General features: G+C 60.4%; 212 protein-coding genes, 1 tRNA gene, 1 pseudogene and 2 riboswitches (1 of these 216 cut by a window edge). Of the genes and pseudogenes, 103 read left to right on the forward strand and 111 right to left on the reverse strand.

Translation table 11 applies throughout. The features are described 5' to 3' along the window. The 3 genes and pseudogenes from ASG68_RS32060 to ASG68_RS18190 form a co-directional block, all read left to right on the forward strand. A pseudogene (locus ASG68_RS32060) lies at positions 1–195 on the forward strand (DUF427 domain-containing protein); the annotation flags it as partial. Between the two features lie 43 nt (positions 196–238). Further along, entirely contained in the window at positions 239–1,528 is a 1,290-nt protein-coding gene (locus ASG68_RS31505; RefSeq protein ID WP_062579660.1) for a DUF930 domain-containing protein, read from the forward strand. 93 nt (positions 1,529–1,621) lie between these two features. Further along, positions 1,622–2,278, forward strand: coding sequence for a glycosyltransferase family 29 protein (locus ASG68_RS18190; RefSeq protein ID WP_082478374.1), 657 nt, complete (start codon positions 1,622–1,624; stop codon positions 2,276–2,278). 20 nt (positions 2,279–2,298) lie between these two features. Here the strand turns inward: ASG68_RS18190 and ASG68_RS18195 are convergent, their stop codons facing one another. From ASG68_RS18195 to ASG68_RS18205, 3 genes are all read right to left on the reverse strand, one after another. Then, entirely contained in the window at positions 2,299–3,204 is a 906-nt protein-coding gene (locus ASG68_RS18195; protein WP_062579663.1) for a polysaccharide pyruvyl transferase family protein, read from the reverse strand. A gap of 55 nt (positions 3,205–3,259) precedes the next feature. Beyond that, a complete protein-coding gene (locus ASG68_RS18200) occupies positions 3,260–5,662 on the reverse strand; it encodes a hypothetical protein (protein ID WP_062579665.1) in 2,403 nt (800 codons plus the stop codon). A gap of 145 nt (positions 5,663–5,807) precedes the next feature. Continuing rightward, a complete protein-coding gene (locus ASG68_RS18205) occupies positions 5,808–6,266 on the reverse strand; it encodes an SRPBCC family protein (protein WP_062580862.1) in 459 nt (152 codons plus the stop codon). A gap of 58 nt (positions 6,267–6,324) precedes the next feature. On the opposite strand from ASG68_RS18205, the gene ASG68_RS18210 reads away from it, so the two are divergent. Continuing rightward, complete coding sequence (locus ASG68_RS18210) at positions 6,325–6,648, forward strand: ArsR/SmtB family transcription factor (RefSeq protein WP_062579667.1); 324 nt, start codon at positions 6,325–6,327, stop codon at positions 6,646–6,648. Here ASG68_RS18210 and ASG68_RS18215 read toward each other — a convergent pair whose 3' ends face one another. Then, entirely contained in the window at positions 6,649–7,104 is a 456-nt protein-coding gene (locus ASG68_RS18215; RefSeq protein WP_062579669.1) for a VOC family protein, read from the reverse strand. 217 nt (positions 7,105–7,321) lie between these two features. On the opposite strand from ASG68_RS18215, the gene ASG68_RS18220 reads away from it, so the two are divergent. The 3 genes from ASG68_RS18220 to ASG68_RS18230 all read left to right on the forward strand — a co-directional run bounded on the left by ASG68_RS18220 (position 7,322) and on the right by ASG68_RS18230 (position 10,226). Continuing rightward, positions 7,322–7,978: a PadR family transcriptional regulator gene (locus ASG68_RS18220; RefSeq protein ID WP_062579671.1), complete on the forward strand. Its 657-nt coding sequence runs from the start codon at positions 7,322–7,324 to the stop codon at positions 7,976–7,978. Positions 7,979–8,000: 22 nt separating this feature from the next. Beyond that, the gene (locus ASG68_RS18225) at positions 8,001–8,813 is read left to right on the forward strand and encodes a siderophore-interacting protein (protein WP_062609957.1); all 813 of its coding nucleotides are present in this window, start codon (positions 8,001–8,003) and stop codon (positions 8,811–8,813) included. Between the two features lie 159 nt (positions 8,814–8,972). Beyond that, positions 8,973–10,226 (forward strand): sensor domain-containing diguanylate cyclase, encoded by a 1,254-nt coding sequence (locus ASG68_RS18230; RefSeq protein WP_062579675.1) that lies wholly within the window; start codon positions 8,973–8,975, stop codon positions 10,224–10,226. 9 nt (positions 10,227–10,235) lie between these two features. Here ASG68_RS18230 and ASG68_RS18235 read toward each other — a convergent pair whose 3' ends face one another. The 3 genes from ASG68_RS18235 to ASG68_RS18245 all read right to left on the reverse strand — a co-directional run bounded on the left by ASG68_RS18235 (position 10,236) and on the right by ASG68_RS18245 (position 12,984). Then, a complete protein-coding gene (locus ASG68_RS18235; RefSeq protein WP_062579677.1) occupies positions 10,236–11,462 on the reverse strand; it encodes an MFS transporter in 1,227 nt (408 codons plus the stop codon). A gap of 365 nt (positions 11,463–11,827) precedes the next feature. Beyond that, positions 11,828–12,433, reverse strand: coding sequence for a dihydrofolate reductase family protein (locus tag ASG68_RS18240; protein ID WP_062579680.1), 606 nt, complete (start codon positions 12,431–12,433; stop codon positions 11,828–11,830). A 71-nt stretch (positions 12,434–12,504) separates the two neighbouring features. Continuing rightward, the gene (locus ASG68_RS18245; protein WP_062609959.1) at positions 12,505–12,984 is read right to left on the reverse strand and encodes an SRPBCC family protein; all 480 of its coding nucleotides are present in this window, start codon (positions 12,982–12,984) and stop codon (positions 12,505–12,507) included. Positions 12,985–14,162: 1,178 nt separating this feature from the next. Between ASG68_RS18245 and ASG68_RS18250 the strand changes: the two genes are divergently transcribed. The 5 genes from ASG68_RS18250 (at position 14,163) to ASG68_RS18270 (ending at position 16,543) form a co-directional block, all read left to right on the forward strand. Further along, the gene (locus ASG68_RS18250) at positions 14,163–14,492 is read left to right on the forward strand and encodes a hypothetical protein (protein ID WP_156384884.1); all 330 of its coding nucleotides are present in this window, start codon (positions 14,163–14,165) and stop codon (positions 14,490–14,492) included. A 98-nt stretch (positions 14,493–14,590) separates the two neighbouring features. Continuing rightward, positions 14,591–14,944, forward strand: a complete 354-nt coding sequence (locus ASG68_RS18255) for a DUF1428 domain-containing protein (RefSeq protein WP_062579685.1) — start codon at positions 14,591–14,593, stop codon at positions 14,942–14,944. A 35-nt stretch (positions 14,945–14,979) separates the two neighbouring features. Continuing rightward, positions 14,980–15,402: a secondary thiamine-phosphate synthase enzyme YjbQ gene (locus tag ASG68_RS18260; protein WP_062579688.1), complete on the forward strand. Its 423-nt coding sequence runs from the start codon at positions 14,980–14,982 to the stop codon at positions 15,400–15,402. Positions 15,403–15,569: 167 nt separating this feature from the next. Then, on the forward strand, positions 15,570–15,974 hold the full coding sequence (locus tag ASG68_RS18265) for a ketosteroid isomerase-related protein (protein ID WP_062579690.1): 405 nt from the start codon (positions 15,570–15,572) through the stop codon (positions 15,972–15,974). Positions 15,975–16,141: 167 nt separating this feature from the next. Next, positions 16,142–16,543, forward strand: coding sequence for a hypothetical protein (locus ASG68_RS18270; RefSeq protein WP_062579692.1), 402 nt, complete (start codon positions 16,142–16,144; stop codon positions 16,541–16,543). Between the two features lie 214 nt (positions 16,544–16,757). On the opposite strand, the gene ASG68_RS18275 is transcribed toward ASG68_RS18270, so the two are convergent. Further along, positions 16,758–17,501, reverse strand: coding sequence for an SIMPL domain-containing protein (locus ASG68_RS18275; protein WP_062609962.1), 744 nt, complete (start codon positions 17,499–17,501; stop codon positions 16,758–16,760). A gap of 160 nt (positions 17,502–17,661) precedes the next feature. Between ASG68_RS18275 and ASG68_RS18280 the strand changes: the two genes are divergently transcribed. Beyond that, a tRNA-Ile gene (locus tag ASG68_RS18280) sits at positions 17,662–17,737 on the forward strand. A gap of 86 nt (positions 17,738–17,823) precedes the next feature. Here the strand turns inward: ASG68_RS18280 and ASG68_RS31510 are convergent. After that, positions 17,824–18,357: a hypothetical protein gene (locus ASG68_RS31510; RefSeq protein WP_156384885.1), complete on the reverse strand. Its 534-nt coding sequence runs from the start codon at positions 18,355–18,357 to the stop codon at positions 17,824–17,826. Between the two features lie 130 nt (positions 18,358–18,487). On the opposite strand from ASG68_RS31510, the gene ASG68_RS33065 reads away from it, so the two are divergent. The 4 genes from ASG68_RS33065 to ASG68_RS18305 all read left to right on the forward strand — a co-directional run bounded on the left by ASG68_RS33065 (position 18,488) and on the right by ASG68_RS18305 (position 20,193). Further along, positions 18,488–18,658: a plasmid mobilization protein gene (locus ASG68_RS33065; protein WP_156384886.1), complete on the forward strand. Its 171-nt coding sequence runs from the start codon at positions 18,488–18,490 to the stop codon at positions 18,656–18,658. After that, complete coding sequence (locus tag ASG68_RS18295) at positions 18,655–19,134, forward strand: hypothetical protein (protein ID WP_062609968.1); 480 nt, start codon at positions 18,655–18,657, stop codon at positions 19,132–19,134. Before ASG68_RS33065 ends, ASG68_RS18295 begins: the two co-directional genes overlap by 4 nt. Positions 19,135–19,466: 332 nt before the next feature. Next, positions 19,467–19,721: a DUF4258 domain-containing protein gene (locus ASG68_RS33070; protein WP_413814034.1), complete on the forward strand. Its 255-nt coding sequence runs from the start codon at positions 19,467–19,469 to the stop codon at positions 19,719–19,721. A 13-nt stretch (positions 19,722–19,734) separates the two neighbouring features. Continuing rightward, on the forward strand, positions 19,735–20,193 hold the full coding sequence (locus tag ASG68_RS18305) for a helix-turn-helix domain-containing protein (protein WP_062609972.1): 459 nt from the start codon (positions 19,735–19,737) through the stop codon (positions 20,191–20,193). 69 nt (positions 20,194–20,262) lie between these two features. Here the strand turns inward: ASG68_RS18305 and ASG68_RS18310 are convergent, their stop codons facing one another. From ASG68_RS18310 to ASG68_RS18400, 16 genes are all read right to left on the reverse strand, one after another. Beyond that, positions 20,263–20,748 carry a hypothetical protein gene (locus ASG68_RS18310; protein ID WP_156384887.1) on the reverse strand — a complete coding sequence of 162 codons (486 nt, stop codon included), beginning with the start codon at positions 20,746–20,748 and terminating at the stop codon, positions 20,263–20,265. A gap of 10 nt (positions 20,749–20,758) precedes the next feature. Beyond that, a complete protein-coding gene (locus ASG68_RS18315; protein WP_062610087.1) occupies positions 20,759–21,010 on the reverse strand; it encodes a hypothetical protein in 252 nt (83 codons plus the stop codon). Positions 21,011–21,068: 58 nt separating this feature from the next. Further along, on the reverse strand, positions 21,069–21,599 hold the full coding sequence (locus ASG68_RS18320; RefSeq protein ID WP_062609976.1) for a helix-turn-helix transcriptional regulator: 531 nt from the start codon (positions 21,597–21,599) through the stop codon (positions 21,069–21,071). Next, positions 21,592–22,386 carry a hypothetical protein gene (locus tag ASG68_RS18325; RefSeq protein ID WP_156384888.1) on the reverse strand — a complete coding sequence of 265 codons (795 nt, stop codon included), beginning with the start codon at positions 22,384–22,386 and terminating at the stop codon, positions 21,592–21,594. Before ASG68_RS18325 ends, ASG68_RS18320 begins: the two co-directional genes overlap by 8 nt. Before the next feature lie 632 nt (positions 22,387–23,018). Beyond that, complete coding sequence (locus tag ASG68_RS18335; RefSeq protein WP_062609982.1) at positions 23,019–23,402, reverse strand: hypothetical protein; 384 nt, start codon at positions 23,400–23,402, stop codon at positions 23,019–23,021. 10 nt (positions 23,403–23,412) lie between these two features. Beyond that, a complete protein-coding gene (locus ASG68_RS18340; RefSeq protein ID WP_156384889.1) occupies positions 23,413–25,554 on the reverse strand; it encodes a hypothetical protein in 2,142 nt (713 codons plus the stop codon). Positions 25,555–26,275: 721 nt separating this feature from the next. Continuing rightward, the gene (locus tag ASG68_RS18345; RefSeq protein ID WP_062609986.1) at positions 26,276–27,190 is read right to left on the reverse strand and encodes a hypothetical protein; all 915 of its coding nucleotides are present in this window, start codon (positions 27,188–27,190) and stop codon (positions 26,276–26,278) included. Between the two features lie 143 nt (positions 27,191–27,333). Then, on the reverse strand, positions 27,334–29,763 hold the full coding sequence (locus ASG68_RS18350) for a hypothetical protein (protein ID WP_062609988.1): 2,430 nt from the start codon (positions 29,761–29,763) through the stop codon (positions 27,334–27,336). Beyond that, entirely contained in the window at positions 29,760–29,897 is a 138-nt protein-coding gene (locus ASG68_RS32065; protein ID WP_210173831.1) for a hypothetical protein, read from the reverse strand. Before ASG68_RS32065 ends, ASG68_RS18350 begins: the two co-directional genes overlap by 4 nt. 58 nt (positions 29,898–29,955) lie before the next feature. Continuing rightward, on the reverse strand, positions 29,956–30,204 hold the full coding sequence (locus ASG68_RS18360; protein ID WP_156384890.1) for a hypothetical protein: 249 nt from the start codon (positions 30,202–30,204) through the stop codon (positions 29,956–29,958). Between the two features lie 216 nt (positions 30,205–30,420). Further along, positions 30,421–30,657, reverse strand: coding sequence for a hypothetical protein (locus tag ASG68_RS18365; protein ID WP_062609994.1), 237 nt, complete (start codon positions 30,655–30,657; stop codon positions 30,421–30,423). Between the two features lie 389 nt (positions 30,658–31,046). After that, on the reverse strand, positions 31,047–31,847 hold the full coding sequence (locus ASG68_RS18370; RefSeq protein ID WP_062609996.1) for a helix-turn-helix domain-containing protein: 801 nt from the start codon (positions 31,845–31,847) through the stop codon (positions 31,047–31,049). Between the two features lie 490 nt (positions 31,848–32,337). Beyond that, positions 32,338–32,532: a helix-turn-helix transcriptional regulator gene (locus ASG68_RS32790; RefSeq protein ID WP_082554032.1), complete on the reverse strand. Its 195-nt coding sequence runs from the start codon at positions 32,530–32,532 to the stop codon at positions 32,338–32,340. Between the two features lie 248 nt (positions 32,533–32,780). Further along, a complete protein-coding gene (locus ASG68_RS18385) occupies positions 32,781–34,097 on the reverse strand; it encodes a tyrosine-type recombinase/integrase (protein ID WP_062610003.1) in 1,317 nt (438 codons plus the stop codon). Positions 34,098–34,348: 251 nt separating this feature from the next. Next, positions 34,349–35,437, reverse strand: coding sequence for a tyrosine-type recombinase/integrase (locus ASG68_RS18395; protein ID WP_062610005.1), 1,089 nt, complete (start codon positions 35,435–35,437; stop codon positions 34,349–34,351). Beyond that, a complete protein-coding gene (locus ASG68_RS18400; protein WP_156384891.1) occupies positions 35,434–35,727 on the reverse strand; it encodes an Arc family DNA-binding protein in 294 nt (97 codons plus the stop codon). The genes ASG68_RS18395 and ASG68_RS18400 overlap by 4 nt, the downstream gene beginning before the upstream one ends. 104 nt (positions 35,728–35,831) lie before the next feature. Here ASG68_RS18400 and ASG68_RS30830 point away from each other — a divergent pair, with 104 nt between their 5' ends. The 17 genes from ASG68_RS30830 to ASG68_RS18490 all read left to right on the forward strand — a co-directional run bounded on the left by ASG68_RS30830 (position 35,832) and on the right by ASG68_RS18490 (position 49,992). Further along, positions 35,832–36,008 carry an Arc family DNA-binding protein gene (locus ASG68_RS30830; RefSeq protein ID WP_162247277.1) on the forward strand — a complete coding sequence of 59 codons (177 nt, stop codon included), beginning with the start codon at positions 35,832–35,834 and terminating at the stop codon, positions 36,006–36,008. Next, positions 35,992–36,237 carry a hypothetical protein gene (locus ASG68_RS18405; protein ID WP_062610009.1) on the forward strand — a complete coding sequence of 82 codons (246 nt, stop codon included), beginning with the start codon at positions 35,992–35,994 and terminating at the stop codon, positions 36,235–36,237. Before ASG68_RS30830 ends, ASG68_RS18405 begins: the two co-directional genes overlap by 17 nt. 77 nt (positions 36,238–36,314) lie before the next feature. Next, on the forward strand, positions 36,315–36,611 hold the full coding sequence (locus ASG68_RS18410) for a hypothetical protein (RefSeq protein WP_156384892.1): 297 nt from the start codon (positions 36,315–36,317) through the stop codon (positions 36,609–36,611). Positions 36,612–36,657: 46 nt separating this feature from the next. Then, positions 36,658–36,966: a hypothetical protein gene (locus ASG68_RS18415; RefSeq protein WP_062610012.1), complete on the forward strand. Its 309-nt coding sequence runs from the start codon at positions 36,658–36,660 to the stop codon at positions 36,964–36,966. A gap of 4 nt (positions 36,967–36,970) precedes the next feature. Continuing rightward, complete coding sequence (locus tag ASG68_RS18420) at positions 36,971–37,516, forward strand: DUF1376 domain-containing protein (RefSeq protein WP_062610014.1); 546 nt, start codon at positions 36,971–36,973, stop codon at positions 37,514–37,516. Between the two features lie 352 nt (positions 37,517–37,868). Next, on the forward strand, positions 37,869–38,594 hold the full coding sequence (locus ASG68_RS18425) for an HK97 family phage prohead protease (protein ID WP_062610016.1): 726 nt from the start codon (positions 37,869–37,871) through the stop codon (positions 38,592–38,594). A gap of 2 nt (positions 38,595–38,596) precedes the next feature. Then, the gene (locus ASG68_RS18430) at positions 38,597–39,808 is read left to right on the forward strand and encodes a phage major capsid protein (RefSeq protein WP_062610018.1); all 1,212 of its coding nucleotides are present in this window, start codon (positions 38,597–38,599) and stop codon (positions 39,806–39,808) included. 83 nt (positions 39,809–39,891) lie between these two features. Next, entirely contained in the window at positions 39,892–40,209 is a 318-nt protein-coding gene (locus ASG68_RS18435) for a hypothetical protein (protein ID WP_062610020.1), read from the forward strand. Positions 40,210–40,219: 10 nt separating this feature from the next. Beyond that, positions 40,220–40,582: a hypothetical protein gene (locus ASG68_RS18440; protein WP_062610022.1), complete on the forward strand. Its 363-nt coding sequence runs from the start codon at positions 40,220–40,222 to the stop codon at positions 40,580–40,582. Between the two features lie 14 nt (positions 40,583–40,596). Next, complete coding sequence (locus ASG68_RS18445) at positions 40,597–40,959, forward strand: hypothetical protein (protein ID WP_062610024.1); 363 nt, start codon at positions 40,597–40,599, stop codon at positions 40,957–40,959. A 168-nt stretch (positions 40,960–41,127) separates the two neighbouring features. Beyond that, positions 41,128–42,732 carry a phage tail length tape measure family protein gene (locus ASG68_RS18450; RefSeq protein ID WP_162247278.1) on the forward strand — a complete coding sequence of 535 codons (1,605 nt, stop codon included), beginning with the start codon at positions 41,128–41,130 and terminating at the stop codon, positions 42,730–42,732. Next, positions 42,729–43,472, forward strand: a complete 744-nt coding sequence (locus ASG68_RS18455) for a hypothetical protein (RefSeq protein WP_062610027.1) — start codon at positions 42,729–42,731, stop codon at positions 43,470–43,472. Before ASG68_RS18450 ends, ASG68_RS18455 begins: the two co-directional genes overlap by 4 nt. Beyond that, positions 43,472–43,753 (forward strand): hypothetical protein, encoded by a 282-nt coding sequence (locus ASG68_RS18460; RefSeq protein ID WP_062610029.1) that lies wholly within the window; start codon positions 43,472–43,474, stop codon positions 43,751–43,753. The genes ASG68_RS18455 and ASG68_RS18460 overlap by 1 nt, the downstream gene beginning before the upstream one ends. A 476-nt stretch (positions 43,754–44,229) precedes the next feature. Further along, positions 44,230–45,108 (forward strand): DUF2971 domain-containing protein, encoded by an 879-nt coding sequence (locus ASG68_RS18470; RefSeq protein WP_156384893.1) that lies wholly within the window; start codon positions 44,230–44,232, stop codon positions 45,106–45,108. A 227-nt stretch (positions 45,109–45,335) separates the two neighbouring features. Continuing rightward, positions 45,336–46,976, forward strand: a complete 1,641-nt coding sequence (locus ASG68_RS18475) for a site-specific integrase (protein WP_062610035.1) — start codon at positions 45,336–45,338, stop codon at positions 46,974–46,976. A gap of 333 nt (positions 46,977–47,309) precedes the next feature. Beyond that, positions 47,310–48,839 carry a reverse transcriptase domain-containing protein gene (locus ASG68_RS18480; RefSeq protein WP_156373824.1) on the forward strand — a complete coding sequence of 510 codons (1,530 nt, stop codon included), beginning with the start codon at positions 47,310–47,312 and terminating at the stop codon, positions 48,837–48,839. Positions 48,840–48,895: 56 nt separating this feature from the next. After that, positions 48,896–49,992 (forward strand): IS3 family transposase gene (locus tag ASG68_RS18490; RefSeq protein ID WP_413814028.1). Its coding sequence is split into 2 segments (ribosomal slippage): positions 48,896–49,094 and positions 49,094–49,992, totalling 1,098 coding nucleotides; the frame shifts between segments, so codons are not numbered across the junction. 1,084 nt (positions 49,993–51,076) lie between these two features. On the opposite strand, the gene ASG68_RS18505 is transcribed toward ASG68_RS18490, so the two are convergent. The 4 genes from ASG68_RS18505 to ASG68_RS18515 form a co-directional block, all read right to left on the reverse strand. Next, positions 51,077–51,358 carry an Arc family DNA-binding protein gene (locus ASG68_RS18505; protein WP_062579709.1) on the reverse strand — a complete coding sequence of 94 codons (282 nt, stop codon included), beginning with the start codon at positions 51,356–51,358 and terminating at the stop codon, positions 51,077–51,079. Between the two features lie 506 nt (positions 51,359–51,864). Further along, positions 51,865–51,996, reverse strand: a complete 132-nt coding sequence (locus ASG68_RS32795) for a hypothetical protein (RefSeq protein WP_274534228.1) — start codon at positions 51,994–51,996, stop codon at positions 51,865–51,867. Positions 51,997–52,283: 287 nt separating this feature from the next. Then, positions 52,284–53,552, reverse strand: a complete 1,269-nt coding sequence (locus ASG68_RS18510) for a TadE/TadG family type IV pilus assembly protein (protein ID WP_062579710.1) — start codon at positions 53,550–53,552, stop codon at positions 52,284–52,286. Beyond that, a complete protein-coding gene (locus ASG68_RS18515) occupies positions 53,549–54,721 on the reverse strand; it encodes an EAL domain-containing protein (protein WP_062579712.1) in 1,173 nt (390 codons plus the stop codon). The genes ASG68_RS18510 and ASG68_RS18515 overlap by 4 nt, the downstream gene beginning before the upstream one ends. A 157-nt stretch (positions 54,722–54,878) precedes the next feature. On the opposite strand from ASG68_RS18515, the gene ASG68_RS18520 reads away from it, so the two are divergent. Then, complete coding sequence (locus tag ASG68_RS18520; RefSeq protein WP_062603596.1) at positions 54,879–57,533, forward strand: ATP-binding protein; 2,655 nt, start codon at positions 54,879–54,881, stop codon at positions 57,531–57,533. 50 nt (positions 57,534–57,583) lie between these two features. On the opposite strand, the gene ASG68_RS18525 is transcribed toward ASG68_RS18520, so the two are convergent. Continuing rightward, on the reverse strand, positions 57,584–57,763 hold the full coding sequence (locus ASG68_RS18525) for a hypothetical protein (RefSeq protein WP_062579715.1): 180 nt from the start codon (positions 57,761–57,763) through the stop codon (positions 57,584–57,586). Positions 57,764–57,949: 186 nt separating this feature from the next. Further along, complete coding sequence (locus ASG68_RS18530) at positions 57,950–58,345, reverse strand: DUF1236 domain-containing protein (protein ID WP_062580864.1); 396 nt, start codon at positions 58,343–58,345, stop codon at positions 57,950–57,952. A 477-nt stretch (positions 58,346–58,822) separates the two neighbouring features. On the opposite strand from ASG68_RS18530, the gene ASG68_RS18535 reads away from it, so the two are divergent. The 10 genes from ASG68_RS18535 to ASG68_RS18580 all read left to right on the forward strand — a co-directional run bounded on the left by ASG68_RS18535 (position 58,823) and on the right by ASG68_RS18580 (position 76,076). Continuing rightward, on the forward strand, positions 58,823–59,851 hold the full coding sequence (locus ASG68_RS18535; protein ID WP_062579717.1) for a substrate-binding domain-containing protein: 1,029 nt from the start codon (positions 58,823–58,825) through the stop codon (positions 59,849–59,851). A 68-nt stretch (positions 59,852–59,919) separates the two neighbouring features. Further along, on the forward strand, positions 59,920–61,458 hold the full coding sequence (locus ASG68_RS18540) for a sugar ABC transporter ATP-binding protein (protein ID WP_062579719.1): 1,539 nt from the start codon (positions 59,920–59,922) through the stop codon (positions 61,456–61,458). 28 nt (positions 61,459–61,486) lie between these two features. Next, a complete protein-coding gene (locus ASG68_RS18545) occupies positions 61,487–62,479 on the forward strand; it encodes an ABC transporter permease (RefSeq protein WP_112409507.1) in 993 nt (330 codons plus the stop codon). 1 nt (position 62,480) lies between these two features. After that, positions 62,481–63,494 (forward strand): sugar-binding transcriptional regulator, encoded by a 1,014-nt coding sequence (locus ASG68_RS18550; protein ID WP_062579722.1) that lies wholly within the window; start codon positions 62,481–62,483, stop codon positions 63,492–63,494. Continuing rightward, positions 63,491–64,516, forward strand: coding sequence for an aldo/keto reductase (locus ASG68_RS18555; RefSeq protein ID WP_062579723.1), 1,026 nt, complete (start codon positions 63,491–63,493; stop codon positions 64,514–64,516). Before ASG68_RS18550 ends, ASG68_RS18555 begins: the two co-directional genes overlap by 4 nt. Before the next feature lie 12 nt (positions 64,517–64,528). Continuing rightward, positions 64,529–66,277, forward strand: a complete 1,749-nt coding sequence (locus ASG68_RS18560; protein ID WP_062579725.1) for a glycerol-3-phosphate dehydrogenase/oxidase — start codon at positions 64,529–64,531, stop codon at positions 66,275–66,277. After that, positions 66,250–67,092: a class I fructose-bisphosphate aldolase gene (locus tag ASG68_RS18565; RefSeq protein WP_062579727.1), complete on the forward strand. Its 843-nt coding sequence runs from the start codon at positions 66,250–66,252 to the stop codon at positions 67,090–67,092. Before ASG68_RS18560 ends, ASG68_RS18565 begins: the two co-directional genes overlap by 28 nt. A gap of 298 nt (positions 67,093–67,390) precedes the next feature. After that, entirely contained in the window at positions 67,391–68,920 is a 1,530-nt protein-coding gene (locus tag ASG68_RS18570) for an FGGY-family carbohydrate kinase (protein ID WP_062579728.1), read from the forward strand. Positions 68,921–68,922: 2 nt separating this feature from the next. Next, entirely contained in the window at positions 68,923–70,542 is a 1,620-nt protein-coding gene (locus tag ASG68_RS18575; protein ID WP_156373918.1) for a GMC family oxidoreductase N-terminal domain-containing protein, read from the forward strand. Between the two features lie 578 nt (positions 70,543–71,120). After that, positions 71,121–76,076 carry a beta strand repeat-containing protein gene (locus ASG68_RS18580; protein WP_062610042.1) on the forward strand — a complete coding sequence of 1,652 codons (4,956 nt, stop codon included), beginning with the start codon at positions 71,121–71,123 and terminating at the stop codon, positions 76,074–76,076. 221 nt (positions 76,077–76,297) lie between these two features. On the opposite strand, the gene ASG68_RS18585 is transcribed toward ASG68_RS18580, so the two are convergent. Continuing rightward, positions 76,298–76,945, reverse strand: a complete 648-nt coding sequence (locus ASG68_RS18585) for a ThuA domain-containing protein (protein WP_062579736.1) — start codon at positions 76,943–76,945, stop codon at positions 76,298–76,300. Between the two features lie 10 nt (positions 76,946–76,955). Beyond that, positions 76,956–78,053 carry a Gfo/Idh/MocA family protein gene (locus ASG68_RS18590; protein WP_062580866.1) on the reverse strand — a complete coding sequence of 366 codons (1,098 nt, stop codon included), beginning with the start codon at positions 78,051–78,053 and terminating at the stop codon, positions 76,956–76,958. Positions 78,054–78,622: 569 nt separating this feature from the next. Here ASG68_RS18590 and ASG68_RS18595 point away from each other — a divergent pair. Then, entirely contained in the window at positions 78,623–79,966 is a 1,344-nt protein-coding gene (locus tag ASG68_RS18595; protein WP_413814035.1) for a TadE/TadG family type IV pilus assembly protein, read from the forward strand. A 247-nt stretch (positions 79,967–80,213) separates the two neighbouring features. Next, complete coding sequence (locus ASG68_RS18600; RefSeq protein WP_062579741.1) at positions 80,214–82,124, forward strand: DEAD/DEAH box helicase; 1,911 nt, start codon at positions 80,214–80,216, stop codon at positions 82,122–82,124. Positions 82,125–82,268: 144 nt separating this feature from the next. Here ASG68_RS18600 and ASG68_RS18605 read toward each other — a convergent pair whose 3' ends face one another. Beyond that, the gene (locus ASG68_RS18605; RefSeq protein WP_156373727.1) at positions 82,269–82,769 is read right to left on the reverse strand and encodes an alpha/beta fold hydrolase; all 501 of its coding nucleotides are present in this window, start codon (positions 82,767–82,769) and stop codon (positions 82,269–82,271) included. A gap of 376 nt (positions 82,770–83,145) precedes the next feature. Here ASG68_RS18605 and ASG68_RS18610 point away from each other — a divergent pair, with 376 nt between their 5' ends. Then, positions 83,146–84,126 carry a sensor domain-containing diguanylate cyclase gene (locus ASG68_RS18610; protein WP_082478205.1) on the forward strand — a complete coding sequence of 327 codons (981 nt, stop codon included), beginning with the start codon at positions 83,146–83,148 and terminating at the stop codon, positions 84,124–84,126. A 15-nt stretch (positions 84,127–84,141) separates the two neighbouring features. Here ASG68_RS18610 and ASG68_RS18615 read toward each other — a convergent pair whose 3' ends face one another. After that, positions 84,142–84,672: a dihydrofolate reductase family protein gene (locus tag ASG68_RS18615; RefSeq protein ID WP_062579745.1), complete on the reverse strand. Its 531-nt coding sequence runs from the start codon at positions 84,670–84,672 to the stop codon at positions 84,142–84,144. Between the two features lie 240 nt (positions 84,673–84,912). Here ASG68_RS18615 and ASG68_RS18620 point away from each other — a divergent pair, with 240 nt between their 5' ends. Continuing rightward, the gene (locus ASG68_RS18620) at positions 84,913–86,907 is read left to right on the forward strand and encodes an adenylate/guanylate cyclase domain-containing protein (protein ID WP_062579747.1); all 1,995 of its coding nucleotides are present in this window, start codon (positions 84,913–84,915) and stop codon (positions 86,905–86,907) included. Between the two features lie 3 nt (positions 86,908–86,910). Here ASG68_RS18620 and ASG68_RS18625 read toward each other — a convergent pair whose 3' ends face one another. From ASG68_RS18625 to ASG68_RS18650, 6 genes are all read right to left on the reverse strand, one after another. Then, positions 86,911–87,567, reverse strand: coding sequence for a sulfite oxidase-like oxidoreductase (locus tag ASG68_RS18625; RefSeq protein ID WP_062579751.1), 657 nt, complete (start codon positions 87,565–87,567; stop codon positions 86,911–86,913). 84 nt (positions 87,568–87,651) lie between these two features. Beyond that, the gene (locus ASG68_RS18630; protein WP_062579752.1) at positions 87,652–88,581 is read right to left on the reverse strand and encodes a phosphatidate cytidylyltransferase; all 930 of its coding nucleotides are present in this window, start codon (positions 88,579–88,581) and stop codon (positions 87,652–87,654) included. Then, entirely contained in the window at positions 88,578–89,237 is a 660-nt protein-coding gene (locus ASG68_RS18635) for a lysophospholipid acyltransferase family protein (protein ID WP_062579754.1), read from the reverse strand. The genes ASG68_RS18630 and ASG68_RS18635 overlap by 4 nt, the downstream gene beginning before the upstream one ends. Beyond that, positions 89,238–89,675, reverse strand: a complete 438-nt coding sequence (locus ASG68_RS18640; protein ID WP_062579755.1) for a hypothetical protein — start codon at positions 89,673–89,675, stop codon at positions 89,238–89,240. Beyond that, on the reverse strand, positions 89,672–90,991 hold the full coding sequence (locus ASG68_RS18645; protein WP_062580870.1) for a phosphatase PAP2/dual specificity phosphatase family protein: 1,320 nt from the start codon (positions 90,989–90,991) through the stop codon (positions 89,672–89,674). Before ASG68_RS18645 ends, ASG68_RS18640 begins: the two co-directional genes overlap by 4 nt. 2 nt (positions 90,992–90,993) lie before the next feature. After that, positions 90,994–92,790 (reverse strand): bifunctional alpha/beta hydrolase/class I SAM-dependent methyltransferase, encoded by a 1,797-nt coding sequence (locus ASG68_RS18650; RefSeq protein ID WP_062579757.1) that lies wholly within the window; start codon positions 92,788–92,790, stop codon positions 90,994–90,996. A gap of 211 nt (positions 92,791–93,001) precedes the next feature. Between ASG68_RS18650 and ASG68_RS18655 the strand changes: the two genes are divergently transcribed. Further along, the gene (locus ASG68_RS18655) at positions 93,002–93,598 is read left to right on the forward strand and encodes a CDP-alcohol phosphatidyltransferase family protein (protein WP_062579760.1); all 597 of its coding nucleotides are present in this window, start codon (positions 93,002–93,004) and stop codon (positions 93,596–93,598) included. A 51-nt stretch (positions 93,599–93,649) separates the two neighbouring features. Here ASG68_RS18655 and ASG68_RS18660 read toward each other — a convergent pair whose 3' ends face one another. Beyond that, positions 93,650–95,440: an APC family permease gene (locus ASG68_RS18660; RefSeq protein ID WP_062579762.1), complete on the reverse strand. Its 1,791-nt coding sequence runs from the start codon at positions 95,438–95,440 to the stop codon at positions 93,650–93,652. A 284-nt stretch (positions 95,441–95,724) separates the two neighbouring features. On the opposite strand from ASG68_RS18660, the gene ASG68_RS18665 reads away from it, so the two are divergent. Further along, positions 95,725–98,094 (forward strand): aminomethyltransferase family protein, encoded by a 2,370-nt coding sequence (locus ASG68_RS18665; RefSeq protein WP_062579765.1) that lies wholly within the window; start codon positions 95,725–95,727, stop codon positions 98,092–98,094. Between the two features lie 13 nt (positions 98,095–98,107). Here the strand turns inward: ASG68_RS18665 and ASG68_RS18670 are convergent, their stop codons facing one another. From ASG68_RS18670 to ASG68_RS18705, 8 genes are all read right to left on the reverse strand, one after another. Beyond that, the gene (locus tag ASG68_RS18670; protein WP_062579767.1) at positions 98,108–98,398 is read right to left on the reverse strand and encodes a type II toxin-antitoxin system RelE/ParE family toxin; all 291 of its coding nucleotides are present in this window, start codon (positions 98,396–98,398) and stop codon (positions 98,108–98,110) included. After that, positions 98,391–98,657 carry a type II toxin-antitoxin system ParD family antitoxin gene (locus tag ASG68_RS18675; RefSeq protein WP_062579769.1) on the reverse strand — a complete coding sequence of 89 codons (267 nt, stop codon included), beginning with the start codon at positions 98,655–98,657 and terminating at the stop codon, positions 98,391–98,393. The genes ASG68_RS18670 and ASG68_RS18675 overlap by 8 nt, the downstream gene beginning before the upstream one ends. A gap of 78 nt (positions 98,658–98,735) precedes the next feature. Continuing rightward, positions 98,736–99,335 (reverse strand): PAS domain-containing protein, encoded by a 600-nt coding sequence (locus ASG68_RS32800; protein ID WP_062579771.1) that lies wholly within the window; start codon positions 99,333–99,335, stop codon positions 98,736–98,738. Positions 99,336–99,467: 132 nt separating this feature from the next. Continuing rightward, positions 99,468–100,805, reverse strand: coding sequence for an NAD(P)-binding domain-containing protein (locus ASG68_RS18685; RefSeq protein WP_062579773.1), 1,338 nt, complete (start codon positions 100,803–100,805; stop codon positions 99,468–99,470). Positions 100,806–101,031: 226 nt separating this feature from the next. Continuing rightward, positions 101,032–102,072 carry a heme-dependent oxidative N-demethylase family protein gene (locus tag ASG68_RS18690; protein WP_062579775.1) on the reverse strand — a complete coding sequence of 347 codons (1,041 nt, stop codon included), beginning with the start codon at positions 102,070–102,072 and terminating at the stop codon, positions 101,032–101,034. Positions 102,073–102,089: 17 nt separating this feature from the next. Continuing rightward, positions 102,090–103,037, reverse strand: coding sequence for a PDR/VanB family oxidoreductase (locus ASG68_RS18695; protein WP_413814036.1), 948 nt, complete (start codon positions 103,035–103,037; stop codon positions 102,090–102,092). Positions 103,038–103,051: 14 nt separating this feature from the next. Next, positions 103,052–103,657, reverse strand: a complete 606-nt coding sequence (locus ASG68_RS18700; RefSeq protein WP_062579779.1) for a dimethylamine monooxygenase subunit DmmA family protein — start codon at positions 103,655–103,657, stop codon at positions 103,052–103,054. 6 nt (positions 103,658–103,663) lie between these two features. Beyond that, positions 103,664–104,797 carry an aminomethyltransferase family protein gene (locus ASG68_RS18705; protein WP_062579780.1) on the reverse strand — a complete coding sequence of 378 codons (1,134 nt, stop codon included), beginning with the start codon at positions 104,795–104,797 and terminating at the stop codon, positions 103,664–103,666. A 254-nt stretch (positions 104,798–105,051) separates the two neighbouring features. Here ASG68_RS18705 and ASG68_RS18710 point away from each other — a divergent pair, with 254 nt between their 5' ends. Further along, on the forward strand, positions 105,052–105,450 hold the full coding sequence (locus ASG68_RS18710) for an ester cyclase (protein ID WP_062579782.1): 399 nt from the start codon (positions 105,052–105,054) through the stop codon (positions 105,448–105,450). 61 nt (positions 105,451–105,511) lie between these two features. Here ASG68_RS18710 and ASG68_RS18715 read toward each other — a convergent pair whose 3' ends face one another. Further along, complete coding sequence (locus ASG68_RS18715; protein WP_062579783.1) at positions 105,512–105,748, reverse strand: DUF982 domain-containing protein; 237 nt, start codon at positions 105,746–105,748, stop codon at positions 105,512–105,514. Between the two features lie 179 nt (positions 105,749–105,927). Here ASG68_RS18715 and ASG68_RS18720 point away from each other — a divergent pair, with 179 nt between their 5' ends. Further along, positions 105,928–106,161 carry a hypothetical protein gene (locus ASG68_RS18720; RefSeq protein ID WP_062579785.1) on the forward strand — a complete coding sequence of 78 codons (234 nt, stop codon included), beginning with the start codon at positions 105,928–105,930 and terminating at the stop codon, positions 106,159–106,161. A gap of 3 nt (positions 106,162–106,164) precedes the next feature. Here the strand turns inward: ASG68_RS18720 and ASG68_RS18725 are convergent, their stop codons facing one another. Beyond that, positions 106,165–106,869 carry a GntR family transcriptional regulator gene (locus ASG68_RS18725; protein ID WP_062579787.1) on the reverse strand — a complete coding sequence of 235 codons (705 nt, stop codon included), beginning with the start codon at positions 106,867–106,869 and terminating at the stop codon, positions 106,165–106,167. Between the two features lie 266 nt (positions 106,870–107,135). On the opposite strand from ASG68_RS18725, the gene ASG68_RS18730 reads away from it, so the two are divergent. From ASG68_RS18730 to ASG68_RS18750, 5 genes are all read left to right on the forward strand, one after another. Continuing rightward, positions 107,136–108,224: an ABC transporter ATP-binding protein gene (locus tag ASG68_RS18730; RefSeq protein WP_062579789.1), complete on the forward strand. Its 1,089-nt coding sequence runs from the start codon at positions 107,136–107,138 to the stop codon at positions 108,222–108,224. A gap of 34 nt (positions 108,225–108,258) precedes the next feature. Beyond that, on the forward strand, positions 108,259–109,557 hold the full coding sequence (locus ASG68_RS18735; protein ID WP_062579792.1) for an ABC transporter substrate-binding protein: 1,299 nt from the start codon (positions 108,259–108,261) through the stop codon (positions 109,555–109,557). Positions 109,558–109,835: 278 nt separating this feature from the next. Continuing rightward, positions 109,836–110,756, forward strand: a complete 921-nt coding sequence (locus ASG68_RS18740) for an ABC transporter permease (RefSeq protein ID WP_413814029.1) — start codon at positions 109,836–109,838, stop codon at positions 110,754–110,756. A gap of 1 nt (position 110,757) precedes the next feature. Beyond that, a complete protein-coding gene (locus tag ASG68_RS18745; RefSeq protein ID WP_062579796.1) occupies positions 110,758–111,579 on the forward strand; it encodes an ABC transporter permease in 822 nt (273 codons plus the stop codon). 6 nt (positions 111,580–111,585) lie between these two features. Then, complete coding sequence (locus ASG68_RS18750; RefSeq protein ID WP_062579799.1) at positions 111,586–112,320, forward strand: aspartate/glutamate racemase family protein; 735 nt, start codon at positions 111,586–111,588, stop codon at positions 112,318–112,320. A gap of 9 nt (positions 112,321–112,329) precedes the next feature. Here ASG68_RS18750 and ASG68_RS18755 read toward each other — a convergent pair whose 3' ends face one another. Continuing rightward, positions 112,330–113,115 (reverse strand): hypothetical protein, encoded by a 786-nt coding sequence (locus tag ASG68_RS18755; RefSeq protein ID WP_062579800.1) that lies wholly within the window; start codon positions 113,113–113,115, stop codon positions 112,330–112,332. 346 nt (positions 113,116–113,461) lie between these two features. On the opposite strand from ASG68_RS18755, the gene ASG68_RS18760 reads away from it, so the two are divergent. Beyond that, positions 113,462–114,637 carry an aminotransferase class V-fold PLP-dependent enzyme gene (locus ASG68_RS18760; RefSeq protein ID WP_062579802.1) on the forward strand — a complete coding sequence of 392 codons (1,176 nt, stop codon included), beginning with the start codon at positions 113,462–113,464 and terminating at the stop codon, positions 114,635–114,637. 57 nt (positions 114,638–114,694) lie between these two features. On the opposite strand, the gene ASG68_RS18765 is transcribed toward ASG68_RS18760, so the two are convergent. The 4 genes from ASG68_RS18765 to ASG68_RS18780 are packed head-to-tail and all read right to left on the reverse strand — an operon-like array spanning position 114,695 to position 119,351. Then, on the reverse strand, positions 114,695–114,934 hold the full coding sequence (locus ASG68_RS18765) for a hypothetical protein (RefSeq protein ID WP_062579804.1): 240 nt from the start codon (positions 114,932–114,934) through the stop codon (positions 114,695–114,697). A gap of 10 nt (positions 114,935–114,944) precedes the next feature. Further along, entirely contained in the window at positions 114,945–116,165 is a 1,221-nt protein-coding gene (locus ASG68_RS18770; RefSeq protein WP_062579806.1) for an aminomethyltransferase family protein, read from the reverse strand. Then, a complete protein-coding gene (locus ASG68_RS18775) occupies positions 116,162–117,745 on the reverse strand; it encodes a phytoene desaturase family protein (protein ID WP_062610043.1) in 1,584 nt (527 codons plus the stop codon). Before ASG68_RS18775 ends, ASG68_RS18770 begins: the two co-directional genes overlap by 4 nt. Next, on the reverse strand, positions 117,732–119,351 hold the full coding sequence (locus ASG68_RS18780; RefSeq protein ID WP_062610045.1) for a phytoene desaturase family protein: 1,620 nt from the start codon (positions 119,349–119,351) through the stop codon (positions 117,732–117,734). The genes ASG68_RS18775 and ASG68_RS18780 overlap by 14 nt, the downstream gene beginning before the upstream one ends. 148 nt (positions 119,352–119,499) lie before the next feature. Here ASG68_RS18780 and ASG68_RS18785 point away from each other — a divergent pair, with 148 nt between their 5' ends. Genes ASG68_RS18785 through ASG68_RS18800 form a run of 4 tightly spaced genes read left to right on the forward strand, consistent with a single transcriptional unit; the run spans position 119,500 to position 123,393 of the window. After that, positions 119,500–120,303 (forward strand): class I SAM-dependent methyltransferase, encoded by an 804-nt coding sequence (locus ASG68_RS18785; RefSeq protein ID WP_062579813.1) that lies wholly within the window; start codon positions 119,500–119,502, stop codon positions 120,301–120,303. 41 nt (positions 120,304–120,344) lie between these two features. Further along, the gene (locus tag ASG68_RS18790; protein ID WP_062580872.1) at positions 120,345–121,004 is read left to right on the forward strand and encodes a TetR family transcriptional regulator C-terminal domain-containing protein; all 660 of its coding nucleotides are present in this window, start codon (positions 120,345–120,347) and stop codon (positions 121,002–121,004) included. Positions 121,005–121,045: 41 nt separating this feature from the next. Next, positions 121,046–122,119 carry an extracellular solute-binding protein gene (locus ASG68_RS18795; protein ID WP_062579815.1) on the forward strand — a complete coding sequence of 358 codons (1,074 nt, stop codon included), beginning with the start codon at positions 121,046–121,048 and terminating at the stop codon, positions 122,117–122,119. Continuing rightward, positions 122,116–123,393, forward strand: coding sequence for a flavin monoamine oxidase family protein (locus ASG68_RS18800; RefSeq protein WP_062579817.1), 1,278 nt, complete (start codon positions 122,116–122,118; stop codon positions 123,391–123,393). The genes ASG68_RS18795 and ASG68_RS18800 overlap by 4 nt, the downstream gene beginning before the upstream one ends. On the opposite strand, the gene ASG68_RS18805 is transcribed toward ASG68_RS18800, so the two are convergent. Genes ASG68_RS18805 through ASG68_RS18815 form a run of 3 tightly spaced genes read right to left on the reverse strand, consistent with a single transcriptional unit; the run spans position 123,394 to position 126,177 of the window. Continuing rightward, entirely contained in the window at positions 123,394–124,467 is a 1,074-nt protein-coding gene (locus tag ASG68_RS18805; protein ID WP_062580874.1) for an ABC transporter ATP-binding protein, read from the reverse strand. It lies immediately after the preceding gene. A 7-nt stretch (positions 124,468–124,474) separates the two neighbouring features. Next, positions 124,475–125,299, reverse strand: a complete 825-nt coding sequence (locus ASG68_RS18810; protein ID WP_062579819.1) for an ABC transporter permease — start codon at positions 125,297–125,299, stop codon at positions 124,475–124,477. Next, positions 125,296–126,177, reverse strand: coding sequence for an ABC transporter permease (locus ASG68_RS18815; RefSeq protein WP_062580875.1), 882 nt, complete (start codon positions 126,175–126,177; stop codon positions 125,296–125,298). Before ASG68_RS18815 ends, ASG68_RS18810 begins: the two co-directional genes overlap by 4 nt. Positions 126,178–126,461: 284 nt before the next feature. On the opposite strand from ASG68_RS18815, the gene ASG68_RS18820 reads away from it, so the two are divergent. Beyond that, a complete protein-coding gene (locus ASG68_RS18820; RefSeq protein ID WP_062579821.1) occupies positions 126,462–127,874 on the forward strand; it encodes an aminotransferase in 1,413 nt (470 codons plus the stop codon). A gap of 98 nt (positions 127,875–127,972) precedes the next feature. On the opposite strand, the gene ASG68_RS18825 is transcribed toward ASG68_RS18820, so the two are convergent. Continuing rightward, positions 127,973–129,175 carry an aromatic ring-hydroxylating oxygenase subunit alpha gene (locus ASG68_RS18825; protein WP_062580877.1) on the reverse strand — a complete coding sequence of 401 codons (1,203 nt, stop codon included), beginning with the start codon at positions 129,173–129,175 and terminating at the stop codon, positions 127,973–127,975. 186 nt (positions 129,176–129,361) lie between these two features. Continuing rightward, positions 129,362–130,159, reverse strand: a complete 798-nt coding sequence (locus ASG68_RS18830; RefSeq protein WP_062579823.1) for a DUF1194 domain-containing protein — start codon at positions 130,157–130,159, stop codon at positions 129,362–129,364. A 157-nt stretch (positions 130,160–130,316) separates the two neighbouring features. Between ASG68_RS18830 and ASG68_RS18835 the strand changes: the two genes are divergently transcribed. Together ASG68_RS18835 and ASG68_RS18840 are read left to right on the forward strand one after the other, a co-directional pair. Then, positions 130,317–131,606 (forward strand): glucoamylase family protein, encoded by a 1,290-nt coding sequence (locus ASG68_RS18835; RefSeq protein ID WP_062602522.1) that lies wholly within the window; start codon positions 130,317–130,319, stop codon positions 131,604–131,606. Between the two features lie 38 nt (positions 131,607–131,644). After that, positions 131,645–132,484, forward strand: a complete 840-nt coding sequence (locus tag ASG68_RS18840; RefSeq protein WP_062579827.1) for a (2Fe-2S)-binding protein — start codon at positions 131,645–131,647, stop codon at positions 132,482–132,484. 45 nt (positions 132,485–132,529) lie between these two features. Here ASG68_RS18840 and ASG68_RS18845 read toward each other — a convergent pair whose 3' ends face one another. Both ASG68_RS18845 and ASG68_RS18850 read right to left on the reverse strand, forming a co-directional pair. Beyond that, positions 132,530–133,312 carry a CbtA family protein gene (locus ASG68_RS18845; RefSeq protein WP_062579829.1) on the reverse strand — a complete coding sequence of 261 codons (783 nt, stop codon included), beginning with the start codon at positions 133,310–133,312 and terminating at the stop codon, positions 132,530–132,532. 191 nt (positions 133,313–133,503) lie between these two features. Further along, positions 133,504–133,680, reverse strand: coding sequence for a CbtB domain-containing protein (locus ASG68_RS18850; protein WP_062579831.1), 177 nt, complete (start codon positions 133,678–133,680; stop codon positions 133,504–133,506). Between the two features lie 46 nt (positions 133,681–133,726). After that, positions 133,727–133,992, reverse strand: a riboswitch (cobalamin riboswitch). Positions 133,993–134,263: 271 nt separating this feature from the next. Here ASG68_RS18850 and ASG68_RS18855 point away from each other — a divergent pair. Next, a complete protein-coding gene (locus tag ASG68_RS18855; protein ID WP_062579833.1) occupies positions 134,264–136,033 on the forward strand; it encodes an EAL domain-containing protein in 1,770 nt (589 codons plus the stop codon). Between the two features lie 33 nt (positions 136,034–136,066). Here ASG68_RS18855 and ASG68_RS18860 read toward each other — a convergent pair whose 3' ends face one another. Further along, the gene (locus ASG68_RS18860; RefSeq protein ID WP_062579835.1) at positions 136,067–136,915 is read right to left on the reverse strand and encodes a LysR family transcriptional regulator; all 849 of its coding nucleotides are present in this window, start codon (positions 136,913–136,915) and stop codon (positions 136,067–136,069) included. Positions 136,916–137,185: 270 nt separating this feature from the next. Between ASG68_RS18860 and ASG68_RS18865 the strand changes: the two genes are divergently transcribed. From ASG68_RS18865 to ASG68_RS18880, 4 genes are all read left to right on the forward strand, one after another. Then, on the forward strand, positions 137,186–139,636 hold the full coding sequence (locus ASG68_RS18865) for a GcvT family protein (protein ID WP_062579837.1): 2,451 nt from the start codon (positions 137,186–137,188) through the stop codon (positions 139,634–139,636). Next, positions 139,633–142,083 (forward strand): GcvT family protein, encoded by a 2,451-nt coding sequence (locus tag ASG68_RS18870; RefSeq protein ID WP_062579840.1) that lies wholly within the window; start codon positions 139,633–139,635, stop codon positions 142,081–142,083. Before ASG68_RS18865 ends, ASG68_RS18870 begins: the two co-directional genes overlap by 4 nt. A gap of 106 nt (positions 142,084–142,189) precedes the next feature. Then, a complete protein-coding gene (locus tag ASG68_RS18875) occupies positions 142,190–143,422 on the forward strand; it encodes an aromatic ring-hydroxylating oxygenase subunit alpha (protein ID WP_062579842.1) in 1,233 nt (410 codons plus the stop codon). A 288-nt stretch (positions 143,423–143,710) separates the two neighbouring features. Beyond that, a complete protein-coding gene (locus ASG68_RS18880) occupies positions 143,711–143,920 on the forward strand; it encodes a hypothetical protein (protein WP_062579844.1) in 210 nt (69 codons plus the stop codon). A gap of 88 nt (positions 143,921–144,008) precedes the next feature. Here the strand turns inward: ASG68_RS18880 and ASG68_RS30835 are convergent, their stop codons facing one another. Genes ASG68_RS30835 through ASG68_RS18890 form a run of 3 tightly spaced genes read right to left on the reverse strand, consistent with a single transcriptional unit; the run spans position 144,009 to position 145,248 of the window. Further along, entirely contained in the window at positions 144,009–144,185 is a 177-nt protein-coding gene (locus tag ASG68_RS30835) for an Lrp/AsnC ligand binding domain-containing protein (RefSeq protein ID WP_244484278.1), read from the reverse strand. Beyond that, positions 144,182–144,682 carry a hypothetical protein gene (locus tag ASG68_RS18885; protein WP_062579846.1) on the reverse strand — a complete coding sequence of 167 codons (501 nt, stop codon included), beginning with the start codon at positions 144,680–144,682 and terminating at the stop codon, positions 144,182–144,184. Before ASG68_RS18885 ends, ASG68_RS30835 begins: the two co-directional genes overlap by 4 nt. Positions 144,683–144,723: 41 nt before the next feature. Then, positions 144,724–145,248 carry a hypothetical protein gene (locus ASG68_RS18890; protein WP_062579848.1) on the reverse strand — a complete coding sequence of 175 codons (525 nt, stop codon included), beginning with the start codon at positions 145,246–145,248 and terminating at the stop codon, positions 144,724–144,726. A 159-nt stretch (positions 145,249–145,407) separates the two neighbouring features. On the opposite strand from ASG68_RS18890, the gene ASG68_RS18895 reads away from it, so the two are divergent. Beyond that, positions 145,408–145,908 carry a ferritin-like domain-containing protein gene (locus ASG68_RS18895; protein WP_062579850.1) on the forward strand — a complete coding sequence of 167 codons (501 nt, stop codon included), beginning with the start codon at positions 145,408–145,410 and terminating at the stop codon, positions 145,906–145,908. A gap of 42 nt (positions 145,909–145,950) precedes the next feature. Here the strand turns inward: ASG68_RS18895 and ASG68_RS18900 are convergent, their stop codons facing one another. The 10 genes from ASG68_RS18900 to ASG68_RS18940 all read right to left on the reverse strand — a co-directional run bounded on the left by ASG68_RS18900 (position 145,951) and on the right by ASG68_RS18940 (position 157,058). After that, the gene (locus tag ASG68_RS18900) at positions 145,951–147,057 is read right to left on the reverse strand and encodes an ABC transporter substrate-binding protein (protein ID WP_274534229.1); all 1,107 of its coding nucleotides are present in this window, start codon (positions 147,055–147,057) and stop codon (positions 145,951–145,953) included. A 1-nt stretch (position 147,058) separates the two neighbouring features. Beyond that, complete coding sequence (gene fhuF, locus ASG68_RS18905) at positions 147,059–147,721, reverse strand: siderophore-iron reductase FhuF (RefSeq protein WP_156373755.1); 663 nt, start codon at positions 147,719–147,721, stop codon at positions 147,059–147,061. Positions 147,722–147,821: 100 nt separating this feature from the next. Beyond that, on the reverse strand, positions 147,822–149,999 hold the full coding sequence (locus ASG68_RS18910; RefSeq protein WP_062579854.1) for a TonB-dependent siderophore receptor: 2,178 nt from the start codon (positions 149,997–149,999) through the stop codon (positions 147,822–147,824). 160 nt (positions 150,000–150,159) lie between these two features. Then, entirely contained in the window at positions 150,160–150,333 is a 174-nt protein-coding gene (locus tag ASG68_RS30840; protein ID WP_082478159.1) for a DUF1328 domain-containing protein, read from the reverse strand. 133 nt (positions 150,334–150,466) lie between these two features. Further along, positions 150,467–151,894, reverse strand: coding sequence for a gamma-aminobutyraldehyde dehydrogenase (locus ASG68_RS18915; protein WP_062579856.1), 1,428 nt, complete (start codon positions 151,892–151,894; stop codon positions 150,467–150,469). Between the two features lie 24 nt (positions 151,895–151,918). Beyond that, positions 151,919–152,734, reverse strand: a complete 816-nt coding sequence (locus ASG68_RS18920) for an ABC transporter permease (protein ID WP_062579858.1) — start codon at positions 152,732–152,734, stop codon at positions 151,919–151,921. After that, positions 152,724–153,677: an ABC transporter permease gene (locus ASG68_RS18925; protein ID WP_062579860.1), complete on the reverse strand. Its 954-nt coding sequence runs from the start codon at positions 153,675–153,677 to the stop codon at positions 152,724–152,726. The genes ASG68_RS18920 and ASG68_RS18925 overlap by 11 nt, the downstream gene beginning before the upstream one ends. After that, positions 153,674–154,672 carry an ABC transporter ATP-binding protein gene (locus ASG68_RS18930; RefSeq protein WP_062579861.1) on the reverse strand — a complete coding sequence of 333 codons (999 nt, stop codon included), beginning with the start codon at positions 154,670–154,672 and terminating at the stop codon, positions 153,674–153,676. Before ASG68_RS18930 ends, ASG68_RS18925 begins: the two co-directional genes overlap by 4 nt. Before the next feature lie 185 nt (positions 154,673–154,857). Further along, positions 154,858–156,018: an ABC transporter substrate-binding protein gene (locus ASG68_RS18935; protein WP_062579864.1), complete on the reverse strand. Its 1,161-nt coding sequence runs from the start codon at positions 156,016–156,018 to the stop codon at positions 154,858–154,860. A 128-nt stretch (positions 156,019–156,146) separates the two neighbouring features. Beyond that, positions 156,147–157,058 (reverse strand): LysR family transcriptional regulator, encoded by a 912-nt coding sequence (locus ASG68_RS18940; RefSeq protein ID WP_062579866.1) that lies wholly within the window; start codon positions 157,056–157,058, stop codon positions 156,147–156,149. A gap of 148 nt (positions 157,059–157,206) precedes the next feature. Here ASG68_RS18940 and ASG68_RS18945 point away from each other — a divergent pair, with 148 nt between their 5' ends. Then, complete coding sequence (locus ASG68_RS18945) at positions 157,207–158,124, forward strand: alpha/beta hydrolase (RefSeq protein ID WP_062579868.1); 918 nt, start codon at positions 157,207–157,209, stop codon at positions 158,122–158,124. Here ASG68_RS18945 and msrA read toward each other — a convergent pair whose 3' ends face one another. Further along, a complete protein-coding gene (gene msrA, locus ASG68_RS18950) occupies positions 158,125–158,859 on the reverse strand; it encodes a peptide-methionine (S)-S-oxide reductase MsrA (protein WP_062579870.1) in 735 nt (244 codons plus the stop codon). 228 nt (positions 158,860–159,087) lie between these two features. Between msrA and ASG68_RS18955 the strand changes: the two genes are divergently transcribed. Further along, positions 159,088–159,489 carry an ACT domain-containing protein gene (locus tag ASG68_RS18955; protein WP_062579872.1) on the forward strand — a complete coding sequence of 134 codons (402 nt, stop codon included), beginning with the start codon at positions 159,088–159,090 and terminating at the stop codon, positions 159,487–159,489. A gap of 5 nt (positions 159,490–159,494) precedes the next feature. Here ASG68_RS18955 and ASG68_RS18960 read toward each other — a convergent pair whose 3' ends face one another. Continuing rightward, positions 159,495–161,495 carry a CocE/NonD family hydrolase gene (locus ASG68_RS18960; protein WP_062579874.1) on the reverse strand — a complete coding sequence of 667 codons (2,001 nt, stop codon included), beginning with the start codon at positions 161,493–161,495 and terminating at the stop codon, positions 159,495–159,497. Positions 161,496–161,560: 65 nt separating this feature from the next. On the opposite strand from ASG68_RS18960, the gene ASG68_RS18965 reads away from it, so the two are divergent. Then, positions 161,561–161,899 carry a PAAR domain-containing protein gene (locus tag ASG68_RS18965; RefSeq protein ID WP_062579876.1) on the forward strand — a complete coding sequence of 113 codons (339 nt, stop codon included), beginning with the start codon at positions 161,561–161,563 and terminating at the stop codon, positions 161,897–161,899. Between the two features lie 50 nt (positions 161,900–161,949). On the opposite strand, the gene ASG68_RS18970 is transcribed toward ASG68_RS18965, so the two are convergent. The 9 genes from ASG68_RS18970 to ASG68_RS19010 all read right to left on the reverse strand — a co-directional run bounded on the left by ASG68_RS18970 (position 161,950) and on the right by ASG68_RS19010 (position 174,464). Further along, positions 161,950–163,581, reverse strand: coding sequence for an ABC transporter ATP-binding protein (locus ASG68_RS18970; protein WP_062579878.1), 1,632 nt, complete (start codon positions 163,579–163,581; stop codon positions 161,950–161,952). Continuing rightward, positions 163,574–164,401 carry an ABC transporter permease gene (locus ASG68_RS18975; protein WP_062579880.1) on the reverse strand — a complete coding sequence of 276 codons (828 nt, stop codon included), beginning with the start codon at positions 164,399–164,401 and terminating at the stop codon, positions 163,574–163,576. Before ASG68_RS18975 ends, ASG68_RS18970 begins: the two co-directional genes overlap by 8 nt. Further along, a complete protein-coding gene (locus tag ASG68_RS18980; protein WP_062579882.1) occupies positions 164,398–165,507 on the reverse strand; it encodes an ABC transporter permease in 1,110 nt (369 codons plus the stop codon). The genes ASG68_RS18975 and ASG68_RS18980 overlap by 4 nt, the downstream gene beginning before the upstream one ends. Then, positions 165,507–167,096 carry an ABC transporter substrate-binding protein gene (locus tag ASG68_RS18985; RefSeq protein WP_062579885.1) on the reverse strand — a complete coding sequence of 530 codons (1,590 nt, stop codon included), beginning with the start codon at positions 167,094–167,096 and terminating at the stop codon, positions 165,507–165,509. The genes ASG68_RS18980 and ASG68_RS18985 overlap by 1 nt, the downstream gene beginning before the upstream one ends. A 315-nt stretch (positions 167,097–167,411) precedes the next feature. Further along, positions 167,412–168,194 carry a carnitinyl-CoA dehydratase gene (locus tag ASG68_RS18990; protein ID WP_062579886.1) on the reverse strand — a complete coding sequence of 261 codons (783 nt, stop codon included), beginning with the start codon at positions 168,192–168,194 and terminating at the stop codon, positions 167,412–167,414. 5 nt (positions 168,195–168,199) lie between these two features. Beyond that, entirely contained in the window at positions 168,200–170,254 is a 2,055-nt protein-coding gene (locus ASG68_RS18995; protein ID WP_062579887.1) for an acetate--CoA ligase family protein, read from the reverse strand. A gap of 202 nt (positions 170,255–170,456) precedes the next feature. Beyond that, positions 170,457–171,617 (reverse strand): acyl-CoA dehydrogenase family protein, encoded by a 1,161-nt coding sequence (locus tag ASG68_RS19000; protein WP_062579888.1) that lies wholly within the window; start codon positions 171,615–171,617, stop codon positions 170,457–170,459. A 176-nt stretch (positions 171,618–171,793) separates the two neighbouring features. Further along, the gene (locus ASG68_RS19005) at positions 171,794–173,281 is read right to left on the reverse strand and encodes a carnitine 3-dehydrogenase (RefSeq protein ID WP_062579889.1); all 1,488 of its coding nucleotides are present in this window, start codon (positions 173,279–173,281) and stop codon (positions 171,794–171,796) included. Positions 173,282–173,561: 280 nt separating this feature from the next. Beyond that, positions 173,562–174,464 (reverse strand): 3-keto-5-aminohexanoate cleavage protein, encoded by a 903-nt coding sequence (locus ASG68_RS19010; RefSeq protein WP_062579891.1) that lies wholly within the window; start codon positions 174,462–174,464, stop codon positions 173,562–173,564. 110 nt (positions 174,465–174,574) lie between these two features. Between ASG68_RS19010 and ASG68_RS19015 the strand changes: the two genes are divergently transcribed. After that, positions 174,575–175,546: a GlxA family transcriptional regulator gene (locus ASG68_RS19015; protein WP_062579893.1), complete on the forward strand. Its 972-nt coding sequence runs from the start codon at positions 174,575–174,577 to the stop codon at positions 175,544–175,546. A gap of 84 nt (positions 175,547–175,630) precedes the next feature. Here the strand turns inward: ASG68_RS19015 and ASG68_RS19020 are convergent, their stop codons facing one another. Beyond that, positions 175,631–176,830 carry a LysR family transcriptional regulator gene (locus ASG68_RS19020; RefSeq protein WP_062579895.1) on the reverse strand — a complete coding sequence of 400 codons (1,200 nt, stop codon included), beginning with the start codon at positions 176,828–176,830 and terminating at the stop codon, positions 175,631–175,633. A 115-nt stretch (positions 176,831–176,945) separates the two neighbouring features. Here ASG68_RS19020 and ASG68_RS19025 point away from each other — a divergent pair, with 115 nt between their 5' ends. The 9 genes from ASG68_RS19025 to ASG68_RS19065 all read left to right on the forward strand — a co-directional run bounded on the left by ASG68_RS19025 (position 176,946) and on the right by ASG68_RS19065 (position 187,296). Then, positions 176,946–178,484 carry an aromatic amino acid lyase gene (locus tag ASG68_RS19025; RefSeq protein ID WP_062580881.1) on the forward strand — a complete coding sequence of 513 codons (1,539 nt, stop codon included), beginning with the start codon at positions 176,946–176,948 and terminating at the stop codon, positions 178,482–178,484. Positions 178,485–178,513: 29 nt separating this feature from the next. Beyond that, positions 178,514–179,893, forward strand: a complete 1,380-nt coding sequence (locus ASG68_RS19030; RefSeq protein ID WP_062579896.1) for a dihydroorotase — start codon at positions 178,514–178,516, stop codon at positions 179,891–179,893. Beyond that, complete coding sequence (locus ASG68_RS19035; RefSeq protein WP_062579898.1) at positions 179,893–181,161, forward strand: Zn-dependent hydrolase; 1,269 nt, start codon at positions 179,893–179,895, stop codon at positions 181,159–181,161. Before ASG68_RS19030 ends, ASG68_RS19035 begins: the two co-directional genes overlap by 1 nt. After that, positions 181,161–182,252: a DUF917 domain-containing protein gene (locus ASG68_RS19040; RefSeq protein ID WP_062579900.1), complete on the forward strand. Its 1,092-nt coding sequence runs from the start codon at positions 181,161–181,163 to the stop codon at positions 182,250–182,252. The genes ASG68_RS19035 and ASG68_RS19040 overlap by 1 nt, the downstream gene beginning before the upstream one ends. Positions 182,253–182,264: 12 nt before the next feature. After that, on the forward strand, positions 182,265–182,594 hold the full coding sequence (locus ASG68_RS19045) for a TfoX/Sxy family protein (protein ID WP_062579903.1): 330 nt from the start codon (positions 182,265–182,267) through the stop codon (positions 182,592–182,594). Positions 182,595–182,818: 224 nt separating this feature from the next. Then, entirely contained in the window at positions 182,819–184,480 is a 1,662-nt protein-coding gene (locus tag ASG68_RS19050) for a urocanate hydratase (protein WP_062579905.1), read from the forward strand. A gap of 100 nt (positions 184,481–184,580) precedes the next feature. Further along, the gene (locus tag ASG68_RS19055) at positions 184,581–185,564 is read left to right on the forward strand and encodes a threo-3-hydroxy-L-aspartate ammonia-lyase (protein WP_244484279.1); all 984 of its coding nucleotides are present in this window, start codon (positions 184,581–184,583) and stop codon (positions 185,562–185,564) included. A gap of 106 nt (positions 185,565–185,670) precedes the next feature. Next, positions 185,671–186,330: a DUF2278 family protein gene (locus ASG68_RS19060; protein WP_062579909.1), complete on the forward strand. Its 660-nt coding sequence runs from the start codon at positions 185,671–185,673 to the stop codon at positions 186,328–186,330. A 99-nt stretch (positions 186,331–186,429) separates the two neighbouring features. Further along, complete coding sequence (locus tag ASG68_RS19065; RefSeq protein ID WP_062579911.1) at positions 186,430–187,296, forward strand: aldose 1-epimerase family protein; 867 nt, start codon at positions 186,430–186,432, stop codon at positions 187,294–187,296. 3 nt (positions 187,297–187,299) lie between these two features. Here the strand turns inward: ASG68_RS19065 and ASG68_RS19070 are convergent, their stop codons facing one another. The 5 genes from ASG68_RS19070 to ASG68_RS19090 all read right to left on the reverse strand — a co-directional run bounded on the left by ASG68_RS19070 (position 187,300) and on the right by ASG68_RS19090 (position 192,211). Beyond that, a complete protein-coding gene (locus ASG68_RS19070) occupies positions 187,300–188,061 on the reverse strand; it encodes an SDR family NAD(P)-dependent oxidoreductase (protein WP_062579913.1) in 762 nt (253 codons plus the stop codon). 3 nt (positions 188,062–188,064) lie between these two features. Next, positions 188,065–188,889: an ABC transporter permease gene (locus ASG68_RS19075; RefSeq protein ID WP_062579915.1), complete on the reverse strand. Its 825-nt coding sequence runs from the start codon at positions 188,887–188,889 to the stop codon at positions 188,065–188,067. Continuing rightward, on the reverse strand, positions 188,889–189,755 hold the full coding sequence (locus ASG68_RS19080; RefSeq protein WP_062579917.1) for an ABC transporter permease: 867 nt from the start codon (positions 189,753–189,755) through the stop codon (positions 188,889–188,891). The genes ASG68_RS19075 and ASG68_RS19080 overlap by 1 nt, the downstream gene beginning before the upstream one ends. A 170-nt stretch (positions 189,756–189,925) precedes the next feature. Then, the gene (locus tag ASG68_RS19085; RefSeq protein WP_062579919.1) at positions 189,926–191,086 is read right to left on the reverse strand and encodes a spermidine/putrescine ABC transporter substrate-binding protein; all 1,161 of its coding nucleotides are present in this window, start codon (positions 191,084–191,086) and stop codon (positions 189,926–189,928) included. Positions 191,087–191,128: 42 nt separating this feature from the next. Then, entirely contained in the window at positions 191,129–192,211 is a 1,083-nt protein-coding gene (locus ASG68_RS19090) for an ABC transporter ATP-binding protein (protein ID WP_062579921.1), read from the reverse strand. Between the two features lie 203 nt (positions 192,212–192,414). On the opposite strand from ASG68_RS19090, the gene ASG68_RS19095 reads away from it, so the two are divergent. After that, positions 192,415–193,218, forward strand: a complete 804-nt coding sequence (locus tag ASG68_RS19095; protein WP_062579923.1) for a helix-turn-helix transcriptional regulator — start codon at positions 192,415–192,417, stop codon at positions 193,216–193,218. Between the two features lie 44 nt (positions 193,219–193,262). On the opposite strand, the gene ASG68_RS19100 is transcribed toward ASG68_RS19095, so the two are convergent. From ASG68_RS19100 to ASG68_RS19125, 6 genes are all read right to left on the reverse strand, one after another. Then, the gene (locus tag ASG68_RS19100; RefSeq protein ID WP_062580882.1) at positions 193,263–193,736 is read right to left on the reverse strand and encodes a 6,7-dimethyl-8-ribityllumazine synthase; all 474 of its coding nucleotides are present in this window, start codon (positions 193,734–193,736) and stop codon (positions 193,263–193,265) included. Between the two features lie 92 nt (positions 193,737–193,828). Further along, positions 193,829–193,977, reverse strand: a riboswitch (FMN riboswitch). A 128-nt stretch (positions 193,978–194,105) separates the two neighbouring features. Next, entirely contained in the window at positions 194,106–195,167 is a 1,062-nt protein-coding gene (locus ASG68_RS19105; protein ID WP_062579925.1) for an ABC transporter ATP-binding protein, read from the reverse strand. A 13-nt stretch (positions 195,168–195,180) separates the two neighbouring features. Beyond that, positions 195,181–195,972, reverse strand: a complete 792-nt coding sequence (locus tag ASG68_RS19110) for an ABC transporter permease (protein ID WP_062579927.1) — start codon at positions 195,970–195,972, stop codon at positions 195,181–195,183. Then, the gene (locus ASG68_RS19115; RefSeq protein ID WP_062579929.1) at positions 195,969–196,844 is read right to left on the reverse strand and encodes an ABC transporter permease; all 876 of its coding nucleotides are present in this window, start codon (positions 196,842–196,844) and stop codon (positions 195,969–195,971) included. The genes ASG68_RS19110 and ASG68_RS19115 overlap by 4 nt, the downstream gene beginning before the upstream one ends. A gap of 125 nt (positions 196,845–196,969) precedes the next feature. Beyond that, entirely contained in the window at positions 196,970–198,076 is a 1,107-nt protein-coding gene (locus tag ASG68_RS19120; protein ID WP_062579931.1) for an ABC transporter substrate-binding protein, read from the reverse strand. A 231-nt stretch (positions 198,077–198,307) separates the two neighbouring features. Further along, positions 198,308–199,186, reverse strand: a complete 879-nt coding sequence (locus tag ASG68_RS19125) for a MurR/RpiR family transcriptional regulator (RefSeq protein WP_062579934.1) — start codon at positions 199,184–199,186, stop codon at positions 198,308–198,310. 259 nt (positions 199,187–199,445) lie between these two features. On the opposite strand from ASG68_RS19125, the gene ASG68_RS19130 reads away from it, so the two are divergent. From ASG68_RS19130 to ASG68_RS19170, 9 genes are all read left to right on the forward strand, one after another. Next, positions 199,446–200,213: an N-formylglutamate amidohydrolase gene (locus tag ASG68_RS19130; RefSeq protein ID WP_062579938.1), complete on the forward strand. Its 768-nt coding sequence runs from the start codon at positions 199,446–199,448 to the stop codon at positions 200,211–200,213. Positions 200,214–200,325: 112 nt separating this feature from the next. Further along, positions 200,326–201,873 carry an amino acid permease gene (locus ASG68_RS19135; protein ID WP_062579942.1) on the forward strand — a complete coding sequence of 516 codons (1,548 nt, stop codon included), beginning with the start codon at positions 200,326–200,328 and terminating at the stop codon, positions 201,871–201,873. Positions 201,874–201,976: 103 nt separating this feature from the next. Further along, positions 201,977–203,347, forward strand: a complete 1,371-nt coding sequence (locus tag ASG68_RS19140) for a glutamine synthetase family protein (RefSeq protein ID WP_062579945.1) — start codon at positions 201,977–201,979, stop codon at positions 203,345–203,347. Between the two features lie 80 nt (positions 203,348–203,427). Then, positions 203,428–203,874 carry a helix-turn-helix domain-containing protein gene (locus ASG68_RS19145; protein ID WP_062579947.1) on the forward strand — a complete coding sequence of 149 codons (447 nt, stop codon included), beginning with the start codon at positions 203,428–203,430 and terminating at the stop codon, positions 203,872–203,874. Between the two features lie 7 nt (positions 203,875–203,881). Then, entirely contained in the window at positions 203,882–204,280 is a 399-nt protein-coding gene (locus tag ASG68_RS19150) for a type II toxin-antitoxin system VapC family toxin (RefSeq protein ID WP_244484280.1), read from the forward strand. Positions 204,281–204,299: 19 nt separating this feature from the next. Continuing rightward, positions 204,300–205,679, forward strand: coding sequence for an aldehyde dehydrogenase family protein (locus tag ASG68_RS19155; RefSeq protein WP_062602525.1), 1,380 nt, complete (start codon positions 204,300–204,302; stop codon positions 205,677–205,679). A gap of 3 nt (positions 205,680–205,682) precedes the next feature. After that, positions 205,683–206,828 (forward strand): iron-containing alcohol dehydrogenase, encoded by a 1,146-nt coding sequence (locus ASG68_RS19160; protein WP_062579954.1) that lies wholly within the window; start codon positions 205,683–205,685, stop codon positions 206,826–206,828. Positions 206,829–207,016: 188 nt separating this feature from the next. Next, the gene (locus ASG68_RS19165; RefSeq protein ID WP_062602526.1) at positions 207,017–207,802 is read left to right on the forward strand and encodes a ParA family protein; all 786 of its coding nucleotides are present in this window, start codon (positions 207,017–207,019) and stop codon (positions 207,800–207,802) included. Between the two features lie 211 nt (positions 207,803–208,013). Beyond that, positions 208,014–208,706, forward strand: a complete 693-nt coding sequence (locus tag ASG68_RS19170) for a ParA family protein (protein WP_062579957.1) — start codon at positions 208,014–208,016, stop codon at positions 208,704–208,706. Positions 208,707–208,772: 66 nt separating this feature from the next. On the opposite strand, the gene ASG68_RS19175 is transcribed toward ASG68_RS19170, so the two are convergent. Beyond that, complete coding sequence (locus tag ASG68_RS19175) at positions 208,773–210,062, reverse strand: NAD(P)/FAD-dependent oxidoreductase (RefSeq protein ID WP_062579959.1); 1,290 nt, start codon at positions 210,060–210,062, stop codon at positions 208,773–208,775. Between the two features lie 366 nt (positions 210,063–210,428). Next, entirely contained in the window at positions 210,429–211,805 is a 1,377-nt protein-coding gene (locus ASG68_RS19180) for a L,D-transpeptidase family protein (protein ID WP_082499503.1), read from the reverse strand. A gap of 216 nt (positions 211,806–212,021) precedes the next feature. On the opposite strand from ASG68_RS19180, the gene ASG68_RS19185 reads away from it, so the two are divergent. Both ASG68_RS19185 and ASG68_RS19190 read left to right on the forward strand, forming a co-directional pair. Beyond that, positions 212,022–212,873, forward strand: a complete 852-nt coding sequence (locus ASG68_RS19185; protein WP_062579964.1) for a DUF4432 family protein — start codon at positions 212,022–212,024, stop codon at positions 212,871–212,873. A 74-nt stretch (positions 212,874–212,947) separates the two neighbouring features. Further along, positions 212,948–213,286, forward strand: a complete 339-nt coding sequence (locus tag ASG68_RS19190) for a TIGR01244 family sulfur transferase (protein ID WP_062579967.1) — start codon at positions 212,948–212,950, stop codon at positions 213,284–213,286. Positions 213,287–213,609: 323 nt separating this feature from the next. Here ASG68_RS19190 and ASG68_RS19195 read toward each other — a convergent pair whose 3' ends face one another. Genes ASG68_RS19195 through ASG68_RS19205 form a run of 3 tightly spaced genes read right to left on the reverse strand, consistent with a single transcriptional unit; the run spans position 213,610 to position 217,196 of the window. Beyond that, complete coding sequence (locus ASG68_RS19195) at positions 213,610–215,256, reverse strand: thiamine pyrophosphate-binding protein (RefSeq protein ID WP_062579969.1); 1,647 nt, start codon at positions 215,254–215,256, stop codon at positions 213,610–213,612. Positions 215,257–215,291: 35 nt separating this feature from the next. Continuing rightward, a complete protein-coding gene (locus tag ASG68_RS19200) occupies positions 215,292–216,245 on the reverse strand; it encodes a DMT family transporter (RefSeq protein ID WP_062579970.1) in 954 nt (317 codons plus the stop codon). Between the two features lie 12 nt (positions 216,246–216,257). Further along, positions 216,258–217,196, reverse strand: a complete 939-nt coding sequence (locus ASG68_RS19205; RefSeq protein WP_062579972.1) for an alpha/beta fold hydrolase — start codon at positions 217,194–217,196, stop codon at positions 216,258–216,260. 204 nt (positions 217,197–217,400) lie between these two features. Between ASG68_RS19205 and ASG68_RS19210 the strand changes: the two genes are divergently transcribed. The 4 genes from ASG68_RS19210 (at position 217,401) to metF (ending at position 222,033) form a co-directional block, all read left to right on the forward strand. Then, a complete protein-coding gene (locus ASG68_RS19210) occupies positions 217,401–218,156 on the forward strand; it encodes a ribonuclease T2 (protein WP_062580884.1) in 756 nt (251 codons plus the stop codon). Between the two features lie 92 nt (positions 218,157–218,248). Continuing rightward, positions 218,249–219,898: an energy-dependent translational throttle protein EttA gene (ettA, locus tag ASG68_RS19215; RefSeq protein WP_062579976.1), complete on the forward strand. Its 1,650-nt coding sequence runs from the start codon at positions 218,249–218,251 to the stop codon at positions 219,896–219,898. Between the two features lie 184 nt (positions 219,899–220,082). Next, entirely contained in the window at positions 220,083–221,111 is a 1,029-nt protein-coding gene (locus ASG68_RS19220; protein ID WP_062580886.1) for an ArsR/SmtB family transcription factor, read from the forward strand. Position 221,112: 1 nt separating this feature from the next. After that, positions 221,113–222,033: a methylenetetrahydrofolate reductase [NAD(P)H] gene (gene metF, locus ASG68_RS19225; protein WP_062579978.1), complete on the forward strand. Its 921-nt coding sequence runs from the start codon at positions 221,113–221,115 to the stop codon at positions 222,031–222,033. Positions 222,034–222,537: 504 nt separating this feature from the next. Here the strand turns inward: metF and ASG68_RS19230 are convergent. Then, positions 222,538–223,440: a DMT family transporter gene (locus ASG68_RS19230; protein ID WP_244484281.1), complete on the reverse strand. Its 903-nt coding sequence runs from the start codon at positions 223,438–223,440 to the stop codon at positions 222,538–222,540. A 125-nt stretch (positions 223,441–223,565) separates the two neighbouring features. Between ASG68_RS19230 and ASG68_RS19235 the strand changes: the two genes are divergently transcribed. Further along, on the forward strand, positions 223,566–224,963 hold the full coding sequence (locus tag ASG68_RS19235) for a cation:proton antiporter (protein WP_156373734.1): 1,398 nt from the start codon (positions 223,566–223,568) through the stop codon (positions 224,961–224,963). Here ASG68_RS19235 and ASG68_RS19240 read toward each other — a convergent pair. The 4 genes from ASG68_RS19240 to ASG68_RS19255 all read right to left on the reverse strand — a co-directional run bounded on the left by ASG68_RS19240 (position 224,960) and on the right by ASG68_RS19255 (position 229,248). Continuing rightward, positions 224,960–226,168, reverse strand: a complete 1,209-nt coding sequence (locus tag ASG68_RS19240; protein WP_062579982.1) for a lytic murein transglycosylase — start codon at positions 226,166–226,168, stop codon at positions 224,960–224,962. The two genes, ASG68_RS19235 and ASG68_RS19240, sit on opposite strands and share 4 nt — an antisense overlap. Before the next feature lie 153 nt (positions 226,169–226,321). Next, on the reverse strand, positions 226,322–227,116 hold the full coding sequence (locus ASG68_RS19245; protein WP_062579985.1) for a GH25 family lysozyme: 795 nt from the start codon (positions 227,114–227,116) through the stop codon (positions 226,322–226,324). Between the two features lie 222 nt (positions 227,117–227,338). Continuing rightward, entirely contained in the window at positions 227,339–228,001 is a 663-nt protein-coding gene (locus tag ASG68_RS19250) for a class I SAM-dependent methyltransferase (protein ID WP_062579987.1), read from the reverse strand. Beyond that, the gene (locus ASG68_RS19255) at positions 227,998–229,248 is read right to left on the reverse strand and encodes a DUF3419 family protein (RefSeq protein ID WP_062579989.1); all 1,251 of its coding nucleotides are present in this window, start codon (positions 229,246–229,248) and stop codon (positions 227,998–228,000) included. Before ASG68_RS19255 ends, ASG68_RS19250 begins: the two co-directional genes overlap by 4 nt. A gap of 149 nt (positions 229,249–229,397) precedes the next feature. On the opposite strand from ASG68_RS19255, the gene ASG68_RS19260 reads away from it, so the two are divergent. Then, on the forward strand, positions 229,398–230,686 hold the 5' portion of the coding sequence (locus tag ASG68_RS19260) for a putative bifunctional diguanylate cyclase/phosphodiesterase (protein WP_162247279.1). 286 nt of this gene lie beyond the right edge of the window; only the first 1,289 of its 1,575 coding nucleotides appear in the window; the start codon lies at positions 229,398–229,400; the stop codon falls past the right edge of the window.

Consider the following 230,686-nt stretch of genomic DNA (forward strand, 5'->3'; position numbering starts at 1 on the left):
TTCAACGTGTCGATACTCGTTAGACATAAGCCTGTCCTCAAGCCTGTGCTTGAGCCTTTCTGCTTATGCCGACTGTCCGGTCGAAATGGGGGGCAGTTCAGGTCCTATGAAGCGCCCCATGACGCGGTGGCCAAGATCAAGGACCGGCTGGCTTTCTATGCCGATCGTTTCGAGATCGTGGAGCATTCGGCCTGAGCCATGTCCGGCGCTAGGAACGCTACCGTACGCATGCTAGGAAATGGGCAGCCGCCCGGAAGGTGCGGGTCTTCTTTTTCGTCTTGCCGCCGGTCACGATCCGGTCAGTATCCGGCTTTATTCACCTGACATGCAGCAGAATTCCGAAAAGCAGCGGGGAACATTCGGAACGGGGGTTCTTGCCTCCGCGATCCTGCATGTCGGCTTTGCCGCTGCGCTCCTGTTCCAGTGGCCAGTCAGCCAGCCGGAGCCGGAAAAGGAAGAGACGGTGAAGGTCGAGATGGTTCAGGAGCCTGAGAAAAAGCCTGAGCCCGAGATGAAACCGGAACCGGAGAAAAAGCCTGAGCCGGAAAAGAAGGTGGAACCGGTGGTGAAACCTGCGCCGGAAACCAAGCCGGAGGAAAAGCCGGAACCGCAGCCGAAGGGCGAGGAAGCCAAGCCCGCCGAAAAGCCGGCGGAAAAGGCCGAGGAAAAAACTCCGGCGAAATCCGAAGAGCAGCCGGCGAAGCAGCAACCCGACCAGAAACAGGCGGAGGAGGCGAGGGCGCCAGCCGGGCGCTCCCTGCCGCAGGCCTTCGAGTCGGCCGCAAAGGATGGCGGCAAGGAGGCGGGTGGCGATCGCCCGTCGGAACCGGTCAAGAAGCCCGACACGGAGCCGCAAGCCGATCGCGCCCTTCCGCCCGCCGGGCAGCAGATGCCGCAGAAGATCGAGCCGGATCTCGCCAAGCCGCAGGACAAGCCAGTGGAAACACGGGATGTCGCCAAGCTGCCTGAACTCGAACTGCCCGAATCCGTCAATCCGTCCGACACCCTGAATGAAGGGGAGGCGCTGATCGAGAACGTCCCGACACCACAGGCGCGACCGAAGGATATTCCGGCAGTCAGCCAGGCGACGGTTCAGGAGCTTGCCGCCGCCAACGTTCCCGCCTCCGATGCGCGCTCAAGCCGCCCACCATCCGAGTTGAAGAAGGCGCGCGAACTCTATTCCGAGAACACGCTTTCGGACCCGCGCATCCGCCAGGCTCTGGGCCAACTGCCAAGGGAGCGGCGCATCGTGCAGATGTGCATGATCGAGACCTTGGAACAGGTTCGCCGCACCCGGCCGGACACCGTGCCGCAAGGCCTGTTCTTCGATCCCCGTGACGGTTCGCCGATCTCCGGCCAGGTCATGACGGCCATGGGCGCCGCCTACAAGATATCAGGCGGATGGATCGATGTTGATTTCAAATGCACCGTCAATGCCGATGCCGACGGCATCACCGCCTTCAGCTTCGCCGTCGGCGGTTCCGTGCCGAAAAGCCAGTGGCAGGCGCGGCGCTTTCCGAAGAACTAAGGTTTCGGCGGTAGGCACATCGCGGTCAATTCCCCTTAGATTCTGTCTCGTCGTCATCGATTCCTCTTTACCGTTTTCGCAAGGACGCTATTCATGACCTCGCGCTGGACGTATCCGGACGGAAAGCTTTGGTTCAGCCGCGCTTTTGTTGCCCGGCAAGCATGGGACGGCAGATTTTTGGAGCTAGCAGGAAAAACAGTTGCGATCGTCGGAAACGCCCAATCCTTGATGGAAAGCGGTCATGGCGCCGAGATCGACGCCTATGACGTCGTGATCCGGATGAATTGCGGTCTTCCGACCAACCCGGAGGATCAGGGCCGCCGCACGGATATTCTGGCGTTCTCGACGCTTGCGGTCGTCAAGGCCGTCTTTCGCCGCTTCCATGCGGGGGAGCATATCTGGATGTCACCCAAGCTGAGGGCGGATATCGGCCAGTTCGCCGAGGTGCCGGAAAATCTCTCTTTCTACAATATCGACCGGTGGGAGGCGCTTGAGGCCAGGCTCGGTGCGCGGCCGAGCGTGGGCGCGATGGTGCTGGATCTGGTATCGAGCTTCAATCCGGCGGCCGTCGGTGTCTTCGGCTATGATTTCAAGCGAACGCTGACCTGGTATGAGCCGAAACAGCACATCGGCCCTCACAGCTATGAGGCGGAAGAACGCTTCTGCGAAGAACTGGCAGGGGCGCATGGCTGGCTCTTGGTCCGGGACTATGCGCCGCCTTGCGAAACCGCCGGCGCAGAGCCGGATTGACGGGAGGTCAAGGCTCGCCGTCAGCGCGGTTGCCTGAGGGCGGCGTCCAGTGCGGTTTCGGTCCGTTCCAGCAGCGTCCGGCGGATAGCCGTCATATCGACGGCTTCCGGGCTCCAGTTGGCGGCCGAAAAATCCGGTGCGGTCAGGACCGGCAGCAGGCTGCGCAGATAGCTGAACCTGTTGTCGTCCTTGCGGCGCAGGATCGAGACGGGAATCCCCGAAGCCATGCACGGCGTCGCGGCGTGGTGCAGCGGCGTGATCACCATCGATGCGTTGTCCCGATAATAGTTCAGCAGGTAACTGGCGTAGTTTTCCGCATCGTGCATGTCTTGGGCGCTGACCGGAAAGCTGTGGATGATCTTTCTCTGGAACACCAGTTCGACCTTGCGTTTCATGGAAGGCCGCATGGACTGAAGGGCTTCCAGCGGAATATCGCCGACGCCGGAGCCGTAGACCAGCATTATCTTTTCGCGTTCCGGCGGCGATGGGCGCGGATCGAAGGTCATCGTCAGGCAGCCGGTTGTATAGGCTTTCACGCCATATTTGTGAAAGAGAGCCTCGACCGTCGTGTCGCGGCAGCCGATCGGCTCATGGCGTTTGAAAAAGTCGAGAAACTCGACGATGATCGGTTCCTTGGCCTGGAAGCCGATGAAGACCGGTGTGATGTTATCAGGCAGAGGAAAGCAGCGGCGGAAGAAACAGCCGTTCATGATCAGCACGAGCGGTTCTCCCGCATAGCTTGAAAGCGTGTCCCGATCGACGGTGACGACATCCTCGTCGGCTATTCCGGCCTTCTTGTAGAAATTGCGCACCGCGAGCGTCTGCATGTAGTCGCCGAGGTTGATGGAGATATGCCCGTTATTCTTCAACTGCTCGTCGAGAACCACCGACCCGCTATAGCTGAAAACCAGAACGCCGTATTTCATGTGAGCCTTTCCGCCGTTTGTCCTCGCGGGCAGACCGGCGAGGTTGGACGTTCATTCAGTCCTGCATCATCGCTTCCAGGGCGGCCCGTTCGCCGGCCCAATCGTGCATATCGTTGCCCTGACGCCCACTGTCATAGGCATAGCGCCCGGTTTCGTCCGGACCACCGGCAAAGCCGAAAAGATCGGAGCGCCGAAGGCTCGTTCTTATCGCCTTCAGCCGGTGAAGGATCATGAGACCCGTGGTCGGCCAGGCGCCCAATGCTCGTCCGAGGTCTCCGAGAACATTCATGAATGGAAAACAGATACGAAAGCCTGCGGCTTCGAGTTCCGCCACACGCTGCCAGTTGCGCTCGATGAAGCGCCGTTTGCATGGCATGAAGCAGATGATCGTTCCCGGCGGAAGATCGCCATAATAAACGAACGCATCCTTCGCGGCGAGAACGCTGAAGACCACGGTGACGCGCGAACCATAATCCGCGGCCCATTCGCCACCGATGCGGAAGCGATTGAAGCGCACGACTTCGTCTCGCCCGTCAATCCCGGCGCCGGAACCGCGCCCGAGTTCGGAAGGGGCATTGCCGACGATCGCGAGACTGCGTTGCGGATCGGACAGGCGTTCGATCAGTTCCTGCTCCACCTGCCGGGACCGCGCCATGAAGCCGGCGATGTCATCGATTGTTTCGTCTTTGGGCCCGAGCCCCGTCTCACGCAGGAATGCTGCAATCGCGGCGTTCTTCTGGGCAACGGCCGCCAGCAACGGGGGCTTGGCATTTCGCGCCAGATCGGCCGCAAGACCGGTTTCTGTGGCCTCGATGCAGCTTGACAGGGCGCATTCGAAGATCGCTGCGTCGCTTGGCGCCGCCCGAGCATGCGCGACGGCGTCTTCGGCGCGAGACCGGTCCGGCGCGCGTGTCCACCAGTCGTGTTCCAGCAGCGCAAACCGCAAGTCCGTTCGCTTGGACATCGCCGGTTTCGCAAGTTCAGCCGCGAGCCTGTCTCGCGCACCTCGCGTCCTCTCCGAAAAGGGAAGGGTCCGGGTGAGGACATGGAAATTATCCTCGACTGTCTCCCATTCCGGCCGTCCGGCCGGTGCATGTGCGTCCCAGAACTCTTCGGCCAGCAGGTTGCGGGTTTGATGGATGAGATAGAATGTCAGGGCGAGGCGCGCCGCGACGGCATCGACGGGCGAGCGCGCTTCGGCGATAGCCATCATGCGTGCAGCTTCCGCCCGGAACCGGTCGTCGTCCTTGAGCAATATCGCAGCCGCGGCGGACAGGGCCGCTTCACCCCAGCCGCCTTTCTCATGGAGGTGAGGGGTGGGGGCGGTCCAGAAGCGTGTGGTGAAAAGCAGCGCCTTCTCGGCCGAGCCACCCGAAATGGTCTGCGGGCATTTCGGAAAGAAATGCACCAGGTTCAACTTGCCGGGAAGGGCGGCGCGCGCCTCGACGAGCGCGCGCATTCCGTCTTCGATCCGTCCCGCCCGCAGATAGGACAATGCCGCCTGTCGCAGCGGGGTGGCGGGATTGTCGCCCGTCTGCGCCGCCTCAATCCAGTGCTTGCCAGCCTCCAGATAATTCCGCCGCGCGTCTGCCACCTTCGCGAGCGCTTCGGCTTCGTAGAACTTGGTGATGGGAACGCCTCCGGTAGGGCGCGGTGCGAGCAGGTCAGGTTCTGGGCACTTTTCGATCGCGTCGAACAGTTGATTGTAAACTGTGCGATTGTCCTGCGCCCATTTGATCATGGGCAGAATTTCGGCCTGCTTCAGTGCAACCGGGATCGGGGTGGGGATCGCCGACAGCAGGTCGAGAAACTTGTGGGAGTTGCCGCGCAGGAGAACAAAGGGCAGGCGCGCACGGGCCGCCGCATACATCGCATGATGGCGCCCAGTGACCAGAAGGTCGGCGGTTCTGAGCGATTTCACGAGGGACGACCAGGAGATTTCACGCAGGTCGACCCGGAGCCAGTCCCGGGCGAAATCGGCGGAAAGCCAGGCGAATTCAAAGTTTTCCACCCAGAAGTCGGTGGTGACGATCCGTCCGGTCCAGTCATAGGACAGCGCGCTTTCATCGATCGGTTCGAAATAGGAAAGGTCGAGCGTTGCGTTGGCCGCTTCATTGTGGCGGAGCATCAGATCGGCCCTGCTTGCCTCGCCCCGCGTCATCAGGCCGTCCAGCCGGGCGAGGACCGGATCATATTCCAGGGGATTTTCATGCCAGAGCGTGTTGATCAGATAGCTGCGGCGGCCCGTGATCTGGGCCTGATTGAGGCGCCGCATCTTGGCGTGAAATCCTGTCGAGCCATGATGCATGGTGCCTTCGCCGTTCATGACGACAGCATCATGTTCCTGCCAGGGTTCGACGAGCGTCGCGTCGCGGGACAGCAGGCGCCGGATCGTTTGCCAGACCGCATCGGAACCGCAATGGTAGGACGAATGATCGCCCAGCAGAAGAATTCTCAATCTCGATCACTCACTTGAAAAGGACACGCGCCGCTCCTTTTCGTCGGGAGCAATTTGCCGCCCGATTCCTATTTGGTCACGCGCCTTGATTCAAGCGCCTCCACCGGGAATTGCCCCGCCTCTCCGTCGAAAGGCGGGGCTCATGCTACTTATAAAACCCCTCGCGCAGGTTCAGCCCATGCTCCAGCCAGACCTTCATGGCGCAGAGCGCGCCCGTCCAACCCTCGCAATTGCCAAAGGAGCCTTTCAGCCCGCCCGTCGTCGTCGGCCAGCCTTCCTCGCTGATCGAGACGAGCGTGCGGTTGTCTTCGAGCGGCTCGAAGGTCATCGTCACGGTCGTGTCGTAGCCGACCGGCTCAGGGCTTCCCTCGTTGCCCGCCCATCGGAACACGATCTTTTTGTTCTTCACCACCTCGACCACATGGACGGGGAAGGCGCCCGGAAAATCGTGAAAATCCCAAGTCACGGTGGCGCCGGTCTCCAGTCTTCCTTTGGCGCCGCCTGTGGTGAAATAGCGCGACAGCTGGTCGGGGTTCACCACCGCCTCGAACACCTGTGAAACCGGCTTGGCGATCCGACCGGCAACTCTGAACTTCAGATCCATGATCATTCCTCCTGTTTTCCCGCTTGTCGATGACGCCATTATGTTATAAAAATATAACATGTCAATCGATGAGCAAAACGACAGGATCTTCAAGGCCTTGGCCGCCTCCAGCCGGCGCTCGCTTCTGGACAGGCTGAAGGACCGGCCGCAGACGACCGGGGAGCTGTGCCAGCACTTCCCGGCGCTCGATCGCTGCACGGTGATGCAGCACCTGAAGGTTCTGGAGGAGGCGGACCTGATCATCGTCCGGCGTGAAGGGCGCGAGCGCTGGAACCATCTCAATCCGCTGCCGATCAAGGATATTCACGACCGCTGGATCGGACCCTATGCGGCACAGGCGGTCGAGATGCTCGCCCGCCTGAAAGGTGATCTGGAGGGCTGATCAGCCCCCGGCCGCCGCTTTTTCCAATCCCGCGACATCGAGCTTCACCATCTGCATCATGGCGGCCTGAACGCGGCCGGCCTTGGCCCGGTCGGGATCGCTCATCAGGTCCATCAGCGCGTTCGGAATGATCTGCCAGCTGACGCCGAACCGGTCGGTGAGCCATCCGCATTGCTGAGGCTTGCCGCCCTCCAGCAGTCTGTCCCAATAATAATCGACCTCGGCCTGGTCCTTGCAGCCGACGAAGAAGGAGATGGCGGGCGTAAACCGGTAATGCGGGCCGCCGTTCAGCCCCATAAAGGCCTGTCCTTCCAGTTGGAAGGCGGCGGTGAAGGTTTTCCCGTCCGGGCCTTGCTGCCGGTAGGTCACCTTCGCCTGCTTGAAGATCGAGAGATAGAGGTCGAGCGCCTCGTCGAGATTGTCGTCGAACCAGAGAAACGGCGTGATTTTCTGCATGAAATTTCCTCCTGTGCGGGATGTTGCCTCTTACGACGAACAAGCCGTCGCCAATTCGACAGGATGCGGCATTTTTTTCTGCACCCCGATGCTCCGATCATGTGCCCCGTTCGCGCGACAATGGACGAACGCCTATAAAAATCCGGACTGGCCTCTTGTCTTTCAGAAAATATATCTTACGATATATCTCATGTTATGTCTTAAGAAAGGAAACTCCATGTTTGGGCGTCACTGGGGCCATCGCGGCCACAACAATCGCGACTGCAAGGAACGCGAACGGCATGCGCATGATCGCCATGGCCATGACCGGCATGGACGCCATGGCGGTCCCGGCCGGTTCGAGGGCGGTTTCGGTTCGGGCGGTTTCCGCTCGGGGCGCAAGCTCTCGTCCGGTGATCTGCAGCTGCTGATCCTCGCCTTGCTGGCGCGCGATCCCGCCCATGGCTATGAGCTCATCCGCACGATCGAGGAAATCTCCGGCGGCTTCTATGTGCCGAGCCCCGGCATGATCTACCCGGCGCTGACCTATCTCGACGAGATCGGCCATGCGGTGGCCGAGGCCGATGGAAACAAGAAGCTGTTCCGCATCACGGATGAAGGCCGGGTTGCGCTGGACGCCGATCGCGCTAAGGCTGACCGTATCATCGAAGGCCTCGGCCGCATCGGCGCAAAGATGGATGCCGTCCGCGACGTCTTCGAGGGCAGGGGGCAGGAGCCGGGCGAAGACCCGGAGGCGCATGGCTATCACGCGCTCGAAATCGCCCGCCAGGCCATCAAGTCGGCGCTGTTCCACAAACGGGGCTGTTCGCCGCAAGAGGCGGCACGGCTCGCGGACATCCTCCGCCGCGCCGTCGATGAGATCAATCGCGGCTGAGGCCGCGCCGAAGGGAAAGTTCATGACTGAAAGACACGCTGTCGCTCGCGTCCGCCACGAGCTGCGCCGCCGCTTGCTGACGGTGAAAACCGCCGAGCGGCTGACCCCGCAGATGGTCCGCATCACCCTGACCGGCGAGGATCTCACCGGTTTCGTCAGCGCCGGTTATGACGATCACGTCAAGCTGTGCCTGCCGCTGGCCGGGCAGGCGGCCCCCGTTTGGCCCGTTGGCCCCGACGCGCCGGCCTTGCCGGAAGGTACGGTGATCTCGCCGATACGCGATTTCACCCCGCGCCGCCATGATGCCGCGCAAGGCGAACTGGTGGTCGATTTCGCCATCCACGAAGCCGGCCCCGCCACCGAATGGGCGTCCGCCGCCAAGCCCGGCAGCGTGCTCGGCGTCGGCGGCCCGCGCGGCTCCTTCGTCGTCACCGACGATTTCGACTGGTACCTGTTGATCGGTGACGAAACGGCACTCCCTGCTATCGGCCGCCGCCTCGAAGAACTGCGGCCGGGCGTTCGGAGCATCGCCATTGCTACCGTCGCGAACTCCGAAGAAGAGCAGGTGTTCGACACGAGAACCACGCTCGAAACCCACTGGGTCCACCGTCCGCTCACGGACGCCAGCAACTCCGCTCACCTGCTGGATGCCGTCAGGGCACTGCCGCTGCCGGAAGGCGACGGCTATATCTGGATTGCCGGCGATAACGAGACGGTCAAGCTGCTGCGCAAACATCTCGTCGAAGAGCGCGGCCATAACCGCGCCTGGATCAAGGCCGCTGGCTATTGGCGCAAGGGCAGCGCCGGCTTCCACGAAAACCACAACGAAGGTTGAAACAGCCTTCCGCAAGTTGCAGGCATGATCGACCACGGATGTCCTTGATATCTGTGGTTGTCCTTTGCCGCCAATGGTCAGTTCGCGTGACCTGCAATCAAGCTTTCATTAAGGTATGAAAAGCATCATTGCGCCGGTTCCTTGCGGGAGAATGTCTGAATGGCCGTTGTAAGAGCTTTCGGGAAATCGTCGGCGGACATGGCGCAGCGCGAGGCCGAACGGCTGGCAGCGCTGGAAAGCCTCGATCTCCTGGATACGCCCCGTGACGAAGGCCTCGATCGTGTTGTCCGTCTGATCAAGGACATCTTCACTGTCGATATTGGTATTGTCTCGCTGATCGATGCGCACCGGCAATGGTACAAATCCTGCATCGGCATGCCCGTCGACGAGGTTCCGCGCGAGGATACGTTCTGCCGCTATGTGCTCGATATCGAGCAGCCGATCATCGTCGAGGACGCCACCCGGGATCCCCGCTTCGCCAACAATCCCGCCGTCACCGGCGATAGCCATATCCGCTTCTATGCCGGCGTGCCGCTGAAGACGAAGGAAGGCCATGTGATCGGCACGGTCTGTGCCATCGATCGCCGGACGCGATCGTTCAGCGCGAAGGACCTGTCGATCCTGACTGAACTTGCCGGCGTTGCGATGGACCGGATCACGCTCCTGCAATCGGCGGCGACGGATGGTCTGACCGAGGTTCTGACCCGCCGTGCCTTTCGCAGTGAGGCCGAACAGCTCATTTCGCTGGCGGTGCGCCACCAGCATGATCTGTCGTGTATCGCGCTCGATATCGATCATTTCAAGCGGGTCAACGATACCCATGGCCATGCCGCAGGTGATGAGGTCCTGAAAGCCGTGGCTTCGATCTGCAAGGCGGGCCTGCGGGTTGGCGATCTCTTCGGCCGCCTTGGCGGGGAGGAGTTCGTGGTCCTCCTGCCGCATGTCGATCGGGATGGAGCGATGGCGGTTGCCGAGAAACTCCGGACGGCGATTTCGGCCCAGCCGGTCAGCGGCGCGTTCGGCGAGTTGACCGTCACCGCCAGCTTCGGCGTGTCGACGCTGTCGATCGTCAGCAAGGATATCGACACCCTGCTCGCTCAAGCCGATGCGGCGATGTACCAGGCAAAACATCGCGGCCGCAATCGCTGCATCGCCTGGAGTTCCCTTCAGGCCGTCGATACGACAGGGTCCCGCCGCCGGGTGCTGAAGGCAGGCTCTATCCTGTTCAACGACCGGCGCTCGACCATCGACTGCACGGTGCGCTCGCTCGGCACCGATAGCGCCGGGCTCTCCGTCTCCAGTTCCGCCGGCATTCCCTCGGAGTTCGTCCTGTCGATCAAGGGCGAGGGCTTCGAGACCCGCTGCCAGGTCATTGCGCAGGACCGGCAGAACCTGGAAGTGGCCTTCCGCTGAATCTCTCGCCTATCCGCGCGCCGGCGCCAGTTCGGGCTCCGCCTGCGTCTGCGGGAAGGGGCGGAAGGTCATGGCGATCAGGAAGGCGCCGATGCCGATCGCCCAGGCGCTGATATAGAGCCAGCCATAGCTTGCGAACGTATCGTAGATCAGCCCGCCCGCCACCGGTCCCGTCGCCATGCCGAGGCTGCCGGCCATCGCCGTGCCGCCGATCACCGTCCCCATCATCCTCAGCGGAAAGTTTTCGCGCGCCAGCACGGCATAGAGCGGCATGACGCCGGCATAGATGAAGCCGAACAGGGCGGCCACCGCATAGAAGGCGCTGAGTTCACGGACGAAGAAATAGGCGAGCGCCCCGAAAGCCTGCGCCAGCAGCCCGAGAACGAGGATGCGCTTGGCGCCGAACCTGTCGCCAAGCAGGCCGAAGGCGATGCGCCCGCCCATGCCGGCCAGCCCCTCGACGCTGTAGATGGTCACGGCCGCGATCATCGGGATGCCGCAGCTGATGGCATAGCTCACCGTATGAAAGATTGGCCCGGAATGGGTGGCGCAGCAGAAGAAGTTCGTCAAAAGCAGGATGATGAATTGCGGCGTGCGCACCACCTGTCCGACCGTCATCGACGATTGCGGCCCGCCTGTGTCCGATACCGCCTCCGTTGCGTTCTGCAACGCCGGTGCCGGACGCACCAGCAGTGACACCGGGATCATCACGGCGGCGACGAGAACGGCGATGATCTGCAGCGATGTGCGCCAGTCATGGATGGTGACGAGCCAGGCGGCCAGCGGCGACATGGTGATCGGCGCCATGCCCATGCCGGCTGAGACCAGCGAAACGGCAAGGCTCCGGTGGGTGTCGAACCAGCCGGTGACGCAGGCCATCAGCGGTGCGAAGATGGCCGCTGTCGCACCGCCGACCACGAGCCCGAACATCAGCTGGAATTCGAGGAGTGATGTCGCCCGGCTGGTCAGGAACAGGCCGAGGGCAAGGATCACCGAGCCGGTGACCGCGATCGGCCGGGCACCCCAGCGGTCCGACAGGCTGCCCCAGACCATGCTGCCCGCCGCCATCGCCAGAAAGCCGATGGTCATCGCACTGGAGACGCCGGTCACCGACCAGCCGGTATCGCGCGAAATCGGCAGCAGAAACACCGGCAGAGAAAACATCGCGCCGATGGCCAGGCAACCCAACAGGCCGCCCGCGGCAACGATCACCCAACGATAGGACGAATTGGACATGCTGCAACTCCACAATGACGGCAACGCCGTCGGTAAACACGCAGTGTCAGGAAATCATGCTGTCTATTCTTTGGCCCTGCGGCCCGCTCCGCCTCAGAAGTATCGCATCCGGAAAAGACCCCCTCTGGCCTGCCGGCCATCTCCCCCACAAGGGGGAGAGACCCTGCCGCTACCCTGTGCCTTCAAACTCGGCGGTAGCGGCAGTCTAACCCCTCCCCCTTGTGGGGAGGGGTTGGGGAGGGGATCTTTCCCAGATGCGATGACCCTCGTCTCCGCGACATAAGCTTCCAAGAACACCGGCCTAAGCTTCCACGAACACCGGCCGTTTTCAACTGAAACGATACCGGCCCTGCGATGCTTTTCATTCAAGCCGCAAACGCCGGCGCGGCAGCTTGTGGCCGTGTCGCATAAATCAGGCTGAGGCGTCCGTCGGGAAGGGTCTCCGCCTTTTGCGGTTCGAAGCGATGGCGTCGCCCCATCCCGGCGAAAAGTGCGCGGCCATGACCGGCGACCAGCGGATAGACGAGCAGCCGGATCTCATCCACCAGTCCGGCATCGATCAGGCTGGCCGTCAGCTGCGCGCCGCCCATGAGATAGATCGCCTTGCCGTTCTGTCGTTTCAGCGCCGCGACATCGTCCACTGTCTGCAGGAACCGTGTCTGCGGCCAGTTCGCCGTGGTCAGCGTGCTCGACAGCACGTAATGCGGTGTCTTTTCCGCAAACTTCGACCATTCGATCTCAGCGGCGCTCGGCGGATTGCCGGTGATCCACACCGGCCTGTCCGGCTCATCGCGGATCGCCGTCCAGTATCGCTCGTAGCCGGGATACATGCCGGCACCCAGCAGGCAGGCGTCGATCTCCTGCGTCAGGCCATAGTCCTCCGACCAGGCATCCACCCAGTCGGCCGTTCCCTCCGGTCCTTCCATCATGCCATCGATCGAGATCTTCATGCCGGCGATCAGTCTGCGCATGCCATCCTCCATCCGTTCGTCGTGTGCGCCCGGCCGCGCGGCCGGGCTGTTGGCGGTGACTGCCGAAAGGATCAGGAGGCGAGCGCCCGCTCGGTCTCGTTCATCGGTTCGCCGACATTCGGCTGTCCCTTGCCGGTCATGATCAGGTCGCGCAGGCTGCCGTTGACATAAGTGGTCCAGCCATTGGTGCAGGCGTCGTAGCATTCATATTCGGGCACGAGGCCGAGATGCGTGACGCGCACTTCCGTCAACCCGTCCTTGCGCGTGATGTCGAAGACGATCTGCGTGCCCGTCCATTCGGTGTCGTCCCGGGTGAAGTTGAAATAGTTGTCGAGCACCAGCCAGGCGACCCTTTTGCCGGGCACCAGTTCCGTCACCCGGATTTCGCAGCGATGGATATCGTGGAAGCGATACTTGAATGCCTGTCCCGCCTGGTCCGTCGGCCGGCTGATATCCTCCGACCACCAGCCGCGCACATTGTTGATGGCCGCGAAGGCCGCGTCCGGCGTCTGCTCGACGGTAAAGGCCGTGGTGAAGCTTTGATCTGTCATGGTTGTCTCCTTTTGTCGGGTTCGATTTTCGGTCTGGTTGGTGATGCTGTTTGGGTATTTCGATAATTCAACCGTACGGGTGAATATACGGGTGAATTTTCAATAGTCAACCATTTGGATGAATGTTTTCCATTGCCCGCGGGAAAGTGCAAAATCCAGACGTCTGGTAGGAGCCAAGCCGGCTTGCCGACACATTTCTCTTCAGATCGCTGAAAGGTTGCTGGCCGGTTCCGTAGCATACAGGCTCACCGTCATTCCTGTGCTCGTCACAGGAATCCAGTGCGCCGCGTCTGCGGCGCGCAGGACTCTTGGAATGGACGCCCAGAAAGGCGTTCTCTCACCGCGCGGACGCGCGGTGGCTGGATTCCTGTGACGAGCACAGGAATGACGGAGGAGGGTAGTGCCGGACCACACAGCACCGCGTGTCACATATGCCGCGCAATCGTCGCCAGAACACGTCAAGTCTGCTTCATACGGGGATACATCTTCGCTTGCAGGTACGGCATATTTACTTCTTCCCCAGTGGGAGAGGACACAAAATCAACATCTTAGCCAAAGGCTAGGTGTTAGATTTTGTTGGTGAGGGGATCTCCACCACATGTCAAAATCCCCGCCTCCATCACCCGTGCCACAATCTCCTCGTCCCGTCACGGATACACCGGTTTGCGTTGCCGGCGAGGCGGGGCCGGTGCCCGGGTGGTCTGGCGGAACGCGCGTCAGATATCCGGGGCCGCGTGAAAGGCGGTTCTCCTCCGGTTCGCGAATGAACCGGGCGTGCCGGGTAGCCACGCCACGGGCGGCTCACGCCGTCGGACGGTTCTGCCGTCCAAGGGTCCAGGGCTGAACCCCGCCTCATTGAAAGGCTCTGCGGATAAGCAGCGGGCCGGGGCATTGGAGGCCTCTCCGTCAAACGGGAGGCGCAGAAGAACTTGAGAAGCGCGGCAAAAGACACCGAAACGGGGCACATCGCGTGTCACCTACTACTATACCCTGAGGCACTCGATGTGTCCCGGCCGATCCTGCCGCGTCTTTGACCGGCAGACTGAAAATGTCTCAAGCCACGGGCGGATGCCGCCGCGTGAAGGGAAAGGTGCGTTTCCATGCCAGAGCCGACTCTCGAGCCAGAATCCGTTGCCGAACAGGAACCGGTTGCCAGATCTCCGTCTCCCAAACCGCCGATGCCGTTCGACGTGTTTGTCGCCCTTTCGCGCAAAGCGGCCGCGGGCTTGGAAATGCCGTCGTTCTGCCGTCTGCGCCGATGCGCGCGGGCCGGGCACTGCATCGGCAAGTTGAAGCAACGCGAAATTCCAAGTGAGCTCCGTACCGGCAAGACATTTTCGGTCTGGCTGCCGCTGTGCATCGCCAGTACCGACGATGATTGGCTGGGGGCCTTCATCATCTACTGGGGGTGCTACCGCGACATGTATTTCGATCGCCCCATTCGCCCTCCGGAGGCGGAAGCCTCCCTCCCGGCAAGGGACGAGGAATGGCCCCATGCCGATCAATGATCGCTCTAAAGGTTACCGGCTTTTCTCAAACCCACGGCTTGACGCCTCCCGCCGCCGCGCCATCTTCTCGGCCATCGGTTATCGTGGAGGAGACTGACATGCCCTATGTCGATGGTTTTATCGTTGCCGTCCCGAAGGACAATATCGAAGCCTACAAGGACATGGCCCGTGCGGCCGGCGCGGTCTGGAAGGAATATGGCGCGCTCTCCTATGTCGAATGCATCGGCGACGACGTGCCCTATGGCGAGCTCACCTCCTTTCCGCGCGCCGTCAAGGCGACGGACGACGAACTGGTGATCTTCTCCTGGATCACCTATCCCTCCCGCGAGGAGCGCGATGCGATCAATGCCAAGGTCATGGCCGATCCGCGCCTCAGCATGGACAACTGGAACATGCCGTTCGATGGCAAGCGGATGATCTATGGAGGCTTCAAAAGCTTCCTCGAATTGTGACATGGTCGGGCGGCAGTCATCGCTGAAGGAACCCCATGCCCCAGACGATCATCAGCCTGTCCACCCGTGGTGCCGGCCTCTATGAATTCACCGATCAGGCCGAGCATTTCGTCGCGAGAACCGGCGTGGAGGAGGGGCTGCTGACCGTCTTCGTCCGCCACACATCCTGTTCGCTGCTGATCCAGGAAAATGCAGATCCGGATGTCCGGCGTGATCTTGACCAGTTCTTCAAGCGCCTCGTGCCGCGCTCGGACGATCCGTCGATGCGCTGGATCGTCCACACGGCGGAAGGGGCGGATGACATGCCCGCCCATATCAAGGCGGCGCTGACACAGGTCTCGATCGGCATTCCCGTCGGCGACGGTCGGTTGATGCTCGGAACCTGGCAGGGGCTTTACCTGTTTGAACATCGCGACCGCCCGCATCGCCGCGAGATCGTCCTGCATTTGGGAGGTTGATTGGAGCAAAACGTTTGTTCTGGACAAGCGGGCATTGCCGGGTGCAGTCTCTTGCACGTGGTTGCTTGCATCTGCTTCGGTTGCCATTCCGGGAACAAAATCAGAGCTTTGGCGTTAGGAATTGCCGGTCTGTTTCGTGAGGCCGGCCGAAGAGCGAGGAAAGATCATTGACTGACGCGCAGACCATCGCCAGCCGCTTCATCGAAGCCCTGAACGAACGTGATTTCCAGACGATCGGCTCCTTTCTCGATGAGGACGTAGCGCTCGATACGCTCACCGGCCAGCGTACCATCGGTGCCGATCCCCTGCGCATGAACGTCATGAGCTACTTTCGCCATTTCGACGAGCGCTTCAGCGACATGGTGATCATGCACGATGCCTTCGGCCAGCGCGTCGCCGTCGATGTCACCGCACGCGGCCAGTACCGCGAGACCATGCCCGGCTTTCCCGAGGCCAGCGGCCAATCCTATTCGATCCCCAGCGTCTTCGTCTTCGAGTTCGAAAACGGCTCGATCACTAGGCTCAGCCACTACCGCAACATCCGCGTCTTCGAAAAGGCACTCGCCCACTGATCCAGATTCGAAATCGCGGGCACAACCTTCCTGTCTCGATCCGCTCTCCCCGTGAACCCTGGATGAACGACGGATTCCGTTTCCGTTCAGCCTCCCGGCTCTAACCTGATCTCAATGCCCCAGAAGACCTGAGCGGGCGTAAGATGAGATCAACGGGAGAAACAGTCATGAGACAGACCCTTTCCAAACTGATGCTGGCCGGCTTCATCGGCCTCACCGGATTCGGCGCTACGTTGGCACCGGCCGCCGCCGACACCCTGACCCTCGGCATCTATTCCGGCGGCATCGTCGATGCACAGTACCGCGATGGACCGCGCTATGGCGACGAACGCGACTGGGGCCGCGAACCCAATTACCATTCCGGTCGTCGCCATGGCGGCTGGGGCCATGAGCGCCGCGGCCGTTGTGATCCGTGGCTCGCCCAGGACAAGGCCCGCGCCCACGGCATGCGCCGCGCTCGCGTCGTCGATGTCTCGCCGCGCCGTGTCGTGGTCGAAGGTCGCCGCTGGGGTGAATATCGCCGGGCCGTTTTCGCCAATGTCCGTGGTTGCCCGTTCATCGGCGGCTGATCGGGTTTCTCCCACTCGAATACCTTCCGTCTTGTCTCCCCCGGCCGGCGGAATGTATCGCCCCTCGTGACCCTGTCACGGGGGGCGTTTCGCATGTGGCAATGCCGATCGGTTACGAAATCGTGCTGCGCCAAAAAAACAAGCCAAAAGAAAACCCGCCGAAGCGGGTCCCCTTTTTCATGAAGCAACATCCACGGTGATCCGCGTCCTGCTATTATTGCTTGATCGCGAAGGTCACGTTGACAGTGACGTTGTAGCTGTTCTCTCCCGTCGCGATTGGTACGGCATCACCGGCATATTCCTTTGCCATGGTGCGCATCATCGGCATCGGTTCGGGCCGGGATGAGTTCTCTGAAATCTCGACGATACGCCCGACCGAAACGCCGGCGGCCTCCGACAGCACCTTGGCCTTGGCGACAGCGTCCGTCACAGCCGATTTGCGGGCTTCGGTGATCGTTGCCTCGGGCTTGTCATTCGAAAACTGGATCGAGCCGCCCTGGTTGACGCCGAGCGTCACCGACTGGTCGATGATCTCGCCGAGCTTGGCCAGATCACGCACGGTGATCGTCAGCGAATTGGCTACCTGGTAGCCGGTCAGCACGGCCGGGCGATTGCCGCCGTCGCTGTTGTCCGGATACTGGTATTGCGGGTTGACCGCAAAGCCCGAGGTCTGCAGGTCGCGATCGGCAATGCCGCCGCTCTTCAGCGCGTTCAGCACATCCGCCATGGCCTTGTTGTTGGCATCCAGCGCTTCCTTGGCAGTCTTTGCGTCCTTCACGACGCTGAACGACAGGATCGCCATGTCCGGCGCAATGCTGGAGCGGCCTTCGCCCGAAACGGTGATCACGGCTTCACGGGGCGTGTTGTCCTGCGCGAATGCCGAGGCGCCGGCCATACCCGCAAAAGCGGCCGCAAGAACGGCTGTCCTGAGGCTGCGGGAAAGGGATTTCGATTTCATGGATGGGTTCTCTCCGATTGTGTTTCGTCCCTAGCTCCCTTCTTGGGCATTGATTGTGTAGGGATTACGGCGGCGTCTTGTGGGAAAAACAGTTTTCCGCTAGAGCCAGTTCCACCTGCCGTCTGCCATTGGCCGGCAGGCACCGGACATGTTCCGCGGCGGGCCTGTAGCTCAATGGTTAGAGCCGGCGGCTCATAACCGCTTGGTTGGGGGTTCGAGTCCCTCCGGGCCCACCATATTTACCAGGGTTTCTGGGCGATTTTATTGCCCTACGTCGATTAAATGCGAAATCCGGGGCAACAATTCGGGCAACACTTCGCTGTCAGACATTCGCTCTGTTGAACTCGCTCATCACTCTCGCTGCCTCAATGAGCTTGCACCTCACGACATTCATGCCTGCAGAAAGCGCCTGCATCTCAGCATCAAGGTTGAGAGAATCAATTCCCATTGAAATGAGCATCGACAGGTGGGCGCATTCGTGGACGATGTCTTCAGCATCGACCAGCGTTGTTTCGCCGCGAGCAGCATCATAACGGTTTTCGAGGAAGGCGAGCGCCGCTTCGACCATGCGATCTCCTGCATCGCTGTCCTTCACGCCGCCTTCGTCTTCCGAGGCTAAGCGCAGAGCTTCAATCGCGCCGGCCATGGTGCCAGCAGGTCCCCGCCATTGGTTTAGCCTGGCGAGATGCGGGCCATAGGACTGATCAGCGTAGAGGTTTGTGCCTACATCGTCATCGCGAGGATGGTTGAGCTCAAAGTCAGCGAGGCCGTCTCGGTACGCGCGAATCGTGTCGAAAAGTGGATCTCGAATTGATGGCATGCCTTCGGCGGCGGCCGGAACAGGTATGTTCGGCATTGAAGTGCTCCTGATTTGATTTCTATGGGTATAATTATTGCCGTAATTAACCATGTGTCAATAACTATGTACATAATTATTGCAATGTTAAGCGCGATTGATATTCTGAGAGAAATTGGAGGCAATCATTATGGGCAGACCACCCGTTCCAACGCACCTTAAGCGCGATAAGCGTCTTGTGGTTATGCTTACCGATGACGAAAGCTTGATGCTGGCCGAAGCAGCGAAGAACGCAGGCGCGGCGTCAGTCAGCGACTGGGTGAGGGAAGTTCTGCTTGGACGTGCGGAGGGGAAGCTGTGAACCTGGTGCCGGCATGGATACAAATTCTACAAGCGTTGATGACGCCGCTGTTAGCAATCGTCGCTGGCTACATTGGCTACAGGCAATGGCATACCGCACACCAGAAAATTATGCTCGACCTCTTTGATCGCCGGCTCAACGTTTACTCCAACGTTCGAAGTGCCCTGACTATGATTACCAGCGAGGGGGTGACAGACCAATCCTTGGAATTACTCTTCGAAGCGGAAGATAAGGCAACCTTCCTTTTTGGCGAAGAAATTCGATCGTATTTGGTTGATCTGTGGTCATTGTGCGTAAGTCTTCCTGCAGAAGATCAAGGGGTTTTGATGAGAGCTATTGATGAGTTTTATGAGCGGGGCGCGGACCGTTTCGCTCCCTACATGCGTATGGACCAAAAGCAGGTCCGATCTCTCAGAGAATGGCTCAGCGAGCGAAATCGAATCCGGCTCAGCTATGCCGATGAAAAGCAGAAATAGTCACGGGCCGTACAGCAGTTCCGGCGCACTTGAGGCGTGACAACGTCTCGTGGTGATGCTGACCGACGAGGAGAATGCAATGCTCGCTAGCGCTGCAAAGTCGGCGGGCGCGGCATCGGTAAGTGTTTGGGTTCGTAAGATACATCTCAAGGCTGCGACTGACGGCGAACGACCTATCTTGAGCCCGTCCTAGCTGGCGTCAAACTGACGCACTTCACTATGGAACCATAAAAGTAACTGCGCGTTCATTGACTGTTAAGGTGACCTATCATAATGATAGGTGTATGGCAGAAATCGTTCCGTTCGCGCTAACTACGAAGCAAGCTCACGAAATGATCCGTCAGCTCGCCGCTGATACGGACAATATCGTAATTATTGAGCATGCGAAAGCGCGAGGGAGGCAGCGTAGAATCACGCGCCGCCAGATTGAACTTTGTGTGCAGCGAGGCTCGATCACCGAGGGACCATTCCTGAACCAACACGGGAATTGGCAGGTGAACGTTTTTCGACACGCAGCGGGAGAGGAAATGACGTGCACCGTCGCAATAGAATGGGCCACTCGGCTTATTGTTGTGACGGTATTTTGAAAGGGCAAAAGAGATGGCTTACCACTACCAAGAGAGCGGTCTCGACAACGTATGGCTCGAAAACGGCTATACAATTCACCATACGCCTTATGGGGACGGCGTATCTATCCAGGATACTGCCGGTCTACATCGGGCGATCGGTGAATGGTTGATTGAGAGACCAATGCCACTAAACGGCGCAGAACTTCGGTTCGTTCGCCTTGAAATGGAGCTAACACAACGGGATCTCGCTGGCATCCTCGGCGCGGAAGAGCAGTCGGTGCGTCGCTGGGAGAAGCAACGCGACAAAGCCCTGAGTGGGCCTGCAGACCGGCTTCTACGGGCGCTGTACAGCGAATATCTAAGCGGTGACGGATCCGTTCGACGCATGGTCGACCGGCTGGCATCGCTCGACCAAGTTGATCGCGTCAACGTTCGTTTCTGTGAGACTGAAAGAGGATGGGCGCCCCAAAAATGCGCCAGCGCGGCTTAGTGCTGTCGAAGGCCCGATTAATTTCGGGCCTTTCTATTGCAGCGACCGCCCTAAACAAACCTTTGCTGATCAAGAGACTTCCTTTGGAAGACCGTCAGGCTCGTCTGCCCGCAGGTCGATGACGTAGCCAGGCGTCACGTTCACCGTGTTGTTCACCTGCACGTTCACCTGTGCTGCACCGATCGTGTGTTGCCCACGGTTCTGCCCGTCCAGATACTCAGCGGCCTTGAACTTGATGGTGTCGGTCTTGGCGTCGAGCAGTTCACCCATCGTATGCAGCGCACGGGGGCGGAGGCTGGTTCGCAGCATTTCCATGCATTCGTTGAGGTAGGCGAGGACGTGGGGTTTCGTCAGTGCGCTACGGAGGCTGTCGTCTTTTAGCCCCGCGTTTTCCGCCGCCTCGGGCCGCTGCTTGCCCTGAAAGACCATCATTTCGACTGCTGCCTTTACGGCCGGCGACAGAACGATCTGCTTGTCCTGCCGCCTCAAAGTTGCCGCAGCGCTCTGCCCAGCTCTCGAAAGCGCCTGTGTCGTTCGTTTGCTTCGAGCTGGCATGGTAGAACTCCTATTTCCAGTTTTCTTCGCCATCGAGCCCGTCCGGCACGTAAGGTCCGTCGGTTCCATCGATGCCGTATCGCCGATCCAGCCAGGCTCGGACTGCCGGCCAGTAGTAGCGGTTGGCGAAAAGCGGATCCTTCATCGGAAATCCTTCCTTATTCGCCACAGGAAGCACGCCTCTGAATTGCTCAGTAGTGAGGCCGATGCGATCGGCACATTCGGCGTCAGTGACGAACAGGATGTCTTTCTTTGCAGTCATGGCCATAGTCCTTCGATTTTAAACTCGCCCCACGTCCAGGGGACGCCGATCGATCATTTTAGGCGATCGCATCGAAGTCAATTTTTACCGCCGTCGCGACCTGATTTTTCAGGCGCCGTGGCCGGCGCGGGAGATCGACGAAGACGATGCCCACGCGCAGCCCGCCCAGCCACAATGGAAACACCTCCGGCCCCATACCCCGACCGTTTGGCCGGCCATAGTTTTCCAGCTTGTTCGAGTAACCTTCCTGCATCCCAGATAGGGCATCGAGCTCGATGCATGACATCTTCATGGCGCTGCGCCGTTTGGTGAGGGCGTCGACGAATTGCTCGTAGTCGGTTACGACACCCGACACAGGCTCCATTGTCGCCAAGGTGGGCGGCATGTCCGGATCGTATCCGGCCTTCCGCATCTCCCATCGGAAAACCTCGATCTCCCGGTAATAGTACCGGCGGTTCACCATCGTCGGCTGCGGAAAGTCCAGGGCCGGATCTGCTACCCACCGGCGGAGTGTGAATCGCGAAATTCCAAAACGCTCACTCACGTCCTGCGACGACAGGAAGCGGCCATGACGTGGCAGCTTACGCATGTGCGGCGTCCTCGGGAATGTTCTTGATGACATAGGCGAGGTTGGGCGTGATGTCGTTCCTGATCATGCCGTCCATTACGGCACGCTCGACCTCGACCCATGGCTTTTCAAGTTTGATCGAATGCTGCCAGGTGATCGGTCCGAATTGCCCGTGGCCGAAATCACCGACAGTCAGGGCGCCGAATGTGGAAGACATATAGCCGCCGAGGCGGTCGCGGAGACGGGTGCGGGTCAATGGTTGCACTTCGAGATCATGTGGGCTGTATTGCAGGTGGGGCAACCTACGCAGTTCCGCCGGCTGGCGGCTGCAGAACGAAAGGCCGCGGCTATACGCCAACCGTGCTCGCTCGGATTGCGCCTCGAATTGAGCGATAGCATCGATAAGCGAGTTCATTGCCGTCTCGACCCCGCTGAGAGCGGTCAGCCGGGCCGCCTCGGTCTCCTTGATCAATTCGATTGTGGCGGCGGCTTCGGATCGGGAAGCCTGACGGGCAAGCTTGTTCCGCTGCAGCTCTTCACGTTCTTCGGCTCGCGCGATCGCCTTTTCGAATGCCGCCAACTTTTCCATCTCGACGAGGATTTCATTGTTGTGCTCGAACGTCCGTCCCTCTTCCAGGGCCTCGACCTGCGCCTGCCGCAGCGCTTCAAGCCTCGCCTTGGTTTCTCTCTGCTGGGACCGGAGTGCGGTGGACGTAATGGGGGATTTCATTGCTGGCATTTTTGTGCTCTCCGCTTGAATTTGAGATGTTGCACGGCGTAGCACCGCGTAAGCGCGCGCACAAAGCACAGGCCCATTCCGCGATAAAGCTATGATTTGTAATAGAAATTTCCGTGGTCAAAAGCACAGCGTTTGCATTTTGATGTGCGGACTAAGCCGGCCCTCGACGGCGAGACCTGGTCACTTTTCCGGGCGTGTTCTTGGGATAGCGAAGGCGCTGGCTTTCATCCCCAGTCCCGCCGAACATGTCTGGCTCCCGAGGTGGTGGCGGGATGTGAACGGGAACAAAAGGCCGGTCGGGGCGGCTGACATCGACCCACCGCTTGCCATCAAAGCGCATTTCAGGAAAATTGGGGAAATACTCTTCACCTCGCCCTGAGACTAAGATCGAAATCGGGCCACGAAAGAGCAGGCGCCCCGGTCTGCTTCTTTCATCCGTCATGGGACCGCCTCCGTCGCGCTGCTTAGAGCAGCGACCGCGCTTTCTCGATCGCTAGGTCCAAGATGTTTCGATCCTGTACTAGGCGATTTACTGCCCCGCTGTGAACAGGGTCTCCGCCGCAGAGAACAGCATCAGCGTCACTCTCGATTTTCGAGTTGATGTCTGCCTCGAGTTTTGCTCGCTTATCGAGCAGATCGTTCAGCTTCTCTCTGGTCATTCGACAGGGCTCCAAAGGGTTGTGGCGTTATCCTGCCGCCGATCAGCCGGCAGCGGATGGCTCAATCTGTTCGACGTTCTGCATGGTGGCGAATGTGCTGACCTTGAACCGGGCTCCGCTCGAAGCGATCCAGCCGGAGATCATGTCACCAACGCCGATCGCAAGAGCCTGCTTCTGCTCATCCGAAAGCGTTGCATTATCGACGTCAAACGGCTCCGCTTCTGTGCCGAGATCTGCATTGATTTCTATGAACAGCGCCAGGACTTGATCAGCATTGGGGAACGCGAAAGGCGGCTTTTTGCCCTCCACTACCCAGAATGGCAAGGTTGGATCGGTCATGGCCTGTCCAGCGGCGACTGCGTCCGCGCGCGTTGGGTAGGGGCCGTTGTAGTGCGCTTCCGTGTGGTAGTAGAACCATCCGAACATGGGATTTTCCTTAGAGCTTGCGATAGCGGGCGCTGAAACTGAAGCTGTAATTGCTCGTGTTCGGAGCCTTCCAGCGTAGCTTGAGACGCGAACCGCTTGCGGTGACCGAGCCAGCGATATTCTGGCCTGCAGTCGAGCAGATAAACGAGCCGTACGCCTGGTATGGCTGGGTGAAGGTAGAAGGCACCGGCAGCGCCAGGTCAATTTCACCGTCACTGGCGGCGCTGATGACCGCAGCAGTGAAGCGACCACCGAGAACGATCCAGTCATCGTCCTCATAGGCCCAATCAAGAACCGAGACTGTCGGCAGGGGAGAGGTGGCAATGTTTGTGCCGGTGACCACATACGGATCGGGCACAGTGCCAGCGCCAGTGACGATGACAGGCTGATAGGTCTGCCTCTTTCCAATCAGGATGATCGGCGAGCCAGCGATCCAGGGCGTGTTATTGCCGATCGATTTTTCCGGGCCCGATACCTTGATCCGGTTATTGCCGAAGTTGTTGCCGACGACGCCGTTGAGCGTGTCGGTGCCCATGAACTCGGAATTGATCACCCTGATATCGGAATTCTGCGAGCCGAAGCTGAAGCACCGATAGCTCGCCGGCGCAGAGAACCCCACATCGCGGAACTTGATGTTGGCGAAAGTCACATCGTCCATCTGGCTCGACGTGTCGCGGATCGCGTGCTGTTCCGAATAGGCGAACTCGCAATCGGTGATCAAACCATTGCGGAACCGGCCCGTCGTCCCAAGGCCGGTTCCGCTGTTGTACGGGTCTGACACGCGACCGTCTGCATCTGGATAGCCGGACTCAGCCGCCGCGCCAGGCAGGAAATGCACGAGGTTTTGCGGCGTGTAGACGCCCGCCTTCCCGCTGCCCTTGCCGATGATATCGCTGATGATAAAATCTTCACCGCCGGTTAGCGCCAAGACTTCGAGCGGTGACATGTCCGATACGCAGTCGTGGATCTTCGAGCCCCGCCCGAGGTGACCGTAGAACAGGCGACGACCGATATCCAAGGTGATATTCGACATGCGCAGGTTACGTAGCTTGTGCGCATTCTTGCGGGCATTGAGTACAGCACCGCCGTTGGGCGAGTGGATGCGCACGTCCTCGATGATGACGCCCCGGTTTCCCAGATCGTCCGTCAGTTGATTGGTGCCCGGCAGATACTCGTTGAGCGGATCGCCAACGCCGAAATAATCGGGCCAGTCGAGCTCGATCGCATAATCACAGCTCGCAAAATGACCGCCACGAACGACGATAGAGCGCCCCTTGTTGTAGATTCCGCGATAGAATCCGGCAATCCGGCATTCGTTGATAATGCAGTCGATGTCGGCCGTCGTCGAAAGCCCAGGGTCCTTCATGTTGACGAGACCGTTCTTGCGGTTCGTCCAGTTCGTCGAATTCGCAACTGACGAAATCAGCGCCACGCCGTCCATCTTGAATTCCTGGCTCTTGTTCAAGATGGCCGGGATAGAGACCGGCACCGGCTCTGCCAGCGTTGGCGCCGTGCCAGGGTCGCCGCAGACGATGTTGGAATTCCAATGATTGCCGACAAGCTGAATGCCGGTGATCTCGTTGGGAATCTCGAGATAGTCGGCGCGAAACAGGCCGGGATCGACAGTCAACACGCGCGAGCGAAGCGGATAAAACTCCATCCAATAGATGGCATCCTGCAGCGCTGCCATGTCGTCGGCGACGTTATCGCCCTTCGCCTTGAAGGCATCGCGTAGGCTTGGCCTGTCGCCCTTCTGTCGGCGATACCATGCGGCCTGTGTGATCAGCTTACCGGTTGCCGGATAAACCATGTGCTGATTGACATCGAAACCCGCAGCCGCTGAAAAGTCTTGCTCTTTCAGGTCCCAGCCCGTGTCATCGGGTTCAAAGGCAAGCTTGGTGACATCCGGATTCAAAGCAGCTAGCCCGGCCTTATCCGGAACCCGTTTGAGGTTGATGCTGACCGCAGCGGCTTGGGCGGCAAGCGCTGCAGCCTCGGCCGCTGCGATCGACGTTTCGGTGTCCGGCCGGTTCACCAGCACGCCATCACGCCAGCCGAGATAGCTTGATTCCTGTGGCGACGGCAGGTCTTGCGCGGGGTCGCCGAACTTCGCTTTCAGTGCCCGACGAGTTTCGCGGGAGACTTCCTGCACCTCACTCTGCACGGTATTGAAAGCGATGTTTTGATCGCGAATGAGAAGTGGAGCGCCGTTGGTAAACTGATTGGCCCTGCGTGATGCGCGAGCTCCTACCACATCAATTCGCCCAACGATGCCAGGCGAAAAGACGACTATCGCGTCAATCGATACGCCATCGACATACGTTGCCGAAACGGTGAAATCGTCGCGCGGACTGCCGTTGTGGTATACGGCGATATCGCTGTTATCGAAAACGGGGAATTGAGCCGCGAACTCCGTTGTCGCAACAACGGGGCTATAAGAGCTGAGGCGATCATCGGGCGAGGTGATAGACATGCAAGCACGATGCTTGTAGGAAACGAGCTTCGCAAAGCACAAGGCGGTTTCGCGCAGGCAGCTGAATTAATTCAGTTTTTCAGATTGTAGCTGCACCAGCTGTCGAAGAATGCCTCTCTTCTCGAAGCAGTATCGATAACACACGATTCGTGCTATTCCATCGCCAGGCGACCCTTGCAATCTCGGGTCAAGTTGTCCGTTCGCGGACAGGCTCCTCGTCGCGGGGTCGCCACCCGGCATTTTTTATTGCCATGCGTGGCGATGTGCGCCGACGTGGGGCGGGCTATGTGGCGCACAATTTTACGTGGAACTGAGTTTCGTATCAAAAACGGCTTTAGACCGCCGCGTCCCGCGGCATGTAAATCGATGCCCCAAACGGTCTCGGCGTACAAGATCCAATTCAAGTTGAACGGAGGCGGATGTCGCTGATACCCGGCAACTTCGCTAACTTGTCTATGAACTCGCGGATAATGTCGATTGGTATCGTGCTGTCAAACGTGAGAAACACACTATGTTCGGCAAGCCTGTAGCGCGGTTGAGCGATGCCTCCCATCCCCGCCCAAATCTCTAAAGCAGTATTTAGCGCCACGCGGCGCCCGAGTCCGTCGATCACCTTGAATTCAATCTGAGTCGGGCGTAACACCCTATGAAGCGCTGCATCTACACGGGCGGCCATGTCCTCCACCTGAGAAGAGTGTGTCGCATCCCAGTAAACGGGTGGAGCGAGATGCGGCACGAGTGTCCGCATCGTTCGTTTAAGTTCTTCTAGTTCTTCTTTCATGAGGTCCATTGCAGGCGTGGACTCAACGTGGAAATTCAGAACGCCGCGCGCCCGCGTGACAGGGTTCACGACGGCGTAATCAGAATTTTGGGTAGCTGCTACGGCTTCCTTCAATCGCCTCTGTGCAGCAAAGATGCTGGCCGGGTTTCGAATTGAAAAATCTATTGCCCGGTAGGGTTTCACATCGAAGGGTATTTCAGTGCCTACCGCGAACATGTGTACAATCGGCAAATTTGTCATATGCCGAATGCCCATCTCATAAAATGCATTTGGATTTCGTTCGCTCATGTCCGCGATAACCAGTTCAGCATCGAGCAGGTGGTTGATCATCTGCGAGTCGATCATTCCAGGCTCGGAGATCGTATCCGACCTCACAACATTGAAGTCGCTGAAGTGCTCATCGAACGTTGGTTTGATTATCATCTCCAACAGAAAATCGGCATGATCGCGAGTGTCGGTGCCATCGCCGCCGATTGGACCGACGACAAAACACGTTTTCTTCACATCAACCTTCTTTGCTTCTCTGTCTGGCACCGTGGATCTCCCGGAAATTGGTTCTGAGCGCTTTATAAAGCGACCCAGAGGATGATTACCGATCCAAAACCGAAAAACAAATGCCTCAGCAGGAGAAGGGGGAATTTTGGAAGGCAGCTATTTGGGTGATTACGCCGAAACAGCTATTTTTCGAAACCCTTACTTAGGTCCGGCGCGCGCGAGGGAAGGGCGTCACCAGGCCCCCACCAGAACGACTGGCCGAAGTCCTTTTTCATCCGCTTTTCGTAGCGCGAGAACGACTGCCTGTAATTCGGGTCGATCATCGTCTGAATGTTGTCGAAGAGCAGTCGATCCGTTGCGATCTTCGAGAACCAAAGCGATGAGCCAGGAGTCCATGCCTTGATGTGCTGCGCCAGTGTTTTACCGCTAAGCTCTTTATCGCCGAATAGTGTCTGCATCAGGTCACCCGTGGCGGAAAACACCGCGCCCGGCCCCGGTCCCATCGCGTATTCTTTGAGGCCGTCATCGCCGCGTGTGGTCGAGCTATAGATCAAGTCACCGAGCATCCCGCCGCCACCGCCACGGATGAAAGCCTGCCCCCAGAACTTGGGAGAGCTCATATCCTGGGGATCGCGTCCCGCGATTATCGACTGCATTTGCGCGGTGACAGCGCCAGCGATTGTCATGAGGCTCACCAACTTGATAGCGGCCGAGGTCTTGCCCCACGCGCCATCTTGGATCGCAGAGCGCATCATGTGTGTCATCATGAACGTCATCGGGAAGCTTTTGAACTGCATCGCCGATCTTGCAATCTCGCCAGTGAAGGTTCCGCGCGTATGGCCCCAAGCTGTCGCACCGCGGACTCGCGCGTCAGGCTCCAGCACAGCGAACCGCCGCTCATCCAGGATGGCCGACATGAGCCGATCAGCTAGTGCCTGATCCTCGACTGCGTTCACATCGAAGAACTTCGCGCCATCGGCCTCGATCTGCGGTGTCACGCGCAGCTTGTCCCACTGCGCCGGTGTGAAACCATAGCGCTTGAGGAAGTTGGCAAAAGCAGGTTCCAGCTTCTCGAATGGAAGATCGGCCTGACGGGCGATGAAGCCGTTGAACTCCATCCCCCAGGCACGCTTGAGACCTTCCGTCCACACGTTTATCCCGCTGAGCCGCATCGCAGTATCGGCGACCCGGCCGGTGAGCCCCTGACCGACAACCTCGTCGGCGAAGCGTTTCGAGCCGAGCGCATGATCCATCACGGATGCGGCGGTGAGGTTGATCTGACGGGCGATCTGTTCGGCGCCCTCGCGGTTTGTGGTCAGGTCTTTCACCAGCCGGCCGAGAACAGCAGTGGCCGGAATGCCGTTGTGGTTTGCTGCCAGTGCCGCCGTGAAGCTGTCACCGGGCAAAGCGGCGACAGTTGCCGAGCCGAGGCGTGCCGCTGTCTGCAGGTTGCGCATCCCGCCACCAATGCCAGCGATGAGGTCGCTTTGCGCCACACCGAGCTTGCCGGTCGCAGCGTCGTAGGTGCGCTGGACTGCCGCCGGGCTGTTCATCGAGATCGAGCGCGCCAGCTTCTTGCCGAGCGTGTTGTTACGAACGGCGTCATCCTTCGTGGCGAGGTCGAGCAGGCGCTTGAAATTGTCCTCGTAATTCGGCCCGAGGATTTCCGTGGTCGCGATCTCCCGGCCCATCGCGCCGAAGTGCCCCATCATCTGATTGTAGAGCCCGCCGTCGCCGGTCCCGTATTTCTTCATCATCCGGATATAGGATTCCGGGTTCTGGAAACGGAACACGCGCAACTGGTTCGAGAAGCCGCCAGCGCCACCGGCTTTCCGGCCGAGCGTAATGTCATTGTAGGCATTGGCGATGATCCCGCCGACAGCCGCACGCGGCGCGTCACCTTGTCCGGACTTGTCGAATACGCGCATGTTGCCCGCCTCGAACTCGGTCATCAGGTCGTTGACAAACTCAGTTTGGGAGAACTTCCGCACGCGCGAGGCTTCCCAGCTTTGCGGCAGGCGCCAGTCTTCCAGAACCGACAACGGCTTGCCTGCACGCTTCACGCGATCGACAGCATAGGCCGTGGTGTCCGTCCATCCTTTCGCCGCGGCCTTCGCCGCCTGATCGCCGGTGTCTTTGCCGAACAGTTCCCGCACCACGTTCCAGATGGATTCGGTGTCCTGCGACAGCCCGGCCAGCCGCGAGGCATAGGGCTCCATCGCGCCGTTCATCATGCCCAACAGCCGCTTCGTCACGTTCTCGCTGTGCCCGTCGATGTGGATGGCATTGCCGACCGTTTCCCCACCTTCGAGGTTGTCGCGCACAAGCATGCTCTGCAGGCCCACGGTCATGCCGTTCGGGTGCTTCTGCATGCGGTCGAGCGATTGCGTGTAGGCGATGGCCTGTTTCGCTGCCATCAGCTTGCGCCGTTGTGCCGCCTCTGCCATCACACGCGCCGCCTCAAGCGCTCCAGCAGCTTCGGCGGACGCTGGCCCCATCGTCGGATAGAGACGCCCCTGCGCGCCTTGCTTGATGGCGAGCGCGTCGTCAGCCTGCTTTTGCGTTATGCGTTTCGCCTGAACAAGGCGAGCAAGGCAGTTCTGAATGCTCACTTCAATCGCCCCTGTTCAACGTAGGCCTGCATTTGCGCTGCGGCGGAAATCTCGTAATCGGCCTCGCTCATGATCTCGGAAAGCAGCCGAGGACCCATTCCGTCTCCGAGGTCGACGAACACCTTTGAAGCCACGACGAGCTGTTTCAACGTGGAGGGTAATTCGAGATCTCTGGAGCGGACACTCATTGCACTACCAGCCCCAGGGCCGTTCGATCGGCGCCACTCCACCCCGAGCTGCTTCGACCTTGTTGCCATCCGCCGGCGCGCCGTAAGATTGGCCCGGGAAGGGTTCCTTTGACCATTCAAGCGGCAATCGTGCGACAGTCTCTTTCGCGTCGATGACATTCATCCACACGCTCTCGCCGCCGGTGGCCCGGAAAATCACCACCTGTTCTCGCCCGAGCAGGTTGCGCCCTCGATCAAGGGGCATGTAAGACATGAGGCGTCTCCAATAGTTGAAAAAATTCTGGTTCTCGACTTCCAGGGTGTGCGACTTGCGGGGCAGGGTGGACTGCAAAAATTGCGCGCAAAATTTGCCCCCACCCCCCTGCGCTAGGCGGCGCAGCGGAAGAAAGGGGGGGAGGGGGCGCCGTACCCGCCGCAGCGGTAGAGCGCAGGGCGCTGGTAAGCGGTGCCGCCACCTCCCAGTTTGCCCCTAGACGAACGGACCTGAACCATTCGACGGGACCAGCTTGGACATGTCGCTGAGCGGCATATCTTCTCGCGCCTTCTTCTGCACATCCTCCGGCCAAGGCTGGAATGCCCACTCGCCCGGATGTTCGCGAACGCATCGGCGGGCATCGATCGCAGCCTGCCAGACACTTTCGCCGTTGATGCGGTGGATTTCGTATTGGCTGTAGCCCTGATGCTGACGCAGCTTCGGTTCAGGCATTGTCGTTCCTTCATTGCTTTGAAAGTGGGGGAAGGCCGCGCCATGTTGCCCGATTGTTGCCCACGACGCGGATATTGCTTCAAGGCGACAGGAATCGCCTCGCAAATATGCCTGAAATCGAGTGTTTCTGCAAACATCGTCCGGAATTACCAAGCGGTTAATAGCCGTTTGTGCGCATCTTTCCGGTGTTTTGTCGCTTGCAGGCTCATTGCTCGTGTGCGCGGGGTTACACGCTGCTCTCAACACCACATTGAGCTCTCATCGAGACGTAATCCCATCATCTGGCTTCATCGGATCGCAAAGGGGGAATTGTTTCGGTATCGAAATGACTTGCGACGGGTTTTTCAGTTTCAACCCTCGTGGTTCGTTCTGCTTCGCGTTCGGTCTCGCTATGCCTGGTCATCGTCGTGCATCAAGTGGTTCAACTCTTCCATCAGCCGGTTGCTCCGTCCCCACTCTTGGCTGGAGGGCTCGGCTCGCTCGTTTATCTCGGCTAGGAGATCGTTCAGGGTGATGTTGTCCTGGGGGATGAGCTTCTTTGTCCTCATGATCCGCTCAATCTTGGATAGGGTTTCTCCATCCGAAATGTCGCGCTCCGAAGGACGCGCCGCTTCTGCGGGATATCTTTCATCAGCTTCGCGGTGATTTATTACTGCTTCGCAAGATATATTACCCTCCGCATCCTCATGATTTGACACGGTTTTGCTATTTGAATGGTTACCTATGCGGCTGGTTTTGGGAGCGGTTTGGTTACCTGTGAAGGCTGTTTGGGTAGCGAGCTCGTTACCTATCATGTCGTGATCGGTAGCAGGTTCGTTACCTATTTCCGTCACATCGGTAGCGATCTTGTTACCTTTCGGAGCCTCGCAACTTTTCATGTAGAGGGTATCCTGTTCAGAATATACAACCTGATAGATGCGGGTCTTTCGGTTAAGCGGGTTTTCCCGACCGGTGATGTAGCCGGCCTGCGCGAGAGCCGCCAATGACCGAGAGAGGCTCTTGAGGTGGCATTGGGCAAGCGCCGCCAATCGTTTGTGACCTGCGTAGCAGCCGATCCCGTTTCCGCCGAACCGATCGTGCGCAGCGACGACGATCAGCACCCGCAAATCGAGTGCGGTAAGCGTCTCGTCGCCCATCGCTCTGGCTGGTATCGGAGCGAAATTGATTTTGGTCTCCGGTTTCTTTTTCAACGCCTTGCCCTTTCCGGCAGCGCAATCATATCACCACCGCTGGGAGTGTCCGCACGTGACGCATCGGAACGGCCCTCGCGCCTGTTCCAACCTCACGCGGACTTTCCCACTGTGGCCGCAAATGCAGCTGATTGACTTGGTTATCCAGCTCGTCGGCGACAGTAATGCTGCCGCCTCCGCTCTCATCTCTGCCTTCGTCTTGCGCCGACGTGGCGCGTCAAAAAGCAGATTTTCTCCATCGCTGCTTTCATGCGGGCGCGTCCGCAGCATGTCCCGCCGGCGGATCTTGCTCCAGTCCCGCCGGGTCACCCGAATGCCGCCCGGCAAATCTTCATATCCCGAGCCCTGGCGATCGCCTCGCAGGCCTGCAGAGGTGCGAGGCCGAAACGCTGTCTCAGTGCGGGAACGATCGGACGAGGAGGGGCGCACTGATCGGCCAGCCATTGTGCGGCGACGACAACGGAATCGCTGTGCTCGTGGTCGGCGCCGGTCATTGCACAGCCCCATCGCGCTGTTCGACGCAGGCTCGAAGGTGCTGTTCAATTTCGGTTTCAACCCACGCAATCCGACGCGCGCCGACCTTTACCGGACGGGGGAACTTGCCGTTCTTGATGAGATGGTCGAGCCACTGTCGAGAGTAGGGTATGCCTCTGGAATTGAGGTCTTTGAAATAAAGTAGACGCATAGCTTACCTCTTTTGCGTTACCATCGCCGTATGACCTCGAATAGACGCGCAGGACCTCTCGCTCGCGTTGAGCAAGAAATTCCTAGTCGCGCGCAGGATTCTCGGACTTACTTATTTTGCCGTGGGTAGCTGGCGATGACTTTGGACCGTTTGGTCAGAGGCAGTATCGATGGCGTCTCCAAGTTCTATTGAATCCAACAGTTGCTAATTACAACTACTACTGATGTCTCCCAAGAAGCCCGATTCCGTCAAGCGGTTTCTTTGGAGAATTTTACAACGTTGTTATCTGAAGGCGGATCTACCAAGAGCTTGAGGGCGGCACCCCAGCGCTCAAGGGCATCGCGCATCTCGGGTTCGAACTCGTAGTGGTCATACACGCGCCGTAGGCCGGTCTTACCGTGGCCGATAATCAGTTCCGCGATGTCCGCGTTTACACGCAGACCTGACAAGCGAGTTCTGACTGTCCGCCGGACGTCATGGAAAACCCAATCCGGGAGCGTGGCGGTCGGGTTGTCGGTCCTCAAAATCTCGAGCATCGCCTTGTCTAGTGCAGCCTTGGCTCGACTGAAACCGTTGATAGGTTTTTGACCCTTTGTCGTGCTGAACAGGAAATCCCCTGCATCGTCCCCGGCAAACCTCTCCAATGTTTCGATCGTCGACAGAGCGTCTGGCGAAAGTGGAATAATGTGCGACTGGCCGGACTTGAACCTTTCTTCCGGGACGGTCCACAGCTTGCGGCCGGCAAGATCAAACTCCGGCCACTGTGCATCAGAAACCTCAGACTTCCTCTGCCCAGTGAGCATAAGCAGCTTGTAGAAGGGGCCTAAGGGGTATGGTGTGGCATCGGCCGCTTTCCAGTAAGCCTTGATCTCCTCATCGGTGAGAACGCGAACGCTGACCGATTTTGAGAGCTTGAAATGTTTCGGCTGCAGATGTTGCGTTGGATTGTTGATGAGGCCGTAACCCTGTCGGCGCTCCGGCCACATTGCCCATGCGAAAATTGCCTTGATGTGCCCCCAAACATTGTAAGCCATGCCAGGCGCCGGCCGATCGCGGATGGAGCCAATTAGTTCCGCAATGTCAGCGTCGGTGACATCGACTATTGGCTTCGAGAGCCACTTATTTCGCTTTGGATCGAGGATCTCCCGGCGAATTTCTCTTTCGTCCTGCCCAGCGTGACGATTGCGTTGCCGAGTTGGGATATCCTTCAAATAGTCCTCGACCACGCTGCAAAACGTATTGGCCCGCTTTCGGGCCTGTTCGGTTTTCGCGCGTTCCGTTTCCTCCCGCGGGTCAATGCCTCGCTTCAACAGCAACAACCAGTTTTTTGCTTCCTCCCGCGCAGTATGGAGACTCATGGCGGGATATTCGCCGATAGCTCGTCTCGTCGGGTTTTGGCTTCCTGGAAACCGGGCCACCAATACGAAGGTTTTTTTTCCCTTTTCGGAAACTCTAACGGATAGCCCAGACACCAGATCGTCACGGGTTTCACTCCGAGTTCCAGGGGGCGCCGGCTTAAGAGCTGCGATTAGGTTATCAGTGAGACGCTTTCGCGGTGTGGGCATGGCGAGTTCCGGGCAACATGGGGCAACATTTCAGGCTTGATATGACTTGCTTCCTATTGTTAAAGTCAATACGTGTATCGCCACAAAATCAACGTTTCTGGTGACTTTGTTGAGGCCAGTTGATCTCAATTCAACTCCGGTTGAGCGGCTCATAACCGCTTGGTTGGGGGTTCGAGTCCCTCCGGGCCCACCAAAATTTAAGCGAATTCAATATGTTGTGGGGCGGTTAGCCATAGTGGTTAGCCAGCCGGTTAGCCACGCTTCTTTTTGCCCTGCACGAGGCGGGTGACTTTGCTCATCCCATCTTTCGCGAGAATCGCCTGAGAGGCCTCCCGGCTATAAAGTTCTGCATGCTCGATATCGTCATGACCGAGCGTTTCCATCAGCTGGCGAGTGCTGGCGCCGCCTTCGGCGAGCAGCTTGCCGAGTGATTTCCTCAGCCCGTGCATGGTGCAGCCCGCCGGCAAGCCAGCCTTGAACGTCCATTTCGCCATCGTGCCCGTGAGGGACTTGGCAGAGAACGGCTTGCCGTAGGCAGTCAACAGCACCGTATCGCCCTTCCGCTCCACCGGCGCGAGGGCGTCACGGAGCATCGGCGTAATCGGGAGGAGGAGGACCTTGCCGCCCTTTTCCTGCTCGACGCGGACGACGTTGCGTTTCCAGTCGAACATATCCCACCGGAGCGTTGCGACGTCGGAGCGGCGGTTTCCAAGCCAGAGAGCCAGGGCGTAGCAAGTCCGCGGCGCGGTGCCGATCGGATACGTTGCCTCGTACGCTTCGCGCTCGGCTTCCGTCCAGGCGCGCCAACCCTTCGACGCCGGCCGATAGGAGAGCTTGTAAGTTGGGTCGGTATCGATCCATTCCTCATCCAGGGCGACCAGGATCATCTTCCGGATCGCAACCAGCATATGCTTCGCCTTGTGCGGCGTTGCCGATAGGCGGGCGATCAGATCCTTTGCATGCCGGCGACGGAAATCTGACACCAGCATATCGCCCCACACGTCCGTCACCTCCTCGACGACTCTCATCAAAAGGAAGTCCTCTGCCAGCTTCGTATTCTTCGCCTTGGTGGCGAGATCGTGCCGGATCCACTCAGGTGTCCGCAGCACGCGCTTCCACGCGTCCTTGAAGCTTTTAGGCACTGTAGCGCCCGGGTGGGCGATGACAATCGCCTTACGCGCTGGACGGCCTTCAACGGCCGCTAGATAGGCTTCCTCGAAATCCGGCTCTCCAGGCTGGCCGGCTATCGAGATCGTCTTGCCTGACCGTCTGTAGCGCCAGCGCGTGCGGCCGTGACGGTCCTCGAAGCTTGACAGATAGGGGCGGGGCTCGTCCGTCATTTGCTGACCTTTTCTTGGAGGAGTTGGTCAAGCTTTGATTCAATGCTGGACAGTCGTTTTTCAACAGAAGCGCCCTGCTTTTCTCGAAAAAGGTGCTGCAGCTCTACGGCATATCTTTCCAAGGTCTCGTCGTACCCGACGTCGCCAAAAGCATCTTCCAGCAACCGGACAATCTCAGAGTTCATAGAGCGCCCGCTAGCGTCGGCAGCAGCTTTGATCCTTGCACGAAGGCCGTCAGGCAGGCGCAACACGTATTTGTCTTGAGGCTGGATCACTTTTTTCTCGGGCATAGTGGCTACTAGCCACAAAAATATGATTGACACAATAGTGGCTATTAGCCACTTTGTGATTATGGCTATTAGCCATGAATAACTCATTAACAAGGAAGATGAAAATGAATGAGGAGAAGTTCGGCAAGCCGGTGGCTGTGAGACTGCCCGCAAAACTGCGGGATTCGATCCGCGTTCGAGCAACCAATAACCGACGTTCGATGAACTCGGAGATCATTGTGTGCCTGGAAAAGGCGGTTGCCAATTCGGAGGAGGGGGCGTCCGTTGTCGAGAGCGCATGACAGCATTGCGTACGCACCTCGCGGCCTGAGCCGCGACGAAGCCGCCCGCTATGTCGGTGTCGGTACCACGAAGTTCGACGAGCTCGTCGCAGCCCGTCGCATGCCAAAGCCCAAGCGCGTTGACGGCCGCACCATCTGGGATCGCATCGCCCTCGATGCGGCCTTCACGGATCTGCCTGAGGACGGCGGAAACAAGATTGATCAGCTTTTCGCAAGGAGATCGGCATGAGGCCGAAAATGAAAGGTCCGGCAGAGGTCGCACCCGCCGCCGGACCGCGTTCACACCGTCCAGGGAAGGATTTGGAAATGAACACGGAAATTAATACCACTGCCGCCGCTCCGGCGCCAGCCGACATCGATGCTTTCCCCGCCCTGCGAGAGGTGGTCTTTCATCTGGAAGCCGCCGCATCGCTGCTGCGCGAGAACGCCCCGAGCGGCTTCCAGATACTCATGAGAGAGATAATCCACGAGGGAACGCGCTTCGAGGAGATCAGCACTGTGCACGTCCTCGAGGTGGACGAACAGACCGCGGCATTCGGCCCGATCTTAGGGCGGCGAACTACACACACATGGCGCGGGATCTGGAGCGGACCGGTCGCCTGACGCGCGCCGGCTTCACGGCCGGCGCATCAACTTCGAGGATGCGAGCATGAACGAACAAACCGACGCGCTGGAATCGCCCGGGCTTCAGAAGCTGATTGACGATTTAAAGGCCGCGCAACAACTGTGGAAAGATTACCTGCGCGAGCATCCGGACGATTACGATCTGGACGAACCTCTTGGGGAAGCCAGTGAGCAAGCCCAGCGCGCTTTGCTTCGTTATCCATGCCGACACGCATCGGAGGTGAGGATGAAGGCTCGCTTCTACCTCTTCAATGAAGACAGCCGCGAGTTCATGAGCGAGCGCGAGGAAATCAAGCTTTTTCTCCGCTCGCTCATTGTGGTGGAGCGCACCTAAGGGCATGGCCGAGAAACCACAGAAGACGAAAATTGCACCGTGGTTTCGGCTTTTTCCTGCCGAGTTTCTGTCCCAGGTGGGACAGTTGAAGGCCATCGAGACGGGCGTTTACATCGTACTGCTATGCGCCATGCACGAGCGAGGCGAGCCCATCCAGGCCGATTATAAGCGACTCGCTCGCCGCACCAATACGACCGTAAAAGCGGTTTTTGGCGCGATAGAAGTGCTCGTCGAGACGGGTCTAATTGATCGATCCAGCGGCGATCTACTGTGGTCGACCACCTCTGAAAGAGAAACAAATCATCGCGATACAAACTCAAAGAATGCGCAACAAAACGCACGCATACGATGGGAAGAAACCCAACGAAATCAACGGGCCGAGAATGCGAGCGCATCTAAGAAGTTAGATGTTAGAGGTAAGAGGTCAGATGGACAGCCCCCTCCAGGGGCTGTCCCATCATATGACGAGCTTCATCACTTTGAACAGGACCGCGCGCGCGATGCGCCCGGTCCATTAGATGATGAGGAGGAAGACGATTGCCCGTTTTGACCCATCGTTCGGACCCGCCCGGGGGCGGGTCAATGTCTGGAGCCCTTGGGGGCCTCACCGCCCGGGGCCTTCGTTCGCAGTGGGAGCAAATTAATCGACCCCCCCTTCGAGCGAAAGTGCGATTAAACCCCTATGCACCACGCGGTTGCGGCGTTTTTCCCGGCGTCTTTTGGTGGGGCTTGACGAAATCCGCCGCATCACTGATTTTAGACGGTAGCGGTGATTTGCGGCGCGGGCGGATGCTCGGTCGCGCCTCACTTGCCCCCATGCTTCGCGGGCGGACGCTCGGTCGGATGGTCACGATTGAAGTGATCGCGCAATTTGCGCAACCGAACAGCTGTGGGGGTGTCCTTTGAGCACCAATCTCGAAATCAAGCGGGCAACCGTCACAAACTCCGAACATGAGTTCAAGTTCAAGGCAGGAAGCACTGCCGGAACGTTCTCAGGCTACGGTGCCGTATTCGGGAATGTCGACTCCCATGGGGACGTAATCGTCAAAGGCGCTTTCTCCAAAAGCCTTCAAGAATGGCAGGCAAAGGGAAGACTTCCCAAAATGCTGCTGCAGCACGGCGGTTTCGTCGGCCCTGTCGACGACATGCTCCCGATCGGCCAGTGGACTTCAATGGAGGAGGATGCCAAGGGCCTGAAGGTCGAGGGTCGGCTGTTCGGATTGGAAACCGACCGCGGCGCGCTGATCTATGAGGGATTGACCAGCGGGGAGCTCGACGGCCTCTCAATCGGCTTCCGAACGAAGAAATACCGGGTTGGCAGCAAGCCTCAAGATCCCGCTCGCTGGCTTGACGAAATCGATCTTCGCGAAATCAGCATCGTTACCTGGGGTTCCAATGACCGAGCTCTGATTTCAAACGCTAAGGCGCAGGTCGATGCGGGCGAGATCAAGACCGTCCAAGATTTCGACCGCATGCTTGCCGGCCTTGGCTTTCCCAAGAGGTTTGCCAAGCGCGCGTCTGAAGCCGTGGCCTCAGCCGGCCTTTTCACCTCAACCACGAAATCCGATCGCACCGAGCTCGCTCAGAAGCTGCTCGCTGCCGCCGAAAAACTAGCGCGGAAGGACTGACAATGCGCAACCGTTATGGCCTCGAAACAAAGGCAGCCGACGACAACGACGATCTCGACGACGCCCTTGAACAGGTCGCGAAGTCCGTTGAGGAGCGAACTGAAAAGAAGGTGTCCAAGCTCATCCAGACCGCACTGGCACCGTTTATCGACAGCGTCACCAACATCGAGAAAAAGCTCAATCGTCCGGGTGCGATTTTTGGCGCGTCTAATGACGAAAACGCAGAGGTCGCGGCCGTCGAGAGCAAGGCGATTCACTCGTTTCTGAAGTCCGGTGTTCGCAACTTCACGCCCAGCCAGCATCTTACAGTCGATGAGATGAAAACGATGACCGTAGCGAGCGACCCCGACGGTGGCTACACGGTCTTTCCGGTTCTCGCGACGTCGATCAACAAGAAAATGCATGACCAGTCCCCATTGCGTCGGCTGTCTGACGTCCAGACGATTACGGAAGGGGATGCTTGGGAGGAGCCTGTCGACCGAGACGACCTCGGTGCGACCTGGGTCGGGGAGACAGAGGGACGGCCGGAAACCTCCACTCCTCAGGTCGGCATGCTGCGAGTTCCTGTACACGAGATCTACGCGAAGCCGAAAGTGTCTCAACGGATGATCGACGATTCCTCCTGGAAAATTGGGAATTGGCTAGAGGATAAAATTGCCGACAAGTTCGGCCGGACAGAGGGGCATGCTGCGCTGCTCGGTGACGGCATCAAGAAGCCGCGCGGTTTGCTCACTTATCCGATCTCGCTCTCTTCTGACGCTGCGCGGCCTTGGAAAACTATCCAATATGTCGCATCTGGTAACGCCACCGTTCTGACCGCAGACAGTCTGAAAGATGCTGTATGGGCATTGCGGGCTCCGTATCGGCCAGGCGCATGTTGGCTGATGAATTCCAACACCGCCGGCTCGATCGATAAGCTGAAGAACGGCAACGGCGACTATATTTGGCGCGACGGCCTCACGGCCGGCTCTCAACCGTCACTTCTCGGCTACCCCGTCGAAATCGACGAAAACATGCCGAACGTCGGTGCTGGCGCGCTGCCTGTTGCTTTCGGCAACTTCAAAAAGGCGTACGTCATCGTCGATAAGGCTGGCTACAAGCTCCTCCAGGATCCTTATACCGACAAGCCTTTCGTGTTGTTCTACACGTATCGCCGTACCGGCGGCGATGTCCGGAACTTCGAAGCCGTCAAATTCATCCGAGTTGAAGCATAGCGCCGGCGTGAGGCTGCGCGCTTGACGGCGGCGGCTGGTCTAGTGGGTTGGACCATCCGCCGCCCGATCATAGAGGATTTGAAATGGTCGATATTGAGAAACACGATGAGTTCGCCCGGTCGCTTTGCAGCGACCAGGCGCTCACGCTCATCGATGGCCTGCCGGCGTTGCTCAAGCTAGACGAGCTCAGCACGCTGCGCGAGGAAGTCGTCGAGGCGCTGAACAATCACGCTCAGTCGATCATGTCGATCGAGGGGCTTGCGAAGTTGTCGCCGGCAGTCGTCACCGACGAGATGAAGCAAACGGCCATCCGCTACGAATATCTCGCTCGCCTTACCGTTGTCGCCTACATCGCCGAAATCGAGAGCCGGGAGAAAGAAGCCCGCCTCGGTTTGCACTGAGATTCTTGTTATGGGTTATCGAGGCGTCATCGACCTGGAAAATGTGGCTCATGACTGGGGCCATGAAGTGAGGAGCATTCTCAAACAGCGGGCGCTTCTGAGCCGAAGAGGCGAATTAATCGACGAAGCTCGTGCTGAAAAGGTGGCTCGTCACGCCGAGATTCAAAGCATCATAACCGGAGGCACCGTTACCGATCCCGTGACGCTTGATGTCCTTTACCGTGAAGCCGATGAAGCCTACGCCGAAACCACGAAATGGCTTGGTGAGCGCCAGGTGGTAACGCAACAGCTCAACGACATGGATCAGCGCATTGAGGTCTATGAGCGGGGATCCGAGGCGCTTCTCACGCTCCACGATGAGTTGAGCGAGTAAGGGGAGGATCGAGCATGGCCAACCGATTTGCATCGATCCTGAGAGAGCAAGCGTCCCACTGGTCGGAACAAGTGGAAAGATACCGGCCTTCACAAACAAATCTGCCCTCGAAAGTTTCGGCCGCTCAAAGTCTCCGGACCGAAAAGTTGGCAGAAATCGCGCATGTTCGCGGCACGATCGAGGGCGGCACAGTAACGGACCCGATAGCCATCGGAATTCTAACGGCCGCTGTCACAGAGTTGGAAGCCGAAGTCGATGCCCTCGTAGCTGAAATCGCGAAGCTTTCCTCGTGGTTTGAGGTGGTGAACCGAAATATAGAGGTTTGGGAGCAAGGGGTGGAGAGACTGTTAAATCTCGCAACCGAGTTGGAGGCGTAAATGGTCGTTGAGCTCAAATCCCTCCGGATCACCAGCGACTTTGACGCGCGATCCTACGTCGCCGGCATGAATGAAAAGGTCGCGGCCGACCGTGCCGGCATAGCGTCCAGCAAGGCCGCAGGGGAAGCAGTCGAGGACCAGAAACAGAAAGTCGGTTCGGCCGTCCCGATGCTGGAAAAGCTTAGCCGGACCTATGTGGACGGTTACGGTACGGCTGCGAAGTTCAACAGTGAAATCCTACGCCTCGCGAAATCGCAGGACGTCCAGGCGACTTCGGTCGCTCACTTGGAACAAGTCTACGCCGGCATGCAGCGCCGGTTCGGCCTGCAGGCCGATGCGAGCGCGCTCCAGGTACGCGGTTACACCGATCTTGCGAAGGCGATCGACAATGTGAACGGCCGGCTTACGGAGCAGCGGCGGCTTCAGGCGAGTATGCCCGCCAACGGCATGTCGCCACTTCATCCGGCCGGCGCCAACGACAATTCCGCTCAGTTTCGCCGGCAGAACGCCGGATATCAGTATTTCGACGTTGCGCAGTCCCTCTCGCTCGGCATGAACCCGGCGATGATCCTTGCACAGCAGGGACCGCAGCTTATTCAGATCTACGCGGGCCAGGGCGGCGTCAACGCGGCGATCAAGGATTTCACGTCGATCGTCGGCGGCGCTGCGCGCGCCGTCGGCCCACTGGTTGCTATCCTTGCCGGGGGGTATGCCGGGTACAAGCTCCTCGAGTCCTATTCCGTCGAGGCGGGCCTTGCTGTCAGCGAGACGACAAAGGCGCTCGCAGCGCAGGCCGCGCCGCTCGGGTCGCTACAAGGCCAGATCGGGGAGCTCACCAGCCTTCAGCAGACCTATAATCAGGCGGTCCGCGACAGTGCCAGCGCGAGCGCGGCGGCAACGTCCATTATCCTCGACAACACCGAACGGGAGTACAATGCGAAGCGCTCGCTGCTCGAGCTCGAGGAGCGCCGGCTTGCGGCTTCTATCGAGGTGCAGAAGTCGGAGATCGCCATTGCGCAGGCGCGTCTGAAGGCGGATCTCTCACAGCAGGTGAATACGCGCCTCGATCTTGAACGGCAGGGTTTCGCAGATCCGCGGATCGGTCGCTTTGTCGCCCTGCCGGATGAAATCACCGGCCTGGAAAAGACCCGGCAGCTGCTCGCCAGCAACGCGCTGACCGACAAGATCAAAGAACTCCAGGCGAACCTCGAACTGACCGAGATCGGCGCGGAGAAGCTCCGGGAAGCGCTCGCCAAATCCTTCGACACTAAGCCGTACGGTACCGGCGATCTCCCCATTATCGGCCCGGTGCCGACAGCCAGGCCGAACCGAGAACTCGAAGGCGACGCTCGGCAGGACAGCGCGTCCGCCCGGTTCTTCCAGTCTCAGACAGAGCGAATCGAGGCTGTCCGACTTGAGATGTCCCTGATCGGCCAATCTGAGAGCGTGCGGCGCAGCGCGACGGCCGCGCTCCAGGCCGAACAGCAGATCCGACAGATGGGGCTGGAAACCTACAGCGCGGAAGCAAAGCTCATTCGCGAGAACGCGTCCGCTCTGTCCGAAATGGAAGAATCGCTCCGCAGGCAGTCGGAGGCCTGGGGAATGTTCCAGTCTGCCGGCGAAGACGCGATCGACGGCGTTCTCGACAAGCTCACCAGCGGTGACTTCAAGGGCGCGATCGGAGAGGCCGCTAAGGCGCTCCAGAGCTTCATCTGGGAAGCACCCATCAAAACCAAGCTCAAGAACAGCCTGTGGGCTGAGGAGGCAGCATGAGCGCCGTGGTATCGATCATCTATGACGACTGCATCCAGATCATGACGGATGGCGCAGCCTACCGTGACGGGATCCTTGAGGCCGTCGTGAAGAAGTATCACCCGGCCCGCACAAAGCCGTTCGTCGTCACCGGCCGTGGCAACCAGCACATGGTCGAGCATATCGCGAAGGCTGTCACCGAGTTCTGCGACGAGGAGGGATCGGTCGATCTCGCCTTTGACTGGCTGGAGCACGCTGCGCGCCGCATCGGAGACCGCATCGAGGATATCGGGAACAAGCATTTCGAGGTTTACGCTCACGGCTACTCGGAGCGATCTGGTTTCGTCCAAAAAGCTTTGTTCTCTCACGCCCTCGGCAATTACACGCCTTTCGAACTTCATGACCAGGGCAAGGTTTTTTCAGCCGCGCCTGATCTGACCTATTCGCAGATGCTCGCGTTCGCTGGTGAGTTTCCGGAGACCGATTCGACCTTCCTGCCAAGGCGCGGATTGCAGATGATGGAATTCATGCGCCTCGACATGACCGATGCCAAGATCAAGTTCGAGGACGGCCCCAAGGAATGGAGTTGCGTCGGCGGTCACTGCGCACTCACGACCGTGACGAAAACGGGCGTCACCAGCCGGATGCTAAAGGTCTGGGATGATCCAATCGGGGAGAAGATCAATCCATATCGCAACACCAACGTCACCCGCCTTCCCAACAGGAAAGAGCGGCGCGCCGCAAAGCGCCGGATGGCCTGATGCTCGACCAGCCAGGCCGACGGCGGCACCTCGACCGTGAGAAGTATGTCGCCTACGTGCTCTGGCTGATCGGGCACTCCTACGGGACGATTGGCAAGGTCCTGCACCTGAAGCGCTCTCAGGTCGGTGGCATCATCGCCAGGAGCGAGTACGCCGGCAGGAGCCAGATGAGCCGCGCAACGCGCGCGGCTCTCCTCAGGGAGCTCCAGGAGGTGCGTTACGAGGACGGCCAGCCGCTCGACGGCGGGCTGTTAGACCGGGTGCCATTGGAAATTCAGTGAATGACGACCACGGGCCGGTGGCTTTTGTTCAGATTGAATTGGGGGGCATCCATAGCGCTCAGGCGAGTTGCGAGGTCTTATCCCAAAACCACCTGTCCGGGCTTGGCTCTAGCTGTGTTCTGTAGTTCCATTGCTGTATATCTATCAGAGTTATGGACCTTCAAAAAAGCTCCTGGCAGAAGAGACCGAGCAATATTCTGAAGCTCCATCGCAGTGAACCGACCTCCATCGACTTCGACACTCCCTCCCGCTCTCACGATATTCTGGACTTCCATTGCTGTCTTGTTAGTGATCATATCTTTCTCCTCAATCGACAAAAAGCTGCCTGAATTTCGAGATTCTCGCAACCATGGCGACGGCCAATATAAGGCAGTCGCTAAAGTATATATCGTTTAAGTTGCCACAAATCCTCGACTTGCAGTCGCTCCGTTGGTCAGCTTAATGTCGTTATACACAAAAATGCACAGGAGAGATGAGTGCCAGTCGAGCCACATCCAATCTTCAAAACACCTCCAGCAGATGGCCCACTTTGGCGCTATACAAATTTCGCAAAGTTCGTCTCCCTAATTACAACAAAATCCCTTTGGTTCTCCAACATGTACCATTTGAGTAGGGAAGACCCTTTTGAGGGTGCGTTGCCGGTAGGGAATTTTGCCCACCGCACTTGGTCGCTGGACACGATACCGGCCTCCGTACGAGACAGGCTTGAGCGTGGCCGGTTCAGCTCCAACCCGAACGATACTCTTGAGGAGAAGCTACGCCTATACATCGAACATGAGGAGGACATGGTCAGGCACGTCCTACGGACAACCAAAGAGTATTTTATAAATTGCTGGCACAGTTCCAATCACGAGTCAGTCGCAATGTGGAAGATGTATGCAGAAGACAGCTTTGGCATTGCTATCGTGAGCGATGTCGACCGAATCACAAGGGCTCTTGCCGGAAGCCCCCTGTCAATCCAATGCGGTATGGTCGATTACATTGACTACGATACAGAGACTTTGGATTTGGGGAATGCCTTTACGCCGACTATAACAAAACGATTGAGCTTCTCGCACGAAAGAGAAGTGCGGCTACTTTATTGGGACCACACCCTAGGGGAGGAGCAAGTCGCAATGCTTTGGGGTGGTGAGCCGCGAGTCATGTGGATGCCAAAATCTCATGATGACCATGCAAAGATTGATCCGCCGGCCGGAAAAACGTTTCAATGCGATCTAGATATCTTGATCAAAGAAGTGAGGATCGCGCCGACTGCAGAGCCTTGGTTTGAAGCGGCCGTTCGCGCCTTCTGTAAAGCTGCACAATTTGATAAGCCAATAATTAAGTCAGATATGACCCGATCTCCAATGCGGTAGCTGTCACGGAAAGTAAGGGTTAGCCAAGGCTGCGGAACATATGGCGAAACATTCTGGCTAACCGTTTAACTAGCCCATTGATTCCATTGCGTTCGTCTTGGCCCTCCGGGCCCACCATCGACTTTCTACCTGTTTGATTTCCCTGCAAATACCTGTAAAAAAAGACTTTGTACCGTGCTTCGGTTCCAACATTGGTTCCAACATGGTGGGTCTTGCAGGTGGTTCCCGTGGCAAAAATTCCCGGCCTTCAGCGCAAAAAGAGCGCCTATTTTTATGTTCGCCGCATTCCTGCGGATATCGCGGCTTTGTTCGGAAATCGGCAGCAGATTACCATTTCCCTCAACACGACAGACTACCGAGTCGCGTCTGAGCGGGCTCGCTTGAAGGCGACCGAGACCGACAGGCAGTTTCAGGATGCCCGTTTAGGTATTTCCACACCTGAAGATCGCGAGAATAAAGCGTCCCGTCACCAGTTGGAGCAAGCGGTGCGCGTCTACCTGTACGAGATAGAACGGGACGCAGAGAGTGCTGCTGTCGCGGACCGCAATCGTGATTACCTGAATGAATGGATGGAAATCTTGGAGTCGCCCTACGAGGTATGGGCAGGCGATATTTACAGGAAGGCTCTTGAAATCGCGAGCCGGTTCCGTGTCAAGGTAAAGCCGGGCGACCATCATTGGCTTGAGTTTATCGGCCTTGTCCATCGGGCGGAGATTGAGCATTGCCGTCGCTCTTTAGATCGCGCGGCTCACATCTTTAGCGTTTCGGGGCATGATAGGCTCTTCTCGGAAGTGTTTGCGACAGCGCCAGCGCCTAAACTTGTAGGTAACAAAGGTCTGACCGTTGATGAGCTGATAACTCGCTTCGAGAGCGACCCTTTGCGGGCCGGGTTATCGGAAAGTGCGGGCAAAAAGTACCTCATTCCATTCGAGGCGCTACGCGAAGTGGCGGGGCGAAATTTTCCAGTCCGCGAAATAGATCGAGCCATGTGCGCCGATATGATCGAGGCCATAGCCGCGTTGCCGCCAAACTATCGAAAGAACAGGGCATTCGATGGAAAGTCGTTGCGAGAAATTGGCGAGATCAATGGCAAGCGAGGCGGTACGAAGCTAGTCCGGGGCACCGTGGAAGTTTACGCACATCACCTCTCGGCATTCTTCAACTATGCAATCGACAAAGGCGTCATCGAAACGAACCCGGCAACGCGGCTGATGGTGGCGGGAGGCTCGCAGCCCGCTCAACGCTTCCCGTTTGATGCCGAAGAACTCAAGAGGCTCATCTCACATCTGCCGGAGTGGAGCGAGGGGAGCCGTGGTCGGTTTTGGCTCCCGCTCATTGCTCTATTCTCCGGGATGCGGCTGGGCGAAGTTATCTGGCTGCGGCATTGCGATATCCGGCAAGTTGATGGCGCTACCTGTTTCGTGCTTGAGCCCACAGAGGACCGCAGCTTGAAAACTAAGGGTTCGGCTCGCGTGGTCCCCGTGCATCCAAGCCTCGTGCAATTCGGCTTCCTAGACGCCACAGAACGCGGTGGTGATGAGCGGGGCAGAATATTTGCCGACCTTCCGGGGCATGATCAGCGGCATGCTGTGGACCTTTTCCAAAAGAGGTTTAGCTACTTTCTTAAGACGGATGTGAAGGTTCGGAAGGGGGTCTCGTTCCATTCGTTCCGTCACAATTTCAGAGACGCGATCCGCCATGCCGGTATTCCCATTGATGTTACCAAGGCGCTCGGGGGATGGGGACGCGGCTCGGGTATTGAAGATCGATATGGGCAAGGGACTAGAGCATCCGTGCTCGCCGGATGGATGGCAAAGATTGAATACCCTGAAATTGACTGGGCGCGGTTCGTGAACGTTGTGGACTAAGTCCCAGAGCCTCACGACACTATTTGCGCGCGTACCGATAGTGGTATGGGTGTTGGGGTTGCTCATCCGTTTTTCAGCTCGTTTCCCTTGGCCTCGTTGCAACCGGTTGCAAACTAGGTGCGACTCCCAATGTTGAATTCATAAGGATGAACGGGAGTTTGGTGCGAGACCGCGGCCTCCTCTGTTTTGTAACCTACATTTGTAGGTTCTCTGTAAGCATATGATTTTTATAGAAATTTTTTGATATTCTGGTTGACCCAGAAGTGTGCCCGAACTACATTTCGGACATCGCAGTAACAACTGCAACCCAAGCCAAAATCAATGGTATCCGACATGTCCCGACGCTCAACGCGCAATGAACAACTGCGCGCAAAATTTGCTTTTGAACACAACCTCTATCCGGGTCCGATTATCCCATCGTGGCTTAGGAGATATCAGGATGAACATCAGGCAAGGGGTGCTGGGCACTCGGGGCAGCCCTTGGCGATACAGCGGAACTGCGCGCTGTCGGAAAGTCAGCAGATCGCACTTGCAGCCAAGAATTATCGGAAGGCGGCCAAAGTCATCGCCCGGCTTGTGGAAGAGGGTGACTACCGAAGGGCGTCAGACAAATGCTTCCGGCTGCTCTTCGCAAAAGGAACGGCGCTGTTGGCTGCGTCTAAAGCAAAACGGCCGCTGAGAGGGCGCCCAGGCCATCCCGCTCCCGGTCTCCAAACACTGGCCCACTTGATATTGTCGCCTGCTATAGATCCTCAAGTTCGTCAGAAACTCAATACCAAGGGGGCGGGCTACCGTGCGACATACGCCTTCAACATCGTCGATCGGGCAAGGCAATGGCTTGTGCGTCTTGCCTTCGGGCCTCTCGCTCGCTTCCATGATGTGCAGACAGGACAACGAGGCCGGTCGGCGCTTGATGCCATACGGCGAGCGGACGAACTTATCAAAGATCCGAAATACAAGGTCGCATGTGAATGCGACATCAAAGATTTCTTTGGCAGTGTTACGGGAGACGTAATTGCCCGACACTATGCAATCCCAGAATGGGTACAAAGAGAGATTGTCACCCTAGAAGGAAAGGAGAACAGGAAGAAAGTCGTATATCAGGGCAGATATACAAATGAGCACACGAGTGAAGACATACAAGGCAAGGTGCGCCACCTGACTCAGGGGTCTGTCGTCTCTCCTTTATTGGCATACGGTCTACTGAGGCGAACCATGGAGCGCTTCCGAGATCGGTATGGTGACCGGGTTGCCGTTGTGAACAACAACGACAATTTCCTGTTGTTGGGCCAATCGAAGGCAGAGTTGGAAGAGGCTTTTTCATCCCTTCTATCGCTCTTGAGGAGCGATGTGTCAGCGGAATTGACGCTAGTAATGAAAGCCGATGTGCGTCCCCTCTCTCGTGGAATTGATTTCTTGGGCTATCGGCTTCAGCGTCGGGCCGCTGAATTTAGAATACGCGCGCCGTCTGCGCGAGTAACAGCCTTACGAGAGTTCGTTGCTGAGGAGCAGCGGCATATCACTTTCTACTTAACCGAGAACCGAGCTGCTGGACGAGCTATAGGAAAAGAGATTTTCCGGGAGATGCTGGTCCGAGTGAAGTCCAAGCTGTCGCCGATGATGCTCGCGGTCGCAGACTACCGGCGGTGTCTTGTATCGATCCTTAAAAGCACCTTCCGGTTGGCTCGGCAATTCCGCCTAGTTGCAACCACGTCTTGGCAAAACTTTCTGTCGTATGTTGAGCGAAACATGCCGAATGAGGCCGCCTTGGGCTCGGCTAGACAGCCGTGTTGCTCCTCACGCAGGTCGAAGCGACTTGCCAGTTATATGATTTCTATTCCGAGGTCACTTTACCAGGACTGAATGGCCCCGAGATTTGTAGACGCCTTCTTTCCTAATTTTGAGGCAGGAAGAGCATCATGAGCAAATCGAATTTCACCGAAGAATTTAAGCGTGACCCGGTTGCGGAGGTTTCGCAGCGTCTCGGCGTTAGCCAGCATTCGCTCTACGAATGGAAGAAGAAGTTTGCCGCGTCGAACGCCAAGGGCAACGACGAGGCCGAGGAGATTAGGCGGCTGAAGAAGGAATTGGCTCGCGTCACCGAGGAGCGAGACATCCTAAAAAAAGCGGCCGCGTATTTCGCCAGGGATGCAAAGTGAAGTACGCGTTCATTGCTCTGCATCGCTTGCAGTTTTCGGTGCGGACGATGTGCCGCCTTCTGCGGGTTCATCCCAGTGGATTTTACGCTTGGTTGAAGAACCCGCTGAGCAGGCGAGCCAACGAGGACAAGCGACAGACCGATCTGCTCCTGAAGGCGTGGGAAGAGAGCGGCAAGGTCTACGGTTATCGCAAGCTGCACGACGACCTTCTCGACCAGGGCGAGATGTGCTGCCCGAACCGGGTTGCGCGTCTGACCCGTCTTGCTGGGATCACGGCACAGATCGGTTATAAGCGCCGTCCTGGCATCTATGGTGGCAGACCGTCTGTCGTCGTCGATAATACGCTCGACCGGCAATTCGACGTGACGGCTCCAGACACTGCCTGGGTGACGGACATCACCTACATTCGAACCTGCGAGGGCTTCGCCTATCTCGCCGTCATCATCGACCTCTATTCGCGTCGTGTGATCGGTTGGGCACTGCGGAGCCGCCAAACCACCGATGTCGTTCTACAGGCTCTGCTTATGGCCGTGTGGCGACGCAAGCCGAAGGAAAAGGTGCTGATCCACTCGGACCAGGGCTCACAGTTCACCAGCATGGACTGGGCCTCGTTCCTGAAGCACCACAATCTGGTTCACTCGATGAGCCGACGCGGCAACTGCCATGACAATGCGGTGGCCGAGAGCTTCTTCAATCTTCTGAAGCGGGAGCGGATACGTCGCAGGGTCTACCGTTCACGCGATGAAGCTCGCCAGGACGTGTTCGACTACATCGAAATGTTCTACAACCCGAAACGCAAACACGTCAGGAACGGGATGCTGTCGCCCGTAGAGTTCGAGAAGCAGCAGAAAATCTAACCCGGGGGTGTCTACGAAACTCGGGGCCATTCAAAGAGCTTTGCAAAGCTAACGGGTTTAGCGCTGATGGTTGTGACGCTCATAAGCCACAGCACGACCAAAGCTGATTGTCCGGCGGCAGATAACCGAAAAAGCATGACAGCCCGCTGCTCACACGTAAACTGAGGTGTATTATGCCAAAGGGAAACCGCAGGCAACGACCGAGGCTTATATGGCCTGACATAGAGATAGGCGACTGGTCGGGGGAGTTTGCTGGATCTCCGTCAGGAAGCATCGGGCAGAATGTGCAGCCCGGTCCGCCCCTCACAACCATCGAGTTTACCTACCTCATCGTCGGCGCGTCGGTCGTCTCGCCGGTATCAAAATTCCGATGGCCAGCGATTGTCGCCTTCTGGGTGCCGACAATACTGAAGCCGCCCTGCAATGACGTTGGATCCATGTTTAAATCGCATGACCTGCCATCTCTAAACCTGAGCTTCGAAATTACGAGAAATCAGTACTCTGACATCTGCTGGTTGTTTAGGGAAAAGCTGCTCAAAGATTTTCATTTTTCGGTACTCCCCCAAAGCGACAGCCAATGGCCTCTTAAGGGGTGGGGTGCGAGTTTTGAACTCTAGAACCCTCGGCGTACCGTGCGTTTGCAACGCGTTGCAAAAAAGAAGCCGGCATGGTTCCAACATTGCTTCCAACATCTTAATATATGCCGTTGAATTTGTTTATAAAAAATAATTTGGTCGTCCTCCCTCCGGGCCCACCAAAAACTTATGTCTAGTCGCTTTCACTGTAATCGACGTAGATTGTCCCAACAGGCTTTCCAACTCGGTCCGTGACCTCGTGGTACCCGTCATCGAATTCGTGTTTCTCAAGCCGATCAGCCAAGGCTCGCAGCACGTCGGCGGCCCACTTATTAAGGACCGCTCGGGTGGGGCCGGCAAAATTGAGTTCAACATCGCACGTGAGATAATTCGCAAGATGCTCATGCATGACAAGTTTTCTCAGTTGGAGTGGGGACGGCAGACTATTCGCCGCGAGAGATGGGGTTGGGAATTCTGTTCGATATCCAGCCCAAGGATCCGGGAAAGCACTACTTTCCCTTGCCGGCCTTCGCCATTTCGGCGCGCAACTGCCTGATTTCGCGAAGCAGTTCGACTATCGGCTCGCTGATCGGTTCAAACCTTGTGACATTATGTTCGTTTTGATCACCGCCAGCGTCGGAAACGAGTGTCCGTTGTAACCGGCTGATGATCTCCGCGTTCAGTGAGCGGCTGTTCTTTTTAGCCTCGTCTTTCAACTCGCCGCGCATCCTGTCTGGAAAGCGCAGCACGAACTGATCTTGTTTTGCGCTGGGAAAGTCACCCCGGGCCATTTCACATTCCAATCTGCTCTTGCAGCAACTCTCATGCTCCCGTCACCCTCGAAGGATCGTGGACCTTCATCAACGACATGCAAATTCGCGGCACGCTTACGTCGCCAATCGTCACGCTGTTCAGCGCTTCGGCGCTTCTGTGGGTGCATTTGTCGGTGCTGGGTAGTCGTCCTTGAAGGCCCAGCGTCTGACCCCTTTGAAGATCAGCAGCCACATCGTACCGGTTATCAAAAGCAGGAACACTCTCATCGCAGACAGGCCCCCAACACGACGCCGACGACAAGGATTGCCGTCAGTGGCATGAAAAAGCGCATCAAGGTTTCCGTTCCCTGTTTTCGAAGGCGAAATTGCCGTCGATATCCACCCCGGCGATCAGCTTTGATGATGTTCAGATGAAGGACAAAGCCACATCGTGGGCCATTGGAGTTCCCACAAGATAGGAGCCGATTAAACGGCCTGCTTGTCGGCGCCCGCCAATTGCTTGTCTTGAGCTGCCACCAATTGGATCACTGATCCACAACCGCCGGCAGACCGACGCCGCTGTTGGAAACGGGTTTGTAATAGGCATTGTAGATTAAAAGCAGAGAGGCGGCGAAAAACGCTGCGACCATGAGAAAGAGGATAGTGCGAGCGGTCATTGTTCACCTGGGGCGTGCCGACATCGGCCACAGTGAACACCGGTATCCAATTTAAGTTCCGTGCCAAAGGAGAGGCACAAGACCAAATCAGGGTCAGAGCTTCCGGCTCGTTGGGTTTGGTCATATGGCGCGGAAATCAGAGTGCGGCCGGAAACGGATCGACCATTGCAGCCTCTACCGCCAATAACTGTCCGATAGCCAATTGATATTGGTGATTTCCGCGATGCACTACAGGCCCATCATCCTTCTTCAGTCAGCGTTCCCGGCGTCAGTCAACGTTCCCCTCGTCAGTTGACCAATTGCGGCGCCGAGATCTGCGGACCGACGCCCTCGGGGACGGGGACCATGGTCTCGTCGTAATTGGTGTTGAGAACGAGGTTCGGGGCCTTCGACAGGTGCAGGCGGCGCACGACGATCGCCGTGTAGGCGGAACCGTCGGCCACCTTGTTGTTGGCCGCGACGATCAGGTTGCCGTTCGGCAGGTAGATCGTGCCGATCAGTTTTCTTGCCTTGTTGCTGGTGATGACGAAATCAGCTTCGTCGGATTCCCTGTCCTGAAATGCGACAAGGCCGGCCAAAGGACCGGAGACCGGCGCTTCAATATCGACCTGGCTGCTGCTTTCGAACAGGAAGCTTGCGTTCGGCCCGGTGAAATAGAAGCCAACGCCCTTTGCCTCCACGATCGAGCTTGACTCGATCACCAGCGGGCCGTCCTTGATGATGTAGACGCCGGGCTTCAAGGTCACTTCCGACGAGGCCTTGATCGTCAGCCCGCCGCAATAGACACCGGGCTGAAGCGAGCCAATGAAATGACTATAGGCGGCATCCTTTTCCTTGCAGGACCCGACAACCGGCGCCGGGCGCGAAGCAAGGGGATCGACGACGGCGGGACAATCCGTCAGCGGGATTTCCTGGTCAAAATTCTTCGGTGCTCCGTCATAGCCACCCGCCGTGCAGGTCAGTTGCGCGATCAGGTTGGAATTGTCGGTCGCGATCAGGCCAGACGTGCTGTCCGAATTGGAATAGACAGCGCATTTCGGCGCCGAGATGACAGCTTTCGTTTCCAGGGAGACGGTGCCTGCATCCGATTCGTCGAGGCCGATCACGCAGATGTTGGAGCTGTTGTTGGTGCGCGCCGTGGCGGAAACGACGATCTGCGGACTGCCGACGAAATAGCCGGCGACAAAATAGGGATGATTGTCTTCGGCCAGCGTTACCGTCACCTGCCGGCGGACAGGATCGACCTCAACCTTGGCATCCACGGTGCCGTTGATGCCGGTTCCCTTGTGCGCTTCCAGAAAACCCTCGACGATCGCGTTTGCGGCCTTGACGGACCATCCGTTGAGGGAGGCTTCCTTCGCAGACGCCAGCGCCGACGCATCGGCGATGTCCTGGAGATTGGTCTTGTGTGCGATCAGGGAATTGAAGTCGACGGCGGCGCCCGCGAGCCCGATGAACACCGGAGCGACGATCGCTGCGGCCAGGGCGAAATTGCCTTTGCAGCAGTTCATCAGATCGTTCAGGCGCCGCAGCAGGGCACGCAGGCAGAATGTCATTGTCCGCCCGTCCATGGCTGGTCGAGAATGGCGGGAACGCCGGAAGGCGGCAGAGGACGGGAGAACAGAAAACCCTGGACCAGATCGACGCCGGCGGCCCGGACTTCGGCGAGTTCCTGTTCCGTCTCGATGCCCTCCGCAACGGATGTCAGCTCAAGGTCGCGTGCGAGATGCGCAAAGGCGTGCAGGAATTTGCGGGTGACATGATCGGTGGTGCAGCCCTGCACGATCGATCGGTCGACCTTGATTTCCGAGAATGGACAAAGCCGTAGGAGCTCGAAGCTGGAAGCCCCCATGCCGTAATCGTCAAGCGACAATCGGAAGCCGATCATTCTCAACCTGATCAGTGCCTCGACCAGTCGCGAGGCTTCCTTCGGCAGCGACTTCTCCGTGACCTCCAGGCAGATCATGGTGGGGTCGATGCGAAAGTCATCCGTCATCGACTGAATGGAGGTGACGATTTCCGGCTGCTCCAGGACGCAGGCATCCAGATTGATCGAGACGGTGGGTCTGTCGGGGCGGCCGCTCCAGACCCTGGCGTCAGACAGGACGGCCCTGGCGATCGTCCGCGACATGTCGGCGAGATCGGCCGGGGAGGTAAGTGATGCAAAAAGCATTTGCGGGCCATGGACCAGGCCGTCCTTCGCGGTCAGCCGGACAAGCGATTCCAGCCCGACCACCTTGCCGGAGCGAAGGTCGTATTGCGGCTGGTAATATGGCGTCAGCTCGACATCATCGCTGGCCGGATTGCCGGCAAGGCGAAGGTTCGACCGCCGCCCGCGCTGTGCCGCTTGCTGGAGCGCTGACGCGACAGCGTCAATTTTCAATGGCTTTGGAAGTGCGCCGAGGACCGAAATGCCCAGCATCTTGCCCATGGCTTCTGCGGATCTCAGCACCGCAGGCGTTTCGCCACTGGAGATGATGATATTGCCGTCAAAGCCGGATTCGGAGGCCGCACGCATGAACCCCAGGCCGTCGATATCGGGCATGTTGAGATCGAGCAGGACGACATCGATCGTCGAGCCGCCGGCACGCATGGCTTCGAGCCCCCTGCTGCCATTGCACGCCTTGGCGACCGACCCCGAGGTCAGCGACGACAGGATACTGTCGGCGACCATGGTGTACATGGGGTCGTCGTCAACGATGAGGCAGTTCAACTGATGCAGCATGCAGGGCTCTCCTAGCATTCAGGAGACGACGGAACGGCTAATATTCCCTTACAAAAAGGCACCCTGAACCTAGTATTATGGGCACAAGGTTAACCATTCTCTGCAGGTCGGTTGATTAAGACATTCGTGCGATCCTTGGGAGCCAAGAGGATTTCGCATGTATCTGGACACACCCATTTCCACCCGCATCTCGCGGATTGTCATCTCCGCCGTCGGCTTCGGCATGGCGACCAGCGTCGGGTTGTTCCTGCTTTCGGATTTCCGGCAGGCGATGAAGGCAGAGACCCTGCGCTATCAGAGCGCGGCTTATGCTTTCGCCGCCGCGGCCAGCGACGGTGTTTCGGATCACAGTCAGCGCCAGGTGCTTGAGGTTATCCGGGGCGTGCGGGAATTGCCTGACGTCGTCTACGTTGCCGCACTGGACAGCAAGGGGGCGGTGATCGCCGAAATTGGGGCTGGAGCAAGCCTCGTCAACAACGATCCCGCAGCAAGCTCCATCCTGCCGAGTTCGATTCAAGTCCGGGCCGAGGTCCGAAAGGCCGGCAAGGCGATCGGTGCGATCGAGATGCATGCCGAGGTGGCGAGCCTGTGGGAGCGCTACCTCCAGGCCTTCGCTCTTTCCGGCCTGATCGGCCTGGTGCTGGTGATCGCGACGTCGTTCGCGGCACGTGTTCATGTGTCGCGCGTGGTGCGCCCCTTGCAATCGCTGGCCGATGAATTCCTCGACATCGGCGCCCGATCGGACCTGACGCGGCGGCTGCCAAAGGAGCGAAACGACGAAGTGGGCGTGCTGGTCGAAGCCTTCAACGAGATGTTCGGTCATATCGATGAGCGAGACAGGCTGTTGCGCAAGCACAGCGAAACGCTGGAGGAGACCGTCGAACATCGGACGGCAGAGCTGCGCCTGGCAAAGGATGAGGCGGAAAATGCCAATCAGGCCAAGTCGACCTTTCTTGCGACGATGAGCCATGAAATCCGCACGCCGATGAATGGCATGATGGTTATGGCGGAAATGCTTGCGGCGGCCCATCTCGCGCCGCGCCACCAGCGCTATGCGGAGATCATTACCCGCTCGGGCAAGAACCTGCTCCACATCATCAACGACATCCTCGATTTCTCGAAGATCGAGTCCGGCAAGATCGAGCTTGAGGAGATCGAGTTTTCACCTGATGCGATCGTCGAGGATGTCACCTGCCTGTTTGCAGAACGGGCAAGGGAGAAGAACCTGTCGATGGCGATCCATGTTTCGCCCGCGGTTCCGCTGAAAGTGATCGGGGACCCTGTCCGGCTGACGCAGATTATCAGCAACCTCGTCAACAACGGGCTCAAATTCACCGAAAGGGGCGGGGTAACGATTTCCGTCGATCTCGCCACCGGCCGCCCCGATGAGATCCGCTTGACCGTCGAGGACACAGGCGTCGGCATTGCAGAAGAAAACCTGGGGCGGATTTTCACCAAGTTCAGCCAGGCCGATTCCAGCATCACGCGCAAGTTCGGGGGCACAGGTCTTGGTTTGTCGATTTCCAGGCAGCTGACCGAATTGATGGGCGGGCGCGTAGAGGTGGAAAGCCGTGTCGGGGTCGGATCGAAATTCATCGTGACGATTCCTTTTGCTGTCACGGAACGAGCCGTACCGCAGCATCTCGCGCGAGAACTGACGGTCGCCGTTCTGGATGGCGACGGGATTTCACGTCGGGCGATCGCCGGTGCGCTGCTCGATCGCGGGGTGCGCGTGATCGAGGATGTCGATGGCGCGCACGATGCGGTCTTCGTTCGCGCCGGGGATGCGGCCTGCACCGAACTGGACAAGACGGACAAGCCGATCATCCTGGTGCGCTCATTCGCGGCGAATTCAGTGGCCTTGCCGGGCGGCAGGTCACCGCTTGCCGATGTGCCGATGCCGGTTTCTAGAGGGTTCTTCGACCGGTTCTGTGAGGAGCTGGATCGCGGGCAGCTTTCGTCGCTGAGGCAGAACGCCGAACAGGCCAAGGCATCCGAGGTTCCAGATCTCCGGACTCTTCGTGTGCTTGCGGTGGATGATGTTGCTGTCAACCGGGAGGTGCTGGGCGAGGCGCTGAGGACCTTCAACATCGATTGTGATGTCGCCGACAGCGGCCCGGCCGCCTTGGGTGCGCTCGGCGACGTCGCCTATGATGTCGTCTTCATGGATTGTTCGATGCCGGACATGGATGGTTTCGAGGCGACACGGGAAATCCGGAAACTGGAAGCGGGCATGGGGCGGCACCCGAGCCGTGTCGTCGCGCTCACCGGGCATGTCATGGGCAAGGATGCCGGCCGCTGGAAGGAAGCTGGAATGGACGGCTATCTGGCAAAGCCGTTCAACATTGCACAGCTTTTGCAGGTTTTCCGCGATCTCGGTGTTGTCGACTTGGCAACCGCTGTGGTGGAGACCGTGGACGCGCCGACGCCAGGCGACGATCTGCTGGAACAGCCTTTGCTCTCGCCGGAAACGCTGGAGATGTTCGAGGCGATCCGGGCGAGCACGGGGACCGACCTAAGGGCAAAGATTTTCGGGCTCTTCCGTGAAAGTGCCTTTTCCGCGTACGAGGTTGCAGTCACTGAAGTGCGTGCGGGAAGCGAGGATGCAAGGCGGCTCGTTCATGCCTTGAAATCAAACTGCTCAAGTGCCGGAGCGGCGAGAGGCATGGCGATCTGCCAGAAGATCGAGATGATGTTGGTGGCCGGCCAGTCTCCGCAGGAAACCTTGGTCGATGCATTGGGTGCGGCGCTCACCGAAACATTCGCGGCGATGGCGGAGCTCATGGAGGACGAGGAGTCTCGCGCTGCCTGAGCGGGCGGAGATTAGGACGTGGCATGGCGATCGGTCAGTCGCGCCTTGGACTATTTCGTTAGAGAAATCGTTTGGCTGGTGATCGGAACAAACACTTTGGCCTGCCGATCCTGACCGCCGACCGCGCCTGTTGACACGATGGCAGCCGTTATTCCGATCATGACGAGAAACAGGAACAGGATCATGCCTCCGAGCGAGGATGACGGTCGCGTTTTGTTTTCATAGGGCATTGTCGTTTCCCGTTCATCGATTGCTGTTCCAGCCGCTATGTCGGGGCGACGACGCGGCGCCACCCTTTCAGAAATAGCCTACGTCATTCCCACGTGCCGATGATGACAATGGCGCCAACGAGAAGGATCGGGCGATCCGTTTTTCTCCTCGTTGGCGTCAAGTGCACCGGGCACGCTATCGACGGTTTACTGGATGACCTGAACGACGGTGCGGGTCTGGGGATCGACGATCACGCGCTGCTCGTTGACCACGGTATAAGAATAGCGCGGGTCATCGGCGATGGGAGTCAAAACCACTTCCTGGGGCACCGGCTTTCCGACCACGATCGGCTGCTTAACGACAACCGATTGCTGGACAGGCTGCTGCTGAACATAGGTCACCACGCGCTGCGGCGGCGGATCGATGGCTGTGCCGGCAACTGCGCCGACGACACCGCCGACTGCTGCTCCCACAGGGCCGCCGACGATTGCGCCGGTCACTGCGCCACCTGCGGCGCCGGTCACGGTGCTGTCCTGGGCGAACGCGACTGAACCAAGCGTACCCGAAACAAGTGCCGCTGCGAGAATGAGTTTCGTTTTCATAACAAGCTCCTTTTCGTAATTCACGGGAGCAAGAACGTCAGGCGTCCAAAGCCGTTCCACCAGAATGTCAGTCATTCCGGTGAAGCGGGATGCGTTTCAAGGGAATGCCGAAGGCAACATGCTGTAATTTCTCGGTAAAATTCGATTGTTCAACAACGTCGACAGTCTGAAAGACAGCGTGATCCTAGCGCTGGCGGTCTGGGATGATAGTGGAAATACCGTCTTGGCGCTGTTTACGATCATGAAAATCCCGCCGTGAAACCCTCGAGACTGGTGGGCCGGCCGGGCATTTCCCGGGGAAATGGTAGTCGATATGAATTATAATTCATTGCATGAATTAAATTGACATTCGTTTTCCGTTGCGGTTAGGTGCCCATACCGGACTTCGAGGAGGAACTCCGGATTTCACTGGACCATCGGACGCTCGAAGTGGCGCCACGGGACATTTTGGAGGGGCTTCGGCCTCGAGGAGGAATCTTGCGCAAATTTCTAGGCACGACCGCATTGGCGGTCCTCGCATCCACGCTTTTCGCTGGCGCCGCCAGCGCCGAAACGGAAAATCCGTTCCGCTGCAAGCCCGGCGAAAAATACGTGATGAACGTCATGGTTTCGGGTGTCGAATACTGGTTCCCGGTCTATGAAATGTTCAAGCAGGCCGGCCAGCAGCTCGGTTGCGAGACGGCCTATACCGGCACGCCGGAATATGACGTCAACAAGCAGATCGCCACGTTCGACCAGGCGCTGGCTCAGAACCCTGCCGGCATCCTCGTCCATCCGATGAACTCGGACCCGTTCATCGAGCCGATCAACCGGGCGATCGACCAGGGCACGGCGGTCGTCACCTTCGCCGCTGATGCGCCACTCTCGAAGCGCATTTCCTTCATCACGTCCGACAATACCCGCGAAGGCACCTATGCAGCCGATGCGATTGCCGAAAAGCTCGGCGGCAAGGGTGAATATGCGGTTCTGGAAAATCCCGGCCAGGACAATCACGACAAGCGCATCGCCGCCTTCATTGCCCGCATGGAGGAAAAATATCCGGACATGAAGCTGGTCGGCCGTGCTGCCTCCAACCAGGATCCGAACAAGGCCTATCAGGGCCTGATGAGCCTCAAGCAGGCTCATCCGGATCTCGGTGCCGTCTTCATGCCGGAAGCCAACTCGGCGATCGGCGCCTCGCAGGCAAACCAGGAAACCGGTGGCAAGATCCTCGTCATGTGCGCCGACGTTAACGCCAACATTCTCGACATGATCAAGGCCGGCAAGGTCTTCGGTTCGATCAACCCGAACCAGGGCATGCAGGGTTACATGGGCTTCATGCTGCTGTGGCTCGCCAAACATCCGGAATTGATCGACCCGATGAACGACGCCAAGCGCGCCGGCTTCAACCCGATGAGCATTCCCTTCGTCGATAACGGCCTGTCGATCGTCACGGCCGACAATGCCGACGACTTCTACTGGGACAAGTACCTCAAGCGGCGGGGCACGAAGGGGATCGACGAGTAACCCCTTTTGCTGCCGGCTGTCCGGGTTTGTCCCGGGCAGCCACCACAAGTCTTGATGAGGATCATCTGATGGCGTCCCAGCCGGTTCTGGAAATCCGAAATGTCAGTAAGCACTTCGGTGCGGTGAAGGCCCTGACGGATGTTAGCTTCAGCCTCGATCGCGGCGAGGTCCATGCGCTGTGCGGCGAAAACGGCGCAGGCAAGTCGACTCTGATGAACATCATCGCGGGCGTGCTGCAGCCGAGCGAAGGCGAGGTTCTGGTGGATGGCGCGGTCGTCAGGGTGACGTCGCCCGCCGTGGCGCAATCGCTCGGGCTTGGGCTTGTGCATCAGGAAATCGCGCTCTGCCCGGATGCGACGGTGGCTGAAAATATGTTCATGGCCGCGACCAACCGGCGCCGTTCGCCCTTCATGAATTACCGCAGGCTGGAGCGGGATGCCCAGGCCGTGATGAACCGGCTGGCGCCGATCGACGTGCGCCGCAAGGTGGCCGACCTGTCGATTTCCAGCCAGCAACTGGTCGAGATCGCCAAGGCGCTGACGCTCGATTGCCGTGTGCTGATCTTCGACGAGCCGACGGCGGCGCTGACGGAGGCCGAGGCGCAGGTGCTGTTCGGCATCATTCGCGACCTGAAGGCGCAGGGCATTTCTATCATCTATATCAGCCATCGCATGGCGGAGATTTTCAGCCTCTGCGACCGGGTCACCGTGTTCCGCGACGGGCGCTATGTCTCGACCGAGAGGGTGGCCGATATCACGCCTGACGATGTGGTGCGTCGCATGGTCGGCCGCGAAATCACGCAGCTTTATCCGGAAAAGCAGACGGCGAACGAGCGCTCTGCGGAAATCATTCTCGATGTGCGCCAGCTTGGCGATGGCGAGCGCTTCCGCGAGGTGAGCTTTGAGCTGCGCAAGGGTGAAATCCTCGGGATCGGCGGTCTGATCGGCTCGGGCCGGACGGAGATCGCCGAGGGTATCTGCGGGTTGCGTCCGGTCACGCAGGGTGAGGTATCGATAAACGGCAAGCGGCTGCAGGCCCGGTCCTATGCGCAAGCCGTGCGCGATGGGTTGGTCTATCTTTCCGAGGATCGCAAGGGCAGCGGCGTCTTTCTCGATCTGTCGATTGCACAGAACATCGCAGTGCTCGATCTGAAATCGCTGACGGGGCCGCTCGGATTGTTGAATTCGAGGGCGGAGGCCGATCGCGCCACGGACCTCGTCCGGCGGCTTGGCGTGCGCATGGGCGGCATCGGCATGCCGGTCTCGTCGCTCTCGGGCGGCAACCAGCAGAAGGTGGCGATCGCCAAGCAACTGGCGGTCAATCCCAAGGTCATCCTGATGGACGAACCGACGCGCGGCATCGATGTCGGCGCGAAATCCGAAATCCATCGGCTGCTGCGCGATCTCGCGCGCTCGGGCATCGGCATCGTCGTCATTTCCTCGGAGCTGCCGGAACTGCTCGGGCTTTGCGACCGGGTGCTGGTGATCCGCGAAGGGGAGATCGCCGGCGAAGTCGGGGAGGGAGAGATGACCGAGGAGGCCATCATGCGGCTCGCCTCCGGCATCGGCACTGAGATGAATTCAAAGGCATCAGAGCATGCCGCGTGAAGAAAAAGCAGGGGCAGGAGACAGGACCATGGCGAACGCAACTTTGACAACGGCACAGCAGGCGCGCGCGCCCGGCTGGAAGCGGCTGGGGACCATGCGGGAAGCGGGGTTGATCGCGATCATTCTGACCCTGTGCGTCATCATGACCTTTGCCTCGCCGCACTTCCTGACGCTCGGCAACCTGCGGGCGATGCTGATGTCCTTTTCGGTGGAGGGGATCGTCGTCGTCGGCATGACCATCCTGCTGATCGTCGGCGGCATCGACCTGTCGGTCGGCTCGGTCGTCTGCTTCTCCATGGTGGTGTCCGGATCCTTGTTCCTGATGGGGATGGATCCGTGGAGCGCTTCACTGGCCGGCATTATCGCAAGCGGGCTGATCGGCTGCATCATGGGCTTCTTCGTGACGGTGGTGGGGCTCAACCACTTCATCACCTCGCTCGCCGCCATGGTGATCGTGCGCGGGGTCTGCCTGATCATCACCAAGGGCACGCCGCTGTCGCTGTTCACGCTGCCGCCATCGTTCAAGGCGATCGGGCAGGGTACGTTCTACGGTGTTCCCTACGTCATCCTGATCTTTGTCGCCGTCGTCGTCCTCTTCGATTTCCTGCTGCGCAAGGCGACCGCCTTCCGCAAGGTCTTCTATACTGGCAGCAACGAGAAGGCGGCGCTCTATTCCGGCATCAAGACCAACCAGGTGAAGTTCTGGGTGACTGTTCTCTGCGCCACGCTTTCCGGTGTTGCCGGTGTGATCTACATGTCCCGCTTCGGCGCGGCGACGCCCACCTTCGGCGTCGGCATGGAACTCAACATCATCGCCGCGGCGGTGATCGGCGGGGCGTCGCTCAATGGCGGCTCGGGCACCATCCTCGGCGCAATTCTCGGTATCGCACTGCTTTCGGTCGTGACAAGCTCGCTGATCTTGCTTGATGTCTCGGTCTACTGGCAGGATATGATCAAAGGCTGCATCCTTCTTGCGGCTGTTTCCATCGACCATTTCCTGCACAAGCGGAAGGCTGCCTGACATGTCGCCCAACCGGCCCATCGCCAAACTCAAGACCGCAACGGCACCGCGCGAGGAAATCGTTATCGCCCGGCAGATGCACCAGGCACTGGTCCTGCACTTCCTCGAAGGCCTGACGCAGGCGCAGATCGCCGACCAGCTCGGTATATCGCAGCCCACCGTCAACCGGCTGATCAAGCGCGGTCGCCAGCTTGGCCTCGTCGAAATCAAGATCAAGTCGCCGGTCGAGCCGCTGGTGGACATGGAAGAGCAGCTTCTGGCGCTGGGCGGCATCAGCCGCGCGGTTGTCGTGCCCACCGTTTCCGATAATCCGCAGACGGCGCTTCAGGCAGTCGGCGAGGCAGCGGCCCGTCTGCTGCTGGAGGAAATTTCCGATGGCGATACGATCTGCATCACCGGCGGCAAGGGTGTCGGCGCTGTTGTCGCCGGCCTGCAACCGCCGCGCCGCTTCGATGTCGAGGTGATCCCGGCCACCGGCTGTGTCCAGGGCAAGCACTATACCGACGTCAATCACGTCTCGACGCTGATGGCGGACCGGCTGGGCGGACGCTCCTACCAGATCCATGCGCCGCTGTTTGCCGACAGCGCCGCCGAGCGCGGCATGCTGATGAACATGCGTTCCGTCGCCGATGTCTTCCAGCGTGCGCGGGATGCGAAAGTGGCGATCGTCGGCATCGGTTCGATCCTGTCGGACGATTCCAGCTATTACGACCTGCATCCGTCATCGAGCACCGACCGTGCCGCGATCGAGCGCTCGGGCGCATCCTGCGAGCTCCTGGCGCATCTGCTCGATGAGCGTGGCCAGGTCTGCGACTACAGCCTCAACCGGTCGCTGGTGTCGCTGACCTTGCCGGAATTCGCGTCGATCCCGATGAAGATCGGCGTGGCGAGCGGCCCGAACAAGGCGAGCCCGATCCTCAGTGTCATCCGTGGCCACCATCTCGATACGCTGGTGACGGACGAGGCGACGGGGGCACGGGTACTGGAACTGGCAGGCGAAGGGAAATGGGCATGAACATTCAGCATCAAGGCGGGCAGCACCAGAGCGGTGAGCAACTCACACGCGAGATCGGCAAATCCGGCGTCCAGGCTTCGGCGGTCGGACTCGGCACCTGGGCGATCGGCGGCTGGATGTGGGGCGGGACCGATGAGGCCGAATCCATCGCCGCGATCCAGGCTTCGCTCGATGCCGGCGTCACGCTGATCGACACCGCGCCGGCCTATGGATTGGGGCGCTCTGAGGAGATCGTCGGCAAGGCGATTGCCGGGCGGCGTGACAAGGCGGTGATCGCAACGAAATGCGGGCTGGTCTGGCACACGCAGAAGGGGCGGCATTTCTTCGATCAGGACGGCAAGCCGGTTCACCGTTATCTCGGCCGAGATGCGATCCTGCATGAGGTCGAGCAGAGCCTGAAGCGGCTCGGCACCGATTACATCGATCTCTACATTACCCATTGGCAGGATCCGACGACACCCGTCGAGGAGACGATGCGGGCGCTGGAAGACCTGCGGACAGCCGGCAAGATTCGCGCGATCGGCGCCAGCAATGTCAGCCGCGCCGATCTCGAGGCCTATATCGAAACGAGTGGTCTCGACGCGATCCAGGAGCGGTTCAGCATGATCGATCGCGAGATCGAAGGGGAATTGCTGCCGCTCACCAAGGCGAACAGCATTGCGACGCTCAGTTATTCGTCGCTGGCGCTTGGATTGCTCTCCGGAACGGTCGGCCCGGATCGCGTCTTTTCCGGCGACGACCAGCGCAAGACCAATCCGCGCTTTTCCGTCGGCAACCGGCAGAAGGCCGCGGCCTTTGCGGAAGCGATCCGGCCGGTGGCGGACAAGCATGGGGCGAGCATCGCGCAGGTGGTCATTGCCTGGACGCTGGCACAGCCCGGCGTGACCTTTGCGCTGTGCGGTGCGCGCAATCCGGCCCAGGCGCTCGACAATGCGCGGGCGGGGACGATCAGACTGGATGCGGCCGAGCTTTCGGCCATCGATGCGGCCATAGCGGCAAAACTGACCGATATGGACAGGTAGCGGATCACCAAGATGAAACGTGAAGAGATATTGAACGGGCTCCGCGAAGGCCCGAAGGTGGACGTGTGCGTCATCGGCGGCGGCATCAACGGCATCAGCGTCTTTCGGGAACTGGCGCTTCAGGGGCTGAGCGTGCTGCTGGTCGAGAAACACGACTATTGCTCCGGCGCGAGTTCCGCCCTGTCGCGCATGGTCCATGGCGGCCTGCGTTATCTGGAAAACGGCGAGTTCAGCCTGGTGAAGGAATCGCTTGTCGAGCGCGACCGGCTGTTGCGCAACGCTCCACACTATGTCGCGCCGCTACCGACGACGGTGCCGGTATTCGATATCTTCTCCGGTCTCGGTAATGGCATTGTCCGGTTCCTGGGGCTAAGCCGCCGGCCGAGCCGGCGCGGCGCAATCGCCATCAAGGCGGGGCTCGGCATCTATGATTTCCTCACGCGCAAGCGTGCCCTTATGCCCCGTCATCAGTTTCGCGGCCGGCGCACGACGCTGGAAAAATGGCCGGCGCTCAATCCGGGTATCAAAAGTTCCGCCACCTATTTCGACGCCTGGGTCAGCCATCCGGAGAGATTGGGGATCGAACTGTTGCAGGACGGTATCGCCTCGAACGGTGCGGCGCTCGCCCTGAATTATACGGAACTGCGACGGGAAGCCGGCGGCGGTTATGTGCTGGAGGATCGGATTGGTGGTGCATCTCTTGTTATTCAGCCCGGCCTGATCATCAACGCCACCGGCGGCTGGATCGACTTGGCCAATGAGACGCTGTTTTCGCCACAAACGCGACCGGCACCGCTGATGGGGGGCACCAAGGGGTCGCATCTGATCGTCGACAACGCCCAGCTTTACGACGCGCTGGCCGGCCACATGATCTATTACGAGAACGAGGATGGGCGCATCTGCATCCTCTTTCCCTATCTCGGTAAAGTGCTGATCGGCTCAACGGATATTCGCGTCGATGATCCGGAAACCGTGCGCTGCGAGGCGGACGAGCGGGACTATATCCTGCAATCGCTCGCCTTCGTGTTGCCGGATATCGCCATCCGGCGCGAGGAGATTGTTTTCCAGTTTTCCGGCGTGCGGCCGCTGCCGGCCAGCAATGACAGTTTTACCGGCCGTATCCCGCGCGACCATTTCTGCACGGTGCTGGAGCCCGGCGATGGCGGTCCTCCGGTGCTCTGCATGATCGGCGGCAAGTGGACGACGTTTCGGTCTTTCGGCGAAATGGCTGCCGATATGGCGCTGGAGAAGCTCGGCAAGGTGCGTCGCGTGGCGACAACGGAGCGGCCGATCGGTGGCGGGCGAGGATTTCCGGAGAATGCGACCATCTGGCTGTCGCAACTTTCTGCAAGGACAGGCCTTTCCAGCGAGCGCATGGTCGCGCTGTTCTCTCGCTACGGCACGGATGCTGCGGCGGTCACCGACTTCATCGTGGCCGGCGCAGAGACGCCGATGCCGCACCGTGATTACTCGACGCGCGAGTTGCAGTTCTTGATCGAGACCGAAGCCGTCGAACATCTGGACGATCTGTTGTTGCGGCGCACGACGCTCGCCATTTCCGGCGAACTCTCGCTCGACATGGTCGATGCATGCCTCGACGTCCTGGCGCGGGAAAAGCGTTGGACGCCAGCACGATGCGCCAGCGAGCGCATCCGATTTCTCACCCTTTTCAGCGAACGGCACGGTGTCGATGAACCCATGCTGGCCGCACGCAACGAACCAAGGAGCACAGAATGCGACACAACAGCAAAGTCCGGATGAACCGGCTGTTCGGCGGCGGTCGCTGCCTCGACGTGGCGATCGATCATGGCGTCTGCAACGAACCGTCCTTCCTCGACGGGCTGGAGGATATCCAGGCGGTCGTCAACTCGCTGGTTGCTGCCGGTCCGGATGCGATCCAGATGAATTTCGGCCAGGCGGACCTGTTGCAGGATTTGCCCGGCAAGGATAAGCCGGCGCTCGTCATGCGCCTCGACATGGGCAATCCCTATAACCGCATCCGCCACCGCGACATGTGGGCGGTGCTGCAGAATGAGGCGGAGCCGCTGATCGGCGCCTTGCAGATGGACGCGGCCTGCGTCGTCGTCAACCTGTTCATGCTGCCGGATGAGCCGGACCTGTTTCGCCAGTGCGTGGCAAACATATCCCGCGTGCGGGCCGATTGCGACAAGTACGGCATGCCGCTGATGATCGAGCCGCTGGTGATGCAACCGGTGACCGAACGCGGCGGCTACATGGTCGACGGCAATGCCGAGAAGATCGTGACCCTGACGCGGCTTGCGCGCGAGATGGGCGCCGATATCGTCAAGGCCGATCCCACGGACAATCCGGAGGATTTCCACAGGGTCGTGGAGGCAGCGCGATGCCCGGTTCTGGTGCGTGGCGGCGGCAAGGAGGATCTGCGGGCTGTCTTTGACAAGTCGGCGGCCTTGATGCGGCAGGGTGCAATGGGCATGGTCTATGGACGCAATATCTACCAGCATGCCAATCCGGGTGCGGTGGTGCGCGGCCTGAGGGCCATCATTCACGATGATGCGAGCGGCGAGCAGGCCTTCGCACTGTATCAGCAGGGCTAATACCAAGGATGGATGATGGACACCCATAGGATCGGCTCGGTCTTCGTTTCCGGCCAGGAGAGGTTCGCAGCCACGATGCCTTCGCATCGTGCAAGAGCCTCGACGCCGCCGGAGACGAAGAGAAGCCGACCGAAGGTGGCTCATACTGGCCTTTCGGCGGTGTTGCGTCCCTTGACCGATGCGAAGGCATCGCTCTTCGGAACGCGCCTAGCCGAAAGGCCAGTATGAGCCATCCTATGGGTTTCCATCATCGATCCTTGGTATAACTGCGGTTTTCGAACCTTGGGAGGGGTTCTGCATGGGTGATTATCTTCTGGGGCTCGACGCCGGAAATACCGTGATCAAGGCGGTGATTTTCGACAGGGCGGGCAACGAGATCGCGGCGGCTGCACGGGAGGGGCACAGCCGCATGCCGTGCCCCGGTCATGTCGAGCGCGGGCTGGACGAATTGTGGACGAATGCGCGGCAGGTCATCCGCGCCTGCATCGATCAGGCCCGCATCCAGCCGGACGAGATCGCGGCGATCGGCTGCGCCGGGCATGGCAACGGGCTTTATGCGCTGGATCGCGCCGGGAACCCCTTGCTTGGTATCCAGTCGCTCGACACGCGTGCCTCCGGCCTTGTCGAGGAATGGCGGGCGTCCGGGGTCGGCGAACGGACCTATCCGATCGCGAGGCAGCGTCCCTGGCCGTCGCAGACGCCGACGCTGCTCGCCTGGCTGAAGCGTCACCGGGCGGACCTGTTCAATCGCATCGGCACGGTGTTCTTTTCCAAGGATTTCGTCGTCAACCGCCTGACCGGCGGCCGCGTCAGCGAGGTGTCGGACATGTCCGGCGCCGGCTTGCTCGATCTCGCCGCGCGTCGCTATGACAAGGCTCTGATGGACGCCTATGGCCTTGGCGATTGCATGGACCTGTTGCCGGCGCTCATCGAAAGCGCGGATATCGCTGGAATGGTAACGGAAGAGGTTGCGAGGGAAACGGGGCTTGCGGCCGGCACGCCTGTCGTCGGTGGCCTGTTCGATGTCGTGGCATCGGCACTCGGCTCGGGCGTGTCGCGCACCGGCAGCGCCTCGATCATCGCCGGGACCTGGAGCATCAACCAGGTCATCATTGATGGCCCCAATCTCGACGGGCCGGTGTTCATGTCCTCGACCTTCGACCGGTCCCGCTATATGGCGATGGAAAACAGCGCCACCTCGGCGGCCAATCTCGAATGGCTGGTGAGGGAGTTCTTCGAGGGAGAGCATGAGGAGGGTGTCTCGCCATTCGATGCCTGCTGCGCACTGGCAGGCGCGATTGAACCGGCACCGGACGATCCACTCTATCATCCCTATCTCTATGGGTCCCAACAGGACGGCCGTGCCCGCGCCGGCTTTTATGGGATTGCCGGCTGGCATACGAAGGGACATCTGGTGCGCGCGCTTCTCGAAGGCGTGGCCTTCGGTCATCGCGCGCATATCGAGACGATGCGCGGGGCGGGGGCCACTTTCAGCGAAGCCGTTCTGTCGGGCGGCGGGTCGCGTAGCCTGATCTGGCCGCAGATTTTTGCCGATGTGCTCGGGGTGCCGGTGACGGTGGCGCGCTCGCGCGAGACGGGGGCACTCGGGGCAGCCATTGCGGCCGGCACAGGTGTCGGAATTTTCAAGGATTTCATTGATGGAGCGGCGGCGATGGTGCGGACGGAGCGGCATTATCGTCCGAATGTCGCGCTTGAGGGCCATTATGCGCGGCGTTACGCTCTTTACCGGGATATCGCTGAAGTGATGGCGCCGCTGTGGCGTCGTCTGACGGCAGTCGAGCCGACCGTATCGGGAGTGGCGGCGTGAATATGCATGTGAATGACCAGGCGATCGACTCAGGCAGCTACGATTTCATCATCGTTGGGGCAGGTTCGGCGGGGTGCGTTTTGGCGAACCGTCTGTCGGCCGATCCGAGGACGCGCGTGCTTCTTCTCGAGGCGGGCGGCAGCGACCGGTATCACTGGGTGCATGTGCCGATCGGCTATCTCTACTGCATGGGCAATCCGCGCACCGACTGGATGATGAAGACGGCGGCGGAGGCGGGCCTGAACGGCCGCTCGCTCAACTATCCGCGCGGCAAGGTTTTGGGCGGATGTTCGTCGATTAACGGCATGATCTACATGCGCGGGCAGGCGGCCGACTATGACGGCTGGCGGCAGGCGGGCAATACCGGCTGGGGCTGGGATGACGTGCTTCCCTATTTCCTCAAATCCGAGGACAATTATCGTGGCAAGTCGGACATGCACGGTGCGGGCGGCGAATGGCGCGTGGAGCGTCAGCGCCTGTCCTGGCCGATCCTCGATGCTTTCCGCGATGCGGCTGAAGAACTCGGCATTCCGAAAACCGACGATTTCAATGATGGCGACAACGAGGGCTCGGGCTATTTCGAGGTCAACCAACGGGGTGGCTTGCGCTGGAACACCACCAAGGCATTCCTGCGCCCGGCGATGAAGCGGCCGAATCTGCACGTTCTCACCGGCGCCGAAACGGAGCGGCTGGTGTTCGATGGCAAGGTTGCGACCGGCGTCCGGTTCCGGCTGAACGGTCAGGCGCAAGTCGCCCGAGCTAGGTGCGAGGTCATCCTTTCCGCCGGGGCGATCAACTCGCCGAAAATTCTGGAGCTTTCAGGAGTCGGGCGGCCGGAGGTGTTGTCGGAAGCCGGGATCGACGTGACCCATGCTCTGCCGGGTGTTGGCGAGAACTTGCAGGATCATCTACAGATCCGCACCGTCTTCCGCATCGAAGGGGCAAAAACGCTGAACCAGCTCTATCACAACCTGTTCACCCGGGCGGGCATGGGGCTCGAATATATGCTGCGTCGCTCAGGCCCCTTGTCGATGGCGCCGAGCCAGCTCGGCATTTTCGCCAAGAGCGATCCGGCCGTGGCGACCGCCGATCTGGAATATCACGTGCAGCCGCTGAGCACCGACCGGCTCGGTGAGCCCCTTCACAAATATCCTGCGGTCACGGTTTCGGTTTGTAATCTCAGGCCGGAAAGCCGGGGAACGGTGCACGTGGCCACACCTGATGTTTCCGCGCCGCCGCAGATCCGGCCGAATTATCTTTCGACGGCAGGGGACCGGATCGTTGCGACGAAGTCGGTGCGTCATGCGCGACGGCTGATGCAGGCCGATGCTATCCGCCGATATCGGCCGCAGGAGATGTTGCCGGGAACGGAATTCCAGAGCGACGAGGACCTGATCCGCCGGGTCGGCGATATCGCTACGACGATCTTTCACCCGGTCGGGACGTGCAAGATGGGTCAGGACAGTGCGGCGGTGGTCGATCCGCAATTGCGAGTCCACGGTCTTTCGAATCTGCGGGTGGTGGACGCCTCGATCATGCCTTCGATTGTTTCGGGCAACACCAATTCGCCGGTCATCATGATTGCGGAAAGGGCGGCCGATCTGATTACCGGGCGCGCTTAGCTCGATCTGGCCGGTGAAATATCGAATCATTCACCAGTGACGAACTCGTCATGGAAGCGCCCCGTGCGATGATGCACGCTTGGGTTGCGCCCTGTGAACCTGTATAAACCCTGATGTTTATTTTGATTCAAAGAGGGCAAGGGAGAACATGGTTACTTTTCTGTATCGAAAGCGCTTATGGTTAGCATGCTGTTAAGACTAAATTAGAAATTCCGGCCTAAACCTTGTGATAAGGCTTCTGCCGAAAGACCAAGGCGCTGGATGTGCCGGATCGGATTTCGAAGAAGCTGCTGCGGCGGATGTGCCGCAAACACAGGTTGGGGACCGGGGCCGTTGCTCCGGACGCATGACGATCTCCCTTCGCCTTGGCTATTGCCAGCCATGTTCCTCGTAAAATTTCGTGTCCGAAGGACACCCGAATGGTCGATGCCGATGGAGGTTTCGACCAGTGCGGTTGAATGCCGTCAGGAGGCGCAGGATGCGCCCCAGGATGCCGGTGAAAGCTCAGGGGAGCCTTCACGTGGCCGATGACGGGGGAATTTGATCTGCAATCCGGTTAACGCCAAAGGTATCATCCAATGACTTCGATCATCTCTTCTTTTTCCGTGAACCAGATTAAGTCGCTCTCGGCCGCGACCATCACCTCGCTGAGTGCTGATGACGTCGCCGCGATGAGCACCGCGCAGGTCAAGGTTCTCAGTGCAACCCAGATCGCGGCTCTGGAAGCCGAAGATATCGAGGCGCTGAGCACCGACCAGATCGGCGCCATTTCCGCCGCTTCCATGAAGGGTTTGTCCCTCGATCACATTGCGGCACTCGACAGTGCGAAGATCGCCGGTCTGGCCGCAACCCAGGTTGCAGCCCTCACCACAACCCAGATCGGTGCCCTGACGACGGATCAGGTCGGTGACCTTACCGGCACCCAGATCGCCGCCATGACCGCCGCGCAGCTTGGCGCCCTTGGTGCAGATGACATCGCAGAATTCTCCGCTGCCGAAGTCGGTGCGATCAGCCTGACGGGTATCGCCGGACTGACAACCGCCGTCATTGCCGCTCTCGACACCGATCAGCTGGGTGCGCTGAGCAAGACGCAGATGGCCGCTCTGAAGGCCACGCAGATCGCAGCCTTTACAACGGACCAGATCGAAGACCTGACGACGGACCAGATCGGCGCCCTGACCTCGACCCAGGTTGCGGCCCTGACGACCGGACAGCTTGGCGCCATGAGCGAAGCCCAGATCACCGCGATCAGCGCCAAGGCGATCCCGGGTCTGACGGTTGCCCAGATGGGCGCGTTGACGACTGATCAGGTTGCCGCATTCAGCACGACGCAGCTTGCAGCGCTCAGCGCCGCCCAGGTTGGCGCGCTCGGCGCTGACGATATCGAAGAGCTTTCCGCGGCTGGTGTTGGCGCCCTCAGCGTCACAGCCATCGGTGGGATGAGCACGGCGGCTGTCGCGGCCGCGGCCCTGACGACGGACCAGATCGAAGACCTCTCGACCGACCAGATCGGTGCGCTGACCTCGACGCAGGTTGCTGCCCTCACGACCGGTCAGATCGGTGCCATGAGCGAAGCTCAGATTACTGCCATCAGCGCCAAGGGTGTTGTTGGCCTGACCGTCGCACAGGTTGGTGCCTTGACGACTGATCAGGTTGGCGCGCTCAGCACGACCCAGCTTGCAGCCTTCAGTGCTGCCCAGGCCGGTGCCCTCGGTGCCGACGATATCGAAGAACTCTCCGCAGCCGGTGTTGGCGCCCTGAGCGTTGCAGCCATTGGCGGCCTCTCGACCGCTGCCGTTGCAGCTCTSAGCACCGACCAGCTCGGTGGTGTCAGCAAGGCMCAGATCGCCGGCCTGAAGGCCACGCAGATCGCRGCYCTGACGACGGACCAGATCGAAGACCTCTCGACCGACCAGATCGGTGCCCTGACCTCAACCCAGGTTGCGGCTCTCACCACCGGCCAGATCGGTGCCATGAGCGAAGCGCAGGTTACCGCCATCAGCGGCAAGGGTGTCGCCGGTCTGACGGTTGCCCAGATGGGCGCGCTGACGAGCGATCAGGTTGCCGCCCTGAGCAACACGCAGCTTGCAGCGCTGAGCGCCGCCCAGGTCGGTGCTCTCGGTGCCGACGACATTGAAGAACTCTCCGCAGCCGGCGTCGGCGCTCTGAGCATCACAGCCATCGGCGGCATGAGCACTGCGGCTGTGGCGGCTCTGAGCACCGATCAGCTCGGTGGAATCAGCAAGGCACAGTTTGCGGCGCTTAAGGCGACCCAGATCGCAGCGCTGACGACGGACCAGATCGAAGACCTCTCGACCGACCAGATCGGTGCCTTGACCTCGACGCAGGTTGCTGCCCTGACAACCGGCCAGATCGGTGCCATGAGTGAAGCCCAGATCACGGCCATCAGCGCGAAGGCCGTTGTTGGCCTGACGGTTGCCCAGATGGGTGCGCTCAGCACGGATCAGGTCGCTGCACTCAGCACGACGCAACTGGCAGCGCTCAGCGCCGCCCAGGTTGGTGCGCTCGGCGCTGACGATATCGAAGAGCTTTCCGCGGCTGGTGTTGGCGCCCTCAGCGTCACAGCCATCGGTGGGATGAGCACGGCGGCTGTCGCGGCCGCCGGCCTGAAGGCGACGCAGATCGCGGCCCTGACGACGGACCAGATCGAAGATCTTTCGACCGACCAGATCGGTGCGCTCACCTCGACCCAGGTTGCTGCTCTGACGACCGGTCAGATCGGTGCCATGAGCGAAGCCCAGATCACGGCCATCAGCGCCAAGGGTGTTGTTGGCCTGACCGTCGCACAGGTCGGTGCCTTGACCACGGATCAGGTCGGCGCACTTAGCACGACGCAGCTTGCAGCGCTCAGCGCCACACAGGTTGGTGCGCTCGGTGCCGACGATATCGAAGAACTTTCTGCAGCCGGTGTTGGCGCTCTCAGCGTCGCGGCCATTGGCGGCCTCTCGACCGCTGCCGTTGCTGCCCTCAGCACCGACCAGCTCGGCGGCATCAGCAAGGCGCAGATCGCTGGCCTGAAGGCGACCCAGATCGCAGCTCTGACGACGGACCAGATCGAAGACCTCTCGACCGACCAGATCGGCGCCCTGACCTCAACCCAGGTCGCAGCCCTCACCACCGGCCAGATCGGTGCCATGAGCGAAGCGCAGGTTACCGCCATCAGCGGCAAGGGTGTCGCCGGTCTGACGGTTGCCCAGATGGGTGCGCTGACGACCGACCAGGTCGGTGCGCTCAGCACGACGCAGCTGGCAGCGCTCAGCGCCGCCCAGGTTGGTGCACTCGGTGCAGACGATATCGAAGAACTCTCCGCAGCCGGCGTCGGCGCCCTCAGCGTCGCAGCCATCGGTGGCATGAGCACGGCGGCTGTTGCTGCCCTGAGCACCGACCAGCTCGGTGGTATCAGCAAGGCACAGTTTGCCGCGCTGAAGGCGACGCAGATCGCGGCCCTCACGACGGACCAGATCGAAGACCTGTCGACCGACCAGATCGGTGCCTTGACCGCCGTTCAGGTTGCAGCCCTCACCACGGGCCAGATCGGTGCACTGAGCGAAGCACAGGTTACCGCCATCAGCGCCAAGGGTGTGACCGGCCTGACGGCAGCTCAGATCGGCGCAATGACAACGGACCAGATCGAGGCCCTCAGCAACACGCAGACCGGCGCTCTTTCGGCAACGCAGATCGGCGCGCTCGGTGCCGACGATATCGAGGAGTTCTCGGCAGCTGAAATCGGTGCCATCGGTATCGGCGCCATTGGTGGGTTGTCCACGGCGGCTGTCGCTGCCCTGAGCACAGACCAGCTTGGTGCCATCAGCAAGGCGCAGATCGTCGCCCTGAAGGCCACCCAGATCGCAGCGCTGACGACCGACCAGATCGAGGACCTGACGACCGACCAGATCGGTGCCCTGACCTCGACCCAGGTTGCGGCTCTGACGACCGACCAGATCGGTGCGCTGAGCGAAGCGCAGGTTGCTGCCATCAGCGCCAAGGCTGTCACGGGTCTCACCGCCGCCCAGATCGGCGCGATGACCACGGATCAGGTCGAGGCTCTGGGTGGCACGCAGACCGCTGCCCTCTCGGCAACGCAGGTTGGCGCTCTCGGCGCTGATGACATCGCCGAGTTCTCGGACGCGGAAATCGCTGCCATCACCGTCGGCGCCATCGGTGGCCTGTCCACCGCGGCTGTCGCAGCCCTCAGCACCGAACAGCTGGCGGCCGTAACGAAGGCGCAGATTGCCGCCCTGAAGGCTACGCAGATCGCAGCCCTGACGACGGACCAGATCGAAGACCTCTCGACCGACCAGATCGGCGCCCTGACCTCGACGCAGGTCGCCGCCCTGACGACCGGCCAGATCGGCGCCATGAGCGAAGCTCAGATCACGGCCATCAGCGCCAAGGGTGTTGTCGGCCTGACTGTCGCCCAGATGGGGGCTCTGACCACCGATCAGGTCGGTGCGCTCAGCACGACGCAGCTCGCGGCGCTCAGCGCCACACAGGTTGGCGCGCTCGGTGCCGATGACATCGAAGAACTCTCCGCAGCCGGCGTCGGCGCTCTGAGCGTCACAGCCATTGGCGGCATGACAACGGCTGCCGTTGCCGCGCTGAGCACCGATCAGATCGGCGGCATCAGCAAGGCGCAGATTGCCGCGCTGAAGGCGACGCAGATCGCGGCCCTGACGACGGATCAGATTGGTGATCTCTCGACCGACCAGGTCGGCGCTTTGACTTCGACCCAGATTGCTGCTCTGCTGACGGCACAGATCGCAGAGCTGAGTGAAGCTCAGGTCACCGCCATCAGTGCCAAGGCCATAACGGGCCTGACTGCTGCCCAAGTTGGTGATCTCAGCACCGATCAGGTTGGTGCCCTCAGCACGACCCAGCTCGCAGCGCTCAGCGCCACACAGGTTGGCGCGCTCGGTGCCGATGACGTCGAAGAACTCTCTGCTGCTGGTGTCGGCGCTCTCAGCGTCGCGGCCATTGGTGGCATGAGCACGGCAGCTGTCGCTGCTCTCAGCACCGACCAACTCGGCGGCATCAGCAAGGCACAGATCGCCGGCCTGAAGGCCACCCAGATCGCAGCCCTGACAACGGACCAGATCGAAGACTTGTCGACCGACCAGATCGGCGCTCTGACCTCGACGCAGGTCGCAGCCCTGACGACGGCACAGATCGGTGCGCTGAGCGAAGCTCAGGTTACCGCTATCAGCGCCAAGGCGATCCCGGGCCTGACGGCAGCGCAGATCACCGCGATGACAGCCGACCAGACGGAAGCCCTCAGCGAAACGCAGGTGGCTGCCCTGACGGCGGTACAGATTGCGGCGATGGAGACGGAAGATCTGGATGGTTTCTCGACCACCGACATCGCCGCCATCAGCACGACCGGCCTTGCAGGACTGTCGGCCGATGACATCGGCAATCTGAGTGAAGACCAGCTCGAATCCTTCACCGAGAAGCAGCTGCAGGCCATGAACGACGCCCAGGTCGCGGCTGTTATCGCAGCCTACATGGAGCCGTAACAGCGAACGGCGCGGTCCCGGCCGCGCCGTCCTCGGCTGTACGAGTTCGAACATCTCAGAATTGTGCGGTCAGTTCAGCAACGGATGACATATCCGGCGCACCCGGGCGCAAATCACCTTGTCGGATCGCCGCCTTGGAAAAGGCAACGATCCAGATGTCTGAAACGACATGAGCGGCGGAATGGCTGATATCCATTCCGCCGCTGCTGTTTTTCAAAGTGTCAGACGCCTCCGGCCCAGAGCGCGCCGCGCTCGAAGATGGTGCGCATCTGCGGCACGTCGAACTCGTCGGCGGTGTGGCCCAAGGCACTGTAGAACACGCGCCCCTTGCCGAAACGCCGCTTCCAGACGACGGGCATCATGACGCCGTCGATGAAGTCGAGATGTTCACCGGTGAAGGTGGTGGTCGCCAGCACTTCATTGCTGGGATCGACGTGCATGTAATATTGCTCGGAGCGATAGGCGAAGCTGCCGATGCCGGCGACGATCGGATCGGTTTCCGACGTGATATCGATCCGGTAATCGATGATGTTGCCGGGATGCGAAACCCACTGGCCGCCGGTCATGAACTGGTAATCCGGTTCGTTGCGGAAACTGTCGCCCATGGTCCCATGGAAGCCGGCAAGACCGGTACCGCCGCGAACCGCCACCACGAGATTCTCGAGTTCCGGCTTTTCGATCGTCGACATGGTGATCACCGGGACGATCAGGTCCAGTTGCGAAATCTGCGGGTCGGCAAGCACCGAGGTTCCCTGTTCCAGCCGGACATCGAACCCGTGGCCTGTGAGGATGTCCCTGACGATCCCGGCGCTGCGGTCGGGGGTGTGGCCGTCCCAGCCACCCCAGAAGATCAGTGCTGTCTTGCTCATTCTGTCGTTCCTATTCCAGAATTCCAAAGGGCAGGTCGGCGCGCATCGGCGCGGGCCGCGGGCAGCTGTGTTTCAGGTCGATGCGCGTGCCGGTTTCGGCCGAACGGATGATCGATTCCATGATTTCCAGCACATGCAGGGATAGGCTGTGATTGGCCCGGTGTTCGCGCTTGGAGACGATCGCTTGCGCCATGTCGGCAAGGCCAAGGATACGGTAGTTGCCGTCGCCGTAGGAATGGACCTGATCGGCAACCGTCCAGTCGCCCTTGTGTCTGCTGGTGCGGATCTCGCCTTCGAACTGGTTGGGATCTGACACGATCATCGAACCGGCCGTGCCGTAGAGTTCGATGTGATTGTGCTCGTGTTTCCAGACATCGAAGCTGGTAGTGATGGAGATCGCCGCACCGCTCTCGAAATCGAGCAGGCCGGAAATATGTGTGGGAACTTCGACCTGAACCGTCTGGCCCTCGCGCGGACCGGAACCGATGGTACGGGTCGGGTAGGAGGCCTTGGCCTGGCCTGTCACGGATTTCACCGGCCCAAGCGGATTGACGAGGCAGGTGAGGTAATATGGCCCCATGTCGAGCATAGGCCCGCCGCCGGGCTGGTAATAGAAATCGGGATTCGGGTGCCAGAGTTCATGACCGGGAACCTGCATGAAGGCAGCGCCGGCGACGACGGTGCCGATCGTTCCTGCATCGACAATCCTGCGGGCGGTCTGGTGTGATCCGCCGAGGAACGTGTCTGGCGCGCAGCCGACCCGGACGCCTTTCTCGCTTGCGGCCGTCACCAGTCGCTCTGCATCGGCAAGTGTCGTCGCCAGCGGCTTTTCCGAATAGACATGCTTGCCATGCGCTACCGCCTGTAGCCCGACGGGCACATGATGCTGTGGCGTGGTGAGGTTCAGGACGATCTCGATGCGCGGATCGGACAGGAGAGCGTCGATCGTCATCGCAGATACGCTGTAGGCCGATGCTTTTGCTTCTGCCGCCGCCATGTTGATGTCCGCGACCCCGATAATCTCGAGCACGGGAAATTTCGGTGCCGCTTTCAGATAGGCGTCCGAAATATTGCCGCAGCCAATAATGCCAATACCAACTCGTTGCATGATTCCCTCCCTGCATGCGGCGACAGTGATGACGCGCCCCGAATGATTTGTCATCCTTTTCCGGAGACCGTTTTACGTTTGCGTGACGGGTTATTAAGGGTGCAACTGCCGAAAAGTGACTATTCATGATTGTGATTTGAACGCGGCAAGATGGTTGTTTTTTCATCCGTGCAACCACATTCGGTAATTCGGGGAGCTGTGGAGCGAGGCAATCGCTGTGGAGCAGGATCCAACACAATGATCGGGATTCGGTGATTGTTCGATTGCTATACAGTATATTCTGATGAAATATTCAAAATATCTTTATAATACTGAATTCTGTATCATGTGGCATATTTAAATTCGAAAATTCCAGAATTTGAACAGTAAAAAATCAATATTGTCTTGATAATTCAATTATATGATTTATGTAAATCTCGCCTAACGCAATGATTTTTATTGAATTTCCGTTCGGTTAACTATTGCGATTTACCGACGTTTAGAAAATCTCGATTACTGTCTCCGTCATAGTCAAACCATGCGCGCTGCGTTCAGCCGCGCCGGAACACAGGGTGGCGATAGTGCGCATATTGAACAAGCTTCTTGCGGATAGGGCTGGTAATTTCGCCATCATGGGGGCGCTGGCCATCGTTCCTATCCTCGGCTGCGCCGGCATGGCGATCGATTTCACACGCGCGATGGAACTCAAGGCGGAATTGCAGAACGCCGCCGATGCGGCCGTCATCGGCGCGATCTCGGAAAAATCCGCTGGCGTCGGACAGGCGATTAACATGGCGCAGGACGGTCCGATTCCGCTCAGCGAGGCGGAGGCCGAAGCTCTTTTCAAGGCGCAGCGCGAAGCGGCGGGATCTTCGGAAGATCAGCAGAGCGAAGATGAAAACATGAAGGACCAGATCAAGGTCTCCGTTGTCAAGAACGGCAAGGACATCAAGGCCGAACTGTCCTACAAGTCGACGATGAAAACCTCCTTCCTGCGCGCCATCGGAAAGGAAACCATCACCGTTTCCGGAACGGCAACAGCCGTTTACCAGTCGCAGTCGTTCATGGACTTCTACATGCTGCTGGACAACACCCCGTCGATGGGCGTTGCGGCAACGCCGACGGATGTCACCAACATGATCCTGGCAACTGCAAGCGTAAAGGATAGCGGCTCCCGGAACTGCGCGTTCGCCTGTCATATCGTCTCTGAAAAGGGTGTGATCGACACGACAAGCAATTATTTCGTTGCCCGCAACAAGGGAATTACCATTCGCATCGACGTGGTTGCCAAGGCCGTGGCGGCGTTGACGATGGAAGCAGAGCGCACCCAGAGCTATTCCAACCAGTTTCGCATGGCGGCTTATACGTTCGGCGAAACCGCACAGGACGTGAAACTTCTGAAAGTCGCGGCACTGACCGCTGACCTGACCAAGGTGAAGGCCGGCACCAAGGACATCAAGCTGATGAGCATCCCCTACCAGGGATACAACAACGACCAGCAGACCAGCTTCGACAACGCCATGACGAAGATCAACGCTGAAATCGACACGCCTGGCAACGGCGCCAGTTCCACCAGCCCGGAAAAGATTGTCTTTTTCGTCGCCGACGGTGTCGGCGACAGCAACAAGCCGAAGGGCTGCACGCAGAAGCTCAGCGGCAGCACGCGTTGCCAGGAGCCGATCGATCCGACCTACTGCACCACGCTGAAGAACCGCGGTATCAAGATCGCGGTGCTCTACACCACCTATCTGCCATTGCCGAACAACAGCTGGTACAACACCTGGATCAAGCCGTTCCAGGCGACGATCGGCAGCAAGATGCAGGAATGCGCATCGCCGGGCTTCTATTTCGAAGTCAGCCCGACGGAAGGCATCGAGACGGCGATGAAGGCCCTCTTCAACAAGGTGGTTCGCACCCCGCGTCTGGCAAGTTGAGTTCGTCGAGACGCCACTGCCTGTGAATGATCAAGAGCCGCGCGCCGGAAACGACGCGCGGTTCCGTCGTTTCCGGCGCCGACGCGCAGTGTTTTTAAAAGGGTTGCTGCATTGCACACTGTACAATTTCCCTCAGCCGCATTAAGAGATCGCGCATGTATTGGCTGGCGACGTGCCGGCCGCGGGGACTGCGCCTGCCTTCTTCGACCAGGGCGCGCACGACATCCGAATTCCGAAAGATAAGCATATGACAGAGTTAGACGGCATCGCTCCGGCGATCGCTCAGGCGTTGAGCAAGCGCGGTTATTCAGAGTTGACGCCGGTTCAGAAGGCTGTTCTCGGGCCGGAACTCGAGGGCAGGGACGCGCTGGTTTCGGCGCAGACCGGATCCGGCAAGACTGTCGCTTTCGGTCTCGCGCTGGCATCGACCCTGCTTGAGGGCAAGGATCGCTTCGGTGCGGTCGGCGCGCCGCTGGCGCTTGCTGTCGCACCGACCCGCGAACTGGCGCTGCAGGTCAAGCGCGAGCTGGAATGGCTCTATGAACTGACCGGCGCGACCGTTGCCTCCTGCGTCGGCGGCATGGACATGCGTAGTGAACGGCGCGCGCTCGATCGCGGCGCCCATATCGTCGTTGGAACCCCGGGCCGTCTTTGCGACCATATCCGCCGCAGCGGCCTCGACATGTCGGCTCTGAAGGCCGTCGTGCTTGACGAAGCCGATGAGATGCTGGACCTCGGTTTCCGTGAAGATCTCGAGTTCATTCTCGAGGAAGCGCCATCCGAGCGGCGCACCCTGATGTTCTCGGCGACCGTGCCGCGTTCGATCGCCAACCTGGCCAAGAGCTACCAGCGCGATGCCGTGCGCATCACCACGCAAGCCGAACAGAAGCAGCATCTCGATATCGAATACCGGGCTCTGACCGTTGCCCCGGCCGACCGCGAAAACGCGATCATCAATGTTTTGCGCTTCTACGAGGCGAAGAATGCGCTGGTATTCTGCTCAACCAGAGCGGCCGTCAATCACCTGACCGCGCGCTTCAACAACCGCGGTTTCTCGGTCGTCGCCATGTCCGGCGAACTCAGCCAGAACGAGCGGACGCATGCGCTGCAGGCCATGCGTGACGGTCGTGCCCGGGTTTGCATTGCCACCGACGTCGCCGCGCGCGGCATCGATCTGCCGGGACTTGAACTGGTGATCCATGCCGACCTGCCGACCAATCCGGAAACCCTCCTGCACCGCAGCGGCCGTACGGGTCGCGCCGGGCGCAAGGGCGTCAGCGCGCTGATCGTGCCTAACAGCGCCCGCCGCAAGGCCGAACGCCTGCTGCGCGACGCCAACATCAATGCCGACTGGGCACGTCCGCCGTCGGCCGATGACGTCAATCGCCGCGACGATGAGCGGGTTCTTGCCGATCCGGCGCTGACCGACCCGATCACGGCCGATGAAGCAGACTTCATCCGCGAACTCCTGGAAAAACATGGCCCCGAACAGGTGGCCGCCGCTTTCCTTCGTCAGGTGCGCGCCGGGCGCTCGGCGCCGGAAGACCTGATGGATACGCCGGCCTACACGCCATCGGGCGAGCGCGCTCCCCGTGGCGACCGTCGGGAGCGTGGCGAACCGCGTGCGCCGCGTGGTGATTTCGGCGATAGCGTCTGGTTCTCGCTGTCGGCTGGCCGCAAGCAGAATGTCGAGCCGCGCTGGCTGATCCCGATGCTCTGCCGCATCGGTAAGATCACCAAGCAGGAAATCGGCGCGATCAAGATGCAGACCGAGGAAACCTATGTCGAGATCGCCCGCGAATGGTCCGATCGTTTCGTCGAGGCTGTCGGCCCGAAGCGGGCGCTCGAAAAGGGCATCGTCGTGACCCAGTTGGATGGCGCGCCGGACCTTTCCGGCCCGCGTGGTGGCTTTGCCGGCAAGAAGCCGTATCCTGCCAAGCAGGGTGACTGGAAGGGCGAGGGCAAGCCGAAGCGCAAGTTCGAAGGCAAGCCAGATTTTGCCGGCGCCGACAACCGTTCGGCGGAAAAGGCGGATGGAAAGCCTTGGACGAAGAAGGGCAAGCCGGGCTTCGACAAGCCGAAGTTTGACAAGCCGAAGTTCGACAAGGGCGGCGCCGAGGGAACGAAGCGCAAGCCGTTCAAGAACAAGGCGAATTGAGAAAACAGCTGATGTGTAGGTCGGATTCGGTGGACGGGTCCGATCTACAGTAACTCAGACAGTTTGGGGACATGGAGGGTTCAGCGATATTTCTCGCCGAGTGCGGAGAGGTCAGCCCTAATCCTTCGATACTTCAAACGATAATCAGTCAAAACGGGCTGCAAAATCCATAATCTGATCTGCCGACTGGCTGGGTTTTGCCTGCAAGAGGAAATGCCGCCCGTCAATTTTCAAGATCTCGCAGGCAGCACGTCCAAAATCCAGCGACATTTCCGGCGGTACCAGTCGATCCTGCGTTGCCTGAAGATAGATGCTGGGAAGCGACAATCGGCGCAGTTGCTCGACTGCATCGGCGTTAAGAGCTTCTCTCAGCCTTCCCGCAATCGTTTTCGCGGGAACCAGCTTCATCGCCCGCCTGAATTTTTCGGTGAAATCTCTCCTTGACCATCGGCCCATGAGGAGCGGCTGTGCCACCCCCGTCAGAAGACGGGACTTGATCGGCATGATCTCAACGGTATGGGTCAGGAAGAGAGGCACTCGCACCGACGTCTTTGCAAACGTTGCCACGAAAACGATGCCTTTCAAACCGGCCGTGTCCGCGGAAGCAAGCATGATGGCAAGTGGTCCGGAGAAGGATTCCGCCACGATGATGAAATCGTCCTTCGGCAGGATGTTCTCAAGCCAAGCCTGAAGATCCATGTAGCGGTGGAGTTCCGGCGGGTATTGGACGACTGAAACAGAGTGTCTCGATGTAAGGATGTCCTCGACGTCCGACGGGAGTTCTCCGGTTCCATCCAAGCCTGGCAGACTGACGATATTCATGGGCGATCAGTAACCTGTAACCCTTGCTGCGGCCAGTCTTTATACGCACCCGGCATGTAACGGCGGGCATCACTTCATCGAAACTCAAGCGTTCTTGCGCCCAAAGAGGCAGAAGGAAACCCAAAAGCAACCTTTACTGCGCATATTCGTGCCATTTAGCATCGACATCATGTCGGTGGCAAGCAGCGGGTATCCGGGCATGGCGTCATCTTCAGTTGCGGTGCGAACTCAACCGGATAAAGCCCGAACGGAGCGTGCGCACAGGAAGCAGGCTTCGGCGCGTTTCGAGCATCTGCAGGAACTGTTCGACAAGTCGTTCAAGGCGGCGCGGGTCGGTATCTGGGAATGCAGCCTGCCGGATCAGACACTGACCTGGACGGATACAGTCTACGAACTTTTCGACCTTGCCCCGCAATGCCCCTTGAATCGGGACGACATCGTCGCGCTCTATACGCCAGAATCGCGCAAGAAGCTTTCCGAGGTTCGCAGCGCCGTGATCCGGGACGGGGAGGGCTTTACGCTCGACGCCGAGATCGTGACGGCGAAAGGCGTTCCGCGGTGGATCAGGATTACCGCAATCGTCGAACGGGTGGGCGGCGAACCCTTCCGCATTTTCGGGATGAAGCAGGACATCACCGCCGAGAAGACGATGTTCGACCATATCAGCCGGTTGATGGAAACCGACGCGCTGACCGGCCTTGCCAGCCGCGCGAAATTCGAAGTCACCTACAATCAGATTTGCGGCAAGGCATCCGGACAGGCGCATACCCTCCTTCTTGTCGATCTGGACGGGTTCAAGGCGGTCAACGATACGCTGGGGCACCAGGCGGGTGACGAGTGCCTGAAGGATGCTGCCAGACGGCTCGTTTCCGCCATTCCGGATGCCGTGCTGGTCGCCCGTCTCGGTGGTGACGAATTTGCCGTCATTCACGCCTGTCATTCCCTGACGCATCTTCAGGAAACCGGAAGCCGGATCGTCAAGGCGCTGGAATGCTGGGTCGGTTCCTATCCGAAGAAGCTGAAGATCAGCGCATCCGTCGGCGGAGCGGTGATTGCCGGCGACATGGCGGCAAAAGACATTTTTTCGCGGGCCGATAACGCCTTGTACGCGGTCAAGGCGCATGGCCGAAACGGGTTCAGGCTTTTCAATCCGGAGACGATGGCCGTCAGCGCGGCATAAAGCGCAAAGTCAGCCTCAGGCCGGAACATAAGTCAGGCGGATCACTTCGCCGTCGATCACATCGTTGGCAACCAGACGGAGCGGCGGGCGCGGCCCTGCGAAATAGGGTGTTCCGCGGCCGAGAACGGTGGGGCAGAGATACATCCGGTATTCGTCGATGAGGCCGAGATCGGTCAGGCTCTTCGCCAGCTTTGTCCCGGCGACTTCGATTTCACCGTCGAGCCGGGTTTTCAGGCTGCGCACCTCTGCTTCCAGGTCCTGCCCGAGTATCGTGGTGTTCGGCCCGGCGGTTTTCAACGTGCTTGATGCCACCCATTTCGGTTGTTTGCGCCAGGCTTCGGCGAATTCGCGTTCCGCGTCATCCCACTCTGGATGTTCGTCGTCCCAGTAGCTCATGATCTCGTAGATGCGGCGACCATAGAGGCTACCGGTCTGGCCGCGGGCTTCCTCGATGAAGTGGCGGAAGAGTTTTGCGGTGGGCGTGAACTCCATGTGGTCGACATAGCCGTCGAGCGACATCATCATTCCGAAAACGAGCTTGGCCATGTTCTCATCCTCCCCGGATATTACCGCAATTCCGATTGCGGAATGCAATTGGTTGAGGCTAGATAAACCGATTTCGTTTTGCAATCGGTTTTACATCGCCGTGCAGGAGGTGGATCAAGACTTTAAGGTGGTCAAAATGAGTGGCGGTGCATTGTTTTCTGTACGTTCATGCAACTCATTGATATTCTGATATCAACGATAGGTTTTGATTTTTCGTCGATTATCCGGAGTTCAGAGTGCATGTCGGCAGCAGGGCAGGATCTTCAAGCGAAAAACCCGCCCAGCGTCTGGACGAAGCCGCTTCGGTCCCTGCTCGGGCTTGCGATGGCGGCCCTGCTGATCATCGTCTCCGGTGCGCTGGTGGGGCTCGACTACTGGCGGGCGCGGGATGCGGCCATCGTCGATGCCGAGGCGGACATGCGGGCTTTTGCCGACCGCCTAGTCGATCGATTGGGCATTCTTTCAGGCAGCACGACGGCGCTGGTCGGCTTTACCGCGTCGATCGCCAATTCCATTACCGTCGCGCCGCCGGAGCGGATGAACGACAAGATCAGGCTGTTGCGCGAGATCGTCGTTCAGGCGCCTAATCTCGACGGCATTTACGCCGGCTATCCCGACGGCGCCTTCATTCAGGCGGTGGCGCTGAAGGCACAGGCGTGGCGCAAGGCGCTGGATGCGCCGGATGCGGCGGTGGTGGCGATACGATCGATGCACAGCGACCCCGGGGGCGAGCCGAGCAATCGCCTCATTTTCCTCGACAGGGATGGCAATCAGATTCTGGAGCGGCGTCTTCGTCCCACCGGCTTCAATCCGCGCCGGCGGCCCTGGTATCAGGTGGCGGTGAATGGCACGAAACCGGCGGCGATCGGCCCCTATACGATGGTGACGACGGGTACGCCGGGCATGACGATCTCGCAGGCGCATCGAGTTGATGGCGGTATCGTCATCGGCGCCGATATCGATCTCGCGACGGTTACCGACTTTCTGGCGCGGGAGCGGCTGACGGCCGGAACGATCGCCTTCATCATGGACTCCACCAACAAGCCGATCATCCATTCCGACCGGGCATTGATGGCGCGCATGCTTGCCACGAAGGAAAAGGGGGAGCGGGACGGGGCGCGCGTGTCGAATCCACTTGTGGACGGCATACGTGCCAACCTTCCGAAAGACGATGGCGTCAGCTTCGTCACGGTGGACGGTCGGGTCTATGTGGTGATGGCGACATCGGTGAAATCGGCTCTGCTGCTCGCGGGGCACAGGACGGTGGTCGCGGCACCGCTCGCTGAACTGACCGAGACGGCTCAGCGGAACCTGTTTCAGGGTCTTTCAATTTCGGCTGCGGTGGTTTTTCTTGGATTGCTCAGTGCCCTGTTTCTCGCGCGCGCAATCACCCGATCACTCGGCGAACTCACCGAAAGCGCCAACCGGCTGCAGGATCTGGATTTCGCCGCGCCAAGCGAGGTCAACTCGCATGTCACTGAGATTTCGTCGCTTGGCAGGGCGATGAACCGGGCGCGCGACGCGATCTTCACCTTCGCGCTCTATGTGCCGAAGGAACTGGTGCGCAAGGGCATCGAGTCCGGGCAGTTCGCAGGCCGTGGCGCGCGGCGACAGGAGGTGACGGCCTGGTTCACCGATATCTACGATTTCACCACGATCAGCGAGCAGCATTCACCGGAGGAGGTGGTGGCGCTCCTGTCTGATTACTTCGACATCTTCAACGAGACGGTCAGCGCCCATGGCGGCGAGATCATCCAGTTTCTCGGGGACTCGGTGTTTGCCATGTGGAACGCGCCGACAGCCGACGAGCATCACGCGCTGAATGCCTGTCGGTGCGCGCTCGCGGTCGAGCGGAAACTCGACGTGTTCAATGCGGACCTGAAGGCCCGGGGCCTGCCGGAACTGCGCACCCGGTTCGGTATTCACACCGGCACGGCGGTTGTCGGCAGCGTCGGGGCGAAGGAGCGCCTGCAATATACGGCCATGGGCGATACGGTGAACGTCGCTTCGCGCCTCGAGGGCACGAACAAGGTCTACGGCACAACAATCCTCGCCAGCAGCGCCGTTGTTGCGCAATGCGCTGACCGTATCGTGTTTCGGCCGCTTGGTGAGGCGCAGGTCAAGGGGAGAGCGACGGCGCTGCTGCTCTATGAGGTTATCGGGGAGCGAGAGGAAGCGGTGCAACTTTCTCCATCGACGGAGAAGAGTGAGCTTCTCGGCGCTGTGCGGTCCTGACGATCAATCTTCCGAATAGCGTTGCTCGCGCCAGGGATCGCCGAGCATATGATAGCCGTTCTTTTCCCAGAAACCCGCCTGGTCGCCGACCAGGAATTCGATGCGGCGGAGCCATTTGGCGCTTTTCCAGAAATAGAGATGGGGAATGACGAGGCGCATCGGGCCGCCGTGATCGCGTGTCAGCGGTTCGCTTTCCCAGGCCGTGGCCAGAATGCCGTCCTCTGAGGCGAAATCGGCGAGCGGCAGGTTGGTCGTATAGCCATCATAGCTGGTCAGCAGGACGAAATTGGCTTCCGGTCGCGGCATCACCATATCTAGCAGATCGTGGGTCGAGACGCCCTGCCAGCGGTTGTCATAGCGCGACCATGTCGTCACGCAGTGAATGTCCGACAGCGTGTTGGTCTGCGGCAATTGGTGGAAGGCGTGCCAGTCAAGCTTCACCGGATTTTCGACCGCGCCTACGATCTGCAGGCTCCAGTCCGACACCGAAATCTGCGGCTGCTGGCCGAGATCAAGGACCGGCCAGTTCTTCACCAGATGCTGGCCGGGCGGCAGGCGATCGGTTTCGGCGCGGGTGATCCGGCCGGTGAGGAACTTTCCTTCCTCCGCCCAACGGCGCTTGGAAAGCGTCAGTTTCGTTTCCGGTATCTCGTCGGTCATGATTGGCGCTCGCTGCTGTCGGGATTGGTGCAATGCAGCGAATGTCAGGTTTTATGCGGTCGCCTGTCAAGGAGGGCAGATGCGTCAGGTCCAGGTGTAGCGGACAATGTGGAAGAAGACGGGGGCGGCGAAGACGAGGCTGTCGGCCCGGTCGAGCATACCGCCATGTCCCTCGATCATCTGCCCCCAATCCTTGACGCCGCGGTCCCGCTTGATGGCGGAGGCGACGAGGCCGCCGAAGAAGCCCATGATACAGGCAAGCGCTGCGAGGATTCCGGCCTGCAACGGCGGAAACGGTGTCAGCCAGGAGAGGCCAGCGCCCAGAAGCGAGGCGCTAACAATGCCGCCGATCAGGCCCTCCCAGGTTTTCGACGGTGACACGCTGGGCGAAATGCGGTGTTTGCCGAACAGCTTGCCGAAAATGTATTGCAGGACATCGCTGCCCTGCACGGTCGCGATCAGGAAGGCGATCAGCAGCAGCTTCTTGCCCTCGTAGCCAGGAATTTCCAGCGTGATGAGGGCAGGCACGTGACTGATGCAATAGACCGACAGCATGATGCCCCATTGCTGCTCGCTGATGCGCTCAAGGAACCGCGAGGTATCGCCGGAGAGCGCCGTCAAGGCCGGCATGGCGAGGAAGCAATAGACCGGGATGAAGATGGAGTAGAGGCCGTACCAGTCGATCCAGATCAGGTAATATTGCACCGGAATGATGATGGCGAACATGCCGAGCAGGATCCAGTGATCGCTGCGGCGGGTATGGGTCAGCGTCACATACTCCCTGAGCGCGGCAAACGAGATGAGTGCGAAAAGCACGATGATGCCGGCCTTGCCGAACAGGAAGGCGACGCACATCGCTGCAACCATGATCCACCAGGCCTTGATGCGGGCATTGAGGTTGACCAGCGTGGAGGAGAGCGGTTTCTCGCTGCGGAAGGACAGGATGCCGGCGACGACGCTGGCGGTGACGAGCACGCCCATCAGGCCGAGGAAAAGCTGCGTGGTTTCGGTCATGGCCGTTCACCCTTGGCATCGGGGTTCATGTTCAGCAAAGCCTCTCGCGCGCGATGCAGGAAATCCTTGTGGGCTTCGCCTTCTTTGACGGCGACCGGCGCGCCGAAGATGACGCGGCAGAGCAGAGGAACCGGTAGGACGGCCCCCTTGGGCAGGACGCGAGACATGTTTTCGATCCAGCATGGAATGAGTTCCACGTCGGGCCGGGCGATCGCCAGATTGTAGAGGCCGGAGCGAAAGCGCAGCAGCGGTTCGTCCGTCATGTTGCGGGTGCCTTCGGGAAAGATGATCAGCGATTGCCCCTTGCTCATGGCATCCAGCATGACAACCATCGGGTCCTGGCTGCGCTCCACCCAGTTGCGCTCGACCAGAACTGTGCGCAAGAGAACCTCGGCCATGAACTTCCGAATGCGGTTCGATCGCCAGTAATCGGCGCCGGCGACGGCACAGGTGTGGGCGCGCGCTTCCTGGCTGAGGCAGGAGGAAAGCAAGATGAAATCGCCGTGACTGGTATGATTGGCGAAATAGATTCGTTGCCGGTAGGACGGGCTGCTGCCGCTCCAGATCGGCCGCACGCCGGTGATGGCGCGGGCGAGAATGGCGAGAACAGAACCGGAAAACGATTGCAGATACCGCCTGTAGTCGATGGCCGCCATTCAGAACTGGCCCCCGTGCAGGATGGTGCCGGGCAGGAGGGCGAGGGCCAGGAAAAGAAGGACGCAGACAACGAGCACGAGGCGCTGCCGGTTGACGAGGCGCAGCGAACCGGCGATCCGTTCAGGCAGGGAGCGCGTGGTTTCGGCGAGTGCACGCAGGCCGGCCCGCGACAGAACCGTATCGACTTCTTGCAGTGCCTTGAGTTGATCGGGTGTCGCCGCGATCATCTTGAAGAGGGCGGCGTCGAGCAGCAGATGTGCCGACGTCACCAGCGCCAGAAGGCCGCACACCAGAAGAGCGGTCCACAGGATGAAAAACAGCGGACCGTGGGTTTCGCGCAGGAATGGCGCGACGGCCAACAGGATCGGGATTGGAACGCCACCCCAGAGCGCATTGCGGCGCAGATGAGCAGCGATTTCGAGTGGCGTGCTGATCATGCGGTTCTCTTCGGTTCGGAAGCGGGAAGGTGGACGGGGCGCCCCTTGCTCTTGAGGAGATCGATGGCGGCGTCCCGGCTCGCGGCGCGGCCGGTGGTGACAAGCCAATGAACCACCGTGGCGGCGCTACGCTGAAAACCGAGCGCGCAGCAGACAAGAACCGGCCCATTCGGACGCGACGTTTCGATGGCGTCGGAGGCGGCCGCCAGCGTTTCATCGGGCGTCGTCATCAGATCGAGCGAGGGAAAGCTTTTCCAAGTGGTTTTCGCATCGTGGCGCGGAGCTGTCAGTTCTCCGGTGAGATCGATGACGGTGGCGATATCCGACAGTTCTCCCGCGTTCGGGAAACGGCCGAGGAACACCTTTTCGGTGATTTCCGTGCGTGCCGGTAATGCGCCTGTCCAATAGCGGATGTTGAGTCTGGCGCCGAAACGATAGGGCATCAAAAGCCAATGGCCGGCGAGCGACACACTGCCATCGGCCGTCTTCTGGAAAATCTCCCGACCGGCGCCGAAATAGCCGACGGAGACGATGGCGAGCGCGAGAGCCGGCCAGAGCAGAAGCAGCGCATAGCCGGTGAGGAAGACGCCGGAGGCGGCGAGGATGAGGAAGACGATCGCGCCGCCGGCATAGTAGCGTCCGAGACGACCGGCTTTCTCGCTCGTCGTGACACGGAAACCGGCGAGCGGCGAGGGTGCCGCGTGCGGGAACACCCACAGGGCGAACAGGCCGAGAAGGGCGCCGGTCGGGATATCTATGAAATGGTGCTGGTAGGTTGTCAGCACCGATGCGCCGATCAAGAAACACCAGACATGCCAGACCTGCCGCACGCCGCCCGGCAGCTTGCGTCGCAGGTGATCCCAGATGATGACCAGGAGAGCGATGTGCAGCGACGGCGCCTGGTTGAACGGCTTGTCGAAACCGCCGAGCACATCGAACATGAAGCCCGGTAGGCCGATGGTTTCCGGCCGTGCGAAGGTGGCGGTCAGCGGAAAGGCGATGAAGCAGGTGACGGCGACGATCTGCGCGGTGAGATAACGCTTCGCCAGCCGATCGACTGATGTCGGCGTATCGTTGATGAACAGCGACAGCGCGTAGAATGCATTGATCGACCAGTAGGGCACGATCGTCCAGGCATAGAAGGGAATGGCGCTTTCCCAACCGAAGGCGAGGTTCGGCACATGGGCGCGCTGCGAGGCGAGCCAGTTTGCGATGCCATAGGTGAGATAGAAGAACGGGGCGAGAAGGCACAGCCAGGCGGCTGCGCGGCGGATGACGGGCAAAGCGGAGACCGGCGGAGAGGGAACGGCGTCGATTGTCACTCCTGAGGCTCCGCGACGCGCTCAGCCATCGAGACCGTGAAGATGCCCCATTGGTCGATGCGCTGGTCGAGCTTGCGGAAACCGGCGGCTTCGACAAGCTGGTCCATCTCGCCCTGCGTGCGCCGCCGCATGACCCAGGCCTCACCGCCGCGGTGGGAGGTGAGGGCGCGGGCGATCATTTCCAGTTGCGGGTGCCAGGGCTGGTTGGTGTAGATCAGGAGAGCACCCGGCTGCATGGCGCGGGCGAGACCGCCAAGCGATCGCTCGATCAGCGCGTTGTCGGGGAAAAGTTCGTAGAGGCCGGAGACCACCGCGAGGTCCGGTGCAGGTGTGATTGCGGCCAGTCCGTCACCATCGAAGGCGTCCACTTCGTCGAAGCGGGCGGTGCCTTCAACGCCCCGGTCAGCGATCAGTTTCCGGCCGGCGGAGACGTTGATCGGCGAATAGTCGCGCAGTTGCACATGGTCCGGCTTGATGTCGGAACGGGCGATAGCGTCGAGAATATAGCGGCCATGACCGGAGGCGATGTCGAGCATGTTCGTCGAGCGGCCCGCCGCCTTGAGGCGGGCGAGTGCCGTGCCGATCATTTCCTCCAGATGAACCTTTCGCTGGCGGATGCCGCGCCAGCCGATCGCTTCAAGAAACTGCTTGTCGATCAGCTTGCCGCCGGGGCCAAGGCCGCGCGGCTCGTTTTCGTAGACGTAGTCGAGTGCCGATCCGGAATCGAAGCCGGTCTTGATGCCGGTCTTGATGCCCTCCGAGAACAGGCCGCCGAACTGGATGGAGGCCTTGTTGATCAGCCAGTAAAGGCCGCGCGGCGAAGCAAGTGATAACGGGGTCGCCAGACGGTCGGCCTCATCACGGGTGTAGCCGTGGATATGGGCGTCGCGCAGTTCGGCGACGGCGGGAGGGCTTGCGAAGCGTTCGGTAATGAAGGCCTTGATCTTTGTCATCGCCCGGGCACGATCGCGCTCGCCGAGCGTGTCGTGATAGAAGCCGTCGAGCACATGGCGCTCCTTGATCCGGCTTCCGAGGTTCTCGAAAAAGCGATGTTGCGGTCCGTGATGAACCACCCAGTCGCTGCCGGAAATCAGCAACTGGACGGGCACGGTGATGGCTCGTGCATCGTCCACCACGCGTTTGGCCGCCTCATGCAGTTCCAGCAGGATATGCGAGGCGATCGGGCGAGTGATCAGCGGGTCGTTTTCGTAGGATGCGACGCGGACCGGATCATGTGTCAGGAACTTCGCTTTCACATAGGAATTGACGAAGAAGCTGCCCTTCAGCTTCTGCCACAGCGCAATGCCGGGCTTGGCGAGCGGCACGTAGAGCTTGATATCGAAGGCGGGCGAGGCGAGCACGAGTGCGCGAACCTTGGGGGCATAGTCGTGCACCCACGTCGCCGCCAGCACCGCGCCGACGCTCTGGGCGATCACGGCGATATCCTCGATCCTTGCGCCACTGGTTTCCCGGATATGGCCGACGAAGGTATCGAGATCGCGCACGGAGGCGGCGAAGGAGGGGGAGAAGCCACGCGCGCCGGGCGAACGGCCATGGCCGCGGGCATCCCAGGCGTAGAACGCGCAATCGTCCAGGCCGAGTTCATCGACGATATGGGCGACACGGCCGCTGTGTTCATGCCCCCGGTGCAGCAGGATGATCGTGCCCTTTGTTTCCGGCGTCATCGCGGGCCAGTGGCGATAGAAGAGCGTGGTGCCATCATGGGTCTTGAATTCGCCTTCGATCGGCGCGCGGGGCGCAAGGCCCTGCGATTGCTGCACGCTTTGATGCATATTCATCTCCCTCATGACACCGGCGGCCCCCGCCACCGTTGCAACTTCATTCAATCAGTGGAATGAAACGCTTGAACGCACAAGGATATTCACTGCCGGGACGAAGTAAACGGGGGAGTTCGGAAATGAATCTGCCGGTGAACGCCCGTGGTGCCGACATGCGGTCCTGTTGCCCGACTTTCCGCCTTCGTCTGTCCCGTGAGATTTGGTCATGTCCGTCTACCAGCTGAAATCCCGCTTCCAGAACCTCCTGCGCCCGTTGGTGACACGTCTTGCCGCATCGGGCGTGACAGCCAACCAGGTGACCGTGGCGGCGGCGGCCGTTTCGGTGTCGCTCGGGGTGTTCCTCGTTTTGATGCAAAGCCCCGGCTGGTTTGCATTGGTGCCGATCTGGTTTTTCCTGCGCATGGCGCTCAACGCGATCGATGGCATGCTGGCGCGCGAGCATGGGCAGAAGAGCCTGCTGGGTGCCTATCTCAACGAAATGACCGATGTGGTTTCGGACGCAGCCCTTTACATGCCGTTTGCGCTGGTCGCCCCCTTCAGTCTGGGCTGGATAGCGGCGGTCGTCTTTCTGGCAACGCTAACGGAATTTGCCGGCGTGACCGGTGCCGCCAATGGCCGGACGCGCCGTTACGACGGTCCGATGGGCAAGAGCGATCGGGCGGTAGTTTTTGGCATCCTTGGCGCCTGGATTTCGGTTGCAGGTGTGCTTCCGGGCTGGCTGTTCTGGCTGCAACCGCTGTTATGCGCCGCGCTTGTGCTGACTGTCGTCAACCGGGTGCGTGGCGGCCTCGCGGAGGCATGAAAAAGCCGGACGTTTCGCAACGCCCGGCTCGTTGTCACCCAACTTGATGTATCAGGCAGGCAGCTGGAAATACCAGTTTGCGACAAGCACCACGGTCAGGCCGGCGGCAAGCGCGACATAGGGCAGGAGGCCGGCCTTCTTGATGCCGAGATCTTGGCCGGTCAGGCCGAGATCGTCCATCGCGCCCGCCGGGAAACGGCCACCGTCACGCACATAGTGACGATAGGCAAAGACCGGCAGGATGAGCGCGGCGAAGATGAAGCCGACCCAAAGCGCGTTAGAATAGCCCCAGACCTTGGCGCCGGCGCCGAGGAAAAGCGCGTTGACGAAGGCGAGAACGGTATTGAGGCCGATCAGCCAGGTCGGTGCCTTCCAGGGGCGTTCGACATGGCTGGAATCCATCCGGTGAATCCAGCCGGCGTTCAGGTTGAGGAAGTTGAAGATGATGTATCCGACATTGGAGACGGCGAGCACGAAGAAATAGCCGGCGACGTCGGATGCAATGGCAAGCAGGATGAGGTTAAAGGCGAAGTCGGTCCACATGGCGCGGGTCGGGGCGCCATGCTCGTTGACGTGGTCGAGATATTTCGGCAGCCAGCCGTCTTTCGAACCCTGGTAGAGGGTGCGCGACGAACCGGCCATGGCCGTCATGATGGCAAGGAACAGGGCCATGATCATCAGGATGACGAGAATCTGCGTGATGATCCGGCCACCGTGAACGAGGCCGGCCAAGGCTTCGGCGATACCGGTTCCATCGACGACGCCCGCTCCAAGCAGACCGCTCTGACCAATGACACCCTGGAAGGTGAACGGGATCAGGAAGAAGAACAGGCAGCACAGAAGGCCGGAATAGAAGATCGCCTTGAACGTGTCCGTCTTCGGGTTCTTCAATTCGCGGGTATAGCAGACGGCGGTTTCAAAGCCGTAGGTCGACCAGGCCGCGATGTAGAGGCCGCCGAGGAAGAGCGTCCAGCCACCATTCGACCAGGTGCCATTGACACCGGAATAGGCGGCGGTTGGCGGCACGAGGCCTGTGACGTTGAGGGTATCGATCTGACCCGAGAAGATCGGGTAGAGGCCGATGATCAAAAGCGGCAGCAGCACGATGATGGCGAGCCATTTCTGGACGGCGGCCGTTCCATGAATGCCGCGATGCTGGATCGCGAAGATGACCAGCATCAGGAAGCCGCCGATGAAGAAGGTGGCGTTCAGGTTGGCATTGGCGAGGAACGGAATGTCGAAGCTGAACAGCGACCAGCTGCGGATGGCCGGTGTCAGGGCTGTGACGGCATCGGTCGACAGAAGGGCCGAAATGGCATCCTGGGGCGTCTTGCCGGCATTGGCGGCCAGCCATTCGGCAACACGCGGGCTGTCTGCCGTCAGGGTTGCCATGTTGGCGTTGATCCATTCCATGACCGCCGGCGAGTCGGCGCCCGGGATCGGGAAGAGGGCGTTGAGGATATAGCCTGCCGCGATGGCGCAGCCGAGCGACAGCACAGGCGACCAGGCGAACCAGTTGCACCACACTGACAGCGGCGCGATGAATTTCGAATACCTCAGCCAGGCGGTGGCGCCGTAGATGGATGCGCCGCCCGACTTGTTGCCGAACATGCCCGCGATCTCGGCATAGGTGAAGGATTGCAGGAAACCCATGATCATCGAAATGATCCAGACGACGAAGGCAAGCTTGCCCGTCGTTCCCGCGATGCCGCCGATGGAGAAGAGCACCAGCGGCGGTACGCCTGCGGCGACCCAGAATGCCCCTTTCCAGTCCAGCGCACGAATCAGACCGGCGTCTGAAGCGGTTGCCGCTGACCCCTCGGTCTCAACAATTGATGCCATAAGCAGTCTCCTCGACCAGTTTATTGAGCGCGTTTCGCGCGTCCCCGTATGGATGGTTTTGGGCTTTGGTCTTCGCTGTGGAGGAGCCTGCATTCTGCAGTGTCATCACTCCGTTCCCGTTTTATTTTTTGGCCAAAGCTTATCCTCATAGTGAATTTTTTTTCCTCTGGGTCAAGTCTCTCTTTACTTTTCAAGGGGTCCCGTAGGATAGTTTGGCCATATTGCCGGTGCATAAGCGGCGCCTTGAGAGCGTTGAACGGCCGTGCCGCCGGGTGGGAGCTGACATGACGAATTCCGGACGATTTGCGAGCATGCTGGCACCGCCGCGCCCGAGCACGATTCTGCGGCCGGGAATCCCGGCGCTGCCTGCCGGCGTGGAGCGTTACCGAGTCAAGGGACGCGGCACGACGGTGGTGAAAGTTGCCGCCGGTGACCGCGTGACGATCAAGGATGTCGAGGGCGGCCAACTGTGCGAGGTCAGCTTCGTCGATGCCAGGGGCCGGTTCAACGCCGCCGGGCTGGGCGTCGCGTTTTCAGGCGTGGCAACGGGTTTGCAGGATATCCTGTCGCGGGACGAAGAAAGTGCCCGGCGCGTTCTGTCCGCCCTCAAACGCCGTTCGGTCGATCCGGCGGATGCGCAGGCACTGTTACTTTTCGGCGAAAGCTCGTCTCCGGGCGCTTCGGCCGAATTGACGATCGCGCTTGACGGTTTGCTGATCGTCGGCGCGCCGGCGCCGCTCATGGATGCGGAACTGCAGAATACGGCAACGGCGCTGGAACTGCGCATCACCCGCGCCAGGATCGAGCGAACCTATGAGGACATGCTGCCCGAGCCGATGGCGGATCCGGTGCAGGACCTGCGCATTCCGGCCGCGCGGGCCTCGGCCTATTTCGTCAGAGCCGGCGAATTCATCCAGGTGATCGATGTGAGCGGCCGGCAGTGCACGGATTTCCAGGCGTTTTCCGCCCGCAAGGTCGACAAGGGGCTGGATCTGGCGCTGGATGCGACAGTGACGCGCACGCTGCTCGGTCGCAGCTATCCGACGCCCGGCCTGCCGTCGAAGGCGTTCGACCGCGATTTCGAGCCGCTGGTGGAAATCGTGCAGGATACGGTCGGGCGCCACGATGCTTTCGCCACCGCCTGCAACTCACGCTACTATGACGACATGGGGTATCCGGGGCATGTCAATTGCACCGACAACTTCAACCATGCCTTGGCGCCCTATGGCATCGCGCCGCGTAAGGGCTGGGAAGCGCTCAACTACTTCTACAACACCAATGTCGATCACCAGAACCAGCTCTATCTCGACGAACCCTGGTCGCGGCCGGGCGATTATGTGCTGATGCGCGCGCTGACCGATCTGGTCTGCGTCTCTTCGTCCTGTCCCGACGATATCGACGCGGCCAATGCCTGGAACCCGACCGATATCCACGTTCGGACCTATTCCGACACGCAGAAATTCTCGCGCGCAGTCGCGATCCGAATGACCCCCGATGCAGAGCCCGAAATGACCCAGGAAACAGCGTTCCATCCCCGCCTGTCGGCGCTCACGCGCAATCACACCGAATATCGGGGCTTCTGGCTGCCCAACCGCTTCAACAATGAAGGGCCGATCGAGGAATACTGGGCCTGCCGCGAAAAGGCGGTGGTGATGGACCTGTCGCCGCTGCGCAAGTTCGAAGTCACGGGGCCGGATGCCGAGGCGCTGCTGCAATATTGCTGTACGCGCGATATTCGCAAGCTGTCACCGGGGCAGGTGGTCTACACCGCCATGTGCTACGAAAACGGCGGCATGATCGATGACGGCACGGTCTTCCGGCTCGGGCAGAACAATTTCCGCTGGATCGGCGGCGATGACATCAGCGGCATCTGGCTGCGCGAGCAGGCCGAGAAGATGGGCTACAAGGCCTGGGTCCGCTCGTCTACCGACCAGATGCATAATCTCGCTGTTCAGGGGCCGAACAGCCGTGAGATCATCGAGGAGATTATCTGGACGGCACCGTCGCAGCCGTCGATCGGCGAGCTGGAGTGGTTCCGTTTCGCGGTCGGCCGCATCGGCCATTTCGAAGGCGCTCCGGTCGTTGTTTCGCGTACCGGCTATACCGGCGAACTCGGTTACGAAATCTTCTGTCATCCGAAGGATGCGACCGCGGTTTTCGATGCAGTCTGGGACGCCGGCCAGAAGCATGGTCTGAAGCCGATGGGGCTGGAAGCACTCGACATGGTGCGCATCGAGGCCGGACTGATATTCGCCCATTACGAATTCACGGACCAGACCGATCCATTCGAGGCGGGCATCGGCTTTACCGTGCCGCTGAAGTCGAAGACCGAGGATTTCATCGGCCGGGAGGCCCTGATCAAGCGCAAGGAAAACCCGCGCTACAAGCTCGTCGGTCTCGATATCGATTCCAACGATGCGGTTGGGCATGGCGATACCGTGCATATTGGTCGCGCGCAGGTCGGCGTCGTCACCAGCGCCACCCGTTCGCCGCTGCTAAAGAAGACAATCGCGCTGGCGCGGCTGGATGTGCTGCATTCGGCTATCGGAACCGAGGTTGAGATCGGCAAGCTGGACGGCCAGCAGAAGCGGCTGCCGGCGCGGATCGTCCCGTTTGCGCATTACGACCCAGAGAAGCTGAAACCCCGGTCTTGAGGGGTAGGCAACGTTAAAGCTTCAACAAGCGAACACTTTTCGCTGGCACGACGGCAAGGATGAGGATGCCACCTGCCTTTTCTTCATAGAGAATGATGTGGCTCTTGTGTTCGTGACGGCGAACGCCTTCGCCGATCAAGGGAGCGGGGCGGCCCATCTGCGGATGGGAAGCCATCAGCTGAAAACAACGATCCAACTCGTCCTTGTATCGTCGCGCCTGATTGAGACCAAACAGTTCGATGCCGTCGAGGAACACGGTTAGCAAATCGTCCTCGGCGCGTTCGGTCAGCGCATAGTTATTCACGCACGGCGCCTCTTGCCCTGGCTATGCGTTCGGCGTTCCCGAAGATGTCATCGAGACTTTGCTTTCCGGTGCCGCTTGCCCGGGATTCCGCAACAAGCTGGCGCAATTCGTCCATGGTCATTTCCTGGTCGCGGCGCGACCGATCGCGGCGAACGAGATCACGCACATAATCGCTTGCGCTGGCATATTCGCCCTTGCTGATCTGGGTCTCGATCCATTCCTTCATGGGATCGGGCAGGGAAATCGTCATGGTTGCCATTGCGTGATACTCCTTTCGGTCATTTTATCACCGATAAGAAAAAATCACAAAATTTCTTATTTTGAGCAGTCTACTTGTTCAACCAGACTTGCGCTGCACGCTGGCGATTTCGCGGGCGACGGCTTCCGAATCGTTGGCGAGGGTGCGCATTTCCGTGGCGAGCACGGCGAAGCCGGCACCGGCTGTTCCTGCGCGGGCTGCCTCGATGCCGGCATTGACGGCGAGCAGTTTCAGGTAGCGCAGCGAGTGCAGGATCTCGGCGGTGCGCGATGCCGTCGCCCGCATGTCGGCTGTCTGGTCGTCGATCCGCTGGTAGAGCGACTCGATGTTGACAATGCTGCCTTCGAGATAAAGCAGGTCGCCGCTTTTGTCCCAGACACCGCCGCCGGTTTCCGTCACCCAGAGAAGATGACCCCGGTTGTGGCGGATGCGATATTCGAGCGTCCAGTCGGTCTTGTTTTCGAGCGCCTTGCCGACGACTTCGTCCATCATCGGTACGTCTTCCTCGCACATGATCGAGGTGAAGGTCCGCACGCGATTGCCGACGATTTCGTCGGTGGGGTAGCCGAAGATCCGCTGGATGCCGTCGGTCATGTCGAGCATCGTATAGTGCTCGTCGGCCCGGCACCGGTAGAGAAATCCATTCATGCGACCGAGAACGCTGCTCTGAAAGTCCATGTCGAATCCGGCTGTGGCTGGAGGGCGGATGGAAAGAGTATCGATGTTTACGGATAATATTTCGTTATTTTGGAAATCATGATCGGAAGGCTGCAAGCACGCCTTCCGATCGGAAGTCGCTTTTATCGCGGATCAGTTCTTCAGGTAGACTTCCAGCGTATCATCCATGGCTTCCAGCCAGGGCGTGTGATGCTTGGGTGCCATCGTGCCGGTCATCAGCGACTTGTAGGCATTGTCGCGGAAGCCCATGATGTTCTCGGCCTTGTGGTGCTCCCATTCCATGAAGGTCTTGTTGGTGCCTTCAATGTCGAACTTCGGATAATCGGTGTCATCCAGCAGTTCGATGACATAGTCGCCCTGGAACCAGATCATCTGCTCGGCATCCTCGAGCGTCTCCTCGCGGGCGCGCCATTTGTCGAAATGGGCTTTCATCTCGTCCTTGCCCGGCAGCTTGATGCGGCCCATGATGACGTCGCGGGCATACCAGGCCTGGGCGTCGAACATGTTGAACGTATAGAACTGGTCCTGCATGCCGATATACATCAGCTGCGGATTGTCCTCGTAGACAACGCCCTTGTAGAGATTGTCGGACCACAGGCGGTTGGCCGTCTTCAGGCGCAGGTCGTCCGGCAGGAACGGGAAGTGGTGAAGGTAACCGGTGCACAGGATCAGCGCATCGACTTCCTTGGTCGAACCGTCGGCGAAATGGGCGGTCTTGTTGACCAATTTCTGTAGCAGCGGCCGCTCCTCGAAGCGCTCCGGCCATTTGAAGCCCATCGGCTTGGAACGGTAGCTGGTGGTGACGGACTTCGCGCCATACTTCCAGCATTGCGAGCCGATGTCCTCGGCCGAATAGGAACGGCCGACGATCAGCACGTTCTTGTCCTTGAATTCCAGCGCATCGCGGAAATCGTGGGCGTGCAGCACGCGGCCGCCGAAAGTCTTCACGCCTTCGAAATAAGGGACGTTCGGTGTCGAGAAATGGCCGGAGGCGACGACGACATAGTCGAAGATCTCATCATACATGACATCGTTGACGCGGTCGTGCGCCGTGACGGTAAACGTCTTCGATTCCTCGTCGAAACGAACCATGCGCACCGGCGTCGAGAAGCGCACCCACTTGCGCACGTCGGCCTTTTCGACGCGGCCCTTGATGTAGTCCCAGAGTACGGCGCGGGGCGGGTATGAGCCGATCGGCTTGCCGAAATGCTCCTCGAAGGAATAGTCGGCAAATTCCAGGCATTCCTTGGGGCCGTTCGACCAGAGATAGCGATACATGCTGCCATGAACCGGCTCGCCATGTTCATCCAGGCCGGTACGCCACGTGTAGTTCCACAGTCCGCCCCAGTCGTCCTGTTTTTCAAAGCACACCACTTCAGGTATTTCAGCACCCTTCTGGGCCGCGGACTGGAAGGCTCTCAATTGAGCGAGGCCCGAAGGCCCTGCGCCGATGACGGCTACTCTGGTCATGTGTGTCAGTTCCCTTTTTAATTTTTGTTCGTACGTATGCTTTTTGCGGAGAAGACCCCTCCCAACCCTCCCCACAAGGGGGAGGGCTTAACCCGTTGAACCCTCTCGCCAGCACATTCCGGCAACACGTTTTTACCAGCGACGGCCGGAAAACATCCCGGAGAATTGCAGGAAGAGGTCACTCCCTCCCCCTTGTGGGGAGGGTTGGGGAGGGGTCTTAAACCTCTCAATCCGGATAAATCCCCGCGCTGGTCGGAGATCCGTCGTCGTATTTCGAAAGCCAGTCGATCATGATCGGGCGGTTGCGGGTCAGGCCCTTGTAGTCGACGATCTCCGGCGGCAGGCTGGCGAGCACGCGCGGCAGACGGCGCGCCCATTTCGGCACGGTGACGAGTTCCTCGAGGCTGATCAGATAGCAGCGGATGACGAACAGGATGGCGTTGGAGCGGGGCAGGCGCCACAGGCTCTGCAACTCGACGCGCAGATGCATCTTCTGGCCGACATTCTCCGGCGTCACCGTCGTGCGGTCGGGACCCCACTTGTGATAGTTTTCCGGGGACGTATCGAGCCGCGGATTGACGGTCATGGTCCAGTTCAGCCGGCGGGTCGGCTTGCCCTGCTGCAGGTTGAGCAGGAATTTGAGTGCGCGGTCGAACACGCCGATCTGGTGGGCGAGCGGGACCGGGCCATGCCACTCCATGAAGTTCATGCCGATATCGAAATCCAGCGACCAGTCTGCCTGGGTGGTGACCATGCCGGCATCCATCCAGAGATTGTTGTCGCGCTGGTCGACGATGCAGAAATCGCCCTGGGCCTGGCGGGTGATGTATTCCATCGGCGGGTAGGGCAGCGTTGCCGCATCGCCGAAGGTGAAGGTGTCGTCGATGCCCATCGGCCGGTTGATCCAGCGCCAGCGGTCGCCGTTCTTTTCCAGGGTGAAGTGCTCGGGATAATCCTGCGCCTGATGCTCCATCAGCAGTTCCAGCGTATCCCATTGCGCCGCCATCATGTGGGGCAGCGCCTGGCAGCGCAACGGATCTTCCTTGAGCACCATGGCCCGATCCTGCATCTCGGCGACATAGTGCTCGTCGACATCGATCAGGTTTTCAAAGACCGAGTCCTTCCTTGCCCGGACATGCGGCTCCATGTTGACCGAATACATGTATTCGTCGCGATCGAATGGGAAGGGAAAGCGCCTGATATTGTAGAGGCTGTTGCGGAAGGTGAAATCTTCACGGAACGTTTCGCTCCTGAACGTGATGGTCATCTGTCCGGCCCTCCCGGCTAGAGTTGAAGAACGAGTTGCTGGCCCTTGAACCGCGAGACGCAGATCATGACCTTCTTGCCGGACGCCTTTTCTTCGTCCGACAGGTAGATGTCGTTGTGCTCCAGCGTGCCGTCGCAGGACGAGACCTCCGTCTCGCACTGACCGCAGGCACCGCCACGACACATATAAGGCGCGTCGCAGCCATGGGCTTCGGCCGCCTCCAGAATGCTCTGGTGTTCGCCGACCGTCATGTGGATATTGGATTTCTCCAGGAACACCTGGAAGGGCTGGCCCGCCGGCGGCGCAAGAAAGCGCTCCGAATGCAGGTTTTCCTTCGGCCATCCGGCTTCCAATCCCGACAGCAAAACGGCGTCGATCATGCCGGCGGGGCCGCAGACGTAGAGATGCGTGCCGAGCGGCTGGTTTTCGACCAGTGCCTTCAGCGGGATGAAGGTCTTCTCGCTGTCGCAATAGATCTTCACGCGGCGCGAGCCGTATCGATCGAGCAATTGCTGCCAATAGGCGCCGTGTTCGCGCGAGCGGATGGCATAGTGCAGTTCGAAGACGGCATTGTCGCGGGTGAACTGCTCCATCATGGCGATGAACGGCGTTATGCCGATGCCGCCGGCGATAAGGATGTGCTTGCGGCCGCGATGGTCGGCAGGGAACAGGTTGACCGGCTGACTGACAACCAATTGGTCGCCCGGCTTCACCTGCTCGTGCATGAAGACCGAGCCGCCGCGCGAATTCGGAACTTTCAGGACGCTGATTTCAAAGGCGCTGTTGTCGTCAGGATTGGACATCAGCGAATAGGGATTGCGGCGCAACAGGCCGTTGTCGTGCATCGAGACGACGACATGAGCGCCGCCGGAAAAGAACGGCATGGGTTGGCCGTCGAGCCGTTCGAAACGGAACCGCTTGACGCTATCGGTGACCTGCGTCACGGCCGCCACCCGCACGGGCATGTCTGTGTTGAGGCTCACGGGAATATCTCCTCGGGGGCAGGTGCGGTACCCGGTTCTTCGGCATCAATGTTGACGCCCTGGAAGGCGCCGAGGCGGCGGGAATAGTGATCCCGCACGAGGAGCGGCAAACCGCAATGGGTGCAGGCAAACGAGCTTGTCGTCACATTGTCGGTGATGCCCTTGCAGTGAACGCATTGCACCCGGCGTGCCGTCGAGCCGCGATGTTCGGTATGGATCGAGTTGAAATCGATGCCGAATTCCAGTGCCACTTGCATGACCTGGCCGATGAAGCCCTCCGTGCCGGCGATATAGAGCCGTGTTCCCATCCGGGCCTGCTCAAGACAGGCCCTGAGGCGAAACAGCAGGGGTTGAAGGGTTGGCGCCTGCCAGAAGACATCCGGCGAAAGCGCTGTCAGCGCGACATCATAGGCTTTCGGCGCCGCTCCGCCTGCAAGGTAGAGGATCTCCGACCGGTCGAGGAAATCGCGGCCCTTGGCTTCGACCTGATCGGTCAGGGCTGCCGCCCCTTCGCCCTCGATGACGAAGAGGTGGCGCTTCGCATGGGGCTCGACATTGAGCCCCTTATATTCCGGTCTGCTCTTGATTCCCTGAACAAGCATGGCGCGTCAGCCCTGCGTGGTCCGTTTCGTCTTCTTCGGGTCATCGAAGGTGATCGTGTGGGCGATCGCCGGGGCGTTGACGTTCTTGCCCTTCACCTCGAGCTTGGTGCCCTGCACGGCATAGGGGACATCGACGCGCATGATCGCCATCGAGCGGTTCGTCAGCTTCGAATAGGACGGGCAGGTGATGACGCCGACCTTCTTGCCATCGGCCCAGACCTCATCGCCAAGATCAGTCGGACCATCGGCATCGACCAGCAGGCCGAAGATCTTGAAGCGTTCCTTGCCCTTCAGGCGCGCATGTTCCTCGGCGCCACGGAAGCCGGTCTTGCCGGGACTGACGGTGAAGTCGAGGCCGAGTTCCCACAGGCTGTCGCCGGGTTGCTCGTCGGCGAAAGGATACATCTGCGAATTGTCATAGGGGTAGAACAGCAGGTAGCTTTCGACGCGCAGCATGTCGAGAACGCTGAAGCAGACGGGGATGATGCCCATCTCCTTGCCTTCCTCGACGATGCGGTCCCAGACCATGCCGGCATCTTGGCCGCGCACGAAGATTTCATAGCCGCGCTCACCGGTATAGCCGGTGCGCGAGATCATCACCGGCGCGCCGAACAGCGTCGTCTGCATGTGATGGAAATATTTGAGATCGCGGATGCCCGGTACGTATTTTTCGAGATAATCGACGGCCAGCGGCCCCTGAAGCGACAGGTCGTGCAGGTCGTCGTCGAACAGCACGGCGCAATTGCGGCCTTGGGCCTGCTTGACGATCTCTTCGAAGCCGGAACCCGAGCCATGCACCAGCATCCAGGAATTCGGGCCTGTGCGGTAGACGATGCAGTCATCGGTGAAATGGCCGCGATCATTGAGCATGCAGGCATAGACCGACTTGCCGGGATAAATCTTGGTCATGTCGCGGGTGGTGATGTATTCCAGGATGGCAATGGCGTGCGGTCCGACGAGGTGAACCTTCTTGAGACCCGACACATCCATGATGCCGGCCTTGGTGCGAACCGCGATGTGTTCTTCGTAGATGTCCTTGTCATAGGTCCAGGCGGTTCCCATGCCGCTCCAGTCCTCAAGGTTGGATCCCAATGCCCGATGTCGGTCGCCCAAGGCGGAAAAACGCCAGCTAAGTGCCATGTTCTGTTCCCTTATTTATTTCACTCTGTGGAAATAATTATTCCTGAGTATATGCGCGTTTTTGGGAACGGCAAGCCGTCAAATCGATTTCTAAAGGGAAATTTGGAGACTATATTTCGCAAGGGTAAGCTGCCGCTGCGTTGGGTGCAAGGTGAATGACAAAGGGCGCGGGAGGACTGGATTTCTCTCTCTCGGCGGCCATATCACCTTGATATGACCGGCTTTACCGCCGGCAAACCGGAGAGGATTGGCCATTGACCGGAACCGAAAGCAGCCTGTCCGAAATCTATAGCGCTTACATCAATTGCCTCAACCGGCAGGACTGGGCGGTGCTTGGTGAGTTTGTCGACGACAATGCTGTTCACAACGGCAGGCTGATCGGTTTGGCCGGTTATCGCGCCATGCTGGAAAAGGATTTCGACGACATTCCCGACCTTCGCTTCAACATCCAGATGCTGATTGCCGATCCGCCCTATATTGCCAGCCGACTGGCCTTCGACTGCACGCCGAGGGGAGTGTTTCTCGGGCTGCCATTGCACGGCAGGACGGTCTCTTTCACGGAAAACGTTTTTTATGAGTTTCGACAGGCCAAGATCGTGCAGGTCTGGTCGGTGATCGACAAGCCCGCGATTGAGGCGCAACTGCTCGATTAGCCCCCTTGAAACAGAAAAGCCCGGACCACCGGCCGGGCTTTGCATCGGCATTCGGCCGATTTCAGGCGAGAATTCCTTCTTCCTTCACGGCGGCGACAAACGAAGCCCAGGCCTTGCGCGGACTGCGGATTCCGTCGAGCGCATCAAGGCAATGCTGGAGCGCGCGGCGATAGGCAGTGCCGCGGCGGCCGGGCCAGCGGCGCAGGAACTCCACGGCATCCCACGCGGAGGCTATTATATTTTCGTGGCTCTGTTTGATGATCACTCTGACGGGGGTTGGAAAGCGCTTGTAACTCAACTCGTCCTCATGCTTCTTGTTATGAATTGCCGCGCTCAACGTCCGGCGCGCACGAAGGTTCCCGGGTGGAATTCATTTCGGAATCTGCTTTCGAAAGGATAGTCTGAATAAGACCGCCGGCTACGGCGTATCTTTATCGATGCCGCAGGACGAACAGCACGTGTTGCGAGGAGAGGGGCATGAAGCAGAACAGGTTCTTGGCCTGGTTTCTCATCATCGTCGGCGGATTCTATCTTCTGTCCGGGATCGCCACCAATGACATGGGCGGGCTGGCGTCGCTGGGCTACAATCCGGATATGCCGATGACATTCCAGGCCGCGCCGTTGCGCTTCCTGATCGGCATCGGGCTTTATCTTTGCGCCATTATCGCCGGCGTCCAGATGCTGCGCGCAGCGCCGCCGCCGGAAAAATAGCCGTCAGAGCCGAAAAGCTTCCTTGAGATCGCTGCCTTTGTTTTCGCGCATATCGAGATCCTTCTCGATATGGTCGATATGGTGGAGCATCAGATGGCAGGCGCGGTCGAGATCGCCGCGCTCCATCGAAGTCACGATATCCTGATGTTCCTGATGGCCGCAGCTGGAAATGGCCGATTGGCCATAGAGCGCGATGACTAGAGATGACCTGGCGACAAGTTCGTCCATGAAGCGCTGCATCACCGCATTGCCGGTCATGGATGCCAGCATCAGGTGGAAATCGCCCGATGCCTTGATTTCCGCCCGCCGGGCCGTTTGGCCACGTTCGCCCATCAATCGGCCTTCCTCCATCAGCAACTGCCGCAGATGCTGGAAGTGGGAGGGTCCCATGTTCTTGGCGGCTTCGCGCAGGATGCCGGGCTCGATCAATCGCCGCGTCGCGAAGATTTGCCGGGCCTCTTCCGGGGACGGGTAGGCGACAAAAGCGCCGCGGTTTTTCTCGACATTGACCAAGCCTTCATAAGACAAGGCCTGCAGCGCGCCGCGCACCAGCGTTCGGCTGACATTGAACAGTCTGCCGACATCGGCTTCCGACAGCTTGGTCCCGGGCGCGAGCCGGCGATCGACGATCGCATCGCGAATGGCGTCACGGATATATTGCGTGCTGACGTCGGTCGGATCTTCGCTCGGGCGGGCTGCTATGGTCATGAAGTCTCATTCCGGGTTCTACAACCTATCCTATCGTGCTTTCTATTCGAAGTTAATCCGGAATCTGTCGTCAATGCGATGATCAAATTGTATACGATCTTGTGATCGTATTGCGCACAACGGCATATATTTTAAGCATTTCGTAATCTGCGTAAAATCCAGGCAAATTCCATATTCAGAATATCTTTTATATTTCAAATAGTTATCGCTCTGATTTCGACTTGGCACGCTAGATGCATCGCAGTCCCCGTCACAGGGGAGACATGATGTCCAAAGCGGCTGAAATCGATATCGTATCCGTTTCCAAGGTCTATGGCAGCACGACTGCCGTCCATTCCATCAGTCTGAAAATACCCTCCGGCAGCTATTGCTGCTTCCTCGGTCCGTCGGGTTGCGGCAAGACCTCGACGCTGCGGATGATCGCCGGTCACGAGAGTATTTCGTCCGGAGACATTCGGCTGGGGAACACTGTCGTAACCGACTTTCCGCCGGCCAAGCGCGGCACGGCGATGATGTTCCAGTCCTATGCGCTGTTTCCCCATCTAGACCTCGTCGACAACGTCGCCTTCAGCCTGAAGATGAAGGGCGTAGACAAGGAGGTGCGCCGCGCCAAGGCGCTGGAAATGCTCAAGCTGATGCAGATGGAGCCCTATGCCAACCGGCGCCCGGCCCAGCTTTCCGGTGGTCAGCAGCAGCGCGTGGCGCTCGCCCGCGCGCTGATCACCGACCCGGAAGCGCTGCTTCTGGACGAGCCGCTGTCGGCGCTCGACCCGTTCCTGAAAATTCGCATGCGGGCGGAACTGAAGAAGCTGCAGAAGAGCCTCGGGATCACCTTCGTCCACGTCACCCACAGCCAGGAAGAGGCGATGGCGCTCGCCGATATCATCGTCATCATGAACGACGGCAAGATCGAGCAGGCAGCCCATCCGCGCGAAGTATTCGAACGCCCGGCCACCGCCTTCGTTGCCCGCTTCATGGGTGATCACAATGTGCTCACCGGCCGCGTCGTCGAAAGCGGCGAGGGTAGGGTGACGCTGGAAGTGGCGGAAGGGCAGACCTTCACTGTCGCCGGTCCCGACCAGGCGCCGGGCGCACCGATCGATATCGGCGTGCGCACCGATCGCGTCCGCCTCGCTGCTGCATCCGACAAGACGCTCGGCTTCAACGGCGTCGTTTCCAATGTCGAATATCGCGGCGCCTCCGTGAAGATCACCGTCAATGGCGCCGGTAGCGACGATTTCACCGTCATCGCCAGCGACGCCGATTATTTCGAAAAACCCGTATCGGTCGGCGATGCGGTGTCCCTGAGTTGGGGCCTGGAGGACGCTGTCCTGCTCGGCCGCATGGCTGCCTGATCAATCTCTAAACATCAAAAGAGGGAACAAGAGAATGACCACTGAAAACAAGACGACCAAGGCTGTGACGGGTATTTCCCGCCGCTCGCTTCTGAAAACGGGTGCCGCCGCTGCCGGCGCGATCGTCGGCTCGGGCGCCATCACCGGCTTCCCGACCATCTGGGCGCAGAACCCGATCACGCTGCGCCAGTTCGGCACCGGCGTCTCGAACATCAATGCCATCGCCGAGAAGTGCAAGGCCGACCTCGGCATCACGCTGGAAATGACGGCCACGGATTCCGACGCTGCCGCCCAGCGTGCCGTCACGCAGCCGGACTCGTACGACATCGCCGATATCGAATACTGGATCCTGAAAAAGGTCTTCCCGGCCGGCGTCATCCAGCCGATGGATATCAAGAAGCTGAAATATTACGACAAGATCGTGCCGCTGTTCAAAACCGGCAAGCTGAAGCCGGACAGCGTCATCGCGCAGGGCACGGCACCACATACGGTCGGGTATGTCGAAGCGATCGGCGACAAGACGTTCGCCAAGGGCGAAACCCAGTTCTTCACCATGGTTCCGACCATCTACAATGCCGACACGCTGGGCATCCGTCCGGACCTCGTCGGCCGCGACATCACGTCCTGGGCCGATATCATGGACCCGGCCTTCAAGGGCAAGACCTCAATCCTCAATATCCCGTCGATCGGCATCATGGATGCCGCGATGATCATGGAAGCGCTTGGCAACATCAAATATGCCGACAAGGGCAACATGACCAAGGAAGAGATCGATGCGACGATCGAATTCCTGATCAAGGCCAAGCAGGACGGTCAGTTCCGCGCCTTCTGGAAGTCGTTCGACGAGTCGGTCAACCTGATGGCTTCGGGCGAAGTCGTCATCCAGTCCATGTGGTCGCCGGCCGTTGCCGCCGTCCGCTCCAAGGGCATCGCCTGCAAGTACCAGCCGCTCAAGGAAGGTTATCGCTCGTGGGGCGGTGGTCTGGGTCTTGCCGCGCACCTTTCCGGCGCGCAGCTCGACGCGGCCTATGAATACATCAACTGGTACACGTCCGGCTGGGTCGGCGGCTACCTCAACCGTCAAGGCTACTACTCTGCCGCCATGGACACGGCGAAGGAATTCATGTCGGCCGACGAATGGGGCTACTGGATCGAAGGCAAGCCCGCGACCGGCGACATCATGTCCCCGGAAGGCAAGGTCATGGAGAAGGCCGGTGCGGTGCGCGACGGCGGCTCGTTCGAGGAACGCATGGGCAAGGTCGCTTGCTGGAACTCGGTGATGGACGAAGACCGCTACATGGTGAAGCGCTGGAACGAATTCATCGCCGCGTAAGGAAAGACCCCACCCCACCCCCTCCCCACAAGGGGGAGGGGCTTAACCTGACGCGCCTTCCGCGAAAACCGGACCATCTGTGTCGCGAGAGGTCAGCCGCGTGTCAGCCCTCCCACCTGTGGGGAGGGCGGCGAGCGAAGCGAGCGGGAGAGGTTGAGGGCGCTGAAAACTACTTCTCCCTGCCTGCGGGGAGAAGGTGCCCGCCCTTCTTCCTTAACACCGAGGGGCGGATGAGGGGCTTTCCCTCAAAGAGCAAATGTCAGAACGGAGACGATACCGTGGCAGCCATGACAGCGGAAAACGAGAGCACGGCACAGCCGAAGCCGGCATTCTCCAGGGATATCGGCGCCATTGCCGCGTCCATCGCCTCCTATCTCCAGTCCATTCCTCTCGTCCTGATCCTCGGCTTCTTCTTCCTGCTGCCGATCCTGATGATCGCGGTGGTGAGCTTCTGGGATTATGATTTCGCCGGGCTCTATCCCGATTTCCTGACCATGAACTACACAGATACGCTGGGCTCGTGGGTCACCTGGAAGACCTATCTGAACACGCTGAAATATACGGCGCTGGTCTGGGGGCTGACACTGCTGATCGGCTTCTGGGTCGCCTATTTCCTGGCCTTCCATATCCGCACGACGACCATGCAGATGGTGCTGTTCCTCGTCTGCACCGTGCCATTCCTGACGTCCAACATCATTCGGATGATCTCCTGGATTCCGGTTCTCGGCCGTAACGGCCTGGTGAACACGACGCTGATCGAGATGGGCATCATTCCGAGCCCGATCGAATGGCTGCTTTACTCTGATTTCGCCGTGGTGCTGGCCATGGTTCATCTCAACACGCTGTTCATGGTGACGCCGATCTTCAACACGCTGATGCGCATCGATCGTTCGCTGATCGAGGCCGCGCGCGATGCCGGCGCCAATGGCTGGCAGATCCTCTGGAATGTCATCCTACCGCTTGCCAAGCCCGGTATCGCCATCGGTTCGATCTTCGTCGTGACGCTGGTCATGGCGGATTTTTCGACCGTGCAGGTCATGTCCGGCGGGCAGAGCGCCTCCGTCGCGCTGATGATGAAGAACCAGATGTCGTTGTTGCAGTATCCGGCGGCGGCGGCCAATGCCGTCGTGCTTCTGATCGTCGTGTTGCTCATGGTTGCCGCCATCCTGCGTGTCGTCGATATCCGCAAGGAGCTTTGAGATGAACCACGAAAAACGCACCCTCGAATTCTACGTTCTTTCGGCCTTCTTCGCGCTGTTCGTGCTGTTTCTCTACGGGCCACTGTCCGCCGTGTTCATCCTGTCCTTCCAGGGACCGGAGGGTGGCCTGACCTTCCCGCTCAACGGCGTTTCCGTTCACTGGTTCTTCAATCTGTTCGAACAGCAGGCGGTGGGCGATTTCGGAGCATCGTTCCGGCGATCGTTCACGCTGGGTCTGATGGTGATGGTCGTCAATGTCGCCGTGTCGCTGCTGGCAGGCCTCGCGTTCCGCCGGAAGTTTCGCGGATCGACCGTGCTGTTCTACCTGACTGTCGCCAGCCTCGTCGTGCCGTCGATCATCATTTCGCTCGGCATCGGCGTCGTCTTCCAGCAGTTCGGGTTGAAGCCTGCCTGGTATTCGTCCGGCTTCGGTGCGCATCTCACCTGGACGCTGCCATTCGGCGTGCTGATCATGTTCGCCGTCTTCAACCGGTTTTCACCGGCTTACGAGGAGGCCGCGCGCGATCTCGGCGCGACGTCCCGGCAGACCTTCCGTCATGTCGTGCTGCCGATGATCGCGCCCAGCCTGATCGGTGTCGGCCTGTTCGGCTTCACGCTCTCCTATGACGAGTTTGCCCGTACGCTGATGACATCGGGCACCTACAACACGCTGCCGCTCGAAATCTACGGCATGACCACCAATGTCACGACGCCGGTGCTCTATGCGCTCGGCACCGTCACCACCGTCTTTTCCTTCTCCATCATCCTGCTGGCGCTCGCGATCATCCTCGGTCTGCGCCGCCGGCAGGCGAAAGTGGCCTGATCCCGCATGCGCATTCTCGTCGTCAATCCCAACACCACCCGATCCATGACGGAAAAGGCGGCCGAGGCAGCCCGTGCCGTCGCCGCCACTGGTACCGAGATCATCGCCGCCACCTCTCAGATGGGGCCGGTCTCGATCGAGGGCCATTACGACGGGGCGCTGGCCTTGCCGGGTCTGTTGGCCGAAATCCGCAAGGCGGAAGCAGAGGGCGCGCAGGCTGCAGTGATCGCCTGTTTCGACGATACGGGGCTGGATGCCGCCCGCTCGCTTGCTGGCTTTCCCGTTCTCGGCCTCTGTGAATCGGCACTGGTAACGGCCGGCTTCCTGGCCCAGCGCTTCACCGTTGTCACGACCCTGGAGCGCTCGCGCATCCTGCTCGAAAACCTCTCCCGCCATTACGGCTTCGGTGGCCGCGCCAGGGTGCGCGCCGCTGATATTCCCGTCCTCGAACTGGAAGACCCGGCCTCCGGCGCCATCGGCAAGCTGCGCCATCAGATCGAACTGGCGCTAAACGAAGACGGCGCCGAAGCCATCGTGCTGGGCTGTGCAGGGATGGCCGATCTCGCCTATGCGCTGCAGGAGGAGTACGGCGTGCCCGTGATCGACGGTGTCTCGGCGGCGGTCAAGCAGGCGGAAGCGCTGATCGCGCAGCGGCTGGCGACCAGCAAGCGCGGGTCCTATGCCACGCCTCTGGCGAAGACCTATATGGGAGCAATGGCGGGGTTTGCGCCCCAGCCTTGAGCGCTAAAGTCAGTTCGTTTCGCTCGTAACAAGGCCGGCCGTTTGCCGGCGATAGGATTCGCGCAGCGCAAAGGTCAGGATCACAACCACGATCCAGAGCCGTGCATAGGACCAGCCGAGGAAATAGCCGGTATAGAAATAACGCTGAAAGGGACCAGCATAGGCCGCGTAGACGGGCTCCAGCGCAACGGTGACGACTTTCTGCACCGCGTTAGCGCCGGTCAGGAAAAGACCAACACAGACCATGGCCGGAAGCAGGTATATCCATCGTCGTTTGATTTGCGAAAGCACGCCGCGAAAGGATGGTTTTCGATCAAGCCCTTTTTCGACAACCATCAGGAATGCCAGCGCCGCCATGAGTGCGCTCCAGACCGGTAGGGAAAGGCCATACCAGGGGAAGACGACCCCGTCGATTCCGAGCCAGTAAACGAATGGGATCGCGCTTGCGCTGGCATACTTGGCGGCAACCGAAACGATGACCGACAAACCAAGTAGGCGCCAGAGAATGGCGCGGCCCAAAGCGACTTGATCCCTGAAAGGAAGCTTGGCGAGGCTGGTGCCGCCGCCGGAAAGGTTGATCATTCGCTGGCTCATCAGCAGAAACGCCATGAACACAAGAAGTTGCACGAGCTGCGTACCGACAATCAGAGTGCCAAGGGTTGCATGACTACGCAGCCGAACGATTGTTGCAATCAACAGCCAAGGTGTCGCTTCCACCACGAGATACGGCCCGAAGCTGAGCAACGAGCGAAAGCGTTTCGCTGATACGGAAAGGTTGAGTGCGGCATCGTTCATACTGGCTTCTTAATGGCACCTGCTCAATTCGCGGTTGATTTAAATATTAGATTTCTAACGGTTTTGTACAATTATAGGTATAAAAATGTCGATCTTCGCGCTGATTGGCAGGCGCTTATTGCGTCTGCACCTTCTTCGCCCACCAACCTGCCACAGAGGCGACAGCGTCGACCCGCGGACCTCCCGCACCTCGGGGCTCATCTCGCTGAGGTGATAGAAGAATGGCGCAGCCGATTGGCGTGATTTGCTGATAGCCACTTGACCTTCCTGCATCGCCGTCATGCGGCCGATTGTCGAACATTCGTGATCGCTCTACATAGGTGTCTCCCCGCTGAAGAGGTCCACCATGATCGATATTGCAAAGGTCCGTGCTGACACCCCTGGTGCCAGCAAATGTGTTCATTTGAACAATGCCGGGGCTGGCCTGATGCCGTCCGTGGTCATCGATGCAACGGTGGGGCATCTGCATCGGGAGGCGGAAATCGGCGGTTACGAGGCGGCCGACGAGGTCAAGGCCAGGGTCGATGCAGTCTATGACAGCGTTGCACGGCTTATCGGTGCATCGCCGGATGAAATCGCGCTGACGGAAAACGCCACCGTTGCCTGGCAGATGACATTCTATGCGCTGTCCTTCAAGTCGGGTGACCGCATCCTGACGGCGCGCGCCGAATATGCGGCCAATTTCGTTGCGCTGCTGCACGTCGCCCGGAAGACGGGTGCATCCGTCGAGGTTATTCCCGACGATGAGACCGGTGCGCTCGATCCCATTGCCCTGGAACGGATGATCGATCCCCGCGTACGCCTCATCGCGATCACCTGGGTACCGACGAATGGCGGTCTGGTGAACCCGGCCGCCGCCGTGGGCGCCATCGCTTGCAAACATGGAATCCCATATCTGCTGGATGCGTGCCAGGCGGTCGGCCAACTGCCTGTCGATGTCGCGGATATCGGCTGCGACATGCTTTCGGCCACGGGGCGAAAATTCCTGCGGGGGCCGCGCGGGACGGGCTTCCTGTATGTACGCCGCAGCATGCTCGAAAGCCTGCACCCGCCGCTGATCGACCATTTTGCCGCGCCATGGGTGGCTCCCGACCGGTACGAACTGCGAGCGGATGCCCGTCGTTTTGAAAGCTGGGAAAACAATTACGCGACGCGTCTCGGGCTCGGCGCCGCAGTCGATTATGCGCTCGACCTCGGCCTTGAGAACATCGAGGCGCGAAGCCGGACGTTGGCAGATCACCTGCGCGCGGGGCTTTCCGATCTGCCCGGCGTCCGGACCTACGATCTAGGTTCGCGACCGTCGGCCATCGTGACCTTTTCCGTCGATGGTATCGCCGCGAATGACGTGAAATCGGCGCTTCATGCCGCCGGCATCAACGTCAGCGCATCCAGCCCATCCAGCACATTGCTGGATGCAATGGCCCGGGATTTGCCCGTCCTCGTCCGCGCCTCCCCGCACTATTACAATACGGAAGACGAGATCGGCAGGCTTCTCGCGACTTGCGCCCAGCTCAGACGATGACGGTGGATGGTGTGATTTGATGGCTCGGTAAGGGCCGTCCGGCCATATCGCCGGAGATCATGCGCGGGCTGCCTTTATCCGCTCCACCCATTCCGCGCCGACCTGCCACCGCTCCAGCACGTCCACCGGGTCTTCCGCGTCGATGCGTGAACAGATGCGGTAGACCTCCAGCACCTCGGCGCTCATTTCGCCGCGATGGTAGAAGAAGGTCGCGGCGGCGTAGCGGGTGCGACCGGACCATTCGATGCCGAGCGGGGTGCGGATCAGATCCCAGTTGAGGCGGGTCTCGTCATCCATAGCGCGGGGTTCAGAACAGGCCGGGCGGATTGGCGGCGCGGCGGTCGAGCTTGATGAAGGGGCGGGGCACGATGCGGGCGCGCTTCATCATCTTCTGGTACTGCAACTCACGCATCGCATAGATCTCCACCCAGAAATCCTCCGTCAGCCGCGTGCCGTAGGGCCGCGCGAGACTGGCGATGGCGATGTTGCGTTTGGCGAGCGGCGACCAGATAGCGGCCGTCACGAGGCCTGCTTCCTGCTTTCTCCGATGATAGACGATCGCGCCGTCGGCCGGAATATTCCCTTCGATTTCAAGGCCGACGAGCACATGCTTCAGAGTTTGATTCCGCCGCGCTTCAAGTATCGCTTTACGTCCGTTGAAATTCACCTTCTCCATATCCACCAGCCAGTCCAGTCCGATTTCATCCGGCATACGGGCGCGATCGGCGCGGAGCGTGGTTTCGGCCGTCATGAAGTCGGCGTTGGAAACGATGAAGCCGGCTTCGATGCGGGCACGGTTCAGCGCCGCGTATCCGATGGCGCGGATGCCGTGAAGCCGCCCCGCCGTCCAAAGCCGGTCCCAGAGGCTGAGCGCCTGGGCGGCGGGCACGAAGAGTTCGTAGCCGAGATCGCCGGTAAAGCCGGTGCGGGAAATCGTGACCGTGCCGCCGTCATGCGCGAAGTCCGCAAGTTGGAAAGGCTTGAGCCGTTCGATGCCTTCGAAGCCAGCCTTGGAGAGGACGGCAAACGAGGTCGGCCCCTGCAGCGCGACGCCGGCGATTTCCGTGGTTTCCTCCTCGATCCCGACATCGAAACCGATCGCGCTATCAAGGAGCCACGGCAGGTGGCGTTCCTGGCAGCAGAGGCGGAAGGTGTCGGCCGACAACTGGAACAGCGTGCCGTCGTCGAGAACATGGCCGTGATCGTCGCACCAGGCCGTATAATGCACCCGGCCAGCGGCGAGCTTGGCGACATTGCGCACGGTCAACCGGTTGAGGTACCGCTCCGCATCCGGGCCGGCGATGCGGTATTTCACCATCGGCGAGATATCGAACAGGGCGGCCATCGAGCGGATGGCGAAATATTCCAGTTCCTCGTCGAACACGGAATGCGGCGCCTTGTAGCCTGCCCAGGTGTACCAGTCGTTTGTCTCGCTGAGTGCGGCGATACGCGGATGAAACGGTGTTTCAAGGCGCGGCGTTGTGATGTGCTTCTGTTGGGCGAGACGGGTGGCAAGGTCCGGCATCATGGTCTTGTCTCCGAGAGGATGCGTTTGGCCGCAAGCAGCCCCGGCAGGCCGGATATGCCGCCGCCCGGATGCGAGCCGGCGCTGGCGAGATAGAGGCCGGAGAGTGGCGTCGCATAACCGGCGGCGGCGTTGACCGGGCGATTGACCAGAAGCTGGTCGGCCTGCAGTTCGCCATGATGCCAGTGGCCGCCGGGCAGGTTGTAATGCATTTCCATATCGGCCGGGGTCATCAGATTGCTGGCGACGATGTTTTGGGAAAGGCCCGGCGCATAGTGTTCCAGCTTATCGAGGATGATCTTTTCGAAAGCCGGTTTGCCGTTATCCCAGCCACATTTGAGGTCGTAAGGGGCAAATTCCACCAATGCCGACAGCGTTGCGCCCTTGGATGGTGCGAGTGTCGGGTCGGCAAGGCTGGGGATGGTGATTTCCATCACGGGATCGGGGGAGAACTCGCCATATTTTGCCGGGTTGAAGGCGTCTTCGACATGGGTGATCGAGCGGGCGATGACCAGCCGTCCGCGAAGATCGTCGGTGGAAACGCCGGTGAAGGAGGGCAGGCGATCAAGCGCGAGATCGAGCTTGGCGACATTGCCCTTCGAGCGGATATTACCGACGGCACGGACGAAACCGGTATCGAGGTCGGCGGTATCGCAGAGAGCGAGGAATGTTGCCTTCGGATGCGCCGCCGACACGATGACGGGTGCGCTGAGTTGTTCGCCGCTGGCGAGAACGACACCGTTTGCCGCGCCGCGATCGGCGAGAATGCGGGTGACGGATTCTCCGGTTCGGGTCGTGACGCCGGCGCTTCTCGCTACCTTCTCAAAAGCCGGAGCAAGTGCACCCATGCCCCCCTTGGGAACATATTGCATGCCGGTCCGGCCGTTGGCCTCGCCGGTCAGGCGGTAGTATAGCCCGAGCAGCGAGGTCGGCGAGCGCGGGCCGAGGTGGATGCCGAGCGTGGCGTCGAAGGCGACAAGCCCCTTCAGCCGGTCGTCGCTCAGATATTCGTCGGCGACATCGGCGACATTCATCAGCAGCATGCGCAGGAAATCACGGCCTTCCTCGCGGCCCCTGGTGAGGAGGCTCAGGCCCGCACCGGCGAATGCACCGAGGTCGTTCATCCTGACATTGCCGATTTCCGGCGGGCGCCGCTTGAGGAAGCGCTTGAGGATGCCGGCCTGGAAAATCAGCTTCTTGCGCATGGCCGCAAAAGCCTTTGCTTCCGCTGTACTGACGCCATCGATGGTTTCGCCATAGGCGCCGCGCAACACCGCGTGCTTGCCATCAAGGGATAGCGCGATGGTCGGCAGTGCTTCGGTTGTTCTCGTCTCCAGACCCAGAAGTTCCGCGACCTCCGGATCAAGACGGTTGACGATGTGGGCGAGAGCGGCGGCACGGTAGCCGGAGTGGAATTCGTAGCCGCGCATCGCGCCACCGGTGCGTTCGGCCGCTTCCAGCAGGAGGACCTTGCGGCCACCCTTCGCAAGCACGGTTGCGGCCGTCATCCCGTTATGGCCGCCGCCGATGACGATGGCGTCGAAAGCGCCTGAGATGTTGCGGGCAGGATCAGATGACGTCATGGGCCGGGCTCATTTCAGCGGGTTTCATCTTGAGGTCGCGCAGGATTTCGGCGGCAGCATTGCGGCCGGGTGCGCCCATGACGCCGCCGCCGGGATGGGTGGAGGAGCCGCAGAGATAGAGGCCGGGGACCGGCGTGCGGTACTGTGCATAACCAGGCACCGGGCGGTTGAAGAGAAGCTGGTCGAAGGTTAGTTCGCCCTGGAAGATATTGCCTTCCGTCAGGCCAACTTCGGCCTCGATCTCGCGCGGGGTTCTGACTTCCATATGCAGGATTCGATCGCGGAAGCCGGGCGAATAGTCGGCGATCTGGCTGACGACGGTGTCGGCAAACGCATCGCGGTCGGCATCCGTCCAGTCCCGTCCGGTGAGCTGCGGTGGACAATATTGCACGAAACAGCTCATGAAATGTTTTCCCGGCGGCGCCATGGTCGGATCAAGTGTTGTCGGGATCACCATGTCGACGAAGGGATCGGCGGAATAGCGGCCCGCTTTCCAGTCGTCATAGGCGCGCTCCATGCGCTCCATCGAATCGGTGAAATGCAGGTCGCCGCGAATGCAGGACGAGCCCTTGGGAAGAGCTGGAAATTCCGGCAGGCTGTCGAGCGCGATGTTGAGCTTGCCGGACGAGCCGCGCATCTTGAAGTGCTTGACCCGATGCACGAAGGTTTCGGGCAGGGCGTCTTCCTCGACGAGCTTCAGGAAGGTGCGCTTGACGTCGGCATTGGAGACGACGAGGTTGCCGCGCACCTCTTCACCGTCGGCCAGGATCACACCGGTCGCGCGGCCGCTGCGGGTCATGACCTTTGCAATATCGGCGCCCGTGCGGATCGTGCCGCCGGACGCCTTGAAGGAGGAGGCGAGCGCCTGCGTGACGGCGCCCATGCCGCCGCGCGCATAACCCCAGGCGCCGACCGAGCCGTCGACCTCGCCCATATAGTGATGCAGCAGGACGTAGGCCGTGCCGGGGGACATCGGGCCAAGGGCGGTGCCGATGATGCCGGAGAGCGCGAGGTAAGCCTTGATGACGTCGGTCTCGAAATATTCGTCGAGAAAATCCGAGATCGACATGGTCCAGAAGCGCAGCGTCTGCGCCATGTCGTGCGGGGAGAATTCGCCGAATTTCTTGCCGAGATAGAGCAGTTCGGAAATGTCGCGCGGCTTGAACGAGAAGGGGTCAGGCGCGGTGCGCATCAGGAGTGGCTGGATGAACCGGCACTGGCGGGTGACATCGCGGGCGTAACGGTCATAGGCCTCGGCATCGCGCTTCGAATAGCGGGCGAATTCGCGGCGATGGCTGTCATGGTCGCGGTAGGAGGCGATGTAGTCGCCGTCGCGTGTGAAGACGGCTCCACCTTCGTATGCGATGACCTGCAGGCCGTGTTTCGGCAGTTCGAGGTCGCGCATGATCTCGGGGCGAAACAGCGAGCAGACATAGGAACAGTTGGAATAAAGGAAGCCCGGCGTCAGTTCGCGGCTGGTTGCGGCGCCGCCCACCCAGTCGTTCTTTTCGAGCACGAGCACATCGAGCCCGGCGCGCTGCAGGTAGCAGGCTGCGACGAGGCCGTTATGGCCGCCTCCGATCATCACCACATCGTATTTTTTCATGTCGGGTTTCTCCCTCGATGTAAAAAATCTGGCATGAAAAGCAGAAAGTTGTCCAGATATATTGAATGAATATTCAGCAAGTATGTTGCAATCCTCTGATTATGCGATAGGATTTCGTGTCAGAGGCTGAGCGGATTGAAAGACCGACATGATCGAGACGCCGACGCAGGATCCGGAATATGACGATGCGGCCATCCGCTTTCTCGCCGTGCTTTGGGGTGAGGGCTACCTCTCGCCGGGCGGGCCGGAAGAGGTCGACCGCGTTCTGGCCGGGCTCGATCTGTCCGGAAAGCGCGTTCTGGATCTGGGCTGTGGGGCGGGCGGCATCACGTTGCATATCGCTCGCACGCATCATCCGGCCGAGATTACCGGGTTCGATGTCGAGCTGCCGGTGATCGAGGTGGCGCGTCGCGCGGCTGATCTGGCCGGACTTTCTCATAAGGTCTCCTTTGTGCAGGCGGCGCCCGGCAAGCTTCCCTTTGTCGATGACAGTTTCGACATCATTTTTTCCAAGGATGCGCTGGTGCATGTAGCCGACAAGGAGGCGATCTTTCGCGATATCTTCCGGGTGCTGAAGCCCGGCGGTGTGTTTGCTGCATCCGACTGGATGATCGGGCATGATGGTGAGCCGTCGGCGGAGATGCGGGATTATCTGGATGCCGAGGGATTGAGCTTCGGCATGGCGTCGTCGGCGCGGTATCTGTCGGAGATGCGGGCTGCCGGTTTTCACGGTGCTACGTCGACAAACCGCAACGAATGGTACCGGGAGGTGGCACGGGGCGAGCTTCATCGCCTGCAGGGGCCGCTGCGCGCCGCCGCTGTCGCCGAAGTCGGCGAGGCCTATGTCGACAAGAACATTCGCACCTGGTCCGCCATGCAGAAGGTGCTTGACACCGGGGAGCATTGTCCCACTCATCTGCGCGGTCAAAAACCGGGCGGGAGCGCAGCATGACCGTTGTTCTCAGCCTCAAGGGCAAGAAGGTTGCGCTGAGAATGAAGGCAGTATCTGCGGCGGTGGAAGCCGGTGAAAAAGGCGGGCGTGGCCGCAAGGCTTCCAAGGAAACACGCCGCCAGCAACTGATCGAAGCAACCATCGATTCGCTCGCCAAGCGCGGCTATGCCGAGACCACCCTTGCCGATGTCGCCGATGGCGCCGGCCTGTCACGCGGCATCGTCAATTTCCATTTCGAGAGCAAGGAAAACCTGCTGATCGCCACGCTGCAATTCATGGCGGACGAATATGGCGCCCATTGGAGTGCCGCGTTGGAAAAGGCGGGCGAGAGCGCCGCCTCGCGGCTCTGGGCGCTGGTGGCCGCCGATTTCGATCGCAAGATTTGCACCAAGCGCAAGCTGGCCGCCTGGTGCGCCTTCTGGGGCGAGGCGAAGTCGCGGCCGACCTATCAGGCGCTCTGCGGTGCGCGCGACGTCAAGTACCAGGACACGTTCATTTCCCTTTGCGCCGAACTCAAGGCGGAAGCTGGTTACGGCTACGACGCCGAAACCATCGCGTTGTCGCTCGGCGCCATGATGGAAGGGCTGTGGTTTCGCCTGATGATGGGCGACGGACTGACGCGCGAAAAGGCACATGCCGCATCGATCGAATATCTGGTCTCGGTCTTTCCGGGCCACATGACCCATCACGGGCCGAAATAGGGAACACCAAAAAAACGGGGAAGGAGACTGGCATGCCGGTAATGAGATTGGTCCGGAATTGCGGCGCGGCTGCGCTGGTTGCTTCGTTGATGTCGGGTGCGACCCTTCCGGTGCTTGCCGCCGACAATATCACCATTTTCGACTGGTCGGGCTACGAAGACCCGGCCTTCCATCCCGCCTATACCGCCAAATACGGAACCGAGCCTGACTTCAGCTTCTTCGGCGACGAGGAAGAGGCATTTCAAAAGCTACGGTCCGCCTTCAAGGCGGATCTCGCCCATCCCTGTTCGCAGAGCGTTAACAAGTGGCGCGAGGCCGGCATGCTGGAGCCGCTCGACACGTCGAAGCTGACGGCGTGGAATGATACGCTACCGGGCATCAAATCCATGAAGGGGCTGATGACCTCCGACGACGGTACGGCCTGGTTCCTGCCGTTCGAATGGGGCAACACTGTCCTGACCTATCGCACCGATACGGTGAAGCCCGAGGAGGTCCAGTCGCTGAAGGCCTTCGCCGATCCGAAATTCAAGGATCGGGTCTCGATCGGTGACAATGTGGACGACGCCTATGCGCTGGCCAGCCTTGCTGTCGGCGTCAAGGACTGGACGAAAATGACGGACGCCCAGTTTGCCGAGGCCTCCGCCTTCCTGCGCGAAGTCCACAAGAATGTAAGGCTCTACTGGACCGACAATACCGAGGTCAGCCAGGCGATGGCGAGCGGCGAGGTCGATCTCGCCTGGGCCTGGAACGAGACGGTGACGACGCTGCAGAAGGATGGCGTGCCCGCCGACGTCAAGCGGGATACGACGGAGGGCCTCTCGACCTGGGTTTGCGGTTATGTCCGGCTGAAAGGGGGCGAGGGTTCGCAGGACCAGCAATACGACTTCCTGAATGCGATCAGCGATCCCGCGATTACCGGCTATCTCGTCAACGACTGGGGGTATGGCCACGCCAATGCCAAGGGGATGGCCTTCGTCGATCCCAAGATATTGGCCGAGAAGGGCTATGCCGATGTCGACAAGTTCGTCGATAAGACGCTATTCCAGTCGCCGGTTCCAACGGAGTTGCACCAGAAGATGATTGCCGAATTCGAGAAGATCAAGGCGGGCTATTGAGCGAATACGATGCGGATGTGATTGTCGTCGGGGCCGGCTTTGCCGGCCTTTCGGCGGCTGAAGCGCTGGTTTTTGCCGGGCGCGATGTCCTCGTGCTCGAGGCGCGTAGCCGTGTTGGCGGACGGGTGGCCTCGGACGCATTTTCCAACGGTGTCCGTTTCGATACGGGCGGGCAATTCGTCTGCGACGAGATGCCGGAGGTCATGGCTTTGATCCGAAGGCTCGGTTTCTCTTTTCTGGAAACCCCGACGGAAGGCGCCTTCCAGGTTCAGCCGGCCGGTGCCGCGGAGACAGGCTACAGCTTTGCGGAATCCGGCCGTATCCGGGCGCGGGCCAACCGGATCAATCCGCGCGATCCCGCCATTGCCGGTTTGACGGTCGAAGCCTGGCTTGCGCGGCAGACCGATCCGCCGGGCGCCAAGGCCGGTTATCAGGCGATGGTCGAGGGATTGTGGTGCCGCTCCATCAGTGAAATTCCACTCTGGTATGTCATCGACAATGACCGGCGCACGACAAGCAATGGCAACGAGTTGCAGTATTCCGTCGGTGGCACGATCCACGCCGTCGCGGAAGCGCTGGCGGCGTCACTTGGGCTGCGCGTGCGCCTCGGCATGCCCGTTGCGCGCATCGCGCGCGGGGACGGTTCCGTCGCGGTGACGACCGGCACTGGCGAGACTTTCCGGGCACGACAGGTCATCGTCGCCATACCGCCGGTGATGGCGTCGCGCATCGAGCACGAACCGGCGTTGCCGGCAACTCTTGCCGAAGCACTCGGCGCTTGGAAAAGCGGAACGGTGATCAAGGCCTTGGTCGAATATGAGCGGCCGTTCTGGCGCGATGCCGGGCTGAGCGGCATGGTGATGTGGCGCGACGTGCTTGGCCTTTTCGCCTGCGATGTCAGCAGCCATCATGCGTCTGCACTCGTAGTGTTTGCGGGCGGGCCGCTGGCGGTCGACTGGAGCGGCAAGGGGGAGGATTTCGTTCGCGCCGAGATGCTTCGGCGGCTGGCGGCCGCTTTCGGCGATGCGGCGAAAACACCGATCGATTTCCGGATGCGCAATTGGGTCGGCGATCGCTGGAGTGGTGGTGGATATAGCGATGTCATCACCGACCTGTCGGCCTATGACGCCGAGACCGTTATAAGGGCCGGTGCGCCGCCGGTGCATTTCGCCTCGTCGGAACTCGCATCCTCCTTCCCCGCCTATGTCGAGGGCGCGATCGTTGCTGGCCGGGAGGCGGCCGCGCGTCTTCTGGCGTCTTTGCAAGAGGCCTGATCAGTCCGCCAGCGCCACCAGCGCATCGGGATCGTAGGCCAGCCGGATTGGGGCGCCGACGGGAATGTCGTCTGCGCCGAAATTGTTGGTTTCCGACACCGAGAGCGGTTTTTCAAGGCCGGGCACATCGACGATCAGGTGAGTAATCTCGCCGAAATAATGCCGGTCGACCACCTGCCCCTGAACCTCGCATTCGGCTTTCGCATCGTCCCAGAGTACCCGCAGCCGTTCCGGGCGAATGCCGATGGTCGCTTGGCCGTTGCTGGCGGTGAATCCGCGCGGTTTGGTGAGGGTTACCTTGCCGAAACGGGCTGTTTCGACGGAGAGGTTAATACCGTTTTCGCCGGTGATCTTTGCCGTCATGAAATTCATGCCGCCGAGGAAGTCCGCCACCTGCCGGGTCAGCGGATGCTGGTAGATCTCCTTTGGTGTGGCCACCTGGGCAATCCTGCCGCCGAACATGACGGCGATGCGGTCGGACATGGCGAGCGCTTCATACTGATCATGCGTGACGAGAACGAAGGTGATGCCGACGGCCTTTTGCAGCGAGCGCAGTTCGACCTGCATTTCCTCGCGCAGCTTCTTGTCGAGGGCAGACAGGGGTTCGTCGAGCAGCAGAACCTTCGGCCGCATGACCAGTGCCCGTGCCAGCGCGACACGCTGCCGCTGGCCGCCCGACAGTTCATGCGCCTTTCGCTTGCCAAGGGCCGAGAGACGTACCTGTTCCAGCGCCTTGCCCACGCGCTGGCGCTCCTCTTCGGCGCCAAGTTTCAGGCGTTTCAGGCCATAAGCGACGTTTTCCTCGACGTTGAGATGCGGGAAGATCGCGTAGTTCTGGAACACCATGTTGGTCGGCCGCCGGTTTGGCGGCACACCGATCGCCGACTGGCCGTCGATGCGGATATCGCCCGCGGTCGGCGTGTCGAAGCCGGCGATCGATCGCAGAAGCGTGGTCTTGCCGCAGCCGGAAGGGCCGAGCAGCGAGAAGAATTCGCCGGCGCTGATATCGAGGCTGACATCGTCGAGCGCCTTGTAGATCCCGTAATAGCGGCTGACCGCATCAATTTCGATCATGGGTTTGTCAGCCATGGACGGCTCCTTGGGCTTGCATGCGGCGTTCGGCGCGGCGGCGCAGGATTTCGGCTGTAGTGAGCAGGATGACGGACAGTGCGATCATCAGGCTGCCCAGCGCCAGCACGCTCGGCAGCTTGGCGGCAAAGCGCAACTGGCCCCAGATATAGACCGGCAGCGTCGGTTCGGTGCCGGAGAGGAAGAAGGCGAGGATGAATTCATCCAGCGAAATGGTGAAGGAGACCAGCAGACTGGAAATGATCGCCGGTGCCACTACCGGCAGCGTGACGCGCCGGAAGGTTCCGAAGGCGGTTTCACCGAGATCGAGCGATGCCTCTTCCAGCGAGCGGTCGAAGCCCTCGAAACCGGAGATCAGCACGGAGAGCGCATAGGGCAGGCAGAACACCGTCTGGCCGAGAATGACGGTTGCCAGCGACAGTTCGATGCCGATCTGCAGCACGATCATCAACAGCGAGACTGCGACGATGATTTCGGGCAGGAACAGTGGCGCCATCAGCAGGCCGGTGGCCGCCTGCTGACCACGGAAGCGATAGCGGGTGATGGCGCGGGCAGCGCAGATGGCAAGGCCGGTCGAGAGGATGGAAACGGTGACGCCGACGATCAGGCTGTTGCGGGCGGCATCCAGCATGGCCGAATTGCCCCAGAGAGAGGCGTACCATTTGGTGGTGAAGCCGGCGAGCGGGAAGGTCGTGGAGGCGGCATTGTTGAACGAGAAGATCGGCAGCAGCAGGATCGGCAGGTAAAGGAACGCGAGGTAGACCGTCACATAGGCGGGCAGCCAGCGGGATTTCTGAATTCCATGACGTCCGCTCATCGGATACGCCTCACGAAGAATTTCAGCGCCAGCACGGCGCAGCCGGCCATCAGCGAGACGATGACCATGGTGGTGACGGAGAGGGCGGCGCCGAGCGGCCAGTTCGCGCCCTTGCCGAACTGCGCCTGGATGGCGGTGGCAATCATTACGCCATCCTTGCCGCCGACGAGCTTCGGCGTCACGTAATCACCAACCGTCGGGATCATGACAATCAGGAAGGCCGAAATGACACCCGGCAGCGACAGCGGCAGGGTGACGCGCAGGAAGCTCCACACTTTGTTGTCGCCGAGGTCGTGTGCTGCCTCGATCAGTGAGCGGTCGATCTTTTCCAGCGATACATAGATCGGCAGGATGGCGAAGGCGGCCCAGCTGTGAACCAGCGTGATGACGACGGCGTTGGAATTGTAGAGCAGCGTCGTCACTGGCTTGTCGATCAGGCCGGTCGACATCAGCCCCGTGTTCAGCACGCCCTGATAGCCGAGGATCACCTTCCACGACATGACGCGCAGCAGATAGCTGGTCCAGCAGGGCACGGTGATGAGGAACAGCCAGAGATTCTTGTGCACGCCGCCATGGAAGGAAATGAACCAGGCGACCGGGTAGGAAAATGTCACGGTGATGATGCTGACGACCAGCGAGATGGTGAGGGATCGCCAGAGCAGGTCGCGGTAGATCGGCTCGGTCAGGGCGATGCGGTAGTTTTCTAGTGTGAAGCTGCGGTCGATGGTCAGGTAGTCCTGAGACCAGAAACTGTAGGCGATGACGATCAGGACCGGCAGGAAGAGCAGGGCGAGCGCATAGAGCAGCGTCGGCGAGATCAGGGCCAGCCCCTTGGCTTCGTCGCTGGAGGTCCAGCGGCGGGCATTGGCTTTCGGCATGACCTCCGTTTCGACGGAGCCGGGCAGGGCCACCATCAGCGCGGCCAGACAGCTGCGGAGTTGCTGCGACAGTGAAAATTCAGGGATCGTATCATGTCATCCGTCCCGGGCGGTTTTCCGCCTGTTCTTGTTCCCGATTGCAGAATGAGCGCAAAACGGGATTGAACGCAAGTGTTTTTTCTGCCAATATTGATTGAACGGACATTCAAAATAACTGGAATTGATAATTTTTATCAGTGCGTTATTTTGAATTTTTGTAATGAAATTATTTGTGGAGAGGGAAGATGGCAGCAAAGCGTGACGACCAGATCGGCTCCTATGAGTTGCCCGATCGCATGACGGCGCTGGCCAAAAATCACCTCGTGCAGCCCTGGCCGACGGCCGGCGAAATCGGCGCGGAGGCCCGGGGCGGCATCGTCAGCGGCGACGGCATCTATGTCATCGACAGCGAGGGGCGGCGGCTGATCGACGGACCCGCCGGAATGTGGTGCGTCAACGCCGGCCACCGCCGCAAGGACCTTGCCGACGTGCTCTACGAGCAGGCGATGGCGCTGTCCTACAATTCGCCCTGGTACACGATGAACGAACCGTCGGTGACGCTATCGGCGCGGCTTGCGGGCCACGCGCCCGGCGATCTCAACCATGTCTTCTACACGACAGGCGGTTCCTCGGCCGTCGAGACGGCGCTGCGCTTCATGCAGTTCGCCAACAATGTGAAGGGGCGGCCCGAGAAGAAACTGATCGTTTCGCGTCAGGGCGGTTATCATGGCTCCACCTATCTATCGGCCTCGCTCAACGGTCGTCCGCGCGATCATGACTGGATGGACAGCGCGTCCGATCAGGTGATCAAGCTGACATGCCCCAATCCCTTCCGCCGGCCGGAAGGCATGGGCGAGGCGGCATTCTGCGATTTCCTTGTCGAAGAATTCCGCGGCGTGATCGAACGGACCGGAGCGGAAAGAATCGGTGCGTTCATTGCCGAACCCGTCATGGCGTCCGGTGGCGTCATCGTGCCGCCGGAGGGGTATCTCAAGCGGATGCGCCAGCTTTGTCGTGACAACGATATCCCGTTCATCGCCGACGAGGTGGTGACGGCCTTCGGGCGGCTCGGTCATGTCTTCGCCTCGAAGGACGTGTTCGGCATTGAGCCGGACATGATCACCTTCGCCAAGGGGGTGACGTCGGGTTATTTCCCGCTCGGTGGCGTGATGATCTCGTCGCGGCTGTTCGAGGAACTGCGCCGCTCCAATCATCTCGACGCGATGTTTGCGCATGGGCTGACCTATTCCAGCCATCCGATCGGCTGCGCCGTGGCGCTGAAGAATCTCGATATTCTGGAGGAGGGGCTTTTGGATCACGCGCGCGGCGTCTCGGCGCATTTCCAGGCGAGCCTGAAGGCGCTGGAAGACCTGCCGCTGGTGGGGGAGGTGCGCGGCCTCGGCCTGATGGCCTGCGTCGAATGCGTCGCCGATCGCGTCCATAACAATCCGCTGACGCTGGATCTCGAGGTCGGCAAGCGCATCGATCGGCATTGCCAGGAACTCGGCCTGCTCGTGCGGCCTCTGATCCATATGTGCGTGATGTCGCCGCCCTTGACGATCACCACGCCGCAGATCGATGAAATGACCTCGATCCTGCGCACCAGCATCCGCCGCACGATGGACGAACTGGTGCGCGAAGGCCTCTGGCGCGGATGATGCAGGATTTCCTTTGGGTGCCGCATTCATTCCCCGTGGCGCTCAATTTTAAAGGGCCGGTTTTGCCGGCCCTCTCTTTTTGTCTTCTGCTTTGGGTGTCAGGGCAGGGTGTTGCGTAACCGGCTGTTCAGTGCGGTCATTTCCCGCTCGTCCGGCGCTTCAGCAAGGTTCATCACCGGCAGGATGGCGCGCAGATGGTCGTGATGGGTACGCACGCCATATTCGAGATCGGACAGGTAGAAGCCGTTGAACGCCTTGGAGGTCATGGATTCATTCGACCAGATGGTCAGTTGCACGTCCTCGGCCTGCGTGTCGCGGTCGATCCGGTGGGCGAGGTAGCGGGCGGCGCGTTGCTGACGCGTCTCGTCGCGATAGCGGTAGATGCCGCCGCGCAACAGCGTTTCGCCCGTTGAAAGCGGAAATTCCTGATAGAACTGCACAGCCTCGGGCGTCACCGCGATCACCGCATTGGCGAAGATGCCGTAATAGATCCAGGCCTTGCGCAGATACTCCGGCAGATGCGTCGCCTCGGGGGCGATCTTGACATAGTTGCGCACGCTCCAGCGGCGGCCGGCATGCGGATTGTAGGTCGCGAACGACCGGCAGAGCCCATCGACAAAGGGTTCGTCGTAATAGGTCGAGCCGTAGAGATCCTGCAATGCCGGATGCGCCATCGCAACGTGATAGCCCTCATTGTCGACATCGCGGACGGATTTCCAGTTGACCGGCGAGGGCTGGGTCCAGATCTGCCCGGCGGGCAGCATCTCGTCGATCCGGTATTCGCCGAGTTCGGCAGCGAACGGCTGCATCAGTTCGGCGACGGACGGCTGTGGGCCGGGTGCGAAGCGGATGAAGACGAAGCCCATCCAGACTTCCAGATCGAGCGGAACGAGGCCGAACTCCTGCTTGTCGAGCGGAGGGAAAGAGCGGGGGCGGGCCGCGCCACGCAACGTGCCGTCGAGATTGTAGACCCAGCCGTGAAACGGACAGACCAGCGCATTGCGGCAGCTTCCCTTGTCTTCCGTAACAAGCCGCGAACCGCGATGGCGGCAGATATTGTGGAAACCGCGCAGTTCGCCGTCCTGGCCGCGCAGGATCAGCGCCCGCTCGCCGACCACGTCCATCGTGACGTAATTGCCGGGCTCGGGAACATCGGAGATATGACAGGCGATCTGCCAGTGCTCACGAAAAACATGCTGTTTTTCGAGTTCGAGCAGGGCGTTGCTGTGATAGCACCAACCGGGCAGTCCACGACGGTCCCAGTCATTGGGAATGTTGATGTTGCGGGTCATTTCGTTCATGAAGTTCCCCATATTTTGCTGAACGTTCATTCAATATAATCATATTTTCCTATAAAATGGAATAGGTTGGAAAATGATATGAAAATTGAAAATCCGATTTATGCATTTTTTGTAGGCAGGGGATCGCGGTGCTGCCCTCAGCGGAGCCGGCAGATTTCGATTTGAAGCGGCGCAATCGACTGAAAACTACTTTTCCAGTTCGGGGTAGACCCGGTCGAGGAAGCCGGGGCGCAGTTTCTCGCCGATCAGGCAATCCGACGCTGGTGTCGCCTGAGCCGGGATCGCGCGCTCCGGCTGGCGGTATTGGCTGACTTCCATCACCAGTTTCTGTCGGATCGCAATCGAGAAATCCTCTGGTTTGTGAACGGGCAGCACGAAAGAGCCGGGGCCGCCGATGACGCAGTCTGCGTAATACCGATCGAGCGCCACCGCGCTGCCGGACGGGCGGATGAGGATGGCAAGGCCGTTGATGATGATGCCGTCGGCGACCGCAGTATTACGAGCAGGATCGACCGGCGGCCCGAGATTGTTCGGTCCGTCACCGGACACGTCGATCACGCGCCGCATGCCCTGGTAGGGATTGGCCGCCAGCAATTTCGAGGCAAAAAAGATCGCGTTGGAAATCGAGGTGCCACGACGGGTGAAGACGGGACGCGATGCCAGTTGATCGGCAAAGGCAGCGGCATCGTCGGCGTCCTCGATCAGGTGCCAGTCGACCACCGAGGTTTCATTGACGCTGCCGGCCCATTCGAAATAGCTGATCGTGATGCGTCCGATAAGGCCACCCTTGACGGCATTGAGGAATTCTGGATGACGCAAGGCTTCCACGTATCCCAAACGCTGTACCTGCGCCTCCTCGATATCCATCGAGCCTGACATATCTACTGCGAGAACAAGCGCGACATCCACCTGTGTGTCGCTCGCAACAGTCGTGGCGGCAATACCGCCGGAGAGGCCCAAAAGTATGGCAAGTGTCGTGATCATTATGTCATCCAATCACTGCTGCCGGTCGTATGAAACTAAAATGTACCACAACGCGTTGTCGGCAAGGCCTTCTTGGCTGCGATGGCGTTCAATATTCGGTGATTTTTTTCACCATGTGTCTATGTAGTAATGGAAGACTGACGGAGTGACTGGCGCAATGCTTCTGAAAAACGATACTGACACGGTTCTTGTTGATCGATTCCAGCAGGCGGCGTTCAGTTATTTCCTCGAGTTCGTCAACCCTCGGAACGGTCTGATTGCCGATAGCTCATCGCCTGGCGCACCGTCGAGTATTGCGGCCACTGGTTTCGGCCTTTCCTCCTATCCCATCGGTGTCGAGAGAGGGTGGATGAGCCGAGAGGACGCGGCCGAGCGTACACTGACCACGTTCCGTTTTCTGGCAGAAAGCCCGCAGAACCGGGAGAAGGACGCGACCGGCTATAAAGGGCTGTATTATCATTTTCTCGACATGGAAACGGGGCGCCGCACATGGCGCAGCGAGCTTTCGCTGATCGACAGTGCGCTGTTGATCGCCGGCGTGCTGACCGGTTCCGCCTATTTCACGCGGGAAAACCCGGTCGAGAACGAAATCCGGTCGTTGGCGGCGATGCTGTATGCGCGGGCCAATTGGGCCTGGGCCCTCGATGGCCAGGAGGCTCTCTGGCTCGGCTGGAAGCCGCGGACCGGTTTCCTTCCGTTCCGATGGGAGGGATACAGTGAAGCGCTCATTCTCTACGTTCTTGCGTTGGCGTCTCCTTCCTATCCGATCGGGAAGGAAAGCTACGATTCTTTCTGCCGTCAATGTGACTGGACGACCGTGAAGGGCAAGCCGTTTCTCCATGCAGGGCCGCTGTTCATTCATCTGTTTTCACATGCCTGGATCGACTTTCGCGGTATCCAGGACGCAGCCGTGGCCGGCGAAGAGACCGACTATTTCGAAAACACCCGCCGTGCGATCGCCGTGCAGCGGGACTATGCTGCCGAAAATCCGGAGAACTTCGTCGGTTACGGTGCGGATATGTGGGGACTGACGTCCTGCGATGGCCCGCCGAGACCGCGCCGGCTTGTGGACGGTCGTCAACAGGCCTTTTCCGGTTATGCGGCACGCGGTGCGCCAAACGGACCCGATGATGGGACGATTGCGCCATGGGCACCATTGGCCTGCCTGCCATTCGAGCCGAAGGCAGCGATGTCGGCCACGCGAAACATCGTTTCCACCTATCCCGGTGTCATCGAAAATGACCGGTTTGTCGGCAGTTTCAACCCGAGTGTTCCCGGCAAGACAGCGGAAGGTTGGCTCAACAATCGGTGCGTGGGGCTCGATCAGGGCATTCTGGTGATGATGATCGAGAACCATCGAACCGGTCTCGTGTGGGACATGTTGCGGGACTCTCCGGTCATCCGGCGTGGCCTGAAGCGGGCGGGCTTTTCCGGCGGATGGCTTTGAGGTAAACCGGCAGCCAGAAGTCAATCAGGCCGCCGCCCTTGAACGAAATCCGACAGACAAGCAGTTCGTCCGCTTCGTGCAACCTTGCCGCCGGGGCCGCAATCACTTGGCAGGCCGAGAACTTTCCGCAGGTTGCGGCTTCGCTTGACGATGATGGCACGGGATTTTTCAGTGTCATCGAGGCCTGGAGCCAAGGCAGCGAGTGGCTCGAAGATTGTCTGCGGTACCAGAACCATTTTGCTGTTGGGATGGATGAGCGAACCCGTGGCGCCCATCTGATTGCCTTTTACTGCCATCACCTGAGTATTGCCGCAGGGGCGGTCTACCTGACGACCGGCCTCGTTCCGGATCTTGATCCGCAACGTCTGGCGGTTCGGTTCGAAAATCACGATTCTGCCGCTTCTTCTTTCCAGCCTGCGATAAAGCGCCTCCATTTTATGTTCGGCCGATTTTTGCCTGAAGGAAGTGCGCAGAGCTTTCACGATGCCTTCGTTGCCAGCCTGACGCCCGTTGTGGAGGCTTTGCAGGCGCGCACCGGCCTGTCGGCTGCCGCCCAATGGCGGCTCGCGGCCGATGGTATCACCGGGGCGTTTCTGGAGATCGGCCTGGCGGGTGGCGAGGAGGCGGGGGCGATGGCTTCGGCTCTTGATATCGTCAAGATTCCGGGATCACCGTTGCTGTCCAGTGAACTTCATTATGAACGGATCGAGACGACACGGGATGGCATTCCGGTCGAGCAGGTTTTTCGCCTGCGGAGCGGGTGTTGCCTGTATTACCGGACAGATGGTGGTGACTTCTGTGATGTCTGCGTGCTTCTTGAGCCGGATGTTCAAAGAAACCGCCTGCGCGATCGTCTGATGCGTTCAGGCGGTTCCTGATTGTTTGGCGTGCCGTCTGTCTTTCGAGACAGCACGCGACAAGTGTCAGGCCGATTTCAGAAAGCGATCGTTGATGAAACCGGAGATAACGCCAAGCACGATCCAGAAGGCCAGCGTTGTTGCCAGAGCGGCCACCGCGAACTCCGCGCCGAGGACTGCCGGAACTGCGCTCGAAATATCTACCGGCTGCGGCGCGCCGTAGAGATGCGGAGCGACTAGCACCAGAAGACCGGCCGCCTTGGCGACGATTTCACCGCGCAACACGATCAGATAGAGGCCTGCCGCTGATAGCACGACGGTTGCGATCCACCAGATCTGCCGGTCCTGCAGGTCGGCAGCCGGGAAGCCCGGCAATTCCGGAGGCAGGCCGATAGCAGGGAGCATGTGGACGGCGAGCCAGCCGCAGCCGCCCCAGAGTGCACCGTTGCTCAGCGTGATCGGGTAGCCGATGACGAGGCTGACACCGGCCAGAAGCAGGCCGAATCCGGCGCCTGCGACGAGGTTGGCCATCAATGTTCCCGAGAAACGGCTCATGCCAAACATGATGCCGCCTTCCTCGTGTTCGCCGTCTTCATGCGCGTAGGCAGGTGTGATCGGCGAAAGAGCTGATAGCGCGTAGTCCAGGGTGGATTGCTGCTTCAGGTGCGAATGCTGCTGTTCGGTGGTCGCGGGTTGTTCTGTTGCTGGCTGTTCGGCGGCGGGTCCCTTGCTTTCAAATTCCTCGGCGTGCAGGATCAGCGGCGTTACGCGAAGCTCCTGCGCGGCTGTCATGAAGGCACCTGCAATCAGTCCGGCCACAAGCGCGGCCAGAAGTGTTTTGACGATCATATCGATATCCCCAGGTTCAAGCGGCCGGCTGTCTTTCACCGTGTGCACGCTTTGATGTTTGAAATCCCCACGGCAAATATCGCCCGATGCCGCGGCACGGACGTCATCTAGCCGTCACCCGATTTCCACGAAATTCAGGCGATGCTGTTTTTGCGATCTCCGGGAAAAGGCTAGCTTCTCCCGTCACACGATCAGTGGCAGGGGAAACCATAGGAGTGACGAACGTCGTGCGCGGTATCATGCAGGACGGCGGAATTGGCCAAGCCGGCGCCGAAAACCAGAAAGCCGCCGATCAGCAGCGCGAAAATGCCGGCCGTGATGCGGTCGTTGAGGGAAAGCGAAACATTCGAAACTGTAGTCGTAGCCATGACAACCTCCGTGATGGCGCGTGGGATTTCTCCCACCAGTTGGGCACCATGCCCCTCATCAACAGGCAGGTTTCCTGGCTCGCGGCGTCAGATGCCTTCGCATCAAGGAACCTGTCTCACCTTCCCAAGACATGGGCTCATCGCCCTTCGCCTCAGTGGCTTTTGCCGGAGGTCCGGCATGGCAGGTTCTCACCGCTCTACAGTCGCGGGGTCGGCCGTGATGAAGATGCCCAGAGTGGGTCCATCCTTCACGTTCCCATTTACTCCCCGAAGGCGCCTCGCCTCTAGGGAACCAGTTGATCCGATGATGATTATGACGTCGCCTGACGGATGTCAATTCGAGGCTGCGACGCGATCTGCCGCTTTGGGATGTGTGCTTGCCGCCGGTTCGATTCGCCGCACGCCGGCAGCATGCTTCGGCGAAAGCGAGCCGATTGCAGAAAGCCCTGCCTTGAAATAACAATGAATGGTTGCTTGTATTGCTGTATACATTTCCCGTTTCACGGAACAATAGTTCATTAGGAACCTTGATGCAGAATGCATCGCGCGCCTGTCCGCGATGGATCACTCTCAGAGAACAAGTATGAAAGCGGTGAGGTCCGAACAGGAATTCCAGAATATTCTTCGCCGATTGGGTCTTGCCCTTGATGCATCGCAGATCGGTGTCTGGGAGCATGACACCCAGGCGGAAAAAGTTGTCTGGGATTTGCAGATGCATCGCCTCTATGGCACCGGCAGCACCGAGAAGCATGTCGGCGCCGAAGTCTGGACGCAGGCCATCCATCCGGACGACCTGGAACATGCCCAAGCCGATTTCGACAGGGCGATCGCCGCGAAGGACGTTTACCAGTCGGAGTACCGCATCATTTTGCCGAGCGGCGAGGTGCGTTATCTGCGTTCGCGTGGACATTGTTTCGAGGAAAACGGCAATATCACCTATATCGGCGCTGAATGGGACGTGACGGCGGACGTTCTCCTGAACAGGGAGTTGCAGCGGCAAAAGGCGATTGCCGAACTGCGGGCGATCGAACTCGAGGCAAGCAGCCAGAGGATCGAATTTGCGGCCGAGCACGATTATCTGACCGGGCTTCCCAATCGCCGCTTTTTCGATCGCAGATTGGTTGAGCTTTCCGGGGGCGGGGGCGGGGGCGAGAAGCTGGCGATTCTGCATATCGGCCTCGATCGGTTCAAGCAGATCAATGACACGGCCGGACACGCGGTGGGCGACGATGTCCTGAAGTCCGCGGCAACGCGAATTGTCGCCGCCCTGCCGAAAGGTGCCTTCATCGCCCGCATGGGCGGCGACGAGTTTGCCGCGCTGATATCCAATTTCAGTTCGGTCGGCGACCTGAAGACGATTGCCGAACGTCTGGCGCAGCAACTGAAACAGTCCGTCTGGTACAAGGACGAGGTTTTGCGCACAAGTGCATCAATCGGCCTTGCGACCGCCCAGGGCGGCAACGTTTCCGAGTTGCTGGCCGAGGCCGATATTGCGCTCCATCGTGCCAAGAAGCTCGGCCGGGGCAGGGTGGAGATATTCTCGGCTCAGATGAACGCGCAGTTGAACAACGAGCGGCGACTTGCCAAGCAATTCGTGCGCGGCCTGGAGAAGGGAGAGTTCGTTCCCTTTTATCAGGCTCAGGTCGATGCGCGGGACCGCCGTATCGTGGGGTTGGAGGTTCTGGCCCGATGGAATCATCCCAAACGCGGATTGTTGCTTCCGGGCGAATTCCTAGGAGTTGCCAGTTCGCTCGGCATGCTCGATGACCTCGATGCGGCAATCCTGAGGGCGGCATTGAAGGATCGGAAGACCTGGTTGCGTCAGGGGGTGCGGGCGCCTCGAATCGCGGTGAACGTTTCGGCCGCCCGCTTGTCCGATCCGCTTCTGATCGATGAATTGCACCGGCTGGAGGTCGAGCCTGACACGGTGTCGTTCGAACTGCTGGAAACGATCTTCCTCGATGACACCGAAGACGGCGTCTTCACCAATGTCGAGGCACTAAAGGAACTCGGGATTGATATCGAGATCGACGATTTCGGCTCCGGCCATGCCTCGATCATCGGGTTGATGAAGCTGAAGCCGAGCCGGCTGAAGATCGACCGGCAACTGGTCATGCCGATCACCACGTCACGCGAACAGAAGCGCCTGTTGCGCTCGATTGTCGATATTGCCAAGTCGCTTCACATCGAAGTGGTCGCGGAAGGTGTCGAAACGATGGAACATGCAAAGCTTTTGACCCGCCTCGGCTGCGATATCCTGCAGGGCTATGCCATCGCGTATCCCGTTGCTGCCGATGACATGCTGGCGCGCCTTTCCGAAGCACAGACCGAGGTGTTGACAAGGTCGCTGTAACGCGGTGCCCAGTCGATCGGCGATCGTCGTCCGTCAGGATGTCAGCAATTCTTCCATGATCCCGATGATCCGCCGATGCTGGTGAGCGTGGCGCGTTCTGACGCTGGTTGCGGCATAGACCGCCTGCGCAATAGGTGGCGCATCCTCGACATGGAAGACGCTTCCCTCCTGCGACAATCGTCTGGCAGTATCGCCGCGCAGATAGGCCGCGCCCCCCAATGTCTTCAAAAGGTCGGTGATCGCCATATTCTGGCCCGATGCCAGGGGCGCGGCGGAAAGTTGCGGCAGCGCCAAGCGATGCGCCCGGTCGAAGGCCGGCGAGTAGACCGCCTGGATATAGGTTTCCGATCTCAGCTCTGCGACCGTGCGGGCGGACGTGCTGACCAGCATATAGCTGACTTCGCCGATCCGTTCGTAATACAGATCGGGTAGGTAGTGCGGCGTGTATAGGATGGCGAGATCGAGGTCGCCGGCAGCCAGATCGCGGTTCATCTGGATGGAATAATCGGCTTCCATGTAGATAGAGATTGCCGGAAGATCGGTCCGGACCGCAGCCAGCCAGCGCCCGGCGAAGGCTTCTGCGAGGTCGTGCTGAATGCCGAGGCGCATCGAGCGTTCGTAGGTGCCGGCATTCTCGACCGCGCGTGTGGCCTCGTGCCATTGACGCTGCAGCGCCCGGGCATGATCGAGGAAACGCAAGCCGGAGGCCGTCGGGGCCGTGCCACCCTTGTTGCGGGTAAAGAGCTTGCGGTCGAACTGCGCTTCCAGCGCCTTCACACGGTGGGAGACGGTGGACTGGGTGATGTTCAGCCGCTCGGCCGTTCGATTGAAGCTACGGGTCTCCATCAGGTCGAGGAAGGTTTCGATGAGTTCGATCTGCATGGGGCTGGCCTCGGTGTCTGCGGCTCCATCCCCTCCCTAACCCTCGCCACAAGGGGGAGGGAGTTTTACCGAGCAAGCCTAACCCATCGTTTTAGAATGCGGATGAGCGGGCGGCACGGTCCGCCCTCTCCTCCCTTGTGGGGAGGGTTGGGGAGGGGGCTTTTCACATTTTTTCAATCTAATCGAATTCTTCGATCAATAAAGCGAAATCCGGCCGCTTGATGGCCGCGCGCATCATTGCCAAAACTGCTCCCAAACAAGGGAACAGATATGTCGAATTTGCCGTCTCATGCGCGCGTCGTGATTATCGGGGGAGGTGCCGTTGGTGCTTCCGCGCTCTACCATCTGGCCAAGGCCGGATGGACCGATTGCGTGCTTCTGGAAAAGAACGAGCTGACGGCCGGATCGACCTGGCATGCGGCGGGCAATGTGCCGACGTTTTCGTCCTCCTGGTCGATCATGAACATGCAGCGCTATTCGGCCTCGCTCTATCGCGAATTGGGTGATCTCGTCGATTATCCCATGAACTATCACGTCACCGGCTCGATCCGGCTCGGCCATTCGAAGGAGCGGCTGCAGGAGTTCAAGCGCGTCGTCGGCATGGGCAGATATCAGGGCATGGACCTTGATATCCTGTCGCCTGACGAAATGCGGGGCAAATATCCCTTCCTCGAAACCCACGACCTGACCGGTGCGCTTTACGACCCCTATGACGGCGACATCGACCCGGCGCAGCTGACGCAGGCGCTCGCCAAGGGCGCGCGCGACATGGGCGCGAAAATCTTCCGCTTCTGTCCCGCCACCGGCGCACGCCGGGAGGGCGAAGAGTGGGTGATTTCGACGCCGCAGGGTGAGATCCGCTGCGAAAAGGTCGTCAACGCCGCCGGCTATTATGCCCGCGAGGTCGGCAAATGGTTCGGCCGCGACGTCCCGATGATGGTGATGAGCCATCAATACATGCTGTTCGAGGAAATCCCCGAACTCGCCGCCTGGTCGCGCGAAGCCGGGCACAAGCTGCCGCTGCTGCGCGACGTCGATAGCTCCTACTATCTGCGGCAGGAAAAGACCGGCATGAATCTCGGCCCCTATGAGCGCAACTGCAAGGCGCACTGGGTGACGCCGGATGACCCGATGCCGGACGATTTCTCGTTCCAGCTTTTCCCCGACGATCTCGACCGTCTCGAATGGTACCTGAACGACGCCGTCGAGCGTGTGCCGATCCTCGGCACCGCCGGCCTGTCGCGCATGATCAACGGCCCGATCCCGTACGCGCCTGATGGCAACCCGCTGATCGGCCCGATGCCGGGCGTGCCGAATGCCTTCGAGGCCTGTGTCTTCACCTTCGGCATCTGCCAGGCCGGCGGCGCCGGGAAGGTGCTGGCGGAATGGGTGACGGAAGGCGAGACGGAGTGGGACATGTGGTCCTGCGATCCACGCCGCTATACGTCCTTCGCGGCGGACAAGGATTATTGCATCGCCAAGGGCATGGAAATCTACGGCCATGAATATGCCATGCACTTTCCGAAACACGCCTGGCCGGCGGGACGTGACCAGAAGCTCTCGCCGATCCACGATCGCATCAAGGCGCTCGGTGCGCAGTTCAAGCCCTATAACGGTTGGGAACGCGCCAACTGGTATGCCGCGCCGGGCGATGATCTCTCGGAACAGTCGACCCAGACCTGGAACCGCGAGGGGCCTTGGCGCTCGCGCATTGAGGCGGAGTGCCGCGCAGTCACCGAGGCGGCGGGCATTCTCGACCTTCCCGGCTTCTCGCGCTTCCGCGTGAAGGGCGAGGGGGCGACGGCTTGGCTTTCCTCCCTCATCACCGGCAAGGTGCCGAAGCCGGGCCGCATCGGCCTTGCCTATTTCTCCGATGACAAGGGCCGCATTGTCACGGAAATGTCGGTCATGATGCTGGATGAGGATTTCTTCTTCCTCATTACCGCCGCAACCGCGCAGTGGCATGATTTCGAGTGGCTGCAAAAGCACCTGCCCAAGGATGCCGTCTTCACCATCGACGACGTGACGGAGAGTTTTTCCTGCCAAATCCTTTCCGGCCCGAACTCCCGGGCCATCCTTGCGGAAGTGACGGATGCGGACCTCCAGAAGGGCTGGCTCACCCACCAGAGCTGCCAGATCGCCGGTCGCTGGTGCCAGCTCGTGCGCGTCTCGTTTGCCGGGGAACTCGGCTGGGAAATCCACACCAAGGTCGAGGACACGGCCACGATCTTCGATGCCGTCTGGGAGGCGGGGCAGAAGCACGGGCTCAAGCCTTTCGGCATGGAAGCGCTGGATTCGCTGCGCATCGAAAAGAGCTATCGCGCGTGGAAGGGCGACCTTTCGACCGACTACACCATCCTGCAGGGCGGCCTCGACCGCTTCGTCGACTGGACCAAGCCTGACTTCAAGGGCAAGGCGGCGCTGGAGCGGGAGAAGCAGCAGGACGTTTCCAAGCGCTTCGTGACGCTGACGGTCGAGGCCGGCGAATGCGATGCACCCTACATGTCGACGCTCTGGCACGACGGCAAAGTCGTCGGCGAGACAACCTCGGGCAACTGGGGGTACCGCGTCGGCAAGTCCATTGCGCTCGGCATGCTGCGCGCCGATCTCACCGCGCCCGGCACGGAAATCGAGGTTGAAATCTACGGCGACCGTTTCAAGGCGACTGTCCAGCCGGATGGCCCGCTGTTCGACCCCAACAATGAAAGACTGCGCGCATGAGTGCCAAGCCTATCCCCTCGAAGGCGAGAGCCGTCATCATAGGCGGCGGCGTTTCCGGCTGTTCCGTTGCGTACCACTTGGCGAAGCTCGGCTGGACGGATGTTGTTTTGCTTGAGCGCAAGCAGCTAACCTCAGGCACCACCTGGCATGCGGCCGGCCTGATTGGCCAGCTCAGGGCGTCGCAGAACATGACGCGGCTCGCCAAATATTCCGCCGATCTCTACACCAAGCTTGAGGCCGAAACCGGCATCGGCACCGGCATGCGCCAATGCGGCTCGATGACCGTGGCGCTGACGGACGAGCGCAAGGAAGAAATCTATCGGCAGGCCTCGCTCGCTCGCGCCTTCGGCGTCGATGTGCGCGAGATCACCGTCGACGAGGTGAAGGGCATGTATCCCCACCTCAACACGGCGGATGTGAAGGCGGCCGTGCACCTGCCGCTCGACGGCCAGTGCGACCCGGCCAATATCGCCATGGCATTGGCCAAGGGCGCGCGGCAGAATGGCGCGACGATCCTTGAAAACGTCAAGGTCACCTCCGTTCTCACCAAGGACGGTCGTGTCACGGGCGTCACCTGCGAGCAGAACGGCGAGACCTTCACCATTGAGACGGAAAACGTCGTCAATGCCGCCGGCATGTGGGGACGCACGCTGGCGGATATGTCTGGCGTCACCCTGCCGCTGCATGCCTGCGAGCATTTCTACATTGTCACCGAACCGATACCGAACCTCACGCGCCTGCCGGTTCTGCGCGTACCGGATGAGTGCACCTATTACAAGGAGGACGCCGGCAAGATGCTGATCGGCGCCTTCGAGCTGAAGGCCAAGCCCTGGGGCATGGATGGCATCTCGGAAGATTTTTGCTTCGACCAGCTGCCGGAAGATTTCGATCACTTCCAGCCGATCCTCGAAAACGCCATCAACCGCATGCCGATGCTGGAGACCGCCGGCATCCACACCTTCTTCAACGGTCCCGAGAGCTTTACGCCCGACGACCGCTACTATCTCGGCGAAGCGCCGCAGATTAAGGGCTATTGGGTCGCCGCTGGCTATAATTCCATCGGCATCGTCTCTTCCGGCGGGGCCGGCATGGCCTTGGCGCAATGGATGAACGACGGCGAAGCGCCCTTCGATCTTTGGGAAGTGGATATCCGCCGCGCCCAGCCGTTTCAGAGGAACCGGGCCTATCTCAAGGATCGTGTGTCGGAAACCCTTGGCCTGCTCTATGCCGACCATTTCCCCTATCGCCAGATGGCGACCGCCCGCGGTGTGCGCCGTTCGCCGCTGCATGAGCATCTGAAAGCGCGCGGCGCGGTATTTGGTGAAGTGGCCGGCTGGGAGCGCGCCAACTGGTTTGCGAAAGAGGGGCAGGAGCGGGAATACCGTTATAGCTGGAAGCGGCAGAACTGGTTCGAAAACCAGAAGGAAGAGCACCTTGCGGTGCGTGAGCGTGTCGGCCTGTTCGACATGACCTCCTTCGGCAAGATCCGCGTCGAGGGCCGTGATGCTTTGGCCTTCCTGCAACGCCTCTGCGCCAACCAGATGGATGTCGCGCCTGGTCGTATCGTCTACACCCAGATGCTCAACGATCGCGGCGGCATCGAAAGCGATCTGACGGTGACACGGCTTTCGGAGAAGGCCTTCTTCCTCGTCGTGCCTGGCGCGACGCTGCAGCGCGATCTTGCCTGGCTGCGCAAGCATTTGAAGGACGAGTTCGTCGTGATCACCGATGTCACGCCGGCCGAAAGTGTGCTTTGCGTAATGGGGCCGAAGGCGCGTGAGCTGATGCAGAAGGTGAGCCCGAACGACTTTTCCAATGCGCATCATCCATTTGCCACGGCGCGGGAAATCGAGATCGGCATGGGGCTGGCCCGCGCCCACCGAGTCACCTATGTCGGCGAGTTGGGCTGGGAGCTTTACGTCTCCACGGACCAGACGGCCCATGTGTTCGAGGCTCTGGAAGCGGCCGGTGCCGATGTCGGCCTGAAACTCTGCGGCCTGCACACGCTCGACAGCTGCCGCATCGAAAAGGCGTTCCGCCATTTCGGCCACGACATCACCGATGAAGATCATGTGCTGGAAGCCGGCCTCGGCTTTGCCGTACGCACTAGGAAGGGCGCTTTCATCGGCCGCGATGCGGTGTTGCGGAAAGAGGAAGAGGGGCTGAAGCGGCGCATGCTGCAGTTCAGGCTCACGGACGCCGAGCCGCTGCTCTTCCACAACGAGGCGCTGGTGCGCGACGGCAAGATCGTCTCGACCATCACGTCCGGCAATTACGGCCACTTCCTCGGCGGCGCCATCGGGATGGGTTACGTGCCCTGCGCCGGCGAAAGCGAGGCGGATGTGCTGGGGTCGAACTACGAGATTGAGATTGCCGGGGTGCGGGTGAAGGCGGAGGCGTCGCTTGCGCCGATGTATGATCCGAAGGCGGAGCGGGTGAGGGCTTAGAAGTCTCTTCTCCCCGCTGGGGAGAAGAGGGAGTGCGGCTGCACCGCCCAAAACGAAATGCGCGCGCCGGAACGCGGATTTTCCGGTGATTTCTTGGAGATGTCACATGCTCGCGCCGGAATTCAAACAGGAGAGCCCCAAGGGCGACCGCATCGACCAGCTCGTCGCGGCCCACAAGCCCGGTCATGGCCTGACGCGGCCGTTCTATATCGATCCGGAAATCTACGAGCGGGATCTGGAGCGGGTGTTCCGCCGCCATTGGCACTGTATCGCGCATGAAAGCGCCATACCGAACGTCAATGATTTCGAAGTCTTCCGGATGGCGTCCGAGCAGGTGATCCTGACGCGGCATGCCGATGGCACGATCCATGCGATCCTCAACATCTGCCGCCATCGCGGCGCAGAGGTCTGCACCAAGGACAAGGGCAATGCCCGCATGTTCGTCTGTCCCTATCATGCCTGGACCTATGGCAATGACGGTGCGCTGAAGGCTGCACGGTTGATGCCGAAGGATTTCAAGCGGGAGGATCACGGGCTGAAGAAGCTGCATGTCCGCGTCGTCGAAGGGCTGGTGTTCATTTCGTTTGCCGAAAACCCGCTGGACTTCACCGTGGTCGAGAACCTGCTGCATGCGACTTGCGGCCAATATGGCTGGGGGCAGGCGAAGGTTGCCTATCGGCAGAGCTATCCGGTCGACGCCAACTGGAAGCTGGCGGTCGAGAACTATGTCGAATGCTATCATTGCGGCCCGGCGCATCCGGAATATTCGCAGACCCATGCTCTGGAACAGCCGCTGCACATGATCGAGGCGCTGAATGCGGCGATGGAGGAGCGGACCTGCGCTCTGGGCATTCAGGTCGGCTCAGGCGATCACTGGCAGACGTCGGAAAACGGCCGGGAAACCATCCATGCCTTCCGGTATGCCCTCTATGACGGCGTCAAGACCGGCAGCGAGGACGGCTCGCCGCTCGCGCCGCTGATGGGGCGGTTTACCGAATTCGATGGCGGTGTCACCTCCATTCATCTCGGCGGCACGTCCTTCCTGGTCTGCTACCCCGATCACGGGATGATCTACCGCTTCATTCCCAAGGGGCCAGAGGCCTGCGAGATGGAGTTGATCTGGTTGGTCAACGGCGAGGCGCAGGAAGGTGCCGATTACGATCTCGACAAGCTGAAATGGCTCTGGACGGTGACGACCGACGAAGACAAGTCGATCATCGAGCACACGTCGCGCGGGGTGCGTTCGCACTATTTCGTGCCCGGACCGATCGCGCCGATGGAGCAGAACGAGTTGCGCTATATCAACTGGTATCTCGACGAGATCAGCCGGGCCGGTTGACAGTCTTTTCCAGACTGTTGACAGGCCGAGAGCTGCCATCAATCTTCGACGCGCGGCATCGACGGTGTCGCGATCATGGCCTTCGGCAACGGAGACGGCATTTCCCGCAGGAGTTGTTAGAACACAGCGGAAATAGGGGTCACCCTCGGAATCCCTGTCGGTTTCGATGGCCGGCGGGCCGATCTCGCTCGGATCGAACTGTTCCGTGCGAGCGCGAAAAGGCCAGCGCTCGCTCACCGTGACGCGGCCGTTTTCCACGATCAGAGACGTTCGTGAGAGACCTGCGATGTGGTGATAGCAGCCAAACCCGAAAACCCAGAAGATCAGCATGATGGCCGTCTCGATCGGCGGATCGAACTGATGAAAGCCGCCATCCCGGATGAAAAGCCAAGTGAACAGGCACAGCATGCCGATCCAGATCGCGCCGAAGATCCAGACGGCGATGGCGATGTTGTTGCGCAGGATGAACCGTTCTGTCGGCACCACTCCCTCGGGTAAGCCAATGTCTTCCATTGCCGCCAGAATATCCGGGAGGCGTTTGGACGTGTTTAAGAGATTCGTTCGAAATGTCGCATTCGGCAAATCATCAGCCGCGACGATCCAAGTGGGTTCGCAAGGCAACGCTGGTCTGGACGGTCACCACGCCCGGGATTGTCGCGATCTGCCGGCGGATCGTGTCGAGATCGCCGTTTGATCCCCATTCCACCAGAAGCATCAGGTCCGTGGCGCCGGCAAGCGACCAGCCGGTAGGGTTTGAGATCAACCGGCAGGCTCGATTTCAGCTTTACCATCGTCTTCGCTGTAGCGTTTCGCACGAGCGATGGCTGCGGCCAGGTCGCTTTGAACCTTTTCGATTTTCGCGAAGCTTATCCCTTCGCTGACGGTCACCTTTCGACCCGACGGAGTCTGGACGATGCAGCAGTATGTGACACCGCCGTCCCCATCCTCCTTAAGAACCACTCCAACGGCGCGAATGGCGGTCGCCGGAAATTGCTCCTTTCTGAATTTCCATAACCAGAACTCACGAACCGTCACCATGTCATTTTCGACCGTGAGATAGACTTCGGTCTTAAGAATGACCAAAATGACCACGATGCTAAGGGACCACGTTCCCGCGAGTGCGATGATATCGGACTGCTGAAGACCGCCTTCCATGACGACTGCGACGGTGACGAGCAAGATCATCGCGATCCAGCCGATACAGAAGACCCAGGCGACCACCGGCGTCTCGTTTCGAATGCCAAAATGATGCTCGGACATGCTTTGCTCATCCTAGACGTTCGGTGTTTTTGTCCCGGACATTACGGCATTCGCCCTCGAATGTCGCTCACCCGATAGGACCATTTGGGGGCGGCCGGATCGACCCCGTAAGGGTTCGGGAAAGTGAAGAAGGTTTCGAATGTCTGGCTCTGGCCGGCGCGGATGCGGGCCAGGATCAGCGCGGTGTCGTCGCCGACCGTCTTGCACTTGCCGCCCGGGCAATCCTCCAAGGTTACCGTCAGATTGAAATTAGTCAGGTCTGCCGGGCTGTTGTTGAGGATCGTGCCGGTGACGCGGTAGCTCGTGTCCGGGCGATTGCGGGTGAACTGCAGGTTCTCGAGAACGATCTCTTCCGGCTGGATAACCGGACGGTTCTGCGCGAAGGGGGGTGGATCGGCCTCGTTCGTCGAGGAGCCGCCTTCGCGGAACCAGACCAGGAATGCGGAGAGCAGCAGCAGGGCGACGAGAATGCTGAGGACCGGTTCGGCAAAACGCCGGAAGCGCGACGAGCGCATGGCGAAATACACGATCAGCAGGCCTGCCAGCGCAGGAAGAATCCAGATCATCAAAGTCCTCCGACCTTTTATATAGGCGGCGCAATGCGGCGATGGAAGCGCCGCAGACTGCAATCTGCCAATTGTCCCCGACTGCGGAACAATGTCTCGACGGGTCCGTTGTCTGCTCGTCGCTTCCGACACAATCCAATTGCTCAAAGGAAAAAACCAATGGCCGAGAAAGCCCTGGAAGACCTGTTCTATGACATGCTGAAGGACGTCTATTACGCCGAACGCAAGATTCTGCGCACGCTGCCGAAAATGGCGAAGGCGGCGCAGAGCCCGAAGCTCAAGGCGGCCTTCGAGAAGCATCGCGAGGAAACCGAAGGCCAGATCGAACGGCTGCAGGAAGTCTTCGAAATCTTCGGCAAGCGCGCCGTCGGCAAGACCTGTACCGCCATCGACGGCATCGTCGAGGAGGGCGAGGAGATCATCGAGGAATTCAAGGGCTCGCATGCCCTCGACGCCGGCCTTCTGGCGACCGCCCAGGCCGTCGAGCACTATGAAATGGCGCGCTATGGCACGCTGCGCACCTGGGCCGGCATGCTCGGCCTCAAGGATGCCGTGAAACTGCTCGACGAGACCTTGCAGCAGGAAGGCGATACCGATCACGCCCTGACGGCGCTTGCCGAGGCATCGGTCAATGCCACGGCGATGAAGAAGGCTGCGTAAGCCAGTCGCCAAAAGGGCCGGAACTCAAATCCGGCCCTTTTGCTATTTCAGGCTGATCCAGTAGGAGCCCTGGAAGGGGACGGCCGCAAAGCGCTCGTTGATTTCCTTGAGCGTCTGGTCCGGGTTGATATCGGCGAACATCTCCGGGCGCAGCCAGTGCGCGAAGGCTTCCGCCGCGAGAATGTTCAGCGGTACGGCATTGAAGAAATTCCACAATCCGTGAACCCGGCCTTTCTGGACGCCCGAGAGGTTGGCGAGGATCGGATTTTTCACGGCTTCTCCCAGCGTGCGGCGGGCTTCCTCGGCGGGGACGCCGGGGCCGACGGAGAAGATGCTGTAGGTGCCGCCGGGCGAAGCTGTGGCGATATAGACCTGCGGATCGGCTTCGATCAGGTATTCGCTGCTGACGATACCGCCCTGGCGCGGCAGGTTGTCGGTCGCGATATTGCGGCTGCCGGTAATGCCGATGAATTCGCCGAGGCCGCCGGTGCCATAAGCGAAGCAACAGCGGTCGGGGTTCGGGAAGGCGTCCATCAGCACGCTCGGCCCCGGTTCCGGAGTTGCGGCCACGCGGTCGGTAATGCGCTTCAAACGCTCTTCGTAGAAATCCGCAAATGCGTTAGCCTGTTCCTCGCGATCGAGGATCTGACCGAGCAGGCGCATGTTGCCGGGCGTGTTCTTCAGGGGATCGCTGTTGAAATCGACGACGAAGACCGGCACGCCGGTGGTTTCGAGATATTCGATCGCCCGCTTGCCAAGCTCGGTATCGGCCTGCCAGTTGGCCATGATCGCGAGGTCGGCATTCAGCGATAAAATCGTCTCGAAGGACAGGCCGTCACCGGTACCGTCACCGATGATCGGCACATCGGCGAGCTTGGGAAACTTCGCGACGAAATCCTTGTAAATCTCTGGATTGTCGCCCTTCATGTCGTCCGACCAGCCGGCGAGCAGGCTGACGGGGTCGGGATCGATCAGCGAGAGGGCGACGAGGTTGAAGCCGCTGCCGAGCAGGATCGCCTTCGGCTTCTCCTTGATCGTCACCTGCCGGCCGATACCGTCGGTGATCGTCAATGGCCACTGCGTTTGAGCAATTGCCATCGGAGCAAAGGCCATGAAGAGGCCAAGGGCGAGAAGAAAAAGACGCTTCACATCATTGCTTTCGTTGGGCAGGGAGAGCGCAGAGCTCGCCGCAACTCGGAATGCCGGGCAGCAGGTAGCGCAAGCAGCAGACCTTTCGGCGACAGACCGTCTGCTCGCCGTCGGCTTCATGGCGCAGGCAGCCGTGGAACGGATTGCTGGTGCCATCCGGCAGATGGGTTTGATCGAACAGTGGACGGGACGCCCAGCTGCTGCCTTCTGCCAAATGTTCGGTGGCATTGAATGCGTAGTCGATATAGACGGCGGCATTGTTCCAGGCAAGCTTGGGGGCGATGCTACCCAATGCCTTCAGCTGCGCGACGACCGCCGGTAGGTGCTGCTTCGCCAGCGGCAGGACATAGGAGAGCAGGTCCCGCTGACCGCTATCGCTCCAGTCGCCTTCTCCGGGCAACCCGAGTGCACGCGGCAGGCCATCATCCGCAAGAGCGATCGTCATGTCCGCCGGGTTGATCGGAAGCAGTTGGTCCGCCCGGCGCGCGACGATGTAGGGGATGGTCAGGAACGAGAAATAGTAGAGCGACCACATCGAGGCGACCGCGCGTCGGTCAGTGCCGCCATGGGCGGCGGCATATCTGTCCAGCGCGGCGGAAAACGCGCCCGAGCGGAAGAAGTCTTCCAGCGGCATGCCGTCTTCGAGCTCTCTCGACAGCATCATCTTCTCGCCGCACCAGGCATGCTCACCGACGAAAACCGCCTTCAGGCTGGAGGGCCCGAACGCGGTTTCGGCATCTTGGGTGGGGGACGTCGTCAAAGGCTCACCAGTTGTATTTCAGGGAGCCGATCACGGTGCGGCCCTGGTCGCGGTAGCAGAAGCCCTGTGAGCAGACCGCTTCGCGCTTGTTGAACAGGTTGGTGGCATTGACCTGCAAACGCAAGCCATCGAATTTCGGATCGATCGCGGCAAAGTCGTAGTGCGCCGACGCATCGAATAGAACGCGCGACGAGTTCTTGGTGGTGTTCTGGTCATTGCCATAGCTTTCGCCGAGGAAGCGCGCACCAGCACCGAAGCCGAGGCCATAACCGAAACCGTCTTCCGGCAGCGTGTAGTCGGCCCAGACCGACGCCATGTGGCGCGGCACGGAGGAGACCGACTTGCCGACCGTGTCGGCCGGGCCTTCGGTGATCTTGGCGTCGGTATAGGTGTAGGATGCAATCAGCGAGAGGCCGTTGTCGAGGCTGGTATTCGCTTCGAGTTCAAGGCCGCGCGAACGCACCTTGCCGCGCTGGACCTGGACGTTTTCCGGGCCACTGCCCAGATCGATAACCTCATAATAGAGGCTGTTCTTCTGGTCGATGTTGAACAGGGCGGCGGTGATCAGCGTATTGCTGTTCGGCATCAGGTACTTGACGCCGACTTCTTCCTGCTCGCTCTCAGTCGGCTTGAACGGCGCATTGGTTTCGCGGTTGATGCCGGCATTCGGAGAAAAGGCGGTGGAATAGCTGATATAGGGCGCGAGGCCGAAATCGGTCTCGTAGCTCAGACCGACGCGGCCGGAGAAGGCCTTGTCCTTCTGATAGACCGAGGTCGTCGCATTGGTCGGCAGGTTTGCCGTGTCGGTGTCGGTCGAAACCCAGTCGTAGCGGCCGCCGGCGGTGAACGTCCAGGCGTCGTAGCGGATCTGATCCTGCAGATAGGTGCCCATCATCCACTGATCCTGAACGACCCGATCGGTGAACTCGATCGGATCGGTGGGGCGGCCCTTGGTCGGGTTCTCGGTGTCGAGCGGCGGCGTAAGGCCATAGCCGTTCAGCGACTTGAAGTGCAGCTTCGTGTAGTCGACGCCGACGAGGAGCGTATGGTCGAGCGCGCCGGTATCGAATTCCGCTGCCAGCTGGTTATCGAGGGTAACGGCCGTCAGACGTTCATCGAAGCTGCCAGCGCTGCTGTCCAAATATCGCGGGTCGACGGCATTGGGTGCATAGGCGAAGGCCCAGTCGGCAACCGTGTTCAGGGTCGAGACGCGCATGTTCTGGCGGAAGGTGAAGACCTCGTTGAACCGGTGTTCGAACTCGTAGCCGAGACGGGCCTGCTTCTGGATGGAATCGTTGAAATCCGGGTTGCCGCCGAAAATGTCGGTGACTTCTCCTGTCAGCGGGTCGTTGTAGTAGGCGGCCGTGCCACCGGTCTTGGTGCGGGAATATTCGCCGAGGATGGTCAGCTTGGTGTCTTCATCCGGCTTCCAGGTGAAAGCCGGGGCGATATAGGCGCGATCGTCTTCAAGACCGACGACTTCGGTATCGGCGTCGCGCAGCAGGCCGGTCATGCGGTAGTAGAGCGGATCGGTATCGTTGATGGGACCGGAAAAGTCGAACTGGCCCTGATAGCGGTTGTCGGTGCCATACTGGAGCTGCAGTTCGCGCAACGGTTCTTCGGTCGGGCGCTTGGTGATCAGGTTGAACAGGCCGCCGGCGCCGGATGCACCGTAGAGTGCCGAGGAGGGGCCGCGCAGGATCGACACGCCTTCAAGGCCATAGGGCTCGTTCTTGAACAGCGAGGAGCTGGCGCCCGGCTGGCGCAGGTTGTCGCGGAACATGCCGGTATAGGTGACGTCGAATCCGCGCACTGAGAAGGAATCGAAACGTGGGTCGAAACCGAAGCCGCCGACGCGGGAGCCAGGCGTGTAGGCGAACGTATCCAGAAGCGTCTGCGGATTGCGGTCCTTCAGCTGCTGTTCGGTGACCGACGAGATCGACTGCGGGGTTTGCAGGAAAGGCGTATCGACCTTGGCGCCGGTGGCGCTGCTGGTGCCGACATAGCCTTCCGCCGTGATCGTGCCGCCGCTGCCGCCGGTGACCGTCAATGTCTCGAGTTCGGTTGGGGTGGTGCTGTCCTGCGCACGGACCGGAGCCGTCAGCCCGACGAGAACGGGCACAAGGGCAAGGAGGGAAACACGAGCGCTAAGGCGGCGGGAGGTCTGGCGGATGATTGGCATGTCATAAACTTCGGCATGAGTGATAAGGTGAGTGTCCTTATCATGATTATTTTCAGGCCGAAAAGTGATTTATGACTTTTTAACTCATGTTTTGTCGCGAAATCTCGCAGAAAAGCCGCACAGATTGAATCTGCGCGGCCCGTTGCAATCTGGGGTATCTTTATACGACGGCGCTACCGACCACGAAGGCGAGGACAAGGAAGACCAGGAAGATGATCAGCGCGATGTAGAAGAGAATCTTGGCAATCGAGGCCGTCGCAGCGGAGACGCCGGAAAAGCCGAGAAAGCCGGTAATCAGGGAAATAACAAAGAAAATCAGCGCCCATTTCAACATGGCATAACCTCCGTGGTTCAACTTCGGTGGTAACGCGCGAGGGGCTTTTTGGTTCCGGGAAAGTCCCGTTGTTTTAAAGGGTTAAAGCTGCCGGCGAGCATTTTGATTCAAGCGCTGCCGGCAGCTTCGATTGTCAGCCGTGATTGATCATCACGTGGCGCACGGCTGTGTAATCCTCCAGCGCGTAGATCGACATGTCCTTGCCATAGCCGGACTGCTTGACGCCACCATGGGGCATTTCATTGGTCAGCATGAAATGCGTGTTGATCCAGGTGCAGCCATATTGCAGGCGGGACGCGGCCTTCATCGCTTTGGAGATATCCTTGGTCCAGACGGAGGAGGCGAGGCCATAATCGCTGTCATTGGCCCATTTCACGGCCTGGTCGTTTTCCGTGAAGCGAGTGACGGAGACGACGGGGCCGAACACTTCGCGGCGCACGATCTCGTCTTCCTGGGTGGCGCCGGCAACGACAGTTGGCTGGAAGAAGAAGCCGTCCTTGCTGCCCAGCGCGCCGCCGGTCGTCACTTCGATATGCTTTTGCTCGGTGGCGCGCTCGACGAAGCTTGCCACACGGTCGCGCTGACGCTTGGAGATCAGCGGGCCGATCTCGTTTTCGGTATCGTCTGCGAGGTTGTACTTGATGGTTGAAACGGCGGAGGTGAGGTCGGCGACCAGCTTTTCGTATATGCCGTCCTGAGCATAGATGCGGCAGGCGGCGGTGCAGTCCTGGCCAGCATTGTAATAGCCGAAAGTACGGATGCCCGCGACGACGGCGTCGATATCGGCGTCGTCATAGACGATGACCGGCGCCTTGCCGCCGAGTTCGAGATGGGTGCGCTTGACGGTCTTGGCGGCCGCCTGCAGCACCTTCTTGCCGGTGGCGATATCGCCGGTGATCGAGACCATGCCGATCTTCGGATGGTTGATCAGCGTGTTGCCGACGGTTTCGCCACGGCCGAGGATGATGTTGACGACGCCTTCCGGCAGGATGTCGGCGAGCAACCGCGCCATCTTCAGCGCTGTCAGCGGCGTCTGTTCGGAGGGCTTGAATACAACGGTGTTGCCGCCGGCAATCGCCGGTGCCAGCTTCCAGGCCATCATCATCAGCGGATAGTTCCACGGTGCGATCGAACCGATGATGCCGACCGGGTCGCGGCGGATCATCGAGGTATGGCCGGGCAGGTATTCACCGGCGACGGTGGCATGCAGGCAGCGGATGGCGCCGGCGAAGAAGCGCCAGCAGTCGACGATCGCCGGCAGTTCGTCATTGCGCACCGCATTGATCGGCTTGCCGCAGTTCAGAGCTTCCAGGGCGGCAAAGGCGTCGGCGTCCTTCTCGATGGCATCGGCGATCCGCAGGAGGTAACCGGAGCGCTCCGCTGGCGTGGTCACTGACCAGCTGCCGAAGGCCTTTTCGGCGGCATCGACAGCACGCTCGATCTGCGACTGCGAGGCTTCCGCGAGATCGATGATCTTGCCGCCGGTGCGCGGGTTGAGGATCAGTTCCTCGGCCTCTGTCCCGGCTTCGAATGTCGATCCGATCAGCAATTGCGTGTCCATAGAAGTTCTCCCTTGAAGTTCGGATTATTTACCGGCACCGGCGATCTGGTCGCCGTCGCGGGTGAGGTAGTAGGCGGCCAGGATCGGCAGGAAGGTGACCAGCATCACCACCATGGCGACGACATTGGTGACCGGCCGCTGGCGGGGGCGGATCAGTTCTTCCAGCATCCAGATCGGCAGCGTCGATTGCTGGCCGCCGGTGAATGTGGTGACGATGACCTCATCGAAGGACAGGGCGAAGGCGAGCATGCCGCCGGCGAGAAGCGCTGTCCCGATATTCGGCAGGATAACATAGCGAAATGTCTGGAAGCCGTCGGCGCCGAGATCCATCGATGCCTCGATCAGCGATCCCGACACCCGGCGGAAGCGGGCGACTGCATTGTTATAGACGACGACGATGCAGAAGGTCGCGTGGCCGAGCACGATGGTCCAGAAGGAAAAGGGGATGTCGGCCATCGAGAAGGCGGAGCGCAGCGCAATGCCGGTGATGATGCCGGGCAGGGCGATCGGCAGGATGACCAGCAGCGAGATTGTTTCACGGCCGAAGAACTGGGTCTGGCTGACGGCGGCGGCGCAGAGCGTGCCTAGCACGAGAGCAATGCCGGTCGCGATCGTCGCGACCTTGACCGACAGGGTCAGCGCTTCCCACACGTCCGGCCGGTTCCAGGTGACGGCGAACCATTGCAGAGTCAGTCCGGGCGGCGGGAACTGGTAGCTCTTTTCCTCCGTCGTGAAGGCATAGAGAAAGATCAGCAGGATCGGGATATGCAGGAAAGCGAGCCCGCCGATGGCGGCGATCTTCAGCCCGAGCGGCGCGGATGTGGAGCGGTCAGAGCGCATCGAAGGCTCCCATGCGTTTGGCCATCCAGAGATAGAGGCCCATGATGACGATCGGCACGACGGTGAAGGCGGCCGCGAGCGGGATGTTGCCGGCCGTACCCTGCTGGGCATAGACCGCCTGGCCGATGAACAGGCGCGAGGAGCCGACGATCTGCGGAATGATGTAATCACCCAGCGTCAGCGAGAAGGTGAAGATCGAGCCGGCGACGATGCCCGGCAGAGCCAGCGGAAACAGGACGTGGCGGAAGGTCTGCTGCGGCGTGCCGCCCAGATCTGACGATGCCTCGATCAGATTGCCGGGGACACGCTCGAGTGCTGCCTGGATCGGCAGGATCATGAACGGCATCCAGACATAGACGAAGACGATGAATGTTCCGGTATAGCTGACCGAGAGCGAGTTGCCGCCGATGATCGGCAGTGACAGCCATCCCTCCAAGAGCCACAGGAGATGCAGCTTTTCGAAGGCCCAGGTCAGGATGCCCTCCTTGGCAAGGATGAGCTTCCAGGCGTAGATCTTGACGAGATAGCTCGACCAGAGCGGCAGCATGACGCCGAGATAGAAGACAGCCTTCCATTTGCCCTTGGCGTAGCGCGCGGCATAATAGGCGATCGGAAAGGCGATCAGCGCCGAAAACAGCGTCACGACCGCTGCCATTGCGACCGTGCGGACGATGATGTCGAAATTGGCGTCCGACAGCAGTTGCCTGTAGGTCGCCAGCGTGAACTCGTAATTGATCAGGCCGGAGAAGTCGTCGATCGAGAAGAAGCTTTGCAAGAGAAGCGCGAAGAGCGAGCCGAGATAGATGATGCCGAGCCACAGGACCGGCGGACCGAGCAGGATCAGCAGCAGGAGTTGCGGATGCTTCCACAGGAAGTCCGACAGCCGCCCAGCCAGACCCGGCCGCTTCGGCAGGATGGTCGATTGTGTCGCCAGCGCGCTCATGCTTCCTCCATCAGGTGAAGGTCGTTGCGCGAAAAGGCGAGCGTAACGGTGGCGCTGGTGTCGGGAACGGGCAAGGCGGCCGGGTAGGCGACGATGATCTTTTCACCGTCGCAATCGACGGTGACGCGGTTGACCGCACCGAGGAAGCTGCGTGCCGTTACTCTGCCGGTGAGGCTCAGCTGTTCGACTGACGAGGCGCCAATGGCGATGGCTTCGGGCCGCAGGCTCGCGGCTTTCGCCGAAAGACCGAGCTTGGCGCAGAGCGCACTCGACAGGACATTCGAAGAGCCGACGAAATCGGCGACGAAACGGGTTTGCGGCCGCTTGTAAATGTCTTCCGGGCTGCCGAGCTGCTGGATCTTGCCATCGTTGAAGACGGCGATCCGGTCGGCCATCGACAGAGCCTCGCCCTGATCGTGGGTGACGAAGACGAAGGTGATGCCGAGGGATTTCTGCAGGCTCTTCAGTTCCTCCTGCATCTGCTCACGCAGTTTCAGGTCGAGCGCGCCGAGCGGCTCGTCGAGCAGCAGGACCTTCGGCTTGTTGACGAGGGCGCGGGCGAGCGCCACGCGCTGCCGCTGGCCGCCGGACAGCTGGCCCGGCCGGCGCTGGCCGTAACCCGGCAGCTTGACCATGGCGAGTGCATCTTCGGCCGCTTTGCGCCGCTCGTCCTTGCCTACCCCTTTGACCATCAGCCCATAGGCGACATTGTCGAGAATGGAGAGATGCGGGAACAGGGCATAGTCCTGGAACACGGTGTTGACGCTGCGGCGATAGGGCGGAACGCCTTCGGCCGTCTCGCCGAAAATCTCGATATGCCCGCCCGTCGGCTGCTCGAAGCCAGCCATGAGCCGCAGGCATGTCGTCTTGCCGGAGCCGGACGGGCCGAGCATGGCGAAGAATTCGCCTTCGGCAATTTCGAGATTGACCGCGTCGACGGCTTTGACGGCGCCGAAATGGCGCGAGACGTTTTCAAACAGGACGGCGGCGGTCATGGGGACTCCGGAAGATAACGGCAATCATTCCTCATCATCGATGAAGAGCAAAGTTGGTGGCGGCTGGTTCGGATAACTCCCTCCCCGTTGTGGGGAGGGTTGGGGAGGGGATTTTCTTTCAAGCGAGAAACCCCTCCCGGCCCTTCGGGCCACCCTCCCCACAAGGGGGAGGGAAAGAACGGTGCTTACCGCCCGCCGATGACGCCGATATAGTCGGAGACCCAGCGGTGGTAGGGTACGCACTCTCCCTGGCTTTCGCACTTGCTGGTCGGTGTCTTCCAGAACTTGATCTTCTCGAAGTCGTTGTAGCCGTTGGCGGCGCAACCTTCGTCGGTCAGCAGTTCATTGCCCTTGCAGGCGGCCGGGACCGAGGGAACGGTGCCGAACCAAGCGGACACGTCACCCTGAACCTTGGGCGACAGCGTGTGTTCCATCCACATATAGGCGCAGTTGGGGTGCTCGCTTTCCGCATGCAGCATGGTCGTATCGGCCCAGCCGGTCGCACCTTCTTCCGGGAAGACCGAGGCGATCGGCTGCTTTTCAGCCTTCAGCAGGTTGACCTGGAATGGCCAGGAGCCGGAGGCGACGACACCTTCGTTCTTGAAGTCGTCGATCTGGATCATCGCGTCGTGCCAGTAGCGGCTGGCCAGCGTGCGCTGGACGCGCAGTACATCGAGGGCGGCCTTGTACTGGTCTTCGTTCAGTTCGTAGGGATCCTTGATGCCGAGTTCCGGCTTGTGGAACATCAGGTAGTTGGCGGCATCCGCCACGTGGATCGGGCCGTCATAGGCCTGGATGCGGCCCTTGTTGGACTTGCCGTCCGGCAGGTTCATTTCCTCGAAGACGACCTTCCAGCTCTTCGGCGCCTCGCCCTTGAAGGCTTCGGTGTTGTACATCAGGACGTTCGGACCCCAGACATAGGGCGTGCCGTAATGGGTGCCATTGACCGTATGCCATTTGGCGTTCTGCAGGCGCTCGTCGATGGTCGACCAGCTCGGGATGAGCGCAGTGTTGATCGGCTGGACGCGCTTGCCCGCGACGAGGCGCAGCGAGGCATCGCCGGATGCGGTCACGAGATCGAAGCCGCCTTCGTTCATCAGGGCGACCATTTCGTCGGAGGTGGCGGCCGTCTTGACGCTGACCTTGCAGCCCGTGTCCTTTTCGAAGCCGGTGACCCAGTCATAGGCCTTGTCCGTCTCGCCGCGCTCGATATAGCCGGCCCAGGCGACGATCGACAGTTCGCCTTCTCCCTTGCCGAGCTCCTTCAACGGCTCCTGAGCAAAGGCATGGGTGGCGAAAGCGAGCGAAAGGGTAAGCGCGGTGCAGGATTTCAGAATCTGCTTCATCGTCAGTCTCCCGTTTGGTGTCCGAATTTTTCGGTCTTGTTCCCGGGAGGAAAGGTGCCGCGATTTTGCCGCTTTCGCAAATTCAATATTCAGAAAGATGGTATCGATTTTTCCGATATCAGGCTATTTTAACGTGATCGCCCACTCCTGAGCGCTTCGGCAACACCGATAAAATCCTTCGCCGATTGCGGTAGGCCGGAGCCTTTGCGCCAGACCATGCCGACCTGGACGACGGGCAGGGCGCCGGAGACGTCGCGGCTTTCGATGCGGTCGCCTTCCAGCGACCAGGGGCGATAGACAAGATCAGGCAGCAGCGCGATGCCGGCGCCGGTGGCGACGAGGCTGCGGACCGCTTCGACGGATCGCGTGCGGAAGGCAACGTGCGGGCGGGCGCCCAGCGCCGTCAAAAGCTTGCCGGTATTCTCCTCGATTTCATCCACCGTCAGCATGATCAGCGGCTCCTTGGTGATATCGGCGACGGAGATAATGTCGGCCGAGACCAGAGGATGGCCGAGTGGCAGCCAGAGGCGGTAGGGCGAGGTCTCGATGATTTCCGCCTGCAGCGCCATGCGGTCGCGCAGGTTGGAAATGACCATGACGGCGACATCGAGTTCGCCACCGACCAGCAGATGTTCGAGATAGGAGCCGTTGTCCTCGATGGCGCTGACCTCGACGCCGGGGCAGGCGCGGCGATAACGCGCCAACAGGTCCGACAGCACGTAACCTGCGACCAGCGACGTCACCCCGAGATTGAGCTTGCCGCCGGTGCGCTCCTGTCGCTCCTGAGAAAACGCCCGGCGGGCATCGGACACGCCGGCCAGAATCTTGGTGGCATGACGCAGGAACTGATGGCCGTTGTGGGTGATATGCAGCCCGCGCGGATGGCGCTCGAACAGCTCGACCCCGAGATCGGTCTCCAGTTCCTTGACTGCCTCGGTGATCGAAGATTGCGAGATCGACAGGTTCTGCGCCGCCCGGGTGACGGACCCCTGTTCGGCGACGGCGATGAAATACTGGAGCTGACGGAGTGTGAAGGCCATGGCCTAGCTAGCACGGTGGCAGGGGGGGCTGGCAAGCCAAAGGAAATCGCCGCTCTTTGGCGTGGGATGTTTGGTGACAATGTCGGATCAAGGGCAGAACCATGTAAAATTTCAGGCTAGGGTGAGGAATGAAAAGCGAGATCTATCCATGAGCGACCAGCGCCGTATCCCCACCGAGCCCGGCATTCTCGCCTTCCACAAACGCTGCGAGGATTTCTATCCCGACGATGCTGTCGATGCCCCGATTGCGCAGCAGCGGGCTTGGTATGATGCCCTGTGCGCCGAGTTCGATGCGCCGTCACCACCGGGATTGACGCGGCAGGATGAGACGGTTGGTGGGCGCATTCCCATTCGGCGCTATCGCCCAGCCGAAATTGCCACGCAGACTCGTGTTTTCTACATTCATGGCGGTGGCTTCGTCGTTGGCTCGCTTGAGAGTCATGATGCGATCTGCGCCGAGCTTGCGCATGCGGCGAAGGTTGAACTGGTTTCTGTCGATTACCGGCTGGCGCCGGAACATGTCTGGCCGGCCGCCTTCGATGATTGTTTCGAGGTGCTGCAATCGCTGCTCGCCGATGGTCGGCCACTGATCGTGGCGGGCGACAGCGCCGGCGGCAATCTGGCGGCGGGCGTGGTGCTGAAGGCGCGGGCGGAAGGGCTGGATGGGATCGTCGGACAGGTGTTGATCTATCCGGGTCTTGGCGGCGATCTGGTTTCCGGTTCCTATGTCGAGATGGCGCAAGCGCCGGGGCTTTCGACGGCGGATGTCGCCTATTATCGCGAGGTGGTGAAGGCTCCGTCCGGCAATGCCTTTGCGCATCCGCTAAAGGCAGAGGGTTTTGCGGACTTGCCCCCGGCCTATATCACATCAGCGCATTTCGATCCCTTGCGCGATGACGCTGCCGATTATGCGCAGCGGCTGATCGCTGATGGCGTCAATGTCACCTATCGCGCCGAGCCGCAGATGATTCATGCGTGGCTGCGCGCCCGTCACATGAGCGAGGGCGCGCGCGAAGGTTTCCTGCATCTGTGCAGAGGCGTCAGCGCTTTAGCCGGGACGCTCTGATCAGCCTTTGGCTTTCATGACGAGAACCGGTTCGGAACTGAACTTCGTCGGGAACAGCGCCTTCAGATTCTCGATCTTCGGCATGTCGTTGTAGACGATGTAGGGATAGGTCGGGTTGAGCGTCAGGAAATCCTGATGATAGTCCTCGGCCGGGTAGAATTCGGTGATATCGGAGACCTTTGTCACGACCGGTTCGCCATAAACCTTCGCCTTGTCGAGCTGGGCGATGTAGCTTTGTGCGATCTTCTTTTGCTCGCCGTTGACGGCGAAAACCTCCGACCGGTACTGCGTGCCGTGATCCGGTCCCTGATAGTTCAGCTGGGTCGGGTTGTGCGCGACCGAGAAATAGATCTGCAACAACTGGCCGTAGGTGACCATCTGCGGATTGTAGGTGATCTCGACGGCTTCCGCATGGCCTGTGTTGCCGCCGCTGACGGTTTCGTAGACGGCCGTATCCTTCGTGCCGCCGGAATAGCCGGAAACCGCGTTCTTGACGCCCTTCACATGCTGGAAAACGCCTTGAACCCCCCAGAAGCATCCACCGGCGAAAACCGCCTTCTCGGTCGTGGCCGTCGCTGCCTCATCCACGGCCGGCGGGGGAATGACGACAGCTTCCTCCGCTGCATTGCCGAAAGTGGACGAGAGGCCGAACGTGACGACGGCGAGCGCTGCCGCACCGGCGAGAAGGCCGAGGCGGCGACCGGCCGAGGATCGGATCGTTGTCAGTGCAGGCATGGTATTTCCTCCTTGGGAATGGTCTGAGGCTCGGATATGAACCGTGCGGATAGTTTAGATCGTCAGCATTGCAGCGACATTCGCTCGTGCTTTATGAGCAAAATGTGGTCAAAGCCGCTGCTTCGGTCAAATCGCAAAAGCGTGCGTCACGTCAAAGTGACAGGCTGGCTGGCCAGTATGCACATCGGCGTGATGGCCGCGTGTCCAGCCAGGATGGGAGGAAACAGGATGACAGGCATTACCGATCTCGCGACCTTGCTGCAGCAGATGCAGCCCGCCTTGCGGCCAGGGGAGTATGTATATTGCCTGGCAGCAGACAGCGATCCGGCGGCCTCTCTCGCGCTTTCGCCGCTTGGTTTCTTCCGGGAAGACGAGGGGTTGACGCTAATTCTTGACCGGGCGACGGCCGATGCCGCCGGTCTTGCCTATGGCCCGGTCCTGCGCTGCATCACGCTGACGGTTCATTCGGCGCTGGAGGCCGTCGGGCTGACGGCGGCGGTGTCCGCCGCGCTGACACGGCATGGCATCAGCGCCAATGTGGTCGCAGCCTATCACCACGACCACATCTTCGTGCCGGTTGGTGATGCCGAGCGGGCACTGCTCGCCTTGAAGGAAGCCGTGCCTGTCTGAGCGCCTCACATGAAGTCACGCGGGACGCTCTTCTCGAACGTCTTCTCGAAAATCTGCGCATCATCCTCGAAGGCAGTTACGGATGCCGAAATCAACCATTCGGTCGCTGTGCAGGCGATGCGCGAGATGGCGACGGTCTTGACCGACCAGTTTTCGCGCTTGGCGAAGCAGGTCCATGTCGAAATGCCGGTCATCGACAGCGGGTCATGCTCAGTGATCGTCCATGTCTCGTCGCGAATGTCGCGCGTGGCAAAGCCGGTATCCGGATGTTCGAACAGGCCGCCATCCTCGTAGATGTGATAGTGGGTCTTGCCCGTCGTCATGTCGCGCTCGACACGGCGGCTGGTCTCGCCCGGTGTGTGCTCGATATATTTCGGCAGCGGATCGGGATTGGCCGGTTCCGGCAGGGCGATGACCTGATGGTCTCCAAGCTTCGGCATCGCAAGGCCGAGCGAGGCAAGATCCAGCGTCAGTTCGGGATCGAACGGTGCCGGCAGGACCATCGGCCAATAGGCCGTGGAGAGCGACAGCCGGATACGGTGGCCGGCGCCAAAACGATAACCGCAGGCATCGAGGACCAGGCGGATCTGCGTCTTCTCACCCTTCGCCATCGGCTTCGGGTCGGCATTGCCATCGCGATGGGCGAGGTTGAGGACGCCAAAGGTGACGCGGGTCGCCGTGCCATCGGGGTGGATATCGACGAGCCGCGCAACGAGATTGGCCCAGTCCGCATCGCAGGCGAGTTCGACGGTGAGGACAGGCTGTCCGAGATAGTCGATGGCTTCCGTAAGCGGTGCAGTCTGGAAGGTCAGCGAGCCGGCATCGTCGACGCGCTGGTCTCCCGCCATTTCCGCGTCCGGTTTCAGGGTGAACCATTCCCCTGCGGCCGTGCCGGTATCGAGCGGCGATTTGAGGACAGCATTGTGATCATGGGCGCCGGCGATCGGCATGCCTTCGTTCAGGCTACCGAACTGGTCGATATAGAAGCACTGCATGTCCGGTGCGGTCCAGGCATCCTTGGCGATCCAGAAGCCGGGCTCGACATTGCGGCGGAGCGCCGGTTTCGGGCCATTGAGAATGAAGGCGCGCATCTGCGGTAGTGCCTCGACGCCGGTGTCTTCATCCCGCAGCCAGCGATTCCACCAGGCGATGGCCTCGCCGTGGAAATCGACGCGCGGTTTCGGCCAGGCGAAATGCGGATATTTGTGCACCCAGGGGCCGATCAGCGCCTTGGCCTTGTCCCCCAGTCCTTCGATCGCCTTCATCGGCGTGTTGCGATAGCCATCGGCCCAGCCGGCGATCACCATGGCAGGAACTGGAAAACCATCGAAATCCTCGCAGATCGACCCGTGTTCCCAGAAGGCGTCACGACGCTGGTGCTCCAGCCATTCCTCCATGAAGAAGGGTTCGTTTTCCAGCCGCTCCAGCCACATTGCCTTCCACTTGTCGCCGACGATGGCCGGGTCGGGCGAACGGGACGAGTAGGCGAGCATGGTCGCCGCCCAGGACAGTTGCGCCGACAGATGCGTGCCGTTCTTGTAGTGGATGTCGTCATTGTAGCGATCGACGGTGGAGGCGATCGAGATGACAGCCTTGAGAGCCGGCGGTTTCAGGGCCGCGACCTGCAGGCAGTTGAAGCCGCCCCAGGAGATCCCCATCATGCCGACATTGCCGTTCGACCAGGTTTGGGCAGCGATCCAGGCGACCAGTTCGCAGCCGTCAGCCAGTTCGCGCGGGGTATATTCCCCATCAATCACACCGTCGGATTCGCCGCAGCCACGGATATCGACCCGGACGCCGGCGATTCCGGCGGCTGCAAAGACCGGATAGGTGGATTCGTCGCGGGGGCTCGTTCCGTCACCCTTACGATAGGGCAGATATTCAAACACCGTCGGGACCGGTTTGGTGTCGGCTCCCTCCGGCATCCAGATGCGGGCGGCGAGCCGGGTTCCGTCCTTGAGGATGATCCATTCGTTTTCGATGACGGTGAAATTGCCTGTGGTCATGTCCTGTACTTTTCTGCATGCTGTTCCCGCTTCGGCCTGTAAGCCGCACATGCGGGAGGATGATGATGTCAGCGAGACGCGTGTTTGCCAGCTTCTGGATTCTGGCATGTTGTGCTTCTCCGGTTTCCGCCGAGGACGCCCAACCACTGCCGGCCTGCGCGCTCTCCGGCGCCACCAGCGTCATGATCGGCGGACAGCCGGCGCTGCGCCTGTCCGATGTCGTCAATTGCCCGCCCGAACTCTACGAGATCGTGCCGAGCATCTTCATCGAAGGCCAACCGATCGTCCATTTCCGCTCCGGTGCGACCGAGAAGGGCAACTGCACGTCCAAGGGCGAGGCCTCGGTGACGATGGAAGGCGAGGCTGCTCAGCGGACGGGGGATGTTGCCTGCAAGAGCAATTGAATTCGCAGCCCGGCTATTGAAGTGCCGGGCTACGTATCGGCGATACGGGGTCAATTCCCCGCACTTTCCATGCGCCGGGTCTTGAGCACCTTTTCCAGCCAGCCAAGTTCCATTTCCGGCACCGATTTCAGGAGCAGGTCGGTATAGTCGTCGAACGGCGGCGACAGCACTTTCGACTTCGGCCCGAAGCGAACGAGCTTGCCTCTGTGCATGACGGCGACCGAGTCGGCGATCGCGCGGACGATGGCGATGTCGTGGGTGATAAAGACATAGGAAACAGCGGTTTCCTCCTGAAGCTTCAAAAGCAGATTCAGGATGCCTTCGGCCACCAGCGGATCGAGCGCCGAGGTCGGTTCGTCGCACAGGATCAGTTCCGGCTTGGCCGCAAGCGCCCGGGCGATCGCGACGCGCTGCTTCTGGCCGCCCGACAGTTCAGCCGGATAACGATCGAGGAAACGATCGCCGAGTTCGATCTGCTCCAGCAGTTCCTTGACCCGTTCCGTCTTCTTGGCGCCGTGAACGCCGTAATAGAAGGTGATCGGGCGGCCAATGATGTCGCGCACCGTCTGGCGCGGGTTCATCGCGGTATCCGCCATCTGGTAGATCATCTGCACGCGGCGCAACTGGTCTTTGTTGCGCGAGCTCAGTGCCTTCGGAAGCTCCTTGCCGTCGAAGGTGATCGTGCCTTCGGATGGCGGCAGCAGGCCGGTGATGACGCGTGCCAGCGTCGACTTGCCCGAGCCGCTTTCGCCGACGATCGCCAGGGTCTGGCCTTTCGGCAGATGCATGGTGACGTCATGCAGCACCTTGAAGCCGTTGGCATAACCGGCGCTGATGCGGTCGATCTTCAGGAGCGTGTTGCTCTGGTCAGTCGCTTCCTCGCGCTTGGTCTGGCGAACGCTGACGAGGGCTCGGGTGTAATCTTCGCGAGGCGCCTCGATGATCTGCTGGGTCGTGCCGTATTCGATCGTCTTGCCGTGACGCAGCACCATGATGTCGTCGGAGATCTGGGCAACGACGGCGAGGTCATGGGTGATGTAGAGGGCGGCGGTATGCGTTTCCTCGATCGCATGCTTGATCGCCGCCAGCACGTCGATCTGGGTGGTGACGTCAAGCGCCGTCGTCGGTTCGTCGAAGACGATGAGTTCCGGGTTCGGGCAGAGCGCCATGGCGGTCATGGCGCGCTGCAACTGTCCGCCCGAAACCTGGTGCGGATAGCGCTGGCCGAAAGTCTCCGGGCTCGGAAGCCCCAGCACCTTGAACAGGTATAGTGCGCGCTTTTCCGCTTCCTCCCGGCTCATGATCTTGTGGCGGAGCGCCGCTTCGATCACCTGTTCGCCGAGCTTGTGGGCCGGGTTGAAGGCGGCGGCGGCCGATTGCGCGACATAACAGACCTTGCAGCCTCGGATGGTGCGAACACCATCACGGCCGAGTGTCAGGATGTCCTTGCCGTTGAGCAGGACCTGGCCGCCGGTGATTTTCGCACCGCCACGGCCATAGGCGAGGGCGGAGAGGCCGATGGTCGACTTGCCGGCGCCGCTTTCGCCGATCAGGCCGAGAACCTTGCCCTTCTGTACGTCGAACGAGACGTTCTCGACCAGGGTCACCGTTTTCGGCGGTTCTCCCGGCGGATAACTCGTCGCCTCGATCTTCAGATTTTTCACGGAAAGAAGATCAGGCATCGCCGCGCCCTCCCTTGAGGCTCGAGGTCCGTTTCATCAGCCAGTCGACAACGAGGTTGACGCAGATCGCCAGGCCGGCAATCGCGCCGCCTGGAACAAGGGCAGCCGAGATGCCGAAGATGATGCCGTCCTTGTTGTCCTTGACCATGCCGCCCCAGTCGGCCGCCGGCGGCTGGATGCCGAGACCGAGGAAGGAGAGGGTGGACAGGAACAGGATGGAGAAGGCAAACCGCAGGCCGAATTCGGCCAGCAGCGGCGACAGCGTGTTGGGCAGAATCTCCCGGAAGATGATCCAGCGCGTGCCTTCCCCGCGCAGCCGCGCCGCCTCGACAAACTCCATCACCGCGACGTCGAGCGCGACGGCCCGGCCGATGCGGAAGACGCGGGTCGAATCGAGCATCGCCATGACGAGGATCAGGATCCAAAGCTGCTGCGGCAGGACGGCGAGAACGACGAGGGCGAAGATCAGGGTCGGGATCGCCATCATCAGGTCGTTGAAGCGCGAGAACAACTGATCGATGAAGCCGCCGGTGACCGCCGCCGTGAACGACAGGAGCATACCGAGCGAGAACGAAATAATCGTTGCGGCGAGCGCCACGAAGATCGTTGTCCGTGCGCCGTAGATCAGTCGCGAAAGCAGGTCGCGACCGAGATTGTCGGTGCCGAGAAGGAAGTCGCCGCCCATCGGCAGCCAGATGTCGCCGACGACATCGCGTTCACCAAAGGGAGCGATCCACGGGGCGAAAATGGCGCAGAACAGCGCGAGCACGATGCCGGCGATGCCGACCCATGCACTGAGGGGAATGGAGCTCAATCTCATCGCGGATGCCTCAATCTCGGGTTGGCGAGGATGGCCAGAATGTCAGCCGCCATGTTGAGGAAGATGTAGAAGGCGGCGAAGATCAGGCCGCAGGCCTGCACCACCGGCATATCGCGCACTGTAACCGCATCGACCATATACTGGCCCATGCCCGGATAGACGAACACCACTTCCACGACGACGACGCCGACCACGAGATAGGCGAGGTTGAGGGCGATGACATTGATGACCGGCGCCACCGCATTGGGAGCGGCATGGCGGGCGATGATCCGGAAAGCTCCGAGACCCTTCAGTTCCGCCGTCTCGACATAGGCAGACGACATGACATTGAGGATGGCGGCGCGGGTCATGCGCATCATATGGGCAAGCACGACGAGAACGAGGGTTGCCACCGGCAGAGCGATCGCCGACAGCCGCTCGCCGAAGCCCATGCTGTCATAGACCGTGGATGGAAAGGTTGCGACGCCCATCTGCACCGCGAAAAACAGGATCAGCAGGTAGCCGACAAAGAACTCGGGCAGCGAGATCGCCGCAAGCGAGACGACGTTGATGATCTTGTCCGGCAATCGGTTTCGGTATTGCACCGCCAGCATGCCGAGCCCGACCGCGAGTGGTATCGAGATGATCGCGGCGAAGAAAGCGAGGAACAGGGAGTTTCCGAGCCGCTTGCCGATCTGCTCGCTGACGGAATTCTTGCTGGCCCAGGATGTGCCGAAATCACCTTTGATGGCTCCGCCGAGCCAGGTGACGTAGCGCTCGGTCATCGGCCGGTCGAGGCCTAGATCCTTGCGGATGTTTTCAACTGCCTGCGGCGTTGCAGATTGACCGAGATAGGTCGTGGCGAAGTCGCCGGGCAGGGCTTCCACGCCGCCGAAGATCATCAGCGACACGGCAAAGAGGAGACCAACGCTCAGACCGAGGCGTTGGATGATGAGGGCCGCCAGGGGACGGCGCAGGGTGAAACGGCGCCAGAATGTTCCGGTGACCTTGCCGCCGGGCGGCAAGGTGATTGTCCCGGACAGGACAGCGGTCTGCGGAAGGCCTTCGCCCCCCGCAGCCGTTCCCGTTGTCAGCGCCGGACCCGTGTCAGGTCCGAGCGCAGCCATCAGGCGTCGAGCCAGACGCGGGTCGCGACGTAGCCATTCGACATGTCGTTACCGATATCGTGGACATAGCCCTTCACCTGCTTGGTGGAGGCGTTCACGAAGTCGTTGAACATTGGCAGGATCAGGCCGCCTTCGTCGCGAACCATCGTGGCCATGGTGCGGTACATGTCCTTGCGCTTGTTCTCGTCGAGTTCGGAACGAGCCTCAAGCAGAAGCTTGTCGAAGTCCGGCCGCAGGAAGCGGGTATCGTTCCAGTCGGCCGTCGACAGGTAAGCCGTCGAGTACATTTGGTCCTGGGTCGGGCGGCCGCCCCAGTAGGATGTCGAGAAGGGCTGGACGTTCCAGACGTTGGACCAGTAGCCGTCACCCGGTTCGCGCTTCACTTCGATCTCGATACCGGCCTTCTTGGCGCTTTCCTGGTAGAGCACGGCCGCATCCACAGCACCCGGGAATGCAACGTCGGAGGTGCGCAGGAGGACCGAGCCGCTATGGCCGGACTTCTTGTAGTGGAAGGCCGCCTTGTCCGGATCGTATGTGCGCTGTTCGATGCCTTCCGGGAAGAGGGCATAGGTCGAGTTTATCGGGAAGTCGTTGCCGACCTTGCCGTAACCGCCGAGGATGGTCTGCACCATGTTTTCGCGGTCCATCGCGTATTTCAGCGCCAGACGCAGATCGTTGTTGTCGAACGGCGCGGTGTTGCAATGCATGATGAAGACGTAGTGGCCACGGCCCGAGGTCGAGAGGATTTCGACATTCGGCGCGCGCTTCAGCAGCGACACGGTCTTCGGATCGACGCGGTTGATGTAGTGAACCTGACCGGACGACAGGGCGGCGATGCGGGCCGTTGCGTCGTTCATGTTGATGATTTCGATCGAGTCGACGAAACCGCGATCCGTGCGCCAGTCGTCGGCGTTCTTTTCGAGCGTGCAGCGTACGCCGGGCTCGAAGCTCGACAGTTTGTAGGGGCCGGTACCGATGCCGGCGCCGGGATTGTCGTAACCGCCGCCCGGCTGGATGACGAGATGGTAGTCGGTCAGCAGTAGCGGCAGGTCGGCGTTGCCCTCGGTGAGAACGAGCACGAGGTTCTCGCCGTCGGCCTTGATTTCCTTGATCGACTTCATGACGCCGAGCGCACCGGATTCCGACTTTTCGTCGGTGTGGCGCTGCAGGGTCTTGATGACGTCGTCGATCGTCAGGTCCTTGCCGTCGTGGAACTTGACGCCCTTGCGGATCTTGAAGGTCCAGGTGGCGGCGTCGGCGGACGGCTCCCAGGATTCGGCCAATGCCGGAACCGGAGCGCCTGTCAGCGGCTCGGATTCAACCAGCATGTCACCCCAGCAGCGGCCGATGCAGAACATCACCTGCGACAGGAACTTTGCCGGATCGTTTGAATCAGTGGCGGAGCCGCCTTCGAGGCCGAGTTTCAGGTGGCCGCCCTTCTTGGGTTCCTGCGCGGCGGCGCTGGTCGCAAACAGCGTGCTGGCGCTCGACAGCGCCACGCCGGCGGCCAAGGTGCGGCCCATGAATTCGCGGCGGTTCATCTTGCCCAGCATGACCTGATTGGCGAGGTAGTTCTTGTAATCGCTCATTCCCCTGTTCCCTTGTGTTTGATGGCTTTTCGCCGTTTTTCATTATTGTTCTCGATCGTTGGTGATCGGGTTGTCGCTAGAATGCATGCCCGAGGGCAGGTAGGCCAGTAACATTTGCGGATTGTTTCGCCGCCCGTCTGCCTTTCGTGAAGCGGATGTTCCTGCTCAGCGGAAATCCCCGTTAAATTTAATGGTATCGCTCAAATGACACCCTGTATTCATATAAAAATTCGGCATTTTTCATAAGTTGAACTTATGATAACGTGCCACAGAAGATCGATGACACGGAACTGGCTGCTTTCCACGATCTTGCGGCTATTTCCCCTTCCACACCGGATCGCGTTTTTCCGAAAATGCCCTCGCACCTTCCAACTGGTCTTCGCTCGAATAGAGGATATCGACCGTCTTGAACTGGCGCTTGGTGATCTTGTTCATCGTGGTCTGGAAGTCCTCGCCTTCGGCGGCGCGCACCACTTCCTTGATGGCGGCGTAGACGAGGGGCGGGCCGCTTTCGAGCAGGCGGGCGAGTTCCCAGGCACGCTCCATCAACTTGTCGGCGGGCAGGATCTCGTTGACGAAACCCCAGCGATTGGCCTCGACCGCGTCCAGCCAGCGGCCGGTGAGCAGCATGTCCATGGCAATGTGATAGGGAATGCGTTTCGGCAGCTTGATCGAGGCAGCATCAGCGACGGTGCCGGAGCGGATTTCCGGCAGGGCGAAGGTGGCGTGCTCGGCGGCGAGGATCATGTCGGTGGAGAGCGCGATTTCAAGCCCGCCTCCGCAGCAGATGCCGTTGATGGCCGCGATGATCGGCTTGTTGAGATCACGCAGTTCCTGCATGCCGCCGAAACCGCCGATCCCGTAGTCGCCATCGACGGCATCGCCGTCGGCCGCAGCTTTCAGGTCCCATCCGGGACAGAAGAATTTTTCTCCCGCGCCGGTTATGATCGCCACCCGCAGCGTGTCGTCGTCGCGGAAGTCGGCAAAGATCTTGCCCATGATCCGGCTGGTCACCAGATCGATCGCATTGGCCTTCGGCCGGTCGATGGTGACTTCGAGAATGGCGCCTTCGCGGCGGGTTCCGATAGGTCCGGTCATAGGCGTCATTTCCTTCGACGGATCAGGGCATCGGCCGCAACGATTCCAGACCCTTGCGGCAAGACCATGATAGGATTGATATCCAGTTCTTCGAGCTTTGAAGCGTTTGCAGCGACATAGGATGCAACAGCAGCGACAGCCGCGTTGAGCGCCGCGACATCGCCTTTCGGACCGCCGCGATAGCCATCCAGGAGCTTCCTGATCTTGAGGCCATTGATTGCGGTGCCGATGGCGTCCGGCGTGGTCGGCAGTGTCAGAATGGCTGAATCGTCCAGCAGTTCCACGAGGATTCCGCCGGCGCCGATGGTCAGGACCAGACCGGCGACGGGATCACGTATGGCGCCGACGATGATCTCGGCGACCGGTTTAGCGATCATCTTTTCGACCAGAAATCCAGAGGCGACACCTCTCATGGTATCTGCTGCGTCCAGAACGGCCTGTCGGTCGGGCAGGTTCAGTTTGACGGCGCCGGCCTCGGTCTTGTGCGCGATGCCGAGACCTTTCAGGACGACCGGGAAGCCGAGTGTTTCGGCGACATCCGCCGCTTCGCTTGCCGTCAGCGCCACCTTGCCCATCGGCACGACGAGGCCGAATTTGGCGAGTTCGGCTTTTGCCTCGCTCTCACTGATCGTCACGATGTCGCTGCTGTCCGGGCTGGCCGACAGCAGCGGCTGCGGCGCTGGCTTTGCCCAGCTGGCGCCGATGCCAGCCGAGATTTCGGCGGCGGCCAGAGCCTCGTCGATGCCCGAGAAAGCAACGACACCGGATGCCATCAGCGACAGCGCCGTTTCCTCCGGCATGTTTTCGCCGAGGCTGGCGACGACGCCGGCAACCGCGCCGGTCGCCTTGGCGGCGGCGATGACAGCGTCGCAGGTCGTGTTCCAGTCGGCAGCGTCGCAGCGATCTTGGCGCGGGAAATCGAGAACGATAAGGTTCAGCGCGTAGTCGCCCTTCATCATTTCGGTGAAGGCGATCGTCTGCTTTTCGAGATTGCCCCAGACGAAGGTGTGATAATCCAGCGGATTGGCGATGGTGACCATGTCGCCGAGCGTTTCGCGCAACGGCTGGCGCTGGCTCTCCTTCAGGGCGCGGAACACAGTTTTTCGTTTGACGCCGGAATCGGCCATCAGCGACGCCTCGCCGCCAGAGCAACTCATCGAGGAGATGTCGAAGCTCTTCAGCGGCGGATGCAGGTGCAGCAGCTTCAGCGTTTCCAGGAGTTCGGGCAGGGTCTCCACCCGGCCGATGCCGAGGCGTTCGAGAACCGCACTGGAGACGGCGTCATTGCCGGCGAGCGACGCGGTGTGCGAGACGGTGGCAAGCTGGGCTGCCTCCGACTTGCCGACCTTCAGCGTTACGACGGGCTTTTTCAGTTCACGGGCGCGCACCGCCAGTCGCTGCAGGGCTTCGATACTGTCGAATCCTTCGATATGCAGGCCGACGGCGGTGACGCGCGGATCTTCGAGCGCAGCGATGGCGAGTTCCGAAAGGCCGGTCTGCGCCTGGTTGCCGGCGGTCATGATATAGGCGAGCGGCAGGCCGCGCATCTGCATGGAAATGTTGCAGGCGATGTTGGACGATTGCGTCAGAACCGCAACGCCCTTGTCCACGCGCAGCATGCCGTGCTGGTCGGGCCAGAGCAGGGCGCCATCCAGCGCATTGATGAAGCCGTAGCAATTCGGCCCGACGATCGGCATGTCGCCGGCTGCTGCCACCAGCGCTTCCTGCAGATCGTTGCCATCGGCGAGTTCGCTGACGGCTTCGCGGAAACCAGAGGCATAGCAGATCGCGCCGCCTGCACCGCGGGCAGACAGGTCGCGGATGATATCGATCGTTAGCTGGCGATTGACGCCGACGAAGGATGCGTCCGGCGCTGCCGGCAGGTCGGCCACCGATCGGTAGCATTTGTGGCCGAGGACGTCGTCGAGTTTCGGATGGACGGGCCATATATCGCCCTTGAAGCCCATCTTGCCACACTGCTCGATCACCCGGCGCGCTTCCTTGCCACCGAAGACGGCGATGGATTTGGGGCGGATGAGACGGTCGAGGGAGCGGGTCATGATTGGGCTCCTGACGAGAAACCCCCTCCCCAACCCCTCCCCACAAGGGGGAGGGGCTTGGATGCCGCACCTGTCGCGCGCAACTCATAAGCTCGGCTTGCGCAGGCGGTGCTGATATGCGGGAGGTTCCGGCATGTTAAGTCCCTCCCGCTTGTGGGGAGGGGTTGGGGAGGGGTGTTTTGCTTCACAAACATCATTATCCTCACGCCCCCAGCGGCCGCAGCAGGTCGCGGCTGATGATGTGGCGCTGGATTTCCGATGTGCCGTCCCAGATGCGCTCGACGCGGGCATCGCGCCAGAAACGGGCGAGCGGCAAGTCGTCCATGAGGCCCATGCCGCCATAGATCTGGATCGCCTGATCGGTGACGCGCGCGAGCATCTCCGACGCGTAGAGCTTCGCAGAGGCAATCTCGCGGTTGGCGGGAAGCTTCTGGTCAAGCCGCCAAGCGGCAGCGAGCGTCAGGTAATCGGCGGCGTCGATTTCGGTGATCATGTCGGCGAGCTTGAAAGAGACGCCCTGGTTGGCGCCGATCGGTTTGCCGAACTGCTTCCGTTCGGCCGCATAGGGCAGGGCATAATCGAACACCCGGCGCGCGCGGCCGACACAGGTGGCGGCAACCGTGATGCGGGTGGCGTAGAGCCAGTCATTGGCGATGTCGAAACCCTTGTGGACTTCGCCGAGAATGGCGGAGGAGGGCAGGCGGCAATCGTCGAAACTGAGGATGCAATTCTTGTAGCCACGATGTGACACGCTGTCATAGCCGTTGCGGATTTCGAAGCCGGGCGTGCCGCGATCGACGAGGAAACAGGTGATCTTCTTCTTCGGGCCGCGGGGTGTCTCTTCCTCGCCGGTGGCGATAAAGACGATGACGAAATCGGCGATATTGGCATGGCTGATGAAATGCTTGGTGCCGTTGACGATCCAGTCTTCGCCATCCTGTTTGGCGAAACACTTCATGCCGCGCACATCCGAGCCGGCATCCGGCTCGGTCATGGCGAGCGCGTCGAACTTCTCACCCTTGACGGCGGGGATCAGGTAGCGCTCGCGCTGTTCCGCGTTGCAGGCCATCAGGATGCCGGAGGGGCGGCCGAAGAAGACGGTCAGGCCCATCGAGCCACGGCCGAGTTCGCGCTCGACCAGCGTAAACGTCTGGTGATCGAGCCCGGCGCCACCGACTTCCTCCGGCATGTTGCAGGCGAAGAAGCCGAGATCCTTGCACTTCTGCGCAATCTCCTGGCCGAGTTCCTTCGGCACGATCCCGATCCGCTCGACCTCGTTCTCATGCGGATAGATTTCGGTCTCGACGAAACCGCGAACGGTATCGACGATCATCTGCTGTTCCTCGGTCAGTGCGAAATCCATGGTTCGTTCCCTCGTATTATTGGGCTTCGACCTCTCCTCAGGTCTGCCCCTCACCCTGGCCCTCTCCCGCATGCGGGGAGACGGAATGACGGAGTTTGCCGCTTGTCCCTTCTCCCCGTTTCAACGGGGAGAATGTGGCCGAAAGGCCGGATGAGGGGCAAACTCTGAAAAGCGCGTTACCGCTTCTGCCCAACAACGCGCCCGGCATTCGCCGGCACCGGCAGGCCCGCATGGGCGTCCGCCAGTGGCTTGAACTTCGCCAGCACCTCGGGCAGCGGCGGTACCGCTTTTCCTTCCTTGGAAGACACATGCAGCATGAGGTGCTCGCAGGTTGCCAACAGAGCGCCGTCGGACGGGCGACGCAGCCACATGTAAGTGTGGAGCTTCTTGCCATCGGAGGGCAGGATCTGGGCGGTGACCTCAAGCGTATCGCCGAGCTTGGCCTCATCCAGCCACTGATTGTGGGATTCGACGGTGTAATAGCTGTGGCCGGCCGCGACATAATCCATATCGACCCCGATCAGGCGCAGCAGCGCGTCGGCGGCATCGGCGAAGCATTGGCTGTAGCGGAACTCGGTCATGTGGCCGTTGTAATCGACCCAGGACGGATGAACCTTCGGCTCCAGCAGCTTGAGCGGCTCGGCGCTCGGCTTCGCGTCCGGCTTCGGCGCGTTGTCCCAGAGATGCGCCTCGAAATCGGCCAGCAGCTTGCCGGCGCCCCAGCCCTTGCCGCCGTTGGAGCCCTTCAGCGTCTGCATGATGCCGACGAGGTTTTCGTCGCGGATGCGCTCGAGTTCGCGGAAGCCGTAGGCACCCGACTGGGCGTCGGACTGGCTGGCGATCTTGTCGACCAGTTCGTCATCGAGATCGACAACATCCATCAACTTGGTCCAGGGCCAGGAGAGGCAGGGGCCGAACTGGGCGATGAAGTGGCGCATGCCGGCTTCACCACCGGCGATGCGATAGGTCTCGAACATGCCCATCTGCGCCCAGCGCATGCCGAAGGAATAGCGGATCACGTCGTCGAGCGTCTCGGTGTCGCAGATGTCATCCTTGATCAGCCAGAGACCTTCGCGCCAGATGGCTTCCAGCAGCCGGTCGCCAACAAAGGCTTCGATTTCCTTCTTGAGGATGACGCCCTTCATGCCGATCGGTGCGAGACGTGCCTTGGCGAGTTCCAGTGTTTCGGGCGCCGTCTTTTCGCCACCGACGAGTTCGGCGAGTGGCAACAGATAGACCGGGTTGTAAGGATGGGCGACGAACATGCGCTCGGGATGCTTCATGTCGCGCTGCAGATCGGTCGGCATGATGCCTGACGTGGAGGAGCCGATCAGCGCCTTCGGATCGGCGGCGGCGTCGATCTGGGTGATGACATTGCGCTTCAGGTCGACCCGCTCAGGCACGCTTTCCTGAATCCAGTCAGCGCCTTGCGCTGCTTCCTTGATGCTCTTGACGAAGGTGAGTTTGCCCTTCGGAGGCAACGGCGCCATGGTCAACATGGCATAGGCGCGCTCGGCATTGGCAAGCACTTCGCCGACGATACGTTCAGCTTCCGGATGTGGATCGTACATGGCGACATCAATGCCGGCGAGCAGGAAGCGTGCCGCCCAGGCCCCGCCGATAACGCCGCCACCGATACAGGCCGCCTTGGTGATTTTGGTCATGGTTGTTCCCATCTCGTCATTTTTATCTTTGGCATCGTGTGAGCGGCGATTACCCCTCACCAACTTCGGCCAAGGGTTCGACTGCGTCTCACCCGGCCTTCGTATCCTCTCCCGCAAGGGGAGAGGTAGACTCCCGGCACCATCTCGCCTCATTCGGGGGGCGGTGATCGTGGCACCCCTACCTCTCCCCTTGTGGGAGAGGATAGTAAGCCCGCGTGAGACGCAGTCGAACGCTGGGCGCACTTGGTGAGGGGGGAGACTTGCCCCAGGCGCTAATGTCCTACCGCTTCACCAGCTTCAGCTTCTCACGCACTTCAGCTGGCCCGATGATCTTGGCGCCCATGCCCTCGATGACGCTGACTGCCTTTTCGACGAGCTGGGCATTGGTGGCGAGCTGGCCCTTGCCGACATAGAGATTGTCTTCCAGGCCGACGCGGACATTGCCGCCGGCAAGCACCGCCGCTGCCGGGTAGGCGAGCGCGTTGCGGCCGATCGAGAAGGCGGAGAAAGTCCAGTTATTCGGGACATTGTTGACCATGGCCATGAACGTGTTGAGGTCATCAGGCGCACCCCACGGAATGCCCATGCAGAGCTGGATCAGCACCGGATCCTCGATCAGGCCTTCCTCGACAAGCTGCTTGGCGAACCAGAGATGGCCGGTATCGAAGGCTTCGATTTCCGGGCGAATACCGAGATTGGTCATCATCTTGGCCATGGCGCGCAGCATCGACGGCGTGTTGGTCATCACATAGTCGCCGAGCGAGAAGTTCATCGTGCCGCAATCGAGCGTGCAGATTTCCGGCAGGCATTCGGCAACGTGCGACACGCGTTCGGTGGCGCCGGCCATGTCGGTACCATTCGGATTGAGCGGCAGCGGGCTCTCGACATTTCCGAAAATCAGGTCGCCGCCCATGCCGGCGGTCAGGTTCAGGACGACGTCGACATCGGCGGAGCGGATGAGGTCGGTGACTTCCTTGTAGAGGTCGTTGCGGCGGCTCGGCGCGCCGGTTTCCGGATCGCGGACGTGACAATGCACGATGGCGGCACCAGCCTTGGCGGCGTCGATGGCGGATGCCGCGATTTCCTTCGGCGACCTCGGCACATGCGGCGACTTGCCGGCGGTATCGCCGGATCCGGTAACGGCACAGGTGATGAAAACGTCGCGGTTCATGCTCAGTGGCATAAAAGCCTCCCCTTGTTCTTGTCCCCATTACGATCCAAGAATTTCCGTTCTGCTTTTCATTTCCGGATGTTTATTATACATTCTCGGAATTATGAGGTGGAGAGATCGTCTTGCTCGTGCCGAAGGAGGAAACCCAGCATATCGATCTGCTGGTGGTGCCGGAGACCAACCTGATTCTGGTTGCATCGGTGATCGAGCCCCTGCGCGCCGCCAACAGGATCGCTGGAAAAACGCTCTACAGCTGGACCATTTTCAGCCCGGACGGCCAGTCGATCGAGACGAAGAGCGGCATTCCGATTCCCGTCGCCGGCCCGTTCCGGCCGCAAAATGAGACTGCGCCCCTGTTCGTGCTGTCGAGCTACAACTGGCGGGCCTATGCGACGACGCAGCTGAAGATGCAACTGTCACGCACCGCCCGGCATCGCGAGGTCATGGCCGGGATCGAGGCCGGCTCCTGGATGCTGGCCGAGACCAGTCTGCTCGACAATTTCTCGGCCACCAACCACTGGGAGGATTTCGAGGATTTTGCGGCCGCCTATCCGCAGATCACCATGGTGCGCGAACGTTTCGTCATCGACGGCAAGCGCATAACGACGGGTGGTTCGCTGCCGACGCTCGACCTGATGCTGGAACTGATCCGCCGCCAGCATAGCTATTCGCTGGCGCTCGAAGTGTCGCGGCTGTTCATCTACGAGCAGGAGCGGACGAGTGGGGACCTGCTGCAGGTGCCGACGATCGGCAATATGCGCATCCTCGACGCGCGGGTGGATACGGCCGTCAAGCTGATGGAGGAGACGGTGGATGCGCCGCTGACGCTCACGCGTCTGGCCCGCCGCATCGGCGTCAGCGCCCGCCATCTGCAGGACCTGTTTCAGGAGACGATGGGTGTGGCGCCGCATGCGCATTACCTCGCGCTCCGGCTCAATGCCGCCCGGCGCAAGGTGATCGAGACGCGCGCCGATTTCGCAGATATTGCTGCGGCCACCGGCTTCAATTCGTCCTCGGCCTTTTCTCGCAGTTACCGCGCGCACTATCGCGAAAGCCCGAGCGAGACCCGCAAGCGTTTGAAGCTCAAGAACTGATTCAACGGTTTCAAGCGCTGATTCAAGCGGAGGCGGATCCGCGAATCGAATCAGAAGTTTGCCGTGTGTTGTGGAGAGAAAGAATCACTCGGCCTTCGGCTCAAGCCTGATCGTCCGGTCCTCTGTCATCATCATGAGCATCTCCTCTGCCACCTGCCTTGAAAGTGCGTTCTTCTGCCAGACCAACGACAGGCTCTGCATATAGCCGGGACCGAGCCGCAGCATCGCGGGAGCATTGCGCACACGGGCGGCCGAGCTTTCCGGAAGGACCGAGAGATAGCCGTGATCCATCACCAGATTGAGGATGACCGGGATGGAATCAACCTCGGTCAACGTCAGCCGGTTGCGCTCCTGATCGGTCAGCGTCGCCTCGATGAACCGGGTCGCCTGTTGTCGCAGGCCGCTCTTCAGGCTTGGCACCGCGATAGGATGGGATTGCAGCAGTCCTCGGACATCGTCGCCATGACGGGCGAACAGGGAGGCATGGCCGGCCAAGGCCAGCGGTGTGCGTGAGATCAGTGTGCCCTCGAACTCCGAGGGGAAGGTTTCGAGATCGAGCAAAACGACATCGAAGCGGCGGTTTTTCAATCCCGCAATGAGTTCGTCGGCGGTGGTGCTGGAGACGAACAGCGGCTGGCGCGGACGGGCGAGGTGCCATTCGGCGGTCAGTGCCGCCAGCATGCGGGCGATCTCGCTTTCCGGACCGAGCGGCATCACCGCGCCGAACCGCCAGGTCGCGGCGGCGCGACGGAACCGGTCGCTTGACGCCCGCGACAGCCGCCGCCAGACGTCCAGGAGCTCTTCAGCGATGGCGATGGCGGCAAGACCATGCGGCGTGCAGGAGATGCCCGACTGTGAACGGATGAGAAGATCGTAGCCGAGATCGCGCTCCAGTTCGCTCATCTGCCGGGTCAATTGAGGCTGGCCGGTGCCAGAGATTCGTGACGCGCCACGGATGCTGCCGCTGCGCGCCACGGTGACAAAACGATCGAGCGCGGCAAGGCTAACAGACGGTGTAGCACTGGAAAGTGGAGCGCTTCCGAGCGAAAGCAGGGAACGAATGGCGCGGTTCGCCGCCGCCAGATCCGCCATCCGGCTTTGCGCTTCCAGCGTCGGCACCAGCGTTCCGCCCTCACGGCGAACGAGCGGCACGGCAATCGCCGCCTCGAAGCGCTTGAGTGCCGCGCTGACGCTAGAGGCCGGCCGGCCGCTGACTTTGGCAACCCTGCGAATGCCGCGTTCTTCAAGGACCGCGTGAACGAGGGAAAGGGTGGCGATATCCATCAGGTCCTTCACGATCCGGCATGTCCGGATATGTACATCTTGCGTTTCGATTTTGGGATATATCACAAGCGGCGGGATTGGGCATAGCATGGCGGTCAACAAGGTGAGTCAAAGCATGCATGCATCGGTGAAAACCATTTTTCTGACAGGCAACCCGCTGGATTTTTCCGCCTTGGAAAAGATCGGCTCGGGTCAAGTCGTTCCGGTCGTTTCCGATCATTCCTATGCACGTGTCGATGCTGCTCACACCGTTATCGCTGACCGCATAGCCATGGGCCTGCCAGTTTACGGCGCGAACACCGGCGTCGGCTCGATGAAGGACCGGCTCTGGACGGTCGATGACCTCGGCGAGTTCAACACGGCGCTGGTCAAGGCCCATCATTTTGGCACCGGGCCATTGTTTTCCAAGGCCATCGTGCGCAAGGCGATCGCGATCCGCATCAACACGGCGCTCGGCGGCCGCACGGGCTGCAGCGTCGATCTGGTAAAGGCCTTCCTCGCTCTTCTGGAGCGCGGCGTCGTGCCGGCTGTGCACCGGCATGGCTCGATCGGTTGTGCCGATATCGGCCTGATGGGGCAGGTGGCCTCCGTGCTGACCGGCACCGGTGAGGCCTTTTTCGAGGAAGAGTTGCTGGATGCCGGCGAAGCACTTCGCCGCGCCGGCCTCGAGCCGTTCCAGATGCAGCCGCGCGATGCCTTGGCGGCTCTTAGCGTCAACGCGACAGCCTTTGCTGCCGCTGCCGATGTCATGCGCGAGGCGGCCTCCGCCATTCGTGTGCTGATGACCACCGGACTGATGTCATCGCTGGCGCTCGGAGCCTCAGCCGATCCTTGGCGAGTTGCTGCGACACTCGGAACGCGCGGCGAAGCGCTGGTCGGGTCGTGGCTTTACGGTCAATCCGATTGTGTCGATTGGCCCCTGCCGACGGCGATCCACGATCCACTCAGCCTGCGCATGACCGCGCAGGTCTTCGGCGCCGTCGTCGATACGCTGCTGGTGGCCGCCGAGCGGCTGGTCGATGCGACCTATCTCTCCGATGATAATCCTGTGGTTCTCGGCGGCCAGGTGCATGCCTCGGGCGCATCGCTGCCGCTGACGACGACGCTCTATATCGAGACCGCGCAAATCGCCTTCTCGCATGTGGCGCGCAACGTGCTCAACCGCTGCGTTCTCTTGTCCAACGGCGTGCGGCGCAATCTGCCGGTCAATCTCGTGGCACCGGGCGAAGTGGCAAGCGGCCTCGGGCCACTGATGAAGCTCGCCGTGGAACTCTACATGCGCGTCCAGTCGCTGGCCGTGCCGCTCTCGGCCCAGTCGATCGTCGTCGCCGGCGGACTGGAGGAAGAGGCGACCTTCCTGCCGCTGATTGTCGAACGCATGGAAACGCAGGTGCGCGACCTGCGCCAGATGGCGGCGATCGAGGCCATGCTGTCGGCTCAGGCGATCGATCTTCTCGGCGATAAGCCGCAGGGTGTGACGCAGATCGCCTATGAGCGGGTGCGTGCCGTCAGCCCGATCTATCTCAAGGATCGGCCGCTATCGAAGGAGATCGAGGCGCTCCATCACGATTTCGCCTGCGAGAAGCTGCTTGCGACGCTGATCGCGGCAGCCCCCATGCCTGAATTCGACGATTTCTTTGCGCTCGGCAAATAATCCCCCGGCAAATAATCAAGGATACGCGGATGTCTGATTTCGACCTGGTTTTGAAGGGTACCGTGGTTTTGCCGGATCGCATCGTCGAGAGCGGCCACGTGGCTGTGCGCGACGGCAAGATCTCTCTTGTCGGCCAGGGTGCCATGCCGGCGGCGCGCGAGCGTCACGATCTCGGCAAGGCGCTGATCCTGCCTGGCGCGATCGATGCGCAGGTGCATTCGCTGAGCCAGAAGGATCAGGAGGACTTTATCTGGTCGACGCGCTCGGCCGCTGCCGGTGGTGTGACGACGATCGTCGACATGCCCTATGACGAGGGCAATCTCGTCTGCTCGGCCGAGGCGGTGCAGCGCAAGATTGATCAGGCAGGACCACAGGCCCGCGTCGATTTTGCCCTCTATGGCACGGTCGATCCGGAGGAGGGGCCGGCGCGTATTGGCGAAATGGTCGAGGCCGGTGTTGCTGCCTTCAAGTTCTCGACCTTTGGCACCGATCCCAAGCGCTTTCCGCGCATTCCCGCCGCTCTGCTGGAAGAGTGTTTTGCCGCCATCGCGCCAACCGGGCTGACGGCTGGCGTGCATAACGAGGATGACGAGGCGGTGCGGGCCGCGATCGACAAGGTGAAGGCTGCCGGCATCACCGATTACCGCGCCCATGGCCTGTCGCGGCCACCGCTGACCGAACTTCTAGCGACCAACCAGATCTATGAGACGGGCGTCGCCACGGGCTGCCCGGCGCATGTGGTCCACTGCTCTGTCGGCCGTGGCTATGACATCGCCGCCGCCTATCGAGCGCAGGGTTTTCGAGCTACGATCGAGTGCTGCATCCATTATCTCGTCCTTGACGAAGAGAACGACGTGCGCCGACTTGGGGGCAAGGCGAAGATCAATCCGCCGATCCGGCCGCGCGCCGAGGTGGAAAAGCTCTGGCGGCATGTGGCCGACGGCACGGTGACGCTGGTTTCCACAGATCACGTCAGCTGGTCGGAAAACCGCAAGACCAATCCGGACATGCTCGCCAATGCCTCCGGCGTGCCAGGGCTCGAGGTCATGGTGCCGCTGTTCGTCAAGGGTGCGCTGGAGCGCGGCATTCCGCTGACGCGCGCGGCGGAGTTGATGGCGCTCAATCCAGCCCGGCATTTCCGGCTCGATCACCAGAAAGGCGCGCTGGAAGTCGGCAAGGATGCGGATATCGCGGTGTTGACGCCCGAGCCCTATACATACGACGCAGCGGAAAGCGGCAACAATGTCGTCGGCTGGTCGCCCTACAATGGCATCCGCCTGCCTTGGCGCGTGGCCTCGACCTACAATCGCGGCAATCGGGTGTTCGACGGCAATACGGTTATCGCCGCGCCCGGTGCCGGCCAATTCGTGCGACCGCTCGCCAGCCTGCCGTTGCGCGAGGCCGTTTGATGGCGGCTGTCGAGAGCAACCTTCCCGTCGATGCGACGCGCATCGCCGATATCATCAAGGGCCTCGCCCGCATCACCGAGCCTGACCGGCCCTATACGCGACGCGCCTTCACGCCGATCTTTCTCGAAGGCCGCGCTTTTCTGGAACAACGGTTCAAGGCGGCTGGTCTCGAAACCCGGATCGACGCGTCGGGCAATCTCATCGGCCGCCGCAAGGGCCGCAAGAGTGGGCTTGGCACGATCATGCTCGGTTCGCATTCCGACACTGTACCTGAAGGCGGCCGGTTCGACGGTATCGCCGGTGTTGCGGCCGCACTTGAGGTCGCGCAGGCGCTGAACGACGCGGGCAGCCGGCTGGACCACGATCTTGAGGTGGTGGACTTTCTCGCCGAAGAAGTGTCGATCTTCGGCGTCTCGTGTATCGGCAGCCGGGGTTTGGCGGGTCTCATCCCGGATGGGTGGTTGAACAGAACGCAAGGGGAACTCACTCTGCGTCAGGGCATGATTGACGCCGGCGGCGATCCCTCGCGGCTTGCCCGGCAGAAGCGCTCGGACATCAAGGCGTTTCTGGAACTGCATATCGAGCAGGGGCCGGTATTGGAGGCTGAGCGCTGCGATGTCGGAGTTGTCACCGCCATTGCCGGGATCACCCGCATCGAAATCCTGCTTGAAGGCCAGGCCGATCATGCCGGCACGACGCCGATGGGACGCCGTCGCGATGCCTTGACGGCGGCGGCGCGTATGGTCGCCGAGGTCGAGCGGCTGGGTACGGAGTTTTCGAAGGGCGAAGGGCATTTCACCGCCACCGTCGGCGAATTCTCCATCGAGCCGAACGCCGCCAATGTCGTGCCGTCACGCGCCCGTATCCTGATCGACGCGCGTGCCGAACTGCGCCCGGACATGGAGCGCTTCATCGGCGAGATCGACCAACTGGCCGTCGATATCCAGCGCGACACCGGTGTGACCATTGCTTCGCCGAAAATGATTTCGGACAATTTTCCGACGCCGGCTGATCCGCTGGTCCTGCGCAATCTCGAAGAGGCCTGCGGGCGCGTTGGCGCCAAGCATCGCCGGATGGCATCCGGCGCCGGTCACGACACGGCCTGGATGGCGCGCATTTCAAAGGCGGCGATGATCTTCGTCGCCTGCCGGGAAGGGCGCTCGCACACGCCGGACGAATGGGCCGAGAATGACGATATTGCGCTGGGCGCAGCCGTCTTGTTCGAGGCCGTGCGGAAACTGGATAGTGATTTGCAGGGAGAGCTCTGATGGGCCGGATATTGACTGAAAAAGACGTCGAAGCGGCGGTCAAGGGCGGCTCGGTCTATGCGGCCGGCGGCGGCGGCTGGGCCGATCACGGGCGCATGCTGGGCTATGCCGCCGTCTCGATCGGCAAGCCGGAACTGGTCTCGATCGACGAATTGTCCGACGACGACTGGGTGGCGACCGCAGCTGCCATCGGCGCGCCGGCTTCGACCACGCCCTGGGAAATGCGCGGCGTCGATTATGTCAAGGCGGTGCAACTGCTGCAGGACGCGCTGGGCGAGAAAGTGTCGGCCCTGATGGTCGGCCAGAACGGCAAGTCCTCGACGCTCAACGGCTGGCTGCCATCGGCCATTCTTGGCACGAAAGTGCTTGATGCCGTCGGCGACATGCGGGCGCATCCGACTGGCGACATGGGATCGATCGGCATGGCCGGTTCGCCCGAGCAGATGATCCAGACGGCAGTCGGCGGCAATCGGGACGAAAACCGCTACATCGAACTCGTCGTGCGCGGAGCGACCGCCAAGGTCTCGCCGATCCTGCGCACCGCCTCCGACATGTCCGGCGGCTTCATCGCTTCCTGCCGCAATCCGCTCAGGGCATCCTATGTCCGCAAGAACGCAGCCCTTGGGGGCATTTCGCTCGCCCTGACTCTGGGTGAGGCGATCATCGCCACGGAAGGCAGGGGCGGCAGCGCCGTCATCGATACGATCGCCAAAACCACCAATGGGACGATCTTGGCGGAAGGCGTCATCACCGACAAATCTGTCGTCTACACGAAGGAAGCCTTCGACATAGGAATCGTGACTCTGGGGAAGGGCGATGACTCTACGGTACTCCACGTCATGAACGAATACATGGCCGTCGAGGATGCCGGCGGCACGCGGCTGGCGACCTTCCCGGACGTCATCACAACGCTTTCGACCGATGGCGAGCCACTCAGCGTCGGCCAGTTGCAGGTCGGCATGACGATCTTCGTGCTGCACGTGCCGAAGACGGTCATCCCTCTCGCATCGAGCGTGCTCGATCCGAGCGTCTATCCATCGGTGGAAAAGGCGATGGGGATCGAGTTGGCGAAGTATGCGCTGGCCAAGTGACGGAGGTAGGTCGTGGCGCGCGATCAAGGGCTGGAAGAGCTGATCGAGGCTGAACTGGAGGACCTTCAAGGGCTTGTGCGAAAGCGCATGTTCGGCGGACTGGCATGGATGCTGGACGGCCATCTGCTCTGCGGGGCCAGTGACCGCGGCATGCTCCTCCGGCTTGGCAAGGGTAATGACGGCTGGGCGCTCGAGATCGACGGCGTCGCCGCGATGATCATGAGCGGTCGCAGGATGGAAGGCTGGGTGCGGGCCGGGCCGGATGCCTATGGCGACGACGCTTTGCGGCAGAGATTGCTGAACGGCGCGATTGCTTTCGTCAGGACTTTGCCTCGGGAGTAGCGAAGTGCGTGTTTCTCGGACGCTTCCCCTTTGAGGAGCGAGTGGGCGGCATGCCGCCGCTTCCTCCTCTCCGTCATGGTCGGGCTTGACCCGACCATCCATGACCCTGGGTATGGATCCTCGGCTCAGGGCCGCGGATGACGGAGCGGTGGGCCGGAAACGCTCCAAAAGAACGAGGGAGAGCTTTGCCTCTCCCCAAGATATAAATTCGACAGGAGAACACAATGCCCAAACCCAATCCCCGTCATCCCAATTTTCCAATCCCCGGCGGGCCGGAACTGCGCGCCAAGGGGTGGCGGCAGGAGGCCTTGTTGCGGCTGATGGAGAATGTGCTGTCTGTCGGCGAGGATCCGGACAACCTGATCGTTTACGCCGCACTCGGAAAGGCGGCGCGCAACTGGGCGTCGCACCGGGCGATCGTCAAGACGCTGCTGGAGATGGATGAGGACCAGACGCTGGTCATCCAGTCCGGCAAGCCAGTCGGTCTGCTCAAGACCCATTCCAGAGCGCCGCTGGTGATCATGGCCAATTGCAACATTGTCGGCCAGTGGGCGAAGGCCGAGGTGTTCTACGAGTTGGAAAAACAGGGGCTGATCTGCTGGGGCGGGCTGACGGCCGGCGCATGGCAATATATCGGCAGCCAGGGTGTCATCCAGGGTACCTACGAAATCTTCATGCGGATCGCCGAAAACCGGTTCGGCGGCGATCTGGCCGGCCGTTTCATCCTGACGGCCGGTCTTGGTGGCATGGGCGGCGCGCAGCCGCTGGCGGGGCGCATGGCGGGTGCAGCGATCCTGTGCATCGACATCGACCCGGTGCGCGCGGAAAAACGCAAGGCGATCGGTTACCTCGAGGAGATTGCTCCCGATCTCGATACCGCTTTGGCGATGATCGACCAGGCGGTGAAGGAAAAGCGGGCGACCTCGATCGGCCTCGTTGGCAATGCTGCGGCTCTCTATCCGGAAATTGCCCGACGCGGCATCGTGCCGGATATCGTCACCGACCAGACATCCGCTCACGACCTCGTCTACGGCTATGTGCCGAAGGGCATGAGCCTCGATGAGGTGAAACGCTTGCGGGTCGACGGGCAGGGGCAGTTGATGGCCGCCAGCCGCGCCTCGATCGTCGATCATGTCAAGGCGATGCTGGAATTCCAGGCCCAAGGCGCGGAAGTCTTTGACAACGGCAACTTGATCCGTACCCAGGCACGCGAAGGTGGCGTTACCAACGCCTTCGATATCCGCATCTTCACCGAAGCCTATCTTAGACCGTTGTTTGCCCGTGCCATCGGTCCGTTCCGCTGGATGGCCCTGTCCGGTGAGGAAAGCGATATCGCCCGGATCGACGACCTGTTGCTCGACATGTTCCCGGACAACAAGATCATCACCAACTGGATCCGGCTGGCGCGCGAGAACGTGCCGTTCGAGGGTCTGCCGGCGCGTATCGCCTGGCTTGGCCATGGCGAGCGCACGCAGCTTGCCGTCGCCGTCAATGCTCTGGTTGCCTCCGGCGAACTGAAGGGGCCGATTGCCTTTTCCCGCGATCATCTCGATGCCGGCGCCATGGCCCATCCCAACATCATGACCGAGCGGATGAAGGATGGGTCGGATGCCATTGCCGACTGGCCGCTGCTCGATGCCATGCTGCTCTGCTCGTCCATGGCCGATCTCGTCGTCGTCCATTCGGGCGGCGGCGGTTATGCTGGCTACATGACCAGTTGCGGCGTTACCGTCGTTGCCGATGGCACCGAAGCGGGGGCGGAGCGACTGAGCCACGCGCTGACCAACGATACTTCGCTCGGAGTCATCCGCTATGCCGATGCCGGTTACGAGGAGTCGATGGACGAGATCGGCAAAAAGGGGATCGGCTACGTCGCCCTCGACTGATGCGTCACGGTGACAATTGTTTCCTTGCGCCGGATGCCGCAACCGCATGAATTGATGGCCTGACATCAATGGCGGCGATAACCGGAGGCAAGAGATGGACATGTCCACAGTCGAACGCGATCTGCGTATTCCAACGTTCGAGGACGTCAAGCTCGCCCGGCATCGTATCGATGGCGTTGCCCATGTGACGCCGGTTCTGACCTCCAGAACTGCGGATGCAATGGCGGGAGCCAGCCTGTTCTTCAAAGCGGAAAACCTGCAGCGGGCCGGAGCCTTCAAGTTCCGGGGTGCTTATAATTCGGTCGCCGCGCTCGACCCGGCCGCACGCGCCAACGGCGTCGTCGCCTTCTCGTCCGGCAACCACGCGCAGGCGCTGGCCTACGCCGCCCGTCTGCACGGGATTTCCTCTTTCATCGTAATGCCGAAGGATGCACCTGCTATGAAGGTGGCGGCAACGCGCGGCTACGGCGCCGAGGTTGTGTTCTATGATCGCTATACCGAGGATCGCGAAGAAATCACGCAGCGGATTGCCAGGGAGCGCAATGCCACGATCATTCCGCCCTTCGACCATGCGGAGGTCATTGCGGGGCAGGGAACTGCCGCGCTGGAACTGATCGAGGAGCTCGGTGCACTCGACTATCTCGTCGTTCCGCTCGGTGGCGGCGGATTACTCGCGGGCAGCGCACTCAGCGCCCGGGCGCTCGCACCCGGCTGCAAGGTCATCGGCGTCGAGCCGGAGGCTGGCGACGATGGACGGCAATCGCTGCAAAAGGGCGAGATCGTTACCATTCCCGTGCCGAAATCGATCGCAGATGGGGCTCTCACCACCGCTATCGGACGGCACAATTTTCCGATCCTGAAACAGGACGTCGACGACATCCTGACGGTGAGCGATACGCAGTTGATCGAAACCATGCGCTTCTTCGCCGAACGGATGAAGATCATCGTCGAGCCGACCGGATGCCTTGCCGCCGCCGCTGTGCTGCAAGGGGTTCTTGCCTGCAAGGGGAAACGTGTCGGCATGGTTCTCAGCGGCGGCAATGTCGATCTGAAGACGTTTGGTGCGCTTCTTGAAGGGAAGTAAATCGCCGTTTGTCTTCATCCAATCTTGGCGCGAAGTTCCGTTCTGATTCAACTTTTCAGTTTCGTCTTTCGGGCGTATTCTTCTTGCTTCAGCGAGAGGAACGGCCATGGGACTGAAGCATGGATATGGTCTCGTGATCGGGACCAAACTCAACTATTTTCGCGACAATCCCGATGATTTCGGTCGCTATTACCATGGCAACCTGATCGTTGGCACGCCGCAGGGTTCCTATCGCTGCGCCATTGATGTCGATCCGAAGAACATGCCTGATGGCATCGAGTGGCGCATCGTGACGCTGAAGCCGGCGGCGATGAACCAGTTCAAGCAGTTGCCCAACGGATGGCATTCACTGGCCTCAAACGAGGCATCCGTCGCGCTCGACTATATTCGGTCTTCCGTTCTCCATCCACCTTTGGGTGTCGTGTTCGTCCGGTATGATAGCTGTCTGTCGCGGTTCCTGGAATTCATTCGCTGGAACCCGCCATGGAAGAAGGGCACCGGTTTTCAGGCATTGACCGATCTTGAGGCCGTTCTTGCCGATGCCTCGCGCTGCTACGTTTTTGGCGAGCCGTTCGATCAAGGGCTGGGTGTCCACAACGTTCACCAGAACCAGGGCGATCCCATCGGCTCGGGTCATGAGACCGAGAATGCCATCTGGCAGGATGGCGCGACCATCATCGAAAGCAGCAACGGCACGTTCACGGCCTTTCTCAACAAGTTCAAGACACAGGCCTACAAGACCGATGCGCTGGGCCGACCGGCCTGAAATGCTGCCGCCAAACCAGCCATGAAATTCCGGGCCGACGGTTTCGTTTCCGCGGCGAGGGCACTATGGTGCATCCGCGAACAACGCGGAGAGACACGCATGTCATTGATACGGATCGGCAATGATCACCTGACCGTCGAGGTCTCGTCACTGGGGGCGGAGATGCAGTCGCTGAGCAGCCACGATGGCCGGTCCTGGCTATGGAACGGCGATGCTGCCTTCTGGGGCGGACGGTCACCTGTTCTTTTCCCGATTGTCGGAAGAGCGCCGGATGACACGATCTCGATCGATGGCGTAGCCTATCCGATGGCTCAGCACGGCTTTGCGCGCCGAAACGAATTCATAGCCGCCGCGTCCACTCCGACCATGTGTCGCTACGTGCTGAAGGCATCGGATGCAACACGTGCTGTCTATCCGTTCGAATTTCTGCTGGCTGTCGAGCACGCGCTGGACGGCCCGATTTTGACAGTTTCCGCTGAGGTCACCAACCTCGACACACGACCGATGCCCTTCGGTGTCGGATTCCATCCAGCCTTCCGCTGGCCTTTACCGGGAGCGGATGGCCAGTCGCATGTGGTGACGCTCGACAACGGTGGCGAGCCGCAGATGTTGCGCGTCCACGGCGGCCTGATCGATCCCACGCGCCTGCCGTCGCCCTTCAGCGCCGGCAAATTGGTGCCGGACGCCTCGATGTTCGAGGCTGATGCGATGATCTTCCCGGACGGTGCCGGCGACGGCCTGCGCTTTGGCGTCGAGGGTGGACCGGCGCTGACGTTCAAATTCGACAAGCTGCCCAATCTCGCGCTCTGGACGAAACCCGGAGCGCCTTTCCTCTGCGTCGAGCCCTGGCATGGAATGGCCGCCATCGCAGGTGGCTCGAACGCGCTGGCCGAGCGTCCGTCAACAACAACCCTGCAGCCGGGCAAGACCGCGCGCTATGCGTTTTCGGTCGAAATTCCGGTCTGACGCTCAAACGACGGATTCGCCGCCATCGACCACAAGGATCTGGCCGGTCATGTAGCTTGACCGGTCGGAGACGAGGAAGAGGATGGACTCGGCGATCTCCTCGACCTGCGCCCAGCGGCCCATCGGCACCTTGTCCCGCACATAGGTCTCGATCGCCTCGCGCCCGCCCATCTGGGTGATGAAGGGGGCGTTGAAGGGCGTATCGACCCAGCCCGGGCAGAGCGCGTTGACGCGAATGCCGAAACGGGCGTAGTCGCCGGCCATCTGTCGCGTCATGGCGATGACGGCATGTTTGGTGGTGGTGTAGGCGATCATTTCGCGGTCGTAGAGCACGCCGGAGGAGGACGAGGTGTTGAGGATGACGCCGCGACCGGCGGCCTTCATCGCTGGCATGGCGAAACGCGCCGCCATGAAATGGGCGCGGACGTTAAGGCTCCAGGAGAGATCGAACCCCTCGACCTCCACCTGTTCGAGATCACCAGCGATCTGCGCCCCGGCGTGATTGTGAAGGATATCGATACGACCGTGACGCTTGAGAACTGAAGCTATGCCCGCCTCCAGCGAGATGTCGTCGGTGACGTCAAGGATCAGGCTTTCGGCGCTGCCTCCGGCGTTACGAATAATCTCCACGGTTTCGGCGGCACCTGCGGTATTGCGGTCGGCGACGGCCACATGGGCGCCTTCGCGCGCCATGATCTTAGCACCCGCCCGGCCGATGCCGGACCCGGCGCCCGTCACGATTGCGATCCGGTCTTTCAGGATCATGGCCTACTCTCCCGCCTGCGCTTTTGTTGTCTTGTCCCGCATCAGCACGCGGGCGATGAGGATGAGCAGAAGTGAGGCGACCAGCACCATGGTAGCAATCGCGTTGATTTCCGGCGTTACGCCACGGCGGATCGACGCGAAGACATAGATCGGCAGCGTCGTCTTCGAGCCGGCGACGAAGAAGGCGACGATGAAATCGTCGAACGAGAAGGTGAAGGCGAGCAGGAAGCCGGCGAGAATCGATGGCAGGATTTGCGGCAGGACGATCTGGCGGAAGGTCGTGAACGGCGTCGCGTAGAGATCGCTCGAGGCTTCGACGATATCGCGCCCAAGGCTGGCAATGCGCGCCTTGACGATCATCGTCACCAGCGCCAGCGAAAACAGGCCATGGGCGGCGATGATCGAGCCATAGCCGAGGCCAAGCTGCGGCGGCTTGTCGCCTGGCCAGATCGAGGCGAGCGCCGGATTGAGAAAAGAGAAGACCTCGACAAGCGCCACCAGCGTGGCGATGCCGATGACGACGCCGGGAACGACGATGGCGGCGGCAAACAGTCCGTCGAAGATGGCGCGGCCGCGGCTGCTCAGCCGCTGCATGCCGAGCGCTGCCATCGTGCCGAAGATTGCTGCCAGCGCGGCGCTGGTGAAGGCAATCATCAGGCTGTTCTGCAGCGCGGTGATCAGGAACGTGTTTCCGAGCGCCTTGCCGTACCACATGGTCGAGAAGCCTGTGAACTCGCTGGCATTGCGTCCCGCGTTGAACGAGAACAGCACGACCAGCGCGATCGGCGCGTAGAGGAAGAGGTAAACGAAGGTAACGAGCGCGCGCATCAGACGAGATCCACCTGTCTGGAGCCGGAGACCTTCCAGGCGATCCGCATGGCGACGCTGAGCACGATGACCACGACGACGACCAGCGTCACGGCGATCGCCGAGCCGAACGGCCAATTGCGCGACTGCAGGAAGAGATCGACCAGCGCATTGCCGATGAAGAACACCTTGCCGCCGCCAAGCAGTTGCGGGATCAGGTATTCGCCGAGCAGCAGGATGGTGACGAGCGCGACGCCTGTCATGACGCCCGGCAGCGACAGCGGCAGGGTGATGCCGAAGAAGGTCGAGACCGGCTTGGCGCCGAGATCGGCGGAGGCTTCGAGCAGCCGGCGGTCGAGCTTTTCGAGGCTGACATAGATCGGCATGATCATCAGCGGCAGGTAGCCGTAGACGATGCCGAGCAGCACCGCGCCGGGCGTATTGAGCAGCCTGATATCCTCGATGCCGATCATGCCGAGCAGATTGGGAATGCCGCGCGAGCCCAAGATGTACATCCAAGCATAAGTACGTACGAGCAGGCTAGTCCAGAACGGCACGACAACCAGCGAGACCAGCATCAGCCGGTATTTCGGATTGGACTTGATCGCCAGGTAATAGGCCACGGGATAGGCGACGATCAGGCAGAGAAAGGCGCCGACCGGCGCGATCATCAGCGTGTTCCAGAATGCCGCCGCTCGAGAGGGGAGATTGGCGAACTGGGCAAAGGTGAATGCTGCCTGATAACCGCCTTCAGGCGCACGCTCGCCAAAGGCGAAGACCACCATGGCCATGAACGGCAGGACGAGGAAAACGAACAGCCAGATGCCGGCCGGCGCAACCAGCGCGGCGGTCGTCAGCTGTCGTTTTCTGTCCGGGGTGAGAGGCATGGAGGTGGTGTCCTGTTGGTGCAGCAGGCTGCGGATGTAATCTCCCCCCTTGAGGGGGAGATGTCGGCGTTGCCGACAGAGGGGGTTAAGTTGCCTCGAATTTGGGGTTGGCTCACCCCCCTCTGTCATTTCGTGACATCTCCCCCTCAAGGGGGAGATAAACCGCAGCCTCAAGCCGACTTGAAGCGTGCCATCAGTTCGGCGCGGGCCGGGTCGGTCAGCGTCACGGCGGCGCCGAATTCCAGCTTGGTCAGCGATGCCTCGTCCGGATAGACGATCTTGTTGGACGTGACGTCTGCCGGAAGCAGCGCGAGCACGCGGCTGTCGGTCGTCGGTGCGCCATTGGCGATGTGCTCCTTGACGGCATGTTCCGGGGCCATCAGGTAGTCGAGCAGGGCGTAGCCGGCCGGCTTGTTGGCGGCGCTCTTCGGGATGGCGTAGAAGTCCGTCCAGATCTCGCCGCCATCGGTGCCGAGGATATAGGCGATTTCCGGCATGTCGCGGTTCAACTGGGCACCGTCATTGGTCCAGCACATGGTCATCCAGGCATCGGTGGCACGCATGCCTGGCTGGTAGTCGCTGTTGATGCCGTAGAGATGCGGCTTGACCTTGATCAGCAATTCCTCGGCCTTGGCCAGTTCTTCCTGCTTGATCGAGTTGAAGGAATAACCGAGGGAAACGAGCGCGCTACCGATCGTGGTCAGCTGATAGTCGTGAACCATGGCGCGCCCGTCGGCCTCGGTCATGGCGACCTCGAAGAACTCCTTCCAGGAGGTTACCTTGGTCTTGATCTTGGACGTGTTGACCGCTATGCCGGTCGTGCCCCAGTTCTTCGGCAGGGCATAGGTCGTGCCATCGACAGCACCTTCGGCGGTGAAACGGGCGGATTGCGAAGCCTGCGAGAAATTCGGCAGCTTCGACATGTCGAGCGGGTCGATCAGGCCGAGCTTCACATAAGTCGAGATCGTGTAGTTGGTCGGAACGAAGAGGTCCCATCCGATGCCGCCGGCCTGGAGCTTGGCGAGCATTTCCTCGTTCGAGCCGAAGACATTGACCTCGACGGCCACGCCGGTCGCGGCCGTGAAGGCTTCGAAAGTCGCCGGGTCATGATAGTTCGGCCAGGTGGCAAGCGACATGGTGGAGCCGAGATCCTGGGCATAGGCGGTGGAATTGAACACGCCGGGCTGACGGGCGAGGACCGCGGCCGCGAGGCCGAGGCCGGTGACACCGAGGAAGTGGCGGCGGGTGACGGAACCGCGCTTCAGGCGCATCCATTCATCGCTGAGGTTTTCGGCTGTGATCGGGGCATTTTCTCTGTACCACTTTGTCATGACGCTGTTCCCTTTTTTGTCTTGACGTGTACGGCCTTTTCCTCAGGCCGGGAAAACATGCACTTTGCCGGGGTCGAAAGTGAGCACGACCCGTTCGCCCGGTTCGACGAGGTCGCTTTCCTGCATGCTGCGCCGGTCGGCCGTGACGAGGAAATCGCCAAGTCCATCGACGCTGATCTGGTATTCGGCGGTCGAGCCGAGAAAGATGCGGTGGGTAACGGTACCGGTGAGCGCACCAGCGTTGCCGACCGGCTGACGCGCAAGCTCGATCGCTTCCGGGCGCAGCGCCACGGTGGCGGCCCCCGGTTTCTGGCCGGGCCGCAAGGCCAGCGCCGTGCCGTTCGGCAGGCGCAGGGTCGCGCCATCCGCTTCGACGGTCGCAAGGACGCGGTTGGTCTTGCCGACGAAATCGGCAACGAAGAGGTCGGCGGGACTGTCGTAGACATCCTGCGGCTTGGCCATCTGAACGATGCGACCGGCATTCATGACGCAGACCATGTCGCTCATCGACAGGGCCTCTTCCTGGTCATGGGTAACGAGAACGAAGGTGATGCCAAGCTCGCGCTGCAGGGTCTGGAGCTCGATCTGCATGGCGGTGCGCAGCTTCTTGTCCAGCGCTGCCAGCGGCTCGTCGAGCAGAAGCACGGACGGTTTGTTGACGATGGCGCGGGCGAGCGCCACGCGCTGCTGCTGGCCGCCGGACATCTCATGGATGCGGCGCTTCTCGAAGCCGCCGAGGCGAACCATTTCCAGGGCTTGCCGAGCCCGCGCGGAGATCTCGGATGCTGCCAGCTTCGGCCGGGCCTGTTTCAGACCATAGGCAACGTTCTGCTCGACATCGAAATGCGGAAACAGTGCATAGTGCTGGAACACCATGTTGACGGGGCGGCGGTAGGGCGGAACGCCGTTCATCTCGCGCCCGTCGATCAGCACGGTGCCTTCGCTCGGCTGTTCGAAACCGCCGATCATCCTGAGGCACGTGGTCTTGCCGCAGCCGGAAGGGCCGAGCAGGGCCACAAAAGCGCCCTTCGGTATGGCCAGATTGATGTCCGTCACGGCAGTCACGGCGCCATAGCGCTTGGTGACCGAATGGAACTCGATGTCGTTCGCTGAAGCGGCTGTCACGTCTAAAATTCCCCGCGGCTGTTTTTCAGAATACCGAGCTATCCTGCGATCGCCCCGTTTCTCACCGTCTAGCATCAACCTATTCAAGCCAGCCGTTTGCGGTATATACCCCGAAAGAGGTATTTCAAGATGTTTGCCGCTGTGGAAGGTGTATACCTCGCAGGCAGTTGCCATTCTTTTTCGCAGAATCCGGGCTTGGGTGCATGGGCATTGATCTCGAAGCATTGTTCAGGACGATCGGGCCGATGATCGGGGGCGGCGGCACCGGCGACGACGAGGCGGGCGGCGTATTCTGCTCGCTGATGCGCTCGTTGGTGACCTTCGATTATGCCGTGATCTTTGCCTATCGCGAGAAGGAGCGGCCGATCGATCTGTACAGCACGTTCACGCCGGAAGAACATGTCGTCTTCGTCAGCCTCTATCAGGCTGGGCCGTTCCTGCTCGACCCATTCTATCACGCAGCCCGGGAGCCGAAGCCGGGCGTCTGGCGCATGCGCGAACTGGCGCCGGACCGCTTCTTCTCCAGCGAATATTTCCGCAGTTACTATACGCAGACGGGTCTGGCGGAGGAGATCGGTTTCTTCATCGTGCTGGAGGAGGGCATCACCGTCGTGCTGTCGCTGATGCGGCGGGAAGGCTCCGGTGTCTTTTCAGGTGCAGAGTTTGCGCTTTTGAAAAAGGCCGAACCGATGGTCGCCGGCCTCGTGCATCATGCCTGGTCCGACCTTGGGCGGCGCTTCGATGCAGCACTCGCCAAGAGCACCAGGGGCGGACGCAAGTCCGCACATCCGGCCGCCGACCGGGTATGGCGCAATCTCAACCTGACGGAGCGAGAGGCATCGATCATCGAGCTTGTTCTGCAGGGCCATTCGTCCGAATCGATCGGTCTGCGGCTCGGCATTTCGACCGGAACGGTGAAGGTTCATCGCCGCAACGTCTACCGCAAGCTCGGGATTTCATCGCAGACGCAGCTTCTGTCGATCTACCTGAAAAATCTTGGCCAGTAGCAAGGGGAGGCGAGGCGCCTGTCGTCGGCGCCCCGCCGAAAGCATCAGACGGTCACCAGCGCCAGTTGGGCACGGGCCTGCAGGATCTGCGAGGTCGCGTTGGCGGCTTCGGTGCCCTTGATGACGAAATGGTCGCGGAAGAAGCGGATATGCGCTTCCGATTCCTGGAAATTGTGCGGCGTCAGCACGGTCGAGAGCACGGGAACGCCGGTGTCGAGCTGGACGCGCATCATGGCGTCGAGCACGGTGCCGGCGACGAAGTCATGGCGATAGATGCCGCCATCGACAACAAAGGCGGTGCCGATGATGGCGGAGAAGCGGCCAGTCTTGGCCAGTGTCTGTGCGTGCAGCGGGATTTCCAGTGCGCCGGGAACGTCGAAGATCTCGACATCGGCTGCCTTGCCGCCAAGCTTTTCCCAATGGGCGACGAAGGCGTTGACGCACTGGTCGACGATATCGGCATGCCAGCGGGCGCGGATGATGGCGATTTTCTGGGTGGGGTTCGAAGCGATTGTCATGTCAGTCTGGCCTTTCAAGGTTGCCATTTTTCAATGATCCCCTTGGGCGAACGCACAGGCGCGGAACACCCTTGGCGGGCGCTGCCTCGTCTGCTTGCTCTCTTCCTTCCGGACTTTAACCGTCGGCTCCGGAATTCAACCGGATCTGCTGACCTTCCGGCAGTTAACCGGAAGCGCTCGCGGGCTCCGGGATATCCCCGTTACCGCCGGTGGGGAATTTCACCCCGCCCTGAGAACGTACGCTGACGACTATAAAGGCTGTGCCCTCGAGATCAAACGCGGCAAGCGACACTGGACATGGAAAAGGCGACAGATTTTTTCTTAAAAACCTGTCGCCCGAAACATATTTTTCCGCAGAAACTTGAAGGCTTATTCGCGGATGATCAACAGGTCGCTGGCGGTAAAGCGCAGCGTCACCGTTTCGCCGACCGCAGGCGGCGTGAGGCCCGGGGCGTTGAACATGTCGAAGGAAATCACGGCATTGCCCACCTTCATGCGCGTGCGGATGACGGAGCCAAGGAAGTTGCTCGATACAACCTCGCCGGTCAGCGCCGTATCGCCCTTGGCGCCTTCGGCAATCGAGCCGGCTTCCGGACGCAGCGCCAGCGATACCGTGTCGCCGGCCTTTACGGAACCAAGCGGCTCGCGAAGGGTGATGCCCTGGTCTCCGATCGAAATCCGGTTGCTGGCGGGATCGACAACCTTGGCCTCGATCAGGTTCAGTGTTCCGACAAAGGAGGCGACGAAGCGTGTCGCCGGCTTGTTGTAGATTTCGAACGGGGTACCGATCTGGTCCGCCCGGCCGGCATTCATGACGACGATGCGATCGGAGATCGACAGCGCCTCTTCCTGGTCATGGGTGACGAACACCGTCGTGATGCCAAGCTGCTGCTGGATCATCCGGATTTCTTCGCGCAGTGACACGCGGATCTTGGCGTCGAGCGCGGACAGCGGTTCGTCGAGCAGCAGGACCTGTGGCTTGGGGGCAAGCGCACGGGCAAGCGCCACGCGCTGCTGCTGGCCACCCGACATCTGGTAGGGGAAACGGTCGGCCAGATGACCCAGATGGATCAGGCCCAGCATTTCCTTCACCCGGGCATCGATCTGTGCCTTGGGCATGCCGGCGATCTTCAGGCCGAAAGCGACATTGTCGGCGACGTTCATGTTCGGGAACAGCGCGTAGGCCTGGAAAACCATGCCGATATTGCGCTGGTTCGGCTTCAGGTTTTGCTGGCTCTTGCCGCCGATCTCGATGTTGCCGCCGGTTGGGGTTTCGAAACCCGCGATCATGCGCAGGATCGTCGTCTTGCCGCAGCCGGACGGCCCAAGGAAGGAGACGAACTCTCCCTTTTCGATGTCCATGTTGAAGTCTTTGACGACTTGCACCGGGCCGAAGGATTTCTGGATACTGGTCAGGGTAAGAAACGACATACGGAAAATATCCTCAAGCCTTGCGGGGGGCGGATTTGGAGAAGCGGCTGACGAGTTGGATCAAGGCCAGGCAACCCCAGGTGATACCGAAGGCGATCACAGAGAGTGCGAAGGGCTCATAGGCCTTGTTCGCGCCGACGCGCTGGAGATACGGACCGAAAGCCGGTCGGTCGAGCAGGGCGGCCAGCGTGAATTCTCCGATGACGATCGCGAATGTCAGGAACGCACCGGAAAGCACGGCGGGAATGACATTCGGCAGGATGACGCGGCCAAGAATGGTGGCCCATCCGGCACCGAGGCTCTGGGCTGCTTCGGTCAGCGTCGCGACATCCACGGTTCTAAGGCCTGTATCGACCGCGCGGTACATGTAGGGCAGGGCAAGGATGGTATAGCCGAAGGCCAGCAGCACATTCGTTCCCATCACCGAGCCGGTAAGTGGCAGCCAGCTCGACGTATTGTAGAGACGGATGTAGCCGAACACGATGACGATCGCCGGGATGACCAGCGGCATCAGCGTCAGGAATTCAACGTAAGGCCGCGCCCAAGGCATCTTGAGACGTACCCAATAGGCGGTGGGAACGACGATCAATATGCCGATGACGATGGTGACCAGCGCCATGATGACCGAGTAACCGAACGTCTGCTGGAACTGCGGATCGGAAAAGACGCTGGCATAGGCGTCGAAGCTGTAGACTCCGCGCCGTGCCTTCATCGAGAATTCGAACAGGCCGCCGAGCGGCACGAAGAAATAGAGCAGGCCAAAGATCAGTGCGGCCCAGCCGGCAATGCGCGCCCAGATACTCATTTCAGCCACCTTTCGGCGCGAATCCGCAGCCAGATATAAATCACGTTTGCCACGGCGGTGACGACGATCATGCCGAAGGCCATGGCGTAGCCCAGATGCGGATTGCCAAGCACGTCGCCGCGGATCTGCGCATAGAGCTGGATCGGCACGATGTTCAGGCTCGAACCCGTCAGCGCGATCGCGGTTGCCACCGCGCCGAAGGCGTTGGCGAACAGAAGAGCGAACGTGCCGAGCAGAGACGGAAACAGGATCGGAAAGGCGACCATGCGCCAGTATTGGAAGGCTGTAGCGCCAAGAACTTCGGCCGCCTCACGCCATTCCTTCTTCAGTCCTTCGAGCGCCGGCGCGATGATCAGGATCATCAACGGGATCTGGAAAAAGAGGTAGGTGACCGTCAGGCCCCAGAAGCTCAGGATGTTGAAGCCGAGGTCACGCTGGAGCACGATGCCGAAGTTATTACGCAGGAAAAGCGTGACCAGACCAACAGGACCGAATGTCGCGAGAAAGGCGAAGGCCAGCGGCACGCCGGCAAAATTCGAGGCGACGCCCGAAAAGGTCATCAGCGGCGACTTTACCCAGGCGGGCACGGCGCCAAAGACCACCGCCGCCGCCATGGCGAAACCGATGAGGCAGCCGAGAGCAGCCGAGGCGACCGATATCTTGACCGAAATCCAGTAGCTGGACGGGATGGTACCGTTCTGCAGGTCGATGATGTTCTGCAGGGTGAAGGAGCCATCGCTGGTCTGGAAGGCGCCGACAATGATGTTCATCGTCGGCAGGATCAGGAACATCGTGACGAAGATCACGAAGGGCATGATGCCTATCCATGTCAGGGGCAGGCGAAATCGGCGTGCGGGGGGAGCCTGGTTCATGTTGTCGGATCTTCGCAATACGCGTTTCGTGGATTATGTATGGCTAAAATAATGTGGGAATTCCGCGTGTGACAAGCCCCGATCCGTGTGAAACGGACCGGGGCTCTTTTCAGAAATTCAGCACCTTACTGGACGTTGGCGCCGACGACGCTGTCCCAGCCGCCGGTCACGGCAGCCTTGTTGGCATTCTGCTCTTCAACGCTTGGGAAGACGGCGGCTTCATAGGCTGCTGCCGGCGGCAGGGCGTCGATCAGGTTCTGCGGAACCTTGCCGGCCTTGACCATGGCGTTAAAGCGAGCCGGGTGGCAATAGCCCTTCAGCCACAGGTTCTGGCCTTCGTCGGAATAGAGATATTCCATCCAGAGCTTGGCAGCGTTCGGGTGCGGAGCGTAAGCCGAGATACCCTGAACGTAGACGCCGGCGAGAACGCCCGTCTTCGGAACGACGACTTCAACCGGCGGGTTGCCCTTCAGTTCGTCGCGCCATGCAAGGACGTTGTAGTCCCAGGCAATGGCGATCGGGGTCGCGCCCTGAGCGATGGTGCCGGCCTTGGCGATAACTGGAACGAAGTTGCCGGCCTTGTTCAGCTCGGCGAAGTAATCGAGACCAGCCTTGCCGCTTTCTTCACCAGCCTTGGCGCCCTTGTGGAGGCCGGCAGCGAGAACAGCGAGGATTGCCTGGTTGGAAGCGCGCGGATCACCGGCGAGAGCGACCTGACCGGCATATTCCGGCTTGGCAAGGTCAGCCCAGTCGGTCGGAACGTTCGGCACGAGGTCCTTGTTCACGACGAACGAGAGAACGCCGTAATAGTCGCCGTACCAGTAGCCTTCTGCGTCCTTGACACCTTCCGGGATTTCGTCCCAGGTCGAGACCTTGTACGGCTGCAGCAGGCCGTCGGCCTTCATCTGCGGACCGAAGGCGAGACCGACGTCGACGACATCAGGAGCCTGCGGGCCCTTGTTGTCCTTGTTCGCCTTGATGGCTTCGACTTCGTCGGCCGAGCCGGCGTCGGGGTTCAGTTCGTTGACCTGGATTTCCGGATACTTGGCCTTGAAGCCGGCGATGACGTCGCCGTAACCGCACCAGCTGTGGGGCAGGGCGATGGTGGTCAGCGCGCCTTCGGCCTTGGCAGCAGCGATCAGTTCAGCGCTCGGCTCTGCGTAAGCCAGAGCGGACGAGGTCATGACGATGGCTGTCGTGAGCGAAAGCAGGCGTCTCGTATGTGACATCACGGGTGTTCTCCTTTTGTGTGTCAGTCAACTTCGGCGAAGCTGATACTGGGGTCCGATGAAGCTTATGTGACAGGCGATGTCCGCTTTGCGACCGACGGTTCGCAGACGGAACACATTCATTTTATTTTCAAATTAGCTCGCCCGATTAAGGGCGGTTTATGACAGGCGTGAACGCCGGATCACGAAATCAGATGCCGTCCGTCCTGCATCGCGTCCTTTGTATGGCTCCTCCTAAAGCGGCTTGCGAAAAAGCCTGGTTGAGTCAAACAGGCCCTCCAACGTTTTCATGCGTTCGCGGGTTTCGTCCCAGATGGAGCTCTGTACTGCCTCGATCAGTGCCTCGACAGCGAACAGAATGACGACTGAACTGTCCCAGGCGGACGGCGCCTCAATCTGGATTCGGAAGACGTGGCGCGCCGTCTTGGCGACAGGCGAACTCCACTGGTCCGTGAACAGGATGATCTCGATGCCGCGTTCGCGGGCGATGCGGGCGAGTGTTTCCATCTCCTGTTCGTAGCGGCGAATGTCGAACATGATCAGGACGTCGCCCTTTTTCATGTCGAGCACGTAGTGCGGCCAGGAACTGGAATTGGCAGCGATCTGCGTCACGCCGGAGCGGATCACCTGCAGATGGGTAAAGAAATAGTCTGCCAAGGCGCGGGTGATGCGGCCGCCGACCAGATAGACATTGCGCTTGCGGTCGGCGATCAGCGCGGCCGCGCCGTCGAATTCGGCGGTTTCCAGCTGGGCGAGGGTGGTGCGCATATTGTTCATCGTCGCATCGGCGAAGCGATTGAGAATATGCGTGCCCGGCGCGTTGGCAGCCCAGCGGTCATGTTTGTTGATCGGGTTTGAAATCGTTGCTTCCAGCTCCTGGTGGAGCCGTGCCTGGAAATCCGGAAATCCGCGGAAGCCCAGCTTCTGAACCATGCGGGCAACGGTGGGCGTGGATACGCCCGCATTCTCGGCGACAGTCGTGATGCTGCCGAGCCCGGATACCGGGTAATTGTCGAGAAGCGTCTCCGCCAGCTGCTTCTCCGCGCGGGTGAGCACGGTGAAGTGGGCATTGATCACATCCGACACCGTAATGGTGTCCGTTGTGTTTGTCATTTGATCCCCTGAGCCGGTCTCTGCCGACTTTGTGACAGAGTAAACATCGCTGTCACAATTCGAGTCAATGGATTTTTTGAAAAGATCGTTTCAGATTCCGATTGACACCGGCGAGAACGTGAAGAATTCTTTTCATTGGCAACTGATGCCGCCATCGAGCGGCTGGCATCGATTGTTGAAGTCTTGTTTTTGCGCGCTTTCCCGAAATCGTCTTTTTTCGATAGGAGCCGCCGGACAAGCAACCGGAAGGGGACCGGAGTTGACGGGACTTTTGACAGAGGCGGATGGTTCGCCCGTGGCAGTGGAAAATGCGGATGCGTCGGGACAGCTCCTGCTGGTCTGCGAACACGCATCGCGACTTCTGCCTGAAAAGATGGGTTCCCTCGGCCTGTCCGAAGAGGCGCTTGCCAGCCATATCGCTTGGGATCCTGGCGCGCTCGCCGTGTCGAAGCTGTTGGTCGAGAGCTTGGATGCGGCACTGATCCACCAGCGCTTTTCCCGTCTTATCTACGATTGCAATCGCCCGCCCGAAGCCGACGCGGCCATGCCGGCTGTCAGCGAAATCTTTCAGATCCCCGGTAATGCGGCGATTTCGCCCGCCGAGCGGCTGGCGCGCACGCAGGCGCTGTATTTCCCGTTTCGTGACGAGCTGTCTGACTTCATTGCCGCACGAAAAGCCAATGGAAGGCTGCCCGTTCTCGTCACCATGCACACGTTCACGCCGGTCTATCACGGCAAGCAACGCGATGTTGAAATCGGCATTCTGCATGACCGGGATAGCCGGTTTGCAGATGCGATGCTGGCAGCAGCGGAAAAAACGCCACGCTACGCGGTCCGACGCAACGAGCCCTATGGACCGGCCGATGGCGTCACGCATACATTAATTGAGCATGGCCTGAAAAATGGCCTGCCCAACGTCATGATCGAGATCCGCAACGATCTCGTCAAAAACGAAATCGGCCAGAAGGTCATGGCCGATTATCTGACGGGCCTGCTCGGCGAAAGCCTGGTGGCACTGTCACTATAAAAAGACCTGGGGAGCGGCATGTCCGCGGAGACTGCCCCATGGATATCCATGGGCACTGGCACTTGAGCCGTCCGGCAATACCGCCGGAGGTGGGTCGATACAGGGGAAAAAAATGTCAGACTATACAGATACAGACAAGCATGAGGACCTGAAGGTTCTCCATTCGATGGGCTATGCCCAAGAGCTAGAACGGCGAATGAGTTCCTTTTCGAACTTCGCCGTATCGTTCTCGATCATCTGCATTCTTTCCGGCGGTATCAACTCGCTGGCACAGGCAACGTCCGGTGCGGGCGGCGCAGCGATCGGTATCGGCTGGCCGGTCGGTTGCTTCGTTTCGCTCGTCTTTGCTGTCGCCATGGCGCAGATCAGTTCGGCCTACCCGACCGCGGGCGGCCTCTATCACTGGGGTTCGATCCTTGGCAACCGCTTCACCGGCTGGGTGACTGCGTGGTTCAACCTTCTCGGTCTCGTGACCGTTCTCGGTGCCATCAACGTTGGCACCTATTACTTCTTCATGGGCTCGTTCGGAACGCCCTATTTTGGTCTCGAAGACTCCACCACGGTTCGCATTCTCTTCCTGGTCGTCATCACCGGGCTGCAGGCGCTCGTGAACCACATGGGAATCGGCCTGACGGCCAAGCTCACGGACTTCTCAGGCTATCTGATCTTCGCGACGGCGATCCTGCTTTCGGTTGTGTGCCTGGCTGCCGCCGATACCTATGAATTCGGCCGCCTGTTCACGTTCTCCAACTATTCCGGCGAAGCCGGCGGCAATGTTTGGCCGGCGACGTCGGGCACCTGGGTGTTCCTGCTCGGCCTGCTCCTGCCGATCTATACGATCACCGGCTATGACGCCTCCGCGCACACCTCCGAAGAAACCGTCAAGGCGGCAACATCCGTTCCGCGCGGCATGGTCTCCTCGGTTCTCTGGTCTGCACTGTTCGGCTACATTATGCTGTGCAGCTTCGTTCTGATGCTCCCCAACATGGACGAAGCTGCAAAGCAGGGCTGGAACGTCTTCTTCTGGGGCATGGATAGCCAGGTCAATCCGCTGGTCAAGGATATCCTGTATCTCGCCATTCTCGTCAGCCAGTGGCTGTGCGGCCTCGCGACGGTCACCTCCGTTTCGCGCATGATCTTCGCCTTTTCCCGTGACGGGGGCCTGCCGGCTTCGAAGGCTCTGGCTAAGGTCAGCCCGACCTACCGTACCCCGGTTGCAGCCATCTGGACGGGCTCCATCCTGTCTGTCCTGTTCGTCTGGGGTTCCTCGCTCGTGACCATCGGCGAGACGCCGGTTTATACGATCGTCGTTTCCTGCACGGTCATCTTCCTGTTCTTCTCCTTCGCGATCCCGATCACGCTTGGTCTGTTTGCCTGGGGTACGTCGAAGTGGGACAAGATGGGTCCGTGGAACCTCGGCGAAGGCGTCTTCAAGCTGTTTGCCGTGCTGACGATCCTCGCCATGATCCTGATTTTCGTTCTCGGCGTGCAGCCGCCGAACGATCCGGCTCTCTACGTGACTGTCGGCTTCCTGATCCTGACCGGAATCGTTTGGTTCGGCTTTGAAAAGCGCCGTTTCCGCGGCCCGCCGATCGGTGCCGAGGTCGAGCGCCGTGCAGCCGAGATTGCTGCCGCAGAAAAGGCCGTCGGCCAGATCTGATCCGCCAAAACGAAACGGAAGCCGCTTGCCGGCGGCTTCCGCACCACGTTCAGTGGCCGCGCCATGATGCGCCGGCCCAGCCAAATCACGGGATATTTTGCAAATGAGCGCCAGCTATTCATTCGAAGAGTTGAAGAAGGATGTTGCCGAGGGCCGCATCGATACGGTCCTGGCCTGCCAGGTCGATATGCAGGGTCGCCTGATGGGCAAGCGCTTCCATGCGCAGTTCTTCGTCGATGGCGCCTGGGAAGAAACACATAGCTGCAACTACCTGCTGGCAACCGACATGGAGATGGACACCGTCTCCGGCTACAAGTCGACAAGCTGGGAAGCCGGCTACGGCGACTATACGATGAAGCCGGACCTCTCGACGCTTCGCCGCATTCCCTGGCTCGAAGGCACGGCGCTGGTTCTCTGCGACGTGCTCGACCATCACACCCACAAGGAAGTTCCGCATTCGCCGCGCGCCATCCTGAAGAAGCAGGTCGCCCGGCTCGAAGCCATGGGTCTCCAGGCCTTCATGGCGACGGAACTGGAATTTTTCCTGTTCGACCAGTCCTATGATGATGCGCGTGAAAGCGGTTATCGCGACCTGAAGCTCGTCAGCGGCTACAACGAGGATTATCATATCTTCCAGACCACCAAGGAAGAAGACGTGATGCGGGCGATCCGCAACGGCCTGCAGGGCGCCGGTATTCCGGTCGAAAATACCAAGGGCGAAGCCTCCGCCGGCCAGGAAGAAGTCAACGTCCGCTACGCCGACGCGCTGACCATGGCCGACCGGCACGTCATCATCAAGAATGGCTGCAAGGAAATCGCCTGGTCACGCGGCAAGGCGATCACCTTCCTCGCCAAGTGGAATTACGATGCGGCCGGCTCGTCGTCGCATATCCACCAGTCGCTCTGGAGCGCTGATGGCAAGACGCCGAAATTCTTCGACAAGGATGCCCGATACGGCATGTCTGACCTGATGCGCCACTACGTGGCAGGTCTTCTCACCCATGCCGGCGAAATCACCTATTTCCTGGCGCCCTACATCAATTCCTACAAGCGTTTCGTCGCTGGCACGTTTGCGCCGACCAAGGCGGTCTGGAGCAAGGACAACCGCACGGCCGGCTATCGTCTGTGCGGCGAAGGCAGCAAGGCGATCCGCATCGAATGCCGTGTTGGCGGTTCCGATCTCAATCCCTATCTCGCCATGGCGGCCCTGATCGCGGCCGGTATCGCCGGTATCGAGAACAAGCTGGAACTGGAAGCTCCTTTCGTCGGGGACGCCTACGGCGGCAAGAATATCCGCGAAATTCCGCGCACCTTGCGTGATGCGGCCGCGGCACTGAACGGCTCGAAAATGCTCCTTGATGCCTTCGGGGAAGATGTGATCGAACATTATACCCGGGCCGCCGAATGGGAGCAGGAGGAGTACGACCGACGCATTACCGACTGGGAGGTGGCGAGAGGGTTCGAGCGGGCTTGAGATAATCACAACGCGGCGTTCGGGTTGTTGCTTTCTTCGCAATGTGCTATGGGTATTCACGGTGTCGCGAGGGTTTCGTGATGAGTGTGATCGACAGTGCATGGTTCCATGAACAACTGGCTCGGAAAGGCGCTTCGCTGCGCGATCTGGCTCGTTTCATGGAGCTCGATCCGAGTGCCGTTTCACGCATGCTGAACGGCGAACGTAAGATGAGCGCAGAGGAGCAGGATGACATTGCGGCCTTCATAGGCGCGACCCTTCAGGATGTCGCCGCCCATCGCCGTGGCGACGTTTCGGGTTTTGCCGAGCCGAAGCAGGAGGCTTATGTTCCGGAACCGGTGAAGATGTTTACGAAGGACGACGTCATCTACAAGGACGGCAAACGCTATATGGAAACGCAGGACGGCCAGCTCCTGGAGTTGCATCCGATTTTTGGATGCATGGAGGGGACGATTACGATAATGCCCGGTGTCGATCTGACTGAACCCATGGATGTCGAGTGGAGCGACAAGCTTTATAATGAGTGAGGTTTTTTTGCTCGATACCTGCGCCGTGATCTGGCTGTCCAGGCATGAGAAGATATCCGATGAAGCCGCCAACGCGATCAGTTCGGCATGGCAGAAGGCCTCGCTCTACGTTTCTACCGTCACGGCATGGGAAATGGGTATGTTGTTGGCGCGGGGCAGACTGACGGAAACCAAGCCTCCAAAGCTCTGGTACGAGAGCTTCAAGGAGGAATCTCATGTTGTGGAACTGTCCGTATGTTCCGATATTTTTATCGCATCCTGCTTTCTGCCGCAGCTTGCTCACAAGGATCCAATCGACCGCATCCTGATCGCCACCGCTCGGGAGCGTGACCTTACCATTATCACCCGTGACCGAGCGATCCTCGCCTATGGCGCCGCCGGTCACGTCAAGACACTTGCCTGTTAGGCTTCTGGAGTAAAACGGAATGACAATGATCCAATGCATCTCCCCCATCGACGGTTCGGTTTACGCCGAGCGTCCGGCGCTGCCTCTCGACGCGGCACGTGACGTCGTCGCCCGGGCGAAGAAGGCGCAAAAGAGCTGGGCGAAGCGGCCGCTGGAAGAGCGCGTTCAACTCGTCCTGAAGGGCGTCGCCCGTCTCAATGAAATGGTCGATGAGGTTGTGCCGGAGCTTGCCTGGCAGATGGGACGGCCGGTGCGTTACGGCGGCGAGTTCCGGGGCTTCAACGAGCGCTCCAATTACGTTGCGACCATTGCCGCCGATGCGCTGGCGCCGCTAGTGATCGAAGAAAGCGCCAGTTTCGAGCGCCGCATCGCGCGCGAGCCGCATGGCGTCGTTTTCGTCATCGCGCCGTGGAACTATCCTTACATGACGGCGATTAACACGGTCGCGCCGGCGCTGATGGCCGGCAATACCGTCATCATCAAGCATGCCAGCCAGACGATCCTCGTCGGCGAGCGCATGGTCCGCGCCTTCAACGAGGCCGGCGTGCCGGAAGATGTTTTCCAGAATATCTTCCTCGATCACAACACCACCTCTGCCTTGATTGCCGAGAAGAGCTTCGATTTCGTCAACTTTACCGGCTCGGTCGAAGGCGGGCGTTCGATCGAGCGAGCTGCCGCCGGCACCTTTACACCGTTGGGTCTGGAACTGGGTGGCAAGGATCCGGGCTATGTGATGGAAGACGCAGATCTCGATGCCGCCGTCGATACGCTGATGGACGGCGCGACCTTCAATTCGGGGCAGTGCTGCTGCGGCATAGAGCGCATCTATGTGCACGAAAGCCTCTACGATTCCTTCGTCGAGAAATCCGTCGCCTGGGTCTCGAATTACAAGCTCGGTAACCCTCTGGACAAGGATACGTCGCTTGGCCCGATGGCTCACAAACGCTTTGCCGCGACCGTGCGTGCGCAGATTGCCGATGCTGTTGCTAAGGGTGCCAAGGCCTTGGTCGATCCCAAGCTGTTCCCGGCCGATGACGGCGGCGCCTATGTCGCGCCGCAGATTCTCGTCGATGTCGACCACTCGATGGAATTCATGCGCGAGGAAACCTTCGGTCCGGCTGTCGGCATCATGAAGGTGAAGAACGACGCGGAAGCGCTCTCCCTGATGAACGACAGCAAATACGGCCTGACGGCCTCGCTCTGGACCAAGGACGCCGAGCGCGCCGCCCGCATCGGGGCCGGAATCGAAACCGGAACCGTCTTCATGAACCGCGCCGACTATCTCGATCCCGCGCTTTGCTGGACCGGCGTCAAGGAAACCGGTCGCGGCGGTTCGCTGTCGGTCATTGGTTTCCAGAACCTGACCCGCCCGAAATCCTACCACCTCAAGAAAGCCTGACCCATGACCATCACTGCCAACTGGAGCTACCCGACATCCATCAAGTTCGGGGCAGGGCGCATCAAGGAACTCGCCGATCACTGCAAGGCCGTCGGCATCAAGAAGCCGCTGCTGATTACCGACCGTGGTCTGGCGACCATGCCGATCACCCAGAATGCGCTCGATATCCTCGATGCCGCCGGTCTCGGCCGTGCGATCTTTGCCGATGTCGATAGCAATCCAACCGACGTCAATCTTGACGCCGGCGTCAAGGTGTTCAAGGCCGGTGGCCATGACGGCGTCATCGCCTTCGGCGGCGGCTCGGGCCTCGATCTCGGCAAGGCCGTCGCCTTCATGGCTGGCCAGACGCGTCCGGTTTGGGACTTTGAGGATGTCGGCGACTGGTGGACGCGCGCCAGCGTCGGGGGCATCGCCCCGATTATCGCCGTGCCGACGACAGCCGGCACCGGTTCGGAAGTCGGCCGCGCCTCGGTCATCACCAATTCGCAGACCCACACCAAGAAGGTCATCTTCCATCCGAAGTTCCTGCCTGCAGTGACGATCTGCGATCCGGAACTGACGGTCGGCATGCCGAAGGTCATCACCGCAGGCACTGGCATGGATGCGTTCGCCCATTGCCTGGAAGCTTATTCCTCGCCCTTCTACCATCCGATGTCGGCCGGCATCGCGCTGGAAGGCCTGAGGCTCGTCAAGGAATACCTGCCGCGTGCCTACAAGGACGGCACGGATATCGAAGCCCGCGCCCATATGATGTCGGCGGCTGCGATGGGGGCCGTCGCGTTCCAGAAGGGGCTGGGTGCAATCCATTCGCTGTCGCATCCGGTCGGCGCGATCTACAACACCCATCACGGCATGACCAATGCCGTCGTCATGCCACCGGTGCTGCGCTTCAACCGCCCGGCCATCGAAGGCAAGATCGCCCAGGCCGCCGCCTACCTCGGCATCTCCGGCGGTTTCGACGGCTTCTATGATTATGTTCTGAAGCTGCGTGAGGAACTCGGTGTTCCCGACAAGTTGTCGGCGCTGGGTGTGGGCACCGATCGCATCGACGAAATGGCCGAGATGGCGATCGTCGATCCAACAGCCGGCGGCAATCCGGTCGAACTGACGCTCGATGCCGCCAAGCAGTTGTTCAAGGACTGCATCTAAGCAAAACGTTCGGCTTATGCCGCATCGCAGCATCAAGAATCCCGGAGGGCCAGCGTCTGCGCTGGCCCTTTTTTGTTTTCCGGCTAAGGATTGTTTGCCGTTTCTTAACCCTGTTTTGTAACCCTGTACGTGTAGAGGCACGACCTTCGATGCGGATCGGGTGCGTGCGGTGCAGTTCCGGAAGCAAAATGGCTATCATTTCAATTGCGAATGCAAAGGGCGGCACCGGCAAGACAACGGCGGCCGTGCTGCTTGCCATGGAGTTTGCCCGGAAGGGCGGCAAGGTTGTCATCCTCGATTGCGATCCGTTGGCTTTCGCCGCCAAATGGCACGGCCTGCCCCGGACGATCGAGACAATTTCCGTCGTGACGGGCGTTACCTTCGCCAATCTCGGCAGCAACCTGCGCATGCTCCAGGGGCAGGTCTCGCATATCATCATCGACTTGTCCTGCGCCCGCGATGCACTCGTCGCGCTCGCCGCCGGTCTGTCCGACCTCGTTCTCATTCCGGTTCAGGGATGCGCCATGGATGCGCAGGGCGCTGCCCATGTGCTCGATCTCGTCGGACAGGTCCAGAGCAATGCGCGCGGCCACATCAATCACGCAGTGGTTCTGACCCGCGTCAATTCCTTCGTCACCACGCGCGCCATGCGCAGCGTCAAGGCGCTGCTTGCCAGCCGTGGTGTTGCCTTCCTGGATGTCCCCATCATGGAGCGCAGCGCCTATCGCGACATGTTCGAACAGGGTGGTTCGCTTTACGCGATGAACGAGGGGCGGGTGAGCAATCTCGCCAAGGCGCTCGCCAACATGCAGGCACTGGCGCTTGAGGTCGAGCGCTGCATCGTCGGGCCACTGCATCTGCAGTCGAATTGCAGCCTGGCTCGTATCGGCTACAAGGCTCCGGCCGAAGTTTCGCCGCCCTGGAAGCGCGCGGCCGGACCGACCGATCCCGACGTCTTCCATATTGTTCTCTGACGTCGAACTTTTCTCCATTTTATCAAGAGACTCGCCCGAGACTGCCATGAATTCCGTTTGTCGGCGTTCAGCAATCGTTAATTCTCGGGAGGGGCGCATTCAGACTTTGTTAATTACGTTCTGAAAGATTTGATTAACCGAAACGCGATGGTTTTCGAGCGTTAGACGGGAGCCATGCCGGGGCTCGGACTTCTTTCAGACAGGAACAGACATGCCAGTCATTACATTCGCGAATACCAAGGGCGGCGCGGGCAAGACGACCGCCGCACTCATCCTGGCAACCGAACTCGCGCGCCACGGCGCCCGCGTCACCATTCTCGACGCTGACCCGCAGCACTGGATTTCCCACTGGCATGATATTTCGGGCAAGATCCCGAACGTAGACGTCATCTCCTATGTGACCATGGCCTCCATCCAGGGGCACATCAACGAGAACAAGGCGAAGACCGACTATTTCATCATCGATCTCGCCGGAGCACGGAACACGCTGATGGCAACGGCGATCGGCCTGTCTGATCACGTCATGATCCCGATCCAGGGCTGTGCGATGGATGCCAAGGGCGGCGCCCAGGTCCTTGAACTGCTCGGCTATCTCAAGGAAAAGGCCGGCGTCGATATCCCGCATTCGGTCGTGCTTACCCGCGTCAATTCGCTGGTTACTACCCGCGCTCTGCAGGTCGTCAAGCAATTGCTCGCCCAACGCGCAGTCCACGTCCTCGAAACGCCGATTATCGAGCGTTCGGCTTTCCGCGATATCTTCGACTGTGGTGGCACGCTCCAGACGATGGACCCGCACCGGGTCAGCAATCTCGACAAGGCCTGCGAAAACGCCCGCGCCTTCGGTGATGAAGTGCGCAAGCTGCTGCCGGTCCGTCTCTACGCTGGCATGCGCCGGGCCGCCTGAACGATAATTCTCTCGAATGAAAACGGGCCGCGCATGGATTGCGCGGCCCGTTTGTTTGAATGACGATCAGAAACGCCGATCAATGAAATGCTTGGCCTGCGCGCCAACATGGTAGAAGGCGGACTTCATGCTACGCCAGGGGTCTGGCGTTACGGGCGTTTCGAGGATGGGCAGGGCGGCCGGTTCGCCGGTGACGTGGTTGGCGAGCGCTCGGCCGAAGACGGTGCCCGGCGCGATGCCGCGGCCGTTATAACCGCTGACGGAAAACACGTTCGGCGCCATGACATGCATCTGCGGCAGATGGTTGGTGGTCATGCCGATGCGGCCGTCCCACCAGTATTCGAAGCGGATATCGCCGAGCGCCGGAAACAGCTTGTGCAGCGACCGTTCGGCGAAGGCCCGGTGCGTACCCTCAGCCATGGCATCGAGCCGGCCGACGCTGCCGAAGATCAACCGGTTCTGCTGGTCCATGCGGAAGGAGGTCATGACGAGGCCGGTGTCCCAGCAGCCCTGCCGTTCCGGCAGGATTGAACGGGCAAGATTGTCCGACAGCGGCGTGGTGGCGAACTGGAAATAGGGAAGAATCGTCAGTTCCTGCGTATAGTTGGTCCAGGGTGTCTGGCTCAGCATGTCGCCATAGGCATTGGTGGCGACGATCACCGATTTGGCTGTCACCGTGCCGTTGCCGGCCGACAGTTTCCACAGGTCGCCGACGCGGGTTGCCGAGCGCAGCGGCGTGTCGGTGTAAATCTGTGTGCCTGCGGCAAGGGCGGCACGGGCAAGACCGCGGGCATAAGCCAGCGGCTGGATCGTGCCAGCGCGCCGGTCGAGAAGAGCGCCTGCAAAACCTTCAGCACCTGTCAACGTGGTTGCACGGCTCGCGTCGAGCACCTCCACCGGTGCGCCGAACGTCTTCCACTGGCGCTCGCGATCCTGGATATCCTTGACGCCCTCGGCGCCGACAGCCAGATGCAGCGTGCCGTTGCGGACGGCTTCGCAGGGCATGCCATGCTTCTCGACGAGCTGATAGACGAGCGACGGGCCGTCGCCGAGCTCGCGCAGCAGGCGGGTCCCGACGTCCTTGCCGAGCGTGGCGATCAGGTCCTCCGGCTTCGTCCACATGCCGGCATTGACGAGGCCGACGTTGCGGCCCGAGCCGCCAAAACCGATCATCTTCGCTTCGACGATTGCAGCCTTCACGCCTTTTTCAGCGAGGTGGAGGGCTGCTGAAAGACCCGTAAAGCCACCGCCGATGATCGCGACATCGACGGTGATGTCCGTTGAAAGCGACCGTGTTTCGGGAGCGGCGGGCGCCGTTGCATGCCATAGGTTTGGAAGGGTGCGTTCGGCGGCCATAAAGGCGTTCCTCGTCTGTCGGATCAGGTCTTCGATTTCTCCGACAGATAACGCATCGCGGCAATGTTTTTTAATGACAATATCTGATCAAGTCATGATCCCGGCCAATGCTGGCGCCTCGGCGGAAAAGCGGCGCACAAACGGAAAGGTCGTGGCGCGCTACCAAGCTTGACGCCACGACCTTGATGTCCATTCTTCGCGAAATAGTAACCCAATATCGATGTTTCCGAACCGTGGTGCGATCCGGCGAATGCATTCGTGCTGAAGGTCATCAGGTTGCGGTTTGATCGCAGGCCTGATGTCTTCATTTTCGCCGTCATCCGGGCGACGTCACTCCCCCAAATAGGGGAGGTGCGAAATTTTTCCTCAGTCGAGAAATTCCACCGTGGTCCCGACGCTGACCATCTTGGCAAGCTCCGTCGCGTCCCAGTTGGTGAGGCGCACGCAGCCATGGCTCTGGGTCTTGCCGATCTTCGACGGTTCAGGTGTCCCGTGAATACCATAGGTCGGCTTCGAAAGGGCGATCCACACGGTGCCGACCGGGCCGTTCGGGCCAGGCTGCAGCGTCAGGACCTTATCGTTTTCGCCCTGCTTGAAGTTGATCTTCGGATTGTAGGTATAGCCGGGATCGAACGCGATCCGATCAACCTGTACCGTGCCGGACGGCGACGGGGTGTCCGACGAACCGATCGACGCCGGATAGGCCGAAATCAGCGTGCCGGCATCGTCATAGGCAAACACCTGCTTGCGATACTTGTCGGCAACGATACGCGCGACCTTGCCCTTCTTGACTTCGCCGGGGTTGATCACCTTGATGATCGTGCCGGGAACGGTGAAATCGACGCCCGGGTTCAACTCGCGCAGATAGGCCTCGTCCATGTGGAATTTTTCGCCCAGCATCTCCGTCGTCGAGGTGAAGGAAAGGTGCGGCAGTGCGGCCTTATGGGCATAATCTTCCGGAATGGAGGCGACATAGGGACCGGCGGCATCGGCCGCTGTGATCGTATATGTGGTGATCGGAAGCCCCCCGGTGAAGCGCAGGCGCTCCAGGATATCATCGGTATTGTTCGGATCGAGCGTCTCTCCGGTCGCCTGCTGCCAGGCCTCGATCGCCTTGGTGACGTTCGAGCCCGTCTTGCCGTCGATTACGCCCGGCGAAAAGCCTTCGCGATCAAGGAAGACCTGCAGCGCGGTGATCTCGGCGCTCGATTTCTTGTCGATACGCGTGGCGGCCGGCAGTGTCTGGCGCTGCGGCTGGGCTTCGTCGGTCGGCTCGGCCGGCAGGGCGACCATATCGTTCTCGTCTGGCTGCGATGGCAGCGGTTCGCGCTCGACGCTGTCTGGGGTGACGTCGCGATAATCGGGGATCGAGCCAGTCACGTCGCCGGGCTCGGAGAAGTTCTGGTTGGGATAGCCCTGATCGGAAAATCCGAATCCCTGATTGTTATAGGCTTCGCGGTTCATGTCCTGGCGGCGCAGCGCATCACGCCGGCGGCCCGTTCCCATGACGGTCGCGACAATATTGCCCCAGCTGTCGACCAGAACGGTGCGGCCGCGATGATCGCGCATCATCTGCACTTCGCCTGATTCGGGGATATAGTCGAGAATCTCTCCCTGTGGCGTTACAAGCACGGCATTGGGGGGCAACCGGCCGAAACCATCCTGCGCCCGGGCTGTCGAGGCAAGCGCAAGTGCGCTGGCGCAGGCAAGAAGAGCAATGCTGGATCTGAATGCGAACGTCACGGAGAAACCTGTTGTCTGGCAGTTGAGCACGGGGCGTACAAATCAAATGGGACGGTAATATGAAGAAACTGAATTCATTATGAACAGTTCCCTAAAATCCATGAATTTCGATAGCTTGACTACTTTCGGCTGGTGAACTGCGGACCGGTCTGCGGTAGCTTTCTCAAAGCATTTCGCGGCGATTCCCGCCGGACGAAAACCGGCGGAGGGGTGCGCATGCCCATCAGGATATCCAGTGGCGGCGAGGGGGAATTCCAGATTCTGCTCGATCGTCAATCGGCGCTGGATATCGGCGCGTTCGTCGTCGATGGCGTCGATATCTCGCCCGGCATCGCTATCCCGTCGGACGGCGACCGTCGTATCGACCATGCGCTGCAGGGCTTCTTTTTCACCTGCGGCCCGGATCACATCCGCCACCCGGAGCCGATCGAGGGCCATGTCGAAGGACGAGCGTTTCCGCTGCACGGATCGCTCTGCGCGACACCGGTTGGGCAAACCCGGATGTCGGAGGTGGGCGAGGCGCCCGGCTGTTCGGCGGAAACGGAGGTCCTGCTTGCCAATGGAGGCGCGGCTCTGGTCTCACGGCACTGGTCGATCAATGGCGAAACATCCGAAGTCGTGCTGGCCGACCGCGTCACCAATATCGGTAAACAGCCGTTCGCTCCGATGTTGATGTACCACATGAATATCGGCGGCTGGCTGATGGGCGAGCAAACACGGATTTCTGGCGCCATGTTGCCTGAGGGCGCGCGCCCATGGCGCTTCGGCGAGGGGGAAAGCGCGCATTTCTGCCTGCCCGCCGCAGCATCCGCCGAGGGCGGCTGGGCGAGCGTGACGCTCGGTCCGTTCGAAGCGCTCTCCGGACGGTCTCTGACTGTCCGGTTTTCGACCGACACCTTGCCCTATCTGCAGATGTGGCGATGCCAGCGCGGATCGGCTGATGTGGTGAGCATCGAGCCCGTGTCGCACCGTATTGCCAAGCGGACGGAACTGGCCACCGCCGGTGAAATGCCAATGCTTGATCCGGGGAAGAGCGTCGATTATGCGCTGGCGTTCCGGATTCGCTGAGCCGCTTTCCAATTGACGCATCAGGCCGTCGGTCTTACATCAGTCCGGGCATCATTTTCGAGGAAGGCTTTCCCATGGACATTCGCCAGATCAACGATGAATATTCGGTTACCGGACAGATTTCGGTCGAGGACCTCGACACGATCAAGGCCCTGGGTTTCAAGTCCATCGTCTGCCACCGCCCGGATTTCGAGCAGCCCGACCAGCCGCAATTTGAAACCATCGCCGCCCGCGCCCGCGAACTCGGCCTCGACATCACCCATATTCCGGTCGGCCCGATGGGCGTGACGCCGGAAGCCGTGAGCGGAATGGTCGATGCCCTGGATACGTTCGAGCGCCCCATGCTCGGCTACTGCCGCTCCGGCGCCCGCTCGACCAACGTGTACCAGCAGACCCAGCATCTGCGCGGGTAAAGATTGTCGAAGGATGGGACTTTCCGCCGGAGTCAGTCGGTTCTGTTTGCTGTCTCCGGTGAATTGTTGAGGCTCAGGCGCTCCCCACTCTCCGTCATCCTCGGGCTCTGACCCGAGGATCTACCAGCGGATCGGCATCGTTCGACGGTGCGGCTTAACAGACCTCGCGCTGTAAGTGCGTGGCGCCTCGATCCTCGCCTCAAGGGCGAGGATGATGGAATGTGGACGTCTCTCTCAAATAAAAGCCTATCGCCGTCGCCTTCATTGAGCACTCAAGAGCCTTGATGCCATGCCTCGACCGAAGCGCCACCAACCTCTCTCCGCTAACCATTCCTGATCTGCGTCAGTGTCCGCGTCGGTGTGATCGCTTCCGGATCGAGCCGGATTTCAATGATCGACGGTTTCCCGCTTGCCCGCGCACGCAAGAAGGCTTCGGCAAAATCGGCCGTCTTCTCCACCCGTTCGCCATGACCGCCATAGGCGCGGGCGAAGGCGGCAAAATCGGGGTTGGTGAGGTCTGTGCCGCTGACCCGGCCCGGGTATTCACGCTCCTGATGCATGCGGATCGTACCGTAGATGCCGTTGTTGATCACCAGTGTGATGATCGGGAGGTTGTAGCGCACAGCGGTCGCGAATTCCTGGCCGTGCATCATGAAGCAGCCGTCGCCGGCAAAGCAGATCACCTCGCGATCCGGAAACAGGTGCTTGGCCGCGACCGCTGCGGGCAGGCCGTAGCCCATCGAGCCGGATGTCGGGGCGGCCTGCGTGTTGAACCGGCGAAAACGATGGAAACGATGCAGCCAGGTCGCGTAGTTGCCGGCGCCGTTGGTGAAAATTGCATCCTCGGCGGTGTTCTCCTCGATGAACCGCATGATCGGCCCCATCTGCACATCGCCGGGTCCTGTTTCCGGCGGCGTCGACCATGTGAGATAGGCTTGGTGCATTGCCGCTGTGCGGTCGCTTATCACCGGTTTTGCGGGCGGGCTCAATGTCTCCAGCGCCGCGGCGAAATCGGCGGGTGACGCGACGATCGCGAGATCGGGGCGATAGACGCGGCCAAGTTCGCTTGGATCCGGGTAAACATGCACCAGCGTCTGGCGGGGATAGGGGATATCGATCAGCGAATAGCCCGACGACGGCATTTCGGAAAAGCGACCGCCGATGAGGAGCACGAGGTCCGCCTCTCGGATTTCCTTGGCCAGCGCCGGATTGATGCCGATGCCGACATCGCCTGCATAATTGGGATGCAGATGATCGAACAGCATCTGGCGCCGGAAGGAGCAGCCGACCGGGAGGTCAAACCGCTCCGCAAAAGCCTGGAACTGGCGAATAGCCTGCTCGGTCCACCGCGTGCCGCCGAGGATCGCGATCGGCCCCTCGGCCTTGGCCAGCAGGGCTTCGAGCGCCTTCATCTGGCCGGGGCTGGGATGGCTTTCCACCGGCTGGTAGGGACGTGCCGCAACGGCCTCCGTCTTCTGCGTCAGCATGTCTTCGGGCAGGGTCAGGACCACCGGGCCGGGGCGACCCGAGGTCGCGACCGCGAAGGCGCGGGTGACGAATTCCGGAATGCGGGCGGGGTCGTCGATCTCGCCGACCCATTTGGCGATTTCGGTAAAGGCGCGGCGATATTCGACTTCCTGGAATGCTTCGCGTTCGCGCGCGTCGCGCTGCACCTGGCCGATGAACAGGATCATCGGGATCGAATCCTGCCTCGAAATATGCAAGCCCGCCGAAGCATTCATCGCGCCGGGGCCGCGCGTGACCATGCAAATGCCGGGTTCTCCTGTCAGTCGGCCCCAGGTATCGGCCATCATCGCGGCGCCACCTTCCTGGCGGCAGATCAAGACGTCGATATCAGTATCGTAGAGCGCATCGAGCACGGCAAGATAGCTCTCTCCCGGCACGCAGGACACCCGCTTGACGCCGTTCGCCTTCAACGCCTCGACGATCAGTTCTCCGCCTGTCTTCATGTCCGCTCCTCCCAAAGCTGCTCGAAAACCCTGTCTTAAATCGCCGGCGACACCGGCGCGACGCTGGCGCTCTTGTTGATCTTGCGTTCGCGCCAGATGATGTAGAGGCCGGAAGCGATGATGATCGCGATGCCCAGCCATTTGAGGGCATCCGGCAGGTCGCCGAACACCAGCCAGCCGAAGATCGTCGCCGAGACGATCTCCAGATATTGCAGCGGCGCGAGCACCGAGGCCGGTGCCGCGCGATAGGCATAGACGCCGAGCACGCCGGAAATCGTCGCGGTGACGCCGACCCCGAGTAGATAAAGGCTGGCGGTCATGTCCGGGATGACGGGATCGAAAATCTGCGAACCGGTCCCTTCACCAAAAAAGAGCAATATGCCGCAGAATATCGCTCCCCAGATGCCTGCGTGGAATTGCATCGACCAAGGGTCCTCATTCTGGGCGACGAGGCGCGTTACCAGAAGGAACACGGCCAATCCGAAGGCGGAAACGATCGGCAGCAGCGCGATCCAGCCGACCTCTTGCATGCTCGGCTGGATGACCAGTAGCGCACCGAAAAAGCCGACCGCACAGGCCGTATAGCGGCGCCAGCCGATGGTTTCCTTGAGAAAGATACTGCCAAGGATGGTGAGGATAATCGGCTCGACGAAGAAAATCGCAATGGCATCGGCGACTTCCATTGCCTTCAACGTCGTGATGAAGGACAGCATGGTGACGACCAGAAGGCCGCCGCGCAACATGTGCAGGCCGGTCTTCTTCCAGGTCAGGTCAAGCAGCGTACCCCTGATCAGCACGACCGGCAGGATGAAGATCACCTGCAACACGAACCGGACGGCGGTGATCTGTGCGGACGGGACGGTGGTGATTGCGAGCTTGGCGAAAATATCGATCAGCGGCGAGATCAGGACGGCGATGACCATCAGCGTGAGCCCGAAGGAAACGTCACGGCTTCTGGTCAGTGATGATGAAGTGGGGCTATTGCTCATGTCATGCTTTCGTCAGATCCGCTTGTCCGCGATAACCGCCAGCGACCAGTCGGCAAAGTCCTGCATCGCACGATCGCGTTCGGTTTCGTTCAGCGTCTCGTGGCGCATCGTTGGATAGATGGTCGTTGTCACGCTCTTCAGACCGATCCCGTTCATGCGCTTTGCAAGCCAGCTGACTTCGCGCCCGCCATTCGTCGCCGGATCCTCGCCGCCGCCCGCGAGGTGAATGGGCAGATCCACAGGCAATTTCCGCAGGCGGTCGTACCGGGCACCGGCAAAGGTCAGCTCGAAAAGGTCGATCCACATCGACACGCTGGCATCGAAGCCGCAAAGCGGATCGTTGATATAGAGTGCGACTTCCGCCGGATCATGCGAGAGCCAGTCGAAATCGGTTTTATGGCCGGCGATCGATTTGCCCCAGGCGCCGAAGGTGAGCTTCGGCAGCACACCGCTCGGTACGTCCGAGCCCTTCAGCATCTTTTCAAGGGCAAGAATGGCCTGAGCGGCGCGACCGGCAAGGCCGGGGTTGAAATTGGAGTTCCAGACGGCCAGCCCGGCATAGCGATGAGGGTCGTCTTCCGCTGCGTTGAGCGCGATCAGCCCGCCCATCGAATGACCAAACAGGATGACTGGCAGGCCGGAATGATGGGCACCGACCATGTCGCGCATGGCCCGGACATCGGCCAAGACCTTGGCAACGCCTTGCCTGCCGGCATAACGGCCGAGCGGTGCATCGCTGGCGTGGGTAGCGCCATGGCCGCGATGGTCGTGGGCATAGACGTGAAATCCCCGGGCGGCCATGAAGGCGGCAAAGCGCGCATAGCGGGCGGAATGTTCCGCAAGGCCGTGACTGATCATCAGCACGCCGCGCTCCGGCGAGATTGCTTGCTGACAGCGCCAAGCGAGGGCCGCTCCGCTGGGGCTTCGCAATGTCTCGACCTTGGCGAACACCCCCGAATCCTCCTCGGTGCAATTCCAGTTCCGACAGGTATCAAATTGATTTATCAGGCAAAGGCAATCACCGCGTGGTGCTGGTTTCGCATCACGTCATAAAATATCCGCGTGATAAAGATTCCTGGTTGCATTTTTCCCGTTTTAGTCCTCATATGATCTTTTTTTGTTCTTATTGTACAGGAGGCGGTCATGAACGGAAATGTGAAGTATCTCGCGCTCGCATTGCTGCGTCGCTTGGGCCTCGTCTGGATCGGCGCGATCCTGGCGTCTGCTGCCTTTGCGGCGGAAAAGGCATCGCCTCCACCGGCGAAAACGCAGTATATCCTTGCCGTCAGCTGGCAGCCCGGTTTTTGCGAGACGCGGCCGAACCGCAAGGAATGCGCTGGCCAGACGGCGGATCGGTTCGACGCGACGCACTTTTCATTGCATGGCCTCTGGCCGATGAAGAAGAGCTACTGCGGCGTCGCCGCCGATATCCGCGCCCGCGACAAGAAGGGTAGCTGGCTGGATCTGCCGCAACTGGCAATGGCGGAAGACACGGTCGCCCGTCTGCTCGTCGCCATGCCGGGAACGCAATCGGGGCTGGACCGGCACCAGTGGCTGCGCAGCGGTACCTGCCAGGGCGGCACGGCGCAGGATTACTTTTCGCTTCAGCTGAAGTTTCTGGATGAGCTCAATGGCTCTGCCGTACGCACTTTGTTTGCCGGCCGGATCGGCAAGGAGGTGACGGAAAGCGAGATCAAGCAGGCTTTCGACACGAGCTTCGGTATAGGCGCCGGAGAGCGAGTGCGGATGCGGTGCCAGAAGGCAGGGGCGCGCAGCGTTATCACCGGACTAACGATCGGACTTTCGGGCGATGTTTCAACCGGGTCCGGCCTCTCGACCCTGATCCTTGCCGCTGGGGAGACCGATTTCAAATGCGGCAGGGGCATTGTCGATACGGCCGGCATTCAGTGAATGGCGCTCTTAAAGCCGGTTTCTTCATTGCTCCGGCGGGATAATTCGCCTACATAGCGGGCAAAATCCCATTCCGTCGGAGCAGTCAGTCTATGGCACGTCAATTCATTTATCATATGTCAGGACTGAACAAGTCCTACGGCACCAAGAAGGTGCTGGAGAATGTCCACCTCTCGTTCTACCCGGACGCCAAGATTGGTATCCTCGGCCCGAACGGCGCGGGTAAGTCGACCGTCCTGAAGATCATGGCTGGGCTCGACACCGAATATACCGGCGAAGCCTGGGTGGCTGAAGGCGCGAAGGTTGGTTATCTCGAGCAGGAGCCGAAGCTCGACCCGACGAAGACCGCCAAGGAAAACGTCATGGAAGGCGTTGCCGACAAGACGGCGATCCTCGAGCGCTACAATGAACTGATGATGAACTATTCCGACGAGACGGCCGACGAGGGCGCGCGTCTGCAGGACATCATTGACGGCCAGAACCTCTGGGACCTCGATAGTCAGGTCGAGATGGCAATGGAAGCCCTGCGGTGCCCGCCGGCAGACGCCGACGTGACGTCGCTGTCGGGCGGTGAGCGCCGCCGTATCGCGCTTTGCAAGCTGCTGTTGTCGAAGCCCGATCTGCTGCTGCTCGACGAACCGACCAACCATCTCGACGCAGAGACCATCGGCTGGCTGGAAAACCATCTGCGCCAGTATACCGGTTCGGTCATCATGATTACCCACGACCGCTACTTCCTCGACAACGTCACCGGCTGGATCCTCGAGCTCGACCGCGGCCGCGGCATTCCCTACGAGGGCAACTATTCGGCCTATCTGCTCGCCAAGGCCAAGCGCATGCAGCAGGAATCGCGCGAAGATGCGTCCCGCCAGAAGGCCATCAGCCGCGAGCAGGAGTGGATCGCCTCCAGCCCCAAGGCCCGCCAGTCCAAGTCGAAGGCACGTATCAAGGCCTATGACCAACTGGTCGAGGCGGCCGAGAACGTCCGGCCCGGCGATGCGCAGATCATTATCCCGGTCGCCGAGCGCCTGGGACAGGTCGTCATCGAGATGGAAGGCATCACCAAGGGTTACGGCGACCGCGTTCTGATCGAGGACCTGACCCTGAAGCTGCCGCCGGGCGGCATCGTCGGCGTCATCGGCCCGAACGGCGCCGGCAAGACGACGCTGTTTCGCATGATCACCGGGCAGGAGCAGCCGGACAGCGGCACGTTCCGCGTCGGCAATTCCGTCCAGCTCAGCTATGTCGACCAGAGCCGCGACGCGCTCGATCCGAACAAGACCGTCTGGGAGGAAGTGTCCGGTGGTGCCGAAGTCATCAAGCTCGGCAAGTTCGAAATGAATTCGCGTGCCTATTGCGGCGCCTTCAACTTCAAGGGCACCGACCAGCAGCAGAAGGTCGGCAACCTCTCGGGTGGCCAGCGCAACCGCGTTCACCTTGCCAAGATGCTGAAGTCCGGCGGCAACGTCCTGCTGCTCGACGAACCGACCAACGACCTCGACACCGAAACGCTCGGTGCGCTGGAAGTGGCGCTCGAAAACTTCGCCGGCTGCGCCGTCATTATCAGCCACGATCGCATGTTCCTCGACCGTCTCGCCACGCATATCCTGGCCTTCGAAGGTGACAGCCATGTCGAATGGTTCGAAGGCAACTTCGAGGATTACGAGCAGGACAAGATCCGCCGTCTCGGCGCTGAATCGGTCAATCCGAGCCGCGTCAGCTACAAGCGTCTGACCCGCTAACCGGGTTTACCGGTAAAGGCACGCATCCGGTTTCGGATGCATCTTCGACAGTGTCGCGATGAATGATCAAGGCGGTCCATTTGGATCGCCTTTTTCAGTTGTGCGAACCGCACTTGCCACATTTCAACTTGCGGCAATCTCGAAAATCACATAAACATATCTTTATGTGTTGATGGGGTTTTGCATGGCGCAAGAGCAGGGACTTGGTTTGGATGCGTTGGTCGACGTGCTGAAGGCGGCGGGAGAGCCGACGCGCATGCGTCTTCTCGCGCTGTTGGCGGCAGGCGACCTGACGGTCACCGATCTTACCGAAATTCTCGGCCAGTCGCAGCCCCGAATCTCCCGTCACCTGAAACTGCTGGCGGAGGTCTCGCTGATTGATCGCTATCAGGAAGGGGCCTGGGCCTATTTTCGCCTGAGGGGCGAGGGAGCGGGCGTGGCGCTCGTGCGCGGCCTCCTGTCCGCCGCCGAGGCAGACGACGCGGTCCTTGCGCGGGATGGCGAACGGCTGGCGGCGCTGAAGCTGGCGCGATCGGAGAAGGCACAGGCCTATTTTAGCCGCAACGCAGCAGAGTGGGATGAACTGCGCCGCCTGCATGTCAGCGAGGCGGATGTCGAGGCGGCACTGAAGTCCATGGTCGGGCCGGAGCCTGTCGATGGTCTGCTCGATCTTGGCACCGGCACCGGCCGTATCCTGCAGCTCTTCGAAGGCCTCTATCAGCGCGGCGTCGGCGTCGATGCCAGCCGCGACATGCTTGCGGTTGCCCGTGCCAATCTCGACCGGGCAGGCATCACAAAAGCCTCGATCCGCCATGGCGACATCTTCAACTTGCCGCTCGACGGCCGTCAGTTCGATCTCGTCACCATTCATCAGGTCCTGCACTTCCTGCAGCAGCCTGAGGCGGCGATCGCCGAAGCGGCGCGTATGCTGGCACCCGGCGGCCGGCTGGTGATCATTGATCTCGCGCCGCATGCGCTGGAATACCTCCGCGACGATCATGCCCATGTGCGCCTCGGATTTTCCCGTCAGACGATGGCGGAATGGCTCGAGAAGGCCGGTCTCACCGTCGAACAAACCGTCGATCTGACGCCCGATACCGACCGCGACCGGCAATTGACGGTCACCATCTGGCTTGCCCGCGACAAGCGGCAGGCCGCCGCATCCGAGACACCGGCGGGCAAGCGCGCGCTGGCCCATGCCGGGAGGACATGACATGGCAATACACACCCTTTACCCGGCTGAACGCGGCAACCTGCGACTTTCGTTCGAATATTTCCCGCCGAAGAACGACGAGATGGAAGCCCAGCTCTTCCAGACTGTTTCCGAGCTTGCGGCCTTTAACCCCGCCTTCGTGACGATGACGTATGGTGCCGGTGGCTCCACCAAGGCCCGTTCGCTGACAGCCGTTCGACGGATGATAAACGAGGAGGGCTTTGCCAATACGGCAGCGCATCTGACCTGTGTCGGCGCGCCGCGCGCCGAAGTGGACGAGATCGTCGGCGAATTCATCGAGAGCGGTGTTCGTCATTTCGTGGCCCTGCGCGGCGATCCGCAGGGGGGCATCGGCTCGCGCTACGAGCCGTTCCCCGGTGGTTATGAGAATGCGGCCGCCCTTGTCGCGTCCATCCGTGCACGAGGCGATTTCGAGATTTCCGTCTCCGCCTATCCGGAAAAGCATCCAGAGAGCCCGAATGTTGATGCCGATATCGACATGCTGAAGCGCAAGGTCGACGATGGTGCGACTCGCGCACTGACGCAATTCTTCTTCGACAACAACGATTTCGAGCGCTACCTGGAGCGGGTGCGCCGCGCCGGGATCAATATACCGGTGGTGCCGGGCATTCTGCCGATCAACAATCTGGCCCAGGTCCGCAAATTTGCCGGCCTCTGCGGTGCGACGGTTCCCGATGCGATCGTCACCCGGCTGATCCATCTCGACGAGGCGCCGGAAGAGCGCTTCAAGGAAGCCACGCTGATCGCCGCTGAGCAGATCGTCGACCTGGCACGCCGGGGCCTGCGGGATTTCCATGTCTACACGATGAACCGCTCACCGCTGGTTTCGGCCGTGTGCGATCTCGTCGGCTTCGAGAGAGTCAAGCCTGCCGCTGTCCAGGCGACCGGAGCGGCAGCCTGACGGTCGCCCATCTTTCGGATTTGCAGAAAAAAGCCCTTGAGACGTCACGGTCTCAAGGGCTTTGTTTTTGAGGCAGCTGTGGCTTGGCGGTGATCCTTAGAGCGTGTCACCTTGCTCGATCATGCTGCAATGGATTTACGGTATTAAAGTCCCTTTTTTACCGACTGGACTGATGCCCTTCAGATGAAGAGCATGGTGGCTACGAATACGAACGCTGCACTTATCATGAGGACATTCAACGAATGTGTAAGTCCCATAACCGGCCCTCCTTGCGTTGACCCTCGGAAGATAGGGTGAAAATGTCACGCGTGAAAGGAAAAGTTATGCTGCGTTGCGGGATGGCACGTGTCGCGGACGGTTATTCACAGGCCTAAATCAATGATTAAAATGACATTTATTGGCCGCCACAATTTTTTCACAATCTCTTCATTCTGGTTAATGTAACGCGCTGAAATGCGCCGTGAGTGACCAATTGGACACATTCCCGCGTGTGCGATTTCGCCGTTACCCTTGGCGACGCCGAAGGATGCGACCGTCGAGAACCACAAGCCCGGCGGCAATCAACAGCATGCCGGCGATATCGGTCGCTTCCAGTGTTTCGCCAAGAAACAGGAACCCGAGCAAGATGGCGCTGGGCGGAACCAGCAGCGTGACCAGCGATGTATTCGTGGCGCCTGCGCGGCTCATGATCCGGAAGAACAGGATATAGCCATAGGCGGTCGAAATGAGCGCGAGCGCCAGAACGGCCAGCACGGAGGTCATCGGCGGCATGGCCAGTGTCCAGGGCTTGTCGATGATCAGGGACAACGGCAGCATGATCAGCGACGAGGCCGTCAGTTGCCCGGCAGCCGTGACCGGCGGCGCCAGTCCGCGGAAGCGTTTGCCGTAGGTCGCGGCAAAGCCGTAGCTCACGGCGGCAACAACCGGAAAGAGCAAGGCCCAGAGCGGAATATCGCTGCCGGATGCGGTGAGGCCGGGCAGGGCGCTCGGTCCGATCAGCACGGCCGTGCCTGCAAGGCCGAGCAGGCAGCCGGCGATCTTGGCAAGGCTGAGTTTCTCGTCCTGGGTCATAGCGTTGGCGATCAGCACGGTCCAGACTGGCGTGGTCGCGTTCAGGATCGCGGCGAGACCGGCGCCGATCTGCGTCTGTCCGAGAAAGATGAACGTGTGCGGGATGGCGTTGTTGATCAGCCCCAACAGCAGGAATTGCGGCCAGCGCGCGGCCAGTTCCCGATAGATGTCGAAGCGTCCGAAGATGTAGATGTGCAGCGCCAGTGCAGCAAGCGCGACGCGCAGGAGAACGAGCGTGAAGGCCGGAACATGCTGGATCGCGATGCGCGCGAAGAAGAAGGATCCGCCCCAGATCAGCCCGAGCAGTGCCAGCAGCCCCCAGGTAGCCAGTGTCATTCGATTTTGGGTATCGCTTGTATTTGCCTGCATTCGACTTGACCTTGCCTTGTCGCCTTCGGATCATGGTGAGGGTTAAGGCCTGACGTTGAAATTTGCCACCCGATTCTTGGGGTGGGGTGAACATGAAGGACAATCTGCTGGAGTCCGCCGCGACACACGCCATGACCGCAGCCGCGCATGAGGGGCAGGGGCTCATTTCCATCGCGATCGTCGTTGCTGTGGCCGCTTTTCTGGGCCTCGGCTTCCTGCGTTTGCGCCAGCCGCCATTGGTCGGCTTCATCCTTGCCGGGGTGGCGCTGGGGCCGACCGGGTTCGGCTTCATCTCATCGAGCGGCAATGTCACGCTGCTGGCCGAAATGGGCGTCGTCGTCCTTCTGTTCTTCATCGGCATGGAATTGTCGATCAAGGCCTTCGTTCTCAGCCTGCGGCAGTCGGTTATGGTGGCCGGTGGCCAGGTCGTGGCTGCCATAGCCGCGGCAGCCCTCATTCCGCTGATCACCGGGGCAAGCCTTGCCGAAGGGCTTATCCTTGGTTTCGTCATCGCCATGTCCTCCACGGTCGTTGCCATGAAGATGCTGGAGGATATGGGGGAATTGCGCAGCGAAACCGGTCGAATCGCGGTTGGCGTGCTGATCGCACAGGACATCGCCGTCGTGCCGATGCTGATTCTCGTCTCCAGTCTCGGCGGCGAGGAACAGCATGTGCCGACCATCATCGCGAAGATGATCATCGCCATTTCCATCCTGGCGGCACTGCTATGGTGGTTCGGGCATCGGGGGAAACTGAAAATCCCCTTCAGCGCCGAGATGGAGGACAAGGTCGAGATCCTGGCGCTCGGTGCGCTGGCGGTCTGTTTCGGGGCTGCGGCGATCTCGGGTCTTGCCGGCATGTCACCGGCTTACGGGGCGTTTCTCGCCGGCATCGTTATTGGCAATTCCACTCTGCGCAGCCGCGTCATTCCGGTGATCGAGCCGATCCAGAGCGTGTTGCTTGTCGTTTTCTTCCTGTCGATCGGGCTGTTGATCGATCTTGATTTTATCGCGGCGAATGTCTGGTCGGTCCTGCTTGGAGCGCTGCTTGTTGTCGCGGCAAAGACGGCTCTGAACATCTTCCTGCTGCGCAAGACCGGTTCGTCACCGCAGGTCGCATTGGTCGCGGGTCTGTCCATGGCGCAGATCGGCGAATTTTCCTTCGTGCTGGCCGCGGCCGGCCTTGGCGCCGGCGTGCTGCGGTTCGAGACCTACAAGGTAGCGATCGCCGTTACCGCGCTGTCGCTGCTCGTCTCGCCGCTTTGGGTCAGCATGATGCACCGACTGGAAAACATCGCCTCCGATCACCTGCAGACCTATCGGGAGGCCTTTGCGGTCGCCTATGCTCGGGAGCTGGCGGAACTGTCGAAGCGGGGTGCTGCGCTCGATGGTGCGCGCTGGTCGCTGAGGGTGCGCTATCGCGCCTTCCGCCTTGCCCGCCACCACCGGCGGCGGGCAAAGATGCCGTCTGATATTAAAAAGGACGATTAGAGCGCGTCGAGAACGGCTTGGGTCGCCCAGCCATCCGCGGGGAGTCCCAGACGCTGCTGCTCCTTCTGCAGGGCTGCACGCGTACCCGAGCCGAGAATGCCGTCGATCTTGCCGACATCATGCCCCATGCCCTGCAGTTTGGTCTGCAGCGCCTTCATGCCCTCGTCGTTCAGGCCCGGCTCCGGATGATGCGTGTCATATGCAGGTGCACCGGCAAGGCGGGTCGCGAAATAGGCGGCCGAGGTCGTGTAGATGAACGACTGGTTCCATTCGAGATAGATGTTGAAATTCGGATAGGTCAGGAAGGCAACGCCATGGCGGCCCTGCGGAATGACCAGCGAGGCAGCAAGCTGCGGGAAGGCCGTGTTACCGTCGCGCGGAGCTACTCCGAGCTTGAACCAGTCGCCGGCGGTCATGCCAGTCTGCAGGCCGGTTTTCTCCCAAGGCAGGTTTTCCGGCAGGTTCACTTCCTGGATCCAGGGCTGGCCGGCGGTGTAGCCAAGGCTCTTGATGAACTTGGCAGCCGTCAGGATCGCATCCGGGGAGCTTTCCTTGAGGTTCACATGTCCGTCGCCATCACCATCCATGCCCTGGGCAATGATATCCTCCGGCAGCATCTGCACCTGGCCGATTTCGCCGGCCCATGCGCCGGTCGTCGTCGCCGGGTCGAGGTCGCCGTGCTGGACCATCTCGATTGCGGCAATCAGCTGCGGCCGGAACATTTCCGGACGGCGGCAGTCATGCGCCAGCGTCACCAGTGCGTTGCGGGTGTTGAAGTCACCCTGCACGGCGCCGAAATCAGTTTCCATCGCCCAAAACGCGGTAATGACCGGGGCGGGGACGCCGAACTCCTTCTCGGCGCGATCGAAGACGGCGGCATATTCCTTCATCTTCTTGGCGCCGATATCGAGGCGCGCCTTGCTGACGGTGCGCTGCGAAAATTCGGTGAAGCTCTGCTTGAACACGCCCTGTGCGCGGTCGCGGCCCAGCACCTTCTCGGAAATGGCGGAGCCTGCGAGCGCGCGATCGACCACATCGGCCGGAATGCCCTTGCCGACAGCCTCTGCCTTCACCCCTTCCAGAAAGGTTGCCAGATCACCTCCGCAAGGTGCGGCCGGAGGGGCGGCTTCCTGAGCGAGTGCAGTCGACGTCAAAAGGGTGAGGAAACCGATCGAAAGAACGGAGCGCAGTGTGCCGCGTGTCATCGCAAGTCCTTGTTTGGCAGGGCGGGGTTGTCAGGTCGAATCCGGCCGGGCTCGGCCGAAAAGACAGGGCCGATGCCGTCGCGGCAAGGTATGAGAGCCGCTGTCGCACGGCAATGGGGCTGAAAGAAGAATTACCGTGTGCCGCGGGGAAATTTACGGTGTTGGACGCGGTTTCGAAACGGCTGCGACCCAATTCTTCCAGTTCTTCGGCGATCCGGCAAAGACGTTGATATCGGTATTGCCTTCGATGCCGGGAATGACGCCGGTGCTGGTATATTGCCAGAAGGCCCAGCGGCGCTCCTCATAGATTTTCGTCGGGTGCGCGGCGACCGAGCGGACCCAGAAATGGTAGTCGTTGAACTGGCCGACGAGATTGTCGCGGTGGAAATCGACCGACGTATAGATGATCGGGCGCTTGCCGTAGTGGGCTTCCAGGCGATCCATGAAGCGCTTCATTTCCGTCTGCACCGTCAGCGGCGACGGGCGGTAGGTGCAGGTCTTGGATTCGCCGTTCCATTCGACGTCGAGAACCGGCGGCAGGTAGACCGCGCTCTTCGGAACATTGGCGATGAACCAGTCGGCCTGCTGGTCGGCCGTCGAGCAGAAATAGTAGAAGTGATAGGGCGCATAGGGCAGGCCAACGGCGCGGGCGCGCTGCCAGTACTCGTTGAACTTGGCGTCGATCCGGTCCTTGCCTTCGGTTGCCTTGATGAAGGCGAAGGAAACGCCGGATGCCTTGACCTTCGTCCAGTCGACATCACCCTGCCATTTCGACACGTCGATGCCGTGGATATTGTGGTGGTGCGGTGTGCGCTCGCCGAAATCCTGCGGGTCCTTGTCATGGAATTTGGGCGGGATCGACGCCGTCGAAACGAGATCGTAATCCGTCGTCGAACAGGCGGACAGAAGCGTCACAATGGGCAGCAGAGCCAGGAGAAGCCGGCGCATGAGGTATCCGTTCTGAATCGATCGACGATGCTGCCTCACACGATGATATCCGCTAATGTGATCATCCCCCAGGAGGCGTGAACCTCATCTTCACCATATCATCGTAAAAAATGGGTTAGTTTCAAGCATAATCGCCGAAACACCTCCGCTACCCCCGAGGCAATCGAGTGGCAGCGGTGATCATAATGGCAAGGGATCATTATGCGGAGCTTGTGAGGCGGCTTATGACGGGCGACGGTAGACGAAAAGCCAGGCATAGCCGCGGCCGAGCGGCCGGAATTCGACCGAGTGGCCGGCGCGTGCGGCCTTGTCTTTCAGCACCGAAACAAGCGCATCGCGCGGGGTGACGTGAAAGCGCGTCAGCCACGCCTGCAGCCCGCGCCGGAACAGACCGGGCAGGCGTTCCTGCTGACCAAAATCGGCAATATGCAGCGAGCCACCGGGGTTAAGGGCCGCGATCGCGGCATCGATCGCCTTTTCCCAGTCCGGAATCATCGACAGGGCATAGGAGATGACGATGCGATCGAAACCGGTCTGGCCAAATTCCGACGGCGTGAAATCCGTGGCATCTGCAACGCGCAAAACCGTCTGGTGAAAACCGGCCTTGCGCAGCTTCGCCTCGGCCGAAATCAGCATTTCGGCTGAGATGTCGAGGCCGAACAGCTGCGCCTTGGGAAAGTGTTTGCCGATCATCGCGAGGTTGCGGCCTGTGCCGCAGCCCACTTCGAGCACGCTGCCGCTGGCTGGCACGTCCAGCCCGTGGATCATCGTGTCGCGGCCGAACAAGTAGTATTTCCGCGTCAGATCGTAGAAGTGCCGCTGCGTGCGGTACATCCGGTCCATGCGCCGGGCGTGGCTGTCGCCCACGGTGTCGATTGCGGTCATGCCGTCTTCCGGTAGATATGGAAGCCGCCATAGATGGCCGAGCGGTCCTTGATGTTCAGCGCCTGCGATTGCTCCGCGTCATAGGACCACTGGCCCAGCAGTGTCTGCGACACACGGCCTTCGAGAATGCTGGCTTCGGCGGCGGTGCGGAAGATGACAACGGCGCCATCGGCTGCGGTGCGGGTGATTTCCGTCCAAAGGTCGTTGAGTTGCTTGTCGGTCATCCAGTCCTGCGCATCGAGCAGGACGTAACGATCGACGGAGCCGGCCGCTTTTTTCGATAGGAGAACAGTGAAGCTCTCGTGATGGACATGCACGCGTTCGGCATTGTTGCGGATCGTCTCGTGGCGGCTTGCCTGCAGATAGACCGGCAGTTCACCTTCGTGCGGCATAGGATAGCGGCGGGCGAAAGCCTGCCAGGCAAAGTAGTTTTCCCGCAACGGGAAGTGACAGCAGAGCTTTTCCAGCCGCTGGCGCAGAACGCCGGCCAGCGACTTCTCGTCGCTCAGGCTTGCCAGTTCGTCGAATTGCTGCGGCGGGATGCCGAGCCCGAACAGCGAACTCTTGCGGCTGGTGATCCAGCGGATGACCGGACGGTCGAACAGCGGGGCCAGGCGCTCGTCGAAGAACTGGCGCTGTTCGCGCATCGAGCGGGCATTGGCGAGTTCACTGGGATCGACACCGTGCAGGCGGGCAAGCAGATGGCCAAGGCCGATGAAGCGGCCGAGAAGGCCGGTGCGATAGATATTCTTGCCGAACACCCGGATACGGCGCTGGCCGGTCAGGCCGCGGCTGTTCCAGTATTTCCGGGTCGCATTGTCGAGCTTCGGCGCGATGAAGAGATCGTAGGCCTGGACGTTGCTGGCGTGATCGTGGCGCGCCAGGAAGCGGACGATGTCCTGATGGCCGGGCAGGTGACGGAAGGCGGCGAGCTTCAGCCGGTTCAGCGCCACATGGTGCGGATTGAGATCAACGACGTCGATGCGTTCGGGAGCTGCCGAAAGGTAGGCCAGCATGTTGCAACCGCCGGAGCCGATCGTGACGATATGATGCTCCGGTCGAATCTGCATTGCGGCCATATCGACGGCCGGGTCTTCCCAGATCTGCGGATAGACGAGGCCGGTGAAGAGAAGCCCGAAAAGTCGCTCAGACAGGCCATCAAAGCTCAAGGCCTTGTGCTGGATCAGTGCTGTTTTGAGCTTCTGGTTCTTCTTGCCGTAGCCTGCATCTGGTGCGAGATCGGTCATGTCAGCCTGCCATCCGTTGACGATGCCGCGCTTCTAAGACGAGTCCGCTACACTTTGATGACGGCCCGCTTATACAAATTCTCATCCATAAGATTTGATTAAGTTTGTCTGTGTTAGACAGGCCTCGTCTTTTTCGGGGCGCTAACATGATGTTAAAGTCTTTTCTGCCGAAATCGGAGCAGCGCTACGCCGCAATGGGCGCGGCGATCGGGGCGCTCTTTCCGGCAATCTGCGTTTTTTATGACAGCCTTACAGACAGCAGCTATGGATTCTGGGGAAACGGTGCACCGACCTCGGCGTCGATCGCCGTCACTCTAATGCCGGTTGTGTGTGGCATCCTGTTTCACCAATGGGGCCGCTTGCGCAATCGCCTGATCGCGGAACTTCAGCAGCGCCGGATCACCGAGGAAGACCTGCAGCGTGTCGTGCACACCGATCAGTTGACCGGTATTGCCAACCGATTCGCCCTTGAGCGCGACATTCGCGAGCGGCTATCCGCGCAAGCGAAGGCACACGACCGCATTGCCCTGCTGCTGCTTGATCTCGACCGCTTCAAGTTCGTCAACGATTCCATGGGCCATGATGTTGGAGATGAGCTGCTCGTCGCGCTCAGCAAACGGCTAATTCGGGCGCTGTCGGATACGGCGAAGGTTTATCGTCTGGGCGGCGATGAATTTGTCATCGTCGTCGCCGGCGCTCCATCGGACGGCAAGATCAACGATATCTGCGCGATGATCAAAAGCCTGTTCATCGAGCCCTTCGACCTTTCCGGAGCACAGTTCTGGACGGGCGGCAGCATCGGCGTCGCCTATGTCGAGACGGGCGACGAGACCATGTCGGCAGTGCTGAAGCGCGCCGACCTCGCCCTGTACAAGGCCAAGGAAATCGCTGGTAACAGCCATATGCTCTACGAGCCGGACATGGCAGCGGAAGCATTCCGAAAAGGTGAGATGGAGTACGATCTTTCCCGGGCGCTCGCTGCCGGCGAGTTCTTTCTGGAATATCAGCCGATCGTCGGCATCGAAAGCCGCGCCATCCGTTCGTTCGAGGCGCTGATCCGCTGGCGCCATCCAGAAAAGGGCATCATTCCGCCGGACCAGTTCATCGCCTCGGCCGAAAAGACCGGCCTGATATTGCCGATTGGCAATTGGGTCATTCGGACGGCATGTCTGGAGGCTATCCGCTGGCCGGCGCCGACAGGGGTTGCGGTCAATGTCGCCGGCGATCAATTCAAGGACCGCGCCTTCGTCTCGCATGTGAAGGCCTGCCTCGCCGAAGCCGGGCTCGCTCCCGGTCGCCTGACGATCGAGGTTACCGAATCGATCTTCCACGTTGATGCCGAGGTTATCAGCAAGAGCCTCGAGGAACTTCGTGCCCATGGCGTGCGCATCGCGCTCGATGATTTCGGCATCGGCTTCTCGTCGATCAACAATCTCCG

It is taken from the genome of Rhizobium sp. Leaf453 (assembly GCF_001425605.1).
In the GTDB taxonomy this organism is placed as follows: Bacteria; Pseudomonadota; Alphaproteobacteria; order Rhizobiales; family Rhizobiaceae; genus Pararhizobium.

Bases quoted from the DNA above. Each gene is read 5' to 3' on its own strand.
- ASG68_RS31505 (WP_062579660.1), top strand. From the start codon at position 239: ATGGGCAGCCGCCCGGAAGGTGCGGGTCTTCTTTTTCGTCTTGCCGCC.
- ASG68_RS18190 (WP_082478374.1), top strand. From the start codon at position 1,622: ATGACCTCGCGCTGGACGTATCCGGACGGAAAGCTTTGGTTCAGCCGC.
- ASG68_RS18195 (WP_062579663.1), bottom strand. From the start codon at position 3,204: ATGAAATACGGCGTTCTGGTTTTCAGCTATAGCGGGTCGGTGGTTCTC.
- ASG68_RS18205 (WP_062580862.1), bottom strand. From the start codon at position 6,266: ATGGATCTGAAGTTCAGAGTTGCCGGTCGGATCGCCAAGCCGGTTTCA.
- ASG68_RS18210 (WP_062579667.1), top strand. From the start codon at position 6,325: ATGTCAATCGATGAGCAAAACGACAGGATCTTCAAGGCCTTGGCCGCC.
- ASG68_RS18215 (WP_062579669.1), bottom strand. From the start codon at position 7,104: ATGCAGAAAATCACGCCGTTTCTCTGGTTCGACGACAATCTCGACGAG.
- ASG68_RS18220 (WP_062579671.1), top strand. From the start codon at position 7,322: ATGTTTGGGCGTCACTGGGGCCATCGCGGCCACAACAATCGCGACTGC.
- ASG68_RS18225 (WP_062609957.1), top strand. From the start codon at position 8,001: ATGACTGAAAGACACGCTGTCGCTCGCGTCCGCCACGAGCTGCGCCGC.
- ASG68_RS18230 (WP_062579675.1), top strand. From the start codon at position 8,973: ATGGCCGTTGTAAGAGCTTTCGGGAAATCGTCGGCGGACATGGCGCAG.
- ASG68_RS18235 (WP_062579677.1), bottom strand. From the start codon at position 11,462: ATGTCCAATTCGTCCTATCGTTGGGTGATCGTTGCCGCGGGCGGCCTG.
- ASG68_RS18240 (WP_062579680.1), bottom strand. From the start codon at position 12,433: ATGCGCAGACTGATCGCCGGCATGAAGATCTCGATCGATGGCATGATG.
- ASG68_RS18245 (WP_062609959.1), bottom strand. From the start codon at position 12,984: ATGACAGATCAAAGCTTCACCACGGCCTTTACCGTCGAGCAGACGCCG.
- ASG68_RS18250 (WP_156384884.1), top strand. From the start codon at position 14,163: ATGCCGTTCGACGTGTTTGTCGCCCTTTCGCGCAAAGCGGCCGCGGGC.
- ASG68_RS18255 (WP_062579685.1), top strand. From the start codon at position 14,591: ATGCCCTATGTCGATGGTTTTATCGTTGCCGTCCCGAAGGACAATATC.
- ASG68_RS18260 (WP_062579688.1), top strand. From the start codon at position 14,980: ATGCCCCAGACGATCATCAGCCTGTCCACCCGTGGTGCCGGCCTCTAT.
- ASG68_RS18270 (WP_062579692.1), top strand. From the start codon at position 16,142: ATGAGACAGACCCTTTCCAAACTGATGCTGGCCGGCTTCATCGGCCTC.
- ASG68_RS18275 (WP_062609962.1), bottom strand. From the start codon at position 17,501: ATGAAATCGAAATCCCTTTCCCGCAGCCTCAGGACAGCCGTTCTTGCG.
- ASG68_RS31510 (WP_156384885.1), bottom strand. From the start codon at position 18,357: ATGCCGAACATACCTGTTCCGGCCGCCGCCGAAGGCATGCCATCAATT.
- ASG68_RS33065 (WP_156384886.1), top strand. From the start codon at position 18,488: ATGGGCAGACCACCCGTTCCAACGCACCTTAAGCGCGATAAGCGTCTT.
- ASG68_RS33070 (WP_413814034.1), top strand. From the start codon at position 19,467: ATGATCCGTCAGCTCGCCGCTGATACGGACAATATCGTAATTATTGAG.
- ASG68_RS18305 (WP_062609972.1), top strand. From the start codon at position 19,735: ATGGCTTACCACTACCAAGAGAGCGGTCTCGACAACGTATGGCTCGAA.
- ASG68_RS18310 (WP_156384887.1), bottom strand. From the start codon at position 20,748: ATGCCAGCTCGAAGCAAACGAACGACACAGGCGCTTTCGAGAGCTGGG.
- ASG68_RS18315 (WP_062610087.1), bottom strand. From the start codon at position 21,010: ATGACTGCAAAGAAAGACATCCTGTTCGTCACTGACGCCGAATGTGCC.
- ASG68_RS18320 (WP_062609976.1), bottom strand. From the start codon at position 21,599: ATGCGTAAGCTGCCACGTCATGGCCGCTTCCTGTCGTCGCAGGACGTG.
- ASG68_RS18335 (WP_062609982.1), bottom strand. From the start codon at position 23,402: ATGTTCGGATGGTTCTACTACCACACGGAAGCGCACTACAACGGCCCC.
- ASG68_RS18360 (WP_156384890.1), bottom strand. From the start codon at position 30,204: ATGTCTTACATGCCCCTTGATCGAGGGCGCAACCTGCTCGGGCGAGAA.
- ASG68_RS18365 (WP_062609994.1), bottom strand. From the start codon at position 30,657: ATGCCTGAACCGAAGCTGCGTCAGCATCAGGGCTACAGCCAATACGAA.
- ASG68_RS32790 (WP_082554032.1), bottom strand. From the start codon at position 32,532: ATGCGTCTACTTTATTTCAAAGACCTCAATTCCAGAGGCATACCCTAC.
- ASG68_RS18385 (WP_062610003.1), bottom strand. From the start codon at position 34,097: ATGCCCACACCGCGAAAGCGTCTCACTGATAACCTAATCGCAGCTCTT.
- ASG68_RS18395 (WP_062610005.1), bottom strand. From the start codon at position 35,437: ATGACGGACGAGCCCCGCCCCTATCTGTCAAGCTTCGAGGACCGTCAC.
- ASG68_RS18400 (WP_156384891.1), bottom strand. From the start codon at position 35,727: ATGCCCGAGAAAAAAGTGATCCAGCCTCAAGACAAATACGTGTTGCGC.
- ASG68_RS30830 (WP_162247277.1), top strand. From the start codon at position 35,832: ATGAATGAGGAGAAGTTCGGCAAGCCGGTGGCTGTGAGACTGCCCGCA.
- ASG68_RS18410 (WP_156384892.1), top strand. From the start codon at position 36,315: ATGAACACGGAAATTAATACCACTGCCGCCGCTCCGGCGCCAGCCGAC.
- ASG68_RS18415 (WP_062610012.1), top strand. From the start codon at position 36,658: ATGAACGAACAAACCGACGCGCTGGAATCGCCCGGGCTTCAGAAGCTG.
- ASG68_RS18420 (WP_062610014.1), top strand. From the start codon at position 36,971: ATGGCCGAGAAACCACAGAAGACGAAAATTGCACCGTGGTTTCGGCTT.
- ASG68_RS18430 (WP_062610018.1), top strand. From the start codon at position 38,597: ATGCGCAACCGTTATGGCCTCGAAACAAAGGCAGCCGACGACAACGAC.
- ASG68_RS18435 (WP_062610020.1), top strand. From the start codon at position 39,892: ATGGTCGATATTGAGAAACACGATGAGTTCGCCCGGTCGCTTTGCAGC.
- ASG68_RS18440 (WP_062610022.1), top strand. From the start codon at position 40,220: ATGGGTTATCGAGGCGTCATCGACCTGGAAAATGTGGCTCATGACTGG.
- ASG68_RS18445 (WP_062610024.1), top strand. From the start codon at position 40,597: ATGGCCAACCGATTTGCATCGATCCTGAGAGAGCAAGCGTCCCACTGG.
- ASG68_RS18450 (WP_162247278.1), top strand. From the start codon at position 41,128: ATGCTGGAAAAGCTTAGCCGGACCTATGTGGACGGTTACGGTACGGCT.
- ASG68_RS18455 (WP_062610027.1), top strand. From the start codon at position 42,729: ATGAGCGCCGTGGTATCGATCATCTATGACGACTGCATCCAGATCATG.
- ASG68_RS18460 (WP_062610029.1), top strand. From the start codon at position 43,472: ATGCTCGACCAGCCAGGCCGACGGCGGCACCTCGACCGTGAGAAGTAT.
- ASG68_RS18480 (WP_156373824.1), top strand. From the start codon at position 47,310: ATGTCCCGACGCTCAACGCGCAATGAACAACTGCGCGCAAAATTTGCT.
- ASG68_RS18505 (WP_062579709.1), bottom strand. From the start codon at position 51,358: ATGGCCCGGGGTGACTTTCCCAGCGCAAAACAAGATCAGTTCGTGCTG.
- ASG68_RS32795 (WP_274534228.1), bottom strand. From the start codon at position 51,996: ATGACCGCTCGCACTATCCTCTTTCTCATGGTCGCAGCGTTTTTCGCC.
- ASG68_RS18510 (WP_062579710.1), bottom strand. From the start codon at position 53,552: ATGACATTCTGCCTGCGTGCCCTGCTGCGGCGCCTGAACGATCTGATG.
- ASG68_RS18515 (WP_062579712.1), bottom strand. From the start codon at position 54,721: ATGCTGCATCAGTTGAACTGCCTCATCGTTGACGACGACCCCATGTAC.
- ASG68_RS18520 (WP_062603596.1), top strand. From the start codon at position 54,879: ATGTATCTGGACACACCCATTTCCACCCGCATCTCGCGGATTGTCATC.
- ASG68_RS18525 (WP_062579715.1), bottom strand. From the start codon at position 57,763: ATGCCCTATGAAAACAAAACGCGACCGTCATCCTCGCTCGGAGGCATG.
- ASG68_RS18530 (WP_062580864.1), bottom strand. From the start codon at position 58,345: ATGAAAACGAAACTCATTCTCGCAGCGGCACTTGTTTCGGGTACGCTT.
- ASG68_RS18540 (WP_062579719.1), top strand. From the start codon at position 59,920: ATGGCGTCCCAGCCGGTTCTGGAAATCCGAAATGTCAGTAAGCACTTC.
- ASG68_RS18545 (WP_112409507.1), top strand. From the start codon at position 61,487: ATGGCGAACGCAACTTTGACAACGGCACAGCAGGCGCGCGCGCCCGGC.
- ASG68_RS18550 (WP_062579722.1), top strand. From the start codon at position 62,481: ATGTCGCCCAACCGGCCCATCGCCAAACTCAAGACCGCAACGGCACCG.
- ASG68_RS18555 (WP_062579723.1), top strand. From the start codon at position 63,491: ATGAACATTCAGCATCAAGGCGGGCAGCACCAGAGCGGTGAGCAACTC.
- ASG68_RS18560 (WP_062579725.1), top strand. From the start codon at position 64,529: ATGAAACGTGAAGAGATATTGAACGGGCTCCGCGAAGGCCCGAAGGTG.
- ASG68_RS18565 (WP_062579727.1), top strand. From the start codon at position 66,250: ATGCGACACAACAGCAAAGTCCGGATGAACCGGCTGTTCGGCGGCGGT.
- ASG68_RS18570 (WP_062579728.1), top strand. From the start codon at position 67,391: ATGGGTGATTATCTTCTGGGGCTCGACGCCGGAAATACCGTGATCAAG.
- ASG68_RS18575 (WP_156373918.1), top strand. From the start codon at position 68,923: ATGCATGTGAATGACCAGGCGATCGACTCAGGCAGCTACGATTTCATC.
- ASG68_RS18585 (WP_062579736.1), bottom strand. From the start codon at position 76,945: ATGAGCAAGACAGCACTGATCTTCTGGGGTGGCTGGGACGGCCACACC.
- ASG68_RS18590 (WP_062580866.1), bottom strand. From the start codon at position 78,053: ATGCAACGAGTTGGTATTGGCATTATTGGCTGCGGCAATATTTCGGAC.
- ASG68_RS18600 (WP_062579741.1), top strand. From the start codon at position 80,214: ATGACAGAGTTAGACGGCATCGCTCCGGCGATCGCTCAGGCGTTGAGC.
- ASG68_RS18610 (WP_082478205.1), top strand. From the start codon at position 83,146: ATGGCGTCATCTTCAGTTGCGGTGCGAACTCAACCGGATAAAGCCCGA.
- ASG68_RS18615 (WP_062579745.1), bottom strand. From the start codon at position 84,672: ATGGCCAAGCTCGTTTTCGGAATGATGATGTCGCTCGACGGCTATGTC.
- ASG68_RS18620 (WP_062579747.1), top strand. From the start codon at position 84,913: ATGTCGGCAGCAGGGCAGGATCTTCAAGCGAAAAACCCGCCCAGCGTC.
- ASG68_RS18625 (WP_062579751.1), bottom strand. From the start codon at position 87,567: ATGACCGACGAGATACCGGAAACGAAACTGACGCTTTCCAAGCGCCGT.
- ASG68_RS18630 (WP_062579752.1), bottom strand. From the start codon at position 88,581: ATGACCGAAACCACGCAGCTTTTCCTCGGCCTGATGGGCGTGCTCGTC.
- ASG68_RS18635 (WP_062579754.1), bottom strand. From the start codon at position 89,237: ATGGCGGCCATCGACTACAGGCGGTATCTGCAATCGTTTTCCGGTTCT.
- ASG68_RS18640 (WP_062579755.1), bottom strand. From the start codon at position 89,675: ATGATCAGCACGCCACTCGAAATCGCTGCTCATCTGCGCCGCAATGCG.
- ASG68_RS18650 (WP_062579757.1), bottom strand. From the start codon at position 92,790: ATGCATCAAAGCGTGCAGCAATCGCAGGGCCTTGCGCCCCGCGCGCCG.
- ASG68_RS18655 (WP_062579760.1), top strand. From the start codon at position 93,002: ATGTCCGTCTACCAGCTGAAATCCCGCTTCCAGAACCTCCTGCGCCCG.
- ASG68_RS18660 (WP_062579762.1), bottom strand. From the start codon at position 95,440: ATGGCATCAATTGTTGAGACCGAGGGGTCAGCGGCAACCGCTTCAGAC.
- ASG68_RS18665 (WP_062579765.1), top strand. From the start codon at position 95,725: ATGACGAATTCCGGACGATTTGCGAGCATGCTGGCACCGCCGCGCCCG.
- ASG68_RS18675 (WP_062579769.1), bottom strand. From the start codon at position 98,657: ATGGCAACCATGACGATTTCCCTGCCCGATCCCATGAAGGAATGGATC.
- ASG68_RS32800 (WP_062579771.1), bottom strand. From the start codon at position 99,335: ATGGACTTTCAGAGCAGCGTTCTCGGTCGCATGAATGGATTTCTCTAC.
- ASG68_RS18685 (WP_062579773.1), bottom strand. From the start codon at position 100,805: ATGACCAGAGTAGCCGTCATCGGCGCAGGGCCTTCGGGCCTCGCTCAA.
- ASG68_RS18690 (WP_062579775.1), bottom strand. From the start codon at position 102,072: ATGACCATCACGTTCAGGAGCGAAACGTTCCGTGAAGATTTCACCTTC.
- ASG68_RS18695 (WP_413814036.1), bottom strand. From the start codon at position 103,037: ATGCCCGTGCGGGTGGCGGCCGTGACGCAGGTCACCGATAGCGTCAAG.
- ASG68_RS18700 (WP_062579779.1), bottom strand. From the start codon at position 103,657: ATGCTTGTTCAGGGAATCAAGAGCAGACCGGAATATAAGGGGCTCAAT.
- ASG68_RS18705 (WP_062579780.1), bottom strand. From the start codon at position 104,797: ATGGCACTTAGCTGGCGTTTTTCCGCCTTGGGCGACCGACATCGGGCA.
- ASG68_RS18720 (WP_062579785.1), top strand. From the start codon at position 105,928: ATGAAGCAGAACAGGTTCTTGGCCTGGTTTCTCATCATCGTCGGCGGA.
- ASG68_RS18725 (WP_062579787.1), bottom strand. From the start codon at position 106,869: ATGACCATAGCAGCCCGCCCGAGCGAAGATCCGACCGACGTCAGCACG.
- ASG68_RS18730 (WP_062579789.1), top strand. From the start codon at position 107,136: ATGTCCAAAGCGGCTGAAATCGATATCGTATCCGTTTCCAAGGTCTAT.
- ASG68_RS18735 (WP_062579792.1), top strand. From the start codon at position 108,259: ATGACCACTGAAAACAAGACGACCAAGGCTGTGACGGGTATTTCCCGC.
- ASG68_RS18745 (WP_062579796.1), top strand. From the start codon at position 110,758: ATGAACCACGAAAAACGCACCCTCGAATTCTACGTTCTTTCGGCCTTC.
- ASG68_RS18750 (WP_062579799.1), top strand. From the start codon at position 111,586: ATGCGCATTCTCGTCGTCAATCCCAACACCACCCGATCCATGACGGAA.
- ASG68_RS18755 (WP_062579800.1), bottom strand. From the start codon at position 113,115: ATGAACGATGCCGCACTCAACCTTTCCGTATCAGCGAAACGCTTTCGC.
- ASG68_RS18760 (WP_062579802.1), top strand. From the start codon at position 113,462: ATGATCGATATTGCAAAGGTCCGTGCTGACACCCCTGGTGCCAGCAAA.
- ASG68_RS18765 (WP_062579804.1), bottom strand. From the start codon at position 114,934: ATGGATGACGAGACCCGCCTCAACTGGGATCTGATCCGCACCCCGCTC.
- ASG68_RS18770 (WP_062579806.1), bottom strand. From the start codon at position 116,165: ATGATGCCGGACCTTGCCACCCGTCTCGCCCAACAGAAGCACATCACA.
- ASG68_RS18775 (WP_062610043.1), bottom strand. From the start codon at position 117,745: ATGACGTCATCTGATCCTGCCCGCAACATCTCAGGCGCTTTCGACGCC.
- ASG68_RS18780 (WP_062610045.1), bottom strand. From the start codon at position 119,351: ATGAAAAAATACGATGTGGTGATGATCGGAGGCGGCCATAACGGCCTC.
- ASG68_RS18785 (WP_062579813.1), top strand. From the start codon at position 119,500: ATGATCGAGACGCCGACGCAGGATCCGGAATATGACGATGCGGCCATC.
- ASG68_RS18790 (WP_062580872.1), top strand. From the start codon at position 120,345: ATGAAGGCAGTATCTGCGGCGGTGGAAGCCGGTGAAAAAGGCGGGCGT.
- ASG68_RS18795 (WP_062579815.1), top strand. From the start codon at position 121,046: ATGAGATTGGTCCGGAATTGCGGCGCGGCTGCGCTGGTTGCTTCGTTG.
- ASG68_RS18805 (WP_062580874.1), bottom strand. From the start codon at position 124,467: ATGATCGAAATTGATGCGGTCAGCCGCTATTACGGGATCTACAAGGCG.
- ASG68_RS18810 (WP_062579819.1), bottom strand. From the start codon at position 125,299: ATGAGCGGACGTCATGGAATTCAGAAATCCCGCTGGCTGCCCGCCTAT.
- ASG68_RS18815 (WP_062580875.1), bottom strand. From the start codon at position 126,177: ATGCCGAAAGCCAATGCCCGCCGCTGGACCTCCAGCGACGAAGCCAAG.
- ASG68_RS18820 (WP_062579821.1), top strand. From the start codon at position 126,462: ATGGCAGCAAAGCGTGACGACCAGATCGGCTCCTATGAGTTGCCCGAT.
- ASG68_RS18825 (WP_062580877.1), bottom strand. From the start codon at position 129,175: ATGAACGAAATGACCCGCAACATCAACATTCCCAATGACTGGGACCGT.
- ASG68_RS18830 (WP_062579823.1), bottom strand. From the start codon at position 130,159: ATGATCACGACACTTGCCATACTTTTGGGCCTCTCCGGCGGTATTGCC.
- ASG68_RS18835 (WP_062602522.1), top strand. From the start codon at position 130,317: ATGCTTCTGAAAAACGATACTGACACGGTTCTTGTTGATCGATTCCAG.
- ASG68_RS18845 (WP_062579829.1), bottom strand. From the start codon at position 133,312: ATGATCGTCAAAACACTTCTGGCCGCGCTTGTGGCCGGACTGATTGCA.
- ASG68_RS18850 (WP_062579831.1), bottom strand. From the start codon at position 133,680: ATGGCTACGACTACAGTTTCGAATGTTTCGCTTTCCCTCAACGACCGC.
- ASG68_RS18855 (WP_062579833.1), top strand. From the start codon at position 134,264: ATGAAAGCGGTGAGGTCCGAACAGGAATTCCAGAATATTCTTCGCCGA.
- ASG68_RS18860 (WP_062579835.1), bottom strand. From the start codon at position 136,915: ATGCAGATCGAACTCATCGAAACCTTCCTCGACCTGATGGAGACCCGT.
- ASG68_RS18865 (WP_062579837.1), top strand. From the start codon at position 137,186: ATGTCGAATTTGCCGTCTCATGCGCGCGTCGTGATTATCGGGGGAGGT.
- ASG68_RS18870 (WP_062579840.1), top strand. From the start codon at position 139,633: ATGAGTGCCAAGCCTATCCCCTCGAAGGCGAGAGCCGTCATCATAGGC.
- ASG68_RS18875 (WP_062579842.1), top strand. From the start codon at position 142,190: ATGCTCGCGCCGGAATTCAAACAGGAGAGCCCCAAGGGCGACCGCATC.
- ASG68_RS18885 (WP_062579846.1), bottom strand. From the start codon at position 144,682: ATGTCCGAGCATCATTTTGGCATTCGAAACGAGACGCCGGTGGTCGCC.
- ASG68_RS18890 (WP_062579848.1), bottom strand. From the start codon at position 145,248: ATGATCTGGATTCTTCCTGCGCTGGCAGGCCTGCTGATCGTGTATTTC.
- ASG68_RS18895 (WP_062579850.1), top strand. From the start codon at position 145,408: ATGGCCGAGAAAGCCCTGGAAGACCTGTTCTATGACATGCTGAAGGAC.
- fhuF (WP_156373755.1), bottom strand. From the start codon at position 147,721: ATGATGCTGTCGAGAGAGCTCGAAGACGGCATGCCGCTGGAAGACTTC.
- ASG68_RS18910 (WP_062579854.1), bottom strand. From the start codon at position 149,999: ATGCCAATCATCCGCCAGACCTCCCGCCGCCTTAGCGCTCGTGTTTCC.
- ASG68_RS30840 (WP_082478159.1), bottom strand. From the start codon at position 150,333: ATGTTGAAATGGGCGCTGATTTTCTTTGTTATTTCCCTGATTACCGGC.
- ASG68_RS18915 (WP_062579856.1), bottom strand. From the start codon at position 151,894: ATGGACACGCAATTGCTGATCGGATCGACATTCGAAGCCGGGACAGAG.
- ASG68_RS18920 (WP_062579858.1), bottom strand. From the start codon at position 152,734: ATGCGCTCTGACCGCTCCACATCCGCGCCGCTCGGGCTGAAGATCGCC.
- ASG68_RS18925 (WP_062579860.1), bottom strand. From the start codon at position 153,677: ATGAGCGCGCTGGCGACACAATCGACCATCCTGCCGAAGCGGCCGGGT.
- ASG68_RS18930 (WP_062579861.1), bottom strand. From the start codon at position 154,672: ATGACCGCCGCCGTCCTGTTTGAAAACGTCTCGCGCCATTTCGGCGCC.
- ASG68_RS18935 (WP_062579864.1), bottom strand. From the start codon at position 156,018: ATGAAGCAGATTCTGAAATCCTGCACCGCGCTTACCCTTTCGCTCGCT.
- ASG68_RS18940 (WP_062579866.1), bottom strand. From the start codon at position 157,058: ATGGCCTTCACACTCCGTCAGCTCCAGTATTTCATCGCCGTCGCCGAA.
- ASG68_RS18945 (WP_062579868.1), top strand. From the start codon at position 157,207: ATGAGCGACCAGCGCCGTATCCCCACCGAGCCCGGCATTCTCGCCTTC.
- msrA (WP_062579870.1), bottom strand. From the start codon at position 158,859: ATGCCTGCACTGACAACGATCCGATCCTCGGCCGGTCGCCGCCTCGGC.
- ASG68_RS18955 (WP_062579872.1), top strand. From the start codon at position 159,088: ATGACAGGCATTACCGATCTCGCGACCTTGCTGCAGCAGATGCAGCCC.
- ASG68_RS18960 (WP_062579874.1), bottom strand. From the start codon at position 161,495: ATGACCACAGGCAATTTCACCGTCATCGAAAACGAATGGATCATCCTC.
- ASG68_RS18965 (WP_062579876.1), top strand. From the start codon at position 161,561: ATGTCAGCGAGACGCGTGTTTGCCAGCTTCTGGATTCTGGCATGTTGT.
- ASG68_RS18970 (WP_062579878.1), bottom strand. From the start codon at position 163,581: ATGCCTGATCTTCTTTCCGTGAAAAATCTGAAGATCGAGGCGACGAGT.
- ASG68_RS18975 (WP_062579880.1), bottom strand. From the start codon at position 164,401: ATGAGATTGAGCTCCATTCCCCTCAGTGCATGGGTCGGCATCGCCGGC.
- ASG68_RS18980 (WP_062579882.1), bottom strand. From the start codon at position 165,507: ATGGCTGCGCTCGGACCTGACACGGGTCCGGCGCTGACAACGGGAACG.
- ASG68_RS18985 (WP_062579885.1), bottom strand. From the start codon at position 167,096: ATGAGCGATTACAAGAACTACCTCGCCAATCAGGTCATGCTGGGCAAG.
- ASG68_RS18990 (WP_062579886.1), bottom strand. From the start codon at position 168,194: ATGACCGGACCTATCGGAACCCGCCGCGAAGGCGCCATTCTCGAAGTC.
- ASG68_RS18995 (WP_062579887.1), bottom strand. From the start codon at position 170,254: ATGACCCGCTCCCTCGACCGTCTCATCCGCCCCAAATCCATCGCCGTC.
- ASG68_RS19000 (WP_062579888.1), bottom strand. From the start codon at position 171,617: ATGGATTTCGCACTGACCGAGGAACAGCAGATGATCGTCGATACCGTT.
- ASG68_RS19005 (WP_062579889.1), bottom strand. From the start codon at position 173,281: ATGACCAAAATCACCAAGGCGGCCTGTATCGGTGGCGGCGTTATCGGC.
- ASG68_RS19010 (WP_062579891.1), bottom strand. From the start codon at position 174,464: ATGCCACTGAGCATGAACCGCGACGTTTTCATCACCTGTGCCGTTACC.
- ASG68_RS19020 (WP_062579895.1), bottom strand. From the start codon at position 176,830: ATGGATATCGCCACCCTTTCCCTCGTTCACGCGGTCCTTGAAGAACGC.
- ASG68_RS19025 (WP_062580881.1), top strand. From the start codon at position 176,946: ATGCATGCATCGGTGAAAACCATTTTTCTGACAGGCAACCCGCTGGAT.
- ASG68_RS19030 (WP_062579896.1), top strand. From the start codon at position 178,514: ATGTCTGATTTCGACCTGGTTTTGAAGGGTACCGTGGTTTTGCCGGAT.
- ASG68_RS19035 (WP_062579898.1), top strand. From the start codon at position 179,893: ATGGCGGCTGTCGAGAGCAACCTTCCCGTCGATGCGACGCGCATCGCC.
- ASG68_RS19040 (WP_062579900.1), top strand. From the start codon at position 181,161: ATGGGCCGGATATTGACTGAAAAAGACGTCGAAGCGGCGGTCAAGGGC.
- ASG68_RS19050 (WP_062579905.1), top strand. From the start codon at position 182,819: ATGCCCAAACCCAATCCCCGTCATCCCAATTTTCCAATCCCCGGCGGG.
- ASG68_RS19055 (WP_244484279.1), top strand. From the start codon at position 184,581: ATGTCCACAGTCGAACGCGATCTGCGTATTCCAACGTTCGAGGACGTC.
- ASG68_RS19060 (WP_062579909.1), top strand. From the start codon at position 185,671: ATGGGACTGAAGCATGGATATGGTCTCGTGATCGGGACCAAACTCAAC.
- ASG68_RS19065 (WP_062579911.1), top strand. From the start codon at position 186,430: ATGTCATTGATACGGATCGGCAATGATCACCTGACCGTCGAGGTCTCG.
- ASG68_RS19070 (WP_062579913.1), bottom strand. From the start codon at position 188,061: ATGATCCTGAAAGACCGGATCGCAATCGTGACGGGCGCCGGGTCCGGC.
- ASG68_RS19075 (WP_062579915.1), bottom strand. From the start codon at position 188,889: ATGCGCGCGCTCGTTACCTTCGTTTACCTCTTCCTCTACGCGCCGATC.
- ASG68_RS19080 (WP_062579917.1), bottom strand. From the start codon at position 189,755: ATGCCTCTCACCCCGGACAGAAAACGACAGCTGACGACCGCCGCGCTG.
- ASG68_RS19085 (WP_062579919.1), bottom strand. From the start codon at position 191,086: ATGACAAAGTGGTACAGAGAAAATGCCCCGATCACAGCCGAAAACCTC.
- ASG68_RS19095 (WP_062579923.1), top strand. From the start codon at position 192,415: ATGGGCATTGATCTCGAAGCATTGTTCAGGACGATCGGGCCGATGATC.
- ASG68_RS19100 (WP_062580882.1), bottom strand. From the start codon at position 193,736: ATGACAATCGCTTCGAACCCCACCCAGAAAATCGCCATCATCCGCGCC.
- ASG68_RS19105 (WP_062579925.1), bottom strand. From the start codon at position 195,167: ATGTCGTTTCTTACCCTGACCAGTATCCAGAAATCCTTCGGCCCGGTG.
- ASG68_RS19110 (WP_062579927.1), bottom strand. From the start codon at position 195,972: ATGAGTATCTGGGCGCGCATTGCCGGCTGGGCCGCACTGATCTTTGGC.
- ASG68_RS19115 (WP_062579929.1), bottom strand. From the start codon at position 196,844: ATGAACCAGGCTCCCCCCGCACGCCGATTTCGCCTGCCCCTGACATGG.
- ASG68_RS19125 (WP_062579934.1), bottom strand. From the start codon at position 199,186: ATGACAAACACAACGGACACCATTACGGTGTCGGATGTGATCAATGCC.
- ASG68_RS19135 (WP_062579942.1), top strand. From the start codon at position 200,326: ATGTCAGACTATACAGATACAGACAAGCATGAGGACCTGAAGGTTCTC.
- ASG68_RS19140 (WP_062579945.1), top strand. From the start codon at position 201,977: ATGAGCGCCAGCTATTCATTCGAAGAGTTGAAGAAGGATGTTGCCGAG.
- ASG68_RS19145 (WP_062579947.1), top strand. From the start codon at position 203,428: ATGAGTGTGATCGACAGTGCATGGTTCCATGAACAACTGGCTCGGAAA.
- ASG68_RS19155 (WP_062602525.1), top strand. From the start codon at position 204,300: ATGACAATGATCCAATGCATCTCCCCCATCGACGGTTCGGTTTACGCC.
- ASG68_RS19160 (WP_062579954.1), top strand. From the start codon at position 205,683: ATGACCATCACTGCCAACTGGAGCTACCCGACATCCATCAAGTTCGGG.
- ASG68_RS19165 (WP_062602526.1), top strand. From the start codon at position 207,017: ATGGCTATCATTTCAATTGCGAATGCAAAGGGCGGCACCGGCAAGACA.
- ASG68_RS19170 (WP_062579957.1), top strand. From the start codon at position 208,014: ATGCCAGTCATTACATTCGCGAATACCAAGGGCGGCGCGGGCAAGACG.
- ASG68_RS19175 (WP_062579959.1), bottom strand. From the start codon at position 210,062: ATGGCCGCCGAACGCACCCTTCCAAACCTATGGCATGCAACGGCGCCC.
- ASG68_RS19185 (WP_062579964.1), top strand. From the start codon at position 212,022: ATGCCCATCAGGATATCCAGTGGCGGCGAGGGGGAATTCCAGATTCTG.
- ASG68_RS19190 (WP_062579967.1), top strand. From the start codon at position 212,948: ATGGACATTCGCCAGATCAACGATGAATATTCGGTTACCGGACAGATT.
- ASG68_RS19195 (WP_062579969.1), bottom strand. From the start codon at position 215,256: ATGAAGACAGGCGGAGAACTGATCGTCGAGGCGTTGAAGGCGAACGGC.
- ASG68_RS19200 (WP_062579970.1), bottom strand. From the start codon at position 216,245: ATGAGCAATAGCCCCACTTCATCATCACTGACCAGAAGCCGTGACGTT.
- ettA (WP_062579976.1), top strand. From the start codon at position 218,249: ATGGCACGTCAATTCATTTATCATATGTCAGGACTGAACAAGTCCTAC.
- ASG68_RS19220 (WP_062580886.1), top strand. From the start codon at position 220,083: ATGGCGCAAGAGCAGGGACTTGGTTTGGATGCGTTGGTCGACGTGCTG.
- metF (WP_062579978.1), top strand. From the start codon at position 221,113: ATGGCAATACACACCCTTTACCCGGCTGAACGCGGCAACCTGCGACTT.
- ASG68_RS19230 (WP_244484281.1), bottom strand. From the start codon at position 223,440: ATGACACTGGCTACCTGGGGGCTGCTGGCACTGCTCGGGCTGATCTGG.
- ASG68_RS19235 (WP_156373734.1), top strand. From the start codon at position 223,566: ATGAAGGACAATCTGCTGGAGTCCGCCGCGACACACGCCATGACCGCA.
- ASG68_RS19240 (WP_062579982.1), bottom strand. From the start codon at position 226,168: ATGACACGCGGCACACTGCGCTCCGTTCTTTCGATCGGTTTCCTCACC.
- ASG68_RS19245 (WP_062579985.1), bottom strand. From the start codon at position 227,116: ATGCGCCGGCTTCTCCTGGCTCTGCTGCCCATTGTGACGCTTCTGTCC.
- ASG68_RS19250 (WP_062579987.1), bottom strand. From the start codon at position 228,001: ATGACCGCAATCGACACCGTGGGCGACAGCCACGCCCGGCGCATGGAC.
- ASG68_RS19255 (WP_062579989.1), bottom strand. From the start codon at position 229,248: ATGACCGATCTCGCACCAGATGCAGGCTACGGCAAGAAGAACCAGAAG.